Origin of the sequence: Flagellimonas aquimarina, from assembly GCF_003149745.1 — a bacterium.
Classification (GTDB): Bacteria; Bacteroidota; Bacteroidia; order Flavobacteriales; family Flavobacteriaceae; genus Flagellimonas; species Flagellimonas aquimarina.
Map to the genome: position 1 here is coordinate 1 of NZ_QGEG01000001.1, position 230,686 is coordinate 230,686.

At 37.9% G+C, this 230,686-nt stretch carries 211 protein-coding genes, 3 tRNA genes and 1 pseudogene (1 of these 215 cut by a window edge); 68 read left to right on the forward strand and 147 right to left on the reverse strand.

Features of this window, described 5'->3' with window-relative positions; genetic code table 11:
- The 5 genes from DKG77_RS00005 to DKG77_RS00025 all read right to left on the reverse strand — a co-directional run.
- A partial coding sequence (locus DKG77_RS00005; RefSeq protein ID WP_133248391.1) for a hypothetical protein occupies positions 1-241 on the reverse strand: 241 nt, incomplete at its 3' end.
- Between the two features lie 153 nt (positions 242-394).
- Entirely contained in the window at positions 395-1,276 is an 882-nt protein-coding gene (gene fabD, locus DKG77_RS00010) for an ACP S-malonyltransferase (RefSeq protein WP_109658983.1), read from the reverse strand.
- 51 nt (positions 1,277-1,327) lie between these two features.
- A complete protein-coding gene (locus DKG77_RS00015; RefSeq protein ID WP_109658984.1) occupies positions 1,328-1,837 on the reverse strand; it encodes a gamma carbonic anhydrase family protein in 510 nt (169 codons plus the stop codon).
- Between the two features lie 15 nt (positions 1,838-1,852).
- Complete coding sequence (locus DKG77_RS00020; RefSeq protein ID WP_109658986.1) at positions 1,853-2,584, reverse strand: LytR/AlgR family response regulator transcription factor; 732 nt, start codon at positions 2,582-2,584, stop codon at positions 1,853-1,855.
- Positions 2,584-4,791: a tetratricopeptide repeat-containing sensor histidine kinase gene (locus DKG77_RS00025; protein WP_109658988.1), complete on the reverse strand. Its 2,208-nt coding sequence runs from the start codon at positions 4,789-4,791 to the stop codon at positions 2,584-2,586. The genes DKG77_RS00020 and DKG77_RS00025 overlap by 1 nt, the downstream gene beginning before the upstream one ends.
- A 209-nt stretch (positions 4,792-5,000) precedes the next feature.
- On the opposite strand from DKG77_RS00025, the gene DKG77_RS00030 reads away from it, so the two are divergent.
- Complete coding sequence (locus tag DKG77_RS00030) at positions 5,001-6,170, forward strand: vWA domain-containing protein (RefSeq protein WP_109658990.1); 1,170 nt, start codon at positions 5,001-5,003, stop codon at positions 6,168-6,170.
- 48 nt (positions 6,171-6,218) lie between these two features.
- Here DKG77_RS00030 and DKG77_RS00035 read toward each other — a convergent pair whose 3' ends face one another.
- Complete coding sequence (locus DKG77_RS00035) at positions 6,219-7,214, reverse strand: PorP/SprF family type IX secretion system membrane protein (RefSeq protein ID WP_109658992.1); 996 nt, start codon at positions 7,212-7,214, stop codon at positions 6,219-6,221.
- Positions 7,215-7,340: 126 nt separating this feature from the next.
- On the opposite strand from DKG77_RS00035, the gene DKG77_RS00040 reads away from it, so the two are divergent.
- The 4 genes from DKG77_RS00040 to DKG77_RS00055 all read left to right on the forward strand — a co-directional run bounded on the left by DKG77_RS00040 (position 7,341) and on the right by DKG77_RS00055 (position 11,543).
- Entirely contained in the window at positions 7,341-8,237 is an 897-nt protein-coding gene (locus tag DKG77_RS00040; protein ID WP_109658994.1) for a NifU family protein, read from the forward strand.
- 70 nt (positions 8,238-8,307) lie between these two features.
- Positions 8,308-8,508 carry a dodecin family protein gene (locus tag DKG77_RS00045; protein ID WP_109658996.1) on the forward strand — a complete coding sequence of 67 codons (201 nt, stop codon included), beginning with the start codon at positions 8,308-8,310 and terminating at the stop codon, positions 8,506-8,508.
- Positions 8,509-8,572: 64 nt separating this feature from the next.
- The gene (locus DKG77_RS00050; RefSeq protein ID WP_109661342.1) at positions 8,573-10,681 is read left to right on the forward strand and encodes a thioredoxin domain-containing protein; all 2,109 of its coding nucleotides are present in this window, start codon (positions 8,573-8,575) and stop codon (positions 10,679-10,681) included.
- A 40-nt stretch (positions 10,682-10,721) separates the two neighbouring features.
- On the forward strand, positions 10,722-11,543 hold the full coding sequence (locus DKG77_RS00055; RefSeq protein WP_109658997.1) for a mechanosensitive ion channel family protein: 822 nt from the start codon (positions 10,722-10,724) through the stop codon (positions 11,541-11,543).
- Here the strand turns inward: DKG77_RS00055 and tsaB are convergent.
- From tsaB to cyoE, 17 genes are all read right to left on the reverse strand, one after another.
- Positions 11,540-12,217, reverse strand: coding sequence for a tRNA (adenosine(37)-N6)-threonylcarbamoyltransferase complex dimerization subunit type 1 TsaB (gene tsaB / locus DKG77_RS00060; RefSeq protein ID WP_109658999.1), 678 nt, complete (start codon positions 12,215-12,217; stop codon positions 11,540-11,542). The two genes, DKG77_RS00055 and tsaB, sit on opposite strands and share 4 nt — an antisense overlap.
- A 16-nt stretch (positions 12,218-12,233) precedes the next feature.
- Positions 12,234-13,559 carry a TolC family protein gene (locus DKG77_RS00065; RefSeq protein WP_109659001.1) on the reverse strand — a complete coding sequence of 442 codons (1,326 nt, stop codon included), beginning with the start codon at positions 13,557-13,559 and terminating at the stop codon, positions 12,234-12,236.
- A gap of 41 nt (positions 13,560-13,600) precedes the next feature.
- Positions 13,601-14,713: an efflux RND transporter periplasmic adaptor subunit gene (locus tag DKG77_RS00070; protein WP_109659003.1), complete on the reverse strand. Its 1,113-nt coding sequence runs from the start codon at positions 14,711-14,713 to the stop codon at positions 13,601-13,603.
- A 38-nt stretch (positions 14,714-14,751) separates the two neighbouring features.
- Positions 14,752-16,008: an ABC transporter permease gene (locus tag DKG77_RS00075; RefSeq protein WP_109659005.1), complete on the reverse strand. Its 1,257-nt coding sequence runs from the start codon at positions 16,006-16,008 to the stop codon at positions 14,752-14,754.
- A 2-nt stretch (positions 16,009-16,010) separates the two neighbouring features.
- On the reverse strand, positions 16,011-17,240 hold the full coding sequence (locus DKG77_RS00080; protein ID WP_109659007.1) for an ABC transporter permease: 1,230 nt from the start codon (positions 17,238-17,240) through the stop codon (positions 16,011-16,013).
- Complete coding sequence (locus tag DKG77_RS00085) at positions 17,233-17,934, reverse strand: ABC transporter ATP-binding protein (protein ID WP_109659009.1); 702 nt, start codon at positions 17,932-17,934, stop codon at positions 17,233-17,235. The genes DKG77_RS00080 and DKG77_RS00085 overlap by 8 nt, the downstream gene beginning before the upstream one ends.
- Positions 17,935-18,031: 97 nt before the next feature.
- Positions 18,032-19,144 carry an efflux RND transporter periplasmic adaptor subunit gene (locus tag DKG77_RS00090; RefSeq protein WP_109659011.1) on the reverse strand — a complete coding sequence of 371 codons (1,113 nt, stop codon included), beginning with the start codon at positions 19,142-19,144 and terminating at the stop codon, positions 18,032-18,034.
- 37 nt (positions 19,145-19,181) lie between these two features.
- The gene (locus DKG77_RS00095) at positions 19,182-20,441 is read right to left on the reverse strand and encodes an ABC transporter permease (RefSeq protein WP_109659013.1); all 1,260 of its coding nucleotides are present in this window, start codon (positions 20,439-20,441) and stop codon (positions 19,182-19,184) included.
- A gap of 29 nt (positions 20,442-20,470) precedes the next feature.
- Positions 20,471-21,715: an ABC transporter permease gene (locus DKG77_RS00100; protein WP_109659015.1), complete on the reverse strand. Its 1,245-nt coding sequence runs from the start codon at positions 21,713-21,715 to the stop codon at positions 20,471-20,473.
- A 114-nt stretch (positions 21,716-21,829) separates the two neighbouring features.
- Positions 21,830-22,042, reverse strand: a complete 213-nt coding sequence (locus DKG77_RS00105) for a hypothetical protein (RefSeq protein WP_109659017.1) — start codon at positions 22,040-22,042, stop codon at positions 21,830-21,832.
- 8 nt (positions 22,043-22,050) lie between these two features.
- On the reverse strand, positions 22,051-22,587 hold the full coding sequence (locus DKG77_RS00110) for a DUF420 domain-containing protein (RefSeq protein ID WP_109659019.1): 537 nt from the start codon (positions 22,585-22,587) through the stop codon (positions 22,051-22,053).
- The gene (locus DKG77_RS00115) at positions 22,584-23,330 is read right to left on the reverse strand and encodes an SCO family protein (RefSeq protein WP_109659021.1); all 747 of its coding nucleotides are present in this window, start codon (positions 23,328-23,330) and stop codon (positions 22,584-22,586) included. The genes DKG77_RS00110 and DKG77_RS00115 overlap by 4 nt, the downstream gene beginning before the upstream one ends.
- Positions 23,311-23,943, reverse strand: coding sequence for a hypothetical protein (locus DKG77_RS00120; protein WP_109659023.1), 633 nt, complete (start codon positions 23,941-23,943; stop codon positions 23,311-23,313). The genes DKG77_RS00115 and DKG77_RS00120 overlap by 20 nt, the downstream gene beginning before the upstream one ends.
- Before the next feature lie 66 nt (positions 23,944-24,009).
- Positions 24,010-24,393 (reverse strand): cytochrome C oxidase subunit IV family protein, encoded by a 384-nt coding sequence (locus DKG77_RS00125; RefSeq protein WP_109659025.1) that lies wholly within the window; start codon positions 24,391-24,393, stop codon positions 24,010-24,012.
- A gap of 51 nt (positions 24,394-24,444) precedes the next feature.
- Positions 24,445-25,419 (reverse strand): cytochrome c oxidase subunit 3, encoded by a 975-nt coding sequence (locus tag DKG77_RS00130; protein ID WP_109659027.1) that lies wholly within the window; start codon positions 25,417-25,419, stop codon positions 24,445-24,447.
- 92 nt (positions 25,420-25,511) lie between these two features.
- On the reverse strand, positions 25,512-26,093 hold the full coding sequence (locus DKG77_RS00135; RefSeq protein ID WP_109659029.1) for a cytochrome c oxidase subunit 3: 582 nt from the start codon (positions 26,091-26,093) through the stop codon (positions 25,512-25,514).
- A gap of 6 nt (positions 26,094-26,099) precedes the next feature.
- Entirely contained in the window at positions 26,100-27,002 is a 903-nt protein-coding gene (gene cyoE / locus DKG77_RS00140) for a heme o synthase (protein WP_109659031.1), read from the reverse strand.
- Between the two features lie 123 nt (positions 27,003-27,125).
- Between cyoE and DKG77_RS00145 the strand changes: the two genes are divergently transcribed.
- On the forward strand, positions 27,126-28,019 hold the full coding sequence (locus DKG77_RS00145; protein WP_109659033.1) for an MBL fold metallo-hydrolase: 894 nt from the start codon (positions 27,126-27,128) through the stop codon (positions 28,017-28,019).
- Positions 28,020-28,187: 168 nt separating this feature from the next.
- Here the strand turns inward: DKG77_RS00145 and DKG77_RS00150 are convergent, their stop codons facing one another.
- The 9 genes from DKG77_RS00150 to ruvB all read right to left on the reverse strand — a co-directional run bounded on the left by DKG77_RS00150 (position 28,188) and on the right by ruvB (position 43,896).
- Positions 28,188-28,892 carry an energy transducer TonB gene (locus DKG77_RS00150; RefSeq protein ID WP_109659035.1) on the reverse strand — a complete coding sequence of 235 codons (705 nt, stop codon included), beginning with the start codon at positions 28,890-28,892 and terminating at the stop codon, positions 28,188-28,190.
- Between the two features lie 52 nt (positions 28,893-28,944).
- Positions 28,945-29,346: a VanZ family protein gene (locus DKG77_RS00155; protein ID WP_165819315.1), complete on the reverse strand. Its 402-nt coding sequence runs from the start codon at positions 29,344-29,346 to the stop codon at positions 28,945-28,947.
- Positions 29,339-29,719, reverse strand: a complete 381-nt coding sequence (gene gcvH, locus DKG77_RS00160) for a glycine cleavage system protein GcvH (protein ID WP_109659039.1) — start codon at positions 29,717-29,719, stop codon at positions 29,339-29,341. Before gcvH ends, DKG77_RS00155 begins: the two co-directional genes overlap by 8 nt.
- 112 nt (positions 29,720-29,831) lie before the next feature.
- On the reverse strand, positions 29,832-36,968 hold the full coding sequence (gene sov / locus DKG77_RS00165) for a T9SS outer membrane translocon Sov/SprA (protein WP_109659041.1): 7,137 nt from the start codon (positions 36,966-36,968) through the stop codon (positions 29,832-29,834).
- Between the two features lie 5 nt (positions 36,969-36,973).
- A complete protein-coding gene (gene ruvA / locus DKG77_RS00170) occupies positions 36,974-37,555 on the reverse strand; it encodes a Holliday junction branch migration protein RuvA (protein ID WP_109659043.1) in 582 nt (193 codons plus the stop codon).
- A 43-nt stretch (positions 37,556-37,598) separates the two neighbouring features.
- Positions 37,599-39,893, reverse strand: a complete 2,295-nt coding sequence (locus tag DKG77_RS00175) for an NADP-dependent malic enzyme (RefSeq protein WP_109659045.1) — start codon at positions 39,891-39,893, stop codon at positions 37,599-37,601.
- 117 nt (positions 39,894-40,010) lie between these two features.
- A complete protein-coding gene (locus DKG77_RS00180; RefSeq protein ID WP_109659047.1) occupies positions 40,011-41,729 on the reverse strand; it encodes a sodium:solute symporter in 1,719 nt (572 codons plus the stop codon).
- A gap of 219 nt (positions 41,730-41,948) precedes the next feature.
- Positions 41,949-42,872, reverse strand: coding sequence for a tRNA epoxyqueuosine(34) reductase QueG (queG, locus tag DKG77_RS00185; protein ID WP_109659049.1), 924 nt, complete (start codon positions 42,870-42,872; stop codon positions 41,949-41,951).
- A gap of 1 nt (position 42,873) precedes the next feature.
- On the reverse strand, positions 42,874-43,896 hold the full coding sequence (ruvB, locus tag DKG77_RS00190) for a Holliday junction branch migration DNA helicase RuvB (RefSeq protein ID WP_109659051.1): 1,023 nt from the start codon (positions 43,894-43,896) through the stop codon (positions 42,874-42,876).
- Between the two features lie 152 nt (positions 43,897-44,048).
- Between ruvB and DKG77_RS00195 the strand changes: the two genes are divergently transcribed.
- On the forward strand, positions 44,049-46,313 hold the full coding sequence (locus DKG77_RS00195) for an acyl-CoA dehydrogenase family protein (protein ID WP_109659053.1): 2,265 nt from the start codon (positions 44,049-44,051) through the stop codon (positions 46,311-46,313).
- A gap of 6 nt (positions 46,314-46,319) precedes the next feature.
- Here the strand turns inward: DKG77_RS00195 and DKG77_RS00200 are convergent, their stop codons facing one another.
- The 9 genes from DKG77_RS00200 to DKG77_RS00240 form a co-directional block, all read right to left on the reverse strand.
- Positions 46,320-47,144 carry a GIN domain-containing protein gene (locus DKG77_RS00200; protein ID WP_165819316.1) on the reverse strand — a complete coding sequence of 275 codons (825 nt, stop codon included), beginning with the start codon at positions 47,142-47,144 and terminating at the stop codon, positions 46,320-46,322.
- Between the two features lie 114 nt (positions 47,145-47,258).
- Positions 47,259-49,070: a cytochrome c oxidase subunit I gene (locus DKG77_RS00205; RefSeq protein WP_109659057.1), complete on the reverse strand. Its 1,812-nt coding sequence runs from the start codon at positions 49,068-49,070 to the stop codon at positions 47,259-47,261.
- A 39-nt stretch (positions 49,071-49,109) separates the two neighbouring features.
- Positions 49,110-50,168: a cytochrome c oxidase subunit II gene (locus tag DKG77_RS00210; protein WP_109659059.1), complete on the reverse strand. Its 1,059-nt coding sequence runs from the start codon at positions 50,166-50,168 to the stop codon at positions 49,110-49,112.
- Positions 50,169-50,195: 27 nt separating this feature from the next.
- Positions 50,196-51,551, reverse strand: coding sequence for a quinol:cytochrome C oxidoreductase (locus DKG77_RS00215; protein WP_109659061.1), 1,356 nt, complete (start codon positions 51,549-51,551; stop codon positions 50,196-50,198).
- A gap of 17 nt (positions 51,552-51,568) precedes the next feature.
- Positions 51,569-52,138 carry a c-type cytochrome gene (locus tag DKG77_RS00220; RefSeq protein ID WP_109661344.1) on the reverse strand — a complete coding sequence of 190 codons (570 nt, stop codon included), beginning with the start codon at positions 52,136-52,138 and terminating at the stop codon, positions 51,569-51,571.
- A gap of 4 nt (positions 52,139-52,142) precedes the next feature.
- Positions 52,143-52,670 (reverse strand): DUF3341 domain-containing protein, encoded by a 528-nt coding sequence (locus DKG77_RS00225; RefSeq protein ID WP_109659063.1) that lies wholly within the window; start codon positions 52,668-52,670, stop codon positions 52,143-52,145.
- Between the two features lie 2 nt (positions 52,671-52,672).
- Entirely contained in the window at positions 52,673-54,400 is a 1,728-nt protein-coding gene (gene nrfD / locus DKG77_RS00230; RefSeq protein WP_109659065.1) for an NrfD/PsrC family molybdoenzyme membrane anchor subunit, read from the reverse strand.
- A gap of 33 nt (positions 54,401-54,433) precedes the next feature.
- The gene (locus DKG77_RS00235; RefSeq protein ID WP_109659067.1) at positions 54,434-57,556 is read right to left on the reverse strand and encodes a TAT-variant-translocated molybdopterin oxidoreductase; all 3,123 of its coding nucleotides are present in this window, start codon (positions 57,554-57,556) and stop codon (positions 54,434-54,436) included.
- 33 nt (positions 57,557-57,589) lie between these two features.
- Positions 57,590-58,951 carry a c-type cytochrome gene (locus DKG77_RS00240; RefSeq protein ID WP_109659069.1) on the reverse strand — a complete coding sequence of 454 codons (1,362 nt, stop codon included), beginning with the start codon at positions 58,949-58,951 and terminating at the stop codon, positions 57,590-57,592.
- A gap of 235 nt (positions 58,952-59,186) precedes the next feature.
- On the opposite strand from DKG77_RS00240, the gene DKG77_RS00245 reads away from it, so the two are divergent.
- Positions 59,187-59,558 carry an SPOR domain-containing protein gene (locus DKG77_RS00245; protein ID WP_109659070.1) on the forward strand — a complete coding sequence of 124 codons (372 nt, stop codon included), beginning with the start codon at positions 59,187-59,189 and terminating at the stop codon, positions 59,556-59,558.
- A gap of 53 nt (positions 59,559-59,611) precedes the next feature.
- Here the strand turns inward: DKG77_RS00245 and infB are convergent, their stop codons facing one another.
- The 7 genes from infB to DKG77_RS00280 form a co-directional block, all read right to left on the reverse strand.
- The gene (gene infB, locus DKG77_RS00250) at positions 59,612-62,362 is read right to left on the reverse strand and encodes a translation initiation factor IF-2 (RefSeq protein WP_109659073.1); all 2,751 of its coding nucleotides are present in this window, start codon (positions 62,360-62,362) and stop codon (positions 59,612-59,614) included.
- A gap of 43 nt (positions 62,363-62,405) precedes the next feature.
- Positions 62,406-63,638 carry a transcription termination factor NusA gene (gene nusA / locus DKG77_RS00255; RefSeq protein ID WP_109659075.1) on the reverse strand — a complete coding sequence of 411 codons (1,233 nt, stop codon included), beginning with the start codon at positions 63,636-63,638 and terminating at the stop codon, positions 62,406-62,408.
- Positions 63,639-63,651: 13 nt separating this feature from the next.
- On the reverse strand, positions 63,652-64,113 hold the full coding sequence (rimP, locus tag DKG77_RS00260) for a ribosome assembly cofactor RimP (protein ID WP_109659077.1): 462 nt from the start codon (positions 64,111-64,113) through the stop codon (positions 63,652-63,654).
- Positions 64,114-64,239: 126 nt separating this feature from the next.
- On the reverse strand, positions 64,240-64,638 hold the full coding sequence (locus tag DKG77_RS16875; protein ID WP_133248392.1) for a hypothetical protein: 399 nt from the start codon (positions 64,636-64,638) through the stop codon (positions 64,240-64,242).
- A gap of 529 nt (positions 64,639-65,167) precedes the next feature.
- Positions 65,168-66,064 (reverse strand): alpha/beta fold hydrolase, encoded by an 897-nt coding sequence (locus tag DKG77_RS00270; RefSeq protein ID WP_109659081.1) that lies wholly within the window; start codon positions 66,062-66,064, stop codon positions 65,168-65,170.
- 19 nt (positions 66,065-66,083) lie between these two features.
- Positions 66,084-66,374 (reverse strand): putative antibiotic biosynthesis monooxygenase, encoded by a 291-nt coding sequence (locus DKG77_RS00275; RefSeq protein WP_109659083.1) that lies wholly within the window; start codon positions 66,372-66,374, stop codon positions 66,084-66,086.
- Positions 66,375-66,569: 195 nt separating this feature from the next.
- The gene (locus tag DKG77_RS00280) at positions 66,570-66,971 is read right to left on the reverse strand and encodes a MarR family winged helix-turn-helix transcriptional regulator (RefSeq protein WP_109659085.1); all 402 of its coding nucleotides are present in this window, start codon (positions 66,969-66,971) and stop codon (positions 66,570-66,572) included.
- A 143-nt stretch (positions 66,972-67,114) separates the two neighbouring features.
- Between DKG77_RS00280 and DKG77_RS00285 the strand changes: the two genes are divergently transcribed.
- From DKG77_RS00285 to DKG77_RS00300, 4 genes are all read left to right on the forward strand, one after another.
- Entirely contained in the window at positions 67,115-67,681 is a 567-nt protein-coding gene (locus DKG77_RS00285; RefSeq protein WP_165819317.1) for a TetR/AcrR family transcriptional regulator, read from the forward strand.
- 132 nt (positions 67,682-67,813) lie between these two features.
- A complete protein-coding gene (locus DKG77_RS00290) occupies positions 67,814-68,866 on the forward strand; it encodes an alpha/beta fold hydrolase (protein WP_207785420.1) in 1,053 nt (350 codons plus the stop codon).
- Between the two features lie 64 nt (positions 68,867-68,930).
- Positions 68,931-69,341: a nucleoside deaminase gene (locus DKG77_RS00295; RefSeq protein ID WP_109659089.1), complete on the forward strand. Its 411-nt coding sequence runs from the start codon at positions 68,931-68,933 to the stop codon at positions 69,339-69,341.
- 11 nt (positions 69,342-69,352) lie between these two features.
- Positions 69,353-69,985 carry a pyridoxamine 5'-phosphate oxidase family protein gene (locus tag DKG77_RS00300; RefSeq protein ID WP_109659092.1) on the forward strand — a complete coding sequence of 211 codons (633 nt, stop codon included), beginning with the start codon at positions 69,353-69,355 and terminating at the stop codon, positions 69,983-69,985.
- A gap of 145 nt (positions 69,986-70,130) precedes the next feature.
- On the opposite strand, the gene DKG77_RS00305 is transcribed toward DKG77_RS00300, so the two are convergent.
- The 4 genes from DKG77_RS00305 to DKG77_RS00320 all read right to left on the reverse strand — a co-directional run bounded on the left by DKG77_RS00305 (position 70,131) and on the right by DKG77_RS00320 (position 74,286).
- Positions 70,131-70,763 carry an NAD(P)-dependent oxidoreductase gene (locus tag DKG77_RS00305; protein ID WP_109659094.1) on the reverse strand — a complete coding sequence of 211 codons (633 nt, stop codon included), beginning with the start codon at positions 70,761-70,763 and terminating at the stop codon, positions 70,131-70,133.
- A 336-nt stretch (positions 70,764-71,099) separates the two neighbouring features.
- Positions 71,100-71,726, reverse strand: coding sequence for a DUF4386 domain-containing protein (locus DKG77_RS00310; protein ID WP_165819318.1), 627 nt, complete (start codon positions 71,724-71,726; stop codon positions 71,100-71,102).
- Between the two features lie 171 nt (positions 71,727-71,897).
- A complete protein-coding gene (locus DKG77_RS00315; RefSeq protein WP_109659098.1) occupies positions 71,898-72,413 on the reverse strand; it encodes a flavodoxin domain-containing protein in 516 nt (171 codons plus the stop codon).
- 37 nt (positions 72,414-72,450) lie between these two features.
- Complete coding sequence (locus DKG77_RS00320) at positions 72,451-74,286, reverse strand: phytoene desaturase family protein (RefSeq protein ID WP_109659100.1); 1,836 nt, start codon at positions 74,284-74,286, stop codon at positions 72,451-72,453.
- A gap of 290 nt (positions 74,287-74,576) precedes the next feature.
- Between DKG77_RS00320 and DKG77_RS00325 the strand changes: the two genes are divergently transcribed.
- On the forward strand, positions 74,577-74,783 hold the full coding sequence (locus DKG77_RS00325) for a hypothetical protein (protein ID WP_109659102.1): 207 nt from the start codon (positions 74,577-74,579) through the stop codon (positions 74,781-74,783).
- A gap of 85 nt (positions 74,784-74,868) precedes the next feature.
- Here DKG77_RS00325 and DKG77_RS00330 read toward each other — a convergent pair whose 3' ends face one another.
- Together DKG77_RS00330 and DKG77_RS00335 are read right to left on the reverse strand one after the other, a co-directional pair.
- Positions 74,869-77,370, reverse strand: coding sequence for an ABC transporter permease (locus tag DKG77_RS00330; RefSeq protein WP_109661347.1), 2,502 nt, complete (start codon positions 77,368-77,370; stop codon positions 74,869-74,871).
- A gap of 50 nt (positions 77,371-77,420) precedes the next feature.
- Entirely contained in the window at positions 77,421-78,110 is a 690-nt protein-coding gene (locus DKG77_RS00335; RefSeq protein WP_109659104.1) for an ABC transporter ATP-binding protein, read from the reverse strand.
- Positions 78,111-78,181: 71 nt separating this feature from the next.
- Between DKG77_RS00335 and DKG77_RS00340 the strand changes: the two genes are divergently transcribed.
- Positions 78,182-78,868 carry an arylesterase gene (locus DKG77_RS00340; protein WP_109659106.1) on the forward strand — a complete coding sequence of 229 codons (687 nt, stop codon included), beginning with the start codon at positions 78,182-78,184 and terminating at the stop codon, positions 78,866-78,868.
- 287 nt (positions 78,869-79,155) lie between these two features.
- Here the strand turns inward: DKG77_RS00340 and DKG77_RS00345 are convergent.
- Positions 79,156-79,227: transfer RNA gene (locus tag DKG77_RS00345), tRNA-Gln, on the reverse strand.
- 169 nt (positions 79,228-79,396) lie between these two features.
- Here DKG77_RS00345 and DKG77_RS00350 point away from each other — a divergent pair.
- Positions 79,397-82,726, forward strand: a complete 3,330-nt coding sequence (locus tag DKG77_RS00350; protein WP_109659108.1) for a DUF2723 domain-containing protein — start codon at positions 79,397-79,399, stop codon at positions 82,724-82,726.
- Between the two features lie 27 nt (positions 82,727-82,753).
- On the opposite strand, the gene DKG77_RS00355 is transcribed toward DKG77_RS00350, so the two are convergent.
- From DKG77_RS00355 to DKG77_RS00365, 3 genes are all read right to left on the reverse strand, one after another.
- Positions 82,754-83,050 (reverse strand): thioredoxin family protein, encoded by a 297-nt coding sequence (locus DKG77_RS00355; protein ID WP_097046517.1) that lies wholly within the window; start codon positions 83,048-83,050, stop codon positions 82,754-82,756.
- 92 nt (positions 83,051-83,142) lie between these two features.
- Positions 83,143-84,369, reverse strand: a complete 1,227-nt coding sequence (locus DKG77_RS00360) for a metallophosphoesterase (RefSeq protein ID WP_109659110.1) — start codon at positions 84,367-84,369, stop codon at positions 83,143-83,145.
- 54 nt (positions 84,370-84,423) lie between these two features.
- The gene (locus DKG77_RS00365; protein WP_109661349.1) at positions 84,424-85,146 is read right to left on the reverse strand and encodes a copper homeostasis protein CutC; all 723 of its coding nucleotides are present in this window, start codon (positions 85,144-85,146) and stop codon (positions 84,424-84,426) included.
- Positions 85,147-85,186: 40 nt separating this feature from the next.
- Between DKG77_RS00365 and DKG77_RS00370 the strand changes: the two genes are divergently transcribed.
- Positions 85,187-86,182: an isoaspartyl peptidase/L-asparaginase family protein gene (locus DKG77_RS00370; protein ID WP_109659111.1), complete on the forward strand. Its 996-nt coding sequence runs from the start codon at positions 85,187-85,189 to the stop codon at positions 86,180-86,182.
- Positions 86,183-86,297: 115 nt separating this feature from the next.
- Positions 86,298-89,132: a DNA polymerase I gene (gene polA, locus DKG77_RS00375; protein ID WP_109659112.1), complete on the forward strand. Its 2,835-nt coding sequence runs from the start codon at positions 86,298-86,300 to the stop codon at positions 89,130-89,132.
- 56 nt (positions 89,133-89,188) lie between these two features.
- Here polA and DKG77_RS00380 read toward each other — a convergent pair whose 3' ends face one another.
- Both DKG77_RS00380 and DKG77_RS00385 read right to left on the reverse strand, forming a co-directional pair.
- Positions 89,189-89,434 (reverse strand): hypothetical protein, encoded by a 246-nt coding sequence (locus DKG77_RS00380; RefSeq protein WP_109659114.1) that lies wholly within the window; start codon positions 89,432-89,434, stop codon positions 89,189-89,191.
- Positions 89,435-89,525: 91 nt separating this feature from the next.
- On the reverse strand, positions 89,526-89,975 hold the full coding sequence (locus tag DKG77_RS00385; RefSeq protein ID WP_109661351.1) for a MarR family winged helix-turn-helix transcriptional regulator: 450 nt from the start codon (positions 89,973-89,975) through the stop codon (positions 89,526-89,528).
- A 183-nt stretch (positions 89,976-90,158) separates the two neighbouring features.
- Here DKG77_RS00385 and hppD point away from each other — a divergent pair, with 183 nt between their 5' ends.
- From hppD to DKG77_RS00410, 5 genes are all read left to right on the forward strand, one after another.
- Positions 90,159-91,292 carry a 4-hydroxyphenylpyruvate dioxygenase gene (hppD, locus tag DKG77_RS00390; RefSeq protein WP_109659116.1) on the forward strand — a complete coding sequence of 378 codons (1,134 nt, stop codon included), beginning with the start codon at positions 90,159-90,161 and terminating at the stop codon, positions 91,290-91,292.
- A 15-nt stretch (positions 91,293-91,307) separates the two neighbouring features.
- Positions 91,308-92,465 (forward strand): homogentisate 1,2-dioxygenase, encoded by a 1,158-nt coding sequence (locus tag DKG77_RS00395; protein WP_109659118.1) that lies wholly within the window; start codon positions 91,308-91,310, stop codon positions 92,463-92,465.
- Between the two features lie 97 nt (positions 92,466-92,562).
- Complete coding sequence (gene fahA / locus DKG77_RS00400; protein ID WP_109659120.1) at positions 92,563-93,783, forward strand: fumarylacetoacetase; 1,221 nt, start codon at positions 92,563-92,565, stop codon at positions 93,781-93,783.
- A gap of 34 nt (positions 93,784-93,817) precedes the next feature.
- Complete coding sequence (locus tag DKG77_RS00405) at positions 93,818-94,729, forward strand: flavin reductase family protein (RefSeq protein WP_109659121.1); 912 nt, start codon at positions 93,818-93,820, stop codon at positions 94,727-94,729.
- Positions 94,729-95,832, forward strand: coding sequence for a pyridoxal phosphate-dependent aminotransferase (locus tag DKG77_RS00410; protein ID WP_109659123.1), 1,104 nt, complete (start codon positions 94,729-94,731; stop codon positions 95,830-95,832). Before DKG77_RS00405 ends, DKG77_RS00410 begins: the two co-directional genes overlap by 1 nt.
- 33 nt (positions 95,833-95,865) lie before the next feature.
- Here DKG77_RS00410 and DKG77_RS00415 read toward each other — a convergent pair whose 3' ends face one another.
- On the reverse strand, positions 95,866-96,366 hold the full coding sequence (locus DKG77_RS00415; protein ID WP_109659125.1) for a lipocalin family protein: 501 nt from the start codon (positions 96,364-96,366) through the stop codon (positions 95,866-95,868).
- A gap of 71 nt (positions 96,367-96,437) precedes the next feature.
- A complete protein-coding gene (locus tag DKG77_RS00420) occupies positions 96,438-99,089 on the reverse strand; it encodes a DUF5916 domain-containing protein (RefSeq protein WP_109659127.1) in 2,652 nt (883 codons plus the stop codon).
- Positions 99,090-99,337: 248 nt separating this feature from the next.
- Here DKG77_RS00420 and rplM point away from each other — a divergent pair, with 248 nt between their 5' ends.
- The 4 genes from rplM to tsf all read left to right on the forward strand — a co-directional run bounded on the left by rplM (position 99,338) and on the right by tsf (position 102,488).
- On the forward strand, positions 99,338-99,793 hold the full coding sequence (gene rplM, locus DKG77_RS00425) for a 50S ribosomal protein L13 (RefSeq protein ID WP_109659128.1): 456 nt from the start codon (positions 99,338-99,340) through the stop codon (positions 99,791-99,793).
- Positions 99,793-100,179, forward strand: coding sequence for a 30S ribosomal protein S9 (gene rpsI / locus DKG77_RS00430; protein ID WP_109659130.1), 387 nt, complete (start codon positions 99,793-99,795; stop codon positions 100,177-100,179). Before rplM ends, rpsI begins: the two co-directional genes overlap by 1 nt.
- A 209-nt stretch (positions 100,180-100,388) precedes the next feature.
- Complete coding sequence (gene rpsB / locus DKG77_RS00435; protein ID WP_109659132.1) at positions 100,389-101,582, forward strand: 30S ribosomal protein S2; 1,194 nt, start codon at positions 100,389-100,391, stop codon at positions 101,580-101,582.
- A gap of 81 nt (positions 101,583-101,663) precedes the next feature.
- Positions 101,664-102,488: a translation elongation factor Ts gene (tsf, locus tag DKG77_RS00440; RefSeq protein WP_109659134.1), complete on the forward strand. Its 825-nt coding sequence runs from the start codon at positions 101,664-101,666 to the stop codon at positions 102,486-102,488.
- A gap of 76 nt (positions 102,489-102,564) precedes the next feature.
- Here tsf and DKG77_RS00445 read toward each other — a convergent pair whose 3' ends face one another.
- The 4 genes from DKG77_RS00445 to DKG77_RS00460 all read right to left on the reverse strand — a co-directional run bounded on the left by DKG77_RS00445 (position 102,565) and on the right by DKG77_RS00460 (position 105,666).
- Complete coding sequence (locus DKG77_RS00445; protein WP_165819319.1) at positions 102,565-103,380, reverse strand: DUF4097 family beta strand repeat-containing protein; 816 nt, start codon at positions 103,378-103,380, stop codon at positions 102,565-102,567.
- Positions 103,381-103,384: 4 nt separating this feature from the next.
- A complete protein-coding gene (locus DKG77_RS00450; protein ID WP_133248393.1) occupies positions 103,385-104,248 on the reverse strand; it encodes a DUF4097 family beta strand repeat-containing protein in 864 nt (287 codons plus the stop codon).
- Between the two features lie 63 nt (positions 104,249-104,311).
- On the reverse strand, positions 104,312-105,109 hold the full coding sequence (locus DKG77_RS00455) for a HEAT repeat domain-containing protein (RefSeq protein WP_109659140.1): 798 nt from the start codon (positions 105,107-105,109) through the stop codon (positions 104,312-104,314).
- Between the two features lie 2 nt (positions 105,110-105,111).
- Complete coding sequence (locus tag DKG77_RS00460; protein ID WP_207785421.1) at positions 105,112-105,666, reverse strand: RNA polymerase sigma factor; 555 nt, start codon at positions 105,664-105,666, stop codon at positions 105,112-105,114.
- Between the two features lie 165 nt (positions 105,667-105,831).
- On the opposite strand from DKG77_RS00460, the gene pyrH reads away from it, so the two are divergent.
- From pyrH to DKG77_RS00490, 6 genes are all read left to right on the forward strand, one after another.
- Positions 105,832-106,539, forward strand: a complete 708-nt coding sequence (pyrH, locus tag DKG77_RS00465; protein WP_109659144.1) for a UMP kinase — start codon at positions 105,832-105,834, stop codon at positions 106,537-106,539.
- Between the two features lie 41 nt (positions 106,540-106,580).
- Positions 106,581-107,135 (forward strand): ribosome recycling factor, encoded by a 555-nt coding sequence (gene frr / locus DKG77_RS00470; RefSeq protein WP_109659146.1) that lies wholly within the window; start codon positions 106,581-106,583, stop codon positions 107,133-107,135.
- Between the two features lie 77 nt (positions 107,136-107,212).
- Positions 107,213-109,609, forward strand: a complete 2,397-nt coding sequence (locus tag DKG77_RS00475) for an efflux RND transporter permease subunit (RefSeq protein WP_109659148.1) — start codon at positions 107,213-107,215, stop codon at positions 109,607-109,609.
- Positions 109,610-109,700: 91 nt separating this feature from the next.
- A complete protein-coding gene (gene asnS, locus DKG77_RS00480) occupies positions 109,701-111,134 on the forward strand; it encodes an asparagine--tRNA ligase (RefSeq protein WP_109659150.1) in 1,434 nt (477 codons plus the stop codon).
- 43 nt (positions 111,135-111,177) lie between these two features.
- Entirely contained in the window at positions 111,178-112,635 is a 1,458-nt protein-coding gene (gene rpoN, locus DKG77_RS00485; protein WP_109659152.1) for an RNA polymerase factor sigma-54, read from the forward strand.
- Positions 112,635-113,240, forward strand: a complete 606-nt coding sequence (locus tag DKG77_RS00490) for a hypothetical protein (protein WP_109659154.1) — start codon at positions 112,635-112,637, stop codon at positions 113,238-113,240. Before rpoN ends, DKG77_RS00490 begins: the two co-directional genes overlap by 1 nt.
- On the opposite strand, the gene DKG77_RS00495 is transcribed toward DKG77_RS00490, so the two are convergent.
- The 10 genes from DKG77_RS00495 to DKG77_RS00540 all read right to left on the reverse strand — a co-directional run bounded on the left by DKG77_RS00495 (position 113,235) and on the right by DKG77_RS00540 (position 119,645).
- Complete coding sequence (locus DKG77_RS00495; RefSeq protein ID WP_109659156.1) at positions 113,235-113,924, reverse strand: porin family protein; 690 nt, start codon at positions 113,922-113,924, stop codon at positions 113,235-113,237. The genes DKG77_RS00490 and DKG77_RS00495 overlap by 6 nt on opposite strands.
- A gap of 70 nt (positions 113,925-113,994) precedes the next feature.
- Complete coding sequence (locus tag DKG77_RS00500) at positions 113,995-114,474, reverse strand: ExbD/TolR family protein (RefSeq protein WP_109659158.1); 480 nt, start codon at positions 114,472-114,474, stop codon at positions 113,995-113,997.
- Positions 114,471-115,106, reverse strand: coding sequence for an ExbD/TolR family protein (locus DKG77_RS00505; protein ID WP_109659160.1), 636 nt, complete (start codon positions 115,104-115,106; stop codon positions 114,471-114,473). Before DKG77_RS00505 ends, DKG77_RS00500 begins: the two co-directional genes overlap by 4 nt.
- Before the next feature lie 176 nt (positions 115,107-115,282).
- Positions 115,283-115,765 (reverse strand): ExbD/TolR family protein, encoded by a 483-nt coding sequence (locus DKG77_RS00510; RefSeq protein ID WP_109659163.1) that lies wholly within the window; start codon positions 115,763-115,765, stop codon positions 115,283-115,285.
- 10 nt (positions 115,766-115,775) lie between these two features.
- Positions 115,776-116,384 (reverse strand): ExbD/TolR family protein, encoded by a 609-nt coding sequence (locus DKG77_RS00515; RefSeq protein ID WP_109659165.1) that lies wholly within the window; start codon positions 116,382-116,384, stop codon positions 115,776-115,778.
- A gap of 12 nt (positions 116,385-116,396) precedes the next feature.
- Entirely contained in the window at positions 116,397-116,843 is a 447-nt protein-coding gene (locus DKG77_RS00520) for a hypothetical protein (protein ID WP_109659167.1), read from the reverse strand.
- Between the two features lie 27 nt (positions 116,844-116,870).
- Positions 116,871-117,605: a MotA/TolQ/ExbB proton channel family protein gene (locus DKG77_RS00525; RefSeq protein ID WP_109659169.1), complete on the reverse strand. Its 735-nt coding sequence runs from the start codon at positions 117,603-117,605 to the stop codon at positions 116,871-116,873.
- A 78-nt stretch (positions 117,606-117,683) separates the two neighbouring features.
- A tRNA-Ser gene (locus DKG77_RS00530) sits at positions 117,684-117,771 on the reverse strand.
- A 67-nt stretch (positions 117,772-117,838) separates the two neighbouring features.
- Positions 117,839-118,870 (reverse strand): asparaginase, encoded by a 1,032-nt coding sequence (locus DKG77_RS00535; protein WP_109659171.1) that lies wholly within the window; start codon positions 118,868-118,870, stop codon positions 117,839-117,841.
- A gap of 7 nt (positions 118,871-118,877) precedes the next feature.
- Positions 118,878-119,645 carry a TatD family hydrolase gene (locus DKG77_RS00540; RefSeq protein ID WP_109659173.1) on the reverse strand — a complete coding sequence of 256 codons (768 nt, stop codon included), beginning with the start codon at positions 119,643-119,645 and terminating at the stop codon, positions 118,878-118,880.
- Positions 119,646-119,682: 37 nt separating this feature from the next.
- Here DKG77_RS00540 and DKG77_RS00545 point away from each other — a divergent pair, with 37 nt between their 5' ends.
- Positions 119,683-120,123: a retropepsin-like aspartic protease gene (locus DKG77_RS00545; RefSeq protein ID WP_109659175.1), complete on the forward strand. Its 441-nt coding sequence runs from the start codon at positions 119,683-119,685 to the stop codon at positions 120,121-120,123.
- On the opposite strand, the gene odhB is transcribed toward DKG77_RS00545, so the two are convergent.
- From odhB to DKG77_RS00575, 6 genes are all read right to left on the reverse strand, one after another.
- The gene (odhB, locus tag DKG77_RS00550; RefSeq protein ID WP_109659177.1) at positions 120,112-121,332 is read right to left on the reverse strand and encodes a 2-oxoglutarate dehydrogenase complex dihydrolipoyllysine-residue succinyltransferase; all 1,221 of its coding nucleotides are present in this window, start codon (positions 121,330-121,332) and stop codon (positions 120,112-120,114) included. The two genes, DKG77_RS00545 and odhB, sit on opposite strands and share 12 nt — an antisense overlap.
- Positions 121,333-121,359: 27 nt before the next feature.
- Positions 121,360-124,155 (reverse strand): 2-oxoglutarate dehydrogenase E1 component, encoded by a 2,796-nt coding sequence (locus DKG77_RS00555; RefSeq protein ID WP_109659179.1) that lies wholly within the window; start codon positions 124,153-124,155, stop codon positions 121,360-121,362.
- 98 nt (positions 124,156-124,253) lie between these two features.
- Positions 124,254-124,610 carry a hypothetical protein gene (locus DKG77_RS00560; RefSeq protein ID WP_109659181.1) on the reverse strand — a complete coding sequence of 119 codons (357 nt, stop codon included), beginning with the start codon at positions 124,608-124,610 and terminating at the stop codon, positions 124,254-124,256.
- A gap of 33 nt (positions 124,611-124,643) precedes the next feature.
- The gene (locus DKG77_RS00565) at positions 124,644-125,921 is read right to left on the reverse strand and encodes a metal-dependent hydrolase family protein (protein ID WP_109659183.1); all 1,278 of its coding nucleotides are present in this window, start codon (positions 125,919-125,921) and stop codon (positions 124,644-124,646) included.
- Positions 125,922-126,057: 136 nt separating this feature from the next.
- Positions 126,058-127,074: a UDP-glucose 4-epimerase GalE gene (galE, locus tag DKG77_RS00570; RefSeq protein ID WP_109659185.1), complete on the reverse strand. Its 1,017-nt coding sequence runs from the start codon at positions 127,072-127,074 to the stop codon at positions 126,058-126,060.
- Between the two features lie 2 nt (positions 127,075-127,076).
- Entirely contained in the window at positions 127,077-128,231 is a 1,155-nt protein-coding gene (locus tag DKG77_RS00575) for a DegT/DnrJ/EryC1/StrS family aminotransferase (RefSeq protein ID WP_109659186.1), read from the reverse strand.
- 164 nt (positions 128,232-128,395) lie between these two features.
- Between DKG77_RS00575 and DKG77_RS00580 the strand changes: the two genes are divergently transcribed.
- Both DKG77_RS00580 and DKG77_RS00585 read left to right on the forward strand, forming a co-directional pair.
- Entirely contained in the window at positions 128,396-129,556 is a 1,161-nt protein-coding gene (locus DKG77_RS00580; protein WP_313789241.1) for a 3-deoxy-D-manno-octulosonic acid transferase, read from the forward strand.
- Positions 129,557-129,588: 32 nt separating this feature from the next.
- The gene (locus DKG77_RS00585) at positions 129,589-130,947 is read left to right on the forward strand and encodes a sugar porter family MFS transporter (RefSeq protein ID WP_109659190.1); all 1,359 of its coding nucleotides are present in this window, start codon (positions 129,589-129,591) and stop codon (positions 130,945-130,947) included.
- A 309-nt stretch (positions 130,948-131,256) separates the two neighbouring features.
- Here DKG77_RS00585 and DKG77_RS00590 read toward each other — a convergent pair whose 3' ends face one another.
- Positions 131,257-131,883 carry a hypothetical protein gene (locus DKG77_RS00590; protein WP_109659192.1) on the reverse strand — a complete coding sequence of 209 codons (627 nt, stop codon included), beginning with the start codon at positions 131,881-131,883 and terminating at the stop codon, positions 131,257-131,259.
- A gap of 47 nt (positions 131,884-131,930) precedes the next feature.
- Entirely contained in the window at positions 131,931-132,230 is a 300-nt protein-coding gene (hpf, locus tag DKG77_RS00595; protein ID WP_109659194.1) for a ribosome hibernation-promoting factor, HPF/YfiA family, read from the reverse strand.
- Between the two features lie 253 nt (positions 132,231-132,483).
- On the opposite strand from hpf, the gene DKG77_RS00600 reads away from it, so the two are divergent.
- A complete protein-coding gene (locus DKG77_RS00600) occupies positions 132,484-132,993 on the forward strand; it encodes a hypothetical protein (RefSeq protein ID WP_109659196.1) in 510 nt (169 codons plus the stop codon).
- A 22-nt stretch (positions 132,994-133,015) separates the two neighbouring features.
- Here DKG77_RS00600 and DKG77_RS00605 read toward each other — a convergent pair whose 3' ends face one another.
- The 4 genes from DKG77_RS00605 to DKG77_RS00620 are packed head-to-tail and all read right to left on the reverse strand — an operon-like array spanning position 133,016 to position 138,646.
- Complete coding sequence (locus tag DKG77_RS00605; protein ID WP_109659198.1) at positions 133,016-134,335, reverse strand: ATP-dependent 6-phosphofructokinase; 1,320 nt, start codon at positions 134,333-134,335, stop codon at positions 133,016-133,018.
- Positions 134,336-134,348: 13 nt separating this feature from the next.
- The gene (pckA, locus tag DKG77_RS00610; RefSeq protein ID WP_243414764.1) at positions 134,349-135,965 is read right to left on the reverse strand and encodes a phosphoenolpyruvate carboxykinase (ATP); all 1,617 of its coding nucleotides are present in this window, start codon (positions 135,963-135,965) and stop codon (positions 134,349-134,351) included.
- A gap of 28 nt (positions 135,966-135,993) precedes the next feature.
- Positions 135,994-137,832: an SLC13 family permease gene (locus tag DKG77_RS00615; protein WP_109659202.1), complete on the reverse strand. Its 1,839-nt coding sequence runs from the start codon at positions 137,830-137,832 to the stop codon at positions 135,994-135,996.
- Positions 137,833-137,854: 22 nt separating this feature from the next.
- Positions 137,855-138,646 carry a universal stress protein gene (locus tag DKG77_RS00620; protein ID WP_109659204.1) on the reverse strand — a complete coding sequence of 264 codons (792 nt, stop codon included), beginning with the start codon at positions 138,644-138,646 and terminating at the stop codon, positions 137,855-137,857.
- Positions 138,647-138,837: 191 nt separating this feature from the next.
- Between DKG77_RS00620 and DKG77_RS00625 the strand changes: the two genes are divergently transcribed.
- From DKG77_RS00625 to DKG77_RS00635, 3 genes are all read left to right on the forward strand, one after another.
- On the forward strand, positions 138,838-139,797 hold the full coding sequence (locus DKG77_RS00625; RefSeq protein ID WP_109659205.1) for an ROK family protein: 960 nt from the start codon (positions 138,838-138,840) through the stop codon (positions 139,795-139,797).
- Positions 139,798-139,922: 125 nt separating this feature from the next.
- Positions 139,923-140,636 carry a DUF2490 domain-containing protein gene (locus tag DKG77_RS00630; RefSeq protein WP_109659207.1) on the forward strand — a complete coding sequence of 238 codons (714 nt, stop codon included), beginning with the start codon at positions 139,923-139,925 and terminating at the stop codon, positions 140,634-140,636.
- A gap of 93 nt (positions 140,637-140,729) precedes the next feature.
- The gene (locus DKG77_RS00635; protein WP_109659209.1) at positions 140,730-141,455 is read left to right on the forward strand and encodes an energy transducer TonB; all 726 of its coding nucleotides are present in this window, start codon (positions 140,730-140,732) and stop codon (positions 141,453-141,455) included.
- 62 nt (positions 141,456-141,517) lie between these two features.
- Here the strand turns inward: DKG77_RS00635 and DKG77_RS00640 are convergent, their stop codons facing one another.
- A complete protein-coding gene (locus DKG77_RS00640; protein WP_109659211.1) occupies positions 141,518-142,714 on the reverse strand; it encodes a succinylglutamate desuccinylase/aspartoacylase family protein in 1,197 nt (398 codons plus the stop codon).
- 1 nt (position 142,715) lies between these two features.
- The gene (locus DKG77_RS00645; RefSeq protein WP_109659213.1) at positions 142,716-144,563 is read right to left on the reverse strand and encodes a CBS domain-containing protein; all 1,848 of its coding nucleotides are present in this window, start codon (positions 144,561-144,563) and stop codon (positions 142,716-142,718) included.
- Positions 144,564-144,722: 159 nt separating this feature from the next.
- Between DKG77_RS00645 and hemN the strand changes: the two genes are divergently transcribed.
- Together hemN and DKG77_RS00655 are read left to right on the forward strand one after the other, a co-directional pair.
- A complete protein-coding gene (hemN, locus tag DKG77_RS00650) occupies positions 144,723-146,081 on the forward strand; it encodes an oxygen-independent coproporphyrinogen III oxidase (protein WP_109659216.1) in 1,359 nt (452 codons plus the stop codon).
- A gap of 17 nt (positions 146,082-146,098) precedes the next feature.
- Positions 146,099-146,920, forward strand: coding sequence for a universal stress protein (locus DKG77_RS00655; RefSeq protein WP_109659217.1), 822 nt, complete (start codon positions 146,099-146,101; stop codon positions 146,918-146,920).
- Positions 146,921-147,003: 83 nt separating this feature from the next.
- Here the strand turns inward: DKG77_RS00655 and DKG77_RS00660 are convergent, their stop codons facing one another.
- The 11 genes from DKG77_RS00660 to DKG77_RS00710 all read right to left on the reverse strand — a co-directional run bounded on the left by DKG77_RS00660 (position 147,004) and on the right by DKG77_RS00710 (position 157,923).
- The gene (locus DKG77_RS00660) at positions 147,004-147,441 is read right to left on the reverse strand and encodes a ClbS/DfsB family four-helix bundle protein (RefSeq protein ID WP_243414766.1); all 438 of its coding nucleotides are present in this window, start codon (positions 147,439-147,441) and stop codon (positions 147,004-147,006) included.
- A gap of 73 nt (positions 147,442-147,514) precedes the next feature.
- Positions 147,515-148,789: an acetyl-CoA hydrolase/transferase family protein gene (locus DKG77_RS00665; RefSeq protein ID WP_109659219.1), complete on the reverse strand. Its 1,275-nt coding sequence runs from the start codon at positions 148,787-148,789 to the stop codon at positions 147,515-147,517.
- Positions 148,790-148,800: 11 nt separating this feature from the next.
- Positions 148,801-149,511 carry a sulfite exporter TauE/SafE family protein gene (locus DKG77_RS00670; protein ID WP_109659221.1) on the reverse strand — a complete coding sequence of 237 codons (711 nt, stop codon included), beginning with the start codon at positions 149,509-149,511 and terminating at the stop codon, positions 148,801-148,803.
- A gap of 3 nt (positions 149,512-149,514) precedes the next feature.
- Positions 149,515-149,961 (reverse strand): FixH family protein, encoded by a 447-nt coding sequence (locus DKG77_RS00675; protein WP_109659223.1) that lies wholly within the window; start codon positions 149,959-149,961, stop codon positions 149,515-149,517.
- An 11-nt stretch (positions 149,962-149,972) separates the two neighbouring features.
- On the reverse strand, positions 149,973-151,382 hold the full coding sequence (ccoG, locus tag DKG77_RS00680; protein WP_109659225.1) for a cytochrome c oxidase accessory protein CcoG: 1,410 nt from the start codon (positions 151,380-151,382) through the stop codon (positions 149,973-149,975).
- 77 nt (positions 151,383-151,459) lie between these two features.
- The gene (locus DKG77_RS00685; protein ID WP_109659227.1) at positions 151,460-152,413 is read right to left on the reverse strand and encodes a cbb3-type cytochrome c oxidase N-terminal domain-containing protein; all 954 of its coding nucleotides are present in this window, start codon (positions 152,411-152,413) and stop codon (positions 151,460-151,462) included.
- A gap of 4 nt (positions 152,414-152,417) precedes the next feature.
- Positions 152,418-152,603 (reverse strand): CcoQ/FixQ family Cbb3-type cytochrome c oxidase assembly chaperone, encoded by a 186-nt coding sequence (locus DKG77_RS00690; RefSeq protein WP_109659229.1) that lies wholly within the window; start codon positions 152,601-152,603, stop codon positions 152,418-152,420.
- Between the two features lie 24 nt (positions 152,604-152,627).
- Positions 152,628-154,808, reverse strand: a complete 2,181-nt coding sequence (gene ccoN, locus DKG77_RS00695) for a cytochrome-c oxidase, cbb3-type subunit I (RefSeq protein WP_109659231.1) — start codon at positions 154,806-154,808, stop codon at positions 152,628-152,630.
- A gap of 2 nt (positions 154,809-154,810) precedes the next feature.
- Complete coding sequence (ccoS, locus tag DKG77_RS00700) at positions 154,811-155,020, reverse strand: cbb3-type cytochrome oxidase assembly protein CcoS (RefSeq protein WP_109659233.1); 210 nt, start codon at positions 155,018-155,020, stop codon at positions 154,811-154,813.
- 58 nt (positions 155,021-155,078) lie between these two features.
- Positions 155,079-155,540 (reverse strand): hypothetical protein, encoded by a 462-nt coding sequence (locus DKG77_RS00705; protein ID WP_243414768.1) that lies wholly within the window; start codon positions 155,538-155,540, stop codon positions 155,079-155,081.
- Positions 155,541-155,547: 7 nt separating this feature from the next.
- Positions 155,548-157,923, reverse strand: coding sequence for a heavy metal translocating P-type ATPase (locus tag DKG77_RS00710; RefSeq protein WP_109659237.1), 2,376 nt, complete (start codon positions 157,921-157,923; stop codon positions 155,548-155,550).
- Between the two features lie 120 nt (positions 157,924-158,043).
- Between DKG77_RS00710 and DKG77_RS00715 the strand changes: the two genes are divergently transcribed.
- The 12 genes from DKG77_RS00715 (at position 158,044) to DKG77_RS16905 (ending at position 168,454) form a co-directional block, all read left to right on the forward strand.
- A complete protein-coding gene (locus DKG77_RS00715) occupies positions 158,044-158,733 on the forward strand; it encodes a Crp/Fnr family transcriptional regulator (protein ID WP_109659239.1) in 690 nt (229 codons plus the stop codon).
- 85 nt (positions 158,734-158,818) lie between these two features.
- Entirely contained in the window at positions 158,819-159,721 is a 903-nt protein-coding gene (locus DKG77_RS00720; protein WP_109659241.1) for a universal stress protein, read from the forward strand.
- Between the two features lie 125 nt (positions 159,722-159,846).
- Positions 159,847-160,782: a pyridoxal-phosphate dependent enzyme gene (locus tag DKG77_RS00725; RefSeq protein ID WP_109659243.1), complete on the forward strand. Its 936-nt coding sequence runs from the start codon at positions 159,847-159,849 to the stop codon at positions 160,780-160,782.
- A 28-nt stretch (positions 160,783-160,810) separates the two neighbouring features.
- Positions 160,811-163,063 carry an aminotransferase class III-fold pyridoxal phosphate-dependent enzyme gene (locus DKG77_RS00730; RefSeq protein ID WP_109659245.1) on the forward strand — a complete coding sequence of 751 codons (2,253 nt, stop codon included), beginning with the start codon at positions 160,811-160,813 and terminating at the stop codon, positions 163,061-163,063.
- 119 nt (positions 163,064-163,182) lie between these two features.
- Positions 163,183-163,752 (forward strand): Crp/Fnr family transcriptional regulator, encoded by a 570-nt coding sequence (locus tag DKG77_RS00735; protein WP_109659247.1) that lies wholly within the window; start codon positions 163,183-163,185, stop codon positions 163,750-163,752.
- A 3-nt stretch (positions 163,753-163,755) separates the two neighbouring features.
- Positions 163,756-164,913, forward strand: a complete 1,158-nt coding sequence (locus DKG77_RS00740; protein WP_109659249.1) for a MalY/PatB family protein — start codon at positions 163,756-163,758, stop codon at positions 164,911-164,913.
- Positions 164,914-165,027: 114 nt separating this feature from the next.
- Positions 165,028-165,444, forward strand: coding sequence for a 4-oxalocrotonate tautomerase (locus DKG77_RS00745; RefSeq protein ID WP_109659251.1), 417 nt, complete (start codon positions 165,028-165,030; stop codon positions 165,442-165,444).
- Between the two features lie 62 nt (positions 165,445-165,506).
- Complete coding sequence (locus DKG77_RS00750) at positions 165,507-165,923, forward strand: carboxymuconolactone decarboxylase family protein (RefSeq protein ID WP_109659252.1); 417 nt, start codon at positions 165,507-165,509, stop codon at positions 165,921-165,923.
- Between the two features lie 76 nt (positions 165,924-165,999).
- Positions 166,000-166,752, forward strand: a complete 753-nt coding sequence (locus tag DKG77_RS00755; RefSeq protein ID WP_109659254.1) for an alpha/beta fold hydrolase — start codon at positions 166,000-166,002, stop codon at positions 166,750-166,752.
- Between the two features lie 63 nt (positions 166,753-166,815).
- Positions 166,816-167,484: a type 1 glutamine amidotransferase domain-containing protein gene (locus tag DKG77_RS00760; protein WP_109659256.1), complete on the forward strand. Its 669-nt coding sequence runs from the start codon at positions 166,816-166,818 to the stop codon at positions 167,482-167,484.
- A 343-nt stretch (positions 167,485-167,827) separates the two neighbouring features.
- Entirely contained in the window at positions 167,828-168,187 is a 360-nt protein-coding gene (locus DKG77_RS00765) for an SPW repeat domain-containing protein (protein WP_109659258.1), read from the forward strand.
- 96 nt (positions 168,188-168,283) lie between these two features.
- A complete protein-coding gene (locus DKG77_RS16905; protein ID WP_165819321.1) occupies positions 168,284-168,454 on the forward strand; it encodes a hypothetical protein in 171 nt (56 codons plus the stop codon).
- Between the two features lie 61 nt (positions 168,455-168,515).
- Here DKG77_RS16905 and DKG77_RS00770 read toward each other — a convergent pair whose 3' ends face one another.
- The 3 genes from DKG77_RS00770 to DKG77_RS00780 all read right to left on the reverse strand — a co-directional run bounded on the left by DKG77_RS00770 (position 168,516) and on the right by DKG77_RS00780 (position 171,532).
- Positions 168,516-169,538, reverse strand: coding sequence for a TolB family protein (locus DKG77_RS00770; RefSeq protein WP_109659259.1), 1,023 nt, complete (start codon positions 169,536-169,538; stop codon positions 168,516-168,518).
- Positions 169,539-169,654: 116 nt separating this feature from the next.
- Positions 169,655-170,425, reverse strand: coding sequence for a LytR/AlgR family response regulator transcription factor (locus DKG77_RS00775; RefSeq protein WP_109659261.1), 771 nt, complete (start codon positions 170,423-170,425; stop codon positions 169,655-169,657).
- The gene (locus tag DKG77_RS00780) at positions 170,426-171,532 is read right to left on the reverse strand and encodes a sensor histidine kinase (protein WP_109659263.1); all 1,107 of its coding nucleotides are present in this window, start codon (positions 171,530-171,532) and stop codon (positions 170,426-170,428) included.
- A gap of 43 nt (positions 171,533-171,575) precedes the next feature.
- Between DKG77_RS00780 and DKG77_RS00785 the strand changes: the two genes are divergently transcribed.
- The gene (locus DKG77_RS00785) at positions 171,576-172,085 is read left to right on the forward strand and encodes a hypothetical protein (protein ID WP_133248394.1); all 510 of its coding nucleotides are present in this window, start codon (positions 171,576-171,578) and stop codon (positions 172,083-172,085) included.
- Here DKG77_RS00785 and DKG77_RS00790 read toward each other — a convergent pair whose 3' ends face one another.
- The gene (locus tag DKG77_RS00790; RefSeq protein WP_109659267.1) at positions 172,086-172,604 is read right to left on the reverse strand and encodes a DinB family protein; all 519 of its coding nucleotides are present in this window, start codon (positions 172,602-172,604) and stop codon (positions 172,086-172,088) included.
- 196 nt (positions 172,605-172,800) lie between these two features.
- Here DKG77_RS00790 and DKG77_RS00795 point away from each other — a divergent pair, with 196 nt between their 5' ends.
- The 3 genes and pseudogenes from DKG77_RS00795 to DKG77_RS00805 all read left to right on the forward strand — a co-directional run.
- Positions 172,801-173,763 carry a TolB family protein gene (locus tag DKG77_RS00795; RefSeq protein WP_133248395.1) on the forward strand — a complete coding sequence of 321 codons (963 nt, stop codon included), beginning with the start codon at positions 172,801-172,803 and terminating at the stop codon, positions 173,761-173,763.
- A 12-nt stretch (positions 173,764-173,775) separates the two neighbouring features.
- Positions 173,776-174,465, forward strand: coding sequence for a dienelactone hydrolase family protein (locus DKG77_RS00800; RefSeq protein WP_109659271.1), 690 nt, complete (start codon positions 173,776-173,778; stop codon positions 174,463-174,465).
- Positions 174,466-174,580: 115 nt separating this feature from the next.
- Positions 174,581-174,832 (forward strand): annotated as a pseudogene (locus DKG77_RS00805) (hypothetical protein); the annotation flags it as partial.
- On the opposite strand, the gene DKG77_RS00810 reads toward DKG77_RS00805, so the two are convergent.
- From DKG77_RS00810 to DKG77_RS00820, 3 genes are all read right to left on the reverse strand, one after another.
- Positions 174,812-176,446, reverse strand: coding sequence for a gamma-glutamyltransferase family protein (locus tag DKG77_RS00810; RefSeq protein WP_109659273.1), 1,635 nt, complete (start codon positions 176,444-176,446; stop codon positions 174,812-174,814). The pseudogene DKG77_RS00805 and the gene DKG77_RS00810 overlap by 21 nt on opposite strands.
- Positions 176,416-177,681, reverse strand: coding sequence for a pyridoxal phosphate-dependent aminotransferase (locus DKG77_RS00815; protein ID WP_207785422.1), 1,266 nt, complete (start codon positions 177,679-177,681; stop codon positions 176,416-176,418). Before DKG77_RS00815 ends, DKG77_RS00810 begins: the two co-directional genes overlap by 31 nt.
- Before the next feature lie 564 nt (positions 177,682-178,245).
- Positions 178,246-178,327 (reverse strand) — tRNA-Leu (locus tag DKG77_RS00820).
- A 96-nt stretch (positions 178,328-178,423) separates the two neighbouring features.
- Here DKG77_RS00820 and DKG77_RS00825 point away from each other — a divergent pair.
- The 3 genes from DKG77_RS00825 (at position 178,424) to DKG77_RS00835 (ending at position 182,059) form a co-directional block, all read left to right on the forward strand.
- Positions 178,424-179,812, forward strand: a complete 1,389-nt coding sequence (locus DKG77_RS00825; protein WP_109659277.1) for a dipeptidase — start codon at positions 178,424-178,426, stop codon at positions 179,810-179,812.
- An 89-nt stretch (positions 179,813-179,901) separates the two neighbouring features.
- Positions 179,902-181,002: a DUF4407 domain-containing protein gene (locus tag DKG77_RS00830; protein ID WP_109659279.1), complete on the forward strand. Its 1,101-nt coding sequence runs from the start codon at positions 179,902-179,904 to the stop codon at positions 181,000-181,002.
- A 190-nt stretch (positions 181,003-181,192) separates the two neighbouring features.
- Entirely contained in the window at positions 181,193-182,059 is an 867-nt protein-coding gene (locus tag DKG77_RS00835; protein WP_243414770.1) for a hypothetical protein, read from the forward strand.
- Positions 182,060-182,293: 234 nt separating this feature from the next.
- Here the strand turns inward: DKG77_RS00835 and rfbD are convergent, their stop codons facing one another.
- The 4 genes from rfbD to rfbB are packed head-to-tail and all read right to left on the reverse strand — an operon-like array spanning position 182,294 to position 185,671.
- Positions 182,294-183,163 carry a dTDP-4-dehydrorhamnose reductase gene (gene rfbD / locus DKG77_RS00840; RefSeq protein ID WP_109659281.1) on the reverse strand — a complete coding sequence of 290 codons (870 nt, stop codon included), beginning with the start codon at positions 183,161-183,163 and terminating at the stop codon, positions 182,294-182,296.
- Positions 183,164-183,178: 15 nt separating this feature from the next.
- Entirely contained in the window at positions 183,179-183,727 is a 549-nt protein-coding gene (gene rfbC, locus DKG77_RS00845) for a dTDP-4-dehydrorhamnose 3,5-epimerase (RefSeq protein WP_109659283.1), read from the reverse strand.
- Between the two features lie 3 nt (positions 183,728-183,730).
- Complete coding sequence (gene rfbA / locus DKG77_RS00850) at positions 183,731-184,591, reverse strand: glucose-1-phosphate thymidylyltransferase RfbA (protein WP_109659285.1); 861 nt, start codon at positions 184,589-184,591, stop codon at positions 183,731-183,733.
- Positions 184,592-184,633: 42 nt separating this feature from the next.
- A complete protein-coding gene (gene rfbB / locus DKG77_RS00855; RefSeq protein WP_109659287.1) occupies positions 184,634-185,671 on the reverse strand; it encodes a dTDP-glucose 4,6-dehydratase in 1,038 nt (345 codons plus the stop codon).
- Positions 185,672-185,894: 223 nt separating this feature from the next.
- Here rfbB and DKG77_RS00860 point away from each other — a divergent pair, with 223 nt between their 5' ends.
- Positions 185,895-187,028 (forward strand): hybrid sensor histidine kinase/response regulator, encoded by a 1,134-nt coding sequence (locus tag DKG77_RS00860; RefSeq protein WP_109659289.1) that lies wholly within the window; start codon positions 185,895-185,897, stop codon positions 187,026-187,028.
- On the opposite strand, the gene DKG77_RS00865 is transcribed toward DKG77_RS00860, so the two are convergent.
- The 33 genes from DKG77_RS00865 to DKG77_RS01025 form a co-directional block, all read right to left on the reverse strand.
- Positions 187,025-188,233 (reverse strand): glycosyltransferase family 2 protein, encoded by a 1,209-nt coding sequence (locus DKG77_RS00865; RefSeq protein ID WP_109659291.1) that lies wholly within the window; start codon positions 188,231-188,233, stop codon positions 187,025-187,027. The genes DKG77_RS00860 and DKG77_RS00865 overlap by 4 nt on opposite strands.
- Before the next feature lie 27 nt (positions 188,234-188,260).
- Entirely contained in the window at positions 188,261-188,899 is a 639-nt protein-coding gene (locus DKG77_RS00870) for an acyltransferase (protein ID WP_109659293.1), read from the reverse strand.
- A gap of 11 nt (positions 188,900-188,910) precedes the next feature.
- Positions 188,911-190,104 (reverse strand): glycosyltransferase, encoded by a 1,194-nt coding sequence (locus tag DKG77_RS00875; protein ID WP_109659295.1) that lies wholly within the window; start codon positions 190,102-190,104, stop codon positions 188,911-188,913.
- Between the two features lies 1 nt (position 190,105).
- Positions 190,106-191,263 (reverse strand): glycosyltransferase family 4 protein, encoded by a 1,158-nt coding sequence (locus DKG77_RS00880; RefSeq protein WP_109659297.1) that lies wholly within the window; start codon positions 191,261-191,263, stop codon positions 190,106-190,108.
- A 6-nt stretch (positions 191,264-191,269) separates the two neighbouring features.
- Complete coding sequence (locus DKG77_RS00885) at positions 191,270-192,478, reverse strand: glycosyltransferase family 2 protein (protein WP_109659299.1); 1,209 nt, start codon at positions 192,476-192,478, stop codon at positions 191,270-191,272.
- A gap of 23 nt (positions 192,479-192,501) precedes the next feature.
- The gene (locus DKG77_RS00890) at positions 192,502-193,470 is read right to left on the reverse strand and encodes a UDP-glucuronic acid decarboxylase family protein (RefSeq protein ID WP_109659301.1); all 969 of its coding nucleotides are present in this window, start codon (positions 193,468-193,470) and stop codon (positions 192,502-192,504) included.
- A gap of 10 nt (positions 193,471-193,480) precedes the next feature.
- Positions 193,481-194,833, reverse strand: a complete 1,353-nt coding sequence (locus DKG77_RS00895) for a UDP-glucose dehydrogenase family protein (protein WP_109659303.1) — start codon at positions 194,831-194,833, stop codon at positions 193,481-193,483.
- A 42-nt stretch (positions 194,834-194,875) separates the two neighbouring features.
- On the reverse strand, positions 194,876-196,831 hold the full coding sequence (locus DKG77_RS00900; protein WP_109659305.1) for an LruC domain-containing protein: 1,956 nt from the start codon (positions 196,829-196,831) through the stop codon (positions 194,876-194,878).
- 213 nt (positions 196,832-197,044) lie between these two features.
- A complete protein-coding gene (locus tag DKG77_RS00905) occupies positions 197,045-197,731 on the reverse strand; it encodes a hypothetical protein (RefSeq protein WP_109659307.1) in 687 nt (228 codons plus the stop codon).
- Between the two features lie 117 nt (positions 197,732-197,848).
- Complete coding sequence (locus DKG77_RS00910) at positions 197,849-198,745, reverse strand: glycosyltransferase family 2 protein (RefSeq protein WP_109659309.1); 897 nt, start codon at positions 198,743-198,745, stop codon at positions 197,849-197,851.
- 12 nt (positions 198,746-198,757) lie between these two features.
- Complete coding sequence (locus DKG77_RS00915; RefSeq protein WP_109659311.1) at positions 198,758-200,233, reverse strand: O-antigen ligase family protein; 1,476 nt, start codon at positions 200,231-200,233, stop codon at positions 198,758-198,760.
- Positions 200,233-201,576: an oligosaccharide flippase family protein gene (locus tag DKG77_RS00920; RefSeq protein ID WP_109659314.1), complete on the reverse strand. Its 1,344-nt coding sequence runs from the start codon at positions 201,574-201,576 to the stop codon at positions 200,233-200,235. The genes DKG77_RS00915 and DKG77_RS00920 overlap by 1 nt, the downstream gene beginning before the upstream one ends.
- The gene (locus DKG77_RS00925; RefSeq protein ID WP_109659316.1) at positions 201,576-203,807 is read right to left on the reverse strand and encodes a GumC family protein; all 2,232 of its coding nucleotides are present in this window, start codon (positions 203,805-203,807) and stop codon (positions 201,576-201,578) included. The genes DKG77_RS00920 and DKG77_RS00925 overlap by 1 nt, the downstream gene beginning before the upstream one ends.
- Before the next feature lie 2 nt (positions 203,808-203,809).
- Positions 203,810-204,547, reverse strand: a complete 738-nt coding sequence (locus tag DKG77_RS00930; RefSeq protein ID WP_109659318.1) for a TolC family protein — start codon at positions 204,545-204,547, stop codon at positions 203,810-203,812.
- Positions 204,547-205,743 carry a sugar transferase gene (locus DKG77_RS00935; RefSeq protein ID WP_109659320.1) on the reverse strand — a complete coding sequence of 399 codons (1,197 nt, stop codon included), beginning with the start codon at positions 205,741-205,743 and terminating at the stop codon, positions 204,547-204,549. The genes DKG77_RS00930 and DKG77_RS00935 overlap by 1 nt, the downstream gene beginning before the upstream one ends.
- A gap of 5 nt (positions 205,744-205,748) precedes the next feature.
- Complete coding sequence (locus DKG77_RS00940; protein WP_109659322.1) at positions 205,749-206,114, reverse strand: response regulator transcription factor; 366 nt, start codon at positions 206,112-206,114, stop codon at positions 205,749-205,751.
- A 292-nt stretch (positions 206,115-206,406) separates the two neighbouring features.
- Positions 206,407-207,252 carry a glycosyltransferase family 2 protein gene (locus tag DKG77_RS00945; RefSeq protein WP_109659324.1) on the reverse strand — a complete coding sequence of 282 codons (846 nt, stop codon included), beginning with the start codon at positions 207,250-207,252 and terminating at the stop codon, positions 206,407-206,409.
- A gap of 27 nt (positions 207,253-207,279) precedes the next feature.
- Positions 207,280-207,582, reverse strand: a complete 303-nt coding sequence (locus tag DKG77_RS00950) for an STAS domain-containing protein (RefSeq protein ID WP_109659326.1) — start codon at positions 207,580-207,582, stop codon at positions 207,280-207,282.
- Between the two features lie 109 nt (positions 207,583-207,691).
- Positions 207,692-208,402, reverse strand: coding sequence for a LytR/AlgR family response regulator transcription factor (locus DKG77_RS00955; protein WP_109659328.1), 711 nt, complete (start codon positions 208,400-208,402; stop codon positions 207,692-207,694).
- 1 nt (position 208,403) lies between these two features.
- Positions 208,404-208,727: an Hpt domain-containing protein gene (locus DKG77_RS00960; RefSeq protein WP_109659330.1), complete on the reverse strand. Its 324-nt coding sequence runs from the start codon at positions 208,725-208,727 to the stop codon at positions 208,404-208,406.
- Positions 208,705-209,778 carry a sensor histidine kinase gene (locus tag DKG77_RS00965; protein ID WP_109659332.1) on the reverse strand — a complete coding sequence of 358 codons (1,074 nt, stop codon included), beginning with the start codon at positions 209,776-209,778 and terminating at the stop codon, positions 208,705-208,707. The genes DKG77_RS00960 and DKG77_RS00965 overlap by 23 nt, the downstream gene beginning before the upstream one ends.
- Positions 209,779-210,906, reverse strand: a complete 1,128-nt coding sequence (locus DKG77_RS00970; protein WP_109659334.1) for an FIST signal transduction protein — start codon at positions 210,904-210,906, stop codon at positions 209,779-209,781.
- A 12-nt stretch (positions 210,907-210,918) separates the two neighbouring features.
- Positions 210,919-213,324 (reverse strand): PAS domain-containing sensor histidine kinase, encoded by a 2,406-nt coding sequence (locus DKG77_RS00975; RefSeq protein ID WP_243414773.1) that lies wholly within the window; start codon positions 213,322-213,324, stop codon positions 210,919-210,921.
- A complete protein-coding gene (locus DKG77_RS00980) occupies positions 213,278-213,820 on the reverse strand; it encodes a heme NO-binding domain-containing protein (protein WP_109659336.1) in 543 nt (180 codons plus the stop codon). The genes DKG77_RS00975 and DKG77_RS00980 overlap by 47 nt, the downstream gene beginning before the upstream one ends.
- A 78-nt stretch (positions 213,821-213,898) precedes the next feature.
- Complete coding sequence (locus DKG77_RS00985) at positions 213,899-214,297, reverse strand: response regulator (protein ID WP_109659338.1); 399 nt, start codon at positions 214,295-214,297, stop codon at positions 213,899-213,901.
- Between the two features lie 135 nt (positions 214,298-214,432).
- Positions 214,433-214,789, reverse strand: a complete 357-nt coding sequence (locus tag DKG77_RS00990; RefSeq protein WP_109661357.1) for an MmcQ/YjbR family DNA-binding protein — start codon at positions 214,787-214,789, stop codon at positions 214,433-214,435.
- Between the two features lies 1 nt (position 214,790).
- The gene (locus DKG77_RS00995; RefSeq protein WP_109659340.1) at positions 214,791-215,189 is read right to left on the reverse strand and encodes a Dabb family protein; all 399 of its coding nucleotides are present in this window, start codon (positions 215,187-215,189) and stop codon (positions 214,791-214,793) included.
- Between the two features lie 6 nt (positions 215,190-215,195).
- On the reverse strand, positions 215,196-215,819 hold the full coding sequence (locus DKG77_RS01000) for a DUF4230 domain-containing protein (RefSeq protein WP_109659341.1): 624 nt from the start codon (positions 215,817-215,819) through the stop codon (positions 215,196-215,198).
- A complete protein-coding gene (locus DKG77_RS01005) occupies positions 215,812-216,174 on the reverse strand; it encodes a DUF4260 domain-containing protein (protein ID WP_109659343.1) in 363 nt (120 codons plus the stop codon). Before DKG77_RS01005 ends, DKG77_RS01000 begins: the two co-directional genes overlap by 8 nt.
- A gap of 1 nt (position 216,175) precedes the next feature.
- Entirely contained in the window at positions 216,176-216,922 is a 747-nt protein-coding gene (locus DKG77_RS01010; RefSeq protein WP_109659345.1) for a cyclase family protein, read from the reverse strand.
- Positions 216,919-218,055, reverse strand: a complete 1,137-nt coding sequence (gene hemW / locus DKG77_RS01015) for a radical SAM family heme chaperone HemW (RefSeq protein ID WP_109659347.1) — start codon at positions 218,053-218,055, stop codon at positions 216,919-216,921. Before hemW ends, DKG77_RS01010 begins: the two co-directional genes overlap by 4 nt.
- Position 218,056: 1 nt before the next feature.
- On the reverse strand, positions 218,057-218,608 hold the full coding sequence (gene ruvC / locus DKG77_RS01020) for a crossover junction endodeoxyribonuclease RuvC (RefSeq protein ID WP_109659349.1): 552 nt from the start codon (positions 218,606-218,608) through the stop codon (positions 218,057-218,059).
- Between the two features lie 4 nt (positions 218,609-218,612).
- Positions 218,613-219,086: a hypothetical protein gene (locus DKG77_RS01025; protein WP_109659351.1), complete on the reverse strand. Its 474-nt coding sequence runs from the start codon at positions 219,084-219,086 to the stop codon at positions 218,613-218,615.
- 125 nt (positions 219,087-219,211) lie between these two features.
- Here DKG77_RS01025 and DKG77_RS01030 point away from each other — a divergent pair, with 125 nt between their 5' ends.
- On the forward strand, positions 219,212-219,724 hold the full coding sequence (locus DKG77_RS01030; RefSeq protein ID WP_109659353.1) for a DUF456 domain-containing protein: 513 nt from the start codon (positions 219,212-219,214) through the stop codon (positions 219,722-219,724).
- On the opposite strand, the gene DKG77_RS01035 is transcribed toward DKG77_RS01030, so the two are convergent.
- Both DKG77_RS01035 and DKG77_RS01040 read right to left on the reverse strand, forming a co-directional pair.
- Positions 219,721-220,275 carry a nitroreductase family protein gene (locus DKG77_RS01035; RefSeq protein WP_109659355.1) on the reverse strand — a complete coding sequence of 185 codons (555 nt, stop codon included), beginning with the start codon at positions 220,273-220,275 and terminating at the stop codon, positions 219,721-219,723. The two genes, DKG77_RS01030 and DKG77_RS01035, sit on opposite strands and share 4 nt — an antisense overlap.
- Positions 220,276-220,323: 48 nt before the next feature.
- Entirely contained in the window at positions 220,324-221,211 is an 888-nt protein-coding gene (locus DKG77_RS01040; protein ID WP_109659358.1) for a LysR family transcriptional regulator, read from the reverse strand.
- Positions 221,212-221,290: 79 nt separating this feature from the next.
- Here DKG77_RS01040 and hutH point away from each other — a divergent pair, with 79 nt between their 5' ends.
- From hutH to DKG77_RS01070, 6 genes are all read left to right on the forward strand, one after another.
- Positions 221,291-222,868 carry a histidine ammonia-lyase gene (gene hutH / locus DKG77_RS01045; protein ID WP_109659359.1) on the forward strand — a complete coding sequence of 526 codons (1,578 nt, stop codon included), beginning with the start codon at positions 221,291-221,293 and terminating at the stop codon, positions 222,866-222,868.
- 3 nt (positions 222,869-222,871) lie between these two features.
- Positions 222,872-224,107, forward strand: a complete 1,236-nt coding sequence (gene hutI, locus DKG77_RS01050) for an imidazolonepropionase (protein WP_109659361.1) — start codon at positions 222,872-222,874, stop codon at positions 224,105-224,107.
- Positions 224,094-226,130 carry a urocanate hydratase gene (locus DKG77_RS01055; RefSeq protein ID WP_243414775.1) on the forward strand — a complete coding sequence of 679 codons (2,037 nt, stop codon included), beginning with the start codon at positions 224,094-224,096 and terminating at the stop codon, positions 226,128-226,130. The genes hutI and DKG77_RS01055 overlap by 14 nt, the downstream gene beginning before the upstream one ends.
- Complete coding sequence (gene hutG / locus DKG77_RS01060; RefSeq protein ID WP_109659365.1) at positions 226,130-227,095, forward strand: formimidoylglutamase; 966 nt, start codon at positions 226,130-226,132, stop codon at positions 227,093-227,095. Before DKG77_RS01055 ends, hutG begins: the two co-directional genes overlap by 1 nt.
- Positions 227,096-227,327: 232 nt before the next feature.
- Positions 227,328-228,542 (forward strand): DNA polymerase IV, encoded by a 1,215-nt coding sequence (gene dinB / locus DKG77_RS01065; protein WP_109659366.1) that lies wholly within the window; start codon positions 227,328-227,330, stop codon positions 228,540-228,542.
- A 3-nt stretch (positions 228,543-228,545) separates the two neighbouring features.
- On the forward strand, positions 228,546-230,686 hold the 5' portion of the coding sequence (locus DKG77_RS01070; protein WP_109659368.1) for a DNA polymerase III subunit alpha. 859 nt of this gene lie beyond the right edge of the window; the window shows 2,141 of its 3,000 coding nt (coding positions 1-2,141); the start codon lies at positions 228,546-228,548; its stop codon lies beyond the right edge, outside the window.

Genomic DNA, 230,686 nt, shown 5'->3' on the forward strand with positions numbered 1-230,686 from the left:
CAGTGTTAACCGTGAAACCTATGTTGTTCGTGGCGTTACCACCACCGTCCACGCTCACCGTGAACACAAAGTTCGTCGTGCCAGCATCGCCCTCCGCCAAGGTGACGTCACTTATGCTGATGGGATCTTGTCCATACCCAAAACTAAAACCGAATATTATAAATGCTATAAAGAGTATTTTCTCTTTACCATAGTTAGAGAAAAATAAAAAAGAAGCTTTTTTTAAGAAGGGTAACATCACCTATTTAATGATTTTCGGTATAGTTCTCATTTTGGTTTTGGTCGGTGATTTGGGAAGAATCAATATTACTAAAAAATGAAGGAACCCCACAACTTTACAGACTAAATCTATCTTTCTTAGGTGAAATACCTTTGAGATCAGAAAAATCCTAATTTATATGACGCCGGAAGATGTTTCCACGCCAGAATCTATCTTTCTAACCAAGCCTTGCAATACTTTGCCGGGACCAACTTCAACAAAAGATTTGCCTCCATCTTTAATCATTTGTTGAACGCTCTGCGTCCATTTTACCGGAGCAGTAAGTTGCGAAATCAGATTAGCCTTGATTTCATCTGCACTTGTCACTGCCGTGGTTGGTACATTTTGATAGATTGGACAGATAGGAGTACTAAAATTTGTTGCTTCTATAGCAGCCGCCAATTCTTCTCTTGCAGGCTCCATTAAGGGTGAATGGAACGCTCCGCCAACGGGAAGTAATAAAGCTCTACGAGCTCCCGCTTCCTTTAGTTTTTCACAAGCTGCGTTTACAGCTTCAATCTCTCCTGAAATTACCAATTGACCTGGACAATTATAATTTGCGGGGACTACAATTCCATCTGTTTCTTGACATATTTTTTCTACCACCTCATCATCTAATCCTAAAACTGCGGCCATAGTGCTTGGTCGAATCTCGCACGCTTTTTGCATCGCCAAGGCTCTTTGCGAAACCAATTTTAATCCATCTTCAAAGTTTAATGTGCTATTGGCTACTAACGCGGAAAACTCACCTAAAGAATGACCAGCAACCATATCTGGTTTAAAATTCTCTCCAAGGACCTTACTCAAAATAACAGAATGCAAAAAAATAGCTGGCTGGGTTACTTTGGTCTGTTTTAAATCTTCTGGGGTTCCTTCAAACATAACATCTGTTATGGAGAAACCTAAAATATCATTTGCTTGTTCAAACAACTCTTGTGCTTGGTCATGGTTCTCGTAAAGATCTAAGCCCATTCCTACAAATTGAGCTCCTTGGCCTGGAAAAATATATGCGTTCATTAGTTTAGTTTTATAGCGGTGCTAAAATAGGAATAATTTAAATTGCCGATACTACTTGAACCAACTTGAATAGGTTACATAGGCATTTGCAATGCGGTCTATTTCTTCTGAACTCAGCTCTGGACTTACATCTTTTATTTTCTTAGCGGGCATTCCTGCATAAATGCTTCCTTCTTCAACATGAGTGCCTTTTGTAAGAACGGCTCCGGCCGCAATAATGGAATTGCTTTCCACAATACAATCGTCCATTATAATACTGCCCATACCAATTAATACATTGTCTTTTACGGTGCAGCCATGTACTATTGCATTGTGGCCAATGGAAACATTGTTACCAATTGTTGTTGGTGATTTTTGATAGGTACAATGAATAACAGCTCCATCTTGCACATTGACTTTGTTTCCCATTTTAATAAAATGCACATCCCCCCTGATCACTGCATTGTACCAAATGCTACATTGGTCTCCCATAGACACTTCTCCAACAATAGTAGCATTCTCGGCAATAAAACAATCATTTCCAATTTCTGGAGATTTTCCCCTTACTGATTTAAGTATCATAATCTTTAGTTGATTTTATTGAAAATAAGATAATAGCGCCGCCTTTTTAGATGCAGAAACGGATAGCTCTTTCCCATTTGACAGGACCACACTTCCTCCCTTTCCTCTTTTATATTTTACCACCTCTCCCACATTTACCAAGTATGATTTATGAATTCTGGCAAAGGCATATTCAGTGAGGGCCTCTTCAAAATATTTGAGTGTTTTGCTCACCATAATTTTCTTATGCTCTAGATATATTTCCGTGTAATTGTCATCGGCCTTACAAAAAAAGATATCCCCCACTTCCAAAACTTGAAAACCATCTTGCTGGGGCAAGGTTATCTTTCCTTCCGCTTTGATTGATTTAGCTTGTAACACTTGACCATCCAAGGCACTTTCTTTTTCTTTTATTTCCTTGACATAATCCACAGCTTTTATCAACACATCAATGTTTATTGGCTTCATTAAATAATATGCCGCATGGTTGTTCAGGGCATCCATGGCATACTGGTTGTAGGCCGTAACAAAGACTGTTTCAAAAGTTCTGTCGGGGACTTTATCAAGAAGATCAAAGGCATTACCAAAGGGCATTTCAACATCCAAGAATACTAAATCTGGTTGATGTTTTTGAATTAAACTTAATCCTTCATCTATGTTGGAAGCTTCACCCAATAGCTTTACACCATCACAATATTTGGCAATATAATTTCTTAATATCTCCCTACTGTTTGCCTCATCTTCTACTATAATAGTTCGTAATTCCATTAATCTTTTTTAAGCTTAAGGGATACTTTTGTTCCCGTTTGATCTTCATTCAAATTAGAAATTGAGACATCCACCTTGTTCTTATACATATCATTAAGAATTTGGATACGTTTTTTAATGTTTCCCATTCCCTTTGATTTTTGTTTCTTTTGATTATCCGTCTTTAATGCTGCCGACTTTTTCCTTCCAATTCCGTTATCTGCAATTGTTATTTCCAGTAGCTCTTTACTGATTTGGTTTACCGCTATCTTTAAAAAACCCTTTTCCTCTTTATAACGCAATCCATGCCAAATGGCATTTTCTATATAGGGTTGAAGAAGCATCGGAGGAATTTCAAAGGCATCAACATCTATCTTTCTGTCAATGTTGATTTCATAGTCAAATTTATCTGCAAAACGAGAATGTTCCAGCTTCACGTACAATTCCAACAACTCCAGCTCTCTAGATAGGGATATAAAATCTTCTTCGGAATTTTCCAATACACTTCGCATTAAAACCGAAAAATCACTCAGAAATCGATTTGCACTGCGCTCATCACTCTTTGCAATGTAATTGTTGACGGAATTGAGTGCATTAAAAATAAAATGAGGGTTCATTTGAGTACGCAACGACTTTAATGCCAACAGATTATTTGCCAATTTTTGCTGTTTGCTATTTCTATAGAACAAAAAAGTGGTAAGCGCCAACAACACCAACCCAAATATTAAGGAGTAAATAATCCATTTTTGTCTTTTGCTCGTTTCTTCGAACAATTGTTGTTCCGTTACCGCAAGACTGTACTTACTTTGGGACAACTGCCGCTCCTGTTCCAAACTGGATATGCGGTTTTGTTTGGTAGCTATCTCACGATTAAATCTAGCGGCCCTGGATATTTCCTGTTCTTTTCTAACATATAAGCTATCTACCACGGCAACATAGTCCTGGTAGGATTCCAATGATTTTGAAAAATCTCCTTTGTATCTATAAACTTCTGATAATTTTCTTGTAGCATCCTTTTGCACCACCAAATCATCTTCACTATCTGCTTCTACAATACTGCGCTCCAGATAGGGAATAGCTTCATCTAACTTATCTTGAGCGATATATGCATTGGCAATTTTGTAATTAATGCGTTGCGATGTTATGGAATCCGCGCTGGGAACGGCCTTACTTTCCCTATCAACTGATTGACTTGGGAGTTGTGACAATCCGCTTAGACTCTTTTTTCGAAGTTGAATCTCATCTTCATACCTATTCTCCTGATTGTAAAAATCGGCCACTTTCTCATTTTCCTTTATTAGTCTCTCAGGAGCCACCTTTTTTGAAAGATTCAGAGAATTGTTATAGAATCCTTCAGCTTCTATCAACCTATTTTCACTTGCGTATGCATCTGCAATTTTAGAGTTTAAGTCAATGACCTTTGGGGAAATTTGGTTCTTTTGGGCAATTTGAAGACCTTCCTGATAAAAATCAACCGCCTCTTTTAAACTGGACAAGCCTTTAAAGGCATCCCCCAAATTCTCATATAATTCAACCCGCTGAAAGGGAATCATATTCTTTAACTCTAACAATGGGGTGAGCACGGATTCTGCATTTTGAAACTCACCATTCAACACATATGCTTTGCCCAACAGTAACTTTGTTTTAGACAACTCCCTATGTTCCAGTGCATCCCTGAAGTTTGTAATGGCCAAATCATACTGTTTATGGTACAAATAGATTTCACCTAAAGTTGTCAATGAAGAAGAAAGTTCGTTTCTATTTCCTCGTTTGCCCAGTAGAGCTATGGACTGAGCAATAAAGTCTATACTCTTTTCCAAATCGGTTATTTTGTAAACATTGGCGGAATCTAGAAACTTCTGATGATTTGAAATACTCCTCGAGCTTGTACCTCTTTCTTTTTTTGAAACTCTTTTAGGTGAATAGCCCTCTACCAACACATCTACCTCTTCATCTGAAGTTATTCTATGCCGGACAGGTTCAAATTCCAAACTTTCAAAAATGAGCATATCCCCAATGGAAGCCCTAATTTTGAATTCACCCAGTCCATTGGTTGTTGTGTAGGAACCTTTATCCGTGGAAACCTCAACTCCAGAAATTGGGGCAAAGTTTTCCTTTCCTTTAACCGACCCTGTAATCTCTATAAGTGAACGTTCACTGCTTACTTGGGAAATTCCAGAATAAAACACGATCAGAAAGAAGAATAGTATGTGTTTTCCTTTTATCATTTGTTCCTTAATACTTAGGTAAACTTAGTTCATCTAAAGCGTATTAAAAAATAGCTTCTTCTTCAAAAGTTACCAAAAACAGTGTCGTTTTACCACTTTACAAAACCATTTGCACCGCACACTCATTATAAGTTCCAGTTCCCTCATTCTCGGTTTTTATTAAAAAAAGATGGAAATACTTTTAACCCATACTTTAAAAACATTGAACTATGAAACATTTAAAACATTTATTAGGAATAGCACTTTTTACCATAGCAGCCGGAACGGTTTACGGATGCAATTTAAAGCCAAGGGAATTTAAAAACACCACCTTGATGACAAAATCCATTGCAGACAAGCCAGCCAAGCAATTTGTAAAGATTGCTTTGCTCTTGGACACCAGTAACAGCATGGATGGTCTTATTAACCAAGCTAAGGCACAACTTTGGGATATTGTGAACGAATTTACACATGCTAAATGCGGAAATGAGGTTAGGCCTTCATTGCAAATAGCACTTTATGAATATGGTAATGACAATTTAGCTTCTAATGAAGGGTATATTAGACAAGTAATAGGTTTTAGTAGTGATTTGGATGAAATCTCTGAAAAGCTGTTTTCCTTGACCACCAATGGTGGTGAAGAATATTGCGGCCAGGTCATTCAAACCTCATTAAAACAATTGGACTGGGGTAAAAATGCGGATGATCTTAAAATGATATTTATTGCAGGAAATGAACCATTTACCCAGGGTAGGTTAAACTATAGAGATGCTACATCCAATGCCAAAGAAAAAGACATTATTGTAAACACTATTTTCTGCGGTAACTATGAGCAAGGAATTTCTACCAAATGGAAAAGCGGTGCTACACTAACTGGTGGCGAATACATGGCAATAGACCACAATAAGCAAATTGTGCACATTGACACTCCTTATGATGATATCATCATTAAGTTGAATGGTCAGTTGAATGGAACTTACATCTCTTATGGTGCTTTAGGCAGAGAGAAGAAAGCATTGCAAAGCGTTCAAGATAGCAATGCAGCTGAAATGGAACCTGCTGTTGCAGTAAAAAGGTCTATTAGCAAAAGTTCTAGGTTATACAAAAATTCCAATTGGGATTTGGTTGACGCCGTTGAGGACTCAGAAGAAGTGCTTGCAGAGTTGGATGATGAAGATCTACCAACAGAACTAAAGGGGAAATCTGAAAAAGAGATCAAGCAATATGTTCAGAGTAAAAAAATAGAACGTGAAAAAATACAAAAGCAGATTCAGGGCTTGAATACAAAACGTGAGGCCTACATTGCTAAAAACCAAAAAGAAGAAACTGGAGAATTGGAAAATGCCTTGTTGTCAGCAATAAAAAATCAAGCTGCTAAGAAAAATTATAAGTGGGATTAATTATTTGATTATGAGAAAAAGTGGTCCATCATTTTTGATGGGCCATTTTTAGTTATTGGCTGCAGGACAGTAGCAATCATAACGTTTACCTTGATCGCTCTGACCAAAGTCATATCCTAAGGTAATTTGATGAAAACCTCCATTATCAAAACGGATATCTCCAGATTGATAGGAATAGTTATAAGAGAACAAGAACTGGTTTACATTAACTCCAATTATTGGTGTAAACAGCTGCAAACGCTGCTCTCCAAAACCACCGTTTGTCTGAAACTGTGCTCCGTCAAAACTTCTACGGTAAGACAATCCGGCCCAAACTGTGCCAAAAGCTACATCCTTGTACACTTTTGCGTTGAAATCAATAGTTTTTTCCTTGGTAAAATCCGTCATTTGAAATAAAACCGAAGGTTCAATCCTAGTTTTTTTACCAAAAACGTATCCTGCAGAAAGTAAATATCTTCTCAAATTATCAAACTCGGCCGCGGTGTACAAATCACGTCCACTACCTAACAAGTTTAGGACAGCTGCATGGGCATAGAATTCAAAAATATTATATGATACTCCTAAATCCACATTAAAATAGCTTGTGGTATTTTTTGTTCCGGAAACCACCGGATCTGGTATTACAGATCTAAATTCTGTTTCATCCAAACTGCTTAATATAACACCGGCGCTAAGACCAAAGGATATTTGGTTAAGTGTTCTAAAATCTCCAGCCAATTGTAAATGATGGGCGTAAGTTGCTTTAAAACCTGTTTGGGAATGATACCCATTAGAGTCATTAAACAAGATGCCCCCAACACCACTGCGTTCGCCAACCCTAAAATTGGCGTTCAACGTCTGTAAACTTGGCGCTTCGTCAACATTGAACCATTGCTTCCTGGCGGTAAGGCGTATTTTTGCCCCTTCACTAATACCTGCCATTGAAGGGTATACCAAGTAATAGTTATCTGCTAAATAGTCAAAATAAACGGGAATTCCTTCTTGAGCCTTAGTAGTTAGTCCAAAAACTAGGGAAATGATCAGTAGGATTAAATAGCGTCTCATGTATTGATTATGGGGCTAAAGTTGAGATTTAAAGGTAATCAAACATTTAGATAACGACTGAAGCAGTACATTATTATATATTTCACCTCTCATGTTTACTTTGTATTTTTGCATTAAATATATGCTATGAAAGAATTTAACATCACTGTTGTTGATACCAACAACCCCAAAATACTGAAATTTGAGGCCAATCAATTCTTGGCAAAGGGTAACTATGAGTTAAAAAACATAGATGAAGCAAAGGGTTCCCCATTAGCTCAACAGCTGTTTTATCTTCCATTCGTAAAAACGGTTTACATCTCAGGAAATTTTATAGCTCTTGAACGATTTGATATTGTTGAATGGGATGATGTAAAAGATGAAGTTGCACAACAATTGGTTGAGTATTTAAACGCTGGAGAACCTGTGGTGAATGAAGCAGAAACTCAAAAAAAACAACCTATTACCGTATACGCAGAAGTTACTCCCAACCCTGCTGTAATGAAGTTTGTTTCCAACAAGAAGATAGTGCCCACAACATACGAATTTAAAAATATCGATGACGCAAAGGATTCGCAATTGGCCAAAGAACTCTTCCATTTTCCTTTTGTAAAAGAGGTGTTTTTTGATGAAAACTATGTTTCTGTTTCAAAATACGAAGTGGCTGATTGGGAAGAGATAACCATGCAACTACGAGAGTTTATCAGGGATTTTTTAGCGGATGGAAAGGAAGTAGTTTCGCAAGATGCGATACAAAAGACAAAAGAAGTCATTGAGCAAAATATGGCACAGACCAATTACGATGATACTTCCCAACAAATTATTGACATTTTGGAAGAATATGTAAAACCAGCTGTTGCCAGCGATGGAGGCAATATTCTTTTTCAGTCCTACCAAGAAGACAGTAAAACTGTAAATGTAATTTTACAAGGTGCTTGCAGTGGCTGTCCATCTTCTACTTTCACCTTGAAAAATGGCATCGAAACCATGTTAAAAAACATGATGGGAGATAAGGTAAATGAGGTAGTCGCACTTAATGGTTAATTTTCAATCGCACCTACCTTTAATTGTAGCCAATTTTTGCTAACTTGAATAAATTTAAAAATCATTAACTATGTCAGTTTTAAAAGTTATCGAAGTATTAGCAAACTCGGATGAAAGCTGGGAGCAAGCTGCAAAAAATGCACTGGACCATGCTTCCAAGTCTGTTAAAAATATTCGTTCGGTTTATATCAACGAACAAAGTGCCTCTGTAAAAGATGGCAAAATAGACGATTATAGAGTCAATGTAAAAATTACCTTTGAAGTAAAATAATCAAGGGTGTAGAATAAAAAACGCGCCCAAAACGGGCGCTTTTTTTATGTTCAAAACTATCAATATGCTCAACAGAATTACCATTTTAATGGTTTTATTGTCTTTAACCAATGGTTGCACGCAAAAATCAAATAAAGTGACACACAAACACACCAATGCTCTAGCAAACGAGACCAGTCCTTATCTCTTGCAGCATGCACACAACCCGGTAAATTGGGAAGCATGGAAACCAGAAGTTTTGGAACGTGCCAAGAAAGAAGATAAGCCGCTACTTATAAGCATTGGGTATGCAGCTTGCCATTGGTGCCATGTAATGGAAAAAGAGTGTTTTGAAGATGAGGAAGTTGCACAAATGATGAACGATAATTTCATCAACATCAAAATTGATAGAGAGGAAAGACCAGATGTAGACCAAATCTATATGGATGCCATACAGATGATGTCCGGAAATGGTGGATGGCCACTAAATATTGTTGCCTTACCAGATGGAAGACCATTCTGGGGCGCAACCTACGTACCAAAAGACAATTGGATTAAATCCTTGAAACAGCTTACAGATTTATATAAAAACGATAAAACCAAAATTGTACAATATGCCAGTGATTTGGCAAACGGGATCAATGCAATAAATCTTGTTGAAAACAAAGCAGATTCCGACGCCTACACAATGGCTCAACTTGATACTTCCGTAGAAAAATGGTCAAAATATTTTGATAGTTATTTAGGCGGATACAAACGGGCACCTAAATTTATGATGCCGAATAATTGGGATTTTCTTTTGCACTATGCTACTGCTAATTCCAAACCCAAGATCATGGAACATGTAAATGCCACTCTAACCCGGATGGCCTATGGTGGTGTCTACGACCATGTAGGCGGTGGATTTTCCAGATATGCCGTGGATGCCAAATGGCATGTACCACACTTTGAAAAAATGTTATATGACAATGGCCAATTAGCCAGCTTGTATGCCAAAGCCTACGCAGTAACCAAAAATGAATTGTACAAAACAATAGTAGAGCAGACCATAGGTTTTGTTGAGGAAGAACTACTTGACGAAAATGGAGGTTTTTATTCCTCTTTGGATGCTGACAGTTTGGATGAACATGGGGAACTGGAAGAAGGAGCTTATTATGTTTGGACAAAGGATGAACTATCTCAGTTATTGGGTTCTGATTTTGAAATCTTCAAAGATTACTACAACATAAATTCTTATGGCCTTTGGGAAAAGGGAAACTATGTTCTTATCAAGGATAAAACAGATGAAGAGATTGCAAAAAAACACAATGTTTCGGTATCTGCCTTAAACGAAAAATTGAATAATTCCCTCAACATATTAAAAGAAAAAAGAACAGAACGCTCCAAGCCCAGATTAGACGATAAAATACTTACCTCTTGGAACGGACTAATGTTGAAGGGTTTGGTAGATGCCTACCGTTACTTGGGTAACCAAGACTATCTAGAATTGGCACTGAAAAACGCAAAGTTCCTGGAAAAGGAAATGATCAAAGATGATAATTCTCTTTTTCGCAACCACAAGGAAGGCAATAGCAGTATAAATGCATTTTTGGAGGACTATGCTACTGTTATTGAAGCCTACCTAGCACTTTATGAAGTTACTTTTGATGAAAAGTGGCTTAATCATTCCAAAAATCTTTTGGACTATGCAAAAACTCACTTTTTAGACAAAGAATCAAAAATGTTCTTTTTCACATCAGACCAAGATGCCTCTCTTATTAGAAGAAGTATAGAAACCAATGACAATGTCATCTCTGCTTCCAATTCCATAATGGCAAAAAATCTCTTAAAGTTCCATAAGTTATATACAGAGGAAGACTACGGGGTTCTGGCCAAACAAATGGTGAAAAACGTACAGGGAGATTTTGATGAAAGCGCTCAGGGTTTTGCCAATTGGATGCATTTGGTACTTTATGAAAATCAAAAGTTTTATGAAATAGCGGTTGTAGGCAAAAACTACAAGGCCATTGGAAAAAAATTGAGCGGTGAGTATTTGCCCAATAGCATTTTGGTCGGATCAGAAAAAGAAGGTGGCATAGACCTGTTAAAAAATAGATATAATGAAGGAGAAACTCTGGTCTATGTCTGTATAGAAGGAGCTTGTAAACTACCGGTAACCTCAACCGAAGAAGTGCTGGAGCAAATAAAAAATTAATGAGAATCTCAAAATCATTTACTTCTCACTAAAAGCAGTTATGGAAAATCTTCAAAATTTTGAACAACATTTAGAGAAGGCCATAGATTGGTTTTGGGATTTTATGCCAAACCTTGTACTGGCTGTTATCATATTATTTTTTGGTTTATGGATCATACGTTTTATCAATCGTTTGGTCCGTAGATTTTTTGATCGTAAAGACTACGATCTTACCTTAGAAAGTTTTTTACAAAGTTTTATAAGTATTGCATTAAAGGTTCTACTTTTTGTAGTGGTTGTGACCCAGTTAGGAGTGAAATCGTCTTCTCTAGTTGCCATGGTAGGTGCAGCTGGTCTGGCTATTGGTCTGGCATTACAAGGTTCTTTGGCAAATTTTGCCGGTGGCGTTTTGATTTTACTTTTTAAACCTTTTAAAGTTGGAGATTTTATTTCCGCACAAGGAATAGATGGTACGGTAAAGCAAATTACCATCTTTAGCACCAAACTGAACACCTTTGGCAATCAGGTGGCCATTATACCCAACGGACAGCTTTCCAATGGAAGTATTGTGAATTATAATATGGAAGACACCCGTAGGGATAAATTTGATGTTGGAATTGGCTATGGCTCCAATATAAAACTGGCCAAGGAAATTCTATTGCAAATTTGCGCCGAAAACACTGATATATTAACCGAGCCCGCGCCAGAGGTATATGTTGGTGAATTGGGAGATAGCTCTGTGAATCTTACCTTACGTTTTTGGGCAAGCAATGAAGTTTTTTGGCCTGCACATTTCCAAGTAATTGAAGAAACCAAACTTCGTTTTGATCAAGCCGGAATCGAGATTCCATTTCCACAGAGGGTCGTTCACGATGCAGATTAACCGTTCTTCTTGCCTTGAAGGACAAAATCCTTTAGGTAATAGGGCTCAAAATAAGCTACATCTTCAAAAATACCTTCTTGAAATTTTCGGAAAGCAATGTTTGCCATTTCTCTGGCTGATGGAACCACTGTGGTATTAAAAACAAAATTGGGATGGCGTAAGGTTTCTTTGCACTTTTCTGCCCCACTACCAACAATGTATACCTTAGGATGGGAACTAAATCCCTTAAACGAATCCTCATCAATGATTTCCGCTCTGGTCTCACGTACTTCTTGATAAAAGGAATTAAACACGGAAGAATACACTTCCATGCGCCTTGCATCCAGCACCGGAATGATTATTTCTCCTTCAGATGTATCAACTTGATTTGCCATACTCTCCAAAGTAGGGACAGAAATTAGCGGCAAATCCAAGGAAAAACACAGTCCCTTTGCGGCAGAAACCCCAATTCGAAGCCCCGTATAAGAACCAGGCCCCTTGCTTATTGCAATAGCATCCAAATCTGAAAAAGAAAAAGAAGCCTCTTCCAAGACTTCTTTTATAAAAATGTGCAATTGTTCAGAATGAGAATAGCTTACTGCATTATTCTCTTTAAGACATACAATGTCACTTCCTTCTGAAATACTTACCGAACAATTGGTCGTTGCTGTTTCTAAATTGAGTATTCTGGCCATAGCGGCCACAAAGATACTAGTTTAGAGAAATTGGAATGCCAAAGTAGAACTCCAAAATCTTCAATCTAAAAATATAATCGTATTTAGTACGAATTACGTCTGCCTCAGCATTATCCACTCTTGACTGTGCCTGACTAAAATCAAAGGCATTCATCAACCCAACATTAAATCTTTCTCTAGCATAATCATAGGCCAATCTGCGCGCCTCCAGCGTCTTTTCTGCTGCCTCATACGCCTTAAAAAAAGAGGTGACATCTACGTAAGCTTGATTAATGTTAGTTTCCAACTCCAGTTTTTGCTGTTCTAACTGAACTTTTGAAATATCTACGCTAATTTTGGCCCTTTTTACATTATTTCTAGTACTCCACCCGTTAAAAATGGGCACATTCAGTTGAGCTCCATAAGAGATTCCATCAAAAATATACAATTGGTCAAAAAAGCTGCCAAAAATGTTATTCTGATCAGAATAACGGGTATTATAATTGAAGAATCCCACCAAGGTCGGATACCTAGCCCCTTTGGCTATCTCTAAATCTTTTTCGGACAGTTCCACATTACTTTCCGAAAACTTAATGTCATTTCTAAAACCCAATGCTTTGTCAAATATGACCTTGGCCGAATTGCTAAGTATATCCGATATTGGAATTGCAAAAGATTCTTCGGCTATGTCAAAATTTTCATAATCCGTAATCTGTAACAACTGCGCCAAACTAATTGTAGAAATGAGCACTAGACTTTCCCCATTTACTACTTGCTGTTCCTGGTTGGCAGCAGTGGCTTCAATCTCCAGTAAATCTCCTCTAGGAGAAACTCCAGATTCCACCAACTCTTTAGTACGTTTTAAGTCTTGCTCGGTAACTGCCAATTGAGCCCTAAATGTCTTTAGCTGTTCTTTGTTGGATAAAACCTGTAGGTATGCATTGGCCACGTTCAACCGAATATCGTCTTTTATATCATCTACGCGATATTGGTTGGCAATTCCGTTAAGTTTTGCTCTTTGAATTCTTTTAAAGTTCCGAAGTCCATCGAATAAAACTAAATTGGACGTTAGATTGGCGCTAACATTTAAAATGGTATTCGTAGTAGGCTCATTGGTCGCAGGGTTAAATGATAGACCCGTATTTGACGATATTGTTGTTGACCCATTTAAATCTGGGATCAATGCTCCTATTGCATCAGATTCATCCAACCTGGCATTTTCTAAATCCAGTTCAAACTGCTTTATTGTAAGATTGTTTTCTACCGCATAGGTAACACATTCCTCTAATGTCCATTTTCGCATTTGGGCGCTAGATATGCATACCGCAAGCAGCAATAGTAAAATTGTTAGTCTACTTTTCATCTCGTTTTTTGATTTTTTGATTGATATAATTGGTTGGCTTATTAATCCTCCGAATCATCCTTCTTCTCCAATTTGTTCCATACTTTAACTTTTGCACCTTCCTCAAGTCCTGAAACCACTTCTACATCTATTCCATCACTAACACCCAATTCCAAGTCTTTGCGCTCGAATTCATTCTCGCCTATTTCTATTTCAACAAATGGCTTTTCTGTTTCTTTGTCAAATTGCAATAAGGCCTCTTTAAGTGTTAGAACATCCTTTTTTTCTTCTAGTACAATTGATGCGTTGGCACTATATCCAGCTCTAACATATATACTATCGTTAACCACTAGATCGCCCTCAATTTTAAACTGTACGGCACCTTCTGTCTCTACTCCTTTTGGAGCAATAAATTTGAGTTTAGCATTAAACTTGTTTTTTTCCAACGCTCCCAAACTAATTTCCAATGGCATTCCAATATTCAACTTGCCAACTTCCGCTTCATCAACTTCACCTTCAAAAATCATTTTGGTCATATCTGCTATCGTAGCAATTGTGGTACCATCATTGAAATTATTACTTTGAATTACCTGATCGCCTTCTTTAACAGGGATTTCCAAAACTGTTCCTGAAACCGTTGCTCTAATATTGGTGTTTGCACTTGATGACCCACCTGCAGAACCTTTACGGATAATTTGATAATCTGCACGAGCATTCTTTAATTCTTGTTGAGCCTGATCAAAGGTCAACTGCTGAGTATTAAAATCTTGGCTAGCAATAACACCTTTTTCAAACAAGGCTTTATTTCTATTATACTCAATCTTTGCATTGTTTAATGCCAGTTCTGCATTCCGAACACGGCCCGCTGCTTGGTTTAATGATTGCTCGTTGGGAACAACTTTTATAGATGCAATCAAATCTCCAGCTTTAACATCAACACCTTCTTCCAGATATATATTATCTATAATTCCAGAAATTTGTGGCTTTATATTGATTTCATCTTCTGGAATTACTTTACCCGTTACAATTACTTTGTTTACAATGTCTTTCTTTTCTAAAGATTCTGTTTTATATAATTGGGCCGGAGTACTATTTTGTTTAAGGAAATACACAATTGCATATAAGATTCCAAGACTAAGGACTCCTATTATTCCGTATTTTACATACTTGTTCATTATAGCTTATTTGATTGTTATCTAATTATTATTTTTGGTTATTCTTCTCGTAATGCTTCTATGGGTCTAACTTTTACCGCTTTATTTGCCGGAATCAATCCTATCAATACACTAAGACTTACCATCAAAAGGAATGAGATTCCAAATTGAGGTATGCTTACCATAGGGTTAACAAACGGGAAATCTTCACCGCTTCCCCATAAAGAGTTTAAAATTGCCAGAATACCCACTGAAATAGCAAACCCTATAAGTCCTGCAAAAGCCGTCAAAACAATAGCTTCAACAATAATTTGACGTTTCACGGTCCTTGGAGTGGCACCCAATGCTCTTCGCACTCCAATTTCCTTAGTGCGTTCCTTAACTGTAATTAACAGAATATTACTTATAGCAATAACTCCTGCCAATAGGGTAAATATGCCCACAAAGAAGGAAAACCCTTTAAGTACTCCTGTAAATGCTGAGATATTGTTGAAGATTTCGGACATATCAAAGCTACCTATGGCCCTTTCATCATCTGGATGTATATCGTATTTTGTCTTTAGTATCTTCTTTATTTTGTTTTCGACAACAGGAACCTTTGTATTAGGTTCCACCGAAATAGCCATCCATCCCATGCGGTCTCCCGTGTTAAATGCTTTTTGAAAGGTGGTAAAAGGAATAAAAACTGCATTTTCGCCATCAATATTTATGTTATTGTTTGGCTTGTAAACTCCCACCACAGAAAAGAATACGCCATTGATTCGGATATCCGAACCTATAGCATTTTCCCCTTTGTCAAATAACAATTTATAGGTTTCTTCCCCTATTACACATATTTTTTTGGAATCTTCTATATCAGTTTTGTTCAAAAACCTGCCCTCAACCAATTTCTTTTTGGTGATGTTATCAATTTCAGGATAATCCCCATAAACAGATGAGCCACTAGTCCTGCCTTCTCTGTAAACCGTAACCGTTTGTCTATGACTTCCCAGTTCTATTCTAGGGGCCAAAACTTCAATCTCAGGTATTTGTTTTTTGAGAATTTCAGCATCTTCAATCTTATAGCGTATTCTTCTACCCCTTTCAAAACCCTTATATGGTTCTGAAGTAGATTGTCCCCAAACAAATAAGCTATTTGAAGCGGTACCAGCAAAAACTTTATCAAAACCGTTACTCATTCCATTAGCTGAGCCTAGTAACAATATCAAAATAATCATAGCGAAAATGACCCCCAGCATTGTCAAAAACGTGCGGAACATGTTCTTTCCCAACGTGTGGAAAATTTCTACCCATAAATCTTTATCAAACAACCACATACTTACTTATCGCTTAATGCTACAATTGGTTTAACATTTGCTGCCTTAATTGCAGGTATCAAACCTGCTAAAACCCCAGCAACAATTAAAATGATTGTCGCTGTAATAACCGTGGACAGACTGACTGAAGGGTTACTAAATGCCGGGGTATTTATTGTGGGACCGATTAGGGATAAAATTATCCAGGCGAAAATTAAACCGATAAACCCAGATAGTGCGGTTATAAATGTAGACTCTAAAAGCACTAAATTGATTATCTGTTTAGGCATAGCCCCCAAAGCTTTCCTCACACCAATTTCCTTTGTTCTTTCTTTAATGGTAAAAACCATAATATTACCAATACCAACGATTCCAGCTATCAATATCAAAAAGCCCACGCCAATACTGATTGCATTTAAGACTGATGAAAAACTGCTAATGTTATCAAAGGCTTCTGCGTAGTTCCAAACATTTATTCCGGCTTGATCTTCAGGCGATATCTTGTGTCTCCTTTTCATAATATCCTCTAGACGTTGCGAAAATTCAAGTGCTTCCGTTAAATCATATGAAGAATTATAGGTTAATGCTATTTGATTAATGTTATTGGTATTTCCATAATTGCGCTGAAGTGTGGTTATTGGGGCATAAATACGGCGTTCCGCATTGTCATCACCTTCATCGGTGAATATTCCAATTATTCTAAAAGGAAGTCCATTAAATTCAACAAATTTTCCAACAGCATCTTCTTTATTGAATAGGTCTTCTTTTACTTTTCTTCCTATGATAGCAACTTTAGCCTTATTTAAAACATCGATATTATTAAAATACCTCCCCTTGGTTATTATTGTCTTTTCAATAACCTGAAAATCAGCATGCACCCCCTGAAAAGGGTATGAACCCGTCTCGCTTTTGTATCTAGCGTTTGTATTAGCAAAATACCTTGCACTAATTTGCTCTATCTCCTTTGGAAAACTCTGTTTAATATATTGGTAATCATCATTTTCAAACTGAATACGGCGGTCTTTTTCAAAACCAGCATAGGCCTTAGAAGTTGTACCTGGCCTTACAAAAATGGTATTTGTAGCATCATCATTAAACTGATTGGTAAAACCGTTTTGCATACCATTGACTGATGCCAATAGCATAACAAGAATAAAGATTGCCCAACCCACGGAAAAACCGGTCAAAAAAGTCCTAAGCTTATTATTCTTAAGCGTATGAAATATCTCTTGCCAAATATCCCGATCAAACATATTGTTCTGCCCTAACTTGTTCTATCTTTTTATCTTCCACTATAACACCATCTTTAAGGTGTACAATCCTTTTACACATATGGGCGATATCCTCCTCATGGGTGACTACCAGAATAGTATTGCCATCATCATTAATTTTCTGGATTAAATCCATAACCTCATAAGACGTTTTACTATCCAGGGCACCTGTTGGCTCATCTGCCAAAAGCACCTTAGGTTCCGCAGCCATAGCACGCGCAATTGCAACCCGCTGTTTTTGTCCACCGGATAGCTCGCTTGGTAAATGTGTTGCCCACTCTTTTAACCCAACTCTATCTAAATAATTCAATGCTTTCTCTTGGCGTTCCTTCCTTGCTACCTTTTGATAATATAATGGAAGGGCTACATTCTCAAGAGCAGATTTATAATTAATAAGATTAAATGATTGAAAAACAAAACCTAAAAATTTGTTTCGGTATTGGGCAGCTTTTGTTTCAGTCAAGTCTTTGATAGGAACACCATCTAAAATATACTCACCGCTATCTGCCCCATCCAGCATGCCTAAAATATTAAGCAAGGTGGATTTTCCTGACCCAGAAGACCCCATAATGGCCACAAGCTCTCCTGCTTCTGCCGTAAAATTGATTCCCTTTAAAACATGAAGGGAATTGCTTCCCATTTTATAGGATTTGTGAAGATCTTTGATTTCTATCATGATTGGTGATGTTAGCTATCTGGCATATTAACTCCTGTAATAAGACTTACAAGTTGTTAAAATGTTACAAGATTAATTGAAATTTTATGTTAAATGATTAATTGGCGTTTTCTTCGTCTTCTATTGCATTCCAGACTTTGATCTTTGCTTCCGCATCGAGGCCTGATTTTACCTCTACAAAAATACCATCGCTTATGCCCAATTCTATATCCTTGCGCTCAAATTGTTGTTCTGACGTTTCTATTTCAACAAATGGTTTTTTGGTTTCACCGTCAAACTGGACAAGAGCTTCTTTTAGGGCCAAAACACTATCGGCGCGGGCTAAAATAATGGAGGCGTTTGCACTAAGACCTGCGCGTATGAATACAGAATCCTGCTTCTTCAATGTTCCTTTTATTTCAAATTGTATAGCTCCATTTTCCTCTTTCCCTTTTGGTGCAATGTAATCCAGTACCGCATTAAATACTTGATCTTCAATAGCCCCTACCGTAATCTCTAAAGGCAAATCTTCCTTGATTTTCCCCACTTCGGATTCATCTACCTTACCCTCAAAAATCATTTTTTCCACATCCGCAATGGCCGCAATCGTAGTTCCCTCATTAAAATTGTTGCTTTCGATTACCTGATTTCCCACTTCAACAGGAACTTCGAGCACCATACCACTTACAGTAGAGCGAATCAATGTATTGGCTGCATTTCTAAAACCACTTGTGGTTCCTGTGTTCACAATATCAAAACGCTTGTTCGCCGCTCCATACGACTGCTTTGCCTGATCGTAGGTTACTTGGGCACGTTCCAAATCTGCTTTTGAAATTACACCTTTGTTAAAAAGTGTCAACTGACGTTCATAGTTTCTTTTCTGATCATCTAAATTGATTTTAGCCTCATCAATGCTATTCCTAGCATCATTTAATGCATTTAGATTAGGCACGACCTTAATCTTGGCCAACAGATCTCCGGATTTAACATAGTCTCCGCCTTCCACATATATTTCTTCTATGACACCAGAAATGTTTGGTTTGATCAGCACCTCTTCCAAAGGAAGAATACTACCGGTCGCAACGGCTTTTTTTACAATATTTTGTTTGCTAAGTTTTTCTGTCTCATATACTACTGGGTCTTCTGAGTTCTTTTGGTACAAATAATACATTGAGCCCCCGAATACTACAACGATGAGCAACAGAATGATAATGGTTACTGACTTTTTCATTTTGATTGATATAGTTTATTTTGACTGACTTTATTTTTTACTCTGTTCTTAAGGCTTCAATAGGACGCACACGAATAGCACTTTGGGCAGGTATAAATCCTGCCAGCAAACCTGAAATCATTAATATCATCAGTGCTCCACTTACCACTCCTACACTTACACTTGGGTTAACGAACATATCTACTGGCCCTACACTATCCAATAGGGAATTGATTCCATAGATGACCAATGCACCAAAAATAATACCTGTCATTCCAGAGATGATGGTAAGGAAAATGGATTCCATCAATATTTGTTTCTTAATGGACATGGGTTGTTCCCCCAAAGCCCTCCGAATGCCAATTTCCTTTGTACGCTCCTTTACAACAATGAGCATGATGTTACTAACCCCAATAATTCCTGAAAGCAATACCATAATACCAACAAGATATGCTATGGCCTTTAGTCCAAAAAATAGACTCTCCACCCTATTAAACTGTTCATACAGGTCAAAATAACCTATTGCCCTATTATCTTCTGGATGCACCTTATGTCTTTTGCGCATTTCATCAACAATACTTTCCTTAAGCTGCGAAATAGAACTTCCGTCATGCGCTGTTATGGCCATCCAACCTACATCCTCTCCTCTATTAAAAGCTTGTGAAAAAGAAGTGAACGGCACAAAGATTTCTTTTTGTGCTTCTTCTCCATCACCATCATTGTTGTTTTTCTTATAGGTACCTATTACCATAAAATTAACTCCTTGAATCTTTATATAAGACCCCAGCACCTCTTCATCTTTTTCATAGAGCTCAGACTTAACCCCTTGACCAATGATGGCCACTTTTCTTTTCTCCTTAATATCATTATGGTTTAGAAAACGTCCAGAAGTGACTGTCATCGGATCCTGATTGATAATTTCTGGATAATCGCCATAAATATTATAAGCACCAACATGAATCCCCCTGGTCACATTTCCGCCGCCTCTAAAGCCTCCTAGTTGGTTTCTAGGGGATATAAACTTAAGGTTGGGCACATTGTCCCAAATTGCCTGAACATCGTTTACTTTGAATTCAAAACTTCTGCCTTTGGGTAGGCCTTCATACGCTTTTGTGGTACTTCGGGTCCACATAAACATGGTATTGGTGGCAATATCACCAAAATCTTTTCTTATACCGTTTTCAAAACCTTTTCCGGCCGCCAATAATACTATTAGAATAAAAATACCCCAGCAAACCCCAAATGCTGTTAATATGGTTCTCCCAACGTTGCTGGTGAGAACCTCCAAGATTTCTCTCCATCTATCTTTATTGAACATTGTTTTCTTTTCTGTTTTGGAAGAACATTTTATTCATCTCTTAAAGATTCTATTACCTGAACTTTGGCGGCTCTCCATGCTGGTACGAACCCAGCTAGGGTTCCTGCAAGAATAAGTACCATTACCGTGGAAAATGCAACATTGAAGTTGACCGAAGGATTGACTATGTAATCAATTTCAACATGTGGCCCAACTACTTCAAGTAAGGTCATACTAAAAATAAGCCCTGTAAAGCCTGAAATTGAGGTCACAAAAATAGATTCATGTAAAATCATGCCAACGATTGACCAAGGTTTAGCACCAAGCGCTTTTCTTATTCCAATTTCCCTTGTCCGTTCTTTAACTACAATAAGCATAATATTGCTTACCCCTACTACCCCTGCTATAATGGTACAGACACCAACAAACCAGAAAAAAAGTTTCATGTTGCCGGTTATGCCATAGTATCGCTTTGCTTCTTCCATTGCGCTCCAAACTCTTACACCAGAATCGTCTTGTGGCGCTACAATGTGTTCCTCTTTAAGGTAATCTCTTAAATTATCTTTGAAAGCTATTGCCTGTGCAACTGCCTCTTCAAAATTTTCAACTGGTGGAAGTGTATATGACAATGTATTAAGTTTGTCATCACCATTAAAAACCCGCTGCGCTGTTGTTATGGGAATATAGATTCTTTCTTCTTCTCTTTCGTTTTGCTCATTGAACACTCCTATTATGGTGAATCTGATTCCGGAAATATCAATTGATTCCCCCACAGGGGTCTCAACTTTACTGAAGACATCTTCTTTTATTTTTTTTCCTATGATCGCAACTTTCCCCAGTGAAACTTCATCCTTGTAATTTATAAAGCGTCCTTCTGCCGTGCTAAAACCTTCAATAAACTGAAATTCGGAAGAGACCCCTTGTATGCCATAGACCAAAGCCTCATTGCCATAGACTATATTCACGTTCCGCACAAAAACTCTTGGGGATTCATACTCAATTTTGTCTTTGAACAAACGACCTGCCATCTCATAGTCGTTATTCTTAAACCGGATTCTTCTCCCTGGGTTTAAACCCATATGTTCTTTTGCTGTAACTCCAGGCCATGCCCATACACTAGTGGTGGCATCTTGCTTGAATTCCTTTTCAATGCCATTCTGCATTCCCTGCCCAAAACCCAGTAAAATAACTAGTATAAAAATACCAGAGGCCACGGATAGCCCGGTAAGAAAAGTACGCAATTTGTTCTTTCGGATGGTGTCAAATATTTCTTGCCACCTTTCAATGTCGAACATAATGGTTGGTGTTTGATGATTGATGAAATACGCGAACGTACTTCTATATGACATCATCTACATCCAATTGTTACACTTCAACGTCAAAAAAAATGTTAAAATTTTAAAAATATCTTAATTACGCATCTTTTTGTAGATAAAATAAAAAAGTCCGGCAACCAAAACATAGGGAATGGCCATTAGGTAAACAATGCCATTGTTAATTCCCTCCGCAATTTTTCCATCTGCCTCGCTTTCCACAACAGCTCTGCACATAGCACATTGTGCATCCCCCGTGTACGGAAGTACTAGCAAAACAATGAGCAGTATGGAAAATCTAGCTTTCATATGGAACTTTAGTGTAGATAATATGGAGAAATCATTAAGTAGACAACAACACCTGTTATAGCAACATACAACCATACTGGAAAAGTGTATCTAGCCCATAACTTGTGGGCGTCATAATTTTCTAAATATGCTTTAGAATAAGTAATCAGCACCAAAGGAATGACAGAAATGGAAAGTAGAATATGGGTTATGAGAATAAAATAATAAATGTATCTTATCACTCCCTCCCCTCCAAATGAGGTGCTTTCTGAAGTCATGTGGTAAGCTACGTACATAACCAAGAACAATACCGAAAGCGCCACACAGGTGGTCATAAGTTTATAATGTAATCCGTATTTGCCCTTTTTAATTGCCACAATTGCCAAAACCAACAAGACAGCTGTAATTCCATTTATGGTTGCATAAATTGGTGGTAAAAAAGATAGTGGTTCAATATTAGGAATCTTATAGCTGAATAATATTAATACCTCCAAAGGGATAGCAATGGATATTATTGCAATCCAAATATTTAAACGCTTTTCCTTGGCAGAAATATTTTTTTTCATTCTTCTAATAATAATTTTTTAATATCCTCCTTTAACATTGTAATCTGCTGCGGTTCACCTTCAGCGCTCACGGCTTGTTTTTCTGTAATTGTTCCGCGGTAGTATATTAGTGGATTTCCATTTTCATCATCTCTAGAGCGGATGTATCCTTGCTTGTCAACTAATGCGAACATTCCTGAATGTTCAAAACCTCCAGGAGCATCTTCAACCTCATTTGCGACAATATAAAAACCTTCTTGGGCCAACCTATAAATCTCATCTCTATCACCGGTCATTAAATGCCAATCCATGTCAGTTATTCCATAACGTTGTGCATATTTTTTTAAAACCGTTGGGGCATCGTATCTCGGATTAATGGTAAAAGATGCAACTCCAAAATCCTCATAATCATTAAATGTGTTTTGAAGTTCTACCAAATTTTTTGTCATTATTGGACAAATGGTAGGGCATGTGGTAAAGAAAAACTCAACAACATAAACCTTCCCTAAATAATCTTTGTCTGAGATAAGTAAACTGTCTTGGTTTAAGAATGAAAAGGCAGGGACCTTTCTCTTTTGGCCATTATTAACTATAAATCCCACACTATTTTTAAGGGAACCAACACTCATTCGGTCTTTCTTAATTACAGAACCGCTCTTTAATTGATTTACGATTCTTGGGATAAAAATGATTCCAAATATTAGAATGATAAAGGATACCCAGATGTAAGTATATTTCTTTTTGCTATTTGCTCCTGTTGGCATTGTTTTTCTTTAAAGCTAGACGATATTCTGCAAGAATTATCTTAACATCGTCTTCCATTTTATTATTGAGTTCTGCAACGGAGGTTGTATTAAAGCCATATTTGATTTCTTCATCTTCGTCATCATTGCGCCCTCTAAGGTTTCTGTTTTTATCAACTATGAACACATAAGGTGTAGACAAATTTTCATCTAAGGACAAATTGGTCTTCAACCCATGGAAGAAGGTCTTTACCTCAGCTTCATTGCCATATGCAAAATTCCATTTTTCAACATTTGAAAGTGTTCCAAGTTCGTCCTTTAAGGATTTGACTTTATCCTCAGTTCCATCTAGAACAACCATTACAATTTGAAAATCTTTGAAATCCTTGAAGCGCTTATAAATTTTCTGATTCAGGTTAAAAGCATTTCCTTTTTTCTGCTCTATTTCACCCCCCATAAAGCCCAAAATAGTAATCTTATCATTCAGATTTACCGCATTATCAATCTGAGATACATTGGGAATATTCTCTGTAAGCACAGGCAACTTTCCAAAGTTATTGACACCAGAAGCAAAGAACAAATAGGCCACTAGAGGGAATATGAACAAAACAACTAAAACAAAGGCCTTTTTCATTTTAATTTTATAGTACAAAAATAAAAGACGGTCAAGAAACCGTCTTTTATCACTGTTAATACTTTCTTAGAAGTTCCAAGCTAGGAAGCCTTCTTTAAATACGTTATAAATGTAATCTGCTTCAAACAGCAATATGAATATCAAATAACAAACCAAGAAAATTGGAGTCCACACAATAGCTCTTCTCAAAGCACTTTTTTCATCTCTTAGGTGCATAAAGTCCCAAGCAATGTAATAAGCTTTAACTAAAGTAAGGATGATGAAAATCCAGTTAAGGAGTTTCATTCCCAAAAAGTAGTTTTTGGTCAAGAATTCTGGCTTTGTAATACCCAGACCAACTTCTACCGCTGTTACTATAGTTAGAAAAATAAGTACACCCCAAATCTTTTGGATGTTTGACTTGAATTTTACCAGTCCTCTAAAAATTTCCAGTTTATGCTCGTGTGCCATTTAAAAAGTTTATGTCTTGACCTCCATTTTTATGGAAGTGAAAATTAAATTTTATACCAAATAAAAGAATGTAAATACAAATACCCATACTAAATCCACAAAGTGCCAGTACAGACCAACTTTCTCTACCATCTCATAGTGTCCTCTTTTTTCATAAGTGCCTAAAATCACATTAAAAAATATGATGATATTGATCAGTACACCTGAAAATACGTGAAAGCCGTGAAAACCAGTAATGAAAAAGAAAAAGTCTGCAAACAGTCTACTTCCATATTCATTATGGATAAGGTTTGCCCCTTCCACTACTTGTGTGGCATTTTTGAGCTTGGCCAAGGACTCTTGACGAGTCAATAACGTTTTTTCCCCTTCTTCGTTAATGGTCTCTGTACGAATCAAAATGTTCGGGCTTGCCTTAAAACCTTCAATTACTTCATTAAGAGAAAAGGATGTTGTATAACCATCTGCTTGATACCAAATCCCAGCATTTTTCTCATGTTTTATCCTATCTTCTGGCAATTCCGTTGAGAAATCCCGTAATGCAGCACGTTCGCCCGTTTCTGCATTTACAAACTGAAGTATTCTACCTCCTTTGGTTTCTAGAGCTCCGTAATCTCCTTTTATAAAGGTTGCCCATTCCCAAGCTTGTGAGCCCACGAAAATTGCTCCCCCAATAATTGTAAGGAACATATAAAAGATAACCTTCTTTTGCAGCATTTTATGCCCTGCATCCACAGCAAGCACCATGGTCACCGAGGACATAATCAAAATAAACGTCATAAACGCCACATAATACATAGGGAAATTGCCATGAAAGAAAGGTACGTGGGTAAAAACCTCATCGGCAATAGGCCATGTTTCTATAAACTTAAACCTAGAAAAGCCGTAAGAAACCAAGAAACCAGAAAAGGTCAAGGCATCTGAGACAATAAAAAACCACATCATCATTTTTCCATAACTAGCATTTAGCGGACGATTTCCGCCTCCCCAAACGCTATCTTCTGTACCGGTTGTTACCGTTGTATCCATAAAAAAGGTCGTTTTAATAAAACTTTCACAAATTTACATTTTTTGGCGTATTCAAAAAGATAAAGTTGAATGAAAACTATTTCTCTTAATATTTATTTTACGAAATACATGAATAGTATCAAATACACCCAAAGAAAATCTAAAAAATGCCAAAATGTGGCACCTAACTCCATTCCCAACATATTATTGGGCATATACTTTCCTCTTAACTGTTGTGCCAAAACCACGAGCAACGAGATTAACCCTGCAACCACATGGACTATATGAACTGCAGCGATTAAAAAAACATAGGACATTTTAATGCTGCTGGTAGGTCCCGTAAAATAATATCCATTTTCCAACATTTGGGAAAACCCTACAAATTGCAGCACAATAAAAGAGATTCCCAGTGCCAGCGTTATCAATAAAAATATAGTTCCTTGTTTTTGATTGTTTTTCCCCACCGCCAACTTGGCCAATAGATAAGTTAGACTGCTTAGGATAATTATGGCGGTACTTATAAAAAAAGCTTGGGGCAGTTCCAGATCACTGATCCAATCATCTCTTTTACTACTTACAATGTATGCACTGGTCCAACCTGCAAAACCCATGATCAGACTCACAATACCAAACCAGAGCATCATCTTCTTTGCACGCCTTTTTTTCTCCTCTATACTCCCTTGGGTCAAATCCATATTCTTCTAATTAACAAACTTATCAATAACATAAACCACCTGAATCAGCGAAATATAAGTTACACTGGCCAGCATTAATCTTCTTGCAGAAACATTATCTCTTTTCTCATAGAGCTTAAAAGCAAAAAACAACATCACCAAACCGGATAGCAATACAATAACAGCTGCTGGTATGGACAAATGCAACCTTCCCGTAAAACCAAAAGCGGGCATTATGGAGATTACAATCATCCAAATGGTGTACAATATAATCTGCAATGCCGTTCCTGCATCCTTTTTTCCTGTAGGCAGCATTTTAAAGCCCCCTCGTTTATAATCTTCATCCAACATCCAACCCAAAGCCCAAAAATGAGGAAATTGCCAAAAAAACTGAATCATGAACAAAGTTCCCGGCTCAATCCCAAAATCATCTGTTGCCGCCACCCAACCCAACATAAAGGGGATAGCCCCTGGAAAGGCACCAACAAAAACCGAAAGTGGTGTTTTTGTTTTTAGTGGAGTATATACACTGGTATAAAGAAATATTGATATGGCCCCAAACATGGCCGTTTTAGGACTTAACAAGTACAACGCAACAACACCAAGGATGGTTAAAGCTATGGCAACCACCATCGCAGTATTGACAGACATGCGGCCAGATGGAATAGGTCGATTTTTAGTGCGGTTCATCAACGCATCCAAATCTTTTTCAATAACCTGATTGTATGCATTGGAAGCTCCAACCATACAATAACCGCCAAACGCCAACAAAAGCAGTGAAATCCATTCTATTTGATAAGCTCCTAAAAAATACCCAGCTAAAGATGAAAAAACCACACTGATAGCCAGTTTGGCTTTAGTGATTTCCTTAAAATCGGTAAAAATCAAGGACCAGGACGTACTTTTTACGGAACCTACGGCAGTCTTCATCCACATTTTGTATTGGCTGGCAAAGATAACGTCAGCATACATCTTTTCCAACCTATTGACTGTCTTTATGTTATTTTTGAAGCATCATTGCGTCTTATTTAAAGCTAATTCAAAATAATAACCATGAACCGAAGCCTATTTTTGCCTTTCTTATTTCTTTTTACACTTTTAGTGCAATCTCAAGACCAAGAGGTTTCCATCACAGTAGACACCCTAAGCAAAAAAGTATATATGCTTACTGGGAGGGGAGGCAATATTGGAATTTACGTTGGGAACGATAAAGTATTTATGGTAGATGATCAATTTGCCCCCCTTAGCAAAAAAATCAAAGCTACCATCGCCACTCTAACAGACAAACCCATCACCTATTTGGTAAATACCCATATGCATGGTGATCATACTGGTGGGAACGTGAATTTTAATATAAAAGTCACAACTTTGGTGGCCCAAGATAATGTTCGAAAGCGATTGCAAGACAAAGGACAGCAAAACTTGGTGGCTAAAAAGATAAGCCGGGAAGATTATGAAAAAAACCTTCCAGAAATTACGTTCTCTGAGGACCTTACCTTTTATGATGGGGATGAGACCATTATGGCTTTTCATGTACATAACGCCCATACCGATGGGGACGCCATGATCTATTTTGTAAACGAAAATGTACTGCACATGGGCGATACATACTTTTCTGGACGCTACCCATATATAGATTTAAAAAGTGGTGGAAGTATTGATGGTTATATTGCAGCTCATAGAAAGGCACTTCTTGTCATTGATGAAAACACCAAAATAATTCCCGGTCACGGGAGGCCATCCAATAAAGCTGAGTTGGAAGTGTATGTGACCATGCTTGAAGATATTAGAGGAATTATTCAAAAAGAACTCACTGCCGGAAAATCTTTGGAAGTTGTAAAAACCAATACTGCCTTATTGTCCAAATACGATTCCACACATGGTAATGGTTACATTAATGGCGAAAAGATGCGGGAGACAGTTTATACAAGTTTGAGTTCTAATTAAGCACTTGTTGTTTGATGACAGTATCTTGCTCTGCTTAAATTTCCAATCACAATACCAACTCTAAGCAAAATCTGAGACTCGGTAAATGATGATGTTATAAAAACAAAAAAAGCCCTAACGTTTCCGCTAGGGCTTTTTCTATTCCCACCTCGATAGGAATATAATATTTTATTGAAGCTTAAATGTAATTGGAATACTAAAAGGAACTTTTACAGCTCTACCTCTCTGCTTTCCAGGTGTCATTTTAGGAAGCTTGTTGATAATACGTAACGCTTCTTTCTCTAAATTTTTGTCTGGTCCACGCATTCTAATATTACCGATACTACCGTCTTTTTGGATAACGAAAATAACGTTCACCCTTCCTTGAACACCCATTTCTTGAGCAATCTCTGGATAACGGAAGTTTTTACGGATATGCTTTTGCATCATATCCTGAAAACATTGTTTTTTATTGCTTGCACCTTCACAACCTGGGAAAACAGGCACATCTTCAATTACAGCAAAAGGAACCGAAATATCTTCATCAATTTCCTCAACTTCAACCTCTTCAACTTCCATTACTTCCTCTTCCTGACTGGTCTCTGTTGATTCGATTACGGTTTCTTCAACTTCTTCTTCATCTTCAACAACCTCTATGATTTCTGGTGCAGCTGGTGGTGGTGGTGGTGGTGGAGTTTTAATCTGCTCCGTCATTGGCACCTCTTCATCCAACTGATCTTCAATATTCATTGAAATATCGTATTCATTGGATTTATCATATTTTTTCCACTCCATGGCTCCATAAACCAACCCCAAAACAGCGGCCAACCCTATTACAAAATAGAGCGAACTGTTTTTTCCTACGTCTGCTTTTGGATTCTTTTTTAGTTCCATCGTTTTAATTTTAGTGTTTGCTAATTTAATTATTAATTGGTTAAATAAGCAATTAAATTTTCCATTTTAACGGCCTTTCTTTAGAAAAATACCATTTAATTAAGCCAACTCCTACAAACGCTCCTAATGTATTGGCCAAAATATCACCAAATTCAGCCATACGATTTGCAGTAATCATGTATTGTAACACCTCAATAAATATGCCATATAAAATGGCAGAAAACAACATTATTACAAGAGCTTTACCAAGATTGGTCTCACCTTGTGTTCGTTCTCTTATAAACATACAACCCAAAACGGCAAAAATTAAATAAAATGAAAAATGCGTGATTTTATCCGCATAAGGAATATTTATTGTGCCTGTATCCAATCCAGAAAAAGAAAATAAGCTGAGCATTGTAATAAACAATACCCAGCTTATAAACAATAAGGTGAACATATGCTTTTTAAGCACCAATCAATGCTTTATAATCTTCATCACTCATTAAAGTGTCAACTTCAGAAGTGTCACTTACCTTTATTTTTATCATCCAGCCTTCCCCATATGGATCGGTATTTACCTTTTCTGGCTCATCTTCCAAGGCTTCATTAAATTCCACAATCTCACCACTAAGAGGTAAAAACAGGTCAGAAACCGTCTTTACTGCTTCCACCGTACCAAAAACCTCATCTTTTTCTAAAGTTTCATCCAAGGTTTCAACTTCTACATAAACTATATCACCTAACTCTCCTTGGGCGAAGTCCGTAATGCCCACTGTTGCGATATCCCCATCAATTTTAATCCATTCGTGATCCTTAGTGTACTTCAATTCTGCTGGTATGTTCATTGTTTAATTTGTATTAGTCAGGTCACAAATGTAAAGGATCGGTAACTGCTTTTCAAGTAAACTTGAAAACAAAATCTGTGTATTTACAAAATGATCTTTTGATAAGGAAAGGTTAGTTCCCGAAGTTATATCTAAGCGTAAACCCTGTATTAATGGTGGTTTGGGGAAATGCGGTGGATACCGCAAATTGTGAAAATGAATGATCATAAAAGAACAATGCATTCAAACTCTTGCTCAAGGCGTAGTCCGCCGTGAATTTGATGGACATCAATTGTTGGCCTGATGTAATCTGATTGTTATCTATGTCCAAGTTTCGGATTATAGTAATATTGTCTCTAAGGGATAAATCAGCTTTAAGGTTTAGGTCACCTTTCAGTCTTGTTTTTTCACCGCCAATATTGGTGACGAATTTTACATCTTTAAAACGGTAACCCAATCCCAAAGTATATTCCTTTCCATTAATTTCTGTAAGCAGATTATTATCAAAACTTAAGGATAATGTTCTATCCGTTCTCACCTCAGCAAGAAAGCTAAAGGAATTCTTCATCTCAAAATCAACTCGCATTAATGGATTGAACTGATCGGTAAGCACAACATTATTTATAATGTTCTCTGGAAGAAAGTCACCTGTTTCAGGATCGGTTGTTGTATTCTCCCGCTCTAAATTGGTTTGAAAAGAGTTGATGCTATATGCAGCACGATAACCATGACTCAATGAGAAACGTTTGAATTTCTTTTTGAACCATCTGTTTTTCATCAAACCTGTATACTTGATATTCCAGTTAGGAATTGGTATTTCTCGGAAAGCATCAAGGTTAACACGATTTACATCCTGCCCTGTATAAGCTGCAAAAAAGGCTGGCAGCAATACTTCTTGCTGTGTTTTCCCGTAACGTTCTGGGAATCCGTCCGCGTCCAAGGTGCCTGGGTTTTGTCCTCTATCGGAAACCAATCTGTTGGCAATCGTAATTCTGTTCTCTTTGAATTTATCAAAGGTCTCGGAATCGAATTCATCACTTTTGTTGAAAACGGTTCCAATCATTATTGTGGATATGCTAAAGTTTCCGAAAGTGTTTCCTAATAAATTTTCATATTCAAACTGTCCGCTTCCTAAATCGTTTACTTGAAAATTCTCTTGATAGCTGTTGGATAATTGTCTGTCCGCAGTAAAATCTATGGTCAAGTCCTGTGTTGGTTGTGCTGTAGCCGTTATGTTCAATTGTTTGTTCGAATTCTGCATGTATTGGGAATTGAACTCTGTGAATGTTGTTAACCAACCATTTCTTGCTGCTTCAAAACGAACATCTGCCTGACTTCCAAAAACAAACCCCAATGTAGGTCTGGTAGTTCCTATAAAGCCAATAGATTGTGTATAGCCCGGAAGCACTTTACCACTATTTTCGCTATAGTTTACATTGACCCGTTTTACCATGGTCACAATATCGACCAAAGTATTAAAAGCCTTGCTTGTCTTCTTAGGTGGCTTTTCATCTTCAGATGCTGGGTTACCTGCCTTATCGCGTCTTATCCTTGATTGAGTTGCAGTCACTTTTCCATCTTTCTTTTTAAGTCCAAGAAAGTCATAAAAACGCTGCATGGTCAAATTAGCGGTTAGATTATGTGTGTTGGCATTTTGAATCGTATTAATTTGCTCTCCAGGGTTTTCTAGTTGCACAACCTCATTCAGCGCATCTCCCCCTCTTTGCCAGTCAAAATTACTTGTGTAGGTATACTGGGCATTGATAAAATTTAAAAATGGGAACTTGCTAAACGGCAATTCGTAGTTCAACTGCATTTGTTGGGAATGCCTGTTGGGTTCACCAATATCAAAAAATCCGTCCCATAAATCCAATGCTTGATTAATTCCAGAGTCAGAATCATCATCCACATTAAAGTAATTACGCACAATATTGTTATTGGATGCCGTCAGATTCAATCGCAACGATTTTGAAATACTATAGTTTAATGCATATTGCCAGTTAAAAAGATAATTACGCTGTTGAAGCAATGGCAATTCCAAAGCATCTACCCCAGGTTCCAACACATCTCTAAATCGCTGTTGGTTAAATGAACGGTTATAGTTGGCGTTTACCGAAAGACTGGTAGGCAATAAATTAAAGTTAAGCTCTTTTAGCCATTGCCAGTATTTACTCATAAACAATGAATCTTTTTTAACAAATGGCGCTACCGGAGCAGGTTTAAAATTATGGTTGTAAACAAAACCCGTGGTTACATTTTGGTCGCGTAAATCCGCTACTTCAAAATCTCTGTGATTGGTTTCGTTATATGAATAATTAAATGTGAAGTTTTCAATATCAAAAAAGTTCTCCTCGGCCTCATCACTTCTATTTTTACGAACACCAATAAGGTTGATACTCGTCCTTTTCGTGTAATCTTCAGCTTGTTTTTGAATGGTTTCCGCATCTTCGGGCGTTGTTGCGGCCGCAATACGGTCGTCCAACTTTAAATCATCATAAACAGGGTCAAATTCTGGCGTAATCAAACTTTCTGAAATACCGTAGTTGAACGGAAGCTGAAGTCCCCATTTTTTTGGAAACAACTGGCCCACATTTACGTTGGTAACCACGTCATAAGAAATTGCATCTTCTCTTGAACGCTCGTTTGGCATTTGGTCAATAGAGCCAAAACCAGAAGTACTTCTACTTCCTGTTGCGGTAACATTTGCAAAATCTGCCATGTTTGCATCCAAAGCGGCAATTGCTGCCCATCCTCCATTGTTATCCAAGCCCGCCAAACGCAGCTCATTAAACCAAACTTCTCCCCTTGCTGGTAAGTCATCTATATTTTTAACACCCACCATCATTCCACGAATGCTTCCCAATGATGGATTACCGCGGATTCCAATGCGCAATCTCCCCAGTGTTCTTGGTGCAAATTCATCTACCAAAACAGCTTCTCCATCTACAATTTCGTAGTAGTTTATATCATTTAGCGTCTGCTCTGCAATCCCTCTGGATTTTACTTTGTTCAAATCACTTAGATCAATATCTATCTCATTTACATCTGGCCAAATTTCATCTGGGGATGTTACATTGAAGGATGTAAACTGAAGTGGCAATTCTATTTGATAAAAGTTCTCTGAGAAATCCGTCCCTATTCGAAGGAAACCAACCAAGGGCGTGTCATCATCCGAGTAATCCCCATTTAATATCTTTTCTGCGTGCATGAACATTTTAATACGTTCGTATTGCCTCACATCGATATTTACATTTTTGAAAACACCCCTTGAATCTTCAGATTCTAGATTTTCCACTACAAAAGACAATGATTGCTCATTCTGTCTTATAATGGTGTTATTGTTGTTCAATTGCTCTCTTACCACGCCAGGGGGCAACACGTATGGTATGGGCTGTCTACCAAAATTCTCTTCTATATTAACCGTATTAACATCTGTTACCGTTCCATCATCAGAAGGGTCATTATCAATATCTGGTTGCAAAGAATTGGTATAGGTTCTCCAGTCTCCACGAACAAGGTCCAGAGTAGCAAAACGCAGGGCTATATCACCTGTAAACCCAGTAAGATACATTCGCATGAAACTTATGGAACGAAAATCTGTTATTCCTCCAACGGCATCTGTAAAGTCGCTTAATGGAATTTTATATTGTATCCATCTTCTGTTCAATTGGGTACCGTTAGGAAGATCTGGGGTAAGTCCCTCCCTAATATCCGTTACATATTGATCATCGATGGTTGTATTGGGTCCAATTTGAATACGATATTCATAATAGCTGTTAACCGTGTTCATGGTTAAATCCCTATCAATATCTTCTACATCTGGAAGAGTTGTTGACCCTCTATTGGTATTGCTTACTGCTACTGGTGAGTTACCATCTGTATTATTGAAGTCTAAATAGCGCTCTAAAATACCACCTTCTCTATTTAGATAATATTGATAGTTATCCAAAGCGGGGTCTTCACTGGGCCCATTATAAATGCCTTGCTCTTCGGCATCATCCAAACCGTCCAGTCCAATATCTTGCAACACCCTATTTGCTTCATCTGCATCAAAAGCATAAACCAAAGATTGTGTTGATGGCACTTCTCCCCAAATAGTGGTTCTAGGAATTTCAGTGTTGGTACTTGCAGGCAATCCATTTTCATACTGCTTTCTTCCATCCCTCAAAATGTCTTCGGAGATGTTTCCTAAATTCAATACCAATTCACCAGCGTTCGCATTGTTCGTCTCACCATCCACATAGGGGTCTAAAACCCAAAATTGAACAAATTCAACATTGGATTGTTCAAAGTTAGTGCTGCTTAACGGACGCATAATACCCGCCCATTTGTCGTCTGGTGTCTCAGTTTCAAAGCTTGGATTAGCGTTATAGGGTCCTTTTTCGTTAGGGTAATACACCAAATCCAAAGTACCCTGCACCTGAGTTTGACCTTGTGCAATATCTGTCTCGGCAAAAACCTCATCGATAAAAACCCTACGTGTTGAGTTTAACGAAATATCATTATCTGACATTCCTGAAGGCCTTTGGTTGGTATAGAAAATTGGGTCAATCGTATACCAAGCCATTTTTGCCCTTTCAAAGCCTACTCCAATATCTGTTCGATCTTCTAAAAACTCTACAGGTGGGCTCGCCAAGGTCCATCCTAAGGACGAACGAATATCAATCAAGGCCTGCGCACCTTCAAAATCATCTAAATACGTTGTGGTTTCTCCTTGGAAATCTGCATTCTTTGGAGAATTGGGTTTTAAGAACGCAATTTCTCCCCTTACCGATAAATTGGAGGGAACATCTGTATCTATGTTCGGTAATTTGTTTGCTAGTCTTGTTAAAAATGGTATCTCGGTACTAAAGTTCCCGTTCAATCCAAAAATGGTATTGTTAACCGGTTCAACACCAAAATTCGATTTTTGTGTTAATGGTCTTTCGTTCAAATTCAAAAGCGTACCTCCCAACACAAAATTCTCATTGAATTTATGTTCCACGTTTATTCCTGTAAATCGTCTAGTCTGTTGGCCAAAAACCGCATTATTCTCAACTGAAATATTTATTGGAGTATTCGAAGCTGCCAAACTAGGGTCTAAAATCTGAACAGTACCTGCTTGGTAATTTACAGTATAATCTATTCCTTCTTGCAATTGACGACCACCTGCAGTTACCCTAACTGAACCTCTAGGCACGTTAAATGCTCCTATTGGTATTCCATTGTTTCCTTGTGATTTATAACGTCCTTTAAGTTGAAAACGGTTCTTCTCCGCGTCTTGCAAAGAAGCCGCTTTAGTCTTTGCATACATATTGCGGAATACATAACGCTGCTGATTGACGTTATAACCTTGGTCGTTTTCCACATCATAGGTTCCGCCACCCAATTCTTCAAAAAGAAACTCTCCAAAGGGCTCTACCTTAGTGAAAATAATACGTCCGGATTGGGTATCTACGGTAATTCCAGGCACGTAATCAAAGAAACCGTCTCCACCGGGCTGCACATCATTGTACACATTCAATCTATCTAGGTTGAAAATGTCTATAAGAATACGTTCTTCGTAACCCGCTGGCCAACCCACATTTGGATCTACCGGTGTTATGTAGTTTCTTGGTGTAGGGTCAGAATATAGAATATTTAGCTTAAAATCTTCTTCACTCAATTGAAAAGCTCCCGTGGCATAGATGTTCTTCATCATCAAATCCCAAATTGGATCATCCACATTGGTAATATTACTTTTAAGCAATTTTAGAATAAGGGTGTTGTTTTCTATAATTGGGTTTACCCCTCCTGAAACCGTTGTGGCATCCACTCCTCCGTTGGCAAATTCTCCTACTTGGAACACTTCGCCATTAATGGTGTACTGAAAAGCCACACCCAATACTTCATCATTACTAAGACGCTGGTTTAAGGAAATGTACCCTAATTGTGTATCAAACTGATAATCTCTTCCTTGTTCAAGTTTTCTGGCATTTTCCAATATAGCATAATCAAAACCTTGATTTGCTTCAACATTAAACCCTGTCTCCACTGTTGCTATATCTCTAATTGCAGTTGTTAATTGCCCCCCATTTCCAATTAACGCAGGATCAAAATCATTTGCACCATTTTGTGGTAAAGCTCCAGGTTGCAGAACATTAAAGAATCCTCCCGGTGCATTACCTTCTTTACCAATCCTAGTAATTTCTCTTCCGTCCACTCCCAATTCAACTTCCCCTAAATCCTGGATTGCAACCACATTCCTAACATTTAATGTCTGTTGGTTACGGTTGGTCACCCAGACTTCCAATCTGGTAATCTGGACCTGACTTTGAATAAAAGGGTAGTTTGTTAATGCGCGATCGTAATTATCCCTAAAGTATTGCGCTAAGAAAAAGTGCTTGTCTTCATCATAATCCAAGGCAGTCAAGGCAAATTCGTTTACCGTACCACCTCCTTGGGCAACTACGGTGTTGTTCTGTGAACGCTGTTCCGAAAATACTGCAGTAACAGTGGTTTTTCCAAATTGTAATTGGGTTTTAACCCCAAAAAGGCTTTGCGCACCTGTTATCAAAGAACTGTTCAGGGGCATATTTACATTACCAATTTCTATCTTACGTAGAATATCATCTTCAGTTGGAGTGTAATCTATTTTTACCAAGTTCTGAAAATCAAAAGTAGCTTCTGTATCGTAGTTGGCGGTTACTTGAAGACGTTCTCCCACTTTTCCCAAAAGACTTAAGCTTATTCTTTGATCAAAATCAAAAGAAAGATTGGTCCGGTTCCTAGGGGAAAGCGCAGGATTATCATTTTTTTGCCACAGGACTCCCAAGTCCATGGCCACAGAACCTTGCGGTATTACTTCAATTGTATTTCCCCCAAAAATTGATTCAAAGAAACTACTGTTCACATAAAAATTTGGCAACAAATTCTTTCTGGCTTCTTGACTTCCTTCTTTTTTTCCTGTGAAGGCATCTATTTTTTCTTGAAAGTAAGTCTTCATCCGTTCTTTTCGAACGAGCTCAAAATATTGATCCGGAGTGAGAATTATGGGGTAGCTTATATCAAAATCACCTACACTTTCTGTGTAGATATACCGATCTAGTTTGGGGTCGTAAGAATATTTAGCAATAATGCTATCTGGATTTTCCAATATCAACCGGCCAAGTGCAACTCCGGTTTTTACCGAATCCTGAACTTGCTCATTGGTCTCCTGGCCCTTTAGGTTGGTGGCTATCAGAAAACATATAAAAAAGAAAAAATGCTTAAATCTTGAAGATTTAAGTATTGGTATTGCCCCTCTTTTCAAACTAGTTACAAATTTTTCAGCGCTAATTTTATAATGTCCTCAACGCTAAGTGTAGGATCTTTGGTTAACACTTTGTCAACAACCTTTTCAGATTGTCTTCTGACAAAACCAAGAACCTCTAAAGCAGATAACGCTTCTTCTTTGCTTGTATTGTTTGATTGTAAGGAAACTTCGCCCATATCATAGACTTTTAAAATCTTATCCTTCAGGTCCAGGATTACACGTTGGGCGGTCTTAGCTCCTATACCCTTGATTGACTGTATGGAAGGCACATCTCCGTTGGCTATGGCATCCCTTACCTGGATTGGTGTTAGTGAGGATAACATAGTCCTAGCAGTGCTTGATCCTATACCTGAAACAGAGATCAACAATCTAAAGATTTCCCGTTCAGATTTTTCAACAAAACCAAACAGGGTGTGTGAATCTTCTTTAACCTGTAAATGGGTAAAAAGACGAATGCTCTCTTCATCATTCAGTTGCGAAAAAGTGTGAAGAGAAATGTTCAAAAAGTATCCAACACCTCCGCATTCAATAATTACATACGTTGGATTTTTTTCAACCAATTTTCCTTTTAAGTGGGTAATCATGATTTAGTAGTTAGGTTTTGGGTAAAATCTTAATCTTGGCATGCTACTCTCCCATTTTTGCCTTTTTCCTTTTTTCCCGCTCTTGGGCATCTATAACAGCTACGGCAGCCATATTTACCATTTCATCTACACTGGCTCCAAGTTGCAGAATATGCGCTGGCCTGCGAAGACCAACCATAATTGGACCTATAGATTCTGCATTGTGCAATCCTTTTAGGAGTTTGTAGGTGATGTTGGACGAGTCTAAATTAGGGAATATCAAAGTATTTACTTTTTTCCCTTCTAGTTTAGAAAATGGAAAATTGTTGTGACATAATTCCTGACTCAATGCAAAATCGGTCTGAATTTCACCATCTACCACCAATTCTGGATTGCGTTCATGCAAAATCCTAACCGCCTCCCTTACTTTTTGCGCATTTGGATGGCTTGAAGACCCATAATTAGCATAAGATAACATCGCCATAACTGGGTTAAATCCAAATGTATTGGCTACATTGGCGGTCATCTGGGCTATTTCTGCCAAATCCTCTGCGCTTGGATCTACATTGATTGAAGTATCCGCTAAAAACAAAGGGCCCCTTTCAGTGATCATTATGTTAACGGTAGATGCATTTTTTACTCCTTTTGATCTACCCAATACTTCAAAAACAGGTTTCAAAACCTTCGGATATGATCTAGAATATCCAGAGATCATTCCATCAGCATCCCCTTCTTGAAGCATCATGGCGCCAAAGTAATTGCGCTTGCCCATATTTACATTAGCGCTGTATTTGGTTTCTCCTTTTCGCTTTCTAGATTCCCATAATTTAAGAGCATATCTGGTTCGCATATCTTTTGACTCATCAGAACGAGGATCTATGATCGGAACTTCCGCATCAAAATCCAACTCCTTTTTAAGACCCTCTATGGTCTCTTTGCTTCCTAACAAAATTGGTATGGCAATACCTTCATCGTACACAATCTGTGCTGCTTTCATCACATCTAATAATTCGGCCTCCGCAAAAACAATCCGTTTTGGGTTCAACCGAGCTCTATTGTGCATTAGGCGTACCACCTTATTATCGTTCCCAGATCTCTGGTATAAATCTTCCTCGTATTTCTTCCAGTCTTGAATAGGTGCTTTGGCAACTCCACTTTCTATTGCTGCTTTGGCAACTGCAGGTGGAATTTTGGTAATTAGTCTTGGATCAAAAGGTTTAGGAATTATATAATCTTTACCAAAAGTTAATCTTGTTGTATCATAAGCGATGTTAACTTGCTCTGGCACTGGTTCCCTTGTTAGGTCCGCCAGAGCCCTAACAGCTGCCATCTTCATTTCTTCATTGATTTTGGTCGCACGCACATCCAAAGCGCCCCTAAAAATGAAGGGGAATCCTAAAACATTATTTACCTGATTAGGGTGATCGGAGCGACCAGTAGCCATGATAATATCGTCTCTGGTCTTACAAGCTATATTATATTCTATTTCTGGATTGGGGTTTGCCATGGCGAAAACAATGGGGTCCTTAGCCATGGATTTAAGCATTTTTGGAGTTAAAATATTTGCTATGGACAACCCTATAAAAACATCTGCATCTTTTAGTGCTTCTTCCAGCGTATCTATCTTTCTGTTAGAAGCAAACTCCAGCTTTTCTTTGGATAGGTTTTCCCTATCACTTCGGATAACCCCCTTGCTATCCAACATTACAATATTCTCTCCACTAGCCCCAAATGCCTTATACAATCGTGTGCAAGAAACGGCGGCAGCACCTGCTCCGCTAACTACAATTTTAACCTCCTCAATTTTTTTTTGGGTAATCTCTAAAGCATTTAAAAGTGCCGCGGCAGAAATAATTGCCGTTCCGTGCTGGTCATCATGCATCACAGGAATATCTAGCTCTTCTTTGAGTCTTCGTTCGATCTCAAATGCTTCTGGTGCCTTAATATCTTCCAGATTGATTCCACCAAAGGTGGGAGCTATAGTTTTTACGGTCTCCACAAACTTGTCCACATCTGTAGTATCCAGTTCTATATCCATTCCATCGATATCCGCAAAAATCTTGAACAGAAGACTTTTTCCTTCCATAACTGGTTTCGAAGCTTCAGGACCTATATTACCAAGTCCCAAAACGGCAGTACCGTTTGAAATTACTGCAACAATGTTTCCTTTTGCCGTGTATTTATATACATCGTCCTTGTTCTTTTCAATCTCCAAACAAGGTTCTGCAACACCTGGTGAATAGGCAAGCGCCAAATCACGTTGTGTTGCATAGGGTTTGGTAGGAACAATTTTTATTTTACCTGGCTGGGGTTTAGCATGGTATAAAAGTGCTTCCCGACGTTGTTGTTCTTTGTTCATTTGTTACAATTGAAGCTGTAAATTTATAAGTTATTTGTTGGATTTAAGTCTACAATGTCCTTAAATAAAAAGACGCCAACAATTAGTGGCGTCCATTTACATATTTCTAATCCATGATTACCAAAAGTAACCAACTATAATTGACGTTACTACTAGCAATATAACAGCCAAATATCTATAGTTTTTATACCAAGGCAATGCTTTTAACTCTTCCGTTTCTTCAGTAAACATCTCTTTCTTGTAGGTATACTCCGCTACTTTTTGGGCATCTGGCTGTCCAGTAGCTAAACTGACCACTACATGTGTTATCACACTTATCACAAATAAAAGATTTGCTTTAGCTAGAAAATGAAACTCATTTATGTAAGGCGAAATATCATAGCTTGCAGATAGTATCATAAAAACAGCCGCCGCACCACCGATCAATAAACTCACAAAAGCTCCTGTAGCATTTGCCCTCTTCCAAAACAGTCCAAGAATAAATGCCGAAACAACTGGTGGACTTGTAAAGGCTATCACCAATTGAAGGTAGCCCCAAAGTGAATCGCTCACTCTTTCAATAAAAGGCACCCATGCTGAAGCGAGAACAACCAATATCAAAGTAGCTATTTGTCCAGCTCTAACCAATTGCTTACTGGTCATTTCTGGGCGTAATTGTTTCACAAAATCCATAGTTATAAGAGTAGAAGCCGAATTGAATGTTGCCGAGACAGATGACATCATAGCGGCCAATAGACCTGCTACCACTAAACCTAAAATACCGGTAGGCAAAAGCTGAAACAATAATACCGGATAAGTAAGGTTAGGGCAGTCCACTAAATTCTCGCACATATTTCCATCTGGTAGAGGATAGTTTAAGTTTGAAATATCCAGCGAACTGAACAATAAAAGTGCTAACACTCCAGGCACCACCATAATGAATATTACTGGAAGTTTTAATAATCCAGCAAATAAAGCACCCCAACGCCCATGGTTTAAATCTTTGGCACCAAGTACCCGTTGAACCATGAACTGGTTATTGGCCCAAAAATAGAATCCCAAAAGCGGAACTCCTGTTAAAAGTCCCCACCAAGGCATAAACTCATCATTATTTGGGCGAACCAAACTAAAGACTTCTCCAGAGTTGGATGGAATGTATTTGCCTTCTGCAGCACGATCGCCAAAATTGACATCTCCCGAGGCCAAGGCGGCATCTAATTTAGACATCATACCACTCCAACCTCCACCAAGCTCATCAAAGGCGAAATAAGTGAGGAAACACGAACCTATAATTAAAAGTACTGCTTGAATCACTTCTGTTTGAATAACCGAGTTCAACCCTCCAGGAATTGTATAGGCAGCTGCGGCCACAGCTAATCCAATAATAATATAAGTTGAATCTACATCAGGAAACAATAGTTTTAGTACAATGCTCCCAACATAAAGACCTGCCGCAGTATCCACCAATACATTACCTACTATAGTTATTAGAGAAAAATAATATCTAGATCTTTTATCATAGCGTCTTTGCATAAATTCAGGCATGGTATACACTCCTGATTTTAAATAAAATGGTAAGAAAAAGATTGAGAAGAAAATTAAGATTACAACTGCATACCATTCATAATTGTAAACATTCACATTGGTTTGAAAACCATCTGAAGCCAACCCTACTAAAGTGGAACTTGAAATGTTAGCAGAAAAAAGCGCAATCCCAACGATGGGCCACGTCATTGTTCTACCTCCTAAAAAATAGTCTTCTGAACTACTTCTTTTTGATTTTGATATTCCGTAAATAATGATTCCTACCAGATATACCAGAATCACAACAATATCCAAAGTCTGTAATCCACTCATGGTTTTTCTTGATTTAGTTAGTTAATTTAAGTTTAGTTAGTTTACGCCCTTGATTCTGAATTTAATGACTCAATTATTTTGATTATAACAAATTTAGCGGCCAGTTTTTGAGAAAATCATAGTATGCATAACTACCAATATAGTATTTTTAATTTTTCCTTAAAAAAAACTTAACATCAAATGACCATCAGGGCTCAGCGAAATCGTTGTAGTTGGTTCTTAGGGTTTTAAAAAATTGATATTTCGTTGTAAACCAGAGAATTTGGTACGTTTTACGGCAGATTTTTTGAATATTTTTTTGAATACATCTTCAGTTATTTCCTCCCAGTCTTTTTTGGTCATGGAGAGTAACTCAGGGGTAGGATTGAACAATGGTTCGCTATGTTTTTTTGAAAAACGGTTCCACGGACAAACATCTTGGCAAACATCACATCCAAACATCCAATCATCAAATTTTCCATGAAACTCGTTCGGAATTTCATTCTTTAATTCAATGGTAAAATAGGATATGCACTTACTCCCATCCACAACGTAAGGTTCAACAATCGCATCGGTTGGGCAGGCATCAATGCAAGCGGTACACGTGCCACAGTGATCCGTGACGGGAGCATCATAATCCAACTCCAAATCAATAATCAACTCAGCAATAAAATAAAACGAGCCTACTTGCTGTGTCAATAAATTACTATGTTTCCCTATCCAGCCCAGACCACTTTTGGCAGCCCATGCTTTATCCAAGACTGGAGCAGAATCTACAAAGGCTCTTCCATGAACCGCTCCTATTTCTTCTTGAATAAATTGCAATAGGTCTTTGAGCTTATCTTTTATTACGAAGTGATAATCCGTACCGTAGGCATATTTTGAAATCTTGTAGGAATCAATATTTTGTTCATTGGATGGATAGTAGTTCAGTAACAACGAGATTACAGATTTTGAGCCCTCAACCAGTTTGGTAGGGTCCAACCGTTTGTCAAAATGGTTTTCCATATACTGCATTTCTCCGTGCATGTTCTGGTTAAGCCATTTTTCCAGTCTTGGAGCCTCTTCTTCCAAAAATTCAGCCTTGGAAACTCCACAAGACAAAAAACCGAGGCGTTTCGCTTCGGTTTTAATAAGTTCTGTATGAACCGTTTTTGAATTCAAATTAAAACAGACCTCCTTGTGTTCCGTCCTTAATTCTCCCTAAGTGTTTATAAGCAAGCTCAGTGACTTCTCGGCCACGAGGGGTGCGCATAATAAACCCCTGCTGGATCAAGAATGGCTCGTAGACTTCTTCAATGGTTTCCGCACTTTCGGAAACCGCGGTTGCCAAAGTTGTAATACCAACAGGCCCTCCTTTAAATTTATCAATGATTGTACTTAAGATTTTATTGTCCATTTCATCCAAACCATGGGCATCTACATTCAAAGCTTTTAAACTAAACTTTGAAATATCCATATCTATATTGCCGTCCCCTTTTATTTGGGCAAAATCCCTTACCCTTCTCAATAGCGCATTACAGATTCTTGGCGTGCCCCTACTTCTACCAGCTATTTCAATAGCAGCATCGTTGGTAATGGGTACTTTTAAAATATCTGCACTTCTTTCAACAATGGTGGACAATAGTTCTGTATTATAATATTGCAATCTACTTTGTATACCAAATCGTGCTCTCATGGGTGCCGTCAACAAACCTGAACGTGTGGTAGCTCCAATTAATGTAAATGGGCTTAAATTAATTTGAACGGTTCTGGCGTTGGGGCCTGTTTCGATCATGATATCAATCTTGTAATCTTCCATGGCAGAATACAAATATTCTTCCACGATAGGACTCAAACGATGAATTTCATCAATGAACAAAACATCTCTTTCTTCCAAATTGGTCAACAGTCCTGCCAAATCGCCGGGCTTGTCCAGCACTGGACCAGAAGTAATCTTTATGCCCACTCCCAGCTCATTTGCTAAAATATGGGCAAGTGTAGTTTTTCCTAGACCCGGTGGGCCATGAAACAAAGTATGATCAAGGGCCTCTCCACGAAGGTTAGCGGCTTGCACAAAAATCTTCAAATTCTCCAAAACCTGCTCCTGACCAGTAAAATCATCAAAGGTTATAGGCCTTAGAGCTCTTTCAATATCAAGTTCTTCTTGAGAGAAATTCTCAGGTGTAGGATCTAGATTTTCATTCATATCCCAACAAATATAGTTGAAAACGGAATGTGCTAGAAACCATTTGCTGTAAAATCATAGCGTCTAAAGATTCAATGATCAATCTTAAAAATCTAAATCTTAAATTAGATACGTCAAAGAAAAAAGACGCAATTTCTTCAACTTAAATCTTTATGGTTAAATCTGATTACACAATAGGCATTTTACAATACATCCCTTTTTTTTACATCATCTGGTCAGATGACCTTCTTTCAGCCTCAGAAACGGACGTCGTTAAAAAAACCATTGAGCAAGATTCAACTCTTGACCCAGGTGAAAAAAAACAACTTTCACTTTGGTTGGACCGTAAAAACCCTCCTGAAAATGTAGAATTCAAACGTTGGAAACATGCGATAACAAATTCAAAGGTTAAGTTGATAGAAAGTGATACTTACCCATTGGCATCGTTAAGCCAACGTTTGGGGAGTTTATACTGTGAAAATTGCGATTTCAATGACCATTTAAAGCATATTGAAATAAATTTAGGGATTCAGCCAAATCATTATAACCATTTATTCGATGTTGAAGTCATACATCATAAAACGTCTAATTTTTATGATGCCAAGGTGCTCGATGGTATTTTAAAAGGGTTACATACTAAGGCCGTTGATGATTTTCGGGATTTTCTGGACCAGTCCATTTTTCATTGGGATGTGCTAAGAAACAAGGAGGATTTTAGAGGAAAAGTATTGGAACAAGTTCAACTCTTAGGCAATAAAGGTTATGGTGCTATGGCTTACGGCCCTGAATATGGGGGAACTAGCAATATGCCGGCCTATGGAGCCATTTTTGAACATCTTATGTTCGTTGACGGAAGTCTTGCTGTGAAATTTGGGGTTCAATTTGGGCTTTTTGGTGGCAGTATACAAAAGTTGGGCACTGAAAAACATCATACCAAATATCTAATGGATACCGGAAAAGCCAGGCTATTAGGTTGTTTTGCAATGACAGAAACAGGACATGGGTCCAATGTGAGAGGCATAAAAACTACGGCTACGTATGAGCAAGAAACCGACTCCATAATCATTCATACCCCAGGACCGAATGACAACAAGGAATACATTGGCAATGCTTTGCATTCAACCATGGCATCTGTTTTTGCACAGTTGATTGTGGACGGTGAAAATAAGGGTGTACATGCCATTTTGGTTCCTCTACGAGATGAAAACAATTCTGTATTGGAAGGCATCAACATTGAAGACAACGGATACAAGCTTGGTCTGAATGGTGTGGATAACGGGAAAATCTGGTTTAACCAAGTCAAAGTTCCGCGTGAAAACCTGTTGGATAAATATGGAGAGATTGGAGCTGATGGCCGCTATTCTTCTGCCATAAAAAATCCGAACAAGCGTTTTTTTACGATGCTAGGCACGTTGGTCGGTGGTCGTATCTGCGTTGCCAAAGGAGCTGTTGGCGGTGCAAAGATGGCATTGGCGATAGCTGTTAAGCATGCATTGAGCAGAAGACAATTTAATGACAGTATTAAGATCCAGGAAGATCTTATCATGGATTACCCCACCCATCAATTACGACTTACTCCTGCTATAGCTAGCGCTTATGTCTATCATGTTACTTTGGAGGAAATGATGAAGCGATACAGTGACGATTCTCAACCTGATAAAAGAAAAATTGAAACCCAAGTAGCTGGTCTAAAATCCATCATCACATGGTTCGCGAACGATACCATTCAAGAGTGCAGGGAAGCTTGTGGCGGAAAAGGATATTTGTTGGAAAATAGAATTGCCAATTTAAAAGGCGATGTGGACATATTTACCACTTTTGAGGGGGATAACAATGTTCTATTACAATTGGCAGCAAAGGGAGTTTTATCAGATTTTAAAGCTGAGTTTAATAGTGCGGGCTTCACTTCGGTTTTAAAATTGTTGCGAAGTCAACTTGCAGACAAGCTAAGTACCATTAACCCTGTTTACTCTAATAAAGTGGATAAGGAACATTTGTATAATCCAAAATTTCATAGGCATGCCTTTAATTATAGAACCCGAAGGCTTACCTATACCTTGGCCATGCGAATTAGAAGCTATATAAAAAAGGGTGTTCCATCTTACCAAGCCTTTTTAAAAGTCCAAACCCATTTGTTAGCTTTAGGCAAGGCCTATAGTGTAGAATTGGCATATCATGTATTTAATGAATTCTGCTCCTCCATAACGGATGAAAAACACAAAATCCTATTGAAAAAGTTAGGAACACTTTACGCCCTTAACCAGCTTTATAATGATGCTGGATGGTATTTGGAGCAAGGATATTTTAGCGGAACAAAATCTAAAGCCATTAGACAAAGAGTGGAGCGTTTATCTACAGAACTACGACCACATATAGAAGTATTGGTTGATGGATTTGGAATTCCAGAGCATTGTATTACTGCTCCTATTGCCAAATAGGAAAAATCACTCCACCTTCTTGATGAGCTGTGAAGTATCCAAAAACTCCAGAACGGTAATCTTAGGGTTACCGTAAAGGTAGATTCTAGCATTTCCTTTGGCACTAAGTTCCAAATCTCTATATGCATATATGCGGGCATTTGCTGCATTCTCCAGTCTGGCCTTAACTGTCCCCGCTTCCATTTTCTCGCCTTTGAACTTTGCGTTTCCTGTTAGGTCCACCTCCGTTCTATCTGAAGTACCTTCATAGGTTAAAGATCCATTCCCTTCCAAATCAACTAGACTTACTTCATTTACAGAGTAGATATATGCCTCTGCCCTATTGTTCAAGCCTATATTCAGTGAATCTACATCAACATTAAAGTCGCCTTTACTGGTATCTTCTAGGTTAATGTCCATTACTGCTGCATTTGCTTTAATATCCAACCTTGCATTGGCAAAACCATCTATAAACAACTCATCACTGCTTATAATATCGTTTGAAACAATACTGCCCTCCTTAACTGTAATAGCCCTAAGTTCAGTGTAATTTATGGTGATATCAAATTGCTTTTTGGCAGTAACATCATAAAATGAGGTTATTACCAATGTGCTGTCTTCTACTTTGAATTTTAAAATATCTATTAGATTATCATCAGCCACAATTTCATATCCTGGGCCAAATGATTTTTTTAATACAATATCCAGATTATCATTAAGTTGAATTGAATTAAAGGCAGGTAGTTCTTGGTTAACTTCTGTAACGATTCGGCTTCCTTTTATTTTAGGCTTGCGTTGTGCTATTAGCGTTATATGGCTCAACAATAAAAGTAGTATTACAAGATTTTTCACTAGTATTGGATTTAAGGTTCTTAAAGATATTACAATTACGGATAACAATTGTTGTACCAAAGACCGCAAACAAAAAACCCATCCGAATGGGATGGGCTTGTTTTATTTAAAATCTTAGTGGTTGAGTTCTTCCTCGTTATCCTGAAGTGGAATGTTCTGTGGAACAAAATCTTGCCCTGGGATAATATATTCACCGTTTTCATACGTCTTACTATAATCGTAAGCCCAACGGTGTACGTGAGGAATCTCACCAGGCCAATTTCCGTGCATATGTTCTTGCGGAGCTGTCCATTCCAATGTATTGGAACTCCATGGGTTCTGTGGACCCCTCTTTCCGTAATATATACTTCTTACAAAATTGTATACAAAAACCAATTGCGCCGCTCCTGCTATAAGTGCGAATACGGTCATCAATACTTGCACGTTGGTCAACTCATCAAACATTGGAAATGCGGTGTTTTCATAGTAACGTCTTGGTACTCCGGCCATACCTACAAAGTGCATTGGAAAGAAGATTCCATAGGCACAGATTGCCGTAATCCAAAAATGCACATAACCCAAGTTTTTGTTCATCATTCTACCTTGGAACATTTTAGGGAACCAATGGTATACCCCAGCAAAAAGTCCATACAGCGCAGAAATACCCATTACTAAATGGAAGTGGGCTACAACAAAGTAGGTATCATGAACATTTATATCCAAAGTACTATCCCCAAGGATAATACCTGTAAGACCTCCAGATATAAAGGTAGAAACAAGACCTATCGAGAATAACATACCAGGATTGAGCTGTAGATTTCCTTTCCACAGGGTTGTAATATAGTTGAAGGCCTTTACCGCTGACGGAATTGCAATCAATAATGTTGTAAATGTAAATACAGAGCCCAAGAATGGATTCATACCTGAGATGAACATATGGTGACCCCATACAATCGTAGATAAGAACGCAATAGCTAAAATAGAAGCTACCATGGCTCTATAGCCAAATATGGGTTTCCTTGCATTGGTCGACATTACTTCTGAAGTAATTCCTAAAGCAGGCAGTAAAACGATATAAACCTCTGGATGACCCAAGAACCAAAATAAATGTTCGAATAATACGGGTGAGCCTCCTTGGTAATGCAACACCTCTCCTTGAATAAAAATATCCGATAGGAAGAATGAAGTTCCAAAACTTCTATCCATAATCAGCAGTAAAGCTGCAGAAAGTAATACTGGAAAAGATATTACACCTATAATAGCCGTAACAAAAAATGCCCAAATCGTCAATGGCAGACGTGTCATAGACATTCCTTTGGTTCTTAAATTGATTACCGTGACAATATAATTTAAGGAACCCAATAAAGACGAAGCAATGAATATTGCCATGGATACCAGCCATAAGGTCATACCCATACCAGAACCAGGTTGTGCCATTGGCAATGAGCTCAATGGGGGATAAATGGTCCAACCTGCTGCTGCCGGTCCAGCTTCAACAAACAATGAAATTACCATGATTACAGCAGATACAAAGAACATCCAAAAAGAAAGCATGTTCAAGAAACCAGATGCCATATCACGAGCGCCTATTTGCAACGGAATCAATAGGTTACTAAAAGTACCACTCAATCCTGCCGTCAACACAAAGAACACCATAATGGTCCCATGCATTGTAATCAGTGCCAAGTACATATCAGCATCCATGACACCCTCCGGAGCCCATTTGCCTAGAAAGGCTTCAAATACTGAAAATGATTCTCCAGGCCAGGCCAATTGCATTCTAAACAACAATGACATTGCAATTCCTATAAAACCCATAACCAAAACACCAGTAATAAGATATTGCTTGGCAATCATCTTATGGTCTTGACTAAAGATATATTTGGTTACAAACGTTTCTTTATGATGATGTCCATGATCTTCATGTCCGTGTTCAGTAGCTGACATAATCTTTTTAAATTTTTATTATAGTTCTTTTCCTAGCCTTTATTCAACAGGTGCAACAGTTTGTGTAAATGTTGTCTGTTCAGCAATCCATTTATTGTACTCTTCCTCTGTTTCCACTACAATCTTCATTTGCATGTTATAATGGGATTTTCCACAGATTTTGTTACATAATAGGATATAATCAAACTCCCATGGCTCTGAATTCGGTTTTCCTTCTGCCGCTCGCTTTGCGCGTATGGCATTGGTCCTTTTCACTTTATCCACCACGTCTGGATTCAATCGCATTTCTTCTGTTGTTATTGTAGGAGTAAATGAGAATTGAGTAATCATGCCGGGCACACAGTTCATTTGAGCCCTAAAATGAGGCATGTATGCTGAGTGGAGTACATCTTGGGAACGCATCATAAAGTTTACTTTACGACCAACTGGCAAGTGAAGTTCTTTTGTGATTACATCATCGGCAGCATTAGGGTCTGATTCATCCAAACCAAGAACATTTGCTCTATCAATATCTATTAAACGTACACTTGCATCTCCTAAAACATTATCCTCTCCACCATAACGTGCTGTCCAATTAAACTGTTGGGCATATAACTCTACAATTAATGGATCATCTTCATCATTTACATCCATGATGTTTGTCCATGTATATAGTCCCCATAGAATTAAACCAGCAAGTACAATTACCGGTATAATGGTCCATATAAACTCTAAGCGGTCATTATCAGCGAAGAAAAGTGCTTTCTTGCCTTTCTCTCCTCTATACTTATATCCAAAATAGTGCAATAAGGCTTGCGTAATGGTCTGCACAAAAAAGATGATGGCAAATGACACCCACATGAGTTGGTCATATTCACCCCCATGCGCCGATGAGGCTTCTGGAAGCAACATCTTAGAATATTTTGCAAAACTAAATATGGTAATTCCGTAGATAAAAATCAGGAATCCAAATAACAAATAACCATTGTACTTATTATCTGAATCTGTGGCTATCTCCGTGTTTTCTGATTTTAGTTGGGACAATTCAAAAATCTTGGTCATTTGCCAGATTGCGATTGCCACCAGTACTAAAACAGTAAATGTTAATAATGCAGTCATTGTATATCTTTCTAAGCCTTAATCGTATTAATAATGAAATTGTCTACTTTCCTCAATAAATGGATTGCGCTTTGGTTGTAAAGGTTGTTTTGTAAGCGTGTTGAACACCCAGTATACAAACAGTCCTCCAAAAAACAATATTCCTCCAATTTCAGGTACTCCAATGTACCATTGGTCACCAACCGTAGCTGGCATGATCATATTGAAAACATCCATGTAGTGTCCAAAGAGCACTACAATGCCAGCCATGATAACAAACCAATTTACCCTTTTGTAATCACTGTTCATCAATACCAATAGTGGGAATATAAAGTTCATTGCCAGCATTCCAAAGAACGGTAATTGATAATCCTCTATTCTTGTAATGAAATACGTTACTTCTTCTGGGATGTTGGCGTACCATATTAACATAAATTGAGAAAACCATAAATATGTCCAGAAAATACTGATACCGAACATGAATTTGGCCAAATCGTGAATATGGCTATCGTTAACATCTTCTAAATGGCCTTTGGATTTTAGGTAAATAGCAACCATTGCAATTACCGTTATTCCAGAGACAAACATACTTGCAAACACATACCATCCAAACAACGTACTGAACCAGTGTGGGTCAACGCTCATTATCCAATCCCAAGACATCATGGATTCTGTAATCAAATAGAACACCAAGAAAGCGGCAGAGATTCTGAAATTTAATTTAAAGTTTGAGTTGTCATCCGACTCATCTTGTGCCAAGGAAAGTTTTCTGGAATACTCGCGATAGAAAATCCAACCCCCCAAAAAGATAGCTGCTCGGATCAAAAAGAATGTAGGATTTAAATACCCTGCTTTTCCTTGCAATAATTTATCATGTGCAACAACATCAGCATCCATCCAAACAAACATGTGGTTCATGTGCAATACGGAAAGCAACAAAATAACAAATACAATTATTCCACCAGGCACCAAATATGCAGTAATACCTTCCATAACCCGGAACAAAAGGGGCGACCAACCAGCTTGTGCTGCTCGTTGAATTGCATAAAAGGCCAACACACCCAACGATATCATAAAAAAGAAAAAGGCAGCTACATACAATGCAGACCAAGGTCTATTTTGCAATTGGTGCAACAAATGCTCATCATGTGACGCATCATGCCCTTCATCATGTGAAGCTTGAGCTCCATGCCCATCTTTTTCTGCATGGCTATCGGCTGTGGCTTCATGTGAAGCTTCTTCGCCGTGCCCTCCTCCGTGACCATCATCATGTGCCGAGGCTACCATTGCCTTAGCTTCTTCCACAGTACTGGGAGCGGATAAAAAACCTGTTGCTAAACAAATCAATCCAACTGCCATTGCAATGAAAGATCCTATTTTTAGTCTGTTTGAAAACGTGTACATAGTATACTCTTATCCAATTATTTTGTTAGGTCTTCCTTTAATTTCATTACGTACTCGGACACTTGCCACATCTCTTCTTCATTAGCAAATTGAGACGCATAAGAACCCATTGAGTTTAATCCGTAATAAATTGTATGATATGTGCTACCTACAGTGATCTTACGTGCAACATCTGCATAGCTAGGAACACCCAATATCTTTTCTCTTTTCACCAAAGTGCCTTGCCCTTTACCTTTTGGTCCATGACAAATTGCACAATAGATATCGTATAGTTCTTTTCCTGTTGCCAAATTGGCCTCACTTTGCAATGAATCCAATGGACTCACATCTAATCTTGCTAAATCTTTCCCCGCAGGAGTATTCTCAAATTTATATGGCATATATCCTCTAGGGATCGTATTTTCTGCAGGAAGCATAGCTTCTGTCCCATTTGGAAACAATCCATTATCAACTCCCTGATAGGTTTCGTATCCAACAGGTTCATACATATTGGGCATATACTGGTAGTTTGGACTGTTCTTGTCAGCGCAAGCTGCAATAGACAGGACCAAAACTAAGACAACACCTATTTTACCTAAATGCTTCATATTTTTATGACTCCTTTTCTGTAACATTTATTTCCACAGCTCCTGTATCCCACAACAAAGCGGTAAGCTCTTTTTCATTATTGTGAACTCCTATTTCCATTAAAAAATGGTCATCTGTAGTTCTTACATCTGGGTTTTCCGCTTTCTTGAATGGCCACATTTTACTTCTTAAATAGAATGTAATAACCATTAAGTGGGCCGCGAAGAACACCGTTAATTCAAACATAATTGGCACAAAGGCAGGCATGTTTTCCATATAGGAAAAACTTGGTTTACCACCAATGTCCTGAGGCCAATCATCAATCATGATATAATTCATCATTACGATGGCTACAGTAAGCCCCAAACAACCGTACATAAAAGAAGTGATTGCGATGCGGGTATCTTCCAGACCCAATGCCTTATCTAAACCATGTACTGGAAAAGGGGTATATACTTCCTCAATATGATGGTGTTCTGCTCTTACCTTCTTTACGGCATGCATCAACACATCATCATCAGTATAAAGTGCATGTATAACTTTTGATGCCATAACTATTTTTTAGCGTTTAATTTTTTTGCTTGTCCTGCCCAATCATCACGTTGCGCCCTTCCTGGGAAGGAACCGGTAATAGAATCCAACAGGTCATATTCTTTTTCGGTCATTTTACTCACTTGTGCGAACGTAAAAATTCCTATCTGGTTCAAGGTTTGTTCCATTTGAGGCCCAATACCTTTTACTTTTTTCAAATCATCAGCAGTCTCGGTATCAGCATCAAACACACCAATGGTATCCAACAGTGAAGAAACCTTCTTTTCATCAGCCCCGCCTTTTTCTGCTTTAGGAGCCTTTTCTTTCTTTGTATCACCTTTTTTGGCGGGCATTTCATACAAAGGTTTTCCAGCGTCCCTTAGCTTTTTGTACTTCTCCCCTGAAGCTTTCAAAATTGATTTAACCTCTGCCTGCGCAATTACAGGGAACGTTCTTGAATATAAGAGGAACAGTACAAAGAAGAATCCTATGGTACCGATAAATATTCCAATATCTACAAATGTTGGAGAGAACATGGTCCAAGAAGACGGCAAATAATCTCTATGGAGCGAGGTCACAATAATAACAAATCGCTCAAACCACATTCCAATGTTTACCACAATTGAGATAAAGAATGAGAACATGATACTGGTACGTAATTTTTTGAACCACATGAACTGTGGCGAAAACACATTACAAGTCATCATAGACCAATAAGCCCACCAGTAAGGTCCTGTTGCCCTATTTAAGAATGCATATTGCTCATATTCAACTCCTGAATACCAAGCAATGAACAGCTCTGTAATATAAGCACAACCGACTATAGAACCTGTAATCATGATTACAATGTTCATCAATTCTATATGTTGAACAGTAATATAGGCTTCAAGGCTGCACACTTTTCTCATGATAATGAGCAAGGTGTTTACCATGGCAAATCCAGAGAAAATCGCCCCTGCAACAAAGTATGGTGGAAATATAGTGGTATGCCATCCTGGAATTACTGAAGTGGCAAAGTCAAAAGATACAATGGTATGCACAGAAAGTACAAGTGGTGTTGCCAAACCTGCCAAAACCAATGAAACCTCCTCAAAACGTTGCCAGTCTTTGGCTCTACCGGTCCATCCAAAACTCAACAAGCTATAAATCTTCTTCTGAAAAGGTTTAACAGCTCTATCGCGGATCATTGCAAAATCCGGCAACAAACCTGTCCACCAGAATACCAATGAAACAGATAGATAGGTTGAAATTGCAAATACATCCCAAAGCAATGGTGAATTAAAGTTTACCCACAACGAACCAAATTGGTTTGGAATTGGTAATACCCAATAAGCCAACCAAGGACGACCCATGTGAATGATTGGGAACAATCCTGCCTGAATTACCGAAAATATGGTCATCGCTTCTGCAGAACGGTTAATTGCCATTCTCCATTTTTGTCTAAACAAAAGCAATACTGCAGAAATCAGTGTTCCTGCATGACCAATACCTACCCACCAAACAAAGTTTGTAATATCCCAGGCCCAGTTAACCGTCTTATTAAGACCCCAAACTCCAATACCTGTGGAAATGGTATAAATGATACATCCTAGACCCCAAAGGAATGCAACCAAAGCAATGGTAAATACAATCCACCAATGTTTGTTGGCCTTCCCCTCAACAGGAGCTGCGATATCCACGGTAACGTCATGGTATCCTTTATCTCCAAGTACTAAGGGCTTTCGAATAGGTGCTTCGTAATGCGACGCCATAATTTATCTTCTAATTACTTTCTTATTTATTGATTAAGCCTCGTCCGTATTTCTCACCTTAACATGGTAGAACACATTGGGTTTTGTGCCCACATGCTCCAATAGGTGATACATTCTATCATCATCCTTCAACTCGGCAATCTTACTTTCTTTATCGTTGATGTCTCCAAAGACCATAGCTCCACTGCTACATGCAGACGAGCAAGCTGTTTGAAATTCTCCATCTTTAATTGCACGTCCATCTCTCTTAGCATCTAAAATGGTCTTCTGTGTCATTTGAATACACATTGAACATTTTTCCATTACCCCTCTTGAGCGTACATTGACATCTGGGTTGATGACCATTTTACCAAGGTCATTGTTCATATTATAATCGAACTCGTCATTGTCATAATACAAGAACCAGTTGAATCTACGTACTTTATAAGGACAGTTGTTTGCACAATATCTTGTTCCCACGCAACGGTTGTAGGCCATTTGATTTTGGCCTTGTCTACCGTGAGATGTGGCCGCTACTGGACAAACCGTTTCACAAGGTGCATGGTTACAATGCTGACACATTACAGGTTGGAATGCAACTTGAGGATTTGCTGCTGCATCTTCCATCTCTCTAAATCCGCCCAAAGAACCATTATCGCCCCAAAGGCCATCCATGCTATCTTTTTTCTCGTTATCCTGCTCAAAAGATTCTTCAGATGAATAGTATCTATCAATACGCAACCAGTGCATATCTCTTGATTTTCTGATTTCTTCTTTCCCAACAACAGGAACATTATTTTCTGCATGACAAGCAATAACACACGCTCCGCAGCCTGTACAAGAATTTAAATCGATGGATAAGTTAAAGTGATGTCCAATAGAACGATCAAACTCTTGCCATAAATCTGCATCTGGTGAGGTAACAGGAATTTCTTGATGATCTTTGGATACATGTGGAACTTCATTCCACTCATGGACATCTTTTGTGTTGAATATTTCCAAGGTGGTTTCCTTGATAATATCCCCTCTACCCATTAATGTTTTATGCAATTGAACACAAGCAAATTCATGCGTTCCTTCAGCTTTTTCTATACTAACTGATTGAACGTTGTTGAAATTGCCATAAAGTGAAAATGCATTTACTCCGGTTGCCATTTCAGCCTTCATTCCAGCCTGTTTACCATAACCGAATGAAAGTCCTAAAGTATTTGGAGCCTGTCCTGGCTGGATAATTACAGGAACATTATCCAAAACCATACCGTCAACGGTAAGTCTTGCATAGTTTCCATTTAAACCTCCATCGGCCACATTGTAGTTTTCCATGTCCAATGACTCAGCATCTGCTTTGGAAATGGTAACATAGTTATCCCAGGACACCCTGGTAATCGGATCGGGAAACTCTTGTAGCCATGGGTTATTTGCTTGGCGACCATCCCCCATACCAACTTTAGAATAAAGAATCAACTCTTTTCCAGAGCTTGTGGTATTCACTAAGGAACGTATAGCCGAAGCAATAGGAACAATACTCTCCTGCACTTCTTCCTCATCAGCAGAAACTTCTAGGGACTCCTCGTTAACCTCTGGTGCAATTGAAGCAGCAAACACTCCATCTTGCAATGCTTTGTTCCAATCAGATTCTTGAAGAACTTCAGCACTCCATGTCTCTTTAATGTATTCGTAATAGGTTTTGTCGCTGCCCATCCAATTAAGCAAAGCTGTTTGGAGCTGCCTTGTATCAAAAAGTTCGCGAATAGCAGGTTGCGCTAGGCTATAATGTCCTTTTTTGAATTGCGCATCGCCCCAAGACTCTAAGTAATGAGAAGCAGCTGCAACATATTTGGATGCCTGTGCAGTTTCATCATTATTAAATGCAAAACTTATAGAAACATCGACCTTATCAAGTCCAGCTACAAAATCTGCCGAATTTGGTAGCGAATACACAGGATTTACACCATCCATGATTAAAACTCCTACACGGCCAGCATTCATGTCTGCAACTAACTTTGTCACTTTAGCGCTATCTCCTTGGCGAACATACCTAGGGTTCTCCGTATCAAAAGCTTCACTTGCCAACAACTTATTAATTGCAAGTACAACAGTTTGTGCGTTAATATCATTTAATCCAGTGACAACAACAGCTTTGCTGCCAGCTTTTCTAATTTGAGCCGCTATGCTTTCAACAGCAGGATCAACATCGGAAGTTCCTCCGCCAACATTACTGCCGTTTAATTTCCCATATAACTTTGCTAAAGCAATTTTTTGCTCTGTTGGTGACATTGGGTAACGCTTATCTGCATTTGCCCCTGTCAAAGACATTATGGATTCCAATTGAATATGCTTGGACATTTTTCCATGCTTTGGCACACGCCCTCTTGCATAACTATCATCATATCCTCCTCCTTGCCAATCACCTAAGAAATCTGCACCAAAAGAAACGATCAGACCTGCTTTCTCAAAATCATAGTCTGGCAAAGCCCGCTCACCATAAGCAGTGTTAAATGCATTTAATGCGGCATCCTCAGAAATAGCATCGTATGATACATGGTTTACATTTTCTCCATAGTTTGCCTTAAACTCAGCAATCAGTTTATCCGTCGAAGGGCTAGCATATGTTTGCGTCAATAGTGCAATTTGTTTCCCAGAATTTTTAGCAGCCGTAAGACCTCCTTTAATTCTATTATCCAAATCCTTCCATTCAATAGGCTCCCCATTTGCTGAAGGCCCTTGCACCCTAGTGCTGTCATATAAGGAAAGTACTGAAGCTTGAACCCTGGCATTTGCACTACCACTTACTTTAGCTTCTGTATTGTTTTCAATCTTAATAGGTCTTCCTTCTCTAGTTTTTACTAGAATACTTGCAAAATCATGTCCATCTGCAATTGTAGTTGCGTAGTAGTTCGCGACTCCTGGAACAATCCTGTCTGGTTGAACCACATAAGGAATAGACTTACGAACGGGCCCCTCACAAGCTGCAACTGTTGCTGCTGCGGTGCTGAAACCTACATATTTTAAAAAGTCCCTTCTGTTGGTAGTGGAAGCAGACAAGTTTTCCTTGTCTCCCAAAAACTCATCAACGGGAATCTGTTCTGTAAATTCGTTTTGTTTTAGCGCCTCAACAATGGAATCGTTCGGATTTAACTCCGCTTCGCTTTTCCAATATTTTTTGTTTGATGCCATACGATATATCTGAGATTATCTTCTTTTAAATTCTTAATAGTGACACTTACCACATTCCAAACCACCCATCATAGCTGCAGTCAACTTATCAACCCCATACTTTTTAGAAAGTTCTGTATGAATAGCTTCGTAATATTCATTACCCTCTACTTTTACATTGGTCTCTCTATGGCAATTGATACACCACCCCATAGTTAATGGAGCAAATTGGTACATCACTTCCATTTCCTCTACAGGACCATGACATGTCTGGCATTCTACTCCTGCTACAGAAACGTGCTGTGAGTGATTGAAATAAGCAAAATCAGGCAGATTGTGAATTCTGACCCATTCTACCGGCTGACTTTCACCAGTATACTTTTGGTTTTCCTCATCCCAACCCACTGCTTTATATAGTTTCTTGATTTCGCCCGTGTAGAATTCGTTGGTATAGCCGTTAGCTATATCATCAGCACTTGGACCTTCAGGATTACCCTTGTACTCATAAATGGATTTATGACAATTCATACAAACATTTAAAGACGGTATTCCAGAATGTTTTGAAACCCTTGCGGAAGAATGGCAATACTTACATTCTATTTTATTATCACCAGCGTGTATTTTATGTGAATAATGGATTGGCTGCACAGGAGCGTATCCTTGATCTATGCCAACTTGCATCATCCAACCATAAGCAAAGTAAGCACTTGCCAATAATAAGAAGATAGCACTCACCAAAACCAAAAATTGATTTTGTGCAAAAGCTTTCCAGATTGGCGTGCGTTCTTGCGCTTTTTCTTTTTCTAAAATAACTCCGTTGGCCTCGGCAATACGTCTCAACGTATTGTTCACTAAAATCAACATAATGACCAACAGAGCAAAAACAAGAGCAAGTGCCCCTAAAATAATTTCATTGGATATACCTCCAGAAGAATCTCCCTGGGCACCAGCAGCATCAGCAACCGCAGCAACCACAGGTGCTGGCGGCGGCGCGGCCGTATAAGCTAAAATGTCATCTATATCTGCATCGGACAAAGTTGGAAAAGCAGTCATAGCCGCTTGATTGTACTCCGCGTATATCTTAACAGCATATGCATCTCCTGACTTAATCATTCCTGGGCTATTCTTAATCCAAGTATAAAGCCATTCTTTATCTAAACCTTCATCCTCAGCCAATCTAGCTTCAACGTTTGCCAATGCAGGACCTGTCATCTTACGATCTAGGGCGTGACATGCAGCACAATTTTGATTAAATAGCTGTTTACCTTTGGCAGCATCACCTCCTGCAGCACTAACGTCTTCAGCAACAACTTCGGTCGAAGCAGCTTCTTCCTGCGCATAAAATGAAGTGGAAAAAAGTAGGAGAGAGAAACCTAAAACTTTAGAAAATAGATGGCGGTATAAAACCTTTTTCATATTAAAGAAATTTCTGTCGAAATCTTTGGCACGATAATTACTACTGATATTGAGAACAATAGGTTTTCACCGCACTAAAATCGGTCACAAAAGTACAACATAGACTCATTTTTCAAAATGTTAAGGGATCTATAATATCTAATTTATAAAGATTCTAAATAAAATGAAAACCCATAGTATAGAACATAAAAATTTACATTTGTAACAAGACATAAAAGAAAAGCGCCCATATATCATGAAAACCCCAGTATTCATAGTATTTTTTATAGGTTTATCCATTCAACTTTCTGCACAGGAAGGTAGTATTACTATTGAACAGGACCCTCGTATTGAAGAATTGACAAAGCTCTATACGCAGATCAATTCCAAGGCAGATTTTTATCAGATTCAGGTAGGTTTTGGCAGTTATCAAAAAGCTCAAAATCTAAAGTCGAAGATAGACCTAGATTTTCCGGGGTGGTATTCAAAAATTGAATTTGAATCCCCAACATATCGAGTACGCTTGGGTAAGTTTAAAACAAAGCTGGAAGCAGAACGTAAGTATTTGGAGGTACGTAAAAAATATCCGGATGCTATGCTGTTAAAACCAGAGAACACTTCTAGATAAAATAAAAAATCCCGCTTTGGCGGGATTTTTTATTTTATCTAGCTATGCTTTTTTTAAAGCTTTTTCTTGACAGCGACTTCCTGGAAGGCCTCTACAATATCTCCTTCTCTAATATCATTGTAGTTTTTAATTTGTAGACCACAATCATACCCTTTGGACACTTCTTTAACATCATCCTTAAATCGTTTTAAAGATGACAATTCACCCGTATAAATCACCACACCATCCCTGATTAATCTAATCTGTGAATTTCTAAAGACTTTGCCGCTTGTCACCATACAACCTGCAATGGTTCCGATCTTGGAAATCTTAAAGGTTTCCCTAATTTCAGCATTACCTGTAATCTCCTCTTTCATTACTGGGGACAACATACCTTCCATGGCATCTTTCAAGTCATTGATAGCATCATAGATGATAGAGTACATTCTTATATCTATTTCTTCTTTGTCCGCTACCATTCTCGCATTCCCCATTGGTCTAACATTAAATCCAATGATAATTGCATCCGATGCGCTTGCCAGTAGCACATCAGATTCTGTTATGGCACCTACGCCTTTGTGAATGATATTGACCTGTATTTCGTCTGTAGATAGCTTTTGGAATGAATCCGTCAACGCTTCCACAGAACCATCAACATCACCTTTAAGGATAATGTTCAGTTCTTGGAAATCCCCAAGGGCAATTCGCCTACCTATTTCATCTAAAGTGATATGTCTTTGCGTACGGACAGATTGTTCACGTTGCAACTGTGAACGCTTGGTGGCAATTTGTTTTGCCTCGCGCTCATCATCCAACACACTGAACTTGTCCCCGGCTTGTGGCGCGCCATCCAATCCCAAAATTGAAATTGGTGTAGCTGGTCCTGCTTTTTTAATATTATTTCCACGTTCATCTTGCATTGCCTTAATCTTACCACTGCAAGTTCCGGCAAGTACATAATCACCTATTTCCAAGGTCCCTGTTTGAACTAAAACAGTAGAAACATATCCTCTACCTTTATCCAGGAATGCTTCAACCACAGTACCTGAAGCCAATCTGTTTGGATTTGCTTTTAATTCTAACAATTCAGCTTCCAATAATACTTTTTCAAGTAATTCTTTTACCCCTTCACCTGTTTTTGCAGAAATGTCATGGGACTGTATTTTACCACCCCAATCTTCCACCAATAAGTTCATAGCCGCAAGACCTTCCTTGATTTTTTCAGGATTGGCCGTAGGCCTATCAATCTTGTTGATAGCAAAAACAATTGGAACACCTGCAGCCTGTGCATGACTGATTGCCTCCTTTGTCTGAGGCATTATATCGTCATCCGCCGCTACAACAATTATTGCTATATCTGTTACTTGTGCACCACGAGCACGCATAGCTGTAAAAGCTTCGTGACCTGGCGTATCCAAAAATGCTATTTTTTGTCCATCTTGCAAGGTAACGCCATATGCCCCTATATGCTGGGTGATACCCCCGCTTTCTCCTGCAATTACATTTTCTTCCCTTATATGATCAAGCAATGATGTTTTACCATGATCCACGTGCCCCATTACGGTAACAATGGGGGCTCTTGGCTCCAAATCTTCCGGAGCGTCCACTTCTTCTTCAACGGACTCTTCAATTTCAGCAGTAATAAACTCAACCTCATATCCAAATTCTTCTGCAACAATGGAAAGCGTTTCTGCATCCAACCGTTGGTTCATGGTGACCATAATCCCCAATGACATACACGCTGATATGATTTGGGTAGTGGAAACTTCCATAAGCGTAGCAACCTCATTCACTGTTACAAACTCGGTAACCTTAAGGATTTTGCTTTCTAACTCTTGAAGTTCAAGATCTTTTTCTGTCTGCTGACGGTGTTGATCTCTTTTTTCCCTTCTATACTTGGCACCTTTACCTTTACTGGATTTACCTTGAAGTTTTTCAAGGGTTTCCCGCACTTGTTTTTGTACTTCTTCTTCTGTTGGCTCAACTTTTGGAGCAGCAGAGCGTTGATTTCCTCTTCTCCCTGGACCACTATTACCACCAGCTCTTGGAGAGCGATTACCGCCACCCGATTGTGAAGTATTGTTACTGATGATACGTTTTCTGCGCTTTCTTCTATCAGAATTGCTATCAGAAGTTGATGCAGCAGGTTTTTTAGGCTCTTCCTTCTTTTTCTTTGGTTTGTTAAATTGGGTAAGGTCTATTTTGTCACCTGTGATTTTAGGGCCACTAAGCTTTTTATATTGTGTTTGAATGGCTTCGGGCTCCTTAGGCTCCTCTGCCTCTTCTGTTTGAGCCTCAGCAACTTTCTCCACTGGCTTAACAGTCTCTTTTATTTCTTTTTTCTCGCTTACCTTCTCAACAACAATTTCTGGAGCGGATTCAGCCTCTACCTTAGGTTGTTCTTCAACTTTAGGCTGTTCTGGCTCTTTTGCCTTTTCGGCCGTCTTAGGTGGCTCTGGCTTTTTATTCAAATCGATCTTACCTACCGTTTTGGGGCCTGTAAGTTCTGCTTTGGCTTTGATCACTTGCTCAGCATTGCGCTTTTCCCTGGCAAGTCTTCTTTCTTCCTGTTCTTGCTCGATCTGAATTCTTAACGCTTCTTTTTCCTTTCTCTTTTCCTCACCTACTTCCTTAGAAGCTACCTTTTTACTCTTATCCGTTTGGAATTCATCCAACAGTACTTGATACACCTCATCTGTAATCTTTGTTGTAGGCCTTGCCTCCACCTCATGACCCATAGATGAAAGGTGGTCCACAGCCCTATCCAGTGAAATGTTCAATTCCCTGAGAACTTTATTAAGTCTTATTGTTGGGTTTCCTGCCATAAATTGTATTTCCTAGCCCTAAAATTTGCTGCTAATATATAGTTTAATCTTCAAACTCTTCCTTGAGAATGCGGACTACATCAAGAACAGTTTCGTCTTCTAAATCCGTTCGTTTTATTAAGTCATTGACATCTTGCTCAAGAACACTTCTTGCAGTGTCCAAGCCAATCTTCTTAAACTCTTCAATAACCCATGCCTCTATTTCATCGGAGAATTCAGTCAATTCTACATCTTCCTCCACACCTTCTCTAAACACATCAATCTCATAACCAGTTAATTGACCAGCCAAACGAATGTTATGCCCACCTCTACCAATTGCCTTGGAAACTTCCTCTGGTTTTAGGTATACCTGAGCCGTTTTTTTCTCATCATTTAACTTAACAGACGATACTCTGGCCGGACTCAATGCCCTTGTCACCATTAATTGAGAATTGTTTGTCCAATTTATGACATCGATATTTTCGTTTCCTAATTCACGAACAATACCATGAATACGTGACCCTTTCATTCCCACACATGCTCCTACTGGATCAATTCTATCATCATAAGAATCCACTGCAACTTTTGCTTTCTCGCCAGGAATTCTAACGGCCTTCTTTATTGTAATCAAACCATCAAAAACTTCTGGGATTTCTTGGAAAAACAATTGCTCCAAGAAAGATGGTGAAGTTCTCGACATAATAATTGTGGGTTTGTTGCCCTTTAATTCAACGCTTTCAATTACACCGCGAACGTTGTCTCCCTTACGAAAGAAATCTGATGGGATTTGTTTTTCCTTTGGAAGAATAATCTCGTTTCCTTCGTCATCCAACAAGATAATTGCTTTATGACGTATATGGTGCACCTCTGCCGTATATATTTCTCCTTCTAAATCCTTGAACTGTTTATATATGGTAGTATTATCATGTTCATGTATTTTAGAAATCAAGTTTTGGCGCAAGGCCAAGATAGCTCTTCTTCCCAAGTCTATTAACTTCACTTCTTCGGACACATCCTCACCTACCTCAAAATCAGGCTCAATTTTTCTAGCTTCTGTCAAGGAAATTTCCTCATTGGGTTCTTCCACTTCTCCATCTTCGACCACAACACGGTTTCTCCAAATCTCCAAATCACCTTTATCTGGATTGATAATGATGTCAAAGTTCTCATCGGAACCAAATTTCTTTTTTAGAGCATTTCGGAATACATCTTCCAAAATCGCCATAAGGGTTACCCTATCAATAAACTTATCGTCCTTAAACTCCGAAAAGGATTCGATGAGCGCTAGGTTTTCCATTTTTAAATTACAATTAAAATTTTATAATAACTTTTGCTTGATGGATATCAGAAAATGCAATATCCCGCTTTTTCTGAACCGTAACTTTTCCTTTACCAACCGGCTTGGGCTCTCGAGCCTTCCACTCTAAGGTAATACTATCTTCTGTGGCATTGGTCAGGTTTCCTTCCAACTCTTCTTCTCCAGTCCTAACCATTAATTTTCTGCCTATATTTTTCTTGTATTGACGTGGTATTTCCAACGGAGAGGTAGCTCCTGCCGAGGTCACTTCCAATGAAAAATCTTCTTCTTCACGATCTAGATTATGTTCAATGGCTCTGCTCACATCCATACAATCTTGAAGATTGATTCCATTATCACCGTCCAAAACCACCCTAATAGTGTTATCTCCACCTATAGTAAAATCAATCAAAAACAAAGATGGATTTTCATCCAATGCCTTGTCCAACAATGATTTAACTTTTTCCTTAAACATAAAAATTAGTAATAAAAGAGGGGACTAGAAGTCCCCTCATGAATAACCTTTTATCCGTTCAGTGGTGCAAATATATAATATTTCATTTGTTTTAGCAATTCATTGTCATATTGAAATTTTCAGGAATCATTTAGACTTCTCACATGTCTCATTATAATAGATAACCGCCTCTTTAATATTTGCTTTTTTATACTTGCGTGTTTTGAACTTTTCAACCAGTTCTGGGCAATCCCTAAAGTAATACATGGCGGCATCGTTGAAATTGTTCGAGAATGCAGGGTTCCGGTTTAGTTTGGTCGCCATTTCTTCTCCTTCCCGCACAACACATATATAGGTGGACTGGCCTGGTGGAGCTGGCATCGGTGATAGAGAATTGGAATTAAGAGGCACACCATTCGAGGTTCCTTTAGACTTATATTCATAAAGACTTACCTTTCCTTTTTCCAAAAGTCTCATTGCCCTAAATGCCTCTCCCTCTCCATAAACTTTTAAAAAGTCATAGGTTACAACCTTACCTTTCTCCAAAATCCTAACTTTTTTTAATCTTTTTAACCTAATAAGAATAGGTTTGGATTTTTTTGTTTCTTTAAATTGTACATATCCTGTTTCGAAAAAAATTTTGCTCCAAGACTCAACCTCCATAACTATTTTGGCAAACCCTTTTTGGACTCTTCCATTTTTGTAATATAACTCGGCCTGCGTTTTTTGAGCAAAACCATAATTTAAACAAAAACACACCCAAAAAATACAAACAAATAATCCCCTGAACATCCTAAAATCTTTTACGCTATAACAGCAAGGCTGAAACTAACAAAAAAACCTAACTTCTTTATGTTTTAAACAAAGTTTCTATCCTATACAAATGGCAAAAAGACATGGGTAATCGCATGACCTCTTTCCTATATTTCAAATATTGCCAGACACCTTTTTAAGTAAGCAGTGTTACCAATAACTCTACTCAAGCCATACTTTCTTTAATAAAAGAGTCCCTAACGTAAGTTATAGCTTCACCTTCATTATTTGCGTTACCATGAAAAATCGTTGTACCATTAGTTTATACCAACCTAATTGGACTGGAAGCTGAATTCGTCTGTGCTAGAAACTCAGTAGCAGCTTTGAGCAGGGCCTCAGGTTTATCCATATGAACAAAATGTCCAGAATCTTCAATAACATCTAAACTGGCGTTGGTTAGTTTTTCTGCCAGAACCTCTCCTAGTTTTACATTGATAAAGCGATCGTGCCTTCCCCAAACAACCAATACCGGCTGTTTCACTTCTTGAATTCTAGTTTCCAAATAGGCCTGTCCTGGTGCATTATTTTGAAAATAGGATAGAAAAGCATTCTGAGTGGTTTTGTTATGGCCATCAGCCAGAAATTCAGCTTGGATTTCTTTAGGTATGTTGCTACCTTTGTGGAATCCTTTGTTATATGCAATCTTAGCAGAAATTTTTGGAAACCACTTGATCAACGCTTTTGCCCTTATTGAGTTTTTTCTCCCAAAACTCCTAACCTCCCATGAAGAATATGCCGAAGTAGGGAATGGAATTCCGTCCATAACTATAATTCGATCAATATGATCAGGGTTTTCAACTCCCATGATCAAAGCGGGGGACAGTCCTATGTCTGTCGCCATGATGTGTGAACGCTCAATTTGAAGCGTATTCAAAAAGTCCATGCCCACGGCTGCAAAAGTTCGTGGATTGTGATTTTTTAAATTGGCAAAGCCTTCACTACCTCCAAAACCGGGCCAGTCAATAGCCAAAACATGGTAGTCTTTTGATAATGTTGGTGCAATGTCATACCATGTTTGAAGGTTCTCAGGAACCCCATGAAGCAGAAGTATTGTTGGGTTGTTTTTGTCGCCAAGTTCTGCATAGCGAATATTTAATCCAAATTTTCGGATACGTACCTTTTTGGTGTGCAATAGTTTTGATTCTTGATTTGTTTTCATTGTTTTAGTTTAATTATTACTATTTTTTAAAAAGCCATCGGCCCAATATTTTTACCACAAAGGGCATTACCAGAAATACCATTGTTGTTGCTATCATAAAAACTATGATCAAGAGGGTTATTCGTCGATCTAAGTGTTGTACCGGTAGAATTTGTTTTGCCAACCATTCATAGCTGAGCAACAATGGATAAACTCCAATTACAGTTACAAGTGCTTGTTTCCAAGGCACCATTCTTGGGGCTGTATTTCTCACTTTCTTCCTTGGTTCAAGACCAGTATTCTTCTTCAACAATTGATTTGATTGTTTCATGCCGTTCTACTTAAGAAGTTTGGGTGTTATTAAACACATAAAATCTAACAGAGCTCCAATGGGTGTCTTTATTTACCGGAACGGATGCACATCTTTGGATTACTGTTTTTGCTCCTTCTATATTTGATGCTTTCATAATGTTCGATTTCGCATTAAACAATATATGTTGTATATACAACATATATTTAAAATTTTTTAAGCCAGCTTACTTTCAAGTTTTTGAAGGCCGCTCAAGCCATCATCCTCTAATTGGCCCACCAACACGTCCATGGCCTTCTCCCATTGGGGAATAAGTACTTTTACCAAATCCATTCCTTGATCGGTCAGTTCCACTTCTGGCCTGTATTCCGTTGTTCGCATTAATAGGTTTTGCTTTTCCAGCAGTTTAATGTTTCTGCTCACTGTAGATCTTTCAAGACATAGAACCTCTCCCACCCGACCTTGTTCAACTCTACCCAATTCATGTATGGTAAAAAGAATGGTCATTTGATTTTCAGTGATTTTGTGGTCCCCCAAAAACTTTCTAATATGCCTATCAGCTATTCTGGATAAACGTCTTAACCTAGACCCAATGCAATGCTCTAACTGATATTTCATAGTGCAAACATAACAATAGTTGTTGTATATGCAACATGTTTATGTATTTCTTAACATTTCAATCATTAAAGTTTTTTACCAAACGTTTGGTTACTACCTTGTTTTTAAGTACGTTTGTAGCAACAATTATAAAAAGAACCTTTTTGAGGCCAAAGAAAATTGAAGATAAAAAGCTGATATTGAACCTAATGTCCGTACTAAGAAAAAAAGGATATGAAGGTTCCAGTTTGAACCAATTGGCACAAGCGGCCAATTTGAACAAAGCAAGTTTATATCATCGTTTTCCTGGAGGAAAAAAAGAAATCACAGATGCCGTATTAGATTTTGCCGATGAGTGGGTCAAAGTTCATATATACAAGCTCCTATCTGACAGTTCAATCCCCCCAATAGAAAGACTGCAAGAAGCGCTTAAGCTTATTAGTGAGGATTTATATGACCATGGTCATGAAATGTGTCTTCTTAGAGCATTGTCAATGGATGCCGGGCAAGGGCTTTTTGGAAGCAAAATAAAAGGTAGCATGACCACATGGATAAAGGCATTTACACTATTGGGAATTGATTTTGGATTTACTAAGGAAGAGGCAAATGACAAAGCAGTACAAGTGTTGGTTCATATTCAAGGTGGGCTGGTCGTCTCTGAAAGCATTGGCTCCGTTGAGCCATTCAAAGCAGTATTAGTAGCTATTGAAAAATTATATCTGAAAGAGTAAAAAAATTTAAAAAAACAAGTTACCAAACGTTTGGTAACTTATATGAAGAACATATTCTTTAACTGACGGTAATGTCAAATCAACAAGGATAGTTCATTGATTAAACTAGCAGTAATCATATCAATAACACTTATGATGAAAACAAGAAATACGATTTTAAAGGTGCTGTTTGCTGTAACCATTTTAATGGCCAGCAATACCAAAGCGCAAAATCTAAAGAAAGAAACAGAATTCATGAAAAAAGAAAACAACAAATCATCAAATCGGTTTTCCATCAACTCATGGGAGACTTTCGATGACACATGGCCCTATGAGCCCCACTTCAACAAAGCTGCCGGATTTGGAATGCATTATGTTGATGAAGGAGATGGAGAAATCATTTTGGCCCTGCATGGAGAACCAACATGGGGATATCTCTTTAGACACCTTATTGGGTCACTCTCCACAAAATATAGAGTAGTTGTGCCAGATCATATGGGATTTGGTAAAAGTGAAACACCCCAAGATAGAAGCTACTTACTTCAGGATCACATTAACAATTTGGAAAAATTTGTTCTAGATCTAAACCTGAAAGATATCACCCTTGTTATGCACGATTTTGGAGGACCTGTAGGCATGGGGCTGGCTATTCGACATCCTGACAGAATTAAACGCATAGTCAGCGTAAATGGCCCTACCCCTCTTGCACAGCCCAATCTGGGTCAGGCACTTAACAAAAATGGAGCTACCTCGCCTTGGTTCAGCTGGATTTTTAAGGCATACGAAAATGGTACACTAGAGCAAGTTTTAAGTCAATTGGATTACAATATCCTAAGTACGCTAAAACTAAACGGTTTTGAAAACAATGATTTGATCACGGATACTTGGCTGAACGCTTATGGTGCTCATTTTAAGTCTAGGGAATATACATTGGGAGCAATAGGTTGGGCAAAAGGTTTTGCTGAGGGAGCTCATCAATTTGAGCCAACAACATCAAGTACGGCCGAAAAAATTTCTAAAAAACCTACTATGGCCATTTGGGGAATGGCTGATAAAACCCTACAAGCCAACTATTTTATCCCACTATTCCAAGAGGCTTTCCCAAATGGGGAAATTCATACATTAAATGGTGTAGGTCATTATAGTTTAGAAGATGCGCCAGAAGAAATTGCTTCGCTCATTGAAGTATTTCTTGAAAAATCATGACCCAAAAAACAATCAAGTCAATAGATTTACATATAAACAATAGATTAAAAAATATTGAAGCAAAATGCAGAATTATATCGAATACATGCAAATCTGTGAAACAATTGCTCAAGCTGCTGCATCAAGGGGAAATAGCCCAGTGGGAAGTCTGATTATTGTAAAGGATGAAATAGTGGCGATGGCTGAAGAGGCCGTCGCAGAAAAGCAAGATGTAAGCTGTCATGCAGAAATGGAAGCCATAAGAAAGGCTCGAAAAACAATCGGGAAAGATATGTCAGATGCCATTTTAATCACTACAAAAGAACCCTGCGTAATGTGCAGTTATGCCATTAGATACCATAAAATAGGTGTTGTGGTATACCAAGAGAAAGCTGAAGCTCTTGGCGGCGCCAACAGTGGTTTTGATTTACTTATTTCTGATGATGTACCCAACGGTTGGGGACCTCCTGTTAAATGTATTCAACTTAACAATTAAAATCTAGGACTATGAACTATGCCAAATTAGCTTTTACAGATACCATTAAAGAAGTTCAAAAAAAAGAGGGTAGTCGCAATGCTTACGAGCGAATGGAGCAAATGATCTTACCAGATGGTCTTTCTTTTCGAGAAATGAGTTTTATAAAAGAAAGAGATAGTTTCTATATAGCTTCCATGGGGGAAAATGGATTTCCTTATATTCAACATCGTGGCGGTCCAAAAGGATTCTTAAAATTCATCGATGTAAAAACTCTTGCCTTTTTGGACTTTACAGGAAACAAACAGTATATAACAACAGGCAATGTTCAAACCCATAAAAAAGTTTCTCTAATCCTTATGGACTATGCCAATAGAGCACGTCTTAAAATATATGCCGAAGCTGAAGTGGTTTCTTTAAACGAACGACCAGACTTACGGGAAAAATTGGAATTGGAAGACTATAAGTACAAGGCAGAACGGATGTTCGTATTCCACATTAAAGCTTTTGATTGGAATTGCCCTCAACATATTACGCCAAGGTACACGATTGGAGAAATTTCTGAAATGGCCAAGGAGCGTGAAGATTATATTCAAAATATGGAGCAGGAAATCAGGGAATTAAAACAGCGATTGGAAAACTGTGGGCCTAATAATACTGAATAGTTCAATCCTATTGCAGAATTATCAACTTGACTATAAGTAGTATAAAGATCGTACGCATCAGTTTTGGTTTTTCAAAACTTTTAAAAATTGAAATCTTTGTTGTGAACAATTGTAAATTTTAACTAAGTTCTTCTTTACTAGTTCTTTAATTGGTCACGCCAACCGCTTTATGCAAGTACATATTAGATTCTAAATTTTCAAGCATGAAATGAGCAACACTTGCACGAGAAATCATTTTAGTAAGAATGTAACTTCCAACATGAAAACCATGTTTATAAGAAAATCTTTTTTTTCCATTTGTCAGTTGGCCTGGACGCACTATTGTCCAATCTAAATCACTATTCATAATTAACTTCTCCTGTTTTGACTTATCCAAAAAATAAAAGAACAGTATTAACGGAATGGTAAAGAGCGTATAATATAATCCAAGCTTGTACCTACTATCATTTATACCAAGTGATGTAACACATATTAAACGTTTTACTTCATTTTTCTTCATGGCCCCTATAATATTTTTTGTCCCTCTGGATAGGATGGTTGTCCTAATGAAAAACCTTTTGTGTCCTAAAACAGATAGTACAGCATCTTGTCCTCGAAACGGTTTTTCCAAACTTTCCGGAAACAAAACATCTCCTTTTATTACACTAAAATTTGGGTTGTCAAATCTTAATTTATCAGGCTTACGTGCTATTGCCGTTATAATATGCCCTTGTTCAAGTCCTTGTTTAATCAATTCCCGTCCGGTTTTCCCAGTTCCGCCTATAACTATTAGTTTCATGCTTTATCCATTATATCTGGCACATATAAAATTGATGAATTCTAAAACTTCATAAAATAATAAAGAACTGAATTGTTGTTTAACAGGGATGAGTTGAATGTTAAGACATTCTATTAAAAAATGGGTATTGATATTTTATAAGAATCGGATATTGTTATAAGAACTGACCTAAGGCTTTTTATGGAATCTTGTGTTATGTCGTTTTCTTTTCTTTAAAGAGACCTCTTATTCATTGATAACCAATATTTTATTGACTTTACCTATGTTCAAACCAAAAAAAATACTTTTCATTTCTAATCTACAAAGCATCGAGGCTCAAATTGTAATTCACTAAAATTAATTTTCGGGTAGCTCATTTCTTTTCAGCATAAGCCAGATACTTAATGAAAGTTCCGCAATAGCCATTGTTGACATTGTTATTGCCTCAAGCGTCTTAGGCAGATGAAAATCTACAAAGAATACTATGTATGTAAAAGATGCAACCACTAACAAAACACCAAGGCTTTTCGGCATGTATTCTGACTTAAAGACCGAATAACCAAGTACAAAGATGTGCAAGGCAAAAAATATGTATCCCAAGAGTTTTATGGATGCATAACCGTAAACATCGATAACTTGAAATGTCAGGGCAAACAACCCAATGATCAAAGTAAAAGCGTATAGTAACCTGAGAACTGCCGTGAGCGACGCAAGATTCTTGTTCGTAGGTTTAAGAACTACATAAAGTGCGAGACCAATAATAGAATCAAGAACAAGTACGACTAGATAACCAACAACAGCAACACCGAAGAGTCTCCCGTTTGCTTCAATATAGTTGGCTAAAGCTTCTGTATCTCCCGGTACAACAAAATTGGCTAAAAGAAAATCATCAACCAAGGTCACTATGAAAATCGAGGTTATGAAAGCAATTCCCACAACCATTGCCGCTTTGCTGGTCGATAAATTAGTGATGAAATTTTTCATATTGTTTTCTTTTGGTTTGTTAGATGTCATTATTTTTTAAACAAATAGAGTACAACTATATAGTCTTTATTCAGGACGAGTCAATTTTCTTGTGGCATGAAGCTTTGTAGAGCAAAGCATGGCAACATAGGTAAGCTTCGGTTGAGATTACCTAAGTACCCGTTTCATGCATTAAGTTGTAGCCAGAGTTGCTTGATATTGTTGAATCATTTTGATTATGGGTTCAATACTGGCTTTGTCCACATAGTCAAATCCTTCACGTTCTTCCTTACTGGCTTGGGGATCGGGGTTGAAAAGAGACCCAACCCAGAGAACCTGCCGAAGCCACCAACTAAGTTTTGAATGGTCTAACCTGCCACGCAGTGCCACATGCTCTATTTGTGTCAATAGTTCAATAGGAAGGGAAGCAGCGACCCATCTATTGAGTTTAGCACTGGCCCCAGCACCAGAGACCGAAAACAAAATCTTTGACCGGCCATTAAGCTTGCCCAAATTGGTCCTTGCCCATTTTCCAATAGTTAGTCTAAAATAGAGAATGGAACTACCCAATATTAGAAACTCGTACTTTGAGGGATTGGCACTGGCATCCTTGATGTCGAATACGGGCAGTCCTGTGGCCTCACCGACCCAGTTGGCATATTGTTCCGTACTGCCGTAAGTACCTGAATAAAAAATTGCCCCGTTCATACTACCTCATTTTAGTTATTATTATATCAAAATTGTATTAGCCCATAGGCCCAAAAACCAAGGCCTTGTCACCTACTTTCAATAGGTCGCAGCTTTTGTGGAAACTACTTTTGTCTTGAGGAATGTTGAATCGTAAAACTGCCTCTTCGGGAGAAGACATAATGGGAAGCCAACGATAGGGTAAATCCAATTCGGTTACTTTCGGCTCCATTAGATTAAGAATGGCATGCTGCCCTTTTATATACTTAAATCCGTTTGGTTTTTCAAAACTCAATTCGAGTATTTCGTTATCTATTGTCTTATGCTCCACGAATGGAACAATTCTCTTGTCAACATACTTTGAGTCATCACCTTCTGACCATGTTTTGTCTCGATTCATTTGTAAAGCTGCCAAAAATCCGGCCATGATGGAACCCTCAAATCCGCCACCAGGGAATGCCCATGCAGATGCGAAATACAAATTGGGAATCAGGAAATTATTCCTGAAACGTTTTGTGCCCGACTGTTCTTTGGATTGAGCAAAACCATAAACAGATCCATCGGTATTCGAGGTAAATCTTTCAATGGTCTTAGGTGTGGCAACTTCATAGTATTCTATACTTTCCCTAATTCCTGGAAATTGCTTTTCCAATCGTTGTAATAGGATTTGAGCTACTTCTTCCTTTTTAGTCTTGTAATCTTTGGTACTCAATCCATCCCAGTCTTCCAGATAATCTGTACAGCAGATCGCGCCAACAGATTTCCCAGGGGGTGCCAATTGGGAATCTATTTTGCTGTAATCCACTAAAATGAAGCTGCGTTTTGACCAATCGCCATTGTAGTTGGGGTATACGTCCTTCAAGCTCTTCACATCATCTCCCTTGATAAAATTGGAGTAGTGCTCTACGCCAAAAGCGGTTATATCGGATTTAAAGCCAAGGTATAGACAAAAAAGGGCGCAAGAAATACTTTGAGAACCAATCTTATCTTTGAGCAAGCTTGCGTGGGGTTCATCCAGCATATTAGGTACCACGGGAATGGCACAGTTGGCCACGACATTATCGCAAGAAATGGTCTCGGGTTCAAGGTTTTCATTGAAACTATCACGGAAGCTGACTCCGGTCACTTGGCCATTCTTGGTGATGATCTTCTCGGCTTTCTTGCCCAGCAGCAGAGTGCCACCATGCTTTTGGATATATGCGGCAAGATGGTCAGACAGTACTTGTGAGCCACCTTTTATGAAGAAACCACCGCTCCCAATAAAACTGGAGAATGGTAGGCCAAAATAGAACATGGATAAGGTGTAAGGGTCATCGCCCCAATACCCAATATGCGCTACCAGATCGAGTTTTGCATTTTCATTACTGATGTACTTATCCAACCAAGACCCGACCGTATGTCGAGATGCTTCTACAAGATTGGGATAAAGCAAGGGCATAAGCGGATATAGCAGCTTTCGCTTCAAGGGTGTACGCGGCAATTTGACTCCTTCTTTCCTTAGACCATCAATGAATTTCATGAAGCGCTTGATCCCTTTTTCATCTTCAGGATATTTGTTGATCAGTGCTTTGCTCGCTGCAGCATAGGTGTGTGGAAACACAAACTTCTCCTGGTCTGAAAGCACAGCATATAGTTCAGGTACTTGAAGCAATTCAACCCCTTGATCGACATCCAACATATGGAACAATTGCAAGATTGCCCCATCTTTTTCTAAGCCACACATTTCATGCAGGCCTACTTCAACGATGAAATCTCCTCGCTTAAAGGTGGTAGCGCACCCACCAGGTTTGTGGTGTTGCTCCAACAGCAATACTTTCTTTCCAAATTTTGTGAGAGTGGCTCCGGCAGTCAGTCCGGCCAAACCTCCTCCGATAACGATAGTGTTGTATTTCATATGATTTTACTTTATGCATTTACTCCAAATCAAACCGTTTGACTATAGCCTACCAGATTACGGTTTAATAAGGAGTGCTCAATATGAGAGCAAAAATGATGGGGGTAAACTTTTGCTTGATATACAAATTATAAATCGAAGATACTGCCGGTGGACTATTTGTAAAATGATGAACATCAGTCTATTTGACTTTTTTTGGCACCCTACTTACCGTCGTTTAACAATTAAATCTTAATTTAGAAAGTTCCGTAAAAGGAATGTTTAAATCTGAAATCACTGAGGTAAAATAGATGAATAAAATTTTATCAAGGATAGTTTTTAAAAGAAGAATCTCCATTGCTCCAAATTCCACAATATTTAAAAGCCAAAAACCGAAAACTATCACATATTACTATGGATACAAAAAATTAGGTTCTAGAAGAGTAGGTTTGTCTTTTAATGTTGGAAAGGATTTTAAAAAAGGAAAGATAAAAGGGGGGCAAAGGATGAAAAAGTAATCCTATAACAAAACTTACATGTTTCATGAGATTTCTTACCTCAAAATTCTAAAGTCAGAAATGAGCCGCTTCATCGTTTCTCTAATTATCCCCCTTCTTTCCTAAGCACTTCCAATGGAGGGCTTTGCAGCACACTTTTACTGTTTAACAAACCAATCAAAAGTACCAAGGCCATAATACTTGGTAAAACAACTAGAAAAGGAACTGTGGAAGGCACAAAGCTAACTTCGAAAACAAATCGTGCCAACAAAAGACTACCTAATAATGACAATACAATACCAATACCTCCGCCCAATAGCCCTAAATAGAGATATTCAAGTGCTGTTATGCGTAGAATTTGTTTGCTTTTAGCCCCTAAGGTGCGCAACAACACATTTTCCTTTATCCTTTGGTATTTGCTCGTTCGTACCGATCCAATGAGCACAATAATTCCAGTAAGAATACTGAAGAAAGCCATAAAGTTGATTACCCAAGCTATTTTGTTCAGAATATCTTCTATAACTATAAGTATCTGTCGTAAATCGATAATGGATACCGTTGGAAATTGTCGAACGAGGTCACGTTGCAATGCGGCCGATTTAACCGCATCTGGGGCTTTGGTGGTCAACACATGAAACTGAGGCGCTTCTTCCAATACTCCAGAAGGGAACAGAATTGAAAAGTTAATCTGCATTCGAGCCCAATCCACCTCACGAAGATGGGCAACTTGGGCTTCCATTAATACACCCTGTACATTAAACACAAGTGTATCACCAACTGTGACCTGGGCATCGGCCGCTACATTATCGGACATCGAAATAGGAATGATACCGTTGCCTTTGCGTTCAAGTGGCCAGGTACCTTCGACTGTTCGTTCTGAGGCTACCAGGGAATCGCGATAAGTAACTCTAAATTCATGGAACAAAACCCATCGATTTTGGGTCGCAGTAGAATCAAGAATGAGTTCACGCACAGGCCGGTCTTTGATTTGATGCATCCGCATGGTAATGATGGGAATATTGTTCAACACATCAAGTCCCGCCGCTTCGATGCTATTGGCCGCAGCAAGTTTTTCATTGGTTTGGACATCCATCAAAATAAGATTTGGAGTGTCCTCCGAAGCTTCCAAGGAAACCTGGGCCAATAAAATATCTTTGGTGAAATAGAGCGTACTTATCAAAAAGGTGCCCACACCAATAGCTAAAATTAAGACCGTGGTCTGATTATTGGGACGGTATAGGTTCAAGAGACTCTGTCTCGAAGTAAACCCCCAAGACGTTGGAAAATATTTCTTGATGGCTCGCATAAAAAGAGTGGCCACACCTCCCAAAAGCGCAAAGACCACCAAGATGCCGAGAACGAAATAGAGAGCATATCGAATACTGCCCAATAACCAAAAGGAGAAGGAAAAAATAAACAGAACAATACCCAATACCACCCACAGCTGGGCTTTTCGTGATTTTTGATATCCGTTCTCCTCGACCCGTAACACCTGCAGAGGTGAAACAAACCATGTGTTCAATAAAGGCATTAAAGCAAATAATACGGATAACAATACACCCAATATCAGTCCTGACCAAAGCGCATTGGGCACTATGGAAATCTGAACTTCAAACGGCAAGAATCCTTCCAACAGCAAAGGAAAGGATTGCTGTAGGAGCAATCCACCCAGTACTCCAAGAATGCCTCCGAGTAGCCCCATACCTGCGATCTGTATGAGGTAAATCAAAAAAGTTTGCCTTCGGGTAGCTCCAATGCATTTCAATACGGCTACCGAACGTAATTTCTCCTTGATATAGATATGTACCGAGCTGGCAACGCCTACACAACCCAACAGCAGAGCTATAAAAGCAATAAGGTTGAGAAACTTCCCAAAATTATCATAACTTCTGCCAAGCTGTTCAGCGGTGCTGATGTGCGTATCCAGGTCTGCGTTTTCAACATCGAGTTGAGGGTCAACCTTCTCATCCAACGCTACCAGATCTTGCTCAGGTTCAGCGACAAAATAATAGTCATATCCGATTCGACTTCCCACTTGTATGAGTCCTGTGCCTTCCACCGCATCGTAGGGAATAATTACGGGTGGTGCCACTGAAGCCCCAATTCCCGATGTTCCAGGAGCGGAAATCAAAGTACCCATAATAGGAAACACTGTATTGCCCAATTTGATAGAATCACCTGTTTGCACCCCATATTGCAACATAAGCGTTGCATCTACGAGAGCACCACCAGCCTCTTGGTAGGTTTGCGCTGCAGCTTCGGGTTTGGTTTCCAGTTCACCATAAAAGGGATATCCACCTTCAATACCGCGTACCCCAACCAATTTGGCGTCACCGCTTTTTGGAAAGACCGCCATTGAAGGAAACCCCACGGAACGTCCATTAGCCCCTCCAAGGGAATCGATAATGGCCAATACCCTTTCATTGGGGGGTTGGTTGCTATCAATGACAAAATCGGCACCCATCAAGGTCTTGGATTGAATGGCAATATTTTCTTCCAGGTTCTCACTGAAGGACTGGATGGAAACTACTGCAGCTATGCCTAAAATGATGGAAGCCATAAACAACAAGAGACGACTGCCACTAGCCTTGCTGTCTCGCCAAGCCATTTTTAACAGCCATTTCCATCCGGCTCCCGATTGCTTTGTTGTAGAATTTATCACGATTCAATCAATACTTCATTCGATACCACTTTCCCACCTCGCAATCGTAATAAACGATTGCATTTTTGTGCCAATTCCAAATCGTGGGAGACAATGACCAAAGTGGTACCAGCCTCCTGATTAAGTTCGAACAATAGTTGGACCACACGGTCGCCTGTATCTTGGTCGAGATTGCCCGTAGGTTCATCAGCGAACAAAATAGATGGGCTATTTGAAAATGCACGGGCCAGGGCCACGCGTTGCTGCTCTCCACCAGAAAGTTGGGAGGGATAATGCTGGAGACGGTCACCCAGACCAACCTTACCCATTAGTTCCCTACCAATTTTTGCTGGATTTTTTGCCCCCTGAAGTTCCAAAGGGACAACTACATTTTCGAGGGCCGTCAGGGTTGGCAGTAACTGAAAATTCTGAAAGATAAAACCCACCTTTTCATTGCGCAATCGGGCACGCTCATCCTCGTTCAAATTTCCTAAATTGGCACCACTCAATTCCACGACACCAGTATCGGGATAATCAAGTCCAGCACAGAGACCCAATAAAGTTGTCTTTCCACTCCCTGAAGGTCCTACGATTGCAAAGGTCTCCCCCGCTTCGATACTGAAATTGATGTCATCCAATACCGTTAATTGTTTTGAACCACTCGTATAGGTCTTCCTTAGGTGCTCAACGTTTAATATCTTTGGCATAACACTTTTGCTTCCTTTTTTCTCAAACTAGGAAAATAGGCAAATGATTTTAATTTTAAGGCCCGTAACCCATGCAAGACCTCTTAAAGTTTCGTTATTTTTTTCTGGTTTTATGCCTAATTTCCTGTCGTGATGACCCTAAAAAAGCCTTAGATGTACCAGAGGGCAATGGTAGCAAGGAAAATATCGTTGTTGAAGAAACCTCCGAAAAAGTAATTTTGTTCTTTGGGGATAGTCTTACTGCAGGCTATGGTTTGGAACTTGAAGAGGCCTTCCCAGCACTTATTCAAGACCGTTTGGACTCGTTAGGTCTTAATTATACCGTAATCAATTCAGGGCTGAGTGGGGAGACAACTTCTGGCGGACGTAACCGTTTGAATTGGGTATTGAACCAAAAGGTCGATGTTTTTGTGTTGGAACTAGGTGCGAACGATGGACTTCGCGGTATTCCCATATCTGAAACCCACAAGAATTTGCAAGCAATGATCGATTTAGTAAGAAAAAAGAATGTCGATACCCAAATTGTACTGGCAGGCATGCAAATTCCACCCAATATGGGCCCAGAATATACCACGGAGTTTCGCAAAATCTTTCCTAAACTGGCCGAAGAAAATCAAATCGCTTTGATTCCTTTTTTATTGGAAGGGGTCGCAGGTATTCCTGAGCTAAATTTGGAAGATGGCATTCACCCTACCCCAGAGGGACACCAAATCGTAAGGAACAATGTTTGGGCCGTGTTACAACAGGTATTACAATAGACCACTATTTTCGAATCTGAGGTGATAAAATTAACACGTGGCTTGTCCAAGAAAGAGTTGAGAGAGGTTACCTTTTCTTTGACTATGGATGGTAATTCCAAAGTCGGTATAGTGTCAGATTAAAAATAAAAATGGAGATCTGGAAGGATACTGTAAAGAAGGAATAAAAAAAGTGTGAAGGATAAAAAATAAAAACTTGATTATCAGATGCTTGTGATTTTTAAGATTGAAGTTACAGGCTCTCTAAAAAAATAAGCCCCTCAAAATCATTATTTTAAGGGGCTCTGTTGGCCTACAAGGACTCGAACCTTGAACGACTGGACCAAAACCAGCTGTGTTACCAATTACACCATAGGCCATTACCGTAATTGAGGGTGCAAATTTAAGACAAACTTTTGTTTAGGCAAATATTTTAATAACATTCCAAGGTATTTTCCAGCCAATCCACTGTTAAAGCTTTTCCAAAATTAAACAACCTTCTCTACTATATTTACTAAATTCGCCCCAACTTGGTAAACACCAATCTTTATGTTTGCAAAAGACTTCAAGAAATGGGACACCATCTTAGGATGGGCTTCCTTTGCCGTTGCATTTATTGTTTATGCACTAACAGTTGAACCTACCGGAAGTTTCTGGGATGCCGGGGAGTATATAACTACCTCTGCAAAGCTTCAGGTCGGCCACCCCCCCGGAGCTCCACTTTTACAAATGATCGGTGCTTTCTTTTCCATATTTGCTTTTGGAGACGGCTCTAAAATAGCCTTGATGGTAAACTCGGTTTCTGTAGTTTCAAGTGCCTTTGCGGTCCTGTTTACATTTTGGACCATAACCAATATGACGCTTAAAATGGTCTCCAAAAAGAAACCTATAACCAATAGCAAGGCTATTGCCATTTTTGGAAGTGGTCTGGTAGGAGCTCTTGCATTTACTTTTTCTGACAGCTTTTGGTTCAATGCGGTAGAAACCGAGGTGTATGCCATGGCAAGTTTCATTATGGCACTATTACTTTGGTTGGGGCTAAAGTGGACCGATAATTTAGATGACCCCAGAGGTAATAGGTGGTTATTGCTTATTTGCTTTTTAGTAGGGCTTACTTTTGGAATTCAATTCATGGGCTTTTTGGCGATTCCTTCCATTGGTCTTTTGTATTACTTCAAAAAATATAAAACAACTACTATAAAAAACTTCCTGTTAGCCAATATTGTTGTGGTTGCACTTTTAATGTTGGTCTATAAATTTTCATTGACCTATGTACTAAAACTATTTGGTTGGAGCGAGGTATTTTTCATTAACAGCATTGGACTTCCTTTTAACTCGGGGAGTATTATCATGGGCCTCATTTTCATTGCCGCTTTCTATTTTGCTCTTCGGTATACTAGAAAAAATAACTTTTACACTGGGAACACCATTGTACTCTGTTTAATGTTCTTGATTTTTGGTTTTTCTTCTTGGTTAATGCTGCCCATACGTGCTAATGCAAAAACCGTAGTTAATGAAAACGACCCATCGGACGCACGTTCTCTTTTAGCCTATTACAATAGAGAACAATACCCAGGAGTAGAGAGCCCTTTCTATGGTGCGTACTATTCAGATACTTTTGCCCCGGCCGGGGAAGATATAGATGACCGCCCCAAGTATGAAAAGGATGAAAAATTAGGTAAATACGTAATTGTAAACAATTATAAGAATGCCATTCAAGGTCCAAATGAAAAACATGTTGGTGTACTCCCAAGGTTATGGAGCGACCAACATGCAGAAAACTACATGCGTTATTTTGGGGAATTGGAGTTTCGAATAAAATCAGAATACATTTCCAATAATGACCTAAGGGAAGCGGTATCTCAATTTAAAAGTGCTTATGCGCAGGGTGAATTGGATTCTGAGCAATACATTCGCTTTTTAAGGGAATTTAGTGAATACATAGAAGTAGAACCACCTACCCTTTGGCAAAATGTAACCTATCTCTTCGAATTCCAGTTTGGTTATATGTACATGCGCTACTTCATGTGGAATTTTGCAGGTAGGCAAAACGACATTCAAGGCAGGTATGATGAAAACGGACATTGGCTCAGTGGTATAGGGTTTATAGACAGCCTTCGCCTAGGTAGTCAAAACAACCTACCTAGCGATTGGGAGAACAATAAAGGGCGAAACACCTATTTTTTCTTACCATTGATATTGGGCATTATTGGAATCCTCTTTCAGATTTCAAAAAACCCTAAGCACTTCTGGGTACTCTTTGTCTTTTTTATGTTTACTGGATTGGCAATTCAATTCTACACCAACCCCTATATCTTTCAACCTAGGGAAAGGGATTATTCGCTGGTAGGCTCATTTTATATATTCTGTATTTGGATAGGGATTGGTGTCTACGGACTTTTTGATGAATTCAGGAAATTGCTGTCCGCTAAAATCGCCGCTCCACTTATTACAGGACTATGTTTATTGGCCGTACCCTTTTTAATGGCATTCCAAAATTGGGATGACCATGACCGTTCCGGCCGTTACACAGCAAATTCAACCGCCAAGGCCTATTTGGACTCCTGTAAAGAAGATGCAGGCGCAATTCTCTTTACTATAGGGGACAACGATACTTTTCCATTATGGTATGCCCAAGAGATTGAAGAATACAGAACCGATGTTCGTATTGTGAACACTAGCCTTTTTGCTACAGATTGGTATATAGACCAAATGAAGCGCAAGACATATGAGAGCGCACCCATTCCTTCTCAATTAACACATGATAAGTATCGTTATGGCTCAAGAGACGCTGTATATTATCAAGGAGTAACAGAAAATCGTTGGAATATCAAAGACTTCATCAATTGGATAGGAAGCGATAAACCTCAAACCAAATTCAAGTATTTATTGGAAAAACAAGGTGCGGACCTTAGCAATTATCCCGAAAGCAACTTGGATATTGTGTACTACCCAACCAACAAGATCAGAATTCCTGTAAATAAAAAGAATGTTCTGGAAAGCGGTTTGGTAAAGGCAAAGGATTCTGCCTTAATAGAAGATTTTATAGATATTGACCTTCCACAAAGTGCTTTACCAAAGAACAGGATCTTGATGCTGGATTTGATTGCCAATAACGATTGGAAAAGACCCATTTATTTTTCAGGAGGAAGTTTTGATAGTGCTGAATACATTTGGATGAAAGACTATCTTCAATTGGATGGTCTTGTTTATAAATTGGTCCCGATCAAAACAAAAAATCGAAGCTCTTTCGAGATGGGGCGTGTGGATAGCGAGTTAATGTATGATATTGTAACGAAATGGGATTGGGGCAATTCTGGCAGTGAACATATTTACCATGATCCCCAAACACGTTCTCAAGGGCTTTCCTTTAGAAGCAATTTGGCTCGGTTGATGGAAACATTGATTGAAGAGAACAAGATTGACAAAGCAAAGGAGATTATTGAAATGGCCATGACCAACATACCTTTGGAACACTATGGTTTTTATGCATTTGTTGAACCCTTTGTAGATGGGTATTACAAAGTTGGAGAAACAGAAAAGGCAAGGGCCTTGTTTCAAAAACTGAAAAAAGTATATCAAGAACGCTTGGAGTATTATTCTGGAATCCCCCTTGACGAACAGTATGATAAGATTGATGACGTTTTAACGGACATGCAGGCTTATCGCAGAAATATTGATATTCTTATTGAAAACCAGGACAGAGAGTTGGCAGAATCAGAAACGATAATCTTTAATGAGTATATTGATAAGTTCTCTCAATTTGTTGATGATAGTGAAGATGCTTTTGAAGAAACCGTTCCAAACCCTGATTTAGAGGATTCCATTTCTCTTGATACTATTGAATCTGTTCCAGATTCAATAGTATTGGAACAATAAAAAAGCGAGGGGAAACCCTCGCTCGCTTTAAATATATTCGTTCAGAATACCAATAAGAGTATTGGCATCTTGTTCGCCACTCTGTCGCCAGACCATTTCTCCTTTCTTGTAAATCATCAATGTTGGCAATCCTTTAATACGGAGTGCTTGTGATAGCTCTTTGTTTTTGTCAACATCAATCTTAATTACCTTTCCTTTATCGCCAAGAGCTGCCGCAACATCGCGCAATACAGGATGCATAGAAGTGGACTGATCGTTCCATTCTGCGTAAAAGTCCAGCAACACTGGTACTTTTAAATCTATAAGTTCACCAAATTTGGACATGTGTGATTCTAGGGTTTACAAATCAAAAGTAAGAAAATTTGTTAAAATTTAACTAGACTGCCCATTCAGCAAAGAAAAGATGTGCGTTAAAATCACGTTAAACCTTTCTTTTTAAGCGTAATCACCGAAATTTCTGGCCAAATACCTACACGACCTGGGTAACCTATAAAACCAAAGCCTCGGTTAACATTTATAAATTGTCCAAGCTCTTGATAAACACCTGCCCAATATTTATAACGCCATTTAACCGGGCTCCATTTTACCCAACCGGGAATCTCCACGCCAAACTGCATTCCATGGGTGTGGCCGCTTAAGGTTAAATGAAAATGATAATCATCCTGGATAACAACATCTTCCCAATGCGAAGGATCGTGACTCATTAAAATCTTGAAATCATCTTTAGAGACGCCTTGTTTAGCCTTTTCTAAATCTCCCGCTTTCTTAAATCCGCCGCGACCCCAATTTTCCACACCCAAAAGAGCAATCTTCTCTCCATTCCTTTCTAGATAGCGATGGGAATCCAACAAAAGATCAAAACCCATCTCTTTTTGAAGGTTTTTTAAATCCTGTAAATTTTGTGCTTTTAGAGCCTCGGACTCCCAACTTACATAATCCCCATAATCATGATTTCCCAAAACAGAATATACTCCGTCCTTTGCTTCCAGTTTTGCAAACAAATCCCTCCAGGGCAGCATCTCTTCCATTTTATTGTTTACCATATCCCCTGTAAACAAAATAACGTCACTTTGTTGTTTGTTGATCAAATCAATCCCATAAGTCACTTTGCTCCTATTATCAAAACTACCACTGTGAACATCTGAAATCTGAGTGATTTGATAACCATCAAAAGCGTCTGGAAGGTCATCAAATTCCAATTGATATTTAAGCACTTTATAATTGTACTTGCCCTTATACATCCCCATCAATAAGGCTCCAAAGGGAAGAGCAGCAATCCCAAGGGCAATAATGCTTAAAAAACGCCTTCTTGATGGAATGCTAAACTCTTTTTGGGTGCTAAAAATCTTTTGGTAAACACCCACAAAAAGTCTAAAAATATCCTCGCCGAACAGAAAAACAATGGTGATCATCTGAAAAGACAACATGGCCAATAAAAATCCAAAAGCATAGCTTTTTGGTCTGCTAAGAACCCTGCCCCCATCTGTACCTGTAAACTGATAAAGAAAATTTCCTATCACAAAGAGAGATAGCAAGATAAAAAGGTAATGAACCCATGGGTATCTAGAAGCTGTTTTTATGGCCTGCAAAGAATAAAAACCCAAAACCAAATAGATAATAACGAAAATGACCCAACGAAGCATAGTTGTTTTTTTGTAAAGATATTTCTTTAGTTAAGGAACATAATTATTTGACGATTATTTAACGCCCCGAACAATTTGACGAATAGTCTCCTTGTTTGTTACAGCTACTTGACCCTCTTTCAAATGAGCCATAGAATTCATTGAAATCTTGTTGTTCAGATTAACCATATTACCAAATGAGCTGCCTGAAAGATGAATGGCCTTAAGTTTCGCATTTTTAAATTTTTCCACATTTTCGGGGTTAATCCCTCCTCCTGCCATTACAACACATTTCTTTGTGATCGTATTAAGGTCAGTGAGCAGATTCAATCCTTTTAAGGCAGATGTTTGCTGACCTGATGATAATACGTAAGCTATTCCCAAATCCTCAAATTGTTCCATAGTTTGCCAAGGATCAGGAATCCAGTCAAAAGCGCGATGGAATGTAAATTTTAATGGTCTTGAAGCCTCTACCAATTCTTTTGTACGTTCAAAATCTAAAACAAAATCAGACTGAAGAATACCAGAAACAATGCCATCAATTTCCATTTTAACACACAAAGCAATGTCCTTTTTCATAACCTCAAATTCTTGTTCAGAATAATTGAAGTGTCCACTTCGCGGCCTGATCAAGACATGGATGGGAATATCAAGTCGCTCTTTTACCATTTCAATTAATCCATGAGAAGGGGTAATCCCGCCTACTCCCAGTTCGGAACAAAGTTCAATTCTATCCGCCCCAGCTTCCTGAGCATTAAGAGCAGATTCCAAAGAATTGGCACAAACTTCTATGAGCATATTGCTATATTTATCAGGACTAAAAATAAACATCCAAATCATGCAAAGACGCAAGTTTCTTAAAAAATCAAGTCTCACCACTGCTGGGTTATTGTCTGCCCCTGTTCTAGCATCATGCAAAACTGAAAACAAAGTGGACGTGCCCTCTATAGTTACAGCAGTCACAAAACCAGTTGCCATTTGTACTTGGAACTTTATGAACGCTACTGCAAAAGCATGGGAAGTGCTTGAAAAAGGAGGAAATGCACTGGATGCTGTTGAGCAAGGTGTTATGGTTGAAGAAGCAGATGTAAGCAATGAGACCGTAGGTGTGGGTGGCAGACCCGACAGAGATGGCAATGTTACACTTGACGCCTGTATTATGGACAAAGACGGTAATTGCGGGTCTGTTGTTTATCTTCAAAACATAGCACATCCTATATCTGTAGCGCGCAAGGTCATGGAAGATACACCACATATCATATTGGCAGGCAAAGGCGCTGAGCAATTTGCCTATGAAAAGGGCTTTAAAAAAACAGATTTGTTGACAGAAAGTACCAGAAAGCAATATGAAGAATGGAAAAAAGAATCAAAATACGAGACCGTCATCAACATTGAAAACCATGATACCATTGGCATGCTTGCCATTGACACTAATGGCGATATTGCCGGTGCATGTACCACCAGTGGCATGGCGTATAAGGTTGCCGGGCGCGTAGGGGACTCCCCTATTATTGGGGCCGGACTTTATGTTGACAATGAAGTAGGTGGTGCCACAGCCACTGGAGTTGGTGAAGAAGTCATTAGAACCGTGGGCAGTTTTCTAATTGTAGAATTAATGCGCCAAGGTAAAAGCCCTCAAGAAGCATGTGAAGAAGGCGTAAAACGAATCATGAAAAAAAATGAAGGTAGAGAAGATTTCCAAATTGGCTTTTTGGCCATAAACAAACAAGGCGAAACTGGAGGCTACTGCGTTCATCCCGGTTTCACTTACAGGGAATACACCAATAATGGCCATGAGAATCAGCCTGTGGAGAGCTTTTATAAACAACAGTGATCTCCATATTGCCGCAAAAGACAAAAGACTTCTTGAATCTTTGTATTAATTTCTAGACTCTTTTTTCTACTTTTAAAATCTGTCAAATTCTAAAGCTAAACTGACAATTAAAAATATGTCCGAACAAAAAAGACTCTTTCTTCTTGATGCATATGCCTTAATTTTTAGAGGTTACTATGCCTTGATCAAAAATCCGAGAATTAATTCTAAAGGGATGGATACCTCAGCCATTATGGGGTTTGTAAATTCTCTTTTTGATGTTATAAAACGAGAAAAACCAGATCATTTGGCTGTGTGCTTTGATAAAGGTGGCAGTGTAGAACGGACGGAACTTTTCGAGGAGTATAAAGCCAATCGTGATGAAACACCAGATGCCATTCGTATAGCTGTGCCTTTTATACAGGATATTCTTAAAGCGATGCATATTCCCGTTGTAGAGCTGGAGGGTTTTGAGGCCGATGATATTATTGGCACTTTGGCAAAACAAGCAGAAAAAGAGGATTACAAAGTTTTTATGGTTACTCCAGACAAGGATTTTGGTCAACTGGTCTCTGAAAATATTTTTATGTATCGCCCAGCTCGTATGGGCAATGGTATAGAAATTTGGGGAATTCCAGAGGTTCAAAAACGATTTGGGGTGGAACGTCCAGAACAGGTAATTGATTATCTGGGCATGATGGGTGATGCAAGTGACAATATCCCCGGACTCCCAGGAGTTGGGGACAAAACCGCCAAAAAGTTTATTGCAGATTTTGGCGATATGGAAGGGCTTTTGGCCAATACCCACCAGTTAAAAGGAAAAATGAAAGAGAAGGTAGAGGAAAATGCGGAACTAGGTAGGTTGTCAAGAAAATTGGCAGAAATCAATCTTAATTGCGATGTAACTTTCAATGCAAGCGATTATGAACTCTCTGAACCCGATAGCCCCAAGGTTCAAAAGATTTTTGAAGAGCTGGAATTCCGAAGATTAAAAGAGCAGTTTATCAAGATTTTCTCCGAAGAGACCATTGAGACAAATCCAACTTCAAATACTTCCAAAGCAAAAGAACAGACACAAGTAGCGGGAAGTGGCCAATTTAGTTTGTTTGGAGGAAGTCCAGAAAATGCACCCGCTACAATAAAAGACGAGAACAGCAGAAATACTGTTACCAACGTTGCACATTTTTATCAAGGTATCTCACCCGGGTTAGGAATGAAACTTTTTATAGATCAATTAATGAAACAGGCCTCTGTTTGTTTCGATACTGAAACTACCTCCATCAATCCGTTGGAAGCTGAATTGGTAGGGATCGCTTTTAGTTGGGAGGCGAAAAAAGGTTTTTATGTTCCCATTCCCGAAGACAAGGAAGCGGCTAATGAAATTTTGGAGCAGCTTCGTCCTTTTTTCGAATCAGAAAAAATTGAAAAAATTGGCCAAAACCTAAAATATGATATCAAAGTGATGAACAACTATGGTATTGAGGTAAATGGAAAACTGTTCGATACCATGTTAGCGCACTATCTGATCAATCCAGATATGCGCCATAATATGGATGTTTTGGCAGAAACGTACCTAAATTATACCCCGGTTTCCATTACCGAGCTTATCGGAAAAAAAGGGAAAAACCAATTGAGCATGCGACAGGTTCCTTTGGAAAAACAGGTAGAATATGCGGTGGAAGATGCCGATATCACCTTGCAGTTAGCACATCATTTTAGACCAGAGTTGATAGAAGCAAAGACGGAAAAGTTGTTCGAAGAGATTGAGATTCCTTTGCTTCGTGTTTTAGCGGATATGGAAACAGAGGGCATTAATCTAAACAAAGATTTCTTGAGTTCTCTTTCTGAGGATTTGAACAATGACATCAAAAACCTGGAGGTCAAAATTTACGAAGCTGCTGGGCAAGAATTCAATATAGCCTCACCAAAACAGTTGGGTGAAATCCTTTTCGACAAGCTGAAATTGGTGGACAAGCCCAAAAAAACAAAAACAGGGCAATATTCCACTGCGGAAGATGTACTTTCATATTTGGCCAAAGACCATGAAATCATTCAGAATGTTTTGGATTACCGAGGGCTTGCCAAGTTAAAAAGTACTTATGTTGATGCTTTGCCCAATGAGGTACAGCAACATAGTGGACGTGTACATACGGATTATATGCAAACTGTAGCGGCAACTGGCCGACTGAGCAGTAATAATCCTAATTTACAGAACATTCCCATTCGTACAGAACGAGGTAGACAAGTGCGTAAAGCCTTTATTCCAAGGGATGAAAACTACACACTCCTAGCGGCTGATTATTCACAAATAGAACTTAGAATCATTGCAGCTTTAAGTGAGGAAGACACCATGATAGAAGCTTTTAAGAATGGAGAGGACATTCATGCTTCCACCGCTTCTCGTGTTTTTAATGTTCCTATTGAAGAAGTAACCCGTGAGCAAAGGGGCAACGCCAAAACAGTCAACTTTGGAATTATATATGGAGTTTCCGCCTTTGGGTTAAGCAATCAAACCGACCTGACCCGCGCAGAATCCAAAGAACTTATTGAAACCTATTATAAGACCTACCCTAAACTGAGAAATTATATGGGGGAACAAGTAGATTTTGCTCGTGACAACGGCTATGTACAGACTGTATTGGGCCGACGCAGATATCTAAAAGATATCAATGCCGGGAACCAAGTAGTGCGTGGCGCGGCAGAACGGAATGCCGTAAACGCTCCAATCCAAGGAAGTGCGGCGGATATCATAAAAATTGCCATGATCAACATCCACAAGAAATTAACAGAAGGAAACTACAAAACCAAAATGTTATTGCAAGTTCATGATGAATTGGTTTTTGATGCCTACAAGCCAGAACTCGAGGAGGTGAAAGGCCTAATCAAAAATGAAATGGAAAATGCTTATACCCTAGCCGTTCCTTTAGATGTGGAAGTAGGTATTGGCGACAATTGGTTGGAGGCTCATTAAAATCCAAAAAGGCACCTGTTCGGTGCCTTTTTTTTATCTAAATGTTCGTTTTTTGCTTACCAGCCAAAGGCTAGTTTAAATTTTGATTTTTGTTCTTTTTTTATCTCTTGTTTTTGTATCTCTGTTTCTTGATTGTTAATACGAGCCTCTTTCTCATAATGTGCAAACATCTCCATTGAAAAGGGAGAAGCTTGCCAAACATTTGGATAATGCTTTAACTTTTTCATATTGAAATAATTTTCAATTAATATGCTGTAAAATTCAGGCAACCAAACACCCCTTAAAACAACATATTTGCCCATGTTATATGCTATTTTAACCCAAACGCCCCTTTTTAAGAAAGGATTAAGATAATTGCAACCAGAAAAGATAAAGGCCGCAACAAATTAAGAGTTATTGCAACTCTTCATAATTTTCGCCAATCCGGTCCAAAACCTTTAAAAAGGTTTCAAACTCTAAAGTGTCCAACCCTTTTATGGCCTGTTTTCGCAAAAGGTTGGTATGAGGTTCCATTTTAGAGATGATATGTTGTCCTTCTGGGGTTAACTCCAGCTTAAAACGCTTTAAATCGCCTTTAAAACGCGTCTTGGCAATCCAGTTCTTTCGTTCTAGTCCTCCAATAACTCTAGAGGTAGTCGCTCTATTTCTAAAATTGGATTTAACAATATCAGATTGAGAAACCTCTTCGCCCAGTTGATATATTCGATAAAGAATTACCCATTGCTCAATAGTAAGTTCAACCCCCAATTCCCTGAACTTTCTAAGGTATGCATCCTGCACCTTGCGTAGCACCAGATCCAAGTGCAATCCTATTCCTGATATTTCATCAATTTGATTCAGCATAATCTCTTTCTTGTGCTTAAAAGGCATTAAAATATCTGTACTCTGCTCAAAATTAATTTCGTTGGGCTAAAGATGAAAAAATTAACAACAATTTGTCTTGTACAAACCAAAAGTTAGTTCAAAATTACTATTTTTGTTGCATTAACAACAATTTTGATTATTAAACTTTAAAATATAGCATCCATGGAAGCAACAGCACTACCCAAACTACATGATTCCGCCAAAGATTTTATGCCCATAAATGGCACTGACTATTTGGAACTCTATGTTAGTAATTCCAAACAGGCAGCGCATTTTTACAAAACCGCCTTTGGCTTTCAATCCTTGGCCTATGCAGGTCTTGAGACCGGTGTAAAAGATAAGGAAAGCTACGTAGTAGTTCAGGATAAAATTAGATTGGTTCTGACCTCTCCGTTAAAAAGTGGTACTGACATTGGTCGTCATATTGATCAACACGGTGATGGTGTTAAAGTTGTAGCACTTTGGGTAGATGATGCTACCTATGCATATAACACTGCCATGGAGCGTGGCGCAAAATCCTACATGGAACCCTATACGGAAGAAGATAACGATGGAAAAATTGTACGTTCGGGAATTTACACTTACGGAGAAACCGTTCATGTTTTTGTTGAACGAAAAGATTACAATGGCACTTTCCTTCCTGGATTTAGAAAATGGGAGACTCCCGATTACAATCCTTCCCCCGTTGGGTTAAAATTTGTGGACCATATGGTCGGCAATGTAGGGTGGAACAGAATGAACGAATGGGTAGATTTCTATGAAAATGTTATGGGTTTCACTCAAATACTATCTTTTGATGATAAGGATATCTCAACTGATTTTACCGCTCTTATGAGCAAAGTAATGAGCAACGGTAACGGACGTATAAAATTCCCGATAAACGAACCAGCGGAAGGCAAGAAAAAATCCCAAGTAGAAGAATATCTTGATTTTTATGAAGGCGAAGGGGTACAGCATATTGCAGTTGCCACTGATGATGTAATTTCTACCGTTAGGCAATTGAAAAGCAGAGGGGTTGAATTCCTTAAAGTTCCTGATACATATTATGATGCCGTTCTGGACCGAGTTGGTGAAATTGATGAAGATATTGCTCCCTTAAAAGAACTGGGTATTTTGGTTGATCGTGATGACGAAGGCTACCTTTTGCAGATTTTTACTCGCCCAGTAGAGCCAAGACCAACTATGTTTTTTGAAATCATTCAAAGAAAAGGCGCGCAATCATTTGGAAAAGGTAACTTTAAGGCACTGTTTGAAGCTATTGAGCGTGAACAAGAACTTAGAGGAACTTTGCACTAATTAAAACTTTCAGTTATGCCAATTTATCATAAACTCGGAAAAATTCCGCAGAAAAGACACACCCAGTTTACTAAACCAGACGGGAGTCTCTACTATGAACAATTATTTGGCACCATTGGTTTTGATGGCATGTCTTCCCTGCTTTATCATGTGCACAGACCTACACAGGTTTCTGCAATTGGCAAAGCAGTTGACCTAAGTCCAAAAATTGCAGTTGAAAAGAATATTGCCTCTCGTAAACTTATAGGTTTTGATGTTGCTCCCAAAGACGACTTTTTGGAGTCACGTGAGCCCATGCTGGTCAATAGCGATGTGCATGTTGGGTTAGCGGCTCCAAGAAAATCGATGACCGAGTATTTTTATAAAAATTCGGATGCGGACGAGATGCTTTTTATCCACAAGGGAACAGGTACTTTAAAGACTTTTTTGGGAGATATTCCTTTTGAATATGGTGATTATCTGATCATTCCACGCGGGATGATTTATCAAATTGAATTTGATACAGAAGACAATCGTATATTGTTCGCAGAGTCCTTCCATCCTATCTATACACCTAAAAGGTATAGAAACTGGTTTGGGCAGCTTTTGGAGCATTCCCCATTCTGCGAACGTGACTATAAATTGCCCCAGGATTTGCAAGCGCATGATGAAAAAGGTGAGTTTGTAATGAAAGTAAAAAAGCAAGGTATGTTACATACACTTGTGTATGCCACTCACCCGTTCGATGTTGTAGGATGGGATGGATATAATTATCCTTATGGGTTTTCCATTCATAACTTTGAACCTATTACCGGTCGTGTGCACCAACCACCTCCAGTGCATCAGACTTTTGAAACAGGGGCTTTTGTCATTTGCTCATTTTGCCCAAGATTGTATGATTACCATCCAAAGGCAATTCCCGCTCCATACAACCACTCCAATATAGATTCTGATGAAGTATTGTATTACGTGGATGGTGATTTTATGAGTAGAACAGGGATTGGCCCAGGTTATATTTCTCTGCATCCTGCTGGAATCCCTCACGGTCCACACCCCGGAACTTATGAGGCAAGTATTGGTAAAAAAGAAACACATGAATTGGCTGTAATGATAGATACTTTCAAACCGCTTCAGGTAACAGAAAATGCCTTGAAGATTGATGATGGCACCTATTATAAATCTTGGGTAGAATAAATCCAAAAAATGAATGATTGTTTCTAAACGAACGTAACCTTTGAGAAACTTCAACCCTATCTTTTCCGTTTACGTTCAAAATGAAAAAAACAAATAAATGATTATAAATATTCCCGAAAACTCCGATTTCTCCATCCATAACATTCCATTTGGAATTTTTTCAACTGCTGATAGAAGCCCCAGAGTTGGTGTGGCTATCGGTGAACATATTTTAGACTTGGTCGCTGTTGCAGAATTAGATGTTTTTGATTTTAATACTGCCGTGCTTGAAAAAGACACCCTTAATGATTTTATTTCTTTAGGGAAATCCATTACCAAAAGAGTAAGGACCAACATTCAACACTGGCTAAAAGATGAAGATTCGATTTTAGCTGGAAAATCCGAACTTTTTGTTTTACAATCTGAAGCAAGCATGCACATGCCCGTATCCATTGGGGATTATACAGATTTCTATTCCAGTATAGAACATGCGACCAATGTGGGTACAATGTTCCGTGACCCAAAAAATGCGTTGATGCCCAATTGGAAACATATTCCAGTTGGCTATCATGGTAGAGCTTCATCCATTATTGTGAGCGGAGAAGATATCCATAGACCCAAAGGGCAGGTTTTGCCAAAGGATAGCACCTCTCCAGTATTTCAACCTTCAGCTAGATTGGATTTTGAATTGGAAATGGGTTTTATCACTGGGAAAAACACTGCAATTGGTGAGTCCATTGCGACAGAAGATGCAGAGGATTACATATTTGGAATGGTGCTGCTAAACGATTGGTCCGCGCGTGACATTCAAAAATGGGAATATGTACCGTTGGGGCCTTTTTTGGCCAAGAATTTTGCCTCGCACATATCTCCTTGGATTGTAACACTTGAGGCTCTGGAACCTTTTAGAATGCCTGGGCCAGATCAAGAACCAAAAGTTCTTCCCTATTTAGAATTTGAAGGGAACAAAAACTACGATATTAAACTTGAGGTCGGAATCTCTCCCGAAGGCAGTGAGGAAGCAACTGTATGTCATTCAAACTTTAAGTATATGTACTGGAACATGGCACAGCAGTTAGCACACCATACAGTTAATGGCTGCAACATCAATATTGGTGACCTTTATGGTTCCGGCACCATTTCTGGAAAGGATGAAAACTCATATGGCTCCATGCTAGAATTGGCATGGATGGGCACCAAACCCATCAAAATGAAAGACGGGTCAGAGCGGAAGTTCATAAATGATGGGGATACCGTAACCATGAGAGGGTTTGCCCAAAAGGACGATATCAGGGTTGGTTTTGGAGAAGTCTCTGCAAAGGTGCTTCCAGCAAAATAGATCGTTATCTTAGCGCAAAACTAAAGAAACAGAAATGTCCGCCATAAAAACTATAGACCCAACTGTAATACCCCAACCAGAGCTGCACGCTTATTTACTTTCAGCTGTTGCCCCAAGACCTATTTGCTTTGCAAGTACAATTGACCCAGCGGGAAATGTGAATTTGAGTCCATTTAGTTTCTTTAATGTTTTTAGTTCCAACCCACCTGTAATGATTTTTTCTCCATCAAGAAGTGGAAGGGACAATTCTTTAAAACATTCTCATCAAAACATAAAAGAAATACCTGAAGTAGTTATCAATATTGTAGATTACCCTATTGTTGAGCAAATGTCATTGTCCAGCACAGCTTATGAAAAAGGAGTGAATGAATTCATTAAATCTGGGTTAACACAGGTCGCCAGCGAAAAGGTAAAGCCTCCCCGTGTTGCAGAAGCTCCAGTTTCTTTTGAATGTTCTGTTCAACAAGTTATTGAACTTGCAGATACGCCAGGAGCAGGAAATTTAATCTTGGCCAAGGTTGAGCTCATTCATATAAATGAAAAATATCTGGATGAACACGGAAACCTAGATCCTTTAAAGCTGGATTTAGTTGGAAGAATGGGTGGAAGCTGGTATACACGAGCAAGTGGAAATTCTCTATTTGAAATTCCGAAACCCCTACGTAGCAAAGGTATTGGAGTAGATCAACTTCCAGAAAGTGTTCAAAACAGTACCGTTCTTACAGGAAATAATTTGGGTAGACTGGGAAATTTGGAAAAACTGCCCACTCCAAAGCAAGTAGAACAGATTGGTTTGGATGACGAGATTAGAATGCTTTCAAAAAAAATGGAGGGAAACCCAGAAAAGTTAAAAAAAGAATTGCACTGGCTATCTAGACAAATGCTGAAAGATAATGATACGGAAAAAGCTTTGACCGTACTAATGTATGCTGAAAAATTAGGTTAATGAGCAACGGAATAGAATCTATTTTTAAACCCTATTTAGAACCAAAAGAAGTATATAAAGGTGGCAAGAACGTTCCTGCTTCCAATAGGAAAATATATAAACTCTCTTCAAATGAAAATCCACTTGGAGCTTCTCCAAAAGCAATTGCCGCATTAAAAAAAGCTGCCAAAAAGGTAGATGTCTATCCCGATCAGACAGACATTCGTTTGAGAGAAGCGCTGGTAAAAGATTTTGATGGTCAATTAACGGCAGACCAATTTATTTGTGGCAACAGTGGTTCCGAAATCATTGATATGCTGCTTAGGGCATTTATTAATGATAATGATGAAGTGATTTATTCAAATCCATCCTTTTTGCCCTATTCCGTATTTTCAAGATGGTATGGAGCAAAACCAATTGACATTCCTTTACTAAAACCAAATTATGATTTAGATGTAAAAGGGATTTTAGATGCGATTACCAATAAAACAAAAGTTATCTTTTTGACCAGTCCCAATAATCCTACTGGGACCTATATTCCAAAGTTAGTTTTGGAGGATTTTCTTGACCAAGTTCCAAAAAATATTGTCATTGTCTTTGATGAAGTGTATAGGCATTTTGCAGATGCCGAAGATTATATAACAGCATTGCCCTATGTAAAATCTGGCCATAACATAATTGCTATTAATAGTTTTTCAAAAACATATGGATTGGCAGGTCAACGTATTGGGTACTGTTACACAACCGCAACCATTGCCAATTACATTAGACAGATTCATAAACCTTTTTTGTTGCCAATTACCTCTATTGAAGCGGCGATAGGAGCATTGGACGATAGATTGTTTATTGAAAAAACCGTAAAAACCATTCATGACGGAAGGACATATTTAATGGGCAGGTTCAACGAAATAGGAATTAAGTACTGGCCTACTCAAGGAAACTTCTTTATAGTTGACCCACCTATTCCTGAATTTGATTTTACTGATAAGTTAATGGAACACGGAGTTATGGTGAGACCTGTAACACAGTTTGGTGCTCCAGGAAAAGTTAGGATTACAATAGGCGACCAAGAATCTAATGAAGCATTGGTAAACGCCTTGAAAAAAATAAAAGCCGATATTTAAATACCGGCTTTTATTTTACAGTAAGTATATTTTTTATTGTCTTGTGAAAACCGCATCTGCTCCCGCATAATTGTTTTCATCAATACTTTCACCTGGAATTATCAGAGTATCACCATCTAGCTGAATGGTAATTATCTGATCACCTTCGCCTTCGGTTGAAATTGTTAACTGATCCCCATCTAAAACCCATAGTGAAGATACAACGTCGCTTTCCGTGGGGCATGGAATATCCAATCCCCCCACGCCTACATTTATAGATAAAAAATTGGCCTTACTATCAGATATCACCGTACTATTCTCATTAAAAGTAAACGTGACCAAATCGCAATTTATACCTTGTAGAAACGCAATAATTTGCTTTCCAAACTCCAAGTCATCATCGTTCACGCTACTATCAATCATTAAATCCGTCAACACCCAAGTACCAACTAATGTATCCTCAGCAGGAGTATCACCAGAATCATCTGAACTGTCTGAAGAACAGGATAGTATAAAAAAAGTAGTCAAAAAAAGTAGTAGTACATTCTTTTTCATGGTTTTTAGTTTGAGGTTTTGTTAGAAATTAACGGAAAAACCTATGAAATAGTACTACCAATTATGGTTTCTTAAAGAACAAATCTATATGTAGCCTTTAATAAAAAGATATTTTGAGGTTTTTGACCAAAAATATTATCACCTAAACTAGATAACAATCCGGCGGATGGATTACCGTCTTGAGATACATCTTGAGACCATACAAGAAAAATTTCCGATCCTGGAATATACTCCCAACGAATGACCAAATTAGAACGAAATTGAACAAAGGAAAAGTTTGGGTCATCAAAACTGAAATCTTCAACTCCATTTAAATTCTCATCTACGGAGTATGTATCTTCAACCAAAGAGATTTGGTCAGCATTATAACCTGTAAATCTGTCTTCAAACTGTTTTGCAGATGCATTGGTAACATGCTTAAAATTGGAATACCTGCCTCTTGATATAAAAGGTTGCCCCCAATATTGAATGGTCAAATTTGGGTTGATCGTGTAGTTTAACCGAAATGACATGCTTAATGTACGTTGTTCAATTTCACCATTAAGATACCTTGGTGAACCATTTACATCATCAAAATTGTCAATAAACTGCAACCTATCATTATTGATTCTTATGGAAGGAAATGCGGAAACACGTATTGCATTTATAGGCTGATAGGTTACCCCTGCCTCAATAAAATATTGTCTATATGAATTATCTACTGCCTTTGCCCCCCTATGAAAAGCATTAAAACGAACTTTTTTACGACTGTCAGTTCTAATGCTATTCCAAAAACTAATTTCTGGGGACTGTCTCAATCTTGGACCTCCCCTTAACGCAAAATTGGAATACTGAATTGGTGCATAGTTAAATCCGAAGTTGGAAAACCAGTTATTTTTCCAATTTTGCCAGCTATTGGTGTTAAAACGCAAACTATTATGGTTACCATCAAAGTCCCAAGCACTCCAGTGGTTATAATTGATTCCAACTCTTCTAAAGGTACTATCTGGTTTTAGGGTTTGGTAACCGATCCAAGTATAGTGTCTAATATCATCCGCTTGTCTTTGAAAGCCCAAGTCATTCAATTCCAATTCTGGAGATCGCCATGTGCCTCCAGTTTCAAACTTCCAATGACCATTCCCAACCTTACCAATTTGAATATTTCCACCACTACCTGTCAATGAAGTTCTTGTAGAGTCTACAACTACATGATTGGCTCCTACGCGTTGAAATAGATGAGTTATGGATTCTTGTGTATTTTTTATAGCCTCCTCGCTGCCATTAACATGACTTAGAATAACATTACCTTCTAGGTACCAATCCCTGTTGTTCCATTGGTGCTTGAAGTCAACGCCTCCTGTATAGGCAGATGTATGTAAGAAACTAAGCTCTTCTGTTAAATTATCTCTATTTGCTGCCGTAAAAATAGCTCCCAGATAAGAATTTCTGTCATTAAAGTCTTTCTGGACTCTACCAACAAAATAATTGGTCAAAGGTTCCACCATTTCTCGTCGTCGTTCCCCATTATCGCCACTAATAGTGGCATACCTTTTTGAGGTTACACTTTCCAACACACCCAAAGCCCATCCATTTTTTGTCTTGCCGCTAAATTTCGCCGCACCAATAATTGGGGTGTTGTCTGGCTGATCTAAAAACTCATTATCGTCTGTATCTGGTGAACCCTGAGGACTTCGACCTATGCGCCTGGAGTAGAAAACATTGTCAAAACCAAAAGTATTGCCAGCTTCAGATTGAGAAACCCTAAAATCAAAAATGTTCTTGTTTTCTACAAAAAATGGTCGCTGTTCCCTAAAGAAAATCTGAAAACCATCTAAAGCTATCGCAGATGGATCGGCCTCAACCTGTCCAAAATCAGGGTTGACGGTTAAATCCAGTGTAAGATCATTGGTGACCCCAATTTTAGCATCAAGGCCTACGGTAATATCATTTTCACTACCATCCCTAAAAGGGTTTCCTTCTTCTGCTTCATAGGTTTCACCGCTGGTGACGGTATACGGTTGAATTTCCAATTGTTTTTGAGGTTCTATGTTCTTAAGGCCGTGAAGCTCTCCAAATTCACTTACCCACCCTGGCGTATCAATTGGTTTTCGTTGCCAAAGTGAGCGTTCTTCGGCTCTAAAAAATCTTCTTGTAGATTGTAATCCCCAAACTTGATTCTCTTCTCCGCCAAATTTTAGCTGACTTAACGGAATCCTTAGTTCTGCTGTCCACCCCTCTTCATCTATGTTTGTTTTTGTATACCATATTGGATTCCAGCTACCATCCCAATTATTTCCATTGTTAGAAACAAATTCATCTCCTTTAACCCCAGCAACGGTGGCAGTAAAAGAAAATGCTGTTCGTTTATCGTGATAACTATCTATATTAAATTCTATCCAATCTCCTTCAAAACCATCTCTTCGTGATAATCGTTTTACAATTTTATCGGGTTCAGCATCATAACAACGCACACCTATATATAGGTTCTTGCTATCATACACAATTTTAAATTTGGTCTGATAACTTGGAGGGGTATTTTCATCTGGTTGAAATTCCACATACTCCCCAGCCCACTCAACAAGATTCCATGCCTCATCATTCAGCAGGCCATCTACTGTTGGTGGTGGTTCGTTTTCAATTGGCTTTGTTACGTAAATTTTTTTGGGTACAACTTCTGTTGAGTCTTGTGCACTTATACAAATAGAAAAAAATAGGAACGTGAAGAGAAGAACTGATTTTTTCACTTGATTCGTTTTTTGATTTGATTGGTTACCTTAAAGACCTAAGAAAAATGAAACAGTTACAGTGTCCATAAATTTTATGCCTTTTTTAACAAAAAAATACCATAACATTGCTCCCTTGCTTTTAACAAATAAGCACCAATAGAAAAAGTAAAAAATATTCGCAATCAACCATTTGTAATTCAATCTAATAATTGTACATTTGCAGCCCGTTTATCGGGATAGGTTTTTAAATCAATAATATTCAAGAAGTGGACACATTAAGTTATAAGACTATTTCTGCCAATAAATCTACCGTTGACAAACAATGGTTATTGGTTGATGCTGAAGGAGAAACGTTAGGAAGGTTGGCGTCAAAAGTGGCCAAGTTACTTAGAGGAAAACATAAGCCAAATTTTACTCCCCATGTTGATTGTGGTGATAATGTAATCATTATCAACTCTGAGAAAATCACCATGACAGGAAACAAGTGGGAAGATAAAACGTATTTAAGGTACACCGGCTATCCAGGAGGACAGCGTTCTACCACGGCACAAGAATTGAAAGACAAGCACCCTGAGAGAATTATTGAAAAGTCTATAAAGGGAATGCTTCCAAAAAACAAGCTAGGTGCTGAGTTGTTCAGAAACCTAAAAGTATATGTCGGTGCAGAGCATGGACAAGAAGCACAAAAACCAAAAGCAATAAACTTAAACGACTACAAATAATGGAAGTGGTTCATAAGATTGGTAGAAGAAAAACAGCGGTGGCAAGAGTTTATGTTTCTGAAGGAAAAGGAAACATCACCATCAATAAAAGAGACTTAAAAGACTACTTTACAACCGCTACATTACAATATAAGGTAAAACAACCCTTTGCATTGACCAATACCGAAGACAATTACGATGTAAAAGTAAATGTATACGGAGGCGGAATCACTGGTCAAGCAGAAGCTGTTCGTTTGGCATTGTCAAGAGTAATGTGTGAAATTGACGAAGAGAACAGATTGGCTCTTAAACCAGAAGGTTTGTTGACAAGGGATCCAAGAATGGTTGAGAGAAAGAAATTCGGTCAGAAAAAAGCCCGTAAGAAATTCCAGTTCTCTAAACGTTAATATTACAGGTACGTTTGTACCTATTATATAAAGTTCATTGAAAACCCTGAAACAATTTCAGGGTTAATATTTTAACCAAGTTGTCGTTGTTCCAAAGAGCAAAATCGACTTTTTGGAATTTAGTTTAGCATCTAAATGAATAGGGCGAACAGTTTTCTGCGACCACCAATTCATTGCTAATACAACGGAACGTAAACTAATTACAAAAAATGGCAAGTAAAATTGAAGTTAAAAACTTACTAGAAGCAGGTGTACATTTTGGTCACCTAACAAGAAAGTGGAATCCTAACATGTCTCCCTACATCTACATGGAGCGCAACGGAATCCATGTTATTAATCTCTACAAGACTGTAGCAAAACTTGATGAGGCCAATGAGGCACTTAAAAAGATTGCTGCATCAGGAAGAAAAATTCTTTTTGTAGCCACAAAGAAACAAGCTAAGGACATTGTTGCGGAGAAAGTATCTAACGTAAACATGCCCTATATTACTGAAAGATGGCCAGGTGGTATGCTGACCAACTTTGTCACTATTCGTAAAGCCGTTAAAAAAATGGCTGCTATTGATAGAATGAAAAAGGATGGTACATTCAAAACACTTTCCAAAAAAGAAAGACTCCAAGTTGATCGCTTAAGGGCCAAATTGGAGAAAAACTTAGGTTCCATTTCTGACATGACCAGACTCCCTGGTGCAATTTTTATTGTTGATACCATGCGCGAGCACATCGCTGTAAAGGAAGCTCAAAAACTGAATATTCCAATTTTTGCAATTGTGGATACCAATTCTGACCCAAGACCAATAGATTATGTAATTCCTGCAAATGATGATGCCGGAAAATCTATTGAAGTTATTTTGACAGAGGTAACCAATGCAGTAGCTGAAGGACTATCTGAGCGCAAAAATGACAAACAAGAAGGAAAGGAAACCGAAGCCAAAAAAGCTCCTGGAACAGAAGAAAAAGCTCCAGCAAAAGCAAAAGAGCCTGCTGTTGCCAAAGAAGCAGTTGAACCTGTTAAAGAAAAGGTAGAAGAAGTAGCTGTTACCAAAGAAGTTGCTAAACCTGTTGAAGAAAAAGCAGAAGAAGTTGCTGCAGAAGTTAAAGAAGAACCTAAAGTAGAGGAGAAAAAGGCTAAGAAAACCGCAAAAGCAAAAGCTGATGATTTAACAAAAGTTGAAGGCATTGGTCCTAAAGCTGCAGAGGCCTTAACAAATAGTGGTATAGCCACTTTTGGAAATCTTGCAAAAGCAGATCCAGAAAAAGTAAAAGAAATCTTGACTGAGGCTAGCTCAAGAATGGCTCATTTAGACCCAACAACTTGGCCAAAGCAAGCTCAAATGGCTGCTGATGGCAAGTGGGATGAATTAAAAGAATGGCAAGACAACGCCAAAGGTGGGGTTGAATAACCTATAACCAATTTAACGTTGTCCTAAAACAAAACACTTATATAGTGTTTTACTTTACATAAATTTTTAAATACAGAAAAAATGGCAAAGATTACCGCCGCAGAAGTAAATAAATTAAGAAAGACCACCGGAGCCGGTATGATGGATTGCAAAAATGCTTTAGTAGAAGCTGATGGTGATTTTGAAAAAGCAATTGAAATCCTTAGAAAGAAAGGTCAAAAAGTAGCAGCTAAAAGAGCCGACAGGGATTCCTCTGAAGGTGCAGCTATCGCCAAAGTAAATGAAGACAATACAAGTGGGGTGATTATCTCCCTAAATTGTGAGACCGACTTTGTAGCCAAAAATGAAACCTTTGTAAAGCTCGCAAATGATTTAGCGGACTTGGCCTTAGGTCAGGACAGTAAAGATGCTTTCTTGAATGCATCTTTCAATGGAATGAGCGTTGCTGAAAAGTTAACTGAGCAAACAGGTGTAATTGGAGAAAAAATTGAAATAGGAAGTTTTGAGAAATTGGAAGCTTCTTTTGTAGGTTCATATATCCACGCCGGAAACAGGATTGCAACTTTGGTTGGCTTATCAGCCGCTGTTGATGGTTCTGCTGAAGCAGCTAAAGATGTTGCTATGCAAGCCGCCGCTATGAACCCTGTTGCGCTAAATGAAGAAGGTGTTGATCAATCTGTTATCGATAAAGAAATTGAGATAGCCAAAGATCAGTTGCGTCAAGAAGGTAAACCAGAAGCCATGTTAGACAACATTGCCAAAGGAAAACTGAAAAGATTTTTCAAAGACAATACATTGGTAAATCAGGATTTTATCAAAGACAGCAAACAAAGTGTTGCCCAATATGTAAAATCTGTTGATGCTTCTTTAGAGGTTACAGGATTTTCTAGAGTAGCCTTGGGATAATACCTAACTACTAAAATCATAAAAAAGCCCGTTTTTTAAGAAACGGGCTTTTTGTTTATGTCACATTCAAGACATATTATTTTGATTTTATCAAAATATCACCATTAAAAGTCTTGAACAGCATTTCTGGGCCACCACCATTTATCTTGCCCCTAACCCATTGTTCTATCTTAACTTTATAGGTTCCTGAAGAATTGTTTTTATTTACCTCAGGTTTGTTGGCGGCAATTTGCATATCAAAATCAGTGAAAATTTCACCCATGTCGGATTTTGCCTTCACATCAGCTTTAAGAGAACTGGGGAAAGTAATATCCACATCTCCATTTAAACTGCTAAAGGCCATATTTGCATCTTTTGTAATACTATCAAAGTGAACTTTTATATCTCCGTTAACCGTATCTGTAGACGCTGAACCACTTACCGATTCCAATGTGATCTTGCCATTGACATTGCTTATCTCCATTTCTCCATTTACTCCCTTTACAGAAATGTTTCCATCATTAACCGTAGAAAGCTTCAATGAAAAATTCTTGGGGACCTTCACTTCTAAATTGGTTATCTTGTTCCATTGCTCATTGATTATTTGAACTACATTGTTCTTTTCTTCCGCACTTATCGCCAAGGAGGAGCTTTGAATACGCTTCATACCATCCCGAGTATCTTCATCTATATAATGTCGTTTTTCACTTCCAAAGGAAGCTTTTATAACAACCTCTTTACCATCATAAGCTTCAACATGGATTGAACCTGATATCTGCTCAATGACCAACTTTCCAGAATTGCTTGGATTACTCAGGGGAACCGAAAACAGATCAATGGTCTTCTCTTGGGCAATTATGTTACTTACAATGAACATTGCAGCCAACACAGTTATAAATTTTGCTTTCTTCATGACTTTATATTTTTTTGATGAATACATTCCCGTTTAGTGTTTCAAAATCAAAATCCACCTGACCATCGCCAATCTGAACTATAGGCTTAGCTTCATACTTATATTTTGCTCCCATTTTGCCCCCGTTCTTTTTATCGGCTTTCATAAATTGTTTGTTTATATCAAAATCCGTGTACATTTCTCCGTTCATGCTTTTAAATGAAATATTGGCCGAAAGTGCTTTCTGATATGAAATATTGATATCTCCATTTAGAGAGTAATATCTAGACGAGCTTTTAGGGTTACTGGCGTAAGAAATGGTAACACCTCCATTAATACAGTTCACCTTAGTTTCTCCCGTTATGTTGGTCAAAGTGATTCCTCCATTTATGTTTTCAGCAATTACAAGGTCACCTCCCGTATTTTTCACCAATACCTCCCCATCATTTACAGTGCTGACATCAATTTTTATTGAATTGGGAACCTTTACCTTAAAATTTAATTTATGCCCATATAGAGGTTCATTGTTATTGTTGCACCAATTATACCTAAGGTTATCCTTATCAAATTGAATATATGGAGCACCAGGATGAAGTATCACCCTGTTTGCCTCTTGGACAATCTTAAGTTTAAGTTCCTGTTTCCCTAAGTCCAAATTTGAAGTATTGTCCGCCGTAATAGTTTTTTCAACTTCTAAAACGATTTGATTTCCGCTATATCCTTCAAGTGATATTGAGCCAAAAACATTCTTAATAACCAACGTGTTATCCGTACTGTTAGAAAGAGGGATTTCTTTTTTAATTTGCTCTACAAATTTTTCCTGTTGCGCTTTTGTGCACTGTATGCCAACAATTAAGAATAGGCACATCGTAAAAATTAATTGTTTCATTGTTTTTAGTTTTAACTGTTCATGATTTGATTAATCCCATAACGGGATGGATTGATAAATAGACTAGATTATTGATTCTATGGAATTCTCTATTTTTTTCTGTACCGTAGTGTCCAATTGCTTTTCCTTTAAAAGTTGTTTAAAAGGTTCAATAGAAGCTTTTTCTTGCAATGCAACCATTAAGTTTGCCAGTGTTACTTGCAAAATTGGGGACTCTTGATTTGGAATGGACTTCACCAATCCTTGTCTGACCAAAGGTTTGTCCACATAATTTGTCAAAGATTCAATGGCCGCCAATCTTACATTTACATTAGAATCTTTATTTAGTGTTTGCAGCAATGCCTTGATCACCATTTCATCCACATTCTCAAATTTATTTGCTTCGCTAACTCCTTGCAGTCTTTGATTTGCTGATGGCTGTTCCAAAAGTGTCAAAACCAGTTTTTGCCTTACATTTTCGGTCTCTTCATTGGACACAATATTATTTATTGCATTGGTATCGTTAGAAGAGTTCATGTAATACCCTAATCCCAATCCTATTCCCAACAATAAAATACTATAGACCAATTGCGGCTTAAAAATCATGAAAAATCCCTCTATGAGTATTTCCCAACCATTTTTCTTATTCGTTTTTTCAACCTCGTTGGACAGCAACCCAAAAAAGGACTCATCCATTTCTGGAGAAGGTTCTGGAGCTTCCAATGCATTTATCATTTTCCATGTACTTGCCAATTCATCAAATTGGTTTGCGTATTCTGGGTTTCCATCAAGAAATTTTTCAAAATCCCTTTTCTCATCTGCAGACATTGCTCCGGACATATAATCCATGGACTGCGTTTCAAACTTTTCTTTGTTCATCATTTTTATGCAATTTCCAATTGTGTAAAAATTGTCTTTAAATCTTTAAGTGCTCTATGTACTCGTACTTTGGCAGCATTTTCTGTACAGCCAATGATCTTTGCTATTTCGCTAAATTTCAGCTCTCTATATTTACTCAAGATCAATAATTCTCTTTTTTCTTCTGGTAGTTTGGCCAGAGCCTGTTTTAACAAAATATTGTTTCCTTTCTTTTCAATTTCATCATTAATATGATCTTCCGTATCTGCCTTTACCTCTTCCGGAGAAACACCGGTCGATATATTCTCTTTTGAAGCCTTTTTATGATAATCGTAATTTACATTCCTTGCCATTCTAAACATCCAAGCCGTAAACGAACCCTCTCCTATATAAGACTTCCTGTACTTTAAAATTCTCATAAACACATTTTGAACCAAATCCTCACTCACCGAGGGATTATTGCCCAAATTGTAAAAGAAACCAAACAACCTTTTCTTATGCCGTTCGTAAAGCAACCCTAATTTATCCAGGTCCCCATTCTTTACTTTGAGCATTAAGGCATTATCAGTAAGGTCTTGCAATTTGGTATCGTTTTTTGTTGCTTGTTGAAGGATATACTTTAGTTTTTGGAAAAGGTTACAAAATGTATGACTTTTTTGTTCATTTTATTCTTGAATCATTGCTTTTTCAAGTAATTCCTCATAAATAATTTTGATTATTTTTGTCCGGACTTCAACACATCCTAAATGCAATACAAAAGAATTCTTTTAAAACTTAGCGGCGAAGCTCTAATGGGCGAACAACAATACGGTATTGATCCGGAACGCCTATCAGAATATGCAGAAGACATTAAAGCTGTAATTAAAAAAGGAGTTGAGGTGGCCATAGTAATTGGTGGCGGTAATATTTTTAGGGGATTGTCCGGAGCCAGTCAAGGAATGGACCGTGTACAAGGTGACCATATGGGCATGCTGGCAACCGTTATCAATGGATTGGCCTTACAAAGTGCCTTGGAGCTTCAAGGGGTGGAAACCAGACTTCAATCTGCCATAAAAATCAATGAAGTGGCAGAACCTTTTATAAGAAGAAGAGCCATACGCCATTTAGAAAAAGGAAGGGTTGTAATCTTCGGTGGTGGAACAGGAAATCCATACTTTACCACAGATTCTGCAGCAGTTTTAAGGGCAATTGAAATAAAGGCAGATGTTATCCTAAAAGGAACACGTGTAGATGGCATCTACACATCTGACCCTGAAAAGGATAAAAACGCGACAAAATTTGACAGCATCTCTTTTACCGATGTCCTTTCCAAAGGTTTAAAAGTGATGGATACGACAGCTTTTACGTTAAGTCAAGAAAACGAACTTCCTATTGTGGTCTTTGATATGAACACAAGGGGAAACCTTATGAAAATAGTTTCTGGAGAAAATATTGGAACCGTAGTGAATGTTTAAATTGGCATAAGCTTTGATTCCCTTCATTAAAAATTAAAATTATGAACGAAGATGTAACTTTTATAATTGATAGCGCCAAAGAAAGCATGGATGGCAGTATTTCCCATTTAGAAAAAGCTTTGGTGAAGATTCGTGCCGGTAAAGCGAGTCCTGTAATGTTATCTACAGTCATGATAGAATATTACGGCTCCGTTACCCCTCTTTCCCAAGTGTCAAACATCAATACGCCTGATGCAAGAACCATTTCCGTGCAGCCTTGGGAAAAAAGCATTCTTCAAGATATAGAGACAGCCATTACAAATTCAAACTTAGGCTTTAACCCAATGAACAACGGTGAAATGATAATTATAAACGTTCCACCTTTAACCGAAGAACGCAGAGTACAACTTGTAAAACAAGCCAAAGCTGAAGCTGAAGATGCAAAAGTCAGTATCAGAAGTGCAAGACAAGAAGCCAATAAAGAAATTAAAGCTTTAGACATATCTGAAGATTTACAAAAGAATGCAGAAGTTGATATTCAGGAACTAACAGATACTTACAGCAAAAAGGTTGATGCCATTCTGGGGGTGAAGGAAACCGAAATAATGAAAGTGTAAACCTCCAAAGATTATCCGTTTGCTTTCTTTAGGAACACAGCCAATCATTTTCTACCTTTGCGCCGAATAAAACCCATATGGTAGCTAAGCTCACTAAAGGATTTTGGCCCAAGGTCGCAAGAATCATACTTCGTAACAGAATCCTTATTCTACTTGGGGTTGCTGCTTTCACTGTTTTTTTGGGATTGCAATGGAAAAACATGCAGTTTTCCAATACTGAAGCAAACATTCTTCCAGATGACCATCCTGCTACCGTTCAATACAATGCGTTTAAAAAAATATTTGGTGAAGAAGGAAACGCCATAGTTCTTGCCATAAGGGATTCATCGCTTTTTACACCAAGCAAGTTTAATCGTTGGAACAAGCTTAGCAAACAACTGGAAGCATTTCCTGAGATTGATTTTGTAGTGTCTACGGACAATCTTAAAGTTTTGGTCAAGGATGATGAAAAACAGGAATTTGTTATGGAGCCTTTTGTCAAGGATGTGCCAAAGACCAAAGATGAAGTTGAACAATTAAAAAATCATCTTTTTAAGCAACTGCCCTTTTATGACAATCTAATTTACAATCCAGAAAGCGGCACCATACAAACCATTGCTTATCTGGACAAGGATATTATGAATACCGCTGTGCGGAACGAATTCATCCTAAATGATCTTGCTGAACTTGTAAAAAACTTTGAAGAGGAAACAAATCTTGATGTACGGGTATCCGGTATGCCCTACATCCGCACATGGAACACAAAGTCCATTGTAGATGAAATCGGAATTTTTATAGGGGCCGCCCTATTGGTCACTTCCATTATTTTCTTCTTCTTTTTTAGAAGTTTTAGAGCCACATTAATATCCATGTGTGTTGTAATTATTGGAGTAATGTGGGCTTTTGGCATTTTAGGACTTTTTAGATATGAAATCACCATCCTAACTGCCCTGATTCCACCCTTGATCATTGTAATAGGAATTCCCAATTGCATATTCTTGATCAATAAATATCAGCAAGAGGTCAAAAAACATGGAAACCAGGCATTGTCGTTGCAACGGGTAATTTCCAAAATTGGAAATGCCACGCTCATGACCAACATCACTACCGCATCAGGGTTTGCAACGTTTATTATTTTAGATAGTGATTTGCTTAAAGAGTTTGGTATTGTAGCATCTATAAATATCATTGGAATTTTCATTTTATCCTTGTTGATCATTCCAATAGTCTACAGTTTTATGCCACTTCCAAAAACAAAACATTTAAAGCATCTGAACAAAAAATGGATCGACATTTTTGTTGATTGGATGGAACGAATGGTTAGGCACCATAGAATAGGGGTATATATAACTTCTTTAATTGTCCTTATTCTAAGTATTGTGGGTATTTATCAGATAGAGATAACAGGAAGTAGGATTGAAGACTTACCCAAAGACACGCACTACTTTAAAGACATAAGATTCTTTGAAGAAGAGTTTGATGGAATCATGCCGATGGAAATTGTTGTGGATACCAAGCGGAAAAATGGAGCTATTAAACCCGCTACCTTAAAACGAATGGATCAATTGGGAACGGTCATTGAAGAAACCCCAGAACTTTCCAAACCTATTTCATTGGTCAATTTGGTCAAGTACTCCAAGCAGGCATTCTATAATGGAATTCCAAAATATTATCAATTGCCTACATCCCAAGAAAACACATTCATAATGGATGTTGTAAGAAAATCTTCAAATGATGAAAACCTTCTTGAAAGTTTTGTAGATAGCACGGGCCAGACAGCTAGGGTCACCACTTTTATGCGAGATGTAAAAATAGATCGCATGGAAGAAATTGAGCAGGATATGCTACAATCCATATCCAAATTTTTTCCAGAAGAACGGTATAACGTTTTTATGACCGGGAAGGCTTTGCTATTTTTGAAAGGCACCAAATACCTTGTAAAAAATCTTTTACTTTCATTGGCCCTTGCCATAGGATTAATTTCCCTATTCATGGCCTATTTGTTTCGTTCATTTAGAATGATCATAATTTCTTTGGTACCCAACCTTCTCCCATTGGTTATAACAGCTGGGTTAATGGGTTATTTAGGTGTCCCCATAAAACCGTCTACTATTCTTGTATTTAGCATTGCTTTTGGTATTTCTGTAGATGACACCATCCACTTTTTGGCCAAATACAGGCAAGAACTAGCCACTCACAAATGGCACATAAAAAGATCTGTATATGCCGCCTTGCGAGAAACCGGCGTTAGTATGTTTTACACTTCCATTGTATTGTTCTTTGGATTTTCCGTGTTCATCATTTCCAGTTTCGGAGGCACCAAAGCTTTAGGAGGGTTGGTATCAGCCACACTGCTTTTTGCAATGCTGGCCAATCTTATTTTACTTCCATCGTTATTGCTCTCTCTGGAAAGAAGCATCGCCAATAAGGAAGTTCTAAAAAAACCACAGATAGATATCTTACCAAAAGACGAGGTCAACCTCAAAGACAAATAACACTTCTGGCATCAATATAAATATGCCAATTCCATTGCTATCGTTTTTGATCAAAAACCTATCTTTACCGCTTAATTTACTATAGTCTGAAATGAATTCTTATTCTATAAAAGAACTGCTTAACAAGCAACCTATTGGAGATAACGTTGAAATAAACGGGTGGGTAAAAACATTTAGAAGCAATAGATTTATTGCCTTGAACGATGGCTCAACAATACACAATTTACAATGTGTTGTTGATTTTGAAAATTTTGATGACAATTTGCTCAAACAAATTTCTACAGGTGCAGCTTTAAAAATTTCAGGCACTCTTGTAGAAAGTCAAGGAAAAGGGCAAAGTATTGAAATTCAAGCAACCAATGTTTTTGTTCATGGTACTGCTGATCCAGAAACGTATCCCATCCAACCAAAAAAGCACTCTTTGGAATTTTTAAGGGAAAAAGCACACCTTAGGGTACGCACAAATACATTTTCGGCGGTTATGCGTGTTCGTTCTGCACTGGCATTTGCAATTCATAGCTATTTTCAGCAAAATGGATTTTACTATATGCATGCCCCTATCGTCACGGGCTCTGATGCCGAAGGCGCCGGAGAAATGTTTAGAGTAAGTACGTTGGATACAAAGAACCCTCCTTTGGATGAAAATGGGGAAGTGGATTATTCACAAGATTTCTTTGGAAAAGAAACCAATCTTACCGTTTCTGGCCAACTTGAAGCGGAAACGTATGCCATGGGGCTTGGTAAGGTGTACACTTTTGGGCCTACGTTTAGAGCAGAAAACTCCAATACATCACGCCACTTAGCAGAGTTTTGGATGATTGAACCAGAAATGGCTTTCTATGATTTGGACGCCAACATGGATTTAACAGAGGATTTTATCAAATGGACCATCCAATATGTTTTGGACAACTGCCAAGATGATTTGGAGTTTTTGGAAAAACGACTTTTAGACGAAGAAAAGTCCAAACCCCAAATTGAGCGGTCTGAAATGCCACTTATAGAAAAACTCAAATTTATTGTAGAGAACAATTTCAAAAGAGTAACTTATACAGAGGCTATTGATATTTTAAAGAATAGCAAGCCAAATAAAAAGAAAAAATTTAAGTTCCCGATCAATGAATGGGGGGCCGACCTGCAAAGCGAGCATGAGCGTTTTTTGGTAGAAAAACATTTTAAATGCCCTGTGATTCTTTTTGATTATCCTGCTAAGATCAAAGCATTTTATATGCGATTGAATGAAGATGGAAAAACCGTTAGAGCAATGGATGTTCTGTTTCCTGGCATTGGAGAAATTGTAGGAGGTTCTCAGCGTGAAGAGCGTTTAGATGTGCTTCAACAAAAAATAAAAGAATTAAATATTGATGAAAAAGAGCTTTGGTGGTATTTAGACCTAAGAAGATTTGGAACTGCGGTCCATAGCGGATTTGGACTTGGTTTTGAACGTTTAGTTCAATTTGCAACGGGAATGGGAAATATTAGGGATGTTATTCCTTACCCAAGAACGCCACAGAATGCAGAGTTTTAAATTGAATCCTTAAATTTATATAGAAGGAAGATTATAGATCCTTATGCTAAAACAACATCTACAGTTTAAGCTTTCCCAGAAACTGTCTCCACAGCAGATACAGCTCATGAAGCTAATTCAGCTGCCAACACAGGCTTTTGAACAACGCTTAAAACAAGAACTTGAGGAAAACCCTGCACTTGAAAGCGGAAAAGCGGAAAGTGAAACGATGGATGAAGGTTTTGAGGATACCTATGACGATAGTACGGATAGTGAGACAATTGCCGCAGAAGAAATCAATATTGATGATTATTTAAGCGACGATGAGATTCCCGACTATAGAACCCAGACAAGTAATTACAGTCCGGATGATGATGAAAAAAGTATTCCGTATGCCTCTGGAACTTCTTTCAACCAATACCTGCTTAACCAGCTCAATACTGTTTACTTGGACGATGAAGAGTGGGCAATTGCGGAGTTTTTGGTGGGCAGTGTAGATGAAAGCGGTTATATACGAAGACCACTTTCCGATATAATGGATGACCTTGCTTTTACGCAGAATATTTATGTTGAGGAAAATAAGATTCAAAGTGTTCTCCAAATGGTTCAAGAATTAGACCCTCCTGGTGTGGCTGCCAGATCGTTAGGAGAATGCCTTATCCTTCAACTAAAGCGAAAGGAAAAAACTCCAGCCGTTGAACTTGCCATTTCCATTCTTGAAAAATCTTTCGATCAATTTACCAAAAAACACTATTCCAAATTACTTCAAAAACATCATATAAATAAGGAACAGCTCAAAGAAGCCATTTCAGAAATTGAAAAATTAAACCCCAAACCCGGAGGGTCGTATGCAGGCAACACAAGAATCATTGAGCATATTGTTCCAGATTTCTCCATAAAAATAGTAGAAGGTGAATTAGAGTTGACTTTAAATGGCAGGAATGCCCCAGAACTTCATGTTTCCAGAGATTACAGTAATATGTTGGAAGGATACAAAAATTCTAAGGAAAAATCGAAATCCCAGAAAGACACTGTTCTTTTTATTAAACAAAAATTAGATTCTGCAAAGTGGTTCATAGATGCTATTAAACAACGTCAGCAGACCTTGTACATAACCATGAGCACAATCATGAACTACCAAAAAGATTATTTCTTAAGCGGTGACGAACGCAAGCTCCGCCCCATGATTTTGAAAGACATTGCGGATAAGATAGATATGGATGTCTCAACAGTATCAAGAGTAGCCAACAGCAAATATGTAGACACCCCTTACGGAACTAAATTGATCAAAGAGTATTTTTCTGAGTCAATGAAAAATGAACAAGGGGAAGACGTATCAACAAAAGAAATCAAAAAAATACTGGAAACCGTTATTGGAGAGGAACAGAAGAAAAAACCTTTGACGGATGATAAACTGGCGAAAATCCTGAAAGAAAGAGGATACCCGATAGCAAGGCGGACCGTGGCAAAATATAGAGAGCAATTGGGAATCCCCGTAGCTAGGTTAAGAAAGCAAATCTAATGCGCCATTTCCATAGCATCATCTCCTATGTCTTCCATCCTTTGTTTATTCCTATTGGAGGAACATTACTCTATTTTTTAGTGACACCAAAATACAGTTCTTTAGAGGTTCAAAGCGGGAACATCCTACCCATTTTTATTCTTACGGTAATCATTCCCATAATCTTTTTTCTTATTCTTAAAAATCTGGGAGTTATCAGTTCCATTTTTCTTCCCACTATAAAAGAACGTAAGTACCCTCTTTACATTAGCTGTATATTGCTGTTGATGATTTTGTATAAGGTTATCCCAAACAACTACATTCATGAGTTGTTCTATTTCTTTGCAGGACTTTTAACCGCAACAGGTGCAGCACTTATTCTCTTGTTCTTAAAGTTTAAAACAAGTATGCATCTTTTGGGAATGGGCAGTCTTTTAATGTTTATGATAGGTTTGAGTATTCACTTTGAAATAAATATTACATTGGCCATAAGCATATTTACTTTGTTAACGGGTCTAGTGGCTACATCAAGATTATACCTCAATGCGCATAGTAAAAATGAATTGTTGATTGGGTTCCTCATTGGAACTTGTTCCCAACTTATAATTTTTAAGTACTGGTTATAAGATGTAGAAAATTATTCCTATTCGCAGCGCACGAATATCAATGGTCTCTCCATTTTCGAGTGCAGTTCCATCCTCCAACAGTGGATTTAAACCATAGTAAGCCTGAATATTCCAGGTATTATATCCAAAACTCAATTGCAACCCGTACTGAATGCTCTGAATGTCATTATTGGAAAAACGCATTGTGTTAGAGTCACTGACTATTCTGGAACTACCCGAAAAGACGTACCCAAATTTAGCTCCTGCATAAATTCTCCAAAATTTATATTCATCAGCGGTTGATGTGCGCCACCTTAATTCCAAAGGAATCTCAATTGCATGTGTTTCCAGCTTGTTTCTGTCAAAATCCGAAGTATCTAAAACTGTATAAACTATGTTATTGTCCGCTTCATTGGCCACTATATTGCTGTAATAGGAATTTGTGGCATAACCAAAACCTATTCCAATACCAAAATTCCTTCTTTGATTAAAAGGAATGTCTTTTATAAAACCGGTTTGCAGATTATAAGATAAACTTCTCTGAACCACATTTGTTGGTTTTTCTAACAGGAAATTGTATCCCAAGCCAATATAAAATTGATCTTCAAGATATTTATTATCCAACGTTTTAGACTTTTCATTTTCCTGAGAACGAACACAAAAACAAAAGGTCACCAGTGCTATTAAAACTAAATAGTTCTTCATTTGCAATTATCTTATAACAAAAACAATCCAAATTAAACATTTGGATTGTTTTATCCTTACTCCATGTCTCTTATTGTGCATTTAAGAAAGCATCTCCTTGGTAAGTGGTGTAATTTACTTTTAACAGGTTAACTCGCCTAAGTTCCTCCTTAATATCAGAAACCACTCCAACATTGACCTCTTGGTCCACTTTAAGGGAAACTGTGACCAAATTCCTAATTGCCTCCGGTTTTTTAGCTAATTCTGATAGCACATATGGCGCAACCTCATTTATTGTGGCAAGCCTGTTATCCAACTGAATTTTTGGCTCAGAACCAAGAACACTGGCAAGCTCTGGTGAGGGCTTACCAACAAATATTTCAATAATTCTATCTCTTTTTTCCAGTTTTTTTACCTGGTCTGCATTAGGCAAACGATTATCAACCAACAACGTATTGTCTTTAACTGTGGTAACCGTCATAAAGAAGAACAACAACATAAACACAATGTCTGGTAATGAAGCTGTTGAAACGGCAGGTAACCTATTCTTTGTATTTCTATAATTTTTCATTGAAATTCTGCTATTAAGTTCATATTGGTTTCTGCTTCTGACAATTGCATAGGATACATAGTCCGAATTTGATTTATCTTGGCCTTCAACTCGGATTTAGCTTTTAGATCAGTTTGAGGATCAAAATATATCTCTTCCATTTCTTCATAACCCAAGTTAAAAAGTCGCTCCGCCTCTCTACTCCTTAGCTCATTATAAGCTGCTGTTAGCTCATTTTGAACAAGTATATAAACTCCATAGGTTGCCTCCCTATCGCTATTTAAGGAAACTATAGCTCTGCCAGGACTATCTGAAGCATATAAACTTCTATCTCCTTGGCAATAATCACAATAATTACCATCGCCTTTTGGAGCTCCCCCATTATCCAAAAAATCGATAGTAGCTGACTTTAGATTTTCCAAGCTCATGATTTCGTTTTCTACCAAAAGCTCGTTTTTTTTGTTAAGGCTTACCCTAAAAATATTCTTCTCCTGAACTTTAATTGGTGGAGTTGGGTCTTTAGGTGGCAACTTTCTGTCCAAACCTACATCCGTCTCTATTGTAGTGGTAACTAAGAAAAAAATCAACAGCAAAAATGCGATATCCGCCATTGAACCCGCATTGACTTCCGGGATTTCATTGTTTCTAGCCATAATAAAATGTTTTGGAATAATTAATGATTATACCTGTAATAGGTAAGTAATCAATCTCAACAATTATTCCAAAACCCTATACTATGCTGAAAACAAAGTAATTATAAAGTCTATTGCAAAAAAAAACGTCCCAAACTAAAAAATTTGGGACGTTTTCACTAAATCTAAGTTCTTACTTACTGTAAATTATTAAAAGCATTTCCTTCATAAGTCGTATAGTTGACCTTTAAGGCATTTACTTCTCTTAACTGTTGCTTAATATCGGCTATAAGACCCATATTGGCATCTTTATCAACCTTTAAAGCAGTCGTTAATACATTCTGTATTTCCTGTGGTTTTTTAGCACGTTCCGCAAGGATATAAGAACCCACTTCATCAACACTGGCATATTTATCGTTCAATTGAATTTTTGGTTCTGTTCCAAAAACCTTTTGATACTCTCTTGTGGGTTTACCCACGTAGATATAAATTACCCTGTCCTTCTTCTCCAATTTCTTAATCTCGGTAGCATTAGGAAGTGTATTTTCAACCAACAAAGAACTATCCTTCATCGTAGTTACCGTCATAAAAAAGAACAGTAGCATAAACACGATGTCTGGCAATGAGGCAGTTGAAACCGCTGGCAAATCACCATCTTTCTTTTTTGCAAACTTTGACATATGATATACTTTAGTTAGTTGATGTTTCCGCTTCTGAAAGTTTCTGTGGAAACATTTCTTGAATACGCTTTACTTTGCCTTTAAGATCATCACGCACACTTGAAGGTGTTTCTGGATTTAAATATTCTGCCTCCATATTTGTGAAATCGTCACCGTACAAACGCTGAGCTTCGCGGTTACGCAAGTCATTATATGCGCCAACCAACTCATTTTGTACAGTTATATAGGTAGCGTACTTAGTTTCCCTATCATTCTTTAAGGAAATAATCGCTTTTTCTGGATTATCCGATGACGCAGGATCCTTTCTACCTTTACAATAATTGCACGATCCATCACCTCCATTTTCTAAAAAGGCAACAGCTGCAGCTCTAAGGTTCTTTAAATCCATTAATTCATCTTCTACCAATAATTGACCATTTCTATTGATATTAACAGTAAAAATATTCTTCTGCTTAATAACTACATCAATATCCTCTGGCGGATCCATTGGAGGCAACATACGATCTAATCCTGCATCCGTCTCAATGGTCGTGGTAACCAAGAAAAAGATAAGTAATAAGAAAGCTATGTCTGCCATAGAACCGGCATTCACTTCTGGTGCTCCTTTTCTTCTAGGCATAACTATATATTTTTACTTAACAAACATTTTTTTCAATCCTGGAAGCACCATAAGTGCAACAGCTACAATAGTAAGGATAAAGAATACGTTCAATCCCATACCAATGTTTTTAACGGTACTTTCTGTTGTGCTCAAGTTAGAGTTATCCGCAAATGTATCAACAACTGCTTTTGCTTCTTCAGATGAAGAAAGTCCATATGCAATTGCAACCACCAATGCCAACCCGCCCAATGCAAAAAGGGACTTTTTAAGGCTTCCTGGTGTAGACAATAATTTCTTAAGTCCAAAAAATACAGATGTGATAACCGCAATGGCCAACAGGATATACATTATAACGAACATAAAGTTCATTGCGCCATTATTTATGGCATCTGGATCAGATGCATCTGGCATGAAGAACCACAATGCTGCAGCTACAAGCCCGATGACAATGAGCGCTATTTTTACTAATTTATTCATGATTCTCGATAGTTTTAAATTTCGTAATTACTTTTTATGTGCTGCCAACATATCTATTAAAGATATAGAGGAGTCTTCCATGTCATTTACGATACTATCGATTTTTGCAATAATATAGTTATAGAAAATTTGAAGGATAATAGCTGTAATCAAACCAAATACTGTTGTCAATAAAGCCACCTGAATGTCACCTGCAATCAAAGATGCGCTCAAGTTACCTACTGCAGCAATTTTCTGGAAGGCAGCAATCATACCAATTACCGTACCCATAAACCCAAGCATAGGTGCGATAGCAATAAACAAAGACAACCAAGAAACGTTCTTTTCTAATTGTCCCATTTGAACTCCACCGTAAGCAACAACCGCTTTTTCCGCAGATTCCAATCCTTCTCCAGCTCTATCCAATCCTTGGTAGAAAATGGAAGCAACAGGACCTTTTGTGTTTCTACATACTTCTTTTGCAGCTTCTATACCGCCGGAAGCCAATGCATCTTCAACTTGCTGCTTGAGCTTAGAGGAATTAGTGCTGGCCAAATTCAAATAAATAATTCTTTCGATCGCAACTGCCAATCCCAAAATCAAACATAAAAGTACAATTCCCATAAAAGCAGGGCCTCCTTGAATAAACTGTTCTTTTAATACTTGAGTGAAACCTTTGCTAGCTTCAGCCGCAGCTTCTTCTTGTAACATAGCTGCAGATGCAGTCGTAGTTCCCAAAATAAACATTCCGGCTACAGCCAGAGTAGAGGATATTTTTTTCATTTCTTTCAAACTTAAATTTAGTTAGTTAATAATGTTAAAGATATAAAAATTTTATAATTGAAAAATTAAAATACCTAGCAGAGAGGAAGGGATTCGAACCCTCGATACACTTTTGGTGTATACACACTTTCCAGGCGTGCGCCTTCGACCACTCGGCCACCTCTCTATGAATCATAGTTAGGGCGACCAATAAACAAAAAAATAATTAGTTAAAGAAATTTAGGCCGTTAATTTTAGTGCATTTCACCACGAAGCGGTGTTTCAAAAATTGTCTTAAAGAGTTTGCCAGAAATATTACTCCCTAATAGGTACATGGCTTTGGCAATTGCTGCCTCGGTCGTAATATCCTTTCCGTTAATCAATTGCATCTCTTTTAGCTTTTCACTTGTCTCATAATGACCCATTGAAACACCACCTCCAGAACACTGCGTTACATTAATAATATATAATCCCTTGGCAATGGCCCCTTCCAATTCATTTAGAAACCAATTATCCATTGGCGCATTGCCAGCCCCATAGGTTTCCAATATTACCGCCTTTAGCCCAGATATATTTAAAATACCCTTTAGCACAGACCTATTAAGCCCTGGGAAAAGTTTTAATACGGCGATATTATTGTCCATTTTCTTATGTACCTGCAATGATTTTGCTTTATGCGGTCTTTTGGTAAGATATGAATAATGAACTTTTAAATGCACCCCAGATTCAACCAAAGGCGGATGATTTAAAGATGCAAATGCTTCAAAATGTTCTGCATTTATCTTGGTAGTCCTATTCGCTCTGTACAATTTATATTCAAAATACAATCCTACCTCTTGCACAATAGGCATTCCCTTTTCCTTTAATGCCGCTATTTGAATGGACGTAATTAGATTCTCTTTTGCATCTGTTCGCAAATCCCCTATAGGAAGCTGAGACCCAGTAAAGATTACAGGTTTAGAAAGGTTTTCCAACATAAAACTCAAGGCCGAGGCAGAATAACTCATAGTATCGCTACCATGCAATACAACAAAACCATCGTAAGCTTTATAATTATCCTCAATCATGGATGCTATTGTCACCCAATGATCAGGGTTCATATTAGACGAGTCAATGGGTTTTTCAAAAGATATTCCCTTTATATTACAATCCAATTGATTCAATTCAGGAATATTTCCTACCAACTCATCAAAATTAAAAGCTTTCAGCGCTCCTGTTTTATAATCCTTTACCATACCGATGGTACCTCCGGTATAAATAAGCAGAATGTTCGTTTTGTTTTTCATATCATTATTAAATACCAAAAACTTTTTTGGAGTTGTTAGTTGTTATTGACGCTATCTCCTCTTGACCCATACCATATAATTTAGCAAGCTTCTCCACCACCTTAATTATATAGGAACTTTCGTTTCGCTTTCCTCTATAAGGAACAGGTGCTAAATAAGGAGAATCCGTTTCTAATACAATATGTTGCAAATCTACCTCATTTAAAAAAGTATCAATTTTCCCATTTTTAAAGGTTACCACTCCACCAATTCCCAACTTCATATTATAGGATATGGCTTTATTTGCCTGCTCCAAAGTGCCCGTAAAACAATGGAATATTCCACGAAGGTCATCTCCTTTTTCTTGCTCCAAGACCTCAAAGATTTCATCAAAAGATTCTCGACAATGAATTACAATAGGAAGTGCATACTTTTTTGCCAGCTGGATCTGACGTACAAAAGCATCTTGCTGTTGCTTTAAAAAGGTTTTGTCCCAATACAAATCAATACCGATTTCCCCAACAGCACAAAAACTTCGCTCCGAGAGCATCTTCTCCACATGGGCTAACTCTTCTTCATAATTCTCCTTTACATGGGTAGGGTGAAGCCCCATCATTAAATGAACGTTTTCCGGATACGCAGCTTCCAAATCCAACATAGCTTGGGAATAAGTGGAATCTATGGCTGGAATAAAGAAACGTTTTACACCTGCTTCCATCGCTGTTTTTATCATTGCATCGCGATCCTCATCAAAAGCTTCGCTATATAAATGCGTATGCGTATCCGTTATAACCATAAAGCAAAAATAGGTTTATCTTTAATAAAAATAGTTGATGAAATCCCTCAAAAAATTTCTGTCTTCCAAAAATTATGCTCGCATTCCTTTAGTCATGACAGAAACCAATCATTTTGAAATAGCAGCCAAAATCAATGGTGTTTCCGGCCGATTTATTCTAGACACTGGAGCTTCCAACACATGTGTTGGCATGGACAAAATTGATTTTTTTAAAATGGTTTCCGAAGTATCTGATATTAAAGCTGCCGGAGCTGGAGCTTCAGAAATGGAAACTTTGGTATCCAACAAGAATAAGATTCAAATTGGCGCCTGGAAGAAAAAGAAACAAAAAATGGTGTTATTTGATTTGGTTCATGTCAACAAAGCACTTACACTCCACAATGCCTTGCCAGTAGATGGAATTATAGGCGGCGACGTCCTTAAAAAAGGTAAGGCCGTAATTGATTATGATAAAAAGTGCCTTTTCCTAAAGCTCTAAAGCTTTTTTCACATTGCCGTCCATCAATAATTCTTCTGGACTCTCCAAAGCTTCTTTTACAGCAACCAAGAATCCTACGGATTCTTTACCATCAATGATTCTATGGTCATAGGAAAGTGCCACATACATGATGGGCGCAATCACCACTTGTCCGTCTTTAGCAATTGGGCGCTCCACAATATTGTGCATTCCTAAAATAGCACTTTGTGGTGGGTTTATAATAGGTGTGGATAACATTGAACCAAACACGCCCCCATTGGTTATAGTAAAGGTACCTCCAGTCATTTCGTCTACAGTAATCTCCCCTTCTCTTGCTCTTATCGCTAGACGTTTTACCTCAGCTTCAACACCTCTAAAAGTTAGGTTCTCCGCGTTTCGGATAACTGGTACCATAAGTCCCTTTGGGCCTGAAACCGCTATACTGATGTCACAAAAATCATAGGACAACATTTCTTTACCATCTATCATAGAATTTACAGCAGGGTACATTTCCAATGCACGAACAACTGCTTTTGTAAAGAAGGACATAAAGCCCAAACTTACCCCATGCTTTTCTTTAAACGTTTCTTTGTACTGCTTACGCAATTCAAAAATTGGAGACATATCCACTTCGTTGAAAGTGGTCAACATTGCAGTTTCATTTTTGGCAGCAACCAAACGTTCAGCAACTTTTCTTCTTAGCATGGAAAGCTTGGAACGAGACTCGCCTCTGCTTCCACCAGTTGGCGACCCCATGGACGGGACTGCTTTTACTGCATCCTCCTTGGTAATACGGCCATCTCTACCAGAACCTGAAACTGCCGCTGAATCGATTCCTTTTTCATCAAGAATTTTCTTTGCAGCTGGCGATGGTGTGCCGGACGCATAGGTTTCTTTCTTAGCCTCAACTGGTTCTGAAGATTCCACCTTTGGCGGTGCTGACTTAGCTTCTTCTTTGGCAGCTGGCGCTTCAGTATCTCCCTCTGGTTTTGCAGCGCTTGTATCTATTAGACAAACCACTTCGCCTACTGCCACTGCATCTCCTTCTTCTGCTTTTAGCGTAATTATTCCGCTTTCTTCCGCAGGAAGTTCTAAAGTAGCTTTATCGGAATCTACCTCAGCAATTGCCTGATCTTTTTCAACATAATCTCCATCTTGCACCAACCATTCTGCAATCTCTACTTCGGTAATGGACTCCCCTGGTGAGGGAACTTTCATTTCTAAAACCATGTTATTCTAGTTTTAATGCTTTGTAAATTATCTTCTAACCATGTTGTCCTTGGTCTTATCAAAGACATATTCTATTACTTGGGCGTGCCTTCTTTGTGAGCGCACTGCACTTCCTGCAGCTGGAGCCCCATAAAATCTTCTGGATGCCACCCTAAACTGTTTTGCTTCATCTAAATGCATCAATAAATGACCCCAAGCCCCCATATTTCTAGGTTCTTCTTGAGCCCAAACTATGTCATCTACATTTTTGTATTTTTTTATAATGCCGCGAATCTCCTTTGTTGGTAATGGAAACAGTTGTTCCAATCTTACCAATGCCACATCATCCCTCTTTAGGTTTTCCTTATTATCCAATAAATCATAATAGAACTTACCTGTACAGAAAACCAATGTTTTTGTTTTGGCTGCCGTTGCCTTATCATCATCAATGAGAGTCTGGAAACTTCCATTGGCCATTTCTTCCTTGGTGGACAACACTTTTGGATGCCTTAACAGGCTCTTTGGTGTAAAAACAATAAGTGGTTTTCTAAAACTGGCCTTCATTTGTCTGCGCAACAAATGGAACATATTGGCAGGAGTAGTTACATCTGCCACATACATATTGTCCTTTGCGCATAACTGAAGGTATCTTTCCATGCGTGCCGATGAATGTTCTGCCCCTTGCCCCTCGTAGCCATGCGGTAATAAAAGTACCAATCCATTTTGCAACTTCCATTTATCTTCTGCTGAAGAAAGGTACTGATCAATAACAATTTGCGCTCCATTACTGAAGTCTCCAAATTGTGCTTCCCAAATGGTCAATGTTTTTGGACTTGCCATGGCATATCCATAATCAAAGCCCATTACCGCATATTCCGAAAGTAATGAATTGTAAATATGGAATTTTCCATTTTGATTTTCACCTAACTCATTGAGCAAAACCACTTCTTCTTCATGCATTTCGGTTTTAATAACAGCATGACGGTGAGAAAAGGTTCCCCTTTCTACATCTTGACCCGTCATACGGACATCGTAACCTTCCTCAATCAGTGAACCATATGCCAAAAGTTCTCCCATGGCCCAATCCAATTGATTGTCCTCAAAATACATTTTGTTTCGTGCCCCAACAAGACGCTCCAATTTTCTAAGGAATTTCTTTTCTTCAGGCAAACCGGTTATACTCTTGGCTATTTGATCTAGTTTCTTCAATTCATATGAAGTATCTATCGTACCAAGCATGGCATCTTCGGCCACTTGTCCAAACCCTTCCCATTCATCTTGCATGAACGGTGTAATTCTTGTTTTTTCAACCTTACGAGAATCCAACAAGTCTTCTTCCAGATTTTTCTTGTACTCTGCTTCTAATTCTTTAACGTAATTCTTGTCTATAATCCCTTCAGCAATCAGCTTTTCTGCGTAAATGTCTCTGGGATTAGGATGCTTGGATATGGATTTATATAATAAAGGTTGGGTGAACTTAGGCTCATCCCCTTCATTATGTCCATATTTTCTGTAACCCAATAGATCTAAGAAAACATCTCTTTTGTAACGCATTCTATACTCCAAAGCAAAGGTTGCAGCATGCACCACAGCTTCTGCATCATCTGCGTTAATATGTAAAACTGGAGATAACGTTACCTTGCCCACATCTGTGCAATAGGTGGAAGATCTGGCATCTAAATAATTGGTGGTAAATCCAATCTGGTTATTGACCACAATATGTATGGTCCCCCCAGTATGATATCCATCTAATCTCGCCATTTGTACAATCTCATAGACTATGCCTTGACCAGCAAAAGCAGCATCTCCGTGCACTAAAATTGGAAGTACCTCCGATACATTATCTTGATGGTCATGGTCCTGTTTTGCACGCGCAATTCCCTCAACTATGCCATTAACGGTTTCTAAATGAGATGGATTGGGAGCAATGTTCATGTTGACCATTTTTCCAGAGTCCGTTTCACGTTTGGATGTCCACCCCAAGTGGTATTTTACATCCCCATCAAAGATGGTTTCTTCATAATCTTTACCATCAAATTCACTAAAAATATCTTTTGGTGATTTACCAAAAATATTGGTTAGCACGCTTAAACGCCCTCTATGGGCCATTCCCATAACAAACTGTTTTACTCCAGCATCGGCGGCTTTTTCAATAATTACATCCAGAGCAGGGATTAACGATTCTCCCCCTTCCAAGGAAAATCGCTTTTGCCCAACATATTTAGTATGTAAAAAGCTCTCAAAAGAAACAGCTTCATTGAGTTTTCTAAGTATATTTTTCTTTTCGTCTGCCGAAAAAGTTGGGTGGTTGTCATTTACGTTCAGCCAGTTTTGAATCCACTGGATTCGTTCTGGTGTGCGTATGTACATATATTCCACACCAATTGCATCACAATAAATGCGTTCTAAGTGGGCTATAATGTTTTTAAGCGAGCTTGTTCCTATGCCAATAACTTTGCCAGCATCAAAAACAGTATCCATATCTTCATTCGATAATCCAAAATTGGATATCTCCAATGATGGATCGTACTTTCTTCTTTCTCTTACTGGATTCGTTTGTGTAAATAAATGCCCTCGTGAGCGGTATCCATCAATTAAGCGAATTACCTGAAACTCTTTCTGAAGGGATTGCGGAATTTCCACCTCTTGGCCATTAGCCAATTTCATGGATCCGTTTTCAGAACCAAATTCCAACTCTTCCAACGAGCTCTCCAGTCCAAAATCAAATCCTTGAAAGAAAGCCCTCCAACTGGGTTCAAGACTATCTGGGCTTGTTAGATATTTATCATATTGCTCCGCAAAAAATGAAGTATGCGCAGCATTTAAAAAAGAATATTTATCCATGGACAGTTTCTAGCTAAAACCTATCTGAAAAATTTAACCAAAAATACAACAATTACCAAAGGTAGGTCAACAAACTTGGCCATAATCGAAAAAATCTTTTAGGTCCCATATTTGTGTTTGAACCAAACTTTCTGAAACTCTCTTTTAAGCAACAAAAAGCATACTTCTGCAGAAACGTCCACCGCATCAACAGCCTCTATTTTCTTTATCGTATTTTCAGAAATATCAACTACATATAATAGATTTAGGTATTCTTCAAATTTTTCTAAAATCAAAAAATAAAGTTTCTCGTGCAGGATACCCTTCAATTGATCAGGTTTAATATCCATTTTGAATTCCAATCCTATGTTCGCCATCTCAAAGTCTTTCTTTACCTGAGTTAGCAATTTTTGATAAAGCAGTTCCTTTTGAGCTACTTCCAATAATTCTAGACTATTGTTGAAATTGGATAACATGTCCTAATTTTTGCCCAAACGCTAAAGAAAGTCTTATTCTGATTTGAATATTTGCCCTTCTTTCATCACAAAGACCACATTTTTTAAGGTCTCTACGTTATTTATAGGGTTCTCGTCCACAGCTACAATATCAGCCAAAAAACCTTCTTTTAATTGTCCTAGATTGTCCCCCATGCCCAGCAGTGTGGCATTTGTTATAGTTGCCGATTTCAAAGCTGCCATTATTGGCATTCCAGCTTCCACCATATAGGTAAACTCTCTTGCATTTTCCCCGTGTGGAAAAACCCCAGCATCTGTTCCAAAAGCAATTGGCACTCCTTTTTTGTATGCTCTTTGGAACATTCCTTGAATTTTAGGGCCAATCTCTCTAGCTTTCTTGGCAACCACCTCTGGAAAGTATCCAGTGATTTTGGCCTTTTCCGTTACTTGTTTTCCGGCCGTAATGGTTGGAACCAAGAACGAATTGTACTGAATCATTAAATCCATGGTTTCATCGCTCATCAATGTTCCATGCTCAATGGTTTTTATACCTCCTTTAACGGCACGTTGCATTCCTTCATCACCATGGGCATGGGCAGCGGTAAGCATATTGTAATCTTTTGCCGTATCTGTAATGGCCTTGATTTCTTCCATTGTAAATTGAGGGTTCTGTCCACTTTTGGCCACACTCAACACGCCTCCTGTTGCCGTAATTTTAATTACATCCGCTCCGTCTTTATAGCGTTGCCTTACTGCTTTTTTGCCATCTTCAGGGGAATTAACCACTCCTTCTTTTGGTCCAGGGTCACCCATTAGTGATTTTTTCATTCCATTGGTTGGGTCAGCATGTCCTCCCGTTGTTCCAATGGCTTTTCCTGCTGTAAAAATCCTAGGCCCAACAACACTCCCTTTATTAATTGCTTTTCTTAGTGCTATGTTCACACCACTTCCACCTAAATCACGTACCGTCGTAAATCCCGCCATTAAAGTATTTTTGGCATAAACGGTAGATTGAAGAGCAACATCCGCTTCATTGTCCGTATATCTTTGAATGTAGGAGCGAGGACTTGACTGCCCTTCAATATGCACATGAAGGTCGATAAATCCTGGTAACACTGTTTTATTTTTAAGATCTATCACTTTGTCTTCAGCACTGCCAGTTTTGTACCCATTTTGAATAGATTTAATGCTATTTCCAGAAACCACAATGGTCTTCTCTGAAAGGACTTTGCCAGATTGCACATCAACTATTTTTCCACATTGCAGATATGTTTCTTGGGCAAAGAGGATGGAAGTACATAATGAAATTGATACTAAGAGAATTTTTTTCATGTCTTTTTGAGTTAGCTAATTTGTGTTTTAAAAGTAAGCATACATTGTATTTCTGCAATAAAAAATCCTGATTCCTTAATTAATTTGAATAAAAAAGCCCACCTAAAAGGTGGGCTCCTGAACATGTCTTGTATAACTATTTTCTAATCTTTCGTTCCCAATCCCAAGCAGATCTCATGGAATCATCTAAGGATGATAGTGCTTTCCAACCAAGGACTTGGTTTGCTTTTTTTGTATCTGCATAAGCTTGAATAACATCTCCTTGTCTCCTATCTACTATTTTATAGTTCAATTTTTCTCCAGATACCCGTTCAAAACTGTTGATTACCTCTAATACAGAACTGCCTTTTCCCGTGCCTAAATTAAACACTTCATAATTGGCTTCGTTTTTCTGATTCAGCAATCGCTGCAAAGCAACAACATGTGCTTTTGCCACATCAACCACATGAATATAATCTCTAATACAAGTGCCATCCTCAGTTGGGTAATCATCTCCAAAAACAGATAACTGCTCCCTAAGACCAATTCCTGTTTGTGTTATATATGGAAGCAGGTTTTGAGGAACTCCAATAGGAAGTTCTCCAATTTCCACTGTTGGATGTGCGCCTATTGGATTAAAGTAACGTAATGCAATTGCGGCTAACTGTGGATTCACCTTACAAGTATCTTTTATGATTTCTTCACCTACTTGTTTTGTGTTTCCATAAGGAGATTCTGCCGGTTTTACGGGTGCATCCTCCGTAATCGGCATTTTATCTGCCTGACCGTATACTGTGCAGGAGGAACTAAATATAAAGTTGGACTTATCCAGTGCGGTAAGCTCTTGAAGCATATACACCAAAACTCCAAGGTTGTTTTCGTAATATAAAAGTGGGTTTTCTACACTTTCCCCAACCGCTTTGGAGGCTGCAAAGTGAATTACACCATCAATGTTATTATGTTTTGCAAAGAATTGTTGAACATCTGACTTGTTCCGAAGATCCATCTTCTCAAAAATGGGTTTCTTTCCAGAAATGGCCTCAATACCAACCAGAACATCCTCTGAGGAATTGGATAGGTTATCAATGATTACAACTTCAAAACCTTCGTTTTGAAGTTCAACAACAGTGTGGGAACCTATAAATCCCAATCCTCCGGTTACAAGTATTTTCATGCTTAATGGTTTAGAAAGTCAATGACCAAGTTGGTTATAAATTGAATCTGATCATCATCCAACTCCGTATGCATGGGAAGTGATATCACTTCTTTTATCAATTGATTCGTAACTGGAAAATCAGCTTCATTATAGCGCTCATCCATATATGCTTTTTGCTTGTGCAAAGGAATAGGATAATACACTCCACAAGGAACGCCATTATCATTTAAATGTTGTGCCAGCCCGTCTCTTTTTTCGTTCAAAATACGAAGGGTATACTGATGAAAAACATGACAGTCACAAGTATCGCATATTCCATCACAGCCATTTACCGTTTTGGGCACCATTATATGTTCTTGCCCTTCAAAGGCCTTGGAATACCTTCTTGCCGCTTCTCTTCGCTTTGAGTTATAGGTATCTAAATTTGGAAGTTTAGCTCTAAGAACCGCTGCTTGAATAGAGTCCAATCTGGAATTGACCCCAATTACATCATGATGATATCTTTTATACATACCGTGGTTTACCATTCCGCGAATCGTGTGGGCCAAATCATCATCATTGGTGAAAATGGCTCCGCCATCTCCATAGCATCCTAAGTTTTTGGATGGAAAGAAGGAAGTAGATGCCACATGACCGATAGTGCCTGCTTTTTGCTTTTGACCATTTTTAAAAGTATGCGTTGCTCCAATAGCTTGAGCATTATCTTCAATCACATACAAGCTATGTTTTTCTGCCAATTCCATTATGGCATCCATATTCGCACATTGACCAAACAAGTGTACGGGAACTATTGCCTTGGTTTTTGGGGTAATTGCTTTTTCAATGGCATCTATATCAATATTAAAAGTATCTGGCTCTACATCAACCAAAACAGGTGTAAGATTTAAAAGAGCAATCACTTCTACTGTTGCAGCAAACGTAAAGTCTGCTGTAATGACCTCATCTCCTGGTTTTAACCCCAAACCCATCATACATATTTGAAGTGCATCTGTACCATTTGCACATGGAATTACATGCTTAACGTTCAAATATTCTTCTAACTCTTTTTGAAAGGCATGCACTTGAGGCCCATTTATAAATGCCGAGGAATCTAAAACCTCCGAAATAGAATTGTTCACTTCATCTTTTATACCTTCATATTGACCATTTAAGTCAACCATTTGTATTTTCTTCATCTAAATATATTATGGCATAAAATTAAGAAATTAACACACCATAACCACCTATTGATGAAAGAATGTATTTTAGCTGAAATATGATGTTTGTGCGGTTTGTATATAATTTTTTGATTTCTATTTCTTGGATTGTTATAAAAGTGATTGCACTTTTTAACACCAAGATGAAGTTGTTTGTTTCAGGGAGAAAGGGCATATTCCAACAGTTAAACTTAAAAATCTCAAAAAATGATCGATTTATTTGGATGCATGTTGCCTCTTTAGGGGAATATGAACAAGGGTTGCCCATTCTAGAAAAAACAAAACTCAACTATCCATCCCACAAAATTATACTTACTTTCTTTTCTCCATCTGGGTATGAAGTAAAAAAAAATACCCCAATAGCTGATATTGTGATCTATCTGCCAATGGATACCAAATCTAACGTAAAAAGATTTCTGGATATGGTCAAGCCAGAACTTGCAATTTTTATAAAGTATGAGATTTGGCCAAACTACCTTTATGGGTTGAAGCAAAGAAATATTCCGGTGATATTGGTTTCCGCTATATTTTCCAATAGACAGATCTTTTTTAAACCTTTTGGTGGTTTTATGCGCAATGGTCTGAAAGCTTTTGCTCATTTTTTTGTTCAGGATAAAAAATCCAAAGACCTGTTGTCCTCAATTGGCTTCGAAAATATTACGGTTGGTGGTGATACTCGATTTGATCGGGTTTCTGAAATATTGAAACAGAACAATCATTTAGATTTTATGAATGAGTTTAAAAATGATGGACTCTGCCTTGTAGCCGGCAGTACATGGCCAGAGGATGAGGAAATCTTGGCTGACTGGATCAATTCCACCAATGAACAAATAAAATGTGTTATTGCACCCCACACCATAAAAGAAACCCATGTTCAAAAATTAAAAACCAATATTTCCAAAAAAACGGTTTGTTTTTCAAAAATTGAAGGGGAAGTTCTCTCCACCTTTGACGTAATCATTATAGACAACATTGGCCTTTTGACAAAAATCTACAGTTATGCGGACATAGCATATGTGGGGGGTGCTTTTGAAACTGGATTGCACAACACACTTGAACCTGCTGTTAATGGAATTCCTGTGGTCATTGGTCCAAATTACAGTGGATTTAAAGAGGCGGAAGATTTGGTGAGTAAAAAGGGAATATACGTTGTTACCAGTAAAGAAGAGTTTAAAGAACTGATGGCACGCTTGATTGACGATGGTGATTTCAGGGAAAGAACCGGCAAGATCAATTCTAAATACATCAACAAAAACATAGGTGCAACAGCACAGGTAATAGCCTATATAAAAACTATTCTTTAATTTTTCGCTAGTTTTAGAGAAATCAACTTACCATGAACAACCGTATTTTTAAAATTTCGCTCACCGCTGCTTTGGCGGGTTTTTTATTTGGTTTTGACACTGTTGTCATATCCGGAGCCAACCTACCTATAAAAGAGCTTTGGAACACCTCTCCTCTTTTTCATGGAGTTTTTATTATGAGCATGGCGCTATGGGGAACTGTTTTAGGCTCATTGTTTGGAGGAATACCCTGTGATAAATTAGGCAGGAAAAAGACCTTGATATGGATTGGGATACTTTATTTTCTGTCCGCTCTTGGCTCCTCGGTGGCCCAAGACCCATATCTTTTTTCGTTCTTCAGATTCATTGGAGGGGTTGGGGTCGGAGCTTCATCGGTAGCAGCACCTATTTATATTTCTGAAATCTCGACTCCCGAAAATAGAGGAAAACTTGGAGCTATGTATCAATTCAACATTGTATTTGGGATTTTCATTGCGTTTATATCCAACTATTTATTAAAAGGTTTTGACGGAGCTAATGATTGGCGATGGATGTTAGGCATTGAGGCTGTTCCTGCTCTTGCATATACAGCAATGGTCTTCTATATTCCCAATAGTCCTAGATGGCTTATGACAAAAAAACAAGATGAAAAACAAGCACTTAAAGCTTTGGAATTTATTACAAATGCAGAAGTGGCAAAACTTAGAATGCAAGAGATTAAAGAAGCGCTAGGAAAAAGCTTTTCTAAAGAAAAACTCTTTTCTGGAAAGTACAAGAAGCAATTGCTACTAGCTTTTTTAATAGCATTTTTCAATCAGCTTTCAGGTATAAACTTCGTTCTTTATTATGCTCCCGAAATATTGGAACGCGCCGGTCTGGCATCAAAGGAGTCTTTATTCAGCTCTATTTCTATCGGAATCGTAAATCTTGTTTTCACGCTCATAGGTATTCGTTTAATAGATCGTTTGGGGCGAAAACAATTGATGAAGATTGGTTCATTAGGCTACATTATAAGTTTGGCTATGGTAGGTTGGTGTTTTTACGCTGATGCCAGTTCAACTCTACTGTTAGCTTTTATTCTGGTGTTCATTGCCTCGCATGCCATTGGACAGGGAGCAGTGATTTGGGTCTTTATTTCAGAAATATTCCCAAATAATGTGAGAGCCTCTGGCCAATCATGGGGTACTGGCACACATTGGGTTTTTGCAGCCGTTATAACTTTGGTTACTCCCATTTTCTTGGACGCCGACAAAGGAATTTTTCGAGAAAATCCATGGCCTATTTTCTTGTTTTTTGCCTTAATGATGGTAATTCAACTATTATGGGTAATATTCGTGATGCCAGAAACCAAGGGAATAACGCTAGAGGAACTTGGCAGAAAATTAAGTTCCAATAAGTCCAAATCCAGTTAATCCCTGCACGATATACTTAAAAGTTGCCCGTTAATCGAATAACGATGTGCAATTTATAATTGATCAATGAATAATTTCTTACATTGTTAGAAATTACACTATTATGACCGATGAAATTTCTTTTGGCAATAAAATGTTAGTCGGGTTTTTGCGACTAATGGTTTTTGTCCTTGTTATTATTCTAGTTGCAATTCCTATTTGTATTTTACTGGATTTCCTAGGGATTCTTTAATTTATATATTGCTTTCAGGGTTTTGTGCCCTTAAGTTCACTGATTTACTTTGCGAACTCAGTCTATCAAAGCAGTAGCTAAAAAATTACATCTTGTTCTCCCATTTTACTTGCAATTAGCTTAATGTACGATTCAACCGTCTTTTCCATGTTTATAGGTTCTAGAACATCTATGTCGCTCCTCCATATAAGCTCTCTTTCTTTGTCTATGCAAATGCAATACAACGAAGTTTCTACTGTGTAGATATTAAATGTCTCATAGTATTCTGGATTGTAATAAATGTCTTGGTGATCTAAATAATCAGTACTGAAACGTGTGTACATTTCATTAAGGTTGCTCATTCTTTCTCTAAATGTTCTTCTGTTTTCCGTACCAACCACCTTTGTGAACAGAATAGCGTCAAAACCTTTGTCCAATAGTTGCCCTTCAACTTCTGATAGTTCTTCTTCCGATTTTTCTGAAGATGTAAATTCAACATCAAAAAGGTCAATACTTCGCATTGCCTCGACCCCTTTCGCATTTAACCTATCCGCAAGTCTTGTCTCAAACTCTGTTCTTAAATTATCATCTTGGGTCATTCCTACCACTAGGACCTTATATGCTTCAAACAAAACTATATCAGGGTTTTTCCAAGTGCTAACAAGTTTTGTAGAGGAGCATCCTAATAAAAGTAACATACCAAGACATACTATTTTTGTTTTCATTGGAAAAAAATTTAAAATTATCCAGCTATTCAATTAACTAACAATGACTAGTGCCTAACAAAAACACTTTGCCTTTTTTCTAGTTGCCTCTTCAGTTCATCAACTGTTTCAACCATCGCTTTTTCAAAATTATCCTTTTTTGATTTTGCAAAAAGTCGAGGTCCAGGGGCACTAAGTTCTATCTCACAAACTTTGTCCTGTCCAGTTTTATCATTCTCAATCTTAAAAAGCACATTGGCATTAATGACCCAACTGTGTTTTCTTCCTAATTTGTCAAGCTTTTTTAACAGAATCTTGTTCAAAGATTCACTTACTTCCATTTTTTGATATTGAATGTTGACTACCATAACAGATTTACTTTGTATTTATATACCAAATCTAGATACCTGACCAAAAGAATAAAATGACATTTGTCAGTATTTGATCATTATCCATAATCCTATTGTTCCTTTCAAACCAAAAAAACCACGAAGGTTTCCTCCTTTTCATATGTAAAAACGCGGAACCTGACCTTTATCATTTATAAAACAACAAAACCACAATAATTTTACTTGGAATTTTAAGTCTTAGCAATTTTGCATATTTCTAAACAAAAAAGAAATGAAAAGCTTTAAAGAATTTTTGATCTTAATCTTATTTGCAGTCGGCCTCTCCTTACTTTTTACAGTTTGGTACAATCAAGAGTTTTCTTTGGCCAAAGTGGAGGCAATAGAGGTCACCAATCCTGAGTTGGAGTCAAAGCTTCTTATTGCTTGTACTGAAGGAAAATTTCCTGAAAAAATTGGTCATGGAATAATTGATCATTACAAAAACAACTACAACCTAAGTCTTGTAGATATTTCTGATTTGTCAACAATAAATCAAGAGAATTATGAGGGAATCTTTCTGATTCATACCTGGGAAAAATGGAATCCTCCACCAGATATAGTTAAGTTCATGGATATTTCTAAAAAGTTCAATGACAAAATAGTGATCATGGCCACATCCAGCGGTGGCTCTTCCCAAACTGATGACGTTGATGGGATTACAGGTGGTAAAGAATCTGAAAATGTACAGTTTTACGTAAAAGAAGCCATCACCAAGATGGACTCAGTTCTTGATGGCCTATAAAAAGAGGTGACTGTATTCGATGTTATTTTATTGAAAACGGTTGACCCGTACTCTGTAGAACAGCAAACCAAAAACCGCTTTCCAGATCAATCTTCTTTCTTTTAGAAACAACTGCAGAAATTGGCAGGTATACAAACCTGTCATTTACCTTGCCAACAACAAATTTAGTTTTTCCACTCATTGCACCGTGTACTGCCTGGTATGCCAAGCTACTGCAAAATACACTGTCGCTTGAATTTGCTGCCGCACTTCTAATAATATAACTTGGGTCAATGTATTTGATGGTCACGGGAAAAACATCAGAGAAGTATTCCTTTATTTTTTGTTTTAGAAACAGACCAATGTCATCATGTTGAACATTGCCAGAAGCATCGGTTACAACATCATCCTTTTCAAAAAGGTGTTGGCCAGCACCTTCTGCAACAACTATAACCGCATGATGTTTGGCTTCTAATCTTTTCTTTAAAATTTCCAGAAAACCATTCTTACCGTAAAGGTTAAAGTCCAGCTCTGGTACAAGTACAAAATTAACTACGGGCATTGCAAGTGATGCGGATGCGGCAATAAAGCCACTGTCCCTGCCCATTAACTTTACAATAGAAATGCCATTATAAGCTCCATGGGCCTCATTATGCGCGTCCTTTAAAATTGGGCTGGCAATGTCAAAAGCCGTTTCAAAACCAAAGGATTTGTCTATAATATCCACATCGTTATCTATGGTTTTAGGAATCCCAACAACGCTAATGTCCAAACCTCTTTTCATAATTTCGTCACCAATGGCATTGGCCCCTTTTAAGGTACCATCTCCACCAATGGCAAAAAGCATTTGCGCATTATTACTAACTAAAGTGTCTACCATTGTGCTTACGCTCTGCCCTCCTCTAGACGAACCTAATATAGTACCTCCAAATTGATGTATATCCTTTACTTTTTCTGGTGTAAGCTCTACAAAGGGATGTCCCACTTCTGGATTAAGCCCTTCATAACCATAGGGAACGCCTATAACCCTTTTGACCCCATAGAAATAGTGGAGGGCCATTACAATACCGCGGATAACATTATTGATGCCCGGGCAGAGCCCGCCACAGGTGACAATGGCTGCCGTTACTTTTTCTGATTGAAAAAAGATGTTTTGCCTTGGCCCTGCTTTTTCAAGACACGAAGGTTCTTCGTTATTGGCCAGACATTGGGAATAGCCTTCCAGGGAAGTATCGAAAACCAATTTATCCGTTTCACTTATAAAAGTGAATATATTATCTCCCCTAACAGTACTTAACTGAAGGGGAGATTTAAATTTAGGAACTCCTAAGTTTTCTATTTGGAATTCGATCTTGTCACTCACGTTACTTTAAAAATTAAAAATGTTCGTTCAAGCTGTGGTGCGAATCAATCAATGGCCCGCCATTTAGAATCTCTTCTGATGCTTCACTAGCAAATTTATCAAAATTAATGTGGAATGAGTGAGCCAATTGAATTGCTTTGCTTACATAAGCGCCTTTTTGCAACCAAGTGTTCATAGGGTCCAAAATCTCAGTTGGCACTCCTGGACAATATTTGGGCATATGTAATCCAAAAATGGGATGGGCATCAAAGTCTACTTTGTCCAATTCACCTTCCAAAATGGCCGAAATCATTGCTCTGGTGTACTTCAATTTAATTCTTGAACCTACGCCATAGGGGCCGCCACTCCATCCGGTATTTACCAGCCAAACATTAACACCGGCCTCGGTCATTTTCTTGCTCAACATTTCTGCATAAACAGCAGGGTGCAAAGGCATAAATGGTTCTCCAAAACATGCAGAGAATGAAGGAACCGGTTCATTGATCCCTGCTTCTGTACCGGCTACTTTTGCCGTATATCCAGAAATGAAATGATACGCTGCCTGCCCTGGTGTCAACTTAGAAACCGGAGGCAATACACCAAAGGCGTCACAGGTTAAGAAAAAGATGTTTTTGGGGTTTTCTGCATAAGAAGGTATCTGGATATTGTCAATATGATCAATAGGATAGCTCACCCTTGTATTTTGGGTAATGGAGCTATCAAAGTAGTCCACCTCTTTGGTTCCTTCTTTGAAAACAACATTTTCCAATAACGCTCCAGGTCTAATAGCTCGATAAATGTCCGGTTCTTTCTCTTCTGTTAGGTCTATGACTTTGGCATAACATCCTCCTTCAAAATTAAAGATGATATTTTCTGCTGTCCAACCATGCTCATCATCTCCAATTAATTTTCTATTGGGGTCTGCGGACAAGGTTGTTTTTCCTGTACCGGATAAACCAAAGAAGATAGCGGTGTCGCCTTTCTCGCCTACATTGGCAGAACAGTGCATGGGTAACACATTCTTATCTATCGGAAGTATTAAATTCAATGCAGAAAAGATACCTTTCTTCATTTCTCCTGGATACTCCGATCCTCCAACCAAAGCAATCTTGCGAGTAAAATTAAGAATGGAAAAATTACCTGCAATGATTCCAAAATCCTTTGGGTTAGGTGCTTCATACCCAGGCGCACATAGTACCAACCATTCTTCATCAAAGTCTTGTAATTCCTCCTCTGAAAGTCTCAGAAACATATTTTTGATAAAGTAGTTGGACCAAGGATACTCCGTAATTGTACGAACATTCATGGTATAATCAGGGTGAGCGCAGACTGCAGCATCCCTAACATATATTTCTTTGTTTGATAGATACTTGGCAATCTCATCGTGCAATTTATCAAAGTTCTCAGGTGAGATTGGTTTGTTAATTCTACCCCACCACACCCTATCTTTTGTATACTCATCTTTTACCAAAAAACGGTCTTTAGGTGAGCGGCCCGTAAACTTTCCTGTATTTATAGCCAGTGTTCCATTCTCGGATTCGATACCCATACCATTTTCAACCGTAATACGTTGTAAGGTCTCTGCATCTAAATTCCAATGCGCAGTAGTATTCTGTATTCCGTACTTGCTTAAATCTTTTGTTTTTTCCATAATTCCATCCATGTTTATTGTTTTAAGGTTAAAAGCTCCAAATCAATGGAACCAATACTAGTGTTGCAATAAAAAACAGCAAGAGGAGCGGCCCTCCCACTTTTACATAATCTATAAATTTGTACCCGCCGGAAGACATCACCATTGCGTTGGTTGTTGTTCCCACAGGGGTTAAAAATGCGGTTGAAGCGCTAACTGCAACCGTTATTAAATAAGGCTTTGGTGACACTCCCAAAGAAGTTGCAGCCAATAAAGCAATTGGTGCCATTAGTACTGCAGTAGCTGAATTGTTTATTGTTTGACTGAAAGCTGTTGTTAATAAAAAGATGCCCCCTAGAAGAACTGTTGGGTGTATGCTTCCCAGCATTTCTACCAAAGCATTGGCTGCCATTTCGGCGACTCCAGTTTTCTGTAAAGCTGTTCCCATAGGTATCATAGCGGCAATCATTACCACACTTGTCCAACTTATTCCTTTATATGCTTTTGAAATGGGTACACAACGGGTCAACAACATAATACCAGCACAAATCAACGCTGCTATAGCACCAGGTAAAACTTTGAACACTAAGAGCACTATCATCAAAATGAGCGTTATCATGGCGATATAACTTCGTGTGCTCAATGTTGCAACGTTTTTTGACAATGCTTCTGGACTACCAGAAATTACAACGTTTTCATAAAGTGATTTTAGATTTTCAATATTTTCCCATGGCCCTCTTATTATGAAAGCATCTCCAGCACCTATTTTAATTTTTCCTGTTAAGGGGCGATTATTTCTTGAAGCTCCTAACAATTGAACCCCAGCGCGTTTTAGGTAATTGCCCAAATTGATCGTTTTTCCAACAAAAATCGAATTTGGAGTAATAAGCATTTCTGCCATGCCAACTTCTTGGTTGATCAACTCATTTTTTAATGTATCCTTTTCAGCTGTTGTGGGAATGACACCCAAGCTAAATTTTAGCACCAGTTTGTCCACATCTTCAGGGGTACCCTTTACTGTAATGATATCATGATACCTCATATCTGTACTGGGCTCTGGAAGTTCCACAAATTGTGGCACTTTTTGTTGTAAAGGGCTTGGGTGCCTACGTTTTAAGCGCATTACAGCTATTTGATGATTTGATTCAAAGTTCCAGTCCCCAATTTTGGTATTAATCAATGGCGACATAGAACGAATACGTAACCGATAAAGATTATCGCCAATGCTATAACTTGAAATCCATTTGTGCATTTCGGCATCAATGTCCGCAGGTTTTTCATTGGTTTGGCGTTTGGGCAACAGACGATATCCTATATATCTGAAATAGACGATTGCAATTATCAAAAGAGGAAGCCCTATCAATCCAAATTCAAAAAATGAGAACCCTTCAAGGTTATTTTCAATCAAAGTATTACTGGCGATAATGTTGGGAGGTGTGCCCGTTAAAGTCAACAATCCTCCTGTATTGGACCCAAAAGCAACGGGCATCAATAGTTTTGATGGTAACGTCCCTGCACTCCAAGCAGCAGAAACAGTTACAGGAAGTAAAGCGGCCACCGTTCCTGTATTGCTTACAAAGCCTGACAGCACACTGGCTCCTAAAGTTACAATGACCAATAATTTGGGAATGCTTTTACCTGCCCAATTTACAAAGCGTTGACCTGCAAGAGCAGTCCATCCTGTTCTTGAGAGTCCTTCGCCAATTATAAACAAAGCCGCAATCATGATTACTGTAGTATTGCTAAAGCCACTGAGCGTTTCCGTAACGTCCAATATCCCCGTCAAATACAACGTTAACATGGACATTAGTGCAACAACATCAGGTTGAAATTTTCCCCAGATGAACAAGGCTATTGTAATACCAAGTATTACTAGTAGTGTGACCATAGCTATATCATTGTAATTGTCATCAATCCAGTGTTAAAACCGGAATCTCTGAATGCAAGGTCAACAGCTTTGTCAAACGCCCTTCTGAGGGTGAACTCAATTTTGTATGGTTTCTTGGCAAGATTGCCAACAGGTCTATATTTTTCTTGTTGATGTAGTCCAATATTCCTTCTTCCACATCTTGATTTTTACTAAAAGCGTGCTCTACATAGAAATGTTCCAAATAATACTCCAACAAGTTCTCAGTACTCTCAACAACAGATTTCTCAGCATAGACAGATTCTTTGTAAATGGTCAGCACATGAACTCTAGAGTTAAAAGTACGAGCAACATCCAAAAGTGTCTTAAGTACTTCTTTGTCATCGATCCTCTCATTTCCCATTACCAAGGCAATGTCCTTAGGCTCTTTAATTGCGCATCCAAAGGGTACGGATATCACAGGGCAATTAGCTTCTAAAACAAGTCTTGAGGTATTGGTTATAGCTTCATCGGTGCTTTTATCCCCCATGGTTCCCATGAGAATTAAATCAGTGTCATGTTCTTGCTGTTCTGCAAGAATTGTTTCGATGACATCTCCTGTAGCTGTAATAAATTCAGGTGGATTTTTTGACTTTTTCTTAAAAGACTTTACAATTTTTGAAAAATCAGTCTTTAACGTATTTTTTTCAGATTCTGATGTTGGCATGGACGACACATAGAGTGCAAGGATGCCTATAACCCTATTTGGACCAACAAAATTAACCGTGTACTCCAGGGCATTTATAGATGCCTCAGAAAAGTCAAACGGAACTAAAACTTTATCAATGTTACTCATACCTAAAAATTTAAATGATTAAAATCTTCAGTTCAAAAGTAAATCTGGCCTATGACCTAAAATATGACAGAAATCAGGTTTTAGACTTTTGGCCCAATAAAAACACCTTACCATAGGCTTTTCGCTCAAATCGAATGGAAAATTGCTTTGATATTGGCTATCTTTAAGTACAGTAATAAAACCTCTGGAACATGAATGTTGTTATAGGAATAGACATTGGCGGTACTAAAACAAAAATTGGATTGGTAGATGAAAAAGGGAAATGTCATATTAAAACATTTTTTAGAACCAGAGAATTTCCAGATTTAGATGACTACCTGGATAAAATAAAAAGTGTTTCAGACGAACTAGTTGAAAATCTTGATAAAAAGGTAACCATCTTGGGTTGCGGTATTGGTGCGCCAAATGCATCAAGTAAAAAAGGGACAATAGAAAATGCAAGCAATTTAGTTTGGAAAGGCAGTGTACCCATTCTTGAAAAGTTAAAAGAAAGAATGAACATACCTATGCGGATCATGAATGATGCCAGTGCGGCGGCATTAGGTGAAATGCTTTTTGGAGGAGGAAAAAAAATGACAGATTTTATAGTGATAACTCTGGGCACCGGTTTTGGTGCAGGCATTGTAGCAAATGGACAATTAATAGACGGCTACGATGGTTTTGCGGGTGAATTGGGCCATGTAGATATGACCATTGGAGATGGTAGATTGACAGGTTTGGGAGTCCGCGGTGGATTGGAAGCTTACGTATCTGCAACGGGCTTAAAACGCACCATTATGTATATGTTAAGCAAGTATTTGGTAGTTAGTAAGTTTAGAGGGATTTCGTATAATGATTTACATGGAGAAGATATTACAAAGGCTGCGGAAGAAGGAGATATAATTGCCCAAAGGGCGTTTGATTACACCGCAAAAATGATGGCGCAAGCTCTAGCTAACTTTACGGCCTTTACCCAACCCGAAGCCTTCATCTTAATGGGCGGCCTTACCAATAGCGGAAAGTGGATTATGGAGCCATTAGAGAGCTATTTTAATGAATATCTTCTGGAAGTGTACAAAGGCAAGGTAAAATTGTTAGAATCTAGCATGGACGGCAAAACAGCTGCCATTTGTGGGGCTGCCGCACTTATATGGGAAAATGAAAAATCATAGCCTACTCCAAATTATTTTCCTTTTTAAAATAAATATTTCAGGTTAAGCCCTATACCTGACAAGTATCATACTTTTTTGCACTAGTAAAAACAGAACTTTGCATATCAATATTCAAAGTACCTGCCATGGGGAACAATAAGCAATTTTATCATATTGTTTTTTTTGCAGCATTCTTCTCTCTCATAAATACTATCGTACATGGACAAGACAATAGTGAAAATAGGTCAGGTTCTTGGCTTGTTGTTGACGGCAATAACAAAATACACAAGAACTGGAGCATTCCCATTGTAGGTATTCTAAGACATCATGATATATTTGAAAAATATGAGTTCGCCTTCATTAGGACAGGTGTGACCTATCAATTTAATGACGCATCCACTTTTACGACCGGTATTGCTTTTTTAAGCTCAAAAAACTACTCAGGATCAGAAGATTTTAAAAATGCAACCCAGTTTTGGGTTTATGAACAATATACCTTAACATCAAAATCTAAAGGAAATATTATTTCCCATAGATGGAGGTTGGAAACCAGATGGAAAAAAAACGCTGACGAGCTTCACATAAACAATAGGATAAGGTACCGGTTCCAATACATGAAACCAATATATAAGAATATCCATATTAGATCTTTTAATGAACTTTTTTTCAACTTAGAGAGTCCTTTATTCAATCAGAACCGGTTTTATATTGGCTTAGGACAAACACTGTCCCCTTCCATTAAAATAGACATTGGCTATGTAAAAAACCATTTTAGCAATTCAGACCATGACGCCATCAGAATGTCCCTGACCTTCAAAACCGATTTTACAAAAAACGAAGTTGCTGAACTTGCAAACTAAAACGTTATTCATTTTTAACTTTCCAAACTGACTATTATCATATTTTTTGATTATCGACCTATCTAACTTTATATCAGTTAAATAAGAAAAGTCATGAAACCAAAAAAAAATCCAAACGTAGATATAGGGCGCAACAGTAGCCTCTATTTCATGATAGGCCTTACTTCCATATTGTTCGTTACATGGCAATCCTTCGAGGTAAAGACCTACGAAAAAGAATCCGAATTTATGGAAATTGCTCAGGTAACCGACGATCTTAAAGAGGATGTTCCCATTACGGAAATTGTAAGAACCACGCCTCCACCTCCACCTCCATCTGCACCAGATATTATTGAAATTGTGGAAGATGTGGAAGATGTGGAAGAAACGGTTATTGAAAGTACTGAAAGTAGTCAAGAAGTTTATATTGAAGATGCCGTTGTAAGGGTTGATGATATAGAAGTGGGAGAGGTTGAAGAAGAAGAAGTTGTTCCCTTTGCGGTCATTGAAAATGTTCCGGTGTTCCCTGGATGCGAGAACCTAAATACTGAAGAAGAACGCAAGGCTTGTTTTAGTAAAAAAGTACAGGAACACATTAAAGAGAATTTTAGATATCCACCAGCAGCCCTTGAAATGCGAATAACGGGCAAAGTATACGTTCAGTTTGTTATAGACTCCCAAGGAAGAGTAAAAAATATTGAAAAAAGAGGTCCCGACAGACTGTTGGAAAAGGAAGCGGTTAGAATAATAGCAGCTTTACCCACGGTAAAACCGGGAATACAAAGAGGGAAGCCTGTTAAAGTAAAATATGCTATCCCAATAAACTTTGTAGTGCACTAAAAGGCTGAAAGAACTAAAAAAGGAGGTCAACAAAAAGCAATGTTGACCTCTCTTTTTTTTGATTAAAACCAATCCGTATGCAAGTATTCGTCATTTTTGGAAGCAATTTCCCTGCTTTTAACCAGTAAATGTGTTTTGTCCAGTTGCCTTGCTCTGTACCCAAGCAAATGAAAAATGGATTTTGCCAGAAACCTCGCTACCCTTTGGTCTACCAACATTGCATCTTTTTTTAGAGATTCCCATTCTATACCAGGAAATTTTACCAATAAATGGTCCGCCTTTAACCTTCTAAGGCCTTTTGAAACCCATAAAAGTATTTTGGGGATAGATCTTATATAATAAAAACCTTCACTTCCTTGATTCTGATATAGGGGCATAAAAATTTGTCTGTTCCCTTTGGCCTTTAAAATATCGTCATTGTCCAAAGCAACCTCTTTTCCCTTTGGTATTTTCTGAAAATTGACGAATCCCGGTAACATCTTAAAATTATTGCCTTTCTTAATCGTATATTGATAATAGATTTCGTAAAATTTATTGGACACTTTACCTGATTTTAAAACTCCTTTATTGAGGAGTGTCAACTCACTTTTAGAGAAACCAACAGAAGTAGTAAGGGCTAAAGTCAAATTGATGAATTCAATACAATTATTGATGGCGCTTATCTCATCATGCTGACCACTCTCATACCCCAATGAAACATAGCCCAATTCATTGATAAAACTTAATAAAGCTCCTTCCAAATACTCTTCAATTCCTAAAATAATAGGGAGCGGGTAGTTAGAGGCAAACTTTCTGTTGAGCAGACTGTCGTTCAAGACAACAAACGGTGAGGTCTCACCTGAAGTAGTATGCAGGTCTATAAAATAAAAGGGAGCTGTACTTTCACCTATTATCTTGTTTAATAGATCATGTAATTCCAATAACTCATTTTCATCATCGTTCAACCGTGTGCGTTTTTGTTGAATATGGTTCATTTTCTTTGGTAACCAAATTCTATTCAAGTCTTCTTCAATAAATCTGGTTTGTTTTTCAAGCGCCCTCAAATTTCCAGCTATGGCATACACTTGGCCCAGAATAGGCCTTTGTTGAAGTTTTAATTCGCGCATAACATGTTTAAGCGCAAAAATCCCAGCAGGTTCATTGCCATGTATCCCTGCGAAAAAAACCACTGTAGGGCCATCTTTTTCCCCCTTCAAATGGCCTATAATACGTCCTATTTCCAACGTTTCGTTAAGGGCATTGCTGTACACTTTTGACATGCTATAAATCTACTTTGCTAATGATGCCCACCAAATTGGAACCTACACAGACAGGCAAACAACCAATTTGATAATCGTTCATTAACTTTTTTGCCGTTTCTATTTTAGTTCTTGGCTGCACAGTCACCACTTTTTTGATCATAAGTTCAGAAACCCTAGAGTCTCTTTTTTTATGGTTCTCATCCAAGCCTTCAATGTGACTCCAGGTTAAAAGGCCTGCCAATTCTCCTTTTTCATTTTCTACTGGTATATGATGAATGTTGTTCCATCTCATTATGGAGATAGCCAAATTGATATAATCATCCTCATATAGTTTCATGAGTTTTGTGGACATAATTTGGCCCACCCATTTGAATGACTCCTTTGACTTTATGGCTTCCTTTATTGATGGCCAAGTATGTACCGGTTTATTGGATTCTTGATTAGCATGCATAGCTTTGGTCAATTCCACCAAAACACTGTCCAACTTCATTTGCTTTCTTAGGCCTCTAAAATTTTCCACTTGCCATTCTGCTCCAGTGCCGTTTCTTGTTCTTGCCTCTATAATTCCCAATAATCTATTAATATCCCGGCTGTCTATATTGTATTTTTTTAAACCTTTGTATGCTATGGGGAGCAATTCATTGATAATGAGTTTTTTTAAGGTTATTGACTCTCCCAACCATGAAAGTACCGTTTGCCTGCCGGTTCTAGCTGACTTAATAAAATTCAGTTTTGCCTCTTTAAAATCCATTATGCTCGGGATATCATCAAATTTTTTGGGCCTACCTGCCATAAGACCCACCCAAAATGCGAAATTGGCTATTTCATCTATCATTGTGGGACCTGATGGAATGTATCGGTTTTCAATCCGCAAGTGAGGTTTTCGATTGCCCACACCATAACAAGGGCGGTTCCAGCGATATACTGTCCCATTGAAAAGATTCAATGCTTCAAGTTTTGGAATGGCACCATTTTTAATAACCTGTAATGAGCTTTTTTCTATTGGTTTGGTCAATACAATACGGTGAGAGGAAATATCTTCCTTAAAAATTTCGGTTACAGAATCCTTCTGCCAATGGCTTCCAAAGCCTACTCTGGCAACTTGTTCCTTTAGTGCATAACTCCATTTTCTAGTATCCAAACTTTGTTGAAACAGTGCTATACGGGTCTCTTTCCATAGTTCCCTTCCCATTAATAGGGGGGAATTACAACAAATTCCCAACACAGGGCCAGCAATGGCCTGAGACCAATTATAGCTCTTTATAAAATCTCCTGGAGAAATCTGTAAATGAAGTTGAAAACTGGTATTGCAAGCTTCAAAAAGTACAGAATCATGACGAAGTGTCAATTCATCCACACCTCTTATTTTAAGGGCAAAATGATCTCCTCTAAAAGATTTTAAAACTTCATTTAATTTATAGTAACGTGGAATAGGGGTCATAAAATCTATCCCCAATTCATTTTTGCTAATAGTAGGCAAAATTCCTGTTAACAGAATATTCGCTCCCAGTTCATTTGCCTTGGTTTTTGCTTTGTTGAACAATGTTCGTAGTTGTTTCTCTACTGCAGCAAAACAATCATTCTTTAATTCGAATGGGTCTAAGTTTATTTCAACGTTATAGTTTGCCAATTCTGTGGTAAAATGAGAATCGTCAATACGCTTTAATAAATCTAGAGATTTCCCAGTAGGTCTAAAGTCTTTGTTCGTTAGGCACATTTCCTGCTCAGCACCTATCCTAACGATTCCATCCTCAATTAGATTTTGCTCCAGAAGAAGCTCCAGAGCTTCAATATCATCAAGCAGGTGCTGTACAAATGCTTTGCGCTCTCCCTGATCAAACTTACTTTTGGCAATATGTTCTCCCATGTTTAGGAACTTGGTATTTCTTACAATGAAATAAAGCTACGAAGTGCAAAAAACTTAAAATATGATACTTGTCATATGTAAGATTTACCCCCATACTGATAATTATCATGTTTTTTATTGATCTCCAAGGGTAATTTTGGTTTATATCACTATTAAATTATGTGTGAACTCGTTCAAAAATATAATGTGCCCGGACCTCGGTATACCAGTTACCCCACTGTTCCTTACTGGGATTTGGAGAGTTTCTCTGGTAAACTTTGGAAGGCAAGTATTTTAAAGGCCTTTAAAGAAAATCCAGAAGAAGGAATAAGTATCTATATACATCTTCCTTTCTGTGAAAGTATGTGTACTTTTTGCGGCTGCCATAAGCGTATCACAAAAAGACACGAACTTGAACTACCTTATATAAAAACGGTCCTTAAAGAATGGCAACTCTATTGTACCCTTTTGGGTTCTAAACCAATTATAAAGGAAATTCACCTTGGTGGGGGCACGCCAACTTTTTTCTCTCCAGAACACTTGAAAATGTTGGTAAAAGGAATTCTTAGGCTTGGCAAGAAAGCCAAAAATCCTGAGTTTAGTTTTGAAGGGCATCCAAACAACACCACAAAAGAACATTTGCAGGCTCTTTTTGATGTAGGTTTTAGAAGGGTCTGTCTTGGAGTGCAGGATTATAATGAAACTGTTCAGAAAGCCATAAATAGAATACAACCCTTTGAAAATGTAAAAAAAGTAACTGAATGGGCCAGGGAAATGGGGTATACTTCCGTTGGACACGATATTATTTATGGGCTTCCTTTTCAAACCATTGATGACGTAAAGGAAACCATTTTAAAGACCAATACCCTTAAGCCAGACCGGATAGCGTTTTATAGTTATGCTCACGTTCCATGGTTAAAAGGCAATGGTCAACGTGGGTATAAAGAAGCCGATCTACCCACTTCGAATGAGAAAAAAAACCAATACGAACTTGGGAAGAGAATGTTATCGGATTTTGGATATAAAGATGTTGGAATGGATCATTTTGCCCTAAGTACCGATAGCTTGTTTTCTGCAATGGTAAATGGAACTTTGCACCGAAACTTTATGGGATACACCTCTTCCAAAACCAAATTGATGATAGGTCTAGGAGCATCTAGCATTGGTGACAGTTGGTACGGGTTTGCACAAAATGTAAAAAGTGTAGAGGAGTATGAGCATTTGGTATCTCATAGCGTTATTCCTATTTTTAAAGGTCATATTTTAACCAAAGAAGATCAAATCATAAGAAAACATATCCTTAACCTTATGTGCCAGTTTGAAACAAGCTGGGAGCTAGGAGAAACAAGAATAAACGATTTTCAAAAAATTATCGAGAATCTATCCGAACTAGAATCTGATGGATTGGTCCAAATTGGAGCAAATCAAATTAAAGTTACCAAAAAAGGAAGGCCTTTTATTAGAAACATAAGCATGGCCTTTGACCTAAAATTATATCGAAAAAAACCAGAGACACGTTTGTTCTCTATGACAGTTTAATCCTAAAATCTAAACACATGAAAAGCATCATTGTACCTATTGATTTTTCAGAACAATCAGAAAAAGCCCTAAAAGTAGCGGCAGATATCGCAAAGCAGCATGATGCCGAGTTATTCATCCTGCATATGTTGGAACTTTCTCCAAGCATAATGAGCGAATCTGGTTATGTTGCACAAGAACAGGTGGTCCATCTAATACGAATGGGGGAACAGCGATTTACCGATTTTTTGGATAAACCTTATCTCAAAGGAATAAAAATGACTCCTATTATAAAACACTATAAAGTTTTTAGTGAGGTAGATGAGATAGCTAAAAAACATAACGCCGATTTAATAGTGATGGGGTCTCATGGTACCGATGGGTTACAGGAAATTTTTATAGGATCCAATACAGAACGTGTGGTGAGAAGTTCAGAAATTCCTGTACTTGTAATCAAAGGGGATACTAAAAAATTCCAATTGGAACGATTTGTATTCGCTTGTGACTTTAAAGAAGAAAACATTCCTGCATTAAAAAAAGCATTAGAAATTGCAAACCTCTTTAAGTCCAAGCTTTATCCTGTTTACATTAATACACCAGGTGATGAATTCTTAAGTACAGAGGATACTTATACTAGAATTTCCAAACTTTTAAATATTGCCAAACTAGGGTTAGAAGTTAAAATATACAATGACTACACCGTGGAAAAAGGAGTCTTAAACTATAGCGAAACCGTTGCTGCCGACCTTATTGGGATACCAACTCATGGCAGAAAGGGATTATCGCACTTCTTCATGGGGAGCATTGGTGAGGATATTGCCAACCACTCAGATACCCCAGTGATAACATTTAAAATATAACTAATTGCATTTTTTTGATTGGTTTTTATTGCAATTTAAAAAGAAAGGGAAGCTATAAATAGCTTCCCTTTTTATCTGGAACTTTACTTTTTGCCTTTTTTGATAAGTTTATGGGCCCAATCATAATGGCTTGATAAAACACCAATGATATAAGCTCCCATGGCATTGTTCCCTGTCCAACCATAATATTTTCGCTCAAACAACTCTTTATTGGAATGGCCGGCTACCAAGTTCATTACTTCAGTATGTGAGGTCTTGAATTTTTCTCTGATCTCATCCAAGCCCATGTCCTTATAGCGTTCATAGATTTTCTTGTTTAAATCAGGCAAAGTACGCCAGTTATAGCCTTTAGCCGGAATATGAGGGTTCTCACCTTTCATTCCTACCTCATACCAATTCAAAAACATTAAATGCCAATGATGTAGATGCCCTAGAACGTCCCTTATGTTTCTATTCATTGTTCCTTTAGGGAAATCTTTATTTTGCTCTGTGGTAGAAAAAGAATCAATAAAATCATTCAATTTCTTGTAGTTGGCAAGACTTTTAGTTCTTTCAACTCTTCTTTTGTCTTGGGTCTTGGCATTGGATTGTTATTTATCCCCTCCCATTAAATCTTTCATAAGCAGCCTTCTCCAAAACTTCTTTATGGTCCGGATGGGCTATTGATATTAATGCACGTGCACGTTGCTGTAAATTTTTTCCGTAGAGGTTTACCACTCCATGTTCTGTAGCTACATGGTGAATATGGGCTCGAGTGGTTGTAACACCTGCTCCTTCTTTTAGAAAAGGAACAATTTTGGAGGTGCCTTTTTTAGTAACCGATGACATTGCAAAAATGGGTTTTCCTCCATCTGAAAGTGAAGCGCCTCTAATAAAATCCATTTGACCACCTACGCCAGAAAATTGATAACTGCCAATGGTATCGGCACATACTTGCCCTGTTAAGTCAATCTCAATGGCACTGTTTATGGCTGTAACTTTTGGGTTTCTCCTTATTCTTGCGGTATCATTGGTATATCCTGAATCCCTAAAGTCACATATTGGGTTATCATCAATAAAATCATACAGCTTTCTGGACCCAACGGCAAAACAACTTACAATTTTACCGTTCTTCACTATTTTTTCTTCTCCAGTAATTACACCACTTTCAATAAGTGGCAGAACCCCATCAGAAAACATTTCCGTATGAATTCCTAACCGCTTGTGATTGTTCAGATTGTCCAGTACTGCATTGGGAATGTTACCAATCCCCATTTGTAATGTTGCTCCATCTTCAATTAAAGAGGCCACATTTACCCCTATTTTATGCTCTAGGTCCGAAATGACACCGGCTTCATGTTCATGAATAGGTCTATTTACCTCAGTCGCAAATTCAATTTGATCAATATGTATAATTCCTGTTCCGTGTGTTCTTGGAACGAATGGGTTTATCTGAGCGATAATCTTTTTAGCTGTTCTAATAGCAGGTAGGGCAACATCCACTGAAACTCCTAGAGAACAATATCCATGCTTATCTGGACTTGAAACCTGAACTATAGCAACATCCAATGGTAAAATATTTCTTTTGAACAACCATGGGATTTCACTTAGAAATATGGGAATGTACCCAGCATCAGGAGTATTAACACTTTTCCTTACATTACCTCCTACAAAGCAAGAATTCAAGGTAAAAGCATCTATGTATGGTTCTTGGGTATATTTGGCATCCCCTTCTGTATGGATGGAAATAATCTCAACATTTTTTAACTCCCTATAACGCTCACAAAGTGCATTAATAAGTTCATTGGGGGTCATGGCCGCACCTTGTAAAAAGACGCGATCGCCTGACTTGACCACATTTACTACTTCTTCTGCCGATGTTATTTTCACTTATAATTATTTTAAGGTTGATGACATTCTATAGTTGCTGATGCTGAATTAGGTGGAGCAGGTTTTGGTGAAACATATGGAATTCCCAACCCTAGGCCCCTAATAATAAATAGGACTCCAACAAGCATCACAAATACGGGGACCAATTTTTTAATTTTTGATTTAATGGGATTGCCAAACAATCCCTTGGAATAGACGACCAAGCTCATTAATGGAATAGTTCCTGCTCCGAATAGGACCATATAAAGACCTCCTTGCAGAGAGTTTCCAAAAGCCAGGGCACCCAGCAACGCCATATAAACCAAACCACAAGGTAGAAATCCATTCAAAAAACCAATGGTCAAAAACGCATCTGGGGTCTTCTTCTTTAGTTCTGATCCAAGTTTTGATTTCACTCTTCCCAAAACGGCATATATTGGTTTTGAAAGTCTGTATTGGTTAAAATACCTGGCTGGAACTATCACCAAAAGAATCATGACTATTCCAACTCCAATAGACAGTTTTTGCTGCATACCAAAAATGGACAGCCCTTTACCCAAAAAGCCAAAAAGCACTCCAATAATTCCATAAGCAAGGAGTCTACCAGTATGGTAAATAAACAGTTGTGTTGCTTTTTTTACTTTGTTATCTCTATCCAACGGAAGTAAAAAAGCAATGGGTCCGCACATGCCCAAACAGTGCAAGCTTCCCAAAAACCCCAATACCATTGCAGATAGTAGCATATTCTAATAGACTAATTTCTCTTTATGTAAAAAAGTTTTACCTTGATATTGCCATTTTACAGTAATGTCCCAACGACCGTCCACCAAGCTATTGTCAGGTATGAGCAAATGTGTTTTGGACAAACTTATAGGAAAGTCAATATCCAAATGCTTGTTAGACGGTCTATAAAGGGACACTGTGCCTGTTATATGTTCAGGGGCAAACTTTTCTGGAAAAAAGATGGTCATTCCCTCTTTAGATTTTACAAATTTTAGTTTTGCTTGCATCTCCAATGCTGATTTGGATGCATCAATTTCGTTTTGATAGGCCAGTTCCTGTTTGTAATACTCTTCTGTGACCAAATCATGATTAGCGCTGTTATCTGTGCTCATTCTCACCACAAAATATAATATGAAACTAATGAATGCCACAAAAGCCAATACTATTCCCGTTCCCCAATTTATTTTCATAGCACTATATTTTAATGATAACTTCTTGGTGCCAAAAATTGGGTTGTTGTGGTCTCAATAAGTTTTTCACCATTATAAACCCCAATTTTCAACTTATCCTTATCTCCGGTCAATGCGGAGCTATTAATTTCTATAAACAATGTTCCTTCGGCAATTTCCTCGGCAGGCACTTTGAAACTGTCCTGAGATACCATTTTAATCTCTCCTTTATGGGATAACAACTTAAAGCTAACGTTGTCTACATCCTTAGAAGTTTTGTTTACCAATTTATAGGTATATACATTACTGATCATATTATTGGCCTTTCTTTCATACAACTGCCCAGGCAACCTCAAAATATTTGCCTCCAGTTCATTTCTAAGAAAAAGCATCCCAATTAAAATGCCTGTCAAAACGACCAACACGGCTGTATACCCTTTCATTCTAGCCGTGAATTTGAACTTGGCCTTTTTGTTTATTTCGTCCTCACTTGCATAACGAATCAATCCCCTTGGTTTTTTAATACTATCCATAATATGATCGCATTCGTCAATACAAGCTGTACAATTGACGCATTCCAATTGGGTACCATTACGAATATCAATTCCTGTAGGGCAAACATTTACACATTGAAAACAATCTATGCAATCTCCATGACCCAAAGCGTCTCTATCCTCGTTCTTTCGGAATTTTTTACGCCCGTTGTCTCCTTCTCCACGTTTATGGTCATATGCCACAACTATGGATTTGTTATCCAAAAGCACACCCTGTAATCTTCCGTAAGGGCAAGCAATAATGCAGACCTGTTCACGAAACCATGCAAACACAAAATAGAAAACCGCAGTAAAAATCAATAAGGGAATCATTGTACCCATATGGGCCAAAGGTCCATCAAAAACATATCTGATCAACTTATCACTTCCTATGAGATAGGCCAGAAAAACATTGGCTATCAAAAATGAAATGATAAAAAAGATGGTCCATTTTAAGACTCTCTTACGAATTTTTTTACCGTTCCAAGGTGACCTGTCCAGTCTTATTTGTGCTCCCCGATCTCCATCTATCCAATACTCAATTCTTCGAAAGACCATTTCCATGAAAATGGTCTGTGGACACATCCATCCGCAGAAAATTCGTCCATAAGCAACCGTAAAAAGAGCAACAAAAATTACACCTGCCAACATTGAAACTACAACAAGATGAAAATCTTGCGGCCAGAAAGGAAACCCAAAGATATTGAACCTTCTTTCCAGTACGTTGAACATTAAAAACTGATTGCCGTTTATCTTAATAAAAGGCGAAGCAACTAAAAAGAGTAAGAGTCCATAGCTTACGTATTTACGGTACTTAAAAAACCGTCCACTTGGCTTTTTAGGAAAAATCCAAGCTCTTTTTCCATCTTCAGCTATCGTTCCTATGGAATCCCTAAAATTCTCTTCCATTGCAATTCGTTGTTAACGCTTATTTGATCTTACCTTTTCTTAAGACCCAAGCCTAAGAAGACAGTTCGACAACTATATTAGTTCATCGCTACATCTGTGGAATCAGAAACTTGCTCCATGGGAGCTTCTTCAATAATTTCTTCTGATTCTGGAGCATCTGGGTCCACCCAAATCTCCCCTTCCGGAGCCTTTGGATTTGCCGCAGTTGTACCACCCAATGTTAATATGTAACTTGCTACTTGGGCCATTTCCAATGGTTTTAAACTTTGTTTCCAGGCTATCATACCCTTACCGTCTCGTCCTCCTTCAGAAATGGTATTGAATACATTTTTGATGCCCCCTCCCAAAATCCAATATTCATCTGTTAGGTTGGGACCAATTCCCCCTCCTCCATCAGCCATATGACAGGCTACACAACTTGTGGCAAATATCTTTTCACCAGCACTTAAATCCGCAGCTTCGGACAAAAATTCCACGGTATTTACATCTACTAAATCCTTTGCCGTCTTCTTATACTCTTCTATGGCAATTTTAGCAGCAGCAACTTCTTGTTCGTATTCCAGTTTTTGGTCATAGTCGCCAGCAACATGAAAACGTATAAGGTATACTACCCCAAAAATGATAGTGGCATAAAATAGATACACCCACCAAGGTGGCAAAACGTTGTCCAGCTCCCTAATCCCATCATAGTTATGGTCGAGAATTATTTCGCCTTCTTTCTCAATTTCCCTTGTTTTGGTTAGCCGTTTGTACATCTTCTTTGCCCATGTCCATTCCCTTTTCTTGGCTTTGGACTCAAGGTAACGCTCTTTTGCTTCTGGTGAAAGCGTTTGGAACATTACGTTTTCAATAGAACTTAGAATCAGTTCTATAGCAATCAATATCATCAATACCATTAGCATAAAAAATTGCGTAATCGGGTATTCGATGATTGCTGGTTTTTCACCAGAATCTATAAAGTATTCCATTAATCCGAAGATTATGAAGAATAGCAGCGGAATACGTATCCACCAAGGTGTTCTTGTGCTCATAATGCTATAGTTTGTTTTGTTGATCGTTATCTAAAGGCAATTCTGCCATCTCTTTTATATGTGCTTTGGTAGCTGTAAATACCCACCAAAACAGCAGGACAAAAAACACAAAGAATATTAACAAGGATATCATGGGATAGCTTGCAATCCCTTCTATGCTTTCCATATGGTTTTTTACAAATTTCAACATGGCTTATTTGTTTTGAGAGTGTATTTATTCTGCTTCTTTCACCTTAATGTCTGTACCTAACCGCTGCAAATAGGCAATCAATGCAACAATTTCTCTATCACGCATTTCTACAAAATCTTCTCCATTTTCTTGCGCATATTTTTTATCGGCTTCATAAGTTCTTTCAAACTCTGGGTCTGTATAAAGGTTCTTTTCTATTTGTATAGCTTGATCTGCCATAGACTGCGGAGCGTTAGCTATATCCTCATCTGTATAGGGAACACCCAATTTGACCATAGCTTCCATTTTGTTCTGTACCGCACTTCTATCGTGTTCGTTTAAAACCAACCACTGGTATGCAGGCATAATGGAACCTGATGATGTGCTCTGGGGGTCATACATATGACTTAGGTGCCAGTTGTCTGAATACTTGCCACCAACCCGTAATAAATCCGGCCCCGTTCGTTTACTTCCCCAAAGGAAAGGGTGGTCATAGACAAACTCTCCTGCTTTGGCGTACTCCCCATAACGTTCTACCTCACTTCTAAAAGGCCTGATCATTTGGGAATGGCAGCCCACACAACCTTCCCGGATGTATAAATCCCGTCCTTCGAGCTCTAAAGGTGTATATGGTTTTACACTGGTTATGGTTGGAATGTTGGATTTTACCAAAATGGTAGGTACGATTTGGATAATTCCTCCTATTAAAATGGCAATTGTTGCCAAAATTGTCAATTGAACAGGTCTGCGTTCCAACCAATTGTGGAAGGTTTCGCCAGCAACCCTTCTTTTAGAGACTCTTGTCAAGGCAGGCGCTTCGGCCAATTCATCCTCCACTGAGCTTCCTTTTCTAATGGTAACAATGACATTGTACACCATGATCAACATACCTACAAGGAACATGGTACCCCCTATGGCACGCATCCAATACATGGGTATTATTTGAGTTACGGTTTCCAAAAAGTTTCCGTAAACCAATGACCCATCTGGATTAAACTCTTTCCACATAAGGGCCTGAGTAAATCCTGCCACGTACATTGGCAATGCATATAGGATAATCCCCAAAGTGCCAATCCAAAAATGCAAGTTTGCCAATCCCTTTGAGTACAGGGTTGTTTTGAACATTTTAGGCACCAACCAATAAATCATACCAAAGGTCAAGAACCCGTTCCAAGCTAGTGCCCCAACGTGTACGTGAGCAATAATCCAATCGCTAAAGTGGGCAATGGCATTTACATTTTTAAGGGATAGCATAGGACCTTCAAATGTGGCCATACCATAACCTGTAATGGCAACAACCATAAATTTTAAAGTGGCATCGGTTCGTACTTTGTCCCAAACACCTCTTAGAGTCAACAATCCATTGATCATACCACCCCAAGATGGAGCAATCAACATAATGGAGAAAACAACTCCAAGGTTCTGGGCCCAATCTGGTAGGGAAGAATATAACAAATGGTGAGGTCCTGCCCAGATATAGATGAATATCAATGACCAAAAATGGACAATGGAAAGACGGTATGAATATATAGGCCTATTAGCAGCTTTAGGAACAAAGTAATACATCAATCCCAAAAACGGTGTGGTTAAAAAGAAGGCCACAGCATTATGTCCATACCACCATTGCACTAGTGCATCTTGTACACCGGCGTATACAGAATAACTTTTCAACGCTGCTACGGGCAACTCTAAACTATTAAAAATATGCAGTACCGCTACGGTAACAAATGTTGCTAGGTAGAACCATATTGCAACGTAGAGGTGGCGCTGTCTTCTTTTTAAGATGGTTGCAATCAAGTTCCAACCAAAAACGACCCAAACTATTGCGATAGCTATATCTATAGGCCATTCCAATTCTGCATACTCTTTTGAGGTGGTGTACCCCAAAGGCAGTGTAATGGCAGCTGCCACAATAATCAATTGCCAACCCCAAAAATTAAAATTGCTCAGAAAATCACTGAACATTCTTGCTTTTAACAATCGTTGCGTGGAGTAATAGACCCCTGCAAAGATGGCGTTCCCTACAAATGCAAAAATTACAGCATTGGTATGTAATGGGCGTAGCCGCCCAAAACTCAGCCATGAAATACCATCGGTGATATTGGGAAACAAAAACATAAATGCCAGCAGAAGTCCTACTAGCATTCCAACAACGCCCCATAGCATGGTGGCATATAAAAACTTTTGTACGATTTTATTATCGTAACTAAATTGTTGTATTTCCATATTTATTGGTTTGTACTTTTAGTTAGTTTGATTTCTTTATTTTCGGGTTCTTCTTTATCTAAATCAGGTAACAATTCATCCTCAAAAAGCATGCGGACAGATGGTGTATACGAATCATCATACTGCCCTCTTTTGACTGAAAAGACAAAGGCAGCAAAAAAGACCAGCGCAACAGAAATGCTTATGGCCAATAACACATATATAACACTCATACCTATTTTAATTAAGCGTAAAACTACACTGCCCTTTTTGCGAAAAAAATGACATATATCAGCTTTTTTTATTTATTCTTTTCTTTTCCAAAGGCGCTTTTTTTCCCATTGTTATCAAGGCCGCCACAATGACAAAGTTTTTACCGATGTATTGCCCTAAAAGTGTTGGCACCAATGGAGGTTCTTGAAATGACTCTAAAGGAAACAACAATAGCGGCGTAAATGTTAGGGTCATATGACAAAGAGCCACTATTATGATGGTTCTTCTCCATAGATTGAACAACAAAAAAATGCCAATTCCCACTTCTAAAATGGCCAGGAGAATTATCGACAAAGAATCAGAAATAAAACCAAATGTTAGTTCATGAATTGTGTTTTTTGCCAAATTTTCTGCAGGGCTTAAAGCTGGAAAAAACTTCAAGCTTCCAAACCACAAATAAATTACCCCAATACTGATGGCCATTAAATTCGACTCAATCACATTTTTAAGACTTCCTACTATTTTCTTTGCCGACATCATCAGGGTTTTATGGTTTTAATCTTTTTCCAATCATATTGGTCATAAGCGTTGTAAAGATCACTATGCTAATAGAACTCAAGGGCATAAGTATTGCAGCAATAACAGGCTCTAACTGACCGGTAACCGCAAAATACAAACCAATAACGTTGTAGCACAATGAAAGTAGGAAACTGAGCTTTATTATTTGAATGGATTTTCTAGATAGCTTTAAAAAAACAGGAAGCTTGGTCAAATTTGAAGCATCCAAAATTGCATCACAAGCCGGTGAAAAAACATTTATATCCTCAGAAATGGAAACTCCTACATTACTTTGGGCCAACGCACCAGCATCGTTGAGTCCATCACCTACCATAAGTACATTATGATCTTTTTGTAGATGTTTTACATAATCTAGTTTATCCTTGGGCTTTTGATTAAACAGTAAATTGGTTTTAGATGGCAATATATCTTGCAATTGTTTTCTTTCTCCATCATTGTCACCCGATAATATTCCAATGTTCATGGTTTTACCTAAAGTGACGAAAAGGTCTTCCACCCCATCCCTATATTTATTCTTAAATACAAACCGCCCTTTGAAATCCTCATCAGAACTAATGTAAACTGCCGTATCGGATGCGGCATTTGGCATGGATTCACCAATGTAACTGGCAGAACCTGCTTTAATGGAATGTTTGTTCAGCTTTCCTTCCACTCCTTTGCCCGTATGTTCTTCAAATTCATCAAGAGTCATAATAGCATTGGATTTCAATATTTCGTATAATGACCTACTAAGTGGGTGGTTTGATGATCGTAATGTGGTTTTCAGCAATGCTGTTTCCGCTTTGGTCAATTCAATCCCTTCATATAGAATAGCATCTTTTGTGGTGGTGGTGATAGTTCCTGTTTTATCGAATATTGCAGTATCAATTTTGGATAACCGCTCTATAACATTTGTGTTTTTTAAGTAGAATTTGTGCTTGCCAAATATGCGCAGCATATTACCCAAGGTGAATGGTGCCGCAAGGGCAATTGCGCAGGGGCAGGCGATTATGAGCACTGCAGTAAAAACATTTAGGGCCATACTTGGCATATAGAACAACCAAAACAGAGTTGACAGAATGGCAACGCTCAAAACCCCAATGGTAAAACGTTTTCCAATACTGTCTGTTAGTGTTTGAAAAGCGGTAATCTTATCTTTTTCAAAAACTGAATTACCCCACAACTGGGTGAGATAGCTTTGAGATACTGATTTTACGACCTCAATCTCCAAAACCCCAGAAAGTTGTTTGCCGCCCGCAAAAAGTTTTTCTCCTGACTCTTTAAGGACTGCATTGGATTCTCCTGTTACAAAACTGTAATCTATTTCTGCGTTACCCTTGATCAAAATACTGTCTACGGGTATAATTTCCATATTCCTGATCAAAATCCTGTCGCCAGCCTTAATCTTATAGATTTGAACATTTTCTTCCTCCCCTTCTGCATTCAATCTTGTTACGGCAATGGGAAAATAGGATTTATAATCTCTTTCAAAAGATAGAAATGAATAGGTTTTTTGTTGAAAAAACTTTCCTAATAAAAGGAAGAACACCAATCCGGTTAAACTATCAAAAAAACCAGATCCCAAATCAAAAATAATGTCGACCGTGCTCCTTAAAAACAAGGTTAAAATCCCTAATGCAATAGGAACATCTATGTTCAATAATTTAGAGCGCAGTCCCTTATATGCCGAAATAAAATAATCTCTTCCTGCATAAAACACCACTGGTAACGAAAAGGCAAACATTAACCAACGGAACACGGGCTTATATTGATCTAACCAAAATTCCTCAACCTCAAAATATTCTGGAAAAGAGAACAACATTACATTGCCAAAGGCAAAACCTGCAACACCCAGTTTATAGATAAGTGAGCGGTCCACTTTGGTATTTTTCTTATTATACTCTTCTAAAGAAATATAAGGTTCATAGCCAATAGCACTTAAAAGCAAAACAAGTGCTTTCAAAGAAAAATCTTCAGATTTATAGGTGACGCGAATAGTTTTCTTAGGAAAATCCACCTGTGAATTGGTAATTGAGGAATGTAAACGATTTAGGTTTTCCAATACCCAAATACAAGAGCTACAATGAATGGATGGAATGCTCAAATTGACCACTTGCACCCCTTCTTCATTAAACTCCACCAATTTTTCAACAATGTCCTTGTTACCTAGAAAATCGTACTTCTGTCTAATTTCGTTGGGAGCTGTACCGGCCCGTTCCTCAATATCATAAAAATTGGATAGGCCGTTAGTTGTGAAAATTTCATAGACTGTCTTGCAACCATTACAACAAAACTCCTTTTCATCAAAAAGAACCCTTGTGCGATTGCAATCATCACCACAATGATAACATCTTATGTTTGTCATTTACATTTGCTTTACCCAAGACAAAATTGTGACACAATTTGTTTTAAAAATATGACATTTATCAGTTCTTTTTCAATACCTTAGGTTTAATTTTGTGACCATCAGGTAAATCAATCAGTTATGGAGAGCAGATGTGAAAATTGCATCGTAAGACAGTTCAATTCGCTTAGAGCCATGAGCAAGGACGAATTGAAACAGGTATCCGACTCTAAGACCACCAAAGCAGTCAAAAAAGGAGAGCCCCTTTTTGAGGAAGGCGAAAAATTGAATGGAGTTTATTGTGTTCGTAATGGTGTTTCCAAACTGTCCAAACTCAGCGCAAACGGTAAAGACCAAATTGTAAAGTTGGCCACTAAAGGTGAAGTACTTGGACAGCGGTCCGTAATAGCTGAAGAATGTACAAATCTTTCTGCGATTGCTGTTAACGATATGGAAGTCTGTTTCATTCCCAAAGAAAGCATCAACAACACATTACAAAAGAATCCAAATTTTACACTTGAGGTACTGCGTCATATGGCGCACGATTTAAAGGAAGCAGATGACGTTATTGTAAATATGTCTCAAAAAACGGTAAAACAACGTATTGCCGAAGCTTTCCTGTATCTAAAAAATAACTTTGGTGAAGATGACGAAGGGTTTTTGGCTCTTACACTTTCAAGAGAAGATATCTCAAATGTTGTTGGCACAGCAACAGAATCCGCTATCCGAATTATTTCAGAATTCAAGAAAAAAGGATTCATTCACACTTCCGGTAAAAAAGTGGGCATAAAAAATGAACGCAAGTTATTAGAACTGGTGGAAGGCTTTTAAAACCACCCTATTCTAAAAGCTGATAATTGTCATAGAATCCCCTTTTACTTAGCACTAATTTTATTGCATCTTTATATTTAGCACGATGCAAAAGATTTTAATCCCTACAGATTTTTCAGAAAACGCATGGAACGCCATTAATTATGCCATGCAGTTGTTCCGTAACAAAAAATGTACTTTCTATTTACTCAATACATATACCCCCGTAATTCCAAGTAGCCGTTTTATGGCCAAAATGATAGATGGGGTAAGCATAGTAGATGCCGTAAGAAATTCTTCGGAACAGGGTTTATTAAAGACTGTCGAAAGAATTAAAAGTAAGTACGGCAATATTGGCCATACATTTGAAACAATCTCCTCCTTTAATCTATTGGTCGAAGAAGTAAAGGACATTGTGGATGCATACGACATTAATTTAGTAATAACGGGAACCAAAGGCTCCTCTGGAATAGACGAAGTTTTTATGGGCAGCAATACTGTTCGTATTATTAAGAACAGTAAAAAATGTCCCGTCCTGGCCATTCCGCAGCATTTTGATTTTGTTACACCCACAGAGATTGCATTTGCTACCGATTTCAATCGATTTTATACCACTTCTGAACTCAAACCATTATTGGAATTAGCAGAAATGTTCCAAGCAACCATTAGAATTGTACATGTTCAATATGGAATAAAAGCATTATCAGAATTGCAACAGTTTAACCTAAACATGCTAAGAAGGTATTTAAACAATGCCGAACACTATGTTCATACGGTTTCAGAGCTCAACTCAGTTTCACAAACGTTGGAAATGTTTACTGAAGAGTTAGACATTCACTTATTGGCGTTATTGAACTACCAACATAGTTACATGGAAAAAATGACCCGGGAGCCTATTGTGAAACGAACGGCGTTCCACACCCAAATTCCGCTATTGGTTATTCCTGAACTGGGGATGGAAGGCGTTTCAAAAAATATAGAAGAACAAGAGAACGCAATCACCGGTTAGAACCTTTATCCGTTTTTATTTTATTTAAGTGCAATTTGAAAGGGTTATTTTCAAGTTAATTAGTTCACCATTCCTATCTTTATGTATTGTTTTTAAGTTCAAAGCATTTCACATAAAGAAGATCAATGGACAAGCAACAGCTTATTGACTGCCACAACAGAATAAAACCATTTATTCACAATACTCCAGTGCTTACTTCAAGGTTAGTTGATGCCATGGTCGGGGCCAACCTTTTTTTTAAGTGTGAGAATTTTCAAAAAATGGGGGCATTTAAAATGCGGGGAGCAGCAAATGCCATTATGCAACTTTCAGACAAGCAAAGACAAAATGGGGTTGTAACCCATTCATCAGGAAATTTTGCACAGGCACTTTCTTTAGCCGCTCAAAGTTTAGGGGTTAAAGCATACATAGTCATGCCCTCCAATGCTCCGCAGGTAAAAAAAGATGCCGTAAAAGAGTATAACGGACACATTATAGAATGTGAACCTACACTTGCCGCAAGAGAAGCTCTCACCAAACAAATACAGAAAGAAAAAAGAGCAACATTTATACACCCATCAAACGATGATGCGGTTATTTTGGGGCAAGGTACCGCGTGCAAAGAACTACTAGAGATTCACCAAGATTTAGATTATGTGTTTGCGCCAGTGGGTGGAGGTGGTCTAATTGCTGGAACAGCACTGGCAGCAAAATATTTTGGAGACAATTGCAATGTTATTGGAGGAGAACCCTTTGAAGTGGATGACGCCTACCGCTCTTTACAAAGTGGTATGATAGAAACTAACAAAACCACAAATACCATAGCCGATGGACTAAGAACACAATTAGGTGATAGAAATTTCCCTATCATCAAAAAAAATGTTCAAAGAATTATCAGGGTAAAAGAAGACGAGATTGTAAAAGCAATGCGAATTATTTGGGAACGGTTAAAAATTATTTGTGAGCCTTCTTGTGCGGTCGCTTTTGCCGCTATCCTTAAAGAAAAAGAAGCGTTTTTGGGAAAAAAAATAGGTGTAATACTATCTGGCGGTAATGTAGATTTAAACAATTTGCCCTTTTAAAAAATCATTTAAGATCAGCAGTAAATTAATGGAAACGCTACTTAAAGAAGAATTCGGAATAGATGCATTGAATATTAAAAAACTGGGGGGATACGACAACGCCAATTATCATATTCAAACGTCATCAAACAATTATATCTTTAAAACATATCCTTATGCCCAAGAGCTGTTTGATTTAATCGAGACTGAAACCAAAGCTCTGCTTTTTCTTAATCAAGATAAAAAACAAACCTTTCCAATTCCAATTTCATTTATTAGTGGGGATTTCACCAAAGTTCTCGAACTGGATGGAAAAACCACCATTTGCAGGATGCTCTCCTTTATAAATGGAAATTTCATAGGAGATATTGACCCAACCAAAAAAACATATGCCTCACTGGGAAGTTTTCTGGCCCGTCTAGATCTTAAATTACAAGGGTTCAACAGTTATATACTTAAGGCTAGAAAATGGGAATGGGACCTTCAGTATCTATATTTAAATAAAAAGTACATTTCTGATATTCTCAATGCACATGACAGAAATGTAGTGCGATATTTTTTTCAACAGTTTGAGGAAATCGTGGTTCCCGTGGTGCCAGAACTACGAAAACAAACTACATACAATGATGCCAATGAATGGAATGTCTTGGTGAACAACGAAAATATTTCTGGATTAATAGATTTTGGGGACATGGCCCATACCCCTTTAATAAATGAATTGGCCATAGCCATAACCTATGCATGCTATGATAAAGAGAATCCACTTGAATGGGCAATACCCATTATAAAATCATACAACAAAACACTTCCCCTAGAAGAAAAAGAATTGAAAATTCTCTATTATCTAATAGCCGGAAGACTTTGCACAAGCGTTTGCAATTCCGCCCATTCCAAAAAAACCAATCCAGATAACACCTATGCCACTGGAAGCGAAAAATTTGCATGGAGCACGCTTTACAAACTATTGGCAACAAGCCCCATTGGTGCTGAAAACATGTTTAGAAAAGCTGCTGGGATGTCAATCCCCAGGACAACACCGGAAACCGAAGAAATCAAAAGGAGGCATAAACACATTAGCCCTATTCTATCGTTGAGCTATTCAAGGCCCATTTTCATGGTCCGTGCGGCATTTCAATATATGTATGATGGTTATGGCAATGCGATTTTAGATGCTTATAACAACATTCCGCATGTTGGACATTCGCACCCAAAAGTGGTTGAAGCTGGACAACAACAAATGGCTCAATTAAACACCAATACACGTTACCTGTATGATTTGCTCCCGAGGTATTCTGAAAAATTATTGTCCAAATTCCCAAAATCGTTAAACAAGGTATACTTCGTTAACTCTGGAAGCGCGGCAAGTGACTTGGCCTTGCGCATGGTCCATTCCCATACCAAACGTAAAAAGCTAATGGTAATGGAGCATGGGTACCACGGGAACACGCAAATGGGAATCGACGTTAGCGATTACAAATTCAACAATGCCAAAGGCGCTGGAAAAAAAGAACATATTCTAAAGACACCTATTCCAGACACCTATAACGGAAAGTACAAAGAGAAAAATGCCGGGTCTTTGTACGCAAAGGAAGCTATTGAACAAATATCAAACTCAGTGGAACCCATTGCCGCTTTTATATCGGAACCTATTGTTGGCTGTGGAGGACAGGTACCTTTGGCAGATGGGTATTTGAAAGAGGTTTACCCCGCAATACGAGAACGGGGCGGAGTTTGCATAAGTGATGAAGTACAAACTGGCTTTGGCCGTCTGGGTGATCACTTCTGGGGATATGAAGCTCAAGAAGTGATTCCGGATATTGTAATTTTAGGAAAACCTATGGCAAATGGTCATCCTATGGGCGCTTTGGTCACAACAGATGAAATAGCAAGTTCTTTTAACGAAGGCGTTGAGTTCTTCAGCTCGTTTGGCGGCAATCCTGTTTCATGTGCCATTGCTTTGTCTGTTCTGGAAGTTATTGAAGAGGAGAAACTACAGAAGAATGCCAAAGAAGTAGGTGATCATTACAAATCGCTTCTATTGGCGCTTAAAAAAGAGCATAAATGTATAGGAGATGTTAGAGGTTCTGGTTTGTTTTTGGGAATAGAAATCATTGATGAAAAAACACAAAAAACGAATAGAAAATTAGCGCATCGCATAAAGAATGAATTGCGTAATAAAAATATCCTAATTAGCACTGATGGGCCCCATGATAGTGTATTGAAAACCAAACCCCCTCTGTGTTTTACCAAAGAAAATGCAGAAACTGTTGTAAGTGCCATAGATAGTATATTGAAGAATTAGGGTTTTATTTTACAACCCCAAGGCTACGTTAAAAAACTCTTAACTTGGTATTGGTTATTGTAATTGATATAATGATTATATACAATTGTCATGCACTATTAAAATCAAACCAATAAAAAATGTATAAACAGTTAGAGCAATATTTAAAGGACAATTCTAACATTGACAATGAATCATTACAACTAGTCACATCATATTTTAAGCCCATAAAAACAAAGCGAAATGAGGTCTTGTGTACAGTAGGTCAAGTGTGCAAGAATTTTTATTTTATAAATAAAGGGTGCCTTCGCATGTATGAAATTGACAGCAAAGGGAATGAGGCCACCGCTTATTTTGCGTTGGAAGACCAAATAATATCAGCAATTACCAGCTTTGTTTTGCAAAAGCCATCCAGGGATTTCTTGGTCTCTATTGAACCCTCAGATTTACTTGTAATAAGTCATGACAGTTTTTATAAACTTATTGAGACAATTCCAGAATTTAATCACGTTTACAACAAGTTTATGCAATTCTCTTTTATTCATTCTCAAATGCGCATCTACAGTTTTTTGGGTATGGAGGGTATTGATAAATTACGTTGGGTCATGGAACATGAGCCTAAATTGTTAAGTAGGGTTTCTAGCAAAGCTGTTGCCTCCTATCTGGGCATGACAAATTCCACCCTGAGTAAACTACGGGCCCAACTTTAAAAAATGAAAACGGACAAACATATTGAACAGTTGCCTTTATCAAAATCTAACCCAAAAACGTTGTTGGAGTTGTTTGGTACTGCCAACGTTGTGCCCATGTGGATTGCCGATATGGATTATGAAATAGCCGAGGTAATTCAAGAGGCATTGATTCAACGAATTTCGAATTCCAGTTTTGGATATGAATACAAACCAGAGTCTTTTATACTAGCTCAAAAAACGTGGTACAAAAGTGAATATGATGTTCATCTTGATAGTGAGCATATTATTTATTCGCCCAGTATAACAACAACGATTGCTATCGCAATTGAAAGTTTTACAAAGGAGAACGACGGCGTAATCATTCAACCTCCGGTTTTCATGGAGTTTAGGGATGTTGTGCGCAAAGCCAAGAGGAAAATAATCAAAAACCCCTTAAAATTAGTTGATGGCCATTACGAAATTGATTTTGAAGATTTAGAAAATAAAGTAAAACTAGATACCAATAAAGTACTCATTCTCTGTAATCCCCACAATCCGGTGGGTAGGGTTTGGAAGAAAGAAGAATTGGAACGTATTGTGAACATTTGTTCCGAAAACAATGTACTTCTAATTTCAGATGAGATTCATAAAGACATTATTCTCTTTAATAATACATTTACTTCTCTATTACATTATTCAAATCAACTGGAAAATTTAATTATCTGCACCTCAGAAGCCAAAACATTTAACCTCGCCAGTATTTCAGATTCCATGGCAATAGTTCCAAACAATGATTTAAGAAGTAGGCTATCCAAGAGCTTTCAGAAATATAATTTAGGCGCTACAAATAGTTTAACCAGAGTAGCTCTAGAGACCGCCTATTTACATGGAAAGCCTTGGCTCAAAGATTTACTGAAAAATATACAGCAAAACGTGAATACTGTAGAATTAGAACTTCAAAATACTAACATTTCAATGGTTAAACCAGAAGGAACTTATCAGATTTGGATAGACTTCAGGACTATTTTTAAAGACCCCAATGAAATGTCCAAGTTCATTGCTCAAAACTCTGGAATAGCATTAAATGCAGGACATTGGTTTGGAAGGGAAGGTGCATTATTCATGCGAATGAATATAGCTACCTCTAATAAAAAAGTGGCTAACGCTATTAAAAGAATAAAGACAGCTATCAAGTTTTAACGAGTTATCCCTCTTCTTAAAAGGTTGTCATATGACAATTTTTAAACTCTCTTAAGCGGGCATCTTTGTACCGTTGATGAACACTAAAGTTCACATCTTAAAAACAGAGATATTATGCCACTTACATTAACATTAACAGAAGGCGTTTTGCCTGCAGGAAAAGAAAAAGAAGCTGTTCAACAAATTACAGACTCGCTTTTAAAAACTCATGGTCTAACGGGTAACACCGTGATGACCCCGAACATTACGGCCAATGTCCATATTGTACCAAAAGGATCTTCTTTTTCTGGAGGGCAAGAATTTTTAGGTGCGTGGGCCGAATGGAAAGTACCATCATTTGCCCTAGCAGATCAAGCCATAATTAAACAACATTTTGACGAGGTCACCGAAATCATCCATCAACTATCTGGTAAAAAACAGCCCAAAGACAATATCTATGTGAATGCTATCCATGCTGTTGATGGAGCATGGAATCTTGATGGAAGAGCAATGACCAACGAAGAATTGGGAGAAGCTATTTCCAAAGGTTAAAAACCAACCTTTTAAGCAGGAACAATTCCGGCCAAGAGCCGGAATTGTTGTTTTAGTAGCCCATGAAAACTACCACTGGTCATGTAAACACTTCCGTCGAAATACGTCAATTGGAATTGGTAAGGCTCAGGATAGGATATATAAACGAATGTCCTTTCGCTATCAATCTTCATTATAATGAACTTAAAAGTTTAGGCGAAACAGATTACAAGCTTTTGCTAGTTTCTGTCTGGAGAGAAGCACCCCATTTTTCAGAAAAAGAAATAGCCTTGTTTACATTGACAGATTATATCATAAGCTACGAGAATGACATGCGGCCGGAAAATGTATTTGCACTTTTAAAACCCCACTTTAACAAGGAACAAATTACCACCTTGACACAAGTCGTTAAGCAAATAGATCTATGGACACGTTCTATTAAACACCTGAAATTGATAACTACTTGTAAAAACAAGGTCACTAAAAACGTTGTCATATGACAACTTTTAAAATTCAAAGTAACCTCAAATTTGTACCATAATTAAATATATAACACGTATAAAAAATATCATCAAAATGAAAAATTTAAACAAAACATTTTTATTAGTCCATGGAGCATGGGAAGGTGCTTGGTCATGGAAAGAAACAACAGCGTATCTTGAAAAAAATGGACACATAGTAAAGGCTATAGATTTACCAGGACATGGAGATGATAAAACTCCTACCGCAGAAATTAATCTGGCACTATATGCCAATCGGGTCAAAGAAGAATTGGTACAAACGGAGGGTCAGGTTGTATTGGTCGGACACAGTTTTGGTGGTTTCGTAATTACCCAGGTGGCAGAAGATATGCCCAAGAAAATTGAAAAGCTGGTTTATGTTGCTTCTGCCATGCCTTATGATGGTAAAACAGCTGTTGAAGTATTTGAAGAAGATGAAGAAAGTGAATTTTTGGAAAATCTAATTTTCTCAGAAGATAAAAGCACGGCCACCATGAGTAAAGAGACAATTATGAATGTCATTTTCACAGGGGCAACAGAAGCACAGATAGATGCGTTGCTTCCAAAATTGGTAGTACAATCAACCACTCCATTTTTTGAGCAAGTTATTACAACCAAGGAAAATTTTGGACGTGTTCCCAAAGCCTATGTAGAAACCACTTTAGATAGAGTCATTTCTTTAAAAGCACAAAGACATGGACAAAAAATGCTTGGAATTGATGAGGTAGTCACCCTCAACTATGGCCATGTTCCATTAGAAACGGCACCCAAAAAGCTAGCCAATGCATTAAATACTATTGCTACATCTAGCCATCAAGTACTTGTGTAAAAAGCCACATCAAATAAAGGGGGTGTTTCCCCCCTTTATTTGATAACCGATAAAAACAATACAATGAAACATATATTATTTATAGTAACTAGTACCAATGTAACCGGTACAGGAAAACACGCTGCGGGTTACGAATTTTCTGAAGTTGCAGACCCCTATTTCGAATTTACATCAAAAGGATATACTGTAGATTTCGCAAGTATTCTCGGTGGAACGCCACCATTTGTTGGCTATGACAAAGCTCAAAAATTAAGCAAAACCTTTAAGGAGAGCAATGGATTTAAACGTCTTAATTACAGTCATAAATTAAGTGATGTGGATATTGATGCTTATGATGCTATTTTCTTCCCCGGTGGTTTAGGGCCAATGACAGATATGGTTTCCAATCCTTTGGTCAAAAAAACAATAAAAGAAGTATATGAAAGTGGTCGCGTAATAGGCGCGGTTTGCCACGGTCCAGTTGCCTTGTTAAATGTAATTCTATCAAATGGGAAAAACCTTTTAGAAGGGAAAAAAATAAACTCGTTTACTGAGGCCGAAGAAAACCTTGATCGACACGTAATAGGAGATGTCATTCCCTTTATGTTAGATGCGGAACTAATGAAACAAGGTGCTCTTTTCTCCAATACCAAACCCTTTGACCCTTTTGTCGTAACCGATATGAATTTGGTGACAGGGCAAAACCCTGCATCTGCATCAAAAGTAGCTCTTGAAATGATAAGAATAATCTAATTTACCTATTCTGAAGACTGTTACAAGAAAGATATTGCTATTCATAATTTTCTTAGCAGCAATGGTTGTTTGCATAGTGGAGTTCTTTATCCTTGAATCCATATAATCCACAGAAATCCATAAGGTCTAAAGTGAATTGGACTTAAGGTTTCCATATTATTCTTGATAAAAATACATAAGCGTACGAAATTTATCTACTGCTCAAAAGCACGGGATTGGGCTTGCCCTGTTTTATTGCTCTGCTCTTTTTAAATAAAAAGTACAATAAATGGGGCCTTTTCTGTAGCACCCACATTTAGACCATTACCCACCTTTGCAATACAATAACTTAAATTTTAAAATTATGAAATTTGTAACTAAAAGAATACACGCTTTTTTAGATTACCCTGTAGCTATTGCACTAATAGCACTTCCATTTTTGTTAGGATTGGGCAGCTCTAATCCCTTGGCTCTTCAACTTTCTGTTGTCACTGGAATAGCAGCTCTTATTTTGACCTTATTGACCGACCATCACCTAGGCGTATTCCGAGTAATTTCCTATCAAATCCATTTGATCGTTGATTTTTTGGTCGGTGCAGTATTTGTAATTGCTCCTTTTATCTTTTCGTTTGAGGGCATTGATGCCTATTACTATTGGATTAATGGTGTTGCCGTTTTATCGGTGGTCAGTTTGCACAAACCAGAAGTAGCGATGGAGTTTTAGTGTAGAAAAAACCTCAATAATCAAGTCTGGAGATTTCTTCAATACTATCAGGGCAATTCTATTGGAATGTTTTGGTATTTATGGATTGAAACAAATATGAGAGTAATTATAATTGAGAATGGCAGTAAGGAACAAATTGAAGAACTCAAATTAAAAACACTACCCCGAAACGGAGAATATGTGGAGTTTAAACAAACCCTTTATTCCATTCATAAAGTAATACATACAGAAAACGATATTAAATTATTGGTCATACGTGTGCGCTAAAGACCTGTGTCAGCAATTAGGGGTTACTGAATTTGCATATACCAGGCTTTTCGATTGAATATCACTTTTCAATGACCCAAAATGGGAATACATTGTTGACGTTATTATGTGTCAATTGCTTAAGCTCTTGCCCATTGGATCTAATGGTGAATATTTGGAAATTACTGGAATTTCTTTTGGACGAAAAGGCAATTTTTTTTCCATCTATTGACCAAGATGATCCATAAAATATAGGTGGAGCTCCATCGTAATACGGTACAAAGAGATTTTGTTGTGTTACTTGATTTTTGGTGAGGTTTTTTCTTTGGGTGCCATCAGTGTTCATGGTATATAAATCTATATACTTCTTTTTGGCTTCCCGATGTATGAGGTGAAAAGCAATTTTACTTCCGTCAGGAGACAAGGAAAATCCAAACTCATCAATTTCAGGCGTATTGGTAATATTTTTGACATTTTCACCGTCTTCGTCCATGATATAGATATCGGAGTTTCCAGACCTATCCGAACCGAACAGGATTTTTTTTCCATCAGGTAACCATTGGGGGCCAAAGTCTGACCCCTTGGTGTTCGAGATATTTACATCATGTGATTGGTCCAAGTTCATGACAAATATTTCAAAATCACCTTGAAAATATGGAGCTCTTTCTGTATCCACCTTGTTATAGGCTACTTTTTTACCATTGGGCGACCATGACCCAACATAAGTATAATGAGGGCCCTTGGTAAACTTGCGCTGTTTAGTGAAATCACTGTTTGCAATTGCAATTTTATAGCCTCCATACTTATACGTCCCAAAAATCACATGTTTTCCATCTGGGGAAAATCTAGGAGAACTATTTGCCCTCCTCGGTACTGCATCAAAAGTATGCTGTCTTAATCCAGTTCCATTGGGGTAAACTGAAAATATTTCGAAAGATGGTATGTTTTTTTGGTCCATTTCTGAATCAAAAAAGATACGTTCCCTATTCTGGCTTTGTCCTGCGCTCGAAGAACTCAATAGCAAAGCACATACCAAAAATAAAAGCGATACTATACCTCTAGGATATGGTTTAGTTATGGTCAATGGACAATTGAAAGAACTCATTCCAATAATTTTATTTGGGACAAATTAATGAGTAGATCAGATTTGAGAATCATTTTTGTGATATTCTGTGAAATTTGAGACAGTCGGTTTAAAAGGAAATGCCTTAGAATAGATCTTCAACTATTTAATTCCCCTAAATATGATACAATATTGGCTTTGAAAGATCTGCCAGAGGTGAATTCCAAACCCGTCTTAAGTCTAATTTTGTAGTGGGAATTGCCCGTATAAAAACAAGCTTGTATGCTCCTTTTACTTAAGACCAAAGATCTGTGGACACGAACAAAATCTTTCGTTGACAGTTCTTTTTCAATAGCGTTCATGGTAGCCCTATAAAGGTGTTTAGCAGATTCTGTATGCAGTTCAAGATAATTCCCCTCTGATTTTATAAATAAAATATCTTCAGTATCAACATGTAATAATCTACCATTTTTTTTGATGGCAAAGTCTGTTCGTTGGCCCTTGTCCCCTTCATGTTTTACTTCTTTAAAAAGACTACTCAACTTACGACCCAAATCATAGGCTTCATTGGTTTTCTTAAGTGATACCATTCTGTCAATAGAGGCATCCAAACGTTCTTGATCAAAAGGTTTCAGCAAATAGTCCACAGCATTGATTTCAAAAGCCTTAAGTGCAAAGGAATCATAGGCAGTGGTAAAAATTACATAGGGTAATTTATCAAGTCTGTTTAATACGGAAAAACCATCCAAGTCTGGCATTTGAATATCAAGAAAAATAAAATGTGGTTCTTTCAGCTTAATATATTTAATTGCATCCTTCCCATTCCTGCACTCAGCAACAACCAAAATATTATGGTGTTTTTCCAACAGTTTTTGCAAGCGCCGTCTAGCCAAATACTCATCATCAATTATTATGCATCTTAATTTCATTTAGACCATCTTAAATGGAAGGGAAATCGTGGCCATGTAAAGCCCCTTATTTGTATGACCGAATTCAAATTTGAACAGGCCGCCATAAATTCCTTCCAATCGTTTTTTAATGTTTTTAAGACCCAACCCAGTGCCTTTTTCCAATATGGGACCACGGCCCTCATCCAAAGTATTGGATATTTGAATCATCACAGTTTCTTCTCCTTTGGTCGTTGTTTTTAGCTTTTCAATTTTAATGGTGATTTTTCCAACTTTTGTTGAAGGGACCATTCCGTATTTGATGGCATTCTCTATCAACGGCTGCAATAGCATATTTGGAATCTCGGCATTTAACACCTCCTCCGGAACAAGATATTCTATGTGCATTTTATCGCTATAACGAATTTGCTCAAGGTCCAAATAATGTTGAATGAATTCCATCTCATTCTCTATGGTTGTCATTTGCTCCATTTCATTTTCTAAAAGGTTTCTGAGCAAGGCACCCACCTTAGTCAACATTTTTTGAGCTTTTCCCGTATCAATATCGATCATGGAGGAAATGGAATGAAGAGTATTGAACAAGAAATGAGGGTGTAATTGCATTTGAAGTGTGCTTATCTGTGCATTTATAAGAGCTTGTTGATTCTTTAGGTATTGTCTTTGATAGTCTGCCGCAACAAAAACCGCGATGATGACCAAAAGTTCAATTAAGCTGGAAAAGCTGCCTACGGCCAAAGCCACAATACCATTAGGGCCAAAAAATTCCTTCATGTACCCCGTATCTGCATAATAGGTCACATCATATAATTTGGTTGCCAAGGCCCTATGGAATAAGGATAGAATCAAAATACTCCCTACAATACCTATCCATTGAGTTAGGCTTTTTCTCCTGATATAGATTTTTTTTGAAATACTTTCAATCCATGGAGCAAGAACCAACCACAATGCATAATTGATGATTATCTTTAAGCAAATGAACAACCAACTAAAGGGAAAATTATAATCGTTTACCAAATGGCCGGTATATTCTTTTGCAATAAAAAAAGAACTTACAATGAACATGGCAACTCCCATTTTACCAAAGGCAATTGGCAAATTTTTATAACTTTGAATGAGTTGCTTCAGCATACTATCAATTTACCACTCTAAGGTATAAAAATGAATTCATCATATGTTCCAGCCCTATTTTTCTAAAATATCAAGATACTGCGGTATATGCTTTTTGTCCTTTCTTTTTTTGTTCATTTCCTGTAAGGATGGGAAAAAGGAAACCTCAATTGATAAGATAGAAACAGAGCAAGAAGCAAAAGACATTAGCGAACTGTCCTATCAAGAAATCTTTTATCTACTTCATGATGAAGATGAATATGGCGTGGACTATCATGGAGAGGTTTTTGGCCAAGATGCATCAAAAAAAATAAGTTTAATAAGCACAAGTTCCAATACCTGTGGAGACAAGGTTGTATTGCAAAGTTCTGAGGGACAATTGAACATTACAGCAGCAGTAAAAGTATCTTTCAGTTTTCCAGGAAATTCCTCGCAAGAGATCCATCGACTTTATACCGTGAAACCGGGAGAAACCGTTCCAGTCGGAAATTCCAAACTTTGCTACAATGGTTCGGAATATCTTATCCAACGGGAGGTGGTATCAGCCGGCTTCGAGGAACAAAATGAAAATTAGCTACCAACCACCTGATTTTGCCGGGGTCACGCCATTTAACCTTGCATAAATTATACTCTTGCCATGTTCCCTTTGCAAATGGGAAGTCATGATTAAGATACCTTGTAGCCTTGACATTTTATTGCCGAAAAACTCAATTTCCTCGACCAGGTCTTCCGTGCTAAGTTTCTCAATCCCTGACTGTATAAATACAAAGGAATTTTCCATTTGTTTGATCACCTCTTTTTTCACCTTGGTGTCCGTTACAGGGTTTGGGTCTGGGGTTTCCAATTTGACCACTGATGCAAAAAGGTAGTTGGCACCCGAGGTATGAGACATTTGTTCCGCAAAATCACGTAATTCTTGCATCGGCTTGAAGGAGTAATGTTCTGCAGGCATAGCCTTAGCGGTTCCCACAACCATTTTAGTCATATTGTCCCAGGCTTGCAAAAGGTTTTCCTTTTTGACTTGTGCTTGGGAGAAATTAAATGACAGCGCAAATAAGAGAATAAAATACCCTTTGATCGTTGTTTTTTTCATGGAGAATAATTTTTAGTTTATGTCCCAAAACTAGAACTAGCAAAGTGTCTTTATAATAACAATGTGACCAATGCCTTTTTTTGGGACATAAACTAGAAAACCCTCCATTTCATCACATTAATCGCTGTTTATCACAATTTCATCAGACAAAATTCTTTTCCACTATAGATTGCCTAAAATTCTAAATCAAAAAACAATGCTTGAGATTAAAAACAGACTCGTTGCAATTCTAATACTTTCTATTTCAGTGGTATCTTGCTTGCAATCCCCAAAACAAAAATCGAGTTCCGCTCTAGCTAAGGAACAAGATACCTCAATTGCAAATTCCTCTTTACAAGAAAAGAAGCAAAAAAAGGGAACACCCGATCTTGGCCCTAACTTTAATCCTGTTGTTTCCAAGATTGCGTATTATTCTTATGTGGATCCAAAGCGATCCGCTGCCAAAATATTTGTTTCAAATTTAGATGGCAGTGATGCATATGAGGTTTCTACACAAGATTCAATAGGATTTCACACTGAACCAAAATGGTCTCCTAACGGTAAGAAAATCGCTTACACCAATTTTTTGGAAGAAGGTGCTCGAATGATGGCAGTAAATATTGATGGAAATGGATTGACCGAGCTTGCCACAGTCACTGAAGATGGTTTTCATATGTTCTCCTCTTGGGATTTGGCAGGAAAAGGTTACTATTTCTTTCATTGGCCAAAAGAAGGTTTCACTCCAGACGCTTACCATGCCATAGATGAAAAAGTGGAAAGACTCACAAATAATGGAAGAACCAATAGACCTCAGATGACCAAAGGTGGCAAATTATATGTAAATAGAATCGATGATTTGGAAAACTATGTTGCAACAAAACAATTGTTTGATCCTGAGACGAAAAGTACTCGAAGCATTCCCAATCTTGAAGGAGAGTTTATAACCGGAGAACATACTATAAAAGCGATTGAAAATGACAGTACAACCACTTTTATATTAGAAGACTTGCAGGGCAACGACCTAAGAGAATTAGGCAGCATACCCTACAAAGGAACAATGTTCACATCAATTGATTTAAACCTTGAATACGTTGTCTATAACACAAGTTTTGATGATGGTGCCGAAATTCATTTACTGGAAGTGGCCACAGGCAAAATAAAGAAAATCACCAAAAATTAACGTTGACTGAAAATGAAGAATTTGAAGAAGATTTTATATGTCTTGTTTTCTTGGCTTGTTACTGTAGGAGCCTTTGCCCAAGAAAGGGTTTTGGAGCTGCAGGTTGGCAAAGATAAAATGCTGGTAAGAATAACGGTACCCGAAAATTATTCCACGAGTCAACATTATCCAATTTTATTGGGTCCTGGTTTAGATAATGACAGCCTTGAAAACGGATGCAGATATTTTGGGTTAAACCCAGAAACACACGGATGGATTTTAGTTGAAAGCCTGGTCCACATGAAAGACAGGAAAGCCGTACTGGTACTTTTGGATTATTTAGAAGCCAATTATCCTGTAAAAAGCATATTTGCACTCGGATTTTCGGCCAATAGCATTGATGCGTTTCAAATTGCCACTCAATATAGCGACAAACTTGCCGGAGTAATTAGCATGCCAGGAAATCCCAACTTAAAAGACACCAGCTCTTTAAAAAAGCTATCTAACCAAAACGTTTTAATGATAGTGGGTGAAAAAGATACGTACTGGAAAAAGAAGGCAGAGAAGGCAAAGGAAATTATGGATAAGCATAAAATCAGAAACAAGCTGGTAGTTGTTCCCAACGCCGGTCATATTCTTGATGAAATGGCTGGTCCTCCGCTATTTGACCTTCTTGAAGAAATGATCAATACCGAAAGTAGTGGTTTTAGCATAACCAATTAATAATCAATGCTTTGTTAAAAAATAGAATGGTTCCATCAGGAATGATAGCAAGCTCAACTAATATTCAATACGTAAAACATGGAAATTAAGAAGGTGACGAATTGATTTTGTTCAAGCTCTGATTAAAATTACCTCTGAGGAAAGAAAATTGGCCATTAAATCTGCCAAAGTATTGAATTTGGATGTGGCCGGTGTGGATATAATACAATCTAACCGAGGGCCGCTATTATTGGAAGTCAATACCTCTCCATGATTAGAGGGGATAGAGAATGCTACGGGAATAGATATAGCCAATGTAATGATTGAGACGATAGAAAAAATAAAATACCAGCAAAACCCAAAGGAGTTAATTCATAACACGAATTGACTGTCCGTCCCTTCTTGGGTCTGCCACTCCAATCCAATTGTCTTTCTCCTTTGCTACAGCATGCACTCCACCATAATACGGGTTTAAACCTTCTTGGGAAATTAAGCTTTCATCAGGAAATAGAAACCTTAAACCGTATTCTTGTATTACGTCATCAGCAATTAGAGAGGTGTCCTTTTTTTTCTCGAAATAGACCTTATTTCGGTTAACATGAATACGTGGAGTGTGAATTAAGTTTGCAATATCCTTTTTTTCAATCCATTTGGCTGTCAATTGGCCAACAGTTGATATAATTCTACTGCTTCCAGGACTACCAATGACCATCCTGTTTTCACCATTTTTTTGAACGATTGTTGGAGACATGGATGAGTAGGCCATTGCATTTGGCCTTAAGGCAAAGGGGTGTGCTGGCTCCCCAAATACAAAATCATCCATATAGGAGTTATATAGGAATCCTAGCTGGTCTGATGCGGCCAAAGACCCAAAATAAGCATTTATACTTGCCGTGACCGAGATAACATTTTCTTGCGAATCAATCACGGAAAAATGCGTGGTTTCACCAGAATTATTGCTAGAATTTCCATCACTATTTGGAAAATCCAGAGAGGCTGATAAAAGTTGTGTAGCGAATTGTTTTGATAATTTCACATCTACTATGCTATCATATTGGAGCAAGTCCGTAACTGGGTCAGTTCTTCTATCGTTCTGAGCCAAGTATAATGCTTTTACAAGGTCATCAGTTTTAATTTTATCATTCTTGGATTCTTCTTCCAATAATCTCAATATTAGCAAGGTTGTCCAACCCCCGCAAGGAGGGGGTTGTGAATAAACTGTATAATCACCATATTCAATTGACAAAGGAGTTAACTCTTTTGGGTCCTGAAAATTCTTTAGATCTTTTAGACTGATCCATCCATTGTTGTTTTGCATATCTTCTGATATACTTTGGGCAATTTGACCCGAATAGAAGTCTTCCGCTCCGTATTCTGCGAGTCTTTCCAATGTTCCTGCCAAAATAGGTTGCTTTAAAATTTGCCCTTTTTTTGGAGCTGTATTTCCATTTATCAAAAACAAAGAGGTATGGTGTTTATTCCTTCGCAACTTGGCCTCATATTTTTCATAGACTTTCGCCCTAAATTCACCCACTTCGAATCCATTTTTGGCCAATTCAATGGCAGGAGCTATCAACTCTTTCCATGTAACCTTACCACTACCATACTTTTTATGTAAGTAACCAAGCACTTTTACCGTTGATGGGATAGTACTTCTTCGATGATAGGTTAAAGTGTCCTCACTGGTCACCAAGGTATTTTGAGGTGAAAAAGTAGTTCCATTGATGGCTATGGGAGGCTGGTTTTTTAAGGAGAGTAATACCTGGGTTCCCCCGCCCAAACCAGACATTGCTGGCTCGGTCACACCTAGGGCAAAAGAAACAGCCACAGCAGCATCAACAGCATTTCCTCCCATCTTCATAATCTTTTCACCTGCCTGTGATGCTTCTGGGGTAGCTGATGTAACTACTCCCAAAAAAGTTTCTTTCTGATCATTACATGCTAGAAATGACATGATAAGAAGAAAATATGTTATTGTATTTTTTCCAGTGATAAAGTCCATGTGATAAGTCGTTTTATTGCCAAGACTATTCTTGCACAATGGTTTTCAACAAAGCCTTTGTCAATATTAATCCCAGGGTTCTCCATGACGTACTGCAGTACTTTTTCTCCATCAAAATCAACATAAGAAAGACGTGCAGCAAAATGATCATGAGGATGTCCAAATGCCATCCCTGGTAAAAGTGCCACACCAGTTTCACTTAATAAGTGCGAACAAAAATCCTCACTGTTGGTAAGACCCCTAGAAATTAGATAAGGTCTCCATTTTTCAAAATTTGGATAAAGGTAAAACCCGCCTTCAGGCTTGGGCATTGAGATTCCTATTGTAGTTAGTTCATCATAAACATATAACCCAACAGCTTTTAAAATTTTTCGGGTATGTTCTAGATATAACCTTAAAGATTCATCTTCTTTATAAGCCTCGACCGCTGCATATTGTATGGGAGCACTAACGGAGGTAAAAGTCTCACTTGCCACAATGGCCATTGCTTCCTGCAGGTATTTCAGTTGCGGAGGGAAAACAAAAACACCAAAACGCCATCCGCCCGCACCAGCCCATTTACTAAGACCAGTGCTTATTATTGTCCTTTCTGGATAGTGCTTGGCAATGGTCTGATGCTGTCCTTCATGATGCACCTCACCATATATTTCATCCGCTACTACAATGATTTGTTTTTTTCTTAACACTTCTGCCAAAGCTTGCAATTCTTCATCAGAATAAGTGTTGCCGAGCGGGTTGGATGGATAGTTTAGTATTATTGCTCTTTTTTGATCGGGATTTTTCTTGCAATGCTCTTCTAGAACCTTTGCATTTAGTTTCCATCCGTTCTCTTTTTTGGTGGGCAGCCATACGACCTTGTGCCCGGTAAGTATCGCTTGAGGTTCATATGAGACCCAACTTGGAGCGGGCAATAACAATTCGTCAAACGCACAAGATACTTGAAAGTTATATATCAGTTCTTTTGACCCAGGACCAATGAATACCTCTTCAGCTCTGACTGGCAAACCATAATGCCTTCTGAAAAAAGAACCAATCTCTTCCCGTAAGGACTTTAGACCCTGAACAGGTAGATAATCCTTTTGATGCGCATTTTTTTTCAAAGCTTCAACCACCTTGTTCGGAACCGGAAAAGGTGATTGTCCAAATCCTAACCGGAATACCTCCTTGCCTTCTGAAATTAGTTTTGCGGACAGTTCATTAATCACCAAAGTGGCAGAGGGCTTTACTTTTGCCATTGTCGGATTTAAACCAATCATAACCAAACTTTATAAATTCATTTATATATTGAAATTAATTCAAACTTTTCAGTATTAATACCTGCCAATTTTTTTTAATTATCCATACCAATTTTCACTCCCGGCATAAATCATAATCGGTGGCTTTCAATTCTTAAAATAGAAGCATCAAGTTCTATGCTTGCAATACTTTTGCAGTTCAGATTTTTGTGTGAATCTTTATGTATTTGTTAAAAAAATAATCGGTATTGTAAAACCAATGTTTTTTGAGACCATATACAACAAGGCTTGCTGTAAATCATCTCACCTATTTTGAACCTTCCAAACGTTCACCGAAAGGTCAACATTAGAGGCTTTTGTTAGCAAAAAATGTCCCCAGATTCGTGACCTAGTGAGTTTATACAAAAAACTAAAATCACACTTAATGATTGGTCAAATGAGTGCAAATCGATTCAATAGATATTGTTTTCAGAAAATTTTTAAGTCAGTTTTTAAACTTTGTTGTACTAATGTTGTACCTAAACTAAAAAGAGCCGAGATAAAATCTCGGCTCTTTCCTTACTGTGCGGGCGGAGAGACTCGAACTCTCACACCTCGCGGCACTAGATCCTAAGTCTAGCGTGTCTACCAATTCCACCACGCCCGCAAAAGGAGTGCAAATATAATTCAATTTTCGGATTTGCAAATACACTCTTTTTAAAAACTTGTTTTTTGTACTTTTAGCGTCCTTTTAAAACTTTACATGGAACAAATTAAAGACTACATCACAACTCATAAAGATCGATTTATTTCTGAACTGGTCGAATTGCTTAAAATACCATCAATTAGTGCGGACACTGCTTTTTCACAAGACGTTTTGGAAACCGCTAAAATTGTTGAAAAATCCCTTAAAGATGCAGGGTGCGACAAAACAGAAATCTGCGAAACCAAGGGATATCCCGTTGTTTACGGAGAAAAAATAATAGATCCTAACCTGCCTACCATACTCGTTTACGGACATTATGATGTTCAACCGCCAGATCCTATGGAACTATGGACTTCCCCTCCTTTTGAGCCAGTTATAAAAAAAACCGATTTACATCCCGAAGGAGCAATTTTTGCCAGGGGAGCATGCGATGACAAAGGGCAAATGTACATGCACGTCAAGGCTATCGAATTTATGATTAAAAATGATGTCTTGCCTTGCAATGTAAAACTAATGATTGAAGGTGAAGAAGAAGTTGGGAGCGATAGTTTGGCAGATTTTCTCACTGAACACAAAGAAAAACTAGCAAATGATATTATTCTAATTTCTGATACTGGAATGATAGCAAACGATGTGCCTTCAATAACAACGGGATTACGAGGATTAAGCTATGTAGAAGTTGAAGTTACTGGACCAAATCGTGATTTACATTCTGGAATTTATGGTGGAGCCGTACCTAATCCCATCAACGTTTTGAACAAAATGATAGCCTCACTCCATGATGAGAACAATCATATAACCATTCCGGGATTTTATGATAAAGTGGAAGAAGTCTCAGATGCGGAACGGAAAGAGATGGCAAAAGCACCATTTAATTTGGATGATTATAAAAAGGCTCTGGATATAGGAGATGTCCAAGGTGAAAAAGGATTTACAACTTCCGAAAGATATTCTATTCGTCCAACTTTAGACGTTAATGGGATTTGGGGCGGTTATACTGGCGAGGGAGCAAAAACTGTTATTGCCAGCAAAGCATATGCAAAAATATCCATGCGTTTGGTGCCTGATCAAGACCCAGATGAAATCACACAGTTGTTCACTGAACATTTCAAAGCCATTGCCCCAAAAAGTGTGAAGGTCAAAGTCACTCCCCATCACGGAGGGCTTCCATACGTTACCAATATGGATAGTCTAGGCTATAAAGCTGCAGCTAAAGCTTACGAAACCACTTTTGGAAAAACACCGGTACCGGAACGCACAGGTGGAAGTATTCCCATTGTTGCCCTTTTTGAACAAGTTCTGGAAAGTAAGACCATTTTAATGGGTTTTGGACTGGATAGCGACGCCATTCACTCTCCAAATGAACACTTTGGAGTTTGGAATTATTTAAAAGGGATTGAGACCATCCCATATTTTTATAAGTACTACTCTGAGCTTGCCAAATAAAAGTTAAAGCACTGAAATTATGTATTTTGTTGTAACAAATACATGGAATTTGCGTTCTAATAGTCAATCAGAATCAAACGAACACTATCATGTTACAACGCTTTTTTATTTTCTGCTCGGGAGCGGACACCCAAATTTTAGAGACTTGTTCCAACGGGGAACGCAATAAATATGCTGGTATTGGCGCCACCGTTTTCTTTACCGCCGTAATGGCCTTTATTGCTTGTGGATATGCCCTTTATACCGTTTTTGACAATGTATTTACTTCGATTTTCTTCGGATTGATTTGGGGCCTGTTGATTTTTAATTTGGACCGCTACATTGTTTCCACCATAAAGAAACGAGACAATTTTAAGAGTGAACTTATGCAGGCGGCACCAAGAATTGTTCTAGCCATTATCATCGCCATAGTCATTTCTAAACCTCTTGAAATGAAGATTTTTGAAAAGGAAATCAATCAGGTACTTTTAGAAGAAAAAAATGCCATGACCTTGGCCAATCAAGAGCAAATAGCTTTACAGTACAATCCTAAAATTGAAAACCTAAATCAAGAAATAACAAAGTTAAAGAACGAGGTCGCCAGCAAAGAAGCTGAGACCAATGCACTTTATGATACCTATATTTCTGAGGCAGAAGGTACGGCAGGCACTGGCCTTTTGGGCAAAGGTCCTGTCTACAAAGAAAAACGTGAAAAGCATGATGCTTATTTGGCTGAACTAAGCCAATTAAAAGAGGGGAACGCCCAAAAAATAAATGCAATTGAAGCTCAAATTGCAGCTTTAGGAAACGATTATACTACAGCAGTAACGAATTCGCAGCCCATCATTGATGGTTTTGATGGTCTCATGGCTCGCATCAATGCATTGGGCAAACTGCCATGGTTGCCTTCATTTTTTATTTTTCTGCTGTTTCTGGCCATAGAAACGGCACCTATCATCGCCAAACTTTTGGCGCCAAAAGGTGAATATGATTATAAGTTTGAGGAGCAAGAAAGTGTAGTCGCCACCTGGGTAACTCAAAAAGTAACCCAACGTAAACTGTTGTTTTCTACTGATGGCGAACTCAATCAGAAGATTTATGAAGACATCAAAAATGAAGAAGAGCTGTATCGATACAAAAAAGAGAAGGCCCAAGAACTGCTTAAGTTACAAGCAGACTCATTTCATAAGGTACAGATAAAGGGGCTATAGCTGGCTTTGAAGTTGAGCAGTTTTAACAGAAAACCATAAGCTCCTTCCCAATTTGTTAATGCATGACTTTCATTCATCAATTAGTCGTTGAATCTTAGCTTAAAAATCCCGAACTTCACTTATCGATGGATATAAATCATTAAAACCGATTCATATCCTTTTAGTTAGCAAAAATTACCCAACAAAATCGATGAAAAAAATTATACTTTTCTTACTGATAACATTTTCTTATCTTAATTCATACTCTCAAAGACGACTTGTTTCTTGGAGTCAATCAAATATTGAGAACTACACAAAAGAAATGTATGATAAAGCTCAAAAGCTTTCATCAACTGAACTTCTTTCAAAAAACATAAGCGATAAAAGTTGGAGTGCTATTTTCTTGACTTTAAACGCTTCGGTAAATAATTACGCAAAGGACACTATTTATTTAAAAAAACTTGCTAATCAAATAACTAATGTAACAGAGACAAAATTAGAAGGAACAAGTAGATTAATTATTTGGGATAGAATCATTAGCGGAGATATTATTTTCGAAGGTAAAGGCTTGGTAATTGACAATGACCTATTCAAGGTTGGAGGAAGAGCAAATCAACTTCTTCAGAACTTAACAAAAAAAAACTTTGGTTATGTAAGTATTAACACCACTGAAAAAGAACTTGAAAACCTTAAAAATAAGTGGTTAGATTACTTTCTAAATAAATCAGTAGAGGAATATAAATCTACTGAATTTCAAAATGCTAAAATTTCTGAAATAAGCAGCTTAAATGCTGTTGAAGCCTTAATTATTTCATTGCAGGATAATTCAGCAAAAAGACTAATCACAAAAAACTGTTTAAAGAATGTCTATAAGCTGGACAAAATGCCAAAAGATAAAAGCTCATCAGCAAATTACTGTAATCCTGATACATACACTTTTGGATATTTAGGTATGCTATTTGGGAATGAAAAAATTGATGAAACAAAAGATTCAAAATGGTGGTTGAGTTTTTGGACTAAAAACAAAGATGGATTGACTTGGAATAAGGATTTAGGAATTTACGAAGTCCAGAAATAACTTTTGCTAACAATGTATAAACGCAATTACGGCGGATTCGACTACGTCTGAATCCACTCGGAATTGCTAAAGTCTGTGTCAAACCGAAAATAATCGCTAATTTAACCCATAACTGACGCTTATACTAGACGATAAGTGCAATCCCTTCCAATTTGCCATTTGGTGTCAACCCACCTTCCCTTTCCTAGACACTTGGACCTTGCTCAGTACAGGCAAGCTCAGGGTGACAAAAAATTAAATATTAATCTTGGAGTAGGCTTTTAAAGCCACCTTAAGACTGTCTTTCCAATGAGGAATCTCCAATCCAAAAGTGTTTTTGATCTTGGACTTGTCCAGAACACTAAATTTTGGACGTTCGGCAGGCATAGGATACTCTGTAGAAAGAATTGGTTTTAAATCGATGTCGATTTTATAGTCATCAAAAATAGCCTTGGCAAAATCGTACCAACTTGCCACACCTTCGTTGCTATAATTGTAAACTCCATATTCTATACTGTGCGCTTTTATAATATGAAGAACCACATTGGCTAAATCCAGTGCATAGGTTGGAGTACCTACCTGATCATAGACCACGGAAAGTTCATCTCTTTCGGCTCCTAACTTTAGCATGGTCTTCATAAAATTGTGTCCAAATTCTGAATACAGCCAAGAAGTCCTAATTATAAAGTGCTCTTCTAAATTGTTTATAATAGCACGTTCACCCTTGTATTTGGTATCACCGTAAAACCCTATTGGTCTTGCAATATCTTCCTCTAAATATGGTGTGTTCAAAAATCCATCAAAAACAAAATCCGTAGAAATATGAATTAAAACAGTTTTACTTTCATTACAGTTCATGGCCAAATTTCTTGCTCCGGTCACATTCACCTTGTACGCCAAATCGTTCTCGGCCTCCGCTTTATCCACATTTGTAAATGCTGCACAATTAATACAATACGCATAGTCTGAAGAGACAAGTTCTGTTCGTACCTCATCAAAATCCGTAATATCCAGTTCTGACGAAGATTTGAACACAAAATCCAAATCTTTTGCATGTCCACCAGAAACAAGCGATTTAAAGGTACTTCCTAATTGTCCAGATGCTCCTGTAACCAATATTTTCATAGTATGCGTGTAAAATTAATGGGGAACTGCTTCTTTAAAAACAGGTAAAAATTTATCTTTTTCAGAAATAATCAAATCATCGCTTGCCAAAACCCAGTCAATATTGAATGTTGGATCATTATAGATTATCCCTCCTTCTGATGCTGCATTGTAAAAGTTATCACACTTATAGGAAAACTTAGCAGTATCACTTAAAGTTACAAAACCATGGGCACATCCTCTTGGGACATACATTTGTTTTTTATTCTTAGATGAAAGTAAGGTGCTTACCACTTTACCAAAGGTTTTGGAGTTGGGCCTTATATCAACGGCAACATCCAATACCTCACCATCCAAAACCCGAACCAATTTAGCCTGGGCGTGCTCCCCTTTTTGAAAATGAAGCCCCCTGAGCACTCCTTTTGATGAAAAGGATTCATTGTCCTGCACAAAAAACGGTTTCGCCCCGGTTAATCTCTCAAATTTTTCTTGGTTGTAGCTTTCAAAAAAATACCCCCTTTTGTCTTCGAACACTTTAGGCTCAATAATAAAACAACCGTCTATTTCTGTTTTATGAACTTCCATACGCTATGTTAAAGCTTCTAATAATCGTTTGCTATAACCACTCTTTAAGAAAGGTTCTGTCAATTTTTTAAATTGACTTTTGGTAATGAACCCCATTTTATAAGCCGAGGATTCAATTGCACCAATTTTAAGACCTTGTCTTTCTTCTATTACTTGAACAAATTGTGAAGCTTGCATCAATGATTGAAAAGTTCCCGTATCTAACCAGGCTGTTCCCCTATCCATAATACTCACTTTGAGCTTGCCTCTTTTTAAGTATTCTTGGTTAATGTCCGTTATCTCTAACTCTCCTCTCTTACTTGGTTGAATATTTTTTGCAATCTCTACAACGTCATTATCATAAAAATAAATCCCCGGGACCGCGTAATTGGATTTTGGGTTTGTTGGTTTTTCTTCAATCGAAATCACTTTACCTTCTTCATCAAATTCAACTACCCCATAACGTTCTGGGTCGGTGACATGATATGCATAAATAATACCTCCGTCTGGATCATTGTTAGATTGCAACAAAGTTTCCAGTCCCGTTCCATAGAAAATATTATCACCTAGTATCAGGGCAACTTTATCGTCTCCTATAAATTCTTCACCTATTATAAAGGCTTCCGCCAACCCATTTGGGTGTTCTTGTACTGCATATTCAAACTTGCACCCATACTTTCTACCATCTCCCAATAGTCTTTGAAACATGGGTAAATCGTGTGGGGTTGATATAATCAATATTTCCCAGATTCCAGATTCAATCAAAGTGGAAAGTGGGTAATAAATCATGGGTTTGTCATACACAGGCATCAGTTGTTTGCTGACCGCGAGTGTAATGGGGTGCAGTCTAGTTCCTGAGCCTCCTGCTAAAATTATTCCTTTCATCTTTTTTGGTTTAAAACCTATTCTAGATAATGCCTAAGATAATTAGGCCAAACTTTTTGTCTTGTTGTTAATGAACTTTTTTAGATACCAATCTATAGTTTTCTCAATGCCCGTTTCAAAATTTTCATCTGCCTTCCAACCCAAATCATTCTCAATTTTTGAAGCATCAATGGCGTATCTAAAATCGTGTCCTGCCCTATCTTTTACATAAGTAATCAAATCACGATAAGAACCGCTTTCAGCTTTTGGATGTTTTCTATCCAAAATATCACATACCGTTTGGGCAATGTAGAGGTTATTTCGTTCATTTCTTCCTCCTATATTATACGTTTCGCCCGAAACACCTTTATCATAGGCAAGAGCAATTCCCTTGCAATGGTCTAAAACGTACAACCAATCCCTAATATTGGAACCATCTCCATAAATAGGAATTTGTTCTCCTGCCAATGCTTTTCGTATTATGGTAGGAATCAATTTCTCATCATGCTGTTTTGGGCCATAGTTATTGGAACAATTGGTGGTTACAACATTCATACCATAGGTATGATGGTAACTTCTTACTATAAAATCCGAAGATGCTTTTGAGGCACTATATGGACTATTGGGTGCATACGGGGTAGTTTCCATAAACAACCCTTCTTTTCCCAAGGTTCCATAAACCTCATCTGTTGAAACATGATGAAATCTGGCATTTTTAAAAGCTTCCTTATATACTCCAGGACCAACCATCCAGTTTTTCTTGGCTACATCTATCAAATTAAATGTCCCCAAAATATTGGTCTGCATAAACGCATCTGGGTTGGTAATGGAATTGTCCACGTGAGACTCTGCCGCAAAATGAATCACCCCTTGAACAGTATATTTCTCGAATATTTTTTCTATAAGCTTTCTGTCACAAATGTCCCCTTTGATAAACGTATATCGTTCGTGCGTCTCAACTTCATTCAGGTTCTCTAGATTCCCGGCATAAGTGAGTGCATCAATATTGATAAGATTAACTTCTGTGTTTGCTTCTAAAAAATAAGGGATAAAGTTGGAACCTATGAATCCCGCTCCTCCCGTAACCAAAATATTTATCATGAAGATTATTCTTTTTATTACTTGTTTTGTAAATATAATCCTACTTTATGTGGTCATTCAATTAATGTTGTGAAAGGCTATTTTTTGTTGGTGGAATACTTTAATATATACTTTAAAGCAAAACAAACCAATTTATTAAACTCAATATTTTTCTTCTGACAGTAAATACTTAACAAACATAAAATCTTTTTCCTACTTTCGTACTAGGCCTTTTTTGTCTTAAATGGAAAACCAAGTTACGGAAAAACCTTATATCCTCGCTGTAGATGATGAACAGCTGAATCTGGAGTTATTACGATTTATTTTGGAAAGAAATAACTGCCACTTTGAAGGCACCAGCGATGATGACCACTTCTTTGAAATTCTTGAGAAAAGAAAGCCCGATCTTATCCTTCTTGATGTTATAATGCCCCGTATTGAAGGTTTTGAACTCTGTGAAAAAATCAAAAGCTTCAATAAGTACAAAGACATCCCAATTATTTTTCTTACAGGCAAGGTAAATGTAAAAGACAAGGTAAAGGGCTTTGAGGTGGGAGGTGTAGATTACGTTACCAAACCTTTCAATGAACAGGAGTTGGTTGCTCGAATTCAGACCCATGTTGAGTTAATTCGTGCCAAAAATCAGATTGAAGAACAAGCTAAAAATCTTAAGCAATCCAATGACCTAAAGGATAGGATGTTTTCCATTATAGGACACGATCTACGTTCTCCGCTAAGTGCTGCCAAACTAAAAATGGATTTTATCATGCGTGGCATTATCAATCCAAAAGATGATAAGTTTTTGGATGAAACCGTCTTTGATCTATTAAAAACCATGGACGAAGCCTTGAACCTACTTCAAAACTTGTTGGGTTGGGCCAAGTCTGAAAGCAATCAAATTCAAGTTATTCCTGAAAAGCTCAATATCAACGAATTGGTGGAACAGACATTTCGTTTATTAAAACTGGGAAGCGATCATAAACAAATTGAAATGCAGAACAATGTTCCTGTGGATGTTTTTGCTTATGCAGATAACAACATGATCAAGACAGTACTCAGAAATATACTTTCCAATGCAATAAAATTCACTCCAGTAGAGGGGGTTATTAAAATCAATTCTAAGCCTGGAAAAAGCAAGATTGTAATAGAAATAGAGGATAATGGCAATGGAATTCCAAAAGAGGACATTAAAAAAATCTTGAATCCCAATGAGCACTTTAGCAAATTAGGGACTGAAAAAGAGCCCGGTACTGGACTAGGCCTTGTGCTTTGTCAAAATTTCGTCAAAAAAAATGGCGGCACATTAAAAATTAGAAGTGAGGTCGGAAAAGGAAGTGTATTCTTTTTTGACCTACCTCTTTTTACAGAAGAGAATTAAGCCACTGCTTCCGTCTGTACATCTCTTTTAGCACGTTCCCAATTTACGGATTGATTTCCCTTGATGTATCTTCCAAAACCAAGAAATACAGAAAGGTTCATGATAAAGAAATAGTACGGTACAAAAAGTGCTTTTAAGCGAATTTGTCTGTTTTCTAAAAACCATCCTAGCAAAGCCGCTGCATAAAACAGGACCTGTCCCCAAAACAATATGCTGAACAGACCTAGAGAAAGTACTCCTTCATTTTGAGCCAAAATAAAATTGACCGGAATGATTAAGAAAAGTAAAAGTGGAGTCAACGTCCAACGCAATACCCTGTGAGAAATGTATTGAAACGAAAGTGTTCCATATTTAAATAAATTCAGCAAAGCTCTTAATCTAACTACAGATTGAATCCCTCCTGCAGAAATTCTCACTTTCCGTTTTAGTTCTTCTTTCACATTGGCAGATGCGGTTTCAATAGCATAAGCCTCAGGGTTGTATTGTATGGTATAACCAGACATGGCAACACGAAGTGATATCATAAAATCATCCAACAAGGTATCTTTCTCCACTTCTTGCCAAAGCTCTGTCCTGATTGCAAAAAGTTCACCAGCAGCCCCAACAACGGAGTAGAGCTCTGCATCCCATTTTTTAAGCTGTGATTCATATTTCCAATACATACCCTCACCTGCGCCAGCTGCACTATCTGCATCTTTGGAGTAAATTCTTTTTTCGCCGGAAACGCATCCTACTTTAGGATTTCTGAACAAGCGTACAATTTCTTTAATGGAATTTTTGCCTAGGTCCGTATTGGCATCAGAGAAGATGACAATAGGTGTTCTTACAAAATTCATTCCTCTGTTCATGGCGGCAATCTTCCCCGCTCTTTCATCTTTATGGTGCACCTCTACCCCATCATATTTTTTTAATAACTCTGGAGTACCATCATCTGAACCATCCGTTACCCAAATTTGGGTTACTTTATCTTTGGGGTAGTTTAAACTTTTTGAATTTTTTACTTTCTGCTCCAAATAGTCCTTTTCATTAAAGGCAGAAACAAAAAGGGTCACTTCGGGTTCATAATCTTCATTGCCTTCAAATTTTCTGGACAACCCAAAAACTCTTCTGATCTTGATAATTAAAAACAATACTATCCCATACCCTAAATAAGAATAAAAAATAATGAAAAGTGAAATCCAAAAAAATACCTCTAAAAACTCCATTGTTATTTCCTTTAACTCATTAATGAACTATACCGCTACAAGATTCTTTTTTGCAGCTCTTTCCCATTCTCCTGTATCATGATTATATGTTTTGACCACTCTTGCGGGATTACCAACAGCCACAGAATACGCTGGAACATCTTTGGTAACAACGCTTCCACCAGCAATAATGCAATGTTTCCCAATGGTGACTCCTGCGACGATTACGCTATTTGCACCTATCCATGTTTCTTCCTCAACAATAATCGTTGCGGTGGATACTCCTTGTGCGTGAATGGGTCGTGACACGTCTTCATAATTATGGTTAAGCCCAGAAAGCACTACATTTTGGGCCAATCTAACATCATTTCCTATGGTCACAGGACCAATAATGGTGTTTCCCAGGCCTATTCTGGTTCTAATGCCAATTCTTACTGCCCCTACCCCATTGTTGATCGTTGAAAAATCTTCTATTGTTGAGTTTGCTCCTAATTCAAAGATGTTCCATGGCAAAACATCCATGCGGGTTCTTCTGCATATGTAAGCACCGGCTCCTTTTTTATGATAGAAAGGATTCACAAACCATTTTACCCATAAACGAGGTTTCGCCTGATTTGCTGGCACCAATAACCAGTGTACAATTTTTTTAATCCTATCGCTGCTTTTTATTTTGTCGCTTAATCCCATAATTTTTGGTTTTATGCTGATTTTTTTATGGCATCATAAATCGCTTGAACATTGTTCTCCCATGTGTGGCTCTTTGCAAACTCGATTCGTTTTTTCACGAACTCAGAATTATTCTCGGCCAAAGCTTTTTCTGCCAATTGGATATATTCTTCTTTGCTGGATCCTAAATACACATGTTCTTTGAACATTTCCATTGCCTTTGTTCTTGTTGCCAAAGTAGGTTTGCCCATGGCTAAGTATTCATCAATCTTACGGGGATAATTTCCAATGGTCCAATCATTCACCACCTGTGGATTCATAGCAACATCGAACCCTTTAACATAGGACGGAAGTTGAGAGGCATCTTTGCTTCCCAAGAAAAACACATTATCTAATTCATGTAATTTTGATGTTCTAAAATCTTCATCTTCCGGCCCGACCAAGACTATGCTCCAGTTCTTTCTCATATTGGCCATATGCTCCAATAGTTCAATGTCCAATCGCATGCTGGTTAGATAACCTACATAACCAATTATGGGTCTTGGAATGGCATCAAATTCTTTGGGGATTTGGATGTTGTCGTTTTCATCATTAAATAATGAAACATCACAACCTTGACCTACCATAAAGCTGTTTGGGTTGAATTTGGAACCATATTCAGCATAAAGGGTGGAGTTGTTTACAACGGTATCCGCTTGTTGTATAATTTGTGGTTCAATACGTTCTCCATGTTTTCTCCAATATGGAACACGAATTAAATAATCCCTCATGTAATAGGTATAGGTCTTAGGGGATAAAAATTCCTTTAAGTGCAATCCCAAAAACATGGAACTATCATTGAACAGCAACACATCCTTAAACTTCAATTGATCCATTGCTTCTTGAATATCGCCAGAAAAAACTCTAGAATTTCGTTTGTTCAGTTTTTTAAATATTGAATGAAATGGAATCCAGTTAATCGACTCTGTCAATGACTTTGGATATAAATTCCAAAGGTTTTCCTTTATCTGAACCAGGCCGGTTTCTTCACCATTTTTGATCCGAATTCTTTTTTCCACTTTTTCAGTACCCTTTTCTCGTCTTAAAGTAGCCCTGTCTAGCGGAGGGTTTACATACAGCACTCTATTGTGCTTGGAAAATTCCGTGGCAATATTTTTGCAATTGCTGCCAATCTCAATATCCCATGCCTGTATACCTACAACTATAATATCTTGATCTTTAATCATATTAGCTGTTTTTTAATTCACTGTGGACATCTTCATATAGTTCCAACACATTCTTGGCCATAGTTTCCCATGAAAAGTGTTTTGCCCTTTTAATTCCTTTTTCCGCCAAAACTTGAGCCAACATTTTGTCTTCAACCAGTGTCCTTATTGCCGAGGTAATTTCTAGAGGATTAAAAGGATCTACCATCAACGCAGTATCTTCTCCGGCAACCTCGGGCATTGATGAAGTGTTTGATGTAATTACCGGCACTCCACATGCCATCCCTTCAAGAATGGGTATTCCAAAGCTTTCTCTTAAAGATGGGTAGAGGAATATTTCACATTGGCTTATAATAGCAGGTAAGTCTATATTGGGAACGTACCCCGTTAGGTGAATCAATGGTCTTATTTCTTCCCCTTCAATAGACATCAAAAGCTTTAAGAGTTCTCCCTCATCATAATCCAACATCACCAGTTTGTACTGGCTGGGATATTCCTTGTTGAAATCTGAAAATGCCTTTAATACACCCTTGGTGTTCTTCTTTGGGTCCGTATTCCCAAGAAAGAAAAAGAAATGGTCCGGTAGATTATATTTATCCTTTATGGTCTTTAGATTTTCCAAGTTGGTCACCTTTTTAAAATGTGAACCAACACCGTTGTAGATAGCAGTTAATCTATTATCCGTAAATCCAAAGTGATTGTTTATACGTTCTTTTTCATAGTTGGAAACAGTAATGACCTTTTTGCTTTTTTTAATTACTGGTGGCACAAAATACCTTCGGTACATATTACCCAATTTCTGATACCATGTTCCTTCTTTTTTGAAAATGCTTATACTTTCCAAATAAATAATATCATGCAATGTGGTGATCAATGGAACTTTGGAAAATAATGGCCCCGTATTACTCGTACAATGCAAAACATCACAACCTTCCTTGTAGGCAGCTTTGGGCAACGCAATCTGTTCCCAACCAGGATAACCCCATTTAGATTCTAATTGCACTATTTTAAAATTAGGTGCATTGGGAATACAAGTGTCGTCAAAATCTGGTTTTACAAAGACTACATATTCATTTGTACGGTCAATTTTCTGAAGATTTTTAATAAGCTCCAGAGCGACCATATCCATCCCATGCTTCTTTTTCCTGAAAAGACGTTGTCCTTCTATTCCTATTCTCATTTTCTGTTATTGACTATTAACCGTACCGTGCTCGGTATGTATGAATTTTTTATTGGCTCCTTTTAGTTTGAAAAGAGATAAAAACATGAGCAGAAATGCTTTAGGCAAAGCAAGTATGGCCTTTACCGTTTTTGAATTATAAAACTTTTGGGGAACAGCGAAAAAGAAAGCCAGCAAGGTTAGCAAAAGATTGGCGTACCAAAAAACTGCAGGTATGGTTAAAATATTTGTTGGAAAAAATATGCTCAGGACAAAATACATGAACGAAATAACCACTACCAGTCCAAGTAACAATACTCTTGGAGGGGATACCATTTGATATACTTTGTCGAAAAAATCCACATTTCCCCTTGTGAACAGTTCTTTTAAACCAGGTAAAAAATATCTTCCAAAATATATAAATTGAGCTGAAAGCCATCGCTTGCGCTGGTTAGAAAACACATCCGGTTTTTGAACCTTTTCATCCAATACCAAAGCATTGTTCAAATATTCAATCTTGGTTCTGTTCTTTAACAGTTTTAGTTCCAATTCTTTGTCAAAACCACCAACGGCATTGACATTGGACATGGTGTTCTTAAAGAAGTAATAATCAAACGCCATTCCTGAACCGATCAAAGCTGAAGACAGGCCAAGAACACGGTGTCCTTTTCTAAAAATATGATTGTTTATCTCTTCACTTATGGCATCCAATATTGCAAAGGATGTATTGGTGTTTTTTGCAATTCTATGTCCCTGAACTACTTTATATCCTTGATTAAAAGCATTGTTGACCTTTTCAATAAATTGGTCCTCCATAATATTGTCCGCATCAAGAATCAAAGCCACATCATAAGCATCGCCAATAACCTTCATGGCTTGGTTTAGCGCTTTGGATTTTGTGCTTTTCTCAAAGGAAACCTCAACCAATCGTATCGGCAACTGTTTAAGATCATTCAAGGTGCTTTCCAGAAAAGAATCAGCAATTATGACAACATCATAAAGTTCTGATGGATAACTTTGTTGTAGTGCACTTTTAGCTACCTCAACAATTACATTATCCTCTTTATAACCAGGAATCAATACCGCAAATTTTCTTTCCTTGAGAAGTACTTCGTTTCGCTTTCTTGCTTTAAAAAGTCCTGCAAAAGAAAAGATGAATACGTAGATGGATGCAAATCCAAAATACCCTATTAAAAGGAATTCGAGGCCATGTATTAAAATTTTGATTACATCCATCTATATACTCTTAATAGCTATCGTTACCCTTCTATTAGTTCTTTAATTGACTTCTCTTTTATAAGATTGTCAAAATATTCAATTGTTTTTCCAAGGCCCGTTTGTAAATCAACACTGGGTTTCCAATCTTGCAATTTTTCTTGGGCCAACGAGATATCCGGCTTTCTTTGTGTAGGATCATCTGCCGGTAAGGGCAAGTGAATTATTTTAGATTTTGAGCCCGTAATTTCAATAATGTTTTCTGCAAGCTCCAGCATAGTGAACTCTCCTGGGTTTCCTATATTGATTGGCCCTATGAACTCATCTTCCGTCTCCATCATCTTTATCATCCCATCCACTAGATCACTTACGTATTGAAAGCTTCTTGTCTGCAAACCATCACCAAAAATGGTAATATCCTTTCCTTGTAATGCCTGCATAATAAAGTTGGAAACCACTCGACCATCATCTGGTTCCATGCGTGGCCCGTAGGTATTAAAGATTCTAATAATCTTCACTAGAACATCATTGGAATTATGATAGTTTACAAAAAGTGATTCTGCACATCGCTTGCCCTCATCATAGCATGATCTAATTCCTATTGGGTTTACATGTCCCCAATAATCCTCTGGCTGAGGGTGCATTTCAGGATCTCCGTACACCTCACTAGTAGAGGCTTGAAGAATTTTTGCATTTATTCTTTTAGCCAATCCCAGCATATTGATTGCCCCCAAAACAGAGGTTTTAATCGTTTTTATGGGATTGTGCTGATAATGAACCGGGGAAGCCGGACATGCCAAATTATAGATTTCATCCACTTCCAAAAAGTATGGTAAGGTCACGTCATGACGGATTACTTCAAAATATGGATTATCCATCAAATGGACTATTTTACTTTTTCTTCCGGTAAAATAGTTGTCCATGCTTACCACTTCGTTCCCTTCATTCAATAGTCTTTCACATAAATGAGAGCCTACAAAACCTGCTCCTCCTGTAACTAATATTCGTTTCATAGTATTCTTATTAAATTTTAGCGGTTTCCACTTCGGTATTTTTAACAGCATCTCTACCTATACTGTAGTAGGTAAATCCTTGTTCACCCATTTCCTCTGGATCGTAAATGTTACGTCCATCAAAAATGGCTTTGGTATTCATCAATTTTTCTAAAATTCTAAAATTGGGCATTCTAAACTCTGACCATTCCGTAACTACAATCAAGGCATCTGCATCTATAATGGCATCGTACTCATCTTTTGCATATTCAATCTTATCACCCAAAATGCGTTTGGTTTCTTCCATGGCCACGGGATCATAAGCCCTTACTGTAGCGCCCAGCGCCTTCAATTGCTCTATAATCACCAATGATGGTGCTTCTCGCATATCGTCTGTTTTTGGTTTAAACGCTAATCCCCAAAGTCCAAATTGCTTGCCTTTTAGGTTCTTTCCAAAATGGTTCTTGATTTTATCCACCAATACAGATTTCTGTCTATAGTTGACACTTTCAACAGCTTTCAGTACTTCTAATGAGTGCCCATATTCATCAGCTGTCCGCACCAAGGCTTGAACGTCTTTTGGAAAGCAGCTACCACCATATCCCGTTCCAGGATAGATGAATTTATTCCCAATTCTAGAATCGGAACCAATGCCTTTTCTTACCAAATCCACATTGGCCCCAACAAGCTCACATAAGTTGGCAATGTCGTTCATAAAGCTAATCTTGGTTGCCAGCATGGAATTTGCAGCATATTTTGTCATTTCTGAAGAAAAAATGTCCATAAACAATAATGGATGCCCATTCATCAAAAAAGGCTTGTACAATCTCCTCATCACCTTTTCGGCACGTTTGCTTTCTATTCCTACAACAATACGGTCTGGTTTTAAGAAATCATCAACTGCGCTTCCTTCTTTTAAAAACTCTGGATTTGAAGCAACATCAAAGGGAATTCTAACATTTCTGTTTGCCAATTCTTCCTCAATAGCGGCTTTTACTTTAAAAGAAGTGCCTACAGGGACCGTACTTTTGGTAATGATTACTTTGTAATCTTCCATATGCTGCCCTATTTCTCTTGCAACGCCCAATACATATTTTAAATCTGCACTACCATCTTCATCTGGTGGAGTACCCACCGCTATGAAAACGGCATCACTGCCTTTTATACCTTTTTCCAAATTGGTGGTAAAGGAAATTCTCCCCTTATCTATGCTACGCTCCAGGAGTAAATCCAAACCAGGTTCATAGATTGGGACTTCACCGTTTCGTAGTTTTTCAATTTTTTTCTCATCAATGTCCACACAGACAACGTTGATTCCTGTTTCTGCAAAGCAAGTACCTGTTACCAAGCCTACATAACCTGTACCTATTACTGTTATATTCATAATTTAAAGTGTATTAAAAGGTTGATTTTCTATTCTAATTTATTATCTCACATACCAATCTAAATCCTGTGTTCCTCCAGAATTGGCCCAATTGACAAACTTTGGATATTCAATATTTATTGGAACCATTTCCTGTGGGGGAACAAAATCATCAAAAATGTTCAGAGCCCACGGTAGATTTGTACTGGTTTTATAATATCTATTTTCAGATGGGTTACTATCGTCACTTGAGGTCCCCAAAAAACCAGCTTTGCTTGTTGGCTCAAAATCGGGAAGATGAACCTCCTTTGCTCTATCTCCATTGGAAATCAGGAAAGGATTAAATGGAACAGACCCTAGCTGCTCATAGCTTACAGGTGTATTAAAATCGATGACCAATTGAATGGTATCACCTTCCATTTCTATAACATTACCTGCAACAAATACAACAGTTTCATTGGTCGTAGTGCCCGATTCTGTTCCATTTGCATTTAGGCTTATAAAATCTGCATTGATAATCTGTCCCTGAACACTTTCAATTGTAGAGGGGTCGATTGGAAAAGACAATCCAAAACCATTTTGAAAAGCTCCACCAATATTATCGATAATGAAAGTTCCTTCGATACTTGTTACCTGATTTGATGCATTGGTAATAAGGTTGTAACTGTAGGAAACAACAAGATCATTAAAATCATAATCCCCTTGGCTTGGCCACAAATCTTCATAAGCCAAGACGCCTGAAAGGTTTTCACTTGGCGAAAAATTATTGAAGGCTTTATTAACGTCAAAAGGAAAATCGTCCAATTCATCATTTACTCCATCCCCATCTTCATCATTGGCAGGGATTAAAGCAACTACATTGGTCAATTCTATTGACTCAACTGGGTTAGCACGAGCATAAAAAACCGCATCATTAAAATCTTCATCTGAATTTTGATCTCTTCTTAAATCCTCAAAGGCTAAAAAATTGATTTCGCGAGTGGTATCATAAAGTTGTACAACATGCGTATTCAAACTAGAGGACTCTGGATTAAAGCTAGGTTCTGAATAAAAAATATTGATACCATCTCCTACTCCAGATCCATTCCATCCATTGGACACAACAAACCAAGATATTACCGTATTTGGCTGAAAACGACCTAAAAGAACGCGATCTCCTGGCACCAATCCCCCTGATGACCCCACCATGGAAACATTTGGGAAAATTATATTGTGTGCCGCAATATCATCAACAGTTGCAGGAGCACTTCCAATGGGATAGGAATAATATCCCAAAGCATTTCTATACCCTGCACCCTCAGAAACAAAAGTGACCCAAACATCCGCTAAATCTGTAAGTACCATACTGGTCTCACTACTATTTGATAAAAACTGCGGGTTAGCGTTTGGTACTCGACTACGTTCGGGAAGTGATGCATTTATATCATCCAACAGGTTCTGTTGTATTACATCAGGTAATTCCATTTCATTAGGAACTCCTTGACCGTTAAACCCTCCTAAATAGGTATAAGGAACTTTTCCATTAAGTTGGGTTGCTACTTTCTTGGGCCGTAACAAAATATTTTCTTTGCTAGAGGCAGAACGAACATACAATGGCCTATAATCGTAAGAAACAGCACCATTTTGCACTGCCAGTCTAATATCCTTGGTTAGTCCTAAATAATTAGATATTAATAGCACACTGTCTACTTGTACTTGTAAAAGAAATTTTTCTTCAAAATGTCCATTGGGATCAAAAGTGGCTCGCCCAAAAGAAACACTGTCCTGCGTTCCCGTTTTGCTATAAAGTGAAAAAACCGCCTTGCTCAAGAAATCAGGAACATCCAAGGTAATCCTAACTTCTTTGTTTGTAGCGTAATTAAAATTTGCTGAAACATTAAAATCCCCTAAAGGATTGTCATCATCTTCGTCTATAACAACTGGATCTTCCTTTGGTGGACCCAAGTCGCTTTCGCTTACACAACCAACATAAATACAAATAACAATGAGAAGTATTGCAATTTTTAAAACTTTGGACATTACCGTAGGTTTAATATAGTTTGTAAATATTATCCTACATTTTAATAAAGAAAAGTATTTGTTGTAAAGCTATTGATTCGTGTTGTCAATTGGTAACAACCAAGCATCTAGTTATCCCTAAGCGTCTCATAGCATGGATGCTAGAAATAGTCAGTTTACAGTTCCTTTGACACAGGCCTTCGTATTTTAATTACTATGGCCTACATTCTAATATTATTCCACGATGAAAAGAAGCTGCTTCTTTTCATCAAGCCTCAGGCCTACTTCATTGCCATAAAATTTTACAACATCATCTAAATTAACCATTATGAAATCTTTTGATGCCGTTACAGTCTCTCCGGGCAGAATCTGAGTTGTAATCATAAAGGATTTTTTCTCACAGTTTTCCAAGGCCCTAGATTCATTTTCCTTCAGGTTATGTTCCCAATTTATATCATACAAGTTCCCTAATTCCCTATTTGTTAATTGAACCATATTTATGTGCATCTGTTCTCCAATTTTTTTGACACTTCCATTTTTAAATGATTTTTTAAGGCAACTCTGTTTTCCAGACTTAACATATCCATCATAATTTTGCTGTTCATAATCATGTAGAACATAGTTTCCGCACAAGAGATCTATAATTTCTTTGATGTGGGCCGGGTTGACATAAAACCTATTCTTTTCTTCAAAAAGATGAACAAATCCAAAAACATTTGGGCTTTCATTTTTAACAATACCATATTTAACTGAGGTGGTTCCCAACTTTGAAAATAGATATGTTTTGTTCTTCTTTTTCAAAACTAGATTCACCACATGGCTATCTGCATCCCTACATAGATAGAAAAACATTAGCACTGCACTAACAATTGGAACTCCTAGCCAAAACCATTTTAATAGGACACCATGCTTTTGCTCCATAACACACCTGTAGATTAGATGCATCAAAATAGAAATTCCCGTTTTTTTGTACGCAGTTGAATTTATAGAACCCCTATTAGACTTTATGCATGCATATTTGCCAGGGTGGGAAGATCGTTAATTGGCCATTGCCTTATGTGTTAAATTCCATGAAATAGCACTCCAAAAAGCTCTTAGATGTTGAAAGTCTCTTTTTACAATAAAAACAAGTGTGTTTTTAGGTATTGATACAAAGCACTGGAACAATAAACTGATAAACAGTTGTAGTGGCTTAAAATTTCTTCTTGCAAAAAGAATTCTGTTTCTTGAAATATAATAAGTTTTTAAAGGACTGAATTTTCCAGTGGAAACAGATTCTTTATGTAGAATATGTGATTTGGGTTGGTAGAAAATTTTATATCCAGCTCTTTTTACCATTTCCGCCCAGTCATGTTCTTCATAGTACAAGAAATAGATTTCTGTCATCATTCCAACTTTTTCCACCACACTTATGGGAACCATCATTGCCGCTCCATGAATGGATTGGGTTTCTCCAGCTTTGTCAAAATCCCCATTATCTTTTTTATGGTATCCTATGCTGTTGTTGCGTATGGTCCAATGGCTCATAGGTGTATAACCTGCGTATTGTATTAAAGTGGAGTCCCAGTGAAATTTAATCTTAGGACTCACCATTCCAATGGTCTCATCCTCTTGCAGTGTTTCTACAAGTGGTTCTATAAAATCGTTGGGGACTATGGTGTCATTGTTTATAAATAACAAATAGTCTCCTTTGGCCTTTTTAACGCCAAGATTATTACCTCCTGCAAACCCCAGATTTTCCTTGCTTTTTATAAGGGTTACTTCTGGATATTTTTCCTTTATACCATCTGGATTGTCATTGGGTGAAGCATTATCCACTACAATGACTTCATAGTTTGAATAGGTTAATCCTCTAATGGATTGCAACAAATCCATAGTAACTTCAGATTCATTGTAGTTAATGGTTATAATAGATACGAGTGGTTTTTTGGTCATTTTGTGTATTATTTAGGATGCTACCTCCAATTCTAGGTTTGCTTCTTTTTCCTCCATAATTTTCTTGTCCAATTTTGGAGCAATGAACATGAACACCATACCTGCATACATTAATATGCATGTTGGAAATTGTCCAAAAATTCCATTTCCATAGGAAGCCGCCATTATACCAAACATGCCACATACTAAAGCGGCAATTTGGCCTTTTAGCCAGCCATCCCGTATTTTGTACATGACGTTATAAGCCCCTGTAATCAGTGCAAAAAAGAGAATAAATAAATGAAGGTATAGACCCACAATTCCGGTATCCGCCCAAACCGCCACAAACCAACTGTCTGTTGCCGTGTTCGCCAAAAAGGTATTAGGTGAAAATCGTTTCCCCCAGTTTCCTGTTGAACCAATACCTCCTCCAAATGGTCTAGAAGTTAAATACCCTTTTAATTTTGCTTGATTTTCAAGTCGCACTTGCAAAGAGGCATCATTGGGATCAAAAGCAGTCCGCATTCTACGTATTTGGTCATTATCATTTCCGATAGTAGTGTATTTGAAAAAAACAAAAATGCTTATTCCAGCAAGTACACCCAGCACAATACTTGGAATGTGTTTTCTAATAATTATAAACATCATCCCTCCAGCAGCTGGAACAGCAATTGCCCCACGAGTACCTGAAATCATCATTCCCAAAAGCCCCGCCAAACAGACAATTGCACAAAAAATCTGAAATTTTCTGTTTTTTGCAAACAGGGCCAACACTCCAAACACAACCCCTGCATGACCTTGTGCCGCACCAAACTGACCTGCATCTGAATAAAAAGAAAATATTCTAAGTTTTCCAAAGAGGATATGGGTTACATCTCCTCCAGCATCTAACCATGCTTGTTCAAAAGGGTCTACGCCAAAGATCAATTGCTGCATTCCCTTCATTGTTGCCAAAAGAGATAAAACGCCCCAAATAACAAAGAACAATTGAAGGTCTTTTGGTTTGTTAAATAATATAAAAACCAATGGAATGAACAACCACATATATAATGCCAATCCCCTCATGGCATAGAACCATGCCGCAATGCTAACTGCTTCGGGGTTTACTATTTGAAATATTGCATAGCCAAACCAAACAGATGCCAAAATAGTAAGTTGAGAACTTGCCCTATTCCATGGCACTTTTATTCTAAAGGCCTTAAAAAATAGTGCCAAGTACATTAACACCATTAAACCATCCATTAGTAATCCCCATGTCATAGGAATATATCTACCAATACCCAATACAAAAAAATTGAAGATAAGCACTGTTATCACCCCAATTCTTGGGTTTACAAAAAGTGCTCCCAAATACACAACAGCAAATGGTATGACCATGATTCCAATACCTGCTACCAATCCTTTGGTTGCCGTCAAGTGAGCCGTGGTCAAAACCACCGATAATAACATTAAAATGGGCAGAGGTTTTCTAAGGTAATCTGATCCTTGTGTGGTTTCAAATGTATTCATTACCCTAAATGTGTTTTGAGGTTTTTAAGGAATAGTACACTTTCAGACACTATCTGTCCACTTTTAATCTGAATCTCTCTCTTTAGGTAATAAAATCCCAGGAATATTCCCATTACAGTAAATAGTACAGTTCCCATTGCAACGGCAACCAAACTTTTAAATACGAATACCGCTAAAAGATTTAGAATGATATTTGCGGATGTCATCACCAAAACCTTGTAAAGGTTCAACTTTGGTTTATTAATACTATCCAATAAAACTCCTGTAAAGCGATCAATAGGCAATAACATGATATAAACCGTAAATACTCTAAAGATCAAGGTCAGTAACGGCAATGAATCCATATACTCAGCTCCCCCCAAGAACAGCACCATATGCTCTGCAAATACAAAACTTACCAAAGCCACGGGAAAGAACAACATTGTAATGATGCCAACGTAGGAATAAAAAATCTTTTTAACTCCACTTAAATCTCCTTCAATGGATTTTTTGGACATTCTAGGGTAGGCTGTCATTGCAAAACTGTGCAATGGTATTCCCAAAAGATCTGTAAGTTTCAATGGTATGGCATACATTGCAATACCTGCCGAACCTAAAAAAGGACTCATTCCAATAATAAAAGTATCTGAGCTTTTCAATAAGCTGGAGCTTATGAGGGTACCCATAGAATATTTACCAAAATTTACCAGTTCTTTTCTTATGCTTCTCTTAGCATGTTTTACAAAGAAAAGTCCATCCCAATTTTTGATAGAACACCAGATACTGGAAACCATATTAACCGCAATATTCACCCAAATAATGTCAATCAAACCTAAGTGCAGCCACCATTGGTTTATCACAAGGAATATGCAGAACAATCCAACATTGGAAAGTCTTACCACCATCATTCGTCTAAAATTTTGCTCTGCCTGAAAAAGCGACATGGCGTTGTTCCAACTTAGATTGGAAAGTGCCAAAAAAGGATAGTAAAACAAGAATAACCTATATCCATTATTGATTTCAAGATTGTAACTAAGTAAGATTACGTGAGCTCCCCAACATAGAACTGTCAATATTCCCAAAAGATTTATATTGATTCTAAATGTAGAACCTAGTATGTTTTTTTGTTTTTGGTCATTTGCACCGGACAACAAACGAACAGAAGAGGTTCGAGTGAGTCCAAAACGTAAAAGGTCTACAAAAGTGGCCAAGGTTATAAATAAGACCCATTCCCCAAAAAGTTCTTTGCTCAATTGTCTTGTCAATAGCATGAAACTTACCAATCCCAAAAATGCAACACTAACGTTCGCCATTAATGAGGATAGATTTTTTTCTTTGCTGATATTTTTGAGTTGTTCTAACATTAGGCAACTGATTCTTTGGTGAAAAATCTAAACTGAACTATCTTTTTTACCCAACTTCGAATCAATGATCTTTTCTTGGGTAGGTCGCCCACTACTGTTTCCATTTCCAAAACCTTTACTCCGTTAAGAATAACAGATGGTTCAGGTCCTGTTGTAGCTTCTTTAAATAAATTCAATGCATTTTTGTCTGCCTCGCCCCAAGCCCTATTGGCTCTGGTCACCAAAAAGGTATAATCCATGGTTGAAGCCAGTTTTACAGGAAACGGATTTTTTATAATGCTTGGAATTTCTAAAATGATAAAATCAAAAGTGTTGAAATCAGAAATTGTATTGCCCGCATCAAACTCTTGAACATTTGAAATTTTATAAAGCTTATCGCTCACTTTGTATTCTATTTTATAATAAAATTCGGTAGTTAACCCAAGGTCTTGTTCATCATAACTAATGTGAAGCGTTTTATATTCCAGCTCGCATAATTTGGCAATTAAATGTCTACAGATAAAGGTTTTCCCTTCGTTTTCTTGAGTTGAAAACAACATATTGATCACCGGCTCGTTTTCTTTTTCTTTTTTATACTGATTTAGTATTACGTTTCTTGAAATGGCATTTACTGCCTTATTTTTGAGGTAATCATAGTCCAATTTTTTGTTCTTATCGCTTATTACAGGGAAAATAGAGGATACCTTTAATTCAATTTTATCTTCCGCTCTTTTTGCCGTATTAAGGTTTCCGTCCAAAAGCTCAAGGACAAGTATGGTAGCAGCCACTAAAACAAAGCCTACCATACCAGCTACAATAACCAAAAGCATGCGCTTACTTGGTTTTGGACTTATAGGAAAAAATGGCACTTCGGTCAGTTTTATATTGGATTTTAACTCTACATTTTGTTGACGAAGCTTGGCCAAACCAAGACTATGAAGCAAGCTTAAATATTCCCGTTCTGCAATATCAATTTTACGTTCCAATCTTTTCATTGTTGCTCCAAGGGGAGAAAACTCTTGATACAACTCTTTAAACTCCACACGTTTTTGCTCCATCACCTTTAACTGTGCATTGTAGCCTTCATACTCTATGGTATTTTGCAGCCAGTCTGATAGTACGCTGGTAGATGCAATGCTCTTGGTATCATAATCTGTGGTATAGAGTGTATCTATATGAGATGCCAACCTTCTCTCCAATGCATTGATCCTTTCCATTTTTTTCGAAACCTCTTTTCCATCTTTTTCGCGCTGGACAGAGTCTCTTGCCAACCCAAGAGTTTTCATTGAAACCTCAAAATTCAAGGTTGACAATTCCTTTCTAAGCTCCATAATGCTTTGACTGGAAATACGTTTTCTTTCATGGGTCTTTAACTTGGATTCCAGCACGGATAAAACAGCTTTGGATGCTTGAAACTTTCTTTGAACCTCAAAATATTTGATTTCAAATTCCTCTTTTTCAGCAGCTATGTGTTTGGTCTGCTCGTAATAGTTGATGATATTATTTGCTCTATTAAAATCTAAAAGTTCGTCTTCTGCACCTCTTAAATCCACGGTGGATTTTCCCAACTGCCCTTCAAAATATTTGACTACGGCATCCGATTGGTTTACCTTTATATCTGCGTTCAACTGAACAAAAACCTCGCATAAAATCAACAAAGTATTTTGACAAATTGCTGGATCTTCAGACTCAAAATCAATATCAACAAAATCACTGTTAGAAATACGTCTTATACCTACTTTACCTGAAATTTTTTCTATACTGTAATCCGGGTGGTCCAGATTAATCAGCTTATAGATGTAGTTGGTATGGTCAGATTCTTTTAGGGCAACAAAATTCTCATAGGTTTTCTCCACATTACCTCTCACCACCAACTTCTTTACCTCTTCTGGAACATCTTCCATGAGGTTTTTATATTTATCTCTGGATATAATTTTAATATCCGCACTATCCAAAGCCATATGCTGTGTGAACAGCTTTAGGCCAACAATTTCCATGGTGGTTCGTGCTTTTATTAAGTTGAGAAGGTTATCGTAGGCCGTATTGGTAGCTCTAAAATCAATTTTGGTGTTTTCCAGTTCTATATTGGAGCCTGTGGCGATTCCTGTATAGATTCGAGCTTTTGAATTATACGCTTTTGGTTCATCTCTGGTCATAAAAAACACCAAAGAAGCCAGGATTATGGGCATAGCTACCAATAAACCAATGTGTCTGAGTAAAAGACGAACAAAAAAAAGTAGATTAAACTTCATTATTAAATATTCAAATCTGCTCCGATAATGTTTTCTAAAGCCATTATTGAAGAAATAAATTCTGAGCGTTGTAGTTCAAAATTCATTGTTGCTTGGTTCATCATTTGTTGCAAACGGGTATACTCAGTAACATTGATCACACCATTAGCAAAATCCTTTTCGGCCCTTATGGATTGAATTCTGAAGTTGTCCACAATAGACCCCGAAATAAAAAACAACCGATGGGTCTTAAGTAAATCATTATAGAGTTCAACAACTTTTTGTTCTAATTCTACCTCTGCCACTTGGGTTTCAAAACGAGCTTTTTCCGCTTCTCCTTTTGCACTTTTTATCTTGGCCCTGCGGTTAATTATCGCAGACAAAGGCAACCGTAATGAAACACCGACGTTATACCTACTTTGTTCCGTAGAAAAGAGGGTCTGGCTTCCTGGGTCACCTGCTATTTGAGAGTTGCTCAGATTATCAAAAATGCCATAGTTATAGCCTGCTTCTAAATTTATATACTCCAACCAAGCTCGTTGTTCATCTGAAACAACACCATCTCTATACTGTTGTTCTGAGATAGTCACTTTTATAAATGGCGAATATTCTTTGGCCATAAAAATAAGTGTGTCAATAGGTGGTAATTTTTTGCTGATATCATTTTCTTTGAGCCCTTTTTCAATAAAATCATTGATAGACTGACCAGCAACGGTTTGTAGTACCAAAAAAACCAATAAAAAGCCCCAAAATTTCTTCATTATACGTTCTCTTTTTGAAAAACTGCTCTGAACGTTCTCAGTACTATCCACATATCAATCAAAAAAGCGTACTTACTGTTAGCGTATTCTACATATTTAACATCCAGATTTTTACGTTCTTCCGGGGACATTTTGGAACTTCTTCCTCGAGCTTCTACCTGCCAAAGTCCTGTTATTCCTGCAGGGCCGTTGAACCTATTCGTCCATTCATCCGTAGTCAACACTTCGGCCTCATATAAAGGCAAAGGTCTATTGCCCACCACGGACATATCTCCCTTAAGAACATTGATCAGCTGTGGCAATTCATCTATACTTAACTTTCTTATAATCTTTCCAACTTTGGTTATTCTAGGGTCGTTATCGAACTTTACAAAAGCACTCTTGGCACTTTCTTTACGTATGTTGTTATGAAGGTTCTCATCTACTTCAGCATCATCTCCAAAAAGAACCGTTCCTTGTGTCTTATCCAATGTTTGCCCAATACTTTCTTCCTTGGACTGTTCAAGGTCTTCGTGTGCATATTGATTTAAGTGCTGAAACTCTTTTAAACGCTTATCTGCATCTGGGTACATGGAGCGTAGTTTATAGAAATCAAAAATTTTATATCCTGTCCCCACTCTTTTGGAAATGTAATAGACCTTGCCCTTGGACTCTAGTCTAATAGCAATGATAAACAGTATCAGGAACGGGGAGCCCAACAATAAAGCGAGTCCCGCTACAGTGATATCAAAAGTTCGTTTCCAAAAACCTATTTTGTATTCTTTGTCCACTCCTTTTGATGGTGCAATTTTTTCCTTTTTTAAATTGACCTTAAGCTCTTTTAAAAAACGAACTCTATCCAAGATATTGGTTGTGGAAAGAGGTTGCACATAGAAATCATCTATACCATTTTTAACCGCTTCTGACAAGTCATTTTTGTTCCTATCCTTGGCTACCAAAATGAACGGAATGGAGCTGTTATTTGCGAACCTCTCCCTCAAAGTTTTATGAAACTCTATACCAGATTGTCCTGGAATTTGTTTTTCACAAAGAATGGCATCCACATTTTTATGTTCCTCTAGCCATTTAATGGCCAAAACGGAGTTTTTTGCAATGTGGAGATCTACTTTTTGGTCGCAGTCCATAAACTGTTCCACCACTTTTTGATTTGTTCCCACATAAAGAAGGCAAAGTTTCTTGTCCGAAATTACTTCCATAATTCTTAAGCCCGTATAAGCAGTTTTTCTACTCTAATTAACAGTTCTTCAGGGTTAAATGGCTTTACCAAATAATCATCCGCACCCAATTTTAAACACTGAATACGATCCGCACTGCTATCTCTGCAACTCAACACGATTATTGGAATTTCAGCAAAATACCCGCTTTCCTTTATTTTTTGAATAAGTTCAAACCCATCCATATTTGGCATTTCCAAATCTGTAATAATCAAATCCGGAATATTCCCTTCCTGCATCCATGACAATGCTGATAAACCATCTTCCATTGTGGTTACATTGTATGATTGTCCTAAAAACTGCGATACCAATTCGCTCAGCGATTGTTTATCATCTACTACTAGAATTTTCATTGTATTTCTTTTTTAAATTTTGTAGTACTTAACATAGTTGAAAAGTAGGATAAATATTACTTAATGATAATTCTATGTTGTAAAACCAAGGCAGCATGTTGTAAGTTGCAGTTTATTGATAGTAACATTTTGCTGCGTAATGTATAGCCAGGCCTCAAAAAAAATATAGGATTTTAAGGCTTTTAAGCGTACTCGCCCATCGCTAAACTATATTGGTTAGCTATGAGCAAACAAATTGAAAGTGGAGAAATGAGCTAGAGGTAAAAAATTGAGCTAGAAATCACCCAAAAATCTATTGTGTAACCTCGTCCGTAATTAACGCCTTATACGCTTCTTCCATTGATTTTTTAGTAGGTATAAACCTTTCATTGCAAAATGGAAATGGCTTTGCAGGGTCCCTTTTTGGTGGTAAGGCAGTGTAAACATCAATGGGGACATATTTGAACTTACCAACGGTATAGAGTTTAATGGCCAGCATACCATCATCACATCCTGAAACCGCCCTTAGGTCAGTTTCATACCCGATGGGAAGAATGGCATCCCTTCGGATTGCCATACAAACCGCTCTAATGTGCTTAATTTTTGTAGTAAAGCCTTGGGATAACTTCCACCGGAAATAAATATTTTTCACCTTGTTCCGAAATTTCATTTTGGAAGAGAGTTGAAAATCATCCTCATAACTTTTTGAAACGGAATAACAGAGTACAAGATCTTTGTCAACAAAAAAAGGAAGAGCCATTTTATCTATGTAATATGGATCATATATAGAATCTGGATCCATGGTACATACAATTTGCCCCTTGGCCTCTTCTAATCCTCTTTGTCTTGCATGGGTTATTCCCTGCTGTGCTTCACTTACAACTTTAGCTCCAAGTTGTTCAAGAATGGACAGACTTTCTTCATCTGCATTATTTTCTACAAAAATGACTTCGTAAGGAATGATGGTTTTAAGATTGGCCAAGGAATATATATGGGCAATCAAAGTTTCTTTTGCCCTGTAAATCGGTACAATTAGGCTTACTGTAGGTTTGGCAACTGACGCTAGCAGTTCAAAATACGAGGTTAACTTGTTAAAATCATCATCGTTCAAGCTTTTTGGTGTAGCTCCAAAATATGGTTTATAGGCGGTAACTTTCATTTTTTAAGCTCTTTTTAGTTTCACCAATTAGACACGGTCCGAACTTAAAATGTAATTGGTTTTTGTAGCGTTCATGATTTCGGAAATACTATGGTTCTGCCTTCCTATTAGAGAGATAACCTTATTTTGCCTAACAGACTTTTGGTAAAACTTTTCAAAGAAGTGTGCAGCAGCGGAATCCAACGTAGTTACTTTTTCTAAGCTGATCACAACATTGTCATGCTGTTCCAAAACGGAATCAAAATATGAGCTCAAAGCACTTACATGCTGTATAGATACTTTTCCCAATATTTCGAATATTCCTCTGTTCTCCCTTATTTCTAATGACATATGCTAAAAAGATTTAATTATTAAATTGTGTCCCTAATTAACATTTTCAAAAAGCGTCTAAATATATTAACGTAAAATAGGGTATATATTGTAGTATTTTTCTTTCTTTTTATAAAAGATTCAGTCGCTGCATTAATTCTGGTCTATTAGATCTGCTTATTGGAATGACACTCCGCTCTATTAGAACACTATTGTCCTGTATATCTATTATTTGAGTGAAGTTTATTATAAACGAACGGTGAATTTGAAGGAACCTGCACTCGGGCAACTTTTCCTTTATTTTCTTAAGTGTTGAGTGCACTCTATATCGTTTGGCCCTAGTTTGTATTTCTATATAGTCCCCTTTTGCTTCTATCAGCAAGATATCCATGAATTTTAATTTTATCAATCGCCTATCTATATTGATATAAAGGTCTTCATCTTCGTTCTGGGTTGTATTTATTTCTGGTTGTTCGAGCGGTGTTTTTTGAAAAGTACTTTCCAATTTACAAGCACATTTTTTAAACCGTTCAGAAGAAATTGGTTTAACCAGATAGTCAACTATAAATTCATATTCATAGGCTTCAATAGCAAAGTTTTTATCCGATGTGGTCAACACAATTTTTGGAGGGTTATTTACTGTTTCTATAAAATCGACTCCAGAGAGTTTGGGCATATGAATATCCAAGAAAATTAAATCTACTTTGGTGTGTCTAATGTATTTAAGTGCTTCCAACGCATTTGGAAACTCTGCTACCACCTCCATATCTGGAATGGTCTTGCACAGTTCTGCCACAATGGCCCTGGCACTTGTCTCATCATCCACAATAATACACCTCATCTTATGCTATCTTTAAAATAAATTCCTCAACGGACTGTAAAATCTTATGAAACTCCTCTTTGAGTTTTGTATCTCCATATTTTAGGTCTTCTTCATATTTAACGGCAAGTTTATACCCGCTATTAAGCCCTAGAATACCAAATTTGTGTTTTATTTTGTGCACAACCTTTGCGGATTCCTCTAAGTTATCACGCTCTAGATATTCTGCATATTCTATTTTCTCTTTTGGAAACTCGGTTTGGATGATAGTCAAGAATTTCTTTTCAAATTCTTCATTTCCACCTGAAATTTCCTTTATATAATTAAGATTTGGCTTCTCTGTCATTGTGCTCATTTTTTATTGTAAAAAAGAAAGTTGTACCCATACCTTCTCCAGAGGATAACCAGATATCCCCCCTGTAATAATTTATAATTTTCTTTACCAACGCAAGTCCAATCCCAGTTGCTCCAGAGTTGTTTTCAAGCTTTTTGAACATATCAAAAATGCCTGCCTGCAAATGTTTGGGAATTCCCTTTCCATTGTCCGATACACTAAATAGCCAACCATCCTTTTCCTCTTTTACATCTATCATCACTTGCCCATATCTCCTGTCTTCAGTTGCCGTAATCGCATTGGTAATTAAATTCTTGAACAACTGCTCTATTCTGTACTTTCCCGTATACAATTTTGGCAGTTTTTCACTCTTTTTTATTTTGACATTTTCGGGAACATATATAGTTTGTCCTATTTCGTCAATCAACAAATTAAGGTCTATCATTACAGCACTTTCTTGAATAGAGTCTATTGTTGAATGACGAAGAATACCATCAATTAAACCATCCATCTTAGATAGGTTCTGAAAAATAAGCTGTACGTTTTCCTTGTTTTCTTCTTTGAAACCATCCTGTCCGTCCTCAAACACCCAGCTCACCAAAGAATGCACGTTTCTTATTGGCGATTTTAAATCATGTGATACCATATGTGCATAGTTGTTCAATGACTCATTCTGTTGTTCCAGGTTTTTCAAGAGCATATCCTTTTCTGCAGTTATTTCTACAAGTTTATGTGCTTGTTTTTCTATATCCTCGACCAATTTTTGTGGATTAAAATCCAACTTACCGTTTATGCGGTCGCTGGTTTTGTGCTGCATAGAGGCAACTGCCTTGCTTAAAGCATCCAAGACTTTTCTTTGGCCTTCCGTTTCTTTATACAGCCTTTGATTGGCCTCATATAACTCCTCTGAGCTTAAAGACGTGGCCCTCTGAATCATTTTCAGTTTTTCATCGAAATCTGAGTATGATTTACTGATAGAATTAAAGAACGTCTCCATTTCTGGATGTTCCACTACCTCTTTTGGGAAGAATTTCTTTATTTGTCTTTTAAGCAGGGAATGCATTTACTCGCTCAATAATGTTAGGGTCATGGTTTGGTTATGCAATTGGCACTCATTCTTTCCGGCAAATGGCGCCATTTCTCCGTATGAGTAAAACCCAGCGATTTTTGCTTGGTCTCCTATGATCTCCGCCACCTCTTCAATTTCGTCTTCGGTACGTTGGTCCAGCACTAATTTTCTACCCACGCAACTTACCAAAATGGCCAGCTCTGGTTTATTCTTTCTATCTCTCATTGCCAACACTGCAGCATTGGATGCTCCCTCGGCAATATCATCTACTGTGGACATCATCAATTGTACTTTTGCGTTCATTGGCATATCTCCTGCCAATATCATTGAGTTTTCTTCCTCATCTATATTAAGAATAGTACGCACCAATGGCTCGGACTCATCATTTTGCTGAACGGTCAGCGGGTATAAAAGTGCTGCTTTTGGCAACTCGTTAGCTTTATCGCCCAAGTACATTTTATAAAGATCCAACGCAGGTTTTCCATCAATCTCAAAGAGGACATTACCTTCAGATTTGGTGATCGTTCTTTCTGGGCCAAATGGTGTCCAACCCCCAAAATTTGCATAAGAAACTTCGAGATCTCCTCCATAAAAACCAATGGCCACCACTTCCCCTTGCTTTGGATTCTCATTGTATGAAGTCAATGTTTTTTCAAACCTGGCTCCATCTCCGCATAACCCTCCCGTAATTGACGCACTAAAACCGTCTGCTGATTCCAAACCATCTATTAGGTCACTCCCATTTACAAAGCTTCCATCAGAAACAATGAACATATGCCTAAGCTGTTCTTTGTCAAACCGATTTGAAATAGCCAAGCCCATTTTCTCAATATCATCATGGTTTGAAACATTTTCACTTACTATGGTGAAACGAGTTTTTTCAAATTCTATCGCGGTCAACGTAATGCTTTCCTCATAAACACTGGTTTCCATAATCTCTCCTGAAGTAGACCCAAAAACAAGATGGCCCTTAGGGTAGAGCTCCTTTACCTCATTGAACAAATCCTTGGATTCCAGTAAATATCTATCTCCAAAAATAAGGACCAATGGTTCTTGTAAGGGTTCGTTTTGACCAAACTCCCACACTCCTCCTTTTAATCTTTTTGCTTGATTTATCTTCATTATTTTCTGTTTTTAAGAATCTTTTTTAAGTGAAAAGTAGAACGTAGTTCCTACTCCTATTTCACTTTCCAGCCAGACTTTACCGTCATACCTATCAATAATCTTTTTAACTATTGAAAGTCCAATTCCTGTTGAACGTTCATTGTTTCCAATAGATTGAAAAATCTGGAAGATTTTTTCATGGTATTCCTTGGGTATTCCCACCCCATTATCTTTTACACTAAACTCCCAATGTGTGGAGCGCTCTTTAAAATCTATCTCTACCAATCCATCTGGTTTATCAATATTTACAACTGCATTGCTCAAAAAGTTCTGGAACAATTGATGTATTTTGGTTTTGTCCGCTTTTATAAGTGGTAATTTCTTTTTGGTTTTTATTGTAACATTCTCAGGGATATAAATGATTTCTTTAATTTCATGAATTACCTCATTTACGTCAACTTCCGTATGATCTAAAACATCATTATTAACTGTTGAATATTTTAAAATTCCGCTAATTAATTTGTCCATTCCCTCAATTTTCTCCTGCATCATCTTTAGATTGTACAGCCCATTTTCATCCAAAGAATCCTTATAATCATCATAAAGCCATGTCGCCAAAGCACTTACACTTCTTAATGGCGATTTTAAATCATGAGAAACTATATGGGCATATTCTTGCAGCCCCTTATTACTTGACTCAAGCTCTCTTAAGAGATTTTCTTTTTGTAGTTCAAGGTGTTTTTGGGCGGTAATATCTAAATGAATGCCTATTGAACCTATTACATTTCCTGCATCATCATATCTTGGGGCACCACTCACCAGCCAAAACCTCTTTTCTCCGTTGGCAATTTTAACGGCCACCTCATACGAGTCCGAAATTCCTTCTACTTCCTTTTTGTGATGTAGTTTTAAATCATCCGTTTCATCGCTGGTAATGGGAACTGCCTCGTAAACATTTTTTCCAATCAATTCATTGGCAGAATACCCTACCATGTCGCTAAAGCTTTGGTTGATCATTAGAATATTGCCATCGCTATCAACTTCAACAAGACCAAGGTTCATGTTTGCGATAATACTGCCGTACTTTTCTTTTTGAATTTCTAGATTCTTTCTGTAGTTCTTTCTTAAAGTCACATCGTTATAACTCCAAAGGTGTCCTTGATACTCTCCATTATTAAACAAAGGAATATAGTCGCGTTCAAATGTTCTACCATCTAGGAGCTCCATTTCATCTGCTGTAACCACCTCTTTTTGATCAATAACATGATTTGTTCTTTTCAAAGCTGTGTCCGGCTCCAAGAACATGTTCTTGTATTTGTGAATGGATTGCCCCCCGTTTACCCCTTTTAGTACGTCTGGTGAAACGACAATTCCGAAAAGATCGCAAAACTTTTGATTTGCCAATACTATCTTTCTGTCCTGATCCTCTAACAGAATTCCAGTTTGAAGATTCTTGATCAAGGTTCCCATGCGTTCTTCCGAGGCTCTAAGTTTTTCTTCAGAGATTTTTTCATAGGTAATGTCTTCTATCATGGCAACATTATATTCTACATCTCCTTTTGCATCTAAGAGAGAGCTCATAGATGTTTTTCCGTATAGCGTTTCTCCGTTCTTTTTGTAGAATTTGCGAATTATGGAAAACTTTTTAGTGTCGTTTTCCAGACTCTTTTGCAATAGATTATCATACAGATTGCTATCTTCTAAGGAAGAAATCTCATCCAAGGACATTTTCTTGAGTTCAACCTCAGAATACCCGAGCAACTCAATAAAGGACTTGTTGGCCTTTATTATTTTGTCCTTTACAATCAATAAAATTCCCAATGAAGAATTCTCTACAATGATATCTTGCTGTTTCTTTTGTTTCTCTAAAAGCTGTTTTATTTCAATCTCTTGGGTAATATCCCTTATCACTCCCTGTGCAGCTATTGGACTTCCATTTTCATTGTAAATAAGACTTGCATTTATGTTTACAAACTTCTCCTCTTGATTCTTTGTTACAATTTTTGCAGAATAGTTTTTTAGCACCCCTACCTGCAGCAATGTTTGAAACGATTCTGCTGTGTATTCCAAATAGTCTGGATGTACTAAATCCGAAAGACAGATTTTTTCTTTTATATGATCATACCCTAAAAACTCCTTTGCAGAAGTGTTCATATTGATCACATTCGACATTAGATCCATAACTACATATGGATCAATAATGTTGACAAAAGCGTTATCTATGCGGGTTCCTCCATCATTCAATAAGGTTTCCAAGCGTCCATTCGCTTCTTTAAGATGTAAAGAGGCGTCATAGAGTTCTTTTGCTTTATTTTCCAGCAAACTCTCTGCGGTCTTACGGGCCTTTTTCTCCCGCAACAAAGCTCTTTTTAATATGGAAACTTCGCTACTATCCATTTTGGTGGATCGCAAACTTGACTTCTGTTCCGTTTTCATTCAATAGTTTATATTCTACTTTTGCCAACTTTCCAAAGTGTTCAAATGTTTTTACAATTAGCCCATGCGCCAAAGCATAGAGCCCTCTTGAAGAGCTGTAAATCATTTCTAGTGAATTGTCTGTTTTTGAAAGTATTTTAAATTGAGGTAATTCTGCATCTGGGTAAAGCTTCTTTACATGTATATGAATATGATCTTCTATGCAGTGAAGAAGTCCAATAGGTGTTCTGTAACTTGAAACCACTTCTGGGTGAGCGTCAACAAGCCCAACAAACAAATGATGACCAAAAGAATACAACAAATCTTCCTTTGAAGTTTTCTTTTTTTTGCTGAGTTCAGAAATCAAGCTCACCATCTCATTAAAGTCATATGTACCCACCGAGGTGTATGCCCCTCCGGATGGAAGGTCACAATTCTCCAACAGGGAATCCACGGTCTCCAGTCCATAAATAGACTCGACCATTTCCATAAACTCAGTAAAAACAATTCCTTTCATAATAAAGAATATTATGATTTAAAAGTAGGAATTGTACTACCTAATTAAAAAAAGAATGTTGTGAAATAAAGAATTTTGTTAGGCTTTGACCAGCTCGCTAATCTCCCAATAGTCAAAAACTTTTTTCAGTTTAGACTCGTAATCCTCATATTTTAAAGGCTTTATGATGTATCCAGCGATTCCAACCTCAAAGCATTTTAATAAATCAACACGATTTTCTGATGTGGTCAAAATAATGATTGGCAGATACTTAAGTCTATCATCTGCTTTTAGAATAGAAAGGAATTCGATACCACTCATGCGTGGCATATTAAGGTCTAGAAGGATAATATCAGGTAGAGTTCCTCCCTTTAAGAATTCCAGGGCTTCCTCTCCATTTTTAGCTTCGGTGATCTTGTGTTTGGACTGAAACTTAGAAGTTGCTCGTTGCAATTTCATAGTTTCTATCATATCATCTTCTATAAACAGAACATTCATGACACTTTGGGTTTAGTATACAAAAGTCTTAAAAGGCACTAAGAAAAAGACTACAATTTAGTTAAACAAGAAATAACTATCGATGAATGGTAGAAATCCTTCGGTTAAAGATCAATAATTTTTACTATACGGTTTCTAAAGTGAGTGTAACTGTTCCTTCAATTTTTTGGTTAGGCCAGAAACCACTAGATCATACGAATGATTCACAAGCTCTTGGACCAAGCCTGGCGGAAGGTTTTCTAAAAACAGCGTGTTCCAATGTTTTTTGCTCATATGATAACCAGGTGTAATATCACCGTCATATTCCTCTCGTAGTTCTATTGCCCGTTCTGGATCACACTTTAGATTGCATTGAGCGGGTATTCTTTCCAAGGGCAGTAGGGCAAACATCTTTCCCATTACTTTAAACACCAATGTGTGCTCATCAAAAGGGAACTCCTCTGCAACACCTTTCTTGGCAATACAAAAATTCCTTAGTTCTTCAATGTTCATTTTATATTCCGTTGGAATCATATACTATTACCTTCTCCCAAAGGTCCTTGCACTCCTCGATAAAGGTTAGGTGAGCTTCTTCTTTTTGATAGCCTTCTTGTGCTTCCGCAGATTCAAACGTTACTATTAGTGAATAGGTAAATGATCCATCAACAACATCTCTTGTAGCCTTTGGAGGTGTACCTATAAAATTGGTTTTAGCATATTTGGAGTCTTTAAGAAACTTTTTTAACGAAGTTTCAAACTTCATTTTGTCCGCACTGTTTTCAGGGTTTTTAAACCAAAAGTAAACGGTATGCGCAAAAGCAGAATCAAAGGTTTTCATAGTATCTTTAGTTTGTGCAAAACTGGTGGTTGCTGCCACGCTAACCAACAATAAAGCTATAATTCCTGTTTTCATAATTGTTTATTCTTCTAAAAGGTTTTTTTCTCTATTCGTAATTTCCAATGCCGAGTAATCTAGGGTCCATCCTATGGTTTCCACAATTTTTTCAACTAAAAACACGGCCTGCAAAGCTTCTTTCCTTGCAGTGACCATTAAACCACTTTCCGGTATTTTTTGTTTGATGTGCTCTTTGGCCTCCAAATTCAGTTTGGTTAGATCATCTGGTGAAAAGCTATTAAAGAGCCCATTTTTAATATCATAAAACTGAAGGTCAGGTTCAATGGACAAAATTTCTGGTTCTGGAAAATCTGCAAGTAGTATTCGTTTATTTTCATTATCAGCCTTTAAATTCAGCTTCTTTAAATCATAGCCAATATGTGCTTTGGCCTTTACCACTATCAACGCTTTTTTCTTGCTACTTAGCAAACTCATAAAACCTTCTTTGGTATTTTCATAGTGATATATCTCTGCAAAATCTCCCTCTACAGAAATCAATTTGCACACACTTTGAATTTTGTCCAATAAGACCGTGGACTGTTGTTTGGTAAGTTCTTTATTCTTTTTTCTACGAAACAGGGAGAATAGCCAATACATTAGTATTGCCCCTAGAATAAGACCCAAAAAAACTTCTATAATGCTATCCATCTTTCTTTCCTATTTCTCCCAAATGTGTAAACTTAAAACCTTTTTCATATTTAAGACCATATCCAAAAAGTCTATCCATGGCCGCATGGGAAAACATTATAATACCCGCAAGTTCAAAAATCTGCAGGTTCAAATAACTGATTCCAATTAAATATAGCAAAATAGCAATACCCCTATGATGTAATATATTATAGGTAAACGCCCCTACTTTGTTTCCTGCTAAATACCCTAGCATTCCAATATCTGGTATCAACAATAATCCAAAAAACCACCACCACGGTAAATCCATCCTCATAAAAAGGAAAAAACCAAGTAATAATAGCATGAACTCTTCTAATTTCAAAATGATTTTCATACTAAAAGGGTTTATACAAAATGGGCCTACTTGGGCTGGCATCATTTTCGAAAGGCGCTACATGAAGGTTTAAAAAATAGCAGCCATCCTCTATTTCATTTTTCACATATATAAATTCTGTGATTGTAGCACTTGATCTTGGCCTACCCCCCATATTCCAAAAGGCATTGTGGGATAAAAGAGTGCCCCCATCTTTTTCCTTATCTACTGATGGAAGATCAATTAACAAATGAGATATTCCTTTAGCAACCAAAAAATGAGCTGCTTCCTCCAACAGGTATGGCGGATTGGTATTGGAATATTGCATTGAGCATTTGTTTTTAAGGTTTGGTATTGTTCTAATGACCAGAGCCTCTCTCTTTTTGTTTCCTAAAGCATATTTTAGTTGCTTTTCGGATATCACAAAATCTTTTCCTTTCTTCTCAGGTGCAACAGTTATTACTTCCGCCAGAAAAAAGAACTGTTTTAATTCCTGATTTACAGAGTAAAACCCTTCTGTAATATGACCCAGACATTCTGTATGCGTCACATGAGCATGTGGATTGAACCAGATGTCATTAAAATTGGTTGAGGCCCCTTGAGACACCTTCCCTACGAAATCTCCATCTTTATGTGGTTTAATTTTTGGCGGATCAATGTGCCATGCGTTTACATTCTTGCTCCCATCTTGAAGCGGGATTGAAATATCCAGAGGGTTTGATAAATCAATTTTATAATTCTTGGAATTGTATTTAATACTGGCAATCATGATTCCAAATTAATGATAAAAAGGTCCGATGCAATTCCATCAACCAAAAATTTTCCCTTTTTGGTTGCCAACAATTTTCCATCATCCTCAAAAAGTAGATGCCCATCCAAATATTTCTCAGCTTGGGTATTTAAATAATCAAGGTACTTCTGTCCAAAGTCACGTTCAATTTTTTCCAGAGAGACGCCCCAAATAGTTCTCAATCCGGTCATGACATATTCGTTGTATCTATCTTTTTTCGATAAATTTTCCGTCTCCATAGGCAGCATCTCTTCCTGTAAAGCCTTTATATACTTTGGGTTGTTCCTAACGTTCCAACTCCTATTATGTCCGTCAAAAGAATGAGCAGAAGGACCAATGCCTATGTATTTTTTTCCTAGCCAATAGGCGGTATTGTTTTTTGAAAAATACTCTTGCTTTCCAAAGTTTGAAATCTCATAATTCACATAACCATTTTCCTCTAAAACATCCACCAATATGTTAAACTGTTCTTGAGACTTTTGGTCATCTACATTGGGCATCATTCCTTTTTCTATGAACTTTTTTAATGCCGTTTTTGGTTCAACCGTCAAGGCATAGCTAGAGATATGGGGGAATTTAAAAGAAAGCGCTTTTTCAATATTTGCTTTCCATCTTTTGTTATCCATACCAGGAATCCCATAAATTAAATCGATTGAAATATTATCAAAGTAACGGCTCGCCATGGACAATGACTTCAAGGCTTCGTCTGATGAATGCGCACGGTTCATCAACTTTAAATCTTCATCAAAAAAAGACTGAACACCAATACTTAGTCGATTAACAAGGCTTTTTGATAGCTCAACAATTTTATCATCCGTTAAATCATCAGGATTAGCTTCTAAAGTAATTTCAGGATTTTCAGTAACCTTGTAATTTTTGTGAACGGCTGTTATTAAAGTTTCTATTTCGGCTGTACTTAAAACAGAAGGTGTGCCGCCTCCAAAATATACAGTTTCTACTGTATTATGTTTAAACTCATCTTTTCTGAGTTCAATTTCCTTTTTGATTGCCAGCAGCATAGTTTCTTTCTTTCCCAGTTGCGTAGAAAAATGAAAATCGCAGTAATGGCATGCTTGTTTGCAAAACGGCACGTGAATATAAATCCCTGCCATATTATTTTACCTTTTTAGGGTTCTGCTTTACAAAGGCCTCCCACCCGGTGTAGTGCTTTCCAACCTCAACACGGCCTTCGTTATAAAAATGGCAGACAGCAGCAGCAAGTCCATCCGTACTATCCAAGTTTTTAGGCAGCGTTTTCAGTTTCAACATGCTTTGAAGCATTTTGGCCACCTGTTCCTTGCTTGCATTTCCGTTACCTGTAATGGCCATTTTAATCTTTTTGGGCATGTATTCCGTAATGGGAACCTGTCTGGAAAGTCCTGCGGCCATGGCCACCCCCTGTGCCCTGCCAAGTTTAAGCATAGACTGCACATTTTTACCATAAAATGGAGCTTCAATGGCTATCTCATCTGGATGAAAGGTGTCTATTAGCTCAACGGTTCGTTCAAAAATTAGCTTGAGTTTAGTATAGGGGTCATCGTATTTTTTAAGCATCAATTCGTTCATTTGAACAAAGTGCATTTGCTTGTTGACCACCTTGATGATTCCAAAACCCATAACCGTAGTTCCTGGGTCTATTCCTAAAATGATTTTTTCTGTTGCCAAGTCTTTAATTGGTGTTTAGCACTATGGGGAGTCTAAAACGTAAACTTACTGGATTGCCTCTTTTTAATGCAGGAGCCACGGTTAAATCCTTTAATCTAGCGGTTATCTGTGCATTGAAATCTTCTATCTCCTTAAGGATGTTTGAATTCTCTTCAAGGTTTAAAATGGAAATAAAACCATGTTCATCCACTAAAAAATCAACATACATGGTATCGTTTAAATCATTATCAACTTGAAATTCCAAGCTATCCAATGCTTGTGAAAAATGACTTAATATCTCACTTTGAAAACAGTCTCGCTGCACTTGTTTGGTTGCCATTTCATCACAATCTTCAAAAAGCGGGTATTTGTCAACATCGTTCCAATCAATAGCCAACAACTCTTCGTCGACCATCTTTTGGGTCTTATCTTCTTTGGACATGAACAGTTCGCAAGAAGCGAGCAAACCAAAAAAACATAACACTAATAACTTCCGCATACAGCCCCAAATATTTGGCTGAAATTACGATTTTTTGATCATATTTCTTTAACTCTTTTTGTCCAGATACCAGTTCATCCTGTAACAAATAGCCACTATATTTGTCTTATAGTCAAAACCAAAAAATGGACATTGCTTTACTTGTTTTGGGGTTTCTTTTAATGTTAATTGGAATATTAGGTAGTTTTTTACCTGTATTACCGGGTCCACCGGTGAGCTGGGTAGGATTATTACTCCTTTATTTGACCAAAGCTGTTCCTGATGATTGGTGGATGTTGGGTATAACGCTCTTTTTTGCGCTACTGATTACAATAATGGACTATGTGATTCCAGCAATGGGCACTAAAAAATTTGGCGGTAGCAAAGCTGGTATGTTAGGAACCGTAGTTGGGTTATTGGTCGCTATATTTTTTCCCATACTAGGCCCATTCGGAATTATCATTTGGCCTTTTGTAGGTGCTTTGGTCGGGGAGCTTATTAATAAAGCAGATCAAAAAACCGCATTGAAAGCTGCTTTTGGTTCCTTCTTAGGCTTTCTTACTGGAACATTTATGAAATTCTTGATAGGGGTAATCTATTTTGGAATCTTTATTTGGAAAGCCATCGAATACAGTTCGGAGTTGTTCACCTTTAACTAATCCAACCACTCTGTTTTTTCTTCAATGGGAGTTCTTGTTGATGGTTCTACCGGATTATCATAATACCCCATATACAGGAATCCAAGACATTTCTCACCTTCCTTAAGATTGAAAAACTCATCCATATATTCTATCAAACCAGGAGAGCTCCAATAACATCCAATTCCTATTTCCGTGCAGCAAAGCCACATGTTTTGCACTGCCATTGCAGTAGCCGCTAATTCTTCCCACTCGGGTATGCACTCATTAGGGTCACGTTGCATACAAATGGCAATTACCGCTCCTGAACGAACTGGATTATCTTGCAGTTTTTTGATTTTTATTTGTTTGGGCTTGGGGTCCACTTCTTGATATTTATCTGATAGAAAATTTCCTAGCGCCCTTTTTTTATCACCCATTAAAACCTTGAATCGCCAAGGTTCGGTCTTTTTATGAGTAGGTGCCCAGTTGGCTGCTTCCAACAACTTCTCAATGATTTCTTTTGAGATGGGCTTGTCATTGTATTGAACAGGAAAAACGCTACGTCTTTTCTTGATGAGATCAAATGTCATAATCAATTTTTAAGCTTTTCAAAGGTACGTCTTGGAAAACTTTTTTTGTTATAGTTTTAATAGCAAATCCATACAATTTTGTAAAGCTGGATTTCGATTGTCTTCCTTCCAAACCATAGATAAAACGGCGCGTTGTTTTATTTTTTTTAATTCTATGAACTTCACCTTCATCTGAAAACCATATTGCAATGCGGTAGGTACTATGGCGATACCCAATTTGTTTTCAACAAGTTTAAAAACAGTTTGGGCATGCACCGACTTATGGGAAACATTGGGTGAAAAACCGGCATCTTCACAAATGCTCAAGACCGTATCATAATATTGCGGGCTATAATCCTGTGAGAAAAGGATAAAATCATCCGTTGCAACTTGATCAATGCTTTTAAATTGTTTCTCATTTAATACATGGTCCGCTGGCAACACCAACGAAAAGGTATCTTCAAAAACAGGTTTCAGTTTTAATCCCTTCGGCACTCTGGACAATCGTACAAAACCTAAATCCAGTTTATCCCTTAGAATAGCACTTATCTGTGCCCTGTTCGAGAGTTCTTCAAGGCTCGTGTGTATAAAAGGAAATTTTTCTTTTAAGTCCAACAGTAAATTTGGTATTACATGCTGCATTGCAGACCCCAAAAACCCAATTCTAATTTCACCTAGATGTCCCTCACCAATAAGTTTTAATTGTTTTTTGGTCTGTTCCAAATGGTTTAGTATAAACTCTACTTCTCCTTTTAGAAATTCTCCTGCCGGTGTCAACCTAACTTTCTTTTTATCTCTAATAAACAGTTGCGTTTGAAGGATTCCTTCCATTTGCTTGATCTGCGTACTTAACCCAGGTTGTGATATATAAAGTTTTTCAGCTGCTTTACGGTAGTGCAATTCCTCAGCTACCGCCAAGAAATAAACGAAGTGTCTTAATTCTATTTGATAATTCATAGTTATTAAATATTACAAAAATAAGTATTGGTAATTATTAATAACACATGGTACCTTTATATATCTCAAATTTAAGTTTATGCAACTACCCAAAACATTTCATTTTGGTGAACATCACCTAACCGCAAGTATTGCCTTAGGCATTGCAAAAGGTTCGGTCAAAGGAATAATATCAGCAGATTATCTCAAGAAAATTGAGGTAAGCAACCTTCGCGTTCAAAATATTGTTGCCAAAGGTGACACCGTTTATGGCATAAATACGGGCTTCGGACCTTTATGTAATACCAAGATTTCTAAGGAGGACACTAAAATTCTTCAATCCAATATTCTGCAAAGCCATAGTGTTGGAGTGGGAAAACCCATATCCGAAGAACTTGCCAAACTAATGCTTATCTTAAAAATCCATGCCCTTGCCAAAGGATATTCGGGTATCGCGATTTCCACAATTAATAGAATGCTCTGGCATTTGGAGCATGATGCTATTCCAGTGGTTCCATCGCAAGGTTCAGTAGGAGCTTCTGGTGATTTGGCTCCCCTCTCCCATTTGTTTCTTCCTTTGATAGGACTGGGCAAGGTGAATTATAAAGGAGAAACCATTACAACAAAAGTGTTATTTCAAAAAACTGGACTTGGTCCTTTAGAGCTTGGACCAAAAGAAGGTCTGGCTCTTATTAATGGCACACAATTCATAGCTGCACACGGCATATTGGTCCTGCAAAAACTGCAATATTGCCTAAGGCATGCAGATATTATTGGGGCTATGATGCTGGAAGGACTTCAAGGTTCAATGAAACCTTTCCACCAAGAACTACATGCGCTTCGCCCTTTTAAAGGAAATCAACATGTGGCAGGAAGAATACGAACATTGCTCCAAGGTTCCGAAATTTTGGAAGACCATATCGACTGTGAACGAGTCCAAGATCCTTACTCGCTTCGTTGCATGCCCCAAGTACATGGTGCCTCTAGAAATACATGGCTGCACTTAAAAGAACTGTTGGAAGTGGAGCTAAATTCTGTTACTGACAATCCGGTAATCATCAATGATGACCTTACCATTAGCGGTGGTAATTTTCACGGACAGCCTTTGGCCATGGCTCTTGATTATGCTGCACTGGCAGCTTCAGAATTAGGGAGTATTTCGGACCGAAGAATTTATTTGGCACTAGAAGGGAATAGTCCAGGAGTGCCCAAATTATTGATGGAAGATACTGGAATAAACTCTGGTTATATGATTTTGCAATACACCACAGCAGCATTGGCCAGTGAAAATAAAAGTTTATGTTTTCCGGCAAGTGCAGATAGTATCCCTACATCCTTAGGACAAGAAGATCATGTGAGCATGGGATCCATAAGTGGCAGAAAAGCCCTCCAGGTTATTGAAAACGTAGAAAAAATATTGGCCATTGAACTATTAACCGCTGCCCAAGCTTTTGAATTCAGAAAACCTTTAAAATCAGGCGTGGTATTAGATGAAATTCATAAATTCATAAGAACCAAAGTATCCTTCGCAGATAACGATCGTGTTTTTGCCAATGATATTGAAAAAGGAATAGAAACTGTTCAAAAAGGTGAAATTATTGCCCTAGTGGAACAAACAATGGCAACAAAAAACCTTCAATGGAACACTCCATATCTTGAAGAATTTGAAACATACTAACATATGAGCAAACCACTATTAATAGGTCCATTTACACAATTGCTTCCCATGTCAGGTTTACCGGTTAAGGGAGCTTTGTCTGATGAGCAATTGGTTCTAATTGAAAATGGAGGCATTCTTATTTCCGAAGGAAGAATAAAGACCATTGGCATTTTTGATGATTTAAAATCAGATGCGGTCGATATCCACTACATTGTAGGAAAACATGTTTGTCTTCCAGGGTTTATTGATGCCCATACCCATATCTGTTTTGGTGGCTCTCGCGCCAGAGATTATGCCTTTAGGAATTCTGGCAAAACCTATCTGGAAATTGCAAAAGCGGGAGGTGGCATCTGGGATACTGTAACGCAAACTCGTGCTGCTTCCCAAGAAAATCTGGTTGAAAGCATTGTTTCAAGGAGTAAAACCCATCTAGAAAGTGGTACTACTACTATAGAGGTTAAAAGTGGTTATGGGCTTTCTATTGATGAGGAACTTAAAATGCTCAGGGCCATCAAACAAGCTGGTGAAAAAACGAAAGCAGACCTAGTGGCAACATGCTTGGCCGCTCACATGAAACCAAAAGATTGGAACAGTGACAAAAATTATCTGGAAGAGATTGCATCACAACTATTCCCAATTTTAAAATCTGAAGGTCTCACCAATCGGATTGATGCTTTTATTGAGGAAAGTGCATTTTCAGCATTAGAAATAGCTCCTTATTTTAAGAAAGCAAAAGCAATGGGGTTTGACATAACGGTGCATGCCGATCAATTTACTACGGGAGGTAGCGAAGTGGCCACACAGTTTGATGCAATAAGTGCAGACCACCTGGAAGCCAGTACCGAGAATGAAATTCGATTACTGGCAAACAGCAACGTTATTTCCACTGCATTACCTGGAGCTTCTTTGGGCCTAGGATGCGACTTTACCCCTGCCCGTAAAATTTTAGATGCCGGGGGAGCATTGGCCATTGCCAGTGACCACAATCCAGGTTCAGCACCTATGGGACATTTGCTTACCCAAGCAAGTATTTTAGGAACCTTTGAAAAACTTTCAAATGCCGAAGTTTTGGCTGGAATCACTTTCAGGGCAAGCGCAGCTTTGAATTTAGCGGACCGAGGCTCTATAGAAGCAAACAAGCTTGCTGATTTTGCTGTTTTTCCAACAGATAACTATCAAGAAATCACCTATCAACAAGGGCAGTTAAAACCCAATATGGTATGGAAAAAAGGCGAGAAAATTTATGAAAGAGATTAGTATGGCTTCAACATTGACAAATTTTCAAGTAGAGATATTAAAAGGGATTCCTGAAAATTTCCCTTCAAAAAAAGTGTATCCTAAAACTGGGAACCCTGCTCCCAAACGAAAAGATATTTTATCAAAAGAAGAGAAAAAACTGGCTGTTCAAAATGCCTTGCGGTACTTTCCAAAAGATTGGCATGCAGAACTGGCCAAAGAGTTTGCCAGTGAACTTATCAGTTATGGGAGAATTTATATGCATCGGTTTAAACCAGAGTATCAGATGTATGCTAGACCTATTTCAGAATACCCGGCAAAAACAAAACAGGCTGCCGCCATTATGTTGATGATCCAGAATAATCTTGATCCAGCTGTAGCGCAACATCCTGAAGAACTCATTACTTATGGCGGCAACGGAGCGGTATTTCAAAACTGGGCGCAATACTTGTTGACCATGAAGTATTTAGCTGAGATGACAGAGGAACAAACACTGCATATATACTCTGGGCACCCCATGGGGTTGTTCCCATCCTCCAAAGAAGCACCAAGAGTAATAGTTACCAATGGCATGATGATTCCCAATTACTCCAAACCAGACGATTGGGAAAAATTTAATGCGCTTGGAGTTACTCAATACGGGCAAATGACGGCAGGTTCTTATATGTATATTGGCCCACAAGGTATTGTTCATGGGACTGCTATAACAGTGATGAATGCTTTTAGAAAAGTGTTGAAAAAAGATGAAACACCAAATGGAAGGGTGTTTCTAACCGCTGGTCTGGGCGGTATGAGCGGTGCACAACCCAAAGCTGGCAATATTGCAGGCTGTATTACCGTCTGCGCGGAAGTAAACCCAGAAGCCGCCAAAAAAAGGCACCAACAAGGTTGGGTGGATGAGCTATTGACAGATCTCTCTGGTCTTGTTGAAAGAACCAAGAAAGCTATTGACAAAAAGGAAGTAGTCTCTTTAGCTTATGTCGGTAACATCGTGGAAGTTTGGGAGCAATTTTATGAAGAAGGCATTTTTATACATTTGGGTTCTGATCAAACCTCTTTGCACAATCCTTGGGCTGGTGGGTATTATCCTGTTGGCCTCTCCTTTGAAAAAGCCAATGAAATGATGGCTGAAAACCCATCCGAATTTAAAAAACAAGTGCAGGAGTCTTTACGAAGACAAATAAATGCCATCAACAAACACACAGCAAAAGGAACTTACTTTTTTGACTACGGAAATGCTTTTTTATTGGAAGTTTCCCGTGCTGGAGGCAATGTAATGGCCAAAAACAATATTGATTTCAGATATCCGTCTTATGTCCAGGACATTTTGGGACCAATGTGTTTTGATTATGGTTTTGGCCCTTTTAGATGGGTGTGCACTTCTGGGAATCCTAAGGATTTACAAAAAACAGATGCTATCGCCCTAAAAATAATGCAGCAAATTAAGGCTGAGGCCCCTGAAGAAATTCAGCAGCAAATGCAAGACAACATTACATGGATTAGTGAAGCTGAACAGAACCAATTGGTAGTGGGCTCCCAAGCACGGATTCTGTACGCAGATGCCGAAGGACGTTCAAAAATCGCAGAGGCTTTTAACAATGCCATAGCAAATGGGGAGATTACTGCTCCGGTAGTGCTGGGCAGAGACCATCATGATGTCAGCGGTACCGATTCTCCCTTTAGGGAGACCAGCAATATTTATGATGGCAGCAAATTCACTGCGGATATGGCCATCCATAATGTGATAGGTGATAGTTTTAGAGGTGCTACTTGGGTTTCTATACACAATGGCGGCGGTGTAGGCTGGGGAGAGGTCATCAATGGGGGCTTTGGAATGGTCTTGGATGGCTCTGAAGAAGCGTCCCGAAGACTAAAAAGCATGCTGTTCTATGATGTAAACAATGGTATTTCCAGAAGAAGTTGGGCCAGAAACAAAGAGGCATTATTTGCCATAAAACGTGAAATGAAACGAACTCCCAATTTAAAAGTAACTTTGCCCCATCTGGTGGAATCGGACATATTGGACCATCTTTTTGATGCATAATGAAACACTACACAAATCCAAACTCAGCTATTTGGCATGGAAGGATCACAAATAAATATTTGTACCTCCACGAAAAAGTACGATGTGTTCCTTTGAGTGAAATATCAGAACCCGCAAAGAAATCAATTACACTGTTAGGATATGCTTGTGACGAAGGAGTAAAACGGAACCAAGGCAGGGTTGGAGCAGTAAAAGGCCCTGAAGTCATTAAAAACAGTCTAGGAAAATTTCCCAACCATCTTGCCAATACCGTACTGTTGCATGATGCAGGTGCAGTAGTCTGCAAAGATGCAGATATGGAAACTGCCCAAAAGGAACTTTCTAAAGCTGTTACCACACTTTTGAAAAAAAAACAATTCCCTATTGTTTTGGGTGGCGGTCACGATATGGCCTACGGACATTATCATGGAATCAAAAACTATCTCGATTCAAAAAAGAGTCCCCAAACCATTGGCATTATAAATTTTGATGCGCATTTTGACCTTCGCCAAAATACACATGGCAACAATTCTGGAACCCCATTCTATCAAATAGCAACGGAGTCCAAAAAAGAAAATAGCATCTTTAATTATCTATGCCTTGGTATTCGGAAAGATGCCAATGACCGTATACTTTTTCAAACTGCAAAAGATTTGGATGTTACATATGTACTTTCTGACACCTTCCAAATACAGTTTTTAGAAGAGATCAATACATGGATCAATGCTTTTATTAAAACTGTGGACAAGGTGTATGTGACCATAGATTTAGATGGGTTTTCCTCTGCGTATGCACCCGGGGTAAGTGCCCCCTCCCCTATGGGGTTTACGCCTCAAATTGTTCTGGAATGCCTTAAAACCATCATTGCTTCTGAAAAACTAATCAGTTTGGACATTGCTGAGATGAATCCAAAATTTGATATTGATGGACAGACGGCAAAACTGGCCGCATCGTTACTTCACCATATCATACACACCATCTACTAAGACTGATCCCAACAAAAAAAGCCTTCCATATGGAAAGCCTTTCATTGGTGAGCATCGTTTGATGCTTCAACCTGATTTCAATCTAATTGTAGATTGAAATCCAACACAACACTGCAAAGATATAAATGATTTTTCGATAAATAGCCTATACTATTGAATGCATTTCTTTTAATGGAATAAATCCATTTATTAGGAATATTTCCATAAATTAGCTGTCCCTCTCAACTGAACGATGAAAAAGACCATTCTACATTTAGACCTGGATACTTTTTATGTATCTGTGGAACGTATTATTAATACGGAACTAAAAAACCGCCCCTTGTTGGTAGGCGGCACCAGTGATCGTGGTGTAGTTGCAGCATGTAGCTATGAAACCAGAGGTTTTGGAGTGCACTCGGGCATGCCCATGAAAATGGCAAAGGAATTATGTCCTGAAGCAGTGGTAATACGTGGCAACGCAGGTACATATAGCAAGTATTCTGATGTGGTCACAGAAATCATCAAAGAACATGTCCCCATTTTTGAGAAATCAAGCATCGATGAATTCTATGCAGATCTCTCTGGCATGGACCGCTTTTTTGGCTCATATAAATATGCATCACAAATGCGGCAAAAGATCATTAAAGAAACAGGGTTGCCAATTTCGTTTGGGCTTTCCGTAAACAAAGTCGTTTCCAAAGTGGCCACCAATGAAGCAAAACCCAATAACCAACTTAAAATAGATCTCGGCCTTGAAAAACCTTTTCTAGCGCCATTATCCATAAAAAAAATTCCCATGGTAGGTGATAAAACCTATCAGACGCTAAGAAACTTGGGCATACGGCAAGTGAAAACCGTACAAGAAATGCCCATGGATATTATGCACCGAGTCTTAGGGGTTAACGGAAAAGTTATATGGAAACGGGCAAACGGCATGGACAACACACCCGTAATTCCCTTTTGTGATCGAAAGTCCATTTCTACCGAACGCACCTTTGACCGTGACACTATTGATGTAATCAAACTAAAAGGGATTTTGATTGCCATGACAGAAAATCTAGCATACCAATTGCGTAGAGGAGATAAATTGACCGCATGTATCGCTGTAAAAATAAGGTATTCGGATTTTAACACCTATTCCAAACAGCTACGCATTCCTTACACCAGTGCAGATCATATTCTTATTCCAAAGATTCTGGAATTGTTCAATACGCTTTACAGCAAACGAATGCTGGTCCGTCTAGTGGGGATTCGCTTCAGCCATTTAGTCTCTGGTAATTATCAAATCAATCTGTTTGAAGATACCGAAGAAGCATTGAATCTATACCAGGCCATGGATTATGTTAGAAAAAGGTTTGGAGATCGAAGCATTTGCAGGGCATCAGCTATGGGAGCAAAGACAATAGGAAGAATGCACAATCCATTTAACGGCCAGCCTCCCGTGGTTTTGGCCCATAGAAAACAATAAAACATGTACCTCAACTGCCATACCTATTTTAGCATGCGCTATGGAACATTTTCCGAGCTGGAGTTATTAGAACTCGCCCAACAAAACCAGGTGACCCAATTGGCCTTAACGGATATCAACAATACCTCTGCTTGTCTCAATTTTGTTAGAAAAGCCCCAGAATATGGAGTAAGACCTATTTTAGGTATTGATTTTAGAAATGGAGTACAGTCTTGCTTTATAGGAATTGCAAAGAACAATGAAGGCTACTTAGAACTAAACAATTTTTTATCCCAGCATATTCATGAAGAACTGGAAATTCCTCAACGAGCCCCAAGATTCAAGGATGCATTTGTTATCTATCCATTTGAGCAGGCATTATTAAATGACATGCAAGATTTTTTAGAACACGAATTTATAGGAATCTCTATCCATGACTTGAGAAGATTGCCATTCTCTGGATTGATAAAACTTAAAAACAAATTAGTAGTACAACAAGCTGTTACTTTCCGAAATAAAAGTGATTTTAATGCACACCGATTGTTACGTGCCATTGACAACAATGTGCTTCTGAGCAAACTCCCAAAAGAGCAAGAAGCAAATGAGGATGAGAAAATGTTTCCCATACAAAACCTGGCAACTGCTTTTTCAGAATACAGTTTTATTCTGGAGAACACTGAAAAACTTCTCCAGAAATGCAGTATTCATTTTGACTTTTCAAAAGGACGAAAACCCCAAAACCTCCAAAGCTATACAGGTAGTGTGGAAGAAGATGAAAACCTCATTGAAAAACTATGCCATGAAGGACTTCCGTATCGATATAAGGTAATTGAGAATTCTATCAAAAACCGATTGAACAAAGAATTAAAGCTCATTAAGAAAATGGGGTTCGTTTCTTATTTCTTAATCAATTGGGACATTGTTTCCGAGGCGAACCGAAGGGGTTTTTATTATGTGGGACGAGGAAGTGGCGCCAATAGTATTGTAGCCTACCTACTTAGAATCACTGATGTAGACCCTATGGAACTTGACCTTTATTTTGAACGATTTATTAATCTATACAGAGCTAACCCTCCCGATTTTGATATAGATTTTTCTTGGAGAGACAGACCGGCCATGACCCAGTACATTTTTGAACGTTTTGATCATGTAGCGCTTTTAGGAACTTATGTCACCTTTAAAGAACGAGGGGTAATTAGGGAATTGGGTAAAGTTTTTGGGCTTCCCGCACAAGAAATCGATTTCCTATCCACCGGCAGGTATACTCTTTCACAATTGGATGATATTTCCAGGCTTGTTCTTAAATATGGTGCCTTGTTAAAGGGAAAGCCCAACTATCTAAGCATTCATGCTGGTGGAATATTGATCAGCGAAAAACCATTGCATTGGTTTTCTGCCACTAATTTGCCTCCAAAAGGATTTCCTACTACGCAATATGATATGGTCATCGCAGAAGATGTGGGTCTTTATAAGTTTGATATTTTGGGACAACGCGGATTGGGAAAGATAAAAGAAGCTTTGGAAATTATTTCTTACAATCAGCCAGAAAAGCATAAGGAAATAGACATCCATGACATTAAAGGTTTTAAGACAGATGTTACTATAAATAACCTTATTAAGACAGCGCAATGTATGGGATGTTTTTATGTGGAATCTCCCGCTATGCGAATGCTTTTAAGAAAACTGGAGGTTGATAACTATTTGGGGCTCGTGGCAGCAAGTTCAATCATTAGACCAGGAGTGGCCAAGAGTGGCATGATGCGAGAATATATATTACGCCATCGAAACAAAGGAAGAGCCGAGGAAAAAGCACATCCTGTAATGTTGGACATTATGCCTGACACTTATGGTGTAATGGTCTACCAAGAAGATGTGATTAAAGTAGCACACCATTTTGCCGATTTGGATTTAGGAGAGGCAGACGTACTCCGTAGGGGAATGAGTGGAAAATTCCGTTCACGTGAAGAATTTCAAAAAGTTAAGGACAAGTTCATATCAAACTGTAGAATAAAAGGCTATGCGGACACGCTAATCTTTGAAATTTGGAACCAAGTAGCGAGTTTTGCAGGCTATGCCTTTGCCAAAGGGCATTCCGCCTCTTATGCAGTAGAAAGCTATCAAAGTTTATTTCTTAGAGCATATTTTCCATTGGAATATATGGTTGC

Coding starts and splice junctions, on each gene's coding strand:
- fabD (WP_109658983.1), bottom strand. CDS start 1,276: ATGAACGCATATATTTTTCCAGGCCAAGGAGCTCAATTTGTAGGAATG.
- DKG77_RS00015 (WP_109658984.1), bottom strand. CDS start 1,837: ATGATACTTAAATCAGTAAGGGGAAAATCTCCAGAAATTGGAAATGAT.
- DKG77_RS00020 (WP_109658986.1), bottom strand. CDS start 2,584: ATGGAATTACGAACTATTATAGTAGAAGATGAGGCAAACAGTAGGGAG.
- DKG77_RS00025 (WP_109658988.1), bottom strand. CDS start 4,791: ATGATAAAAGGAAAACACATACTATTCTTCTTTCTGATCGTGTTTTAT.
- DKG77_RS00030 (WP_109658990.1), top strand. CDS start 5,001: ATGAAACATTTAAAACATTTATTAGGAATAGCACTTTTTACCATAGCA.
- DKG77_RS00035 (WP_109658992.1), bottom strand. CDS start 7,214: ATGAGACGCTATTTAATCCTACTGATCATTTCCCTAGTTTTTGGACTA.
- DKG77_RS00040 (WP_109658994.1), top strand. CDS start 7,341: ATGAAAGAATTTAACATCACTGTTGTTGATACCAACAACCCCAAAATA.
- DKG77_RS00045 (WP_109658996.1), top strand. CDS start 8,308: ATGTCAGTTTTAAAAGTTATCGAAGTATTAGCAAACTCGGATGAAAGC.
- DKG77_RS00050 (WP_109661342.1), top strand. CDS start 8,573: ATGCTCAACAGAATTACCATTTTAATGGTTTTATTGTCTTTAACCAAT.
- DKG77_RS00055 (WP_109658997.1), top strand. CDS start 10,722: ATGGAAAATCTTCAAAATTTTGAACAACATTTAGAGAAGGCCATAGAT.
- tsaB (WP_109658999.1), bottom strand. CDS start 12,217: ATGGCCAGAATACTCAATTTAGAAACAGCAACGACCAATTGTTCGGTA.
- DKG77_RS00065 (WP_109659001.1), bottom strand. CDS start 13,559: ATGAAAAGTAGACTAACAATTTTACTATTGCTGCTTGCGGTATGCATA.
- DKG77_RS00070 (WP_109659003.1), bottom strand. CDS start 14,713: ATGAACAAGTATGTAAAATACGGAATAATAGGAGTCCTTAGTCTTGGA.
- DKG77_RS00075 (WP_109659005.1), bottom strand. CDS start 16,008: ATGTGGTTGTTTGATAAAGATTTATGGGTAGAAATTTTCCACACGTTG.
- DKG77_RS00080 (WP_109659007.1), bottom strand. CDS start 17,240: ATGTTTGATCGGGATATTTGGCAAGAGATATTTCATACGCTTAAGAAT.
- DKG77_RS00085 (WP_109659009.1), bottom strand. CDS start 17,934: ATGATAGAAATCAAAGATCTTCACAAATCCTATAAAATGGGAAGCAAT.
- DKG77_RS00090 (WP_109659011.1), bottom strand. CDS start 19,144: ATGAAAAAGTCAGTAACCATTATCATTCTGTTGCTCATCGTTGTAGTA.
- DKG77_RS00095 (WP_109659013.1), bottom strand. CDS start 20,441: ATGTTCAATAAAGATAGATGGAGAGAAATCTTGGAGGTTCTCACCAGC.
- DKG77_RS00100 (WP_109659015.1), bottom strand. CDS start 21,715: ATGTTCGACATTGAAAGGTGGCAAGAAATATTTGACACCATCCGAAAG.
- DKG77_RS00105 (WP_109659017.1), bottom strand. CDS start 22,042: ATGAAAGCTAGATTTTCCATACTGCTCATTGTTTTGCTAGTACTTCCG.
- DKG77_RS00110 (WP_109659019.1), bottom strand. CDS start 22,587: ATGAAAAAAAATATTTCTGCCAAGGAAAAGCGTTTAAATATTTGGATT.
- DKG77_RS00115 (WP_109659021.1), bottom strand. CDS start 23,330: ATGCCAACAGGAGCAAATAGCAAAAAGAAATATACTTACATCTGGGTA.
- DKG77_RS00120 (WP_109659023.1), bottom strand. CDS start 23,943: ATGAAAAAGGCCTTTGTTTTAGTTGTTTTGTTCATATTCCCTCTAGTG.
- DKG77_RS00125 (WP_109659025.1), bottom strand. CDS start 24,393: ATGGCACACGAGCATAAACTGGAAATTTTTAGAGGACTGGTAAAATTC.
- DKG77_RS00130 (WP_109659027.1), bottom strand. CDS start 25,419: ATGGATACAACGGTAACAACCGGTACAGAAGATAGCGTTTGGGGAGGC.
- DKG77_RS00135 (WP_109659029.1), bottom strand. CDS start 26,093: ATGGATTTGACCCAAGGGAGTATAGAGGAGAAAAAAAGGCGTGCAAAG.
- cyoE (WP_109659031.1), bottom strand. CDS start 27,002: ATGAAGACTGCCGTAGGTTCCGTAAAAAGTACGTCCTGGTCCTTGATT.
- DKG77_RS00145 (WP_109659033.1), top strand. CDS start 27,126: ATGAACCGAAGCCTATTTTTGCCTTTCTTATTTCTTTTTACACTTTTA.
- DKG77_RS00150 (WP_109659035.1), bottom strand. CDS start 28,892: ATGGAACTAAAAAAGAATCCAAAAGCAGACGTAGGAAAAAACAGTTCG.
- gcvH (WP_109659039.1), bottom strand. CDS start 29,719: ATGAACATACCAGCAGAATTGAAGTACACTAAGGATCACGAATGGATT.
- ruvA (WP_109659043.1), bottom strand. CDS start 37,555: ATGATTACCCACTTAAAAGGAAAATTGGTTGAAAAAAATCCAACGTAT.
- DKG77_RS00175 (WP_109659045.1), bottom strand. CDS start 39,893: ATGAACAAAGAACAACAACGTCGGGAAGCACTTTTATACCATGCTAAA.
- DKG77_RS00180 (WP_109659047.1), bottom strand. CDS start 41,729: ATGAGTGGATTACAGACTTTGGATATTGTTGTGATTCTGGTATATCTG.
- ruvB (WP_109659051.1), bottom strand. CDS start 43,896: ATGAATGAAAATCTAGATCCTACACCTGAGAATTTCTCTCAAGAAGAA.
- DKG77_RS00195 (WP_109659053.1), top strand. CDS start 44,049: ATGGTTAAATCTGATTACACAATAGGCATTTTACAATACATCCCTTTT.
- DKG77_RS00205 (WP_109659057.1), bottom strand. CDS start 49,070: ATGTCAGCTACTGAACACGGACATGAAGATCATGGACATCATCATAAA.
- DKG77_RS00210 (WP_109659059.1), bottom strand. CDS start 50,168: ATGACTGCATTATTAACATTTACTGTTTTAGTACTGGTGGCAATCGCA.
- DKG77_RS00215 (WP_109659061.1), bottom strand. CDS start 51,551: ATGTACACGTTTTCAAACAGACTAAAAATAGGATCTTTCATTGCAATG.
- DKG77_RS00220 (WP_109661344.1), bottom strand. CDS start 52,138: ATGAAGCATTTAGGTAAAATAGGTGTTGTCTTAGTTTTGGTCCTGTCT.
- DKG77_RS00225 (WP_109659063.1), bottom strand. CDS start 52,670: ATGGCATCAAAAGTTATACATGCACTTTATACTGATGATGATGTGTTG.
- nrfD (WP_109659065.1), bottom strand. CDS start 54,400: ATGGCGTCGCATTACGAAGCACCTATTCGAAAGCCCTTAGTACTTGGA.
- DKG77_RS00235 (WP_109659067.1), bottom strand. CDS start 57,556: ATGGCATCAAACAAAAAATATTGGAAAAGCGAAGCGGAGTTAAATCCG.
- DKG77_RS00240 (WP_109659069.1), bottom strand. CDS start 58,951: ATGAAAAAGGTTTTATACCGCCATCTATTTTCTAAAGTTTTAGGTTTC.
- DKG77_RS00245 (WP_109659070.1), top strand. CDS start 59,187: ATGAAAACCCCAGTATTCATAGTATTTTTTATAGGTTTATCCATTCAA.
- infB (WP_109659073.1), bottom strand. CDS start 62,362: ATGGCAGGAAACCCAACAATAAGACTTAATAAAGTTCTCAGGGAATTG.
- nusA (WP_109659075.1), bottom strand. CDS start 63,638: ATGGAAAACCTAGCGCTCATCGAATCCTTTTCGGAGTTTAAGGACGAT.
- rimP (WP_109659077.1), bottom strand. CDS start 64,113: ATGTTTAAGGAAAAAGTTAAATCATTGTTGGACAAGGCATTGGATGAA.
- DKG77_RS00270 (WP_109659081.1), bottom strand. CDS start 66,064: ATGAAAACAAATCAAGAATCAAAACTATTGCACACCAAAAAGGTACGT.
- DKG77_RS00275 (WP_109659083.1), bottom strand. CDS start 66,374: ATGAAACAATCAAATCAATTGTTGAAGAAGAATACTGGTCTTGAACCA.
- DKG77_RS00280 (WP_109659085.1), bottom strand. CDS start 66,971: ATGAAATATCAGTTAGAGCATTGCATTGGGTCTAGGTTAAGACGTTTA.
- DKG77_RS00290 (WP_207785420.1), top strand. CDS start 67,814: ATGATGAAAACAAGAAATACGATTTTAAAGGTGCTGTTTGCTGTAACC.
- DKG77_RS00295 (WP_109659089.1), top strand. CDS start 68,931: ATGCAGAATTATATCGAATACATGCAAATCTGTGAAACAATTGCTCAA.
- DKG77_RS00300 (WP_109659092.1), top strand. CDS start 69,353: ATGAACTATGCCAAATTAGCTTTTACAGATACCATTAAAGAAGTTCAA.
- DKG77_RS00305 (WP_109659094.1), bottom strand. CDS start 70,763: ATGAAACTAATAGTTATAGGCGGAACTGGGAAAACCGGACGGGAATTG.
- DKG77_RS00310 (WP_165819318.1), bottom strand. CDS start 71,726: ATGAAAAATTTCATCACTAATTTATCGACCAGCAAAGCGGCAATGGTT.
- DKG77_RS00315 (WP_109659098.1), bottom strand. CDS start 72,413: ATGAACGGGGCAATTTTTTATTCAGGTACTTACGGCAGTACGGAACAA.
- DKG77_RS00320 (WP_109659100.1), bottom strand. CDS start 74,286: ATGAAATACAACACTATCGTTATCGGAGGAGGTTTGGCCGGACTGACT.
- DKG77_RS00325 (WP_109659102.1), top strand. CDS start 74,577: ATGAATAAAATTTTATCAAGGATAGTTTTTAAAAGAAGAATCTCCATT.
- DKG77_RS00330 (WP_109661347.1), bottom strand. CDS start 77,370: ATGGCTTGGCGAGACAGCAAGGCTAGTGGCAGTCGTCTCTTGTTGTTT.
- DKG77_RS00335 (WP_109659104.1), bottom strand. CDS start 78,110: ATGCCAAAGATATTAAACGTTGAGCACCTAAGGAAGACCTATACGAGT.
- DKG77_RS00340 (WP_109659106.1), top strand. CDS start 78,182: ATGCAAGACCTCTTAAAGTTTCGTTATTTTTTTCTGGTTTTATGCCTA.
- DKG77_RS00350 (WP_109659108.1), top strand. CDS start 79,397: ATGTTTGCAAAAGACTTCAAGAAATGGGACACCATCTTAGGATGGGCT.
- DKG77_RS00355 (WP_097046517.1), bottom strand. CDS start 83,050: ATGTCCAAATTTGGTGAACTTATAGATTTAAAAGTACCAGTGTTGCTG.
- DKG77_RS00360 (WP_109659110.1), bottom strand. CDS start 84,369: ATGCTTCGTTGGGTCATTTTCGTTATTATCTATTTGGTTTTGGGTTTT.
- DKG77_RS00365 (WP_109661349.1), bottom strand. CDS start 85,146: ATGCTCATAGAAGTTTGTGCCAATTCTTTGGAATCTGCTCTTAATGCT.
- DKG77_RS00370 (WP_109659111.1), top strand. CDS start 85,187: ATGCAAAGACGCAAGTTTCTTAAAAAATCAAGTCTCACCACTGCTGGG.
- polA (WP_109659112.1), top strand. CDS start 86,298: ATGTCCGAACAAAAAAGACTCTTTCTTCTTGATGCATATGCCTTAATT.
- DKG77_RS00380 (WP_109659114.1), bottom strand. CDS start 89,434: ATGGGCAAATATGTTGTTTTAAGGGGTGTTTGGTTGCCTGAATTTTAC.
- DKG77_RS00385 (WP_109661351.1), bottom strand. CDS start 89,975: ATGCTGAATCAAATTGATGAAATATCAGGAATAGGATTGCACTTGGAT.
- hppD (WP_109659116.1), top strand. CDS start 90,159: ATGGAAGCAACAGCACTACCCAAACTACATGATTCCGCCAAAGATTTT.
- DKG77_RS00395 (WP_109659118.1), top strand. CDS start 91,308: ATGCCAATTTATCATAAACTCGGAAAAATTCCGCAGAAAAGACACACC.
- fahA (WP_109659120.1), top strand. CDS start 92,563: ATGATTATAAATATTCCCGAAAACTCCGATTTCTCCATCCATAACATT.
- DKG77_RS00405 (WP_109659121.1), top strand. CDS start 93,818: ATGTCCGCCATAAAAACTATAGACCCAACTGTAATACCCCAACCAGAG.
- DKG77_RS00410 (WP_109659123.1), top strand. CDS start 94,729: ATGAGCAACGGAATAGAATCTATTTTTAAACCCTATTTAGAACCAAAA.
- DKG77_RS00415 (WP_109659125.1), bottom strand. CDS start 96,366: ATGAAAAAGAATGTACTACTACTTTTTTTGACTACTTTTTTTATACTA.
- rpsI (WP_109659130.1), top strand. CDS start 99,793: ATGGAAGTGGTTCATAAGATTGGTAGAAGAAAAACAGCGGTGGCAAGA.
- rpsB (WP_109659132.1), top strand. CDS start 100,389: ATGGCAAGTAAAATTGAAGTTAAAAACTTACTAGAAGCAGGTGTACAT.
- tsf (WP_109659134.1), top strand. CDS start 101,664: ATGGCAAAGATTACCGCCGCAGAAGTAAATAAATTAAGAAAGACCACC.
- DKG77_RS00445 (WP_165819319.1), bottom strand. CDS start 103,380: ATGAAGAAAGCAAAATTTATAACTGTGTTGGCTGCAATGTTCATTGTA.
- DKG77_RS00450 (WP_133248393.1), bottom strand. CDS start 104,248: ATGAAACAATTAATTTTTACGATGTGCCTATTCTTAATTGTTGGCATA.
- DKG77_RS00455 (WP_109659140.1), bottom strand. CDS start 105,109: ATGATGAACAAAGAAAAGTTTGAAACGCAGTCCATGGATTATATGTCC.
- pyrH (WP_109659144.1), top strand. CDS start 105,832: ATGCAATACAAAAGAATTCTTTTAAAACTTAGCGGCGAAGCTCTAATG.
- frr (WP_109659146.1), top strand. CDS start 106,581: ATGAACGAAGATGTAACTTTTATAATTGATAGCGCCAAAGAAAGCATG.
- DKG77_RS00475 (WP_109659148.1), top strand. CDS start 107,213: ATGGTAGCTAAGCTCACTAAAGGATTTTGGCCCAAGGTCGCAAGAATC.
- asnS (WP_109659150.1), top strand. CDS start 109,701: ATGAATTCTTATTCTATAAAAGAACTGCTTAACAAGCAACCTATTGGA.
- rpoN (WP_109659152.1), top strand. CDS start 111,178: ATGCTAAAACAACATCTACAGTTTAAGCTTTCCCAGAAACTGTCTCCA.
- DKG77_RS00490 (WP_109659154.1), top strand. CDS start 112,635: ATGCGCCATTTCCATAGCATCATCTCCTATGTCTTCCATCCTTTGTTT.
- DKG77_RS00495 (WP_109659156.1), bottom strand. CDS start 113,924: ATGAAGAACTATTTAGTTTTAATAGCACTGGTGACCTTTTGTTTTTGT.
- DKG77_RS00500 (WP_109659158.1), bottom strand. CDS start 114,474: ATGAAAAATTATAGAAATACAAAGAATAGGTTACCTGCCGTTTCAACA.
- DKG77_RS00505 (WP_109659160.1), bottom strand. CDS start 115,106: ATGGCTAGAAACAATGAAATCCCGGAAGTCAATGCGGGTTCAATGGCG.
- DKG77_RS00510 (WP_109659163.1), bottom strand. CDS start 115,765: ATGTCAAAGTTTGCAAAAAAGAAAGATGGTGATTTGCCAGCGGTTTCA.
- DKG77_RS00515 (WP_109659165.1), bottom strand. CDS start 116,384: ATGCCTAGAAGAAAAGGAGCACCAGAAGTGAATGCCGGTTCTATGGCA.
- DKG77_RS00520 (WP_109659167.1), bottom strand. CDS start 116,843: ATGAATAAATTAGTAAAAATAGCGCTCATTGTCATCGGGCTTGTAGCT.
- DKG77_RS00525 (WP_109659169.1), bottom strand. CDS start 117,605: ATGAAAAAAATATCCTCTACTCTGGCTGTAGCCGGAATGTTTATTTTG.
- DKG77_RS00535 (WP_109659171.1), bottom strand. CDS start 118,870: ATGAAAAACAAAACGAACATTCTGCTTATTTATACCGGAGGTACCATC.
- DKG77_RS00540 (WP_109659173.1), bottom strand. CDS start 119,645: ATGGTTATAACGGATACGCATACGCATTTATATAGCGAAGCTTTTGAT.
- DKG77_RS00545 (WP_109659175.1), top strand. CDS start 119,683: ATGAAATCCCTCAAAAAATTTCTGTCTTCCAAAAATTATGCTCGCATT.
- odhB (WP_109659177.1), bottom strand. CDS start 121,332: ATGGTTTTAGAAATGAAAGTTCCCTCACCAGGGGAGTCCATTACCGAA.
- DKG77_RS00555 (WP_109659179.1), bottom strand. CDS start 124,155: ATGGATAAATATTCTTTTTTAAATGCTGCGCATACTTCATTTTTTGCG.
- DKG77_RS00560 (WP_109659181.1), bottom strand. CDS start 124,610: ATGTTATCCAATTTCAACAATAGTCTAGAATTATTGGAAGTAGCTCAA.
- DKG77_RS00565 (WP_109659183.1), bottom strand. CDS start 125,921: ATGAAAAAAATTCTCTTAGTATCAATTTCATTATGTACTTCCATCCTC.
- galE (WP_109659185.1), bottom strand. CDS start 127,074: ATGAAAATACTTGTAACCGGAGGATTGGGATTTATAGGTTCCCACACT.
- DKG77_RS00575 (WP_109659186.1), bottom strand. CDS start 128,231: ATGAAGAAAATACAAATGGTTGACTTAAATGGTCAATATGAAGGTATA.
- DKG77_RS00580 (WP_313789241.1), top strand. CDS start 128,396: ATGAAGTTGTTTGTTTCAGGGAGAAAGGGCATATTCCAACAGTTAAAC.
- DKG77_RS00585 (WP_109659190.1), top strand. CDS start 129,589: ATGAACAACCGTATTTTTAAAATTTCGCTCACCGCTGCTTTGGCGGGT.
- DKG77_RS00590 (WP_109659192.1), bottom strand. CDS start 131,883: ATGAAAACAAAAATAGTATGTCTTGGTATGTTACTTTTATTAGGATGC.
- hpf (WP_109659194.1), bottom strand. CDS start 132,230: ATGGTAGTCAACATTCAATATCAAAAAATGGAAGTAAGTGAATCTTTG.
- DKG77_RS00600 (WP_109659196.1), top strand. CDS start 132,484: ATGAAAAGCTTTAAAGAATTTTTGATCTTAATCTTATTTGCAGTCGGC.
- pckA (WP_243414764.1), bottom strand. CDS start 135,965: ATGGAAAAAACAAAAGATTTAAGCAAGTACGGAATACAGAATACTACT.
- DKG77_RS00615 (WP_109659202.1), bottom strand. CDS start 137,832: ATGGTCACACTACTAGTAATACTTGGTATTACAATAGCCTTGTTCATC.
- DKG77_RS00620 (WP_109659204.1), bottom strand. CDS start 138,646: ATGAGTAACATTGATAAAGTTTTAGTTCCGTTTGACTTTTCTGAGGCA.
- DKG77_RS00625 (WP_109659205.1), top strand. CDS start 138,838: ATGAATGTTGTTATAGGAATAGACATTGGCGGTACTAAAACAAAAATT.
- DKG77_RS00630 (WP_109659207.1), top strand. CDS start 139,923: ATGGGGAACAATAAGCAATTTTATCATATTGTTTTTTTTGCAGCATTC.
- DKG77_RS00635 (WP_109659209.1), top strand. CDS start 140,730: ATGAAACCAAAAAAAAATCCAAACGTAGATATAGGGCGCAACAGTAGC.
- DKG77_RS00640 (WP_109659211.1), bottom strand. CDS start 142,714: ATGTCAAAAGTGTACAGCAATGCCCTTAACGAAACGTTGGAAATAGGA.
- DKG77_RS00645 (WP_109659213.1), bottom strand. CDS start 144,563: ATGGGAGAACATATTGCCAAAAGTAAGTTTGATCAGGGAGAGCGCAAA.
- hemN (WP_109659216.1), top strand. CDS start 144,723: ATGTGTGAACTCGTTCAAAAATATAATGTGCCCGGACCTCGGTATACC.
- DKG77_RS00655 (WP_109659217.1), top strand. CDS start 146,099: ATGAAAAGCATCATTGTACCTATTGATTTTTCAGAACAATCAGAAAAA.
- DKG77_RS00670 (WP_109659221.1), bottom strand. CDS start 149,511: ATGCTACTATCTGCAATGGTATTGGGGTTTTTGGGAAGCTTGCACTGT.
- DKG77_RS00675 (WP_109659223.1), bottom strand. CDS start 149,961: ATGAAAATAAATTGGGGAACGGGAATAGTATTGGCTTTTGTGGCATTC.
- ccoG (WP_109659225.1), bottom strand. CDS start 151,382: ATGGAAGAGAATTTTAGGGATTCCATAGGAACGATAGCTGAAGATGGA.
- DKG77_RS00685 (WP_109659227.1), bottom strand. CDS start 152,413: ATGAGCACAAGAACACCTTGGTGGATACGTATTCCGCTGCTATTCTTC.
- DKG77_RS00690 (WP_109659229.1), bottom strand. CDS start 152,603: ATGTTGAAATTTGTAAAAAACCATATGGAAAGCATAGAAGGGATTGCA.
- ccoN (WP_109659231.1), bottom strand. CDS start 154,808: ATGGAAATACAACAATTTAGTTACGATAATAAAATCGTACAAAAGTTT.
- ccoS (WP_109659233.1), bottom strand. CDS start 155,020: ATGAGTGTTATATATGTGTTATTGGCCATAAGCATTTCTGTTGCGCTG.
- DKG77_RS00705 (WP_243414768.1), bottom strand. CDS start 155,540: ATGATGTCGGCAAAGAAAATAGTAGGAAGTCTTAAAAATGTGATTGAG.
- DKG77_RS00710 (WP_109659237.1), bottom strand. CDS start 157,923: ATGACAAACATAAGATGTTATCATTGTGGTGATGATTGCAATCGCACA.
- DKG77_RS00715 (WP_109659239.1), top strand. CDS start 158,044: ATGGAGAGCAGATGTGAAAATTGCATCGTAAGACAGTTCAATTCGCTT.
- DKG77_RS00720 (WP_109659241.1), top strand. CDS start 158,819: ATGCAAAAGATTTTAATCCCTACAGATTTTTCAGAAAACGCATGGAAC.
- DKG77_RS00725 (WP_109659243.1), top strand. CDS start 159,847: ATGGACAAGCAACAGCTTATTGACTGCCACAACAGAATAAAACCATTT.
- DKG77_RS00730 (WP_109659245.1), top strand. CDS start 160,811: ATGGAAACGCTACTTAAAGAAGAATTCGGAATAGATGCATTGAATATT.
- DKG77_RS00735 (WP_109659247.1), top strand. CDS start 163,183: ATGTATAAACAGTTAGAGCAATATTTAAAGGACAATTCTAACATTGAC.
- DKG77_RS00740 (WP_109659249.1), top strand. CDS start 163,756: ATGAAAACGGACAAACATATTGAACAGTTGCCTTTATCAAAATCTAAC.
- DKG77_RS00745 (WP_109659251.1), top strand. CDS start 165,028: ATGCCACTTACATTAACATTAACAGAAGGCGTTTTGCCTGCAGGAAAA.
- DKG77_RS00750 (WP_109659252.1), top strand. CDS start 165,507: ATGAAAACTACCACTGGTCATGTAAACACTTCCGTCGAAATACGTCAA.
- DKG77_RS00755 (WP_109659254.1), top strand. CDS start 166,000: ATGAAAAATTTAAACAAAACATTTTTATTAGTCCATGGAGCATGGGAA.
- DKG77_RS00760 (WP_109659256.1), top strand. CDS start 166,816: ATGAAACATATATTATTTATAGTAACTAGTACCAATGTAACCGGTACA.
- DKG77_RS00765 (WP_109659258.1), top strand. CDS start 167,828: ATGAAATTTGTAACTAAAAGAATACACGCTTTTTTAGATTACCCTGTA.
- DKG77_RS16905 (WP_165819321.1), top strand. CDS start 168,284: ATGAGAGTAATTATAATTGAGAATGGCAGTAAGGAACAAATTGAAGAA.
- DKG77_RS00770 (WP_109659259.1), bottom strand. CDS start 169,538: ATGAGTTCTTTCAATTGTCCATTGACCATAACTAAACCATATCCTAGA.
- DKG77_RS00775 (WP_109659261.1), bottom strand. CDS start 170,425: ATGAAATTAAGATGCATAATAATTGATGATGAGTATTTGGCTAGACGG.
- DKG77_RS00780 (WP_109659263.1), bottom strand. CDS start 171,532: ATGCTGAAGCAACTCATTCAAAGTTATAAAAATTTGCCAATTGCCTTT.
- DKG77_RS00785 (WP_133248394.1), top strand. CDS start 171,576: ATGTTCCAGCCCTATTTTTCTAAAATATCAAGATACTGCGGTATATGC.
- DKG77_RS00790 (WP_109659267.1), bottom strand. CDS start 172,604: ATGAAAAAAACAACGATCAAAGGGTATTTTATTCTCTTATTTGCGCTG.
- DKG77_RS00795 (WP_133248395.1), top strand. CDS start 172,801: ATGCTTGAGATTAAAAACAGACTCGTTGCAATTCTAATACTTTCTATT.
- DKG77_RS00800 (WP_109659271.1), top strand. CDS start 173,776: ATGAAGAATTTGAAGAAGATTTTATATGTCTTGTTTTCTTGGCTTGTT.
- DKG77_RS00810 (WP_109659273.1), bottom strand. CDS start 176,446: ATGGACTTTATCACTGGAAAAAATACAATAACATATTTTCTTCTTATC.
- DKG77_RS00815 (WP_207785422.1), bottom strand. CDS start 177,681: ATGGCAAAAGTAAAGCCCTCTGCCACTTTGGTGATTAATGAACTGTCC.
- DKG77_RS00825 (WP_109659277.1), top strand. CDS start 178,424: ATGGAACAAATTAAAGACTACATCACAACTCATAAAGATCGATTTATT.
- DKG77_RS00830 (WP_109659279.1), top strand. CDS start 179,902: ATGTTACAACGCTTTTTTATTTTCTGCTCGGGAGCGGACACCCAAATT.
- DKG77_RS00835 (WP_243414770.1), top strand. CDS start 181,193: ATGAAAAAAATTATACTTTTCTTACTGATAACATTTTCTTATCTTAAT.
- rfbD (WP_109659281.1), bottom strand. CDS start 183,163: ATGAAAATATTGGTTACAGGAGCATCTGGACAATTAGGAAGTACCTTT.
- rfbC (WP_109659283.1), bottom strand. CDS start 183,727: ATGGAAGTTCATAAAACAGAAATAGACGGTTGTTTTATTATTGAGCCT.
- rfbA (WP_109659285.1), bottom strand. CDS start 184,591: ATGAAAGGAATAATTTTAGCAGGAGGCTCAGGAACTAGACTGCACCCC.
- rfbB (WP_109659287.1), bottom strand. CDS start 185,671: ATGATAAATATTTTGGTTACGGGAGGAGCGGGATTCATAGGTTCCAAC.
- DKG77_RS00860 (WP_109659289.1), top strand. CDS start 185,895: ATGGAAAACCAAGTTACGGAAAAACCTTATATCCTCGCTGTAGATGAT.
- DKG77_RS00865 (WP_109659291.1), bottom strand. CDS start 188,233: ATGGAGTTTTTAGAGGTATTTTTTTGGATTTCACTTTTCATTATTTTT.
- DKG77_RS00870 (WP_109659293.1), bottom strand. CDS start 188,899: ATGGGATTAAGCGACAAAATAAAAAGCAGCGATAGGATTAAAAAAATT.
- DKG77_RS00875 (WP_109659295.1), bottom strand. CDS start 190,104: ATGATTAAAGATCAAGATATTATAGTTGTAGGTATACAGGCATGGGAT.
- DKG77_RS00880 (WP_109659297.1), bottom strand. CDS start 191,263: ATGAGAATAGGAATAGAAGGACAACGTCTTTTCAGGAAAAAGAAGCAT.
- DKG77_RS00885 (WP_109659299.1), bottom strand. CDS start 192,478: ATGGATGTAATCAAAATTTTAATACATGGCCTCGAATTCCTTTTAATA.
- DKG77_RS00890 (WP_109659301.1), bottom strand. CDS start 193,470: ATGAAACGAATATTAGTTACAGGAGGAGCAGGTTTTGTAGGCTCTCAT.
- DKG77_RS00895 (WP_109659303.1), bottom strand. CDS start 194,833: ATGAATATAACAGTAATAGGTACAGGTTATGTAGGCTTGGTAACAGGT.
- DKG77_RS00900 (WP_109659305.1), bottom strand. CDS start 196,831: ATGTCCAAAGTTTTAAAAATTGCAATACTTCTCATTGTTATTTGTATT.
- DKG77_RS00905 (WP_109659307.1), bottom strand. CDS start 197,731: ATGGAGCAAAAGCATGGTGTCCTATTAAAATGGTTTTGGCTAGGAGTT.
- DKG77_RS00910 (WP_109659309.1), bottom strand. CDS start 198,745: ATGACCAAAAAACCACTCGTATCTATTATAACCATTAACTACAATGAA.
- DKG77_RS00915 (WP_109659311.1), bottom strand. CDS start 200,233: ATGAATACATTTGAAACCACACAAGGATCAGATTACCTTAGAAAACCT.
- DKG77_RS00920 (WP_109659314.1), bottom strand. CDS start 201,576: ATGTTAGAACAACTCAAAAATATCAGCAAAGAAAAAAATCTATCCTCA.
- DKG77_RS00925 (WP_109659316.1), bottom strand. CDS start 203,807: ATGAAGTTTAATCTACTTTTTTTTGTTCGTCTTTTACTCAGACACATT.
- DKG77_RS00930 (WP_109659318.1), bottom strand. CDS start 204,547: ATGAAGAAATTTTGGGGCTTTTTATTGGTTTTTTTGGTACTACAAACC.
- DKG77_RS00935 (WP_109659320.1), bottom strand. CDS start 205,743: ATGGAAGTAATTTCGGACAAGAAACTTTGCCTTCTTTATGTGGGAACA.
- DKG77_RS00940 (WP_109659322.1), bottom strand. CDS start 206,114: ATGAAAATTCTAGTAGTAGATGATAAACAATCGCTGAGCGAATTGGTA.
- DKG77_RS00945 (WP_109659324.1), bottom strand. CDS start 207,252: ATGAAAGTTACCGCCTATAAACCATATTTTGGAGCTACACCAAAAAGC.
- DKG77_RS00950 (WP_109659326.1), bottom strand. CDS start 207,582: ATGTCATTAGAAATAAGGGAGAACAGAGGAATATTCGAAATATTGGGA.
- DKG77_RS00955 (WP_109659328.1), bottom strand. CDS start 208,402: ATGAGGTGTATTATTGTGGATGATGAGACAAGTGCCAGGGCCATTGTG.
- DKG77_RS00960 (WP_109659330.1), bottom strand. CDS start 208,727: ATGACAGAGAAGCCAAATCTTAATTATATAAAGGAAATTTCAGGTGGA.
- DKG77_RS00965 (WP_109659332.1), bottom strand. CDS start 209,778: ATGCATTCCCTGCTTAAAAGACAAATAAAGAAATTCTTCCCAAAAGAG.
- DKG77_RS00970 (WP_109659334.1), bottom strand. CDS start 210,906: ATGAAGATAAATCAAGCAAAAAGATTAAAAGGAGGAGTGTGGGAGTTT.
- DKG77_RS00975 (WP_243414773.1), bottom strand. CDS start 213,324: ATGAAAACGGAACAGAAGTCAAGTTTGCGATCCACCAAAATGGATAGT.
- DKG77_RS00980 (WP_109659336.1), bottom strand. CDS start 213,820: ATGAAAGGAATTGTTTTTACTGAGTTTATGGAAATGGTCGAGTCTATT.
- DKG77_RS00985 (WP_109659338.1), bottom strand. CDS start 214,297: ATGAATGTTCTGTTTATAGAAGATGATATGATAGAAACTATGAAATTG.
- DKG77_RS00990 (WP_109661357.1), bottom strand. CDS start 214,789: ATGAACATTGAAGAACTAAGGAATTTTTGTATTGCCAAGAAAGGTGTT.
- DKG77_RS00995 (WP_109659340.1), bottom strand. CDS start 215,189: ATGAAAACAGGAATTATAGCTTTATTGTTGGTTAGCGTGGCAGCAACC.
- DKG77_RS01000 (WP_109659341.1), bottom strand. CDS start 215,819: ATGGATAGCATTATAGAAGTTTTTTTGGGTCTTATTCTAGGGGCAATA.
- DKG77_RS01005 (WP_109659343.1), bottom strand. CDS start 216,174: ATGAAAATCATTTTGAAATTAGAAGAGTTCATGCTATTATTACTTGGT.
- DKG77_RS01010 (WP_109659345.1), bottom strand. CDS start 216,922: ATGATTGCCAGTATTAAATACAATTCCAAGAATTATAAAATTGATTTA.
- hemW (WP_109659347.1), bottom strand. CDS start 218,055: ATGGCAGGGATTTATATTCACGTGCCGTTTTGCAAACAAGCATGCCAT.
- DKG77_RS01025 (WP_109659351.1), bottom strand. CDS start 219,086: ATGCGGAAGTTATTAGTGTTATGTTTTTTTGGTTTGCTCGCTTCTTGC.
- DKG77_RS01030 (WP_109659353.1), top strand. CDS start 219,212: ATGGACATTGCTTTACTTGTTTTGGGGTTTCTTTTAATGTTAATTGGA.
- DKG77_RS01035 (WP_109659355.1), bottom strand. CDS start 220,275: ATGACATTTGATCTCATCAAGAAAAGACGTAGCGTTTTTCCTGTTCAA.
- DKG77_RS01040 (WP_109659358.1), bottom strand. CDS start 221,211: ATGAATTATCAAATAGAATTAAGACACTTCGTTTATTTCTTGGCGGTA.
- hutH (WP_109659359.1), top strand. CDS start 221,291: ATGCAACTACCCAAAACATTTCATTTTGGTGAACATCACCTAACCGCA.
- hutI (WP_109659361.1), top strand. CDS start 222,872: ATGAGCAAACCACTATTAATAGGTCCATTTACACAATTGCTTCCCATG.
- DKG77_RS01055 (WP_243414775.1), top strand. CDS start 224,094: ATGAAAGAGATTAGTATGGCTTCAACATTGACAAATTTTCAAGTAGAG.
- hutG (WP_109659365.1), top strand. CDS start 226,130: ATGAAACACTACACAAATCCAAACTCAGCTATTTGGCATGGAAGGATC.
- dinB (WP_109659366.1), top strand. CDS start 227,328: ATGAAAAAGACCATTCTACATTTAGACCTGGATACTTTTTATGTATCT.